Genomic DNA, 197466 nt, shown 5'->3' with positions numbered 1-197466 from the left:
CCGTCAGCGCCCCCGCAGCGGAACAACTTTGTTCAGCAAACACAAAGCCTTAACCGGCGAGCGCAATGCCCCCGCCGCCGCCTTTTTTCATCCGAGATCAGATGGAAGGACGTCTTGAGACTTGTCACCCTAGTCACGACGCCTAGGGGGTCAACGCTGATTCTTCGCCCCGTCGACGGATATTTTCGTTGACTCAAATCCACGCCTCGCGCGGCAAGGGAATCTGGATTTCAACGTTCCGTTAACTGAGAACTCTCGCCCCTAAGGTGCATGGTTGTAGAGCGCGCAAAATAAAACGCCCGCGGGTTCAGCAACCCGCGGGTGTCCCTAAATTCCGTAATTTGTCAGGGAGAATGCGGCCAAGCTTGACGCTCGGCCGATCAACCTCAGGCCGCAGCCATCTTCTTCAGCTGGGCGGCCAGGCGCGAGACCTTGCGCGAGCCGGTGTTCTTGTGAACCACGCCCTTGGTCACGGCGCGCATCAGCTCGGATTGAGCTTCGACGAACGCGGTCTTGGCGGCGCCGGCGTCGCCCGAGGCGACGGCCTCTTCGAACTTGCGCAGGTAGGTGCGCACGCGCGAGCGGCGAGCCTTGTTGACTTCGGTACGGCGGGCGATCTTACGGACCGCCTTCTTGGCGCCGGGCGTGTTGGCCATGTGTCAGCTCTCGATACGGATCGCGCCCGAGCCAGAAACCCGGGCGGGCAAATTGGAGGCGCGGATATACGGGACAGCGCCGCGCGGGTCAATGCGCTGTGGATGCTTTAATCGATCAGCGTGAAGGCGCGCCAGGCGGGATGCGCCGCGACCAGGTCGGCCATGCGCTGATAGCCGCCGGCGCCGGGGTGGGCGCCGTCCCAGGCCAGGGCCTCGGTCCGCCACAGGCCGTCGGCCTCCAGCGGCTGGAAGACGTCGATGAACGGCACCTTGAGCCGGGCGGCCAGCACCTTGAGGTTCTCGTTGAGCACCTCGAGCCGGGCCGAGACCCCGGCGTCGGCCATCGGCGGCGGCCCGACCAGCAGCACCGGGCAATGGGCGTCGGCGCCGGTCAGCATGGCCTGGGCGTTCTTGAGGCTGTCGGCCTGGGCGACGCGCGGCGCGCCGTCCAGGGGGTAGCAGTCGTTGGCCCCGAACGAGAACACGATGCGCATCGGCTCCTCGTTCGTGAAGCGCGGCGTCGCCTCGGCCCGCCAGCGGGCGGCGATGTCGGCCGAGGTCTCCCGCCGGACCCCGAGATTGTAGAGCGTGATCGAGCGCCGGCCGAGCAGGGCCCGGCCGATCCAGCCGAGGTGGTCGGGGTCGCCGGCGCCGGCGACCAGGGAGTCGCCGAACGCGATCAACCGCACGGATCAGGACCCCTTGAAGCCGGGTTTGCGCTTCTCGACGAAGGCGGCCATGCCCTCCTTCTGGTCGTCGAAGGCGAACAGCGAGTGGAACAGGCGCCGCTCGACGGCGACGCCGGTCGACAGCGTGGTCTCGTAGGCGGTCTCGACCAGCTCCTTGTTCATCATCACCGCTAGCGGCGACTGGCCGGCGATCTTGGTCGCCGCGGCCATGGCCTCGCCGATCAGCTGGTCGGCGGGGACGACGCGGGAGACCAGGCCCGAGCGCTCGGCCTCGGCGGCGTCCATCATCCGGCCGGTGAGGATCATCTCCATGGCCTTGGACTTGCCGACGAAGCGGGTCAGGCGCTGGGTGCCGCCGATCCCGGGGGCGACGCCGAGATTGATCTCCGGCTGGCCGAACTTGGCGCTCTCGGCGGCGATGATGAAGTCGCAGAGCATGGCCAGCTCGCAGCCGCCGCCCAAGGCGTAGCCGGCGACCGCGGCGATGATCGGCTTGCGGAACTGCTCGATGCGGCGGGCGCTGGCGCCGAAGAAGTCCTGCTTGAACATCTCGGCGTAGGTCTTGGTCGACATCTCCTTGATGTCGGCGCCGGCGGCGAAGGCGCGGTCCGAGCCGGTCAGCACCACGCAGCGGACGGCCTCGTCGGCCTCGGCGACGTCAAGGGCGGCGCAGAGCTCGGCGAGCAGCTGGCTGTTGAGGGCGTTGAGCGCTTCGGGCCGGTTGAGGCGGATCATCGTCACGCCTTCGGTTTGCTCGACGATCAGGGTCTCGTAGCTCATGGCAGCCCTCGCTGGCGATGTCGGTCCCGCCGGGATTAAGGCCCTTCGACGCTGTAGCCAAGGGCGCGCAGGCGGGCGGGCAGGCCGTCCTGGCCGACTAGGTGGCCGACCCCGACCACGACCACCGTGCGACCCGAGCCGTCGAGCCGGGTCTTCAGGGTCTTCAGCCAGCGCTCATTGCGCTCGGTGACGAGGCGGGCGTAGAGCCCCGGCGCGGCGGCGCGCAGCGGCCCGAGCACGTCCTCGTCGAGGGCGCGCAGGTCGCCGGCCATCCAGTGGGCGATCAGTTCGTCATAGGCCTTGGGGTTCTCGTTCAGCTCGACCAGGCTCTGTTCCAGCGAGGCGAGCTGCTGGGCCAGCGGCGCGGCGTCGAAGATGGCGATCTGCTCTTCCGGGCTCTCGAACGCGCGGCGCTGGGCCGAGCCGGGGGCCGAGGCGGAGAGGGTCTTCTCGACGCCGGACGAGGCGTCGGCCCCGGCCTTCTGGAACTGGGCGCCGGCCAGGACCACCTCGGCGAACCAAGGCTCCAGCCGGTCGAGCACGGCCATAGAGACGCCGAGGTCGGCGACGGCGGTCTCAAGACGCTTGCGGCCCTCCGGCGAGAGCATCGCCGACAGCGACTGATCGGGCGGCAGCATGCCGTTGGCGGCGGCGAGCTGAGCGACCTTGGCCTCGGACGCCGGATCGATCGGCAGCTCGAACCAGAGGTCGTCGGCCTTGGCGAGCGCGGCGTCCAGCTCGGCCGGCCGCCAGTCGAGACCCGGCGGCAGGACGTGGACCGAGCCGAAGATCACCAGTTCGGAGTCGGCGTCGCGCACGGTCCAGACCGGGGGGCGGGCCTCGGCCTCGGCGACCGTGCAACCGGCGAGCAGCAGGCCGGCGAGCGCGCCGAGCAGGCGTTGGGTCATCGGGCGGCTGGCCTCACTTCTGGCAGGTCGGGCAATAGAAGGTGGAGCGGCCGGCCTGGACCTCGCGGGCGATGGTCCCCTTGCAGCCGGCGTTGGTGCAGGGCTCGCCCTCGCGGTCGTAGGCGCGGAAGCGGTGCTGGAAGTAGCCGAGCGCGCCGTCGGCGGCCGCGTAGTCCTTGAGCGTCGAGCCGCCGGCCGCGATGGCCTCGTTCAGCACGTCGCGGATGATCTCGACCAGCGGGCCGAGCTTGGCCGGCTTGATCGATCCGGCCGGTTTCATGGGCGAGATCTTCGCCCGGTTCAGCGCCTCGCAGACATAGATGTTGCCCAGGCCTGCGACCACGCGCTGGTCGAGCAGCAGGGTCTTGGGCCCTTGCTTGCGGCCGGCGAAGGCGGTGATCAGGCGCTGGGCGTCGAAGGCCTCGGACAGCGGCTCGGGGCCGAGGCCGGCGAACCAGGGGTGCTGGTCCATCGCCGCGGTCTCGATCAGGTCCATGTAGCCGAAGCGGCGCGGGTCGTAATAGGTGACGCGCCCGCCGTCGTCGGCCTCGAACACCACATGGGCGTGCTTGGGATCGGGGTCGGGGGCGTAGTGGAATTCGCCGGGCCGCTGGTAGCCCTCGGGCTGGGCGATCTCGAAGCGGCCGCTCATCCCTAAGTGCATGACCAGGGTCTCGCCGCGGTCGAGCACGGCCATCAGGTACTTGGCGCGGCGTTCCAGGCGCTCGATGGTCGCGCCGGTCAGGCGCTGGACGAAGCCGTCGGGGAAGGGGAAGCGCAGGTCGGGGCGGCGCGCCTCGACCCGCGACAGGCGACGGCCTTCGAGCACCGGCTGCAGGCCGCGCCGGACGGTTTCGACCTCGGGCAATTCAGGCATGGCCTTGAAGTGGCATTTCGAGGCGGCCCGCGCAATTGCCCCCCGCTGGGGGAGCTGTCAGCCGGATGGCTGACGGAGGGGACTTCTGAGTCAGGTGTCCCCCTCCGTCTCGCGGCTGCGCCGCGATCCACCTCCCCCAAAAGGGGAGGAACTGGTCGCGACTGGCGCGGCATGGCTGGTCGAGCTAAGACCCTGCGCATGACCGGACCCTCCTCCACCTTCGGCTTCCGCGATGTCGACGCCTCCGAGAAGGCCGGCCTCGTGCGCGGCGTCTTCGACAGCGTCGCCAGCCGCTACGACCTGATGAACGACCTGATGAGCGCGGGCGTGCACCGGCTCTGGAAGGACGCCACGGCCGCGCGGCTGAACCCGCAGCCGGGCGAGGTGATCATCGACTGCGCCGGCGGCACCGGCGACATGGCCCGGCGGTTCGCCAAGCTGGCGCGCGCCGCCCAGCTGCGCCGCGGCGGGCCCGACGCCCAGATCATGATCATGGACTACAACGCCGAGATGATCGCGGCGGGCCGCACCAAGGGCGGCGAGCCGGAGATCACCTGGAACGTCGGCGACGCCCAGCGGCTGCCGCTGCCCGACGCCTGCGCCGACGCCTATGTGATCTCGTTCGGCATCCGCAACGTCACCGACGTGCAGGCCGCGCTGGTCGAGGCGCGCCGCGTGCTGAAGCCGGGCGGCCGGTTCCTGTGCCTGGAGTTCTCGCACCCGGCCACCGAGATGCTGCGCAAGGCCTATGACGCCTATTCGTTCAAGGTGATCCCGCAGATCGGCGAGTGGGTCGCCAAGGACCGCGACAGCTACCAGTACCTGGTCGAGAGCATCCGCCGCTTCCCCGACCAGCAGACCTTCGTCTCGATGATCGAGAAGGCCGGGTTCAGCCGCGCCGGCTACACCAACTTCACCGGCGGCGTCGCGGCCCTGCACCACGGCCGGGCGTTCTGATCCATGGGAAGTCTCGCGGCCTTCGGGCGGCTGACCGCGGCGGGATGGTCGCTGGCGCGCAACGACGCCCTGCTGCCGCGCGAGTTCGAGGACCTCTATCCGCCGAGCGTGCGGGCGCTGTCGGGGGCCCTGCGGGTGTTCACCGGCCGCCAGGCGCGTGACGGCCGGCCAGGCGAGCGGCTGGCCCGCTCGCTGGAGCGGCTGGGGCCGGTGGCGATCAAGCTGGGCCAGCTGCTGTCGACGCGGGCCGACATCTTCGGGGCCGAGTTCGCCGACGACCTGTCGCGGCTGAAGGACAAGCTGCCGCCGTTCGCGACCGACGTGGCGCGCCGCGAGGTCGAGCTGGCCCTGGGCCGGCCGATCGAGAGCCTGTTCGCCAGCTTCGGCGAGCCGGTGGCCGCCGCCTCGCTGGCCCAGGCGCACGAGGCGACGTTGCTGGACGGCCGCAAGGTGGCGGTGAAGGTGCTGCGGCCGGGCATCGCCCATCGCGTGGCGCAGGACGCCGAGGTGCTGGCCCTGGCCGCGCGACTGGTCGAGCGCATCTCCGAGCCTGCGCGCCGGCTGGAGCCGCAGGCCCTGGCCGCGACGGTGATCCGCGCCACCGAGCTGGAGCTGGACCTGCGGCTGGAAGCGGCCGGCGGCGACGAGCTGGGCGAGGTCATGGCCAAGGACGGCTACATGACCGCGCCGAAGGTCGTCTGGGACGGGGTCGGCAAGAAGGTGCTGACCCAGGAGTGGGCCCAGGGCGCGCCGCTGTCGGACCCGGCGACCCTGCAGCTGGAGGGCCTCGACCGCCCGGCCCTGGCCGACAAACTGCTGCGCGCGTTCCTCTCCCAGGCGCTGGACCACGGGGTGTTCCACGCCGACCTGCACGAGGGCAATCTGTTCGTGGCCGCGCCGGCGCAGATCACCGCCGTCGACTTCGGCATCGTCGGGCGGCTGGGTCCGTCCGAGCGCCGCTATCTGGCCGAGATCCTCTGGGGCTTCCTGGAGCGCGACTACGAGAAGATCGCCCAGACCCACTTCGAGGCCGGCTACGTGCCGCGCACCCATTCGGTGCATGCGTTCGCCCAAGCTTTGCGCGCGGTCGGCGAGCCGCTGTTCGGGCGGACCGCCAGCGACGTCTCGATGGGCCGGGTGCTGACCCAGCTGTTCGAGATCACCGCGCTGTTCGACATGCGCCTGCAGCCGCAGCTGGTACTGCTGCAGAAGACCATGATGACGGTTGAGGGCGTGGCCCGGCGGCTCGACCCCGACCACGACATCTGGAAGGCCGCCGACCCGGTGGTGCGCCGCTGGATGCTGCGCGAGCTGGGGCCGCAGGCGCAGGTCAAGCGCTTCGTCAGCGAGGGGATCGAGGCGCTGCGCGCGCTGCACCGGCTGATCGAGAATCCGCCGCAGGCGACCGCGGCGGCGGTGGTGGTCGAGGACCGCCCTTCGCGCATGGCCTGGTTCGCGATCGGCGCGGCGGTGGCCGGGGCGGCGTTCCTGCTCGGGGTGTGGGTGCTTTAAGCGCAGGATCCTCCCCTCGTGGGGGAGCATCTATCAGCTCCCAATCGGCCGCAGGGGCGTTCATTTGGCGTAAGGGCGGCGGCGCCCTATATTCCGCGGTCTTCCAGACCGTGAGCATCCCTTGGGCGTCACCCTTGATCTTTCGCGCGGACCCGTCGCGTCCGTCGTCAAACCGAACCTTTCGGGGCTGACCCGCAAGGCGCTGGCGCAGGCGTTGATCGACGCCGAGGTCGTGCGCCCGGACAAGGCCAAGATGCGCGCCAGCCAGCTGTGGCGCTGGATCCACCACTACGGCGCGACCGACTTTGCGGCGATGACCGACGTCGCCAAGGACACCCGCGCGGCCCTGGAGCAGGCCTTCACCCTGGCCCGCCCCGAAGTGGTCGAGCGGCAGGTGTCCAAGGACGGCACCCGCAAGTGGCTGATCCGCATGGCCCCGGGCATCGAGGTCGAGACCGTCTACATTCCCGACGTCGGCCGTTCGGGGGCGCTGTGCGTCTCCAGCCAGGTCGGCTGCACGCTGAACTGCACCTTCTGCCACACCGGCACCCAGGCGCTCGTCCGCAACCTGACCGCGGCCGAGATCGTCGCCCAGGTGCAGGTGGCCCGCGACGACCTTTCGGAATGGCCCTCGCCCAAGGAGGACCGCCGGCTCTCGAACATCGTGTTCATGGGCATGGGCGAGCCGCTCTACAATCTCGACAACGTCGCCGACGCCATCGACATCATCGCCGACGGCGAGGGCATCGCCATTTCGCGGCGGCGGATCACGGTCTCGACCTCGGGCGTGGTGCCGGAGCTGAAGGCGCTGGGCGAGCGGACCCAGGCGATGCTGGCGATCTCGCTGCACGCCACCAACGACGACCTGCGCGACGTGCTGGTGCCGCTGAACAAGAAGTACGACATCGCCACGCTGATGGAGGGCATCCGCGGCTATCCGGGGCTGTCCAACACCCGCCGCGTGACCTTCGAGTACGTGATGCTGCGCGACGTCAACGACAGCCCGGCCGAGGCCAAGGCCCTGGTCAAGCTGCTCAAGGGCATCCCGGCCAAGATCAACCTGATCCCGTTCAACCCGTGGCCCGGCACCAACTACGGCTGCTCGGACTGGGGCGCGATCGAAAGCTTCGCGGCGATCCTCAACCGCGCCGGCTACGCCTCGCCGATCCGCACGCCGCGCGGCCGCGACATCCTGGCCGCCTGCGGCCAGCTGAAGTCCGAGAGCGAGAAGGTGCGGGCCAGCGCGCGGCGCAAGCTGGCCGCCGGCGACGCCGAGGCCATTGCCTAGGTTTCGCCGGTCCGTGCTATCGATGCGGCCGAGTAACTAGAGTCCAGCCGACGGGGTCCCATGCCGCAACTGCAATCGCCTGAGATCCAGGCCTTCGCCAACGGCTTTCCCATCGCCCTGATGCACATCGCGGTGACCGTCGCGATCCTGTTCGTCGGCGTCGTGATCTACGTGCTGATGACCCCGCATCGCGAGATCGCGCTGATCCGCGAGGGCAACTCCGCCGCGGCGCTGTCGCTGGGCGGCGTGCTGGTCGGGCTGGCGATCCCGCTGTCGGCCTCGCTGGCCGGGTCGACCTCGGCGCTGGAGATCGGCATGTGGGGCGCGGCCTGCGTGGCGCTGCAGCTGCTGATCTTCCGGCTGGTGGACCTGGCGCTGCACGGCCTGCCCCAGCGCATCCAGGAAGGCGAGATCGCGGCCGCCGCCCTGCTGGTCGGGGCCAAGCTGGCCACGGCCCTGATCATCGCCTCGGCGATGGCCGGCTGATCCACGACGCGTAGATGCATTTCCCCCGGCTTCCAGACTGGCTGGTCTATCTGGCGGTGGTGCTGGCGCTGCTGATCGCGGCGGTCGGCCGCCAGGAGCGCGCCGACGCCCCGCCGCCGCCGCCGCCGGTGGCCGGCGGCGAGGGCCTGCCGCTTGGTCCCGCCTCGCCATTCGACCCGCAGGTGGTGGTCGACGTGCCGGGCAAGGCCGAGCCGGGCGTCGGCACGGCGTTCTCGGTTTCCGACTCCGGGGTGTGGATCACCGCCCGCCACGTGGTCGACGGCTGCACCCAGACCGCCATCGTCGTGGCCGAGGGCCGCGGGGTGGAAGCCCAGGTCCATATCGACCCGCGTGGCGAGGCCGCGATCCTGACCACCGAGGGCGGCGCCCCGCCGCTGCCGCTGGGCCTGGACCAGCCGCTGCGCCGCGGCGACCGGGCGTTCCACCCCGGCTATCCGCAGGGCGAGCCGGGGGAGGCGACCTCGCGCCTGCTCGGGCGCGAGAACCTGGAGGTCCGCGGCCGCGGCGCCCGCACCGAGCCGGTGCTGGTCTGGGCCGAGACCGGCCGCACCGACGGGCTGGAAGGCACCTTGGCCGGATTGTCGGGTTCGCCGGTGCTGGACCGCGCCGGCCGGGTGATCGGGGTGACGGTGGCCGAGAGCCCGCGCCGCGGGCGGATCTACACCACGTCGCCGGAGACGGTGATCGCGGCGCTGACCGCCAGCCACCAGCGGGCCGACAAGTTCGCGGTCGGCGAGCCGATCACCACCGACAACTACGGCCGCGTGGCCGACACCCTGCGCCGCGACCTGCGGGTGGCGCAGGTGATCTGCCTGCGCACGTCTTAGGCTCCGAAAGTAACTGTCTCTGGCTCCCTCACCCCTCAAGCGGGGAGAGGAAAGGCGCTCTCGCGGCGGGGGCTGCTCTCAATGCGTTGAGTCAAAAGTCCCCCTCAGTCAGCTGCGCTGACAGCTCCCCCAAAGGGGGAGCATCGGGGGGCTACGCTTCTTTCGGCTGCGGGCTCAGGCGGGCGACCATGAAGGCCAGCACGATGCCGATGAGGCCGAGGGCGGCGGAGTAGAAGAAGAAGGTCATGTAGCCGGCGCCGAGCGCTTCGGGCGTGACGCCGGATTTCTCCATGGCGTTGGCGAAGGTCTGCGGCGGCAGGCCGGCGAACAGCGGCTTGAAGGCCGCGAACATCCCGCCGGCGTCGGCGCTGGCCGCGGCGCCCTCGACGATGCGGCCCGACTGCGAGGCGACGAGCTTGCCGAGCAGGGCGTAGAGCGAGGAGAACAGCGCGTACTGGGTGGCGGTGAAGCCCTGTCCGGTCAGGCTGGACATGTAGGCGATCAGGCAGGTGCCGGCGAAGCCGGAGGCGATGTTGTCGACCCCGATGGCGACGCTGAGCGCCCAGAGCTGCGGCCCCTGGGCGGCCAGCCAGGCGAACACCAGGTTGGACAGCGGACCTGCGAACGCGCCGACCACCATCGAGCGGATCAGGCCGAAGCGGGCGATGCAGAAGCCGCCGAGCCCGACGCCGAGCACGCTCATGACCACGCCCAGCACCTTGCGGACCTCGGCGATCTCGAGCTTGGAGTAGCCCATGTCGAGATAGAACGGGTTCATGATGTTGAGCACGAAGTCGCTCAGCCGGTAGACGCAGATCAGCGCCAGGATCAGGCCCGCGGCCTGGCCGTAGCGGGCGAAGAAGTTGGCCAGCGGCGCACCCAGCGCGACGCTGAGATAGCGGCCGGGGCGGGTCTGCAGGCCGGGCGCCGGGCGGGCGGCGAAGAAGATCACCAGCGCGCCGATCACGACGCCGCCGAGCTGGGCGAAGACGCCCCAGGGCTTGGCTTCCCAGAGCGTGGTCACCTGGGCCGCGGCGCCGGCCAGGCCGAGGCGCTCGAAGGCGGCGGCGAGGATGGCGGCGTTGCCGGCCAGGCCCGAACCCAGCACCACGCCGCCGAGCACGAACAGCAGCAGGCGGATCGCCCACTCGGCGCCGTCGCGGGCCGGGGCGGCGGGAATGTCGCCGGTGTCGATGGCGCGGATCTCGTGCTGGGCCTCACGCGGGGCGCCGAGCACGCCGAGCACCCCGACCAGCATCAGCACGGCCATGATGGCGTAGGAGGTGTTCCAGCCGGCGTATTCCGACAGCGCCAGCGGCAGCACGCCGGCGACGATCATCGCGATGCGGTAGCCCCACTGGTAGGCCGCCGCCATCGCGCCCTGCTTCTCGGTGACCGCCGCCTCGATCCGCCAGGCGTCGATAACGATGTCCTGGGTGGCCGAGACGAAGCCGACGAGCACCGCGAACAGCGCCATGAGCCCGAGACTGGAGACCGGGTCGGTGCCGGCGATCGACCACAGGCCGAGCACGATCAGCCCCTGGCAGACCAGCATCCACGAGCGGCGATGGCCGAGCCATTTGGTGATCACCGGGACCTTGGCGCGGTCGACCAGCGGGGCCCAGAGGAACTTCAGCGAATAGGCCAAGGTCGCCAGACCGAAGAAGGCGATCACTTCCAGCGACAGTCCCGCGTCGCGCAGCCAGGCCGACAGGGTGTCGAAGATCAGCAGGTTCGGCAGGCCCGAGGCGAAACCGAGCGACAGCATCACCAGCGAGCGGCGCTCAAGATAGACGGCCAGGGCCGCGAGCGTGCCCGGCTTCTTGGCGGCCTGCTGGGGGGCCTCGCCGGCCTCGGTTTCTGTGGTCATGCAAGGCTTCCCCGAACGACGCCGGGGCGGCCCCTGGACGTCAGCCGACCTTGGCGTGGTCCGGCTGTTGCGTCCAGTCGGGGGCGGCGGTCCAGCGGCCAAGCGCCGCGCGCAGGGCGTCGGGGGTCAGCGGCTTGACCAGGAAGTCGTCCATGCCGGCGGCCAGGCAGGCATGGCGGTCTTCCTCGAAGGCGTTGGCGGTGAGGGCGACGACCGGCGTGCGCACGCCCATGCTACGTACCTTGCGGGTGGCTTCGAGCCCCGACATGCCGGGCATGCGCATGTCCATCAGGATCAGGTCGTAGACCCCGACCTTGAGAGCGGCGAGCGCCTCCTCGCCGCCGCCGGCCTGGTCGACGCGGCAGCCTTCGCGCGACAGCAGGGTGCGGGCGAGCAGGGCGTTGATGGGATTGTCCTCGACCAGCAGGATGCGGGCGCCGGGGGCCGCGGCCGGGGCGATGCGGTCGTCCACCACCGTGCGGGCCGGATCCTCCTCGCGGCGGGCGGCGAGCAAGCGCTCGGCCAGCGAGGCGCGGCGCAGCGGCTTGATCAGGTAGCCGGCGAACCCGGCGGCGCGCTGCTCCTCGATGCGGCCGCGCTCGTCGGGGGTCAGCATGACCAGCAGCGAGCGCTTGGCGGGCGGACGATCGGGCGCGAGGGCGCGGTCGACCAGCACGACGTCGGCCGGGCGGGTCGCGGCCAGCGCCGCCTGCAGGTCAGCGGCGACCAGGGCCTTGCCGCCGGACGCCTCGATCTGGCGGCGGGCGGCTTCGGCGACGACGCAGTTGGCGCTGACGATGGCGACGGTGCGGCGGGCGAGCGGCCGTTCGATCCGGGCCGGGCGGCGGGGCAGCGGGGCCTCGAACCAGAAGGCCGCGCCGCCGAGGCTGGCGGTCTCGACCCCGACCTCGCCGTCCATAGCGCCGGCCAGCTTACGGGCGATGGCCAGGCCCAGGCCCGCGCCGCCGAGCTGGACGTCGCGCAGGGGGTCGGCCTGTTCGAAGGCTTCGAAGATGGTTTCGCGGGCCGCCTGGCTGACGCCGGGACCGGAGTCCTCGACGGTGAAGCGCAGGCCGTGCGGGGTCTCGACGACGCTGAGCAGCACGCCGCCCTGGCTGGTGAACTTGACGGCGTTGCCGGCGAAGTTGAGCAGGATCTGACGCAGGCGGCCTTCGTCGGCATGGACGGCGCCGATGCCGGCCGGCGCGGCCCAGGCGATCTCCAGGCCCTTTTCCTGGGCGCGCGGGGACAGCAGCTCGCAGACCGAGCGCAGCAGGCTCTCGACCTCGAAATCGGCGGAATGCAGCTCGATCTTGTCGGCGCCCAGGCGGGCGAAGTCGAGCACGTCGTTGACCAGGCCGAGCAGGTGCTCGCCGGACTCGCGCAGCGCCGAGACATAGGCGCGCTGTTCGTCGGTAAGCGCGGTGCCTTCCAGCAGGCGGGCCATGCCGAGCACGCCGTTCAGCGGGGTACGGAACTCGTGGCTGAGCGAGGCGAGCTGCTCGGCGCTGACGCGGGCCTGGCGGGTACGATCGTGGGTCATCGACCCAGGGTTTACCGCACGCGGCTTAACGGGCGGTCAAACGCCGCCTTTTTGGGCGCGGGTCAGAGCGCGGCCATTTCCTGGGCCAGGGTCACCAGGGCGGCGCGGGCCGAGGCCTGCGGGATGGCGGCGAAGGCTTCCAGCAGTTCCACCCCGCCGGTCAGGGCCAGCGCCGAGATCACCTCGTCGGCGGCGTCGGCCAGGCCGCCCTCCTCGCCGACCAGCCAGCCGACGGTGGTGTCGAGCGCGGCGGCGATGGCGACCAGCATCGAGCCGGAGACGCGATTGGCCCCGCGTTCGTACTTCTGGATCTGCTGGAACGAGACGCCGACCCGCTCTGACAGCACGCCCTGGCTGATGCCGAGCGACTTGCGGCGAAGGCGCATACGGGCGCCGATAGCGACGTCTACGGGGTCCGGTCCGATGGCGTCATCGAGGGGCATTTTGTCCTCCCCACTGCTTGGGATATTCTATCGCAGCGTTAAGCCTGCCGCAGCATAACAAGTAGACGGCCGGTAACGCGAGTCGCTAACGTATTCGTCCTATGCGCGCACCGCCTGAGACCGTCCTGGATCCAGTCGAACTTCTCACCCCGAGAGAGCGCGATTGCCTGCGTCTGGTCGATCGGCACCTGAGCTCCAAGCAGATCGCCCGTGAGCTGGGCATGTCGAAAGCCTCGGTCGACACCTACTGCGACCGCGCCCGCCGCAAGCTGGGGGTCGGCGACCGCTACGCCGCCGCCCGCGCCCTGGCCGACCACGAAATCGCTGTCCCGATCGGATCGGGACACGACGCAATCAGGACAGACGCCGACGCCGTCTCATGGGCTGATGAAGCCCAGCAAGGAGACAGGGCTGATGGGCGACTGGTTGCGAGAACTGGCGGACGCCAGGGGGACGGTGGTGGATCTGCACCCCAACCGCGAGACGATGAACCGCCGCGCCGCGGTGGGCCGCGCGATGCGGGTGCGGGACGAGGTGGCGGCGTTCGAGCGCCGCTGGCCGGCGCCGCCGAGCCACGAGGCGAACGTCCCCAGCTTCACCTGGAGCCAACTGGAACGACAGCTCGCGGATTTGGCGGATTCGCCGATGAAGGCGGCCATGGCGCGGGACCTGGTGTCTGGTTTGCGCAAGACGTCGCAGTTCAAGCCGCCGGAAATGGTGCTGCGGGAAATCCTCTGCACCAGCTGGGCGCTGCTGGACGAGGACTTCCAGCCGGACATGGGCTCGGACTATCCGCCGCAAGACTAAGCCCGCTCACGCGGCTGGGGCTGGTGGGGCTCATCGCGATCGTCGCCGCCTTGGCTTTCGGGGCGTTGCTGGCGGGCCTCCACGCGCTCCAGAGCCTGATTTAATCCTATTTCCAAACAGGGCCTTAGCCCTGTTCCCCGACAACTGAACACGCAGAAGGCGCCGGCGTTCGGCCGCGCGCCAGGAGACCCCTCATGCTCAAGCAACGTCGTATGATCGCCGATCAAGTCGCGGCGAGTTTGTTCGAAGCTGAAGCCGCCATCGACGCCGCCCTGGCGAAGACCGCCGGCTTGGCGGGTGTGATGCCGAGCCTGCGCACCGACGCCGGCCTGTCGGCCCTGGTCGGCCAGGGCGCCGTGGAACGCGCCAGCGAGGCGATCGCTCTGCTGGCCCAGGCCCGCCGCGCGATCTGCGAGACCCACAAGGAGCTCGACGTCGCCAAGACCCAGATCGGCCTGGGCGCGGTGATGTACGGCGGCATGGAGAAGCCGCCGGAAGCCTCGGCCCGGACGCGCCACATCATGCAGGTGGCTCCGGCCGCCTAAAGGCGACAGCGGCGCCCGGCGGGTCCAAGACCCACTCCGGGTTTTCCGGAAGTTGCATCCTGCGGCGTAAGCCTCAGTATCGGGGCCCTCAGCCTTGAGGGCCCCTTTTTCGTGCTCAGCTCCCTGCCCGAACAGATCTGGGCCGTCGCCATGTTGGCCGTCTCGACCTACGCCTGGTGGCGCGGCGGCTGGGTCGAGCGGGTGGTGGCGGTGACCAACGTCATGGCCTGGCTGGCCACGATCGCCCTGCAGAACCGCACCAACTGGGTCGATCCGCAGTGGAGCGTGTTCGCGGTCGACGTCGCGTTCCTGGGCGTGCTGCTGGGGCTGGTGGTGCGCTCGCAGCGGACCTGGATCCTGCCGGCCGCGGCGTTCCAGCTGCTGCTGGTGATCACCCACGCGGCGATCATCATCGACGAAGGCGTCCGGGCCCGCGCCTACATCACCGCGCTGATCCTCTGGAGCTACCTGGTGCTGATATCGCTGGCGGTGGGCGCGCACCTGCGCTGGCGGCTCAGCGCGCCACCAGCACGCTGATCCCGGACTCGCGGACGATGCGCTCGGCGTTGGAGCCGAGCAGCCGCGAGACGGCGCTGGGCTGGTGGGCCCCGACGATGATCAGGTCGGCGCCGACCGCCTTGGCCTCGGCCAGGACCTCGCCGGCCACCGACCCGACCCGGACCTTGATCGACACCGGCCATTTCGTGCCCGACAGGGTGTCCGCCCACCTCAGCAGCTCGGCTTCGTGCAGCGCCTGTTCGTCGGCCTCGAAGGTCTTGGGCAGGTAGGCGTTGTAGCGCGAGGCGCGCGGGGTGCGGACGTTGACCAGGGTGATGCGGGCGTCGGCGGCTTCGGCGATCGCGCGCGCGCGGCCGAGCTCGCGTTCGGCGTTGGTCGGATCTTCGATGTCGATGGTGACCAGGATGTGCGAGTAGCCGGGCATTGGAACCCTCCCCTTGCTGCGAAGCTAAGACGCGTGAAGCGTCGCTGTGGTTGCATCATGCGGGCGCCTGCCGACGCTTGCGATGGCGGTCGAGGGCGCGCTGGCGCCATTGCGCCCGGCTTTGCAGCAAGAGATGCCATGGGGAGGCGACGACCGCCTCCGCGGCGGCCTCGCCGCGCGGCCGGCGACGCTCCTGCAGCATGGCGGCGAGCATGCTGCGGCGGTCGAGCTCGCCCTCCTCGCGCACCAGGGTCATGCGGTGCAGGGCGTAGACGCCGAGCAGGGCCGAGATCAGGAAGTAGAAGTCCCAGTGATGGATGGCGAACTGCATGGCGCCGTCGTAGTGCGGGCCTTCCCATTGCAGGGCCAGCGCCAGGGCGCGCTGGGCGAAGGCGTCGGCGGTGAGCCCGCCGAGCACCGAGGCGGTGCCGGCGGCCGCGGCCGAGACCAGGGCGTTGGCGGCCAGGAACGAGGCGGCCGTGCCGGGCGGCGAGAGCTTCTGGGCGATGGCGCCCGAGGCCAGCGAGACGCCGGAGGAGGCGACGCCCATCACCAGGGCCAGCATGACCAGGTAGATGCTGACGAGCAGCCGGGACTCGATCTGCGAGGCGACCACCAGGGCGGCGACGCCGCCGACGAACAGCGGGGCGGCGACATTGAGCACCGACTTGTTGCTGAAGCGGTCGGCCAGCGCGCCCCAGCGGCGCAGCGACAGCATGTTGGCGAACTGGCTGACCAGGTTGACCACCATCACGAAGGTCATGCTGAAGCCGAGCTGGCTGAGCATGAACACCGTGAGGAACGGCTGGGCGAGGTTCACGGCGAACTGCCAGCTGGCCAGGAAGGCGATCAGCCGGCGGTAGTTGGGATGGCGAAACGGCTCGCGAAGCAGCGGCAGCAGGCGGGCGGGCTCCGGCGGGGGCGGCGGCATCGGCGGCTCGGGCGCGCGCGACAGGCCCCAGGCGCTGGCCAGCTGGGCGAAGAAGGCGAGCACGAACAGGCCGGCGAACACCGCCGGGCGGGCGTCCGCGCCCTCGGGCACGCGGTCGAGGAGCCAGGCGGCCAGCAGTCCGGCGACCACGCCGACGGCCGATCCTAGGCTGGAGCGGCGGCCGTTGAAGCGGCCGCGCTGGTCGTCGGCGACCGCGTCGCGCACCCAGGCGTTCCAGGCGCAGCCGCCGATCGCCCCGGCCCCGGTGTAGAGCGCCACCGCCAGCACCAGCCCGGTGCGCGCGGCCGAGCCCTGCGACGCGAAGGCCAGCGCCGCCAGCGTCGCAGGCGCGATCGCCGAGACCAGCGAGGCGACGACCGCGATCGATCGCCGCCGCCGCACGCGCTCGATGAGAATGACGCCGGGGCCCTGCAGCAGCTGCGACCAGAAGCCGACGGCGGCCAGCACGCCGATCAGCGCGTTGCTGGCGCCCATGCTGAGGGCGAAGGCGGTGAGCAGGACGCCACGCATCATCACGTCGCAGGTGGTCGAGAACGCCACCTCGAAGGTCAGCACCTTGGCGGCGCGGGCGCGCTGGGCGTCGTCGAAGGCGGCTTGACGGCTCAGGTGCATGCCCAGGATCCATCCCGGCGCGGGGAGCGGCCGGGCGTGGCCGAGTATCGGTCAGGCGCCGGGGCGCGCCATCCGTGACATTGCGGAGGCCTGGGGCGCGGACGCCGGGGCGTCAGGCGCGGACGAGATCGCCCGGCTGGCCGGCGCGGCGATAGATCAGCGCCTCGGCGATATGGGCGCGGCGCACGGAACCTGCGCCGTCCAGGTCGGCGATGGTGCGGGCCAGGCGCAGGGTGCGGGTCCAGCCGCGGGCGGTCAGGCCGCCGGCCTCCGCGGCCTTGGCCAGCAGGGCGCGGGCGTCGGGGGCGAGGTCGGCGATCTTCTCGAGGAAGTCGCCTTCGGCGCGGGCGTTGAGCGGCGCGCCCTCGGCCCCGGCGCGGTCGGCCTGCAGGGCGCGGGCCTGGGCGACGCGGGCGGCGGCCTCGGCGGTGCCCTCGGCCGGCGACGGCAGGGCGAGGTCGGCGGCGCTGACCGGCGGCACATCGACCTGCAGGTCGATGCGGTCCATGAACGGGCCGGAGACCTTCATCTGGTAGTCGGTCTGGCAGCGCGGCGCGCGCCCGCAGGCGCCGCGGCCGGCCCCGCCCAGGCCGCACTTGCAGGGGTTCTGGGCGGCGACCAGCTGGAAGCGGGCCGGATAGCGGACGTGGGCGTTGGCGCGGGCGACGACGACCTCGCCGGTCTCCAGCGGCTGGCGCAGGCTGTCGAGCGCCTGGGCCGAGAACTCCGGCAGTTCGTCGAGGAACAGCACGCCGTTGTGGGCCAGCGACACCTCGCCGGGCTTGACCCGCAGGCCGCCGCCGGTGAGCGCGGCCATGCTGGCCGAGTGGTGCGGGGTGCGGAACGGCCGGGCGCGGGTCAGCTCGCCCTTGGCGATCAGGCCGGCCACCGAATGGACCATCGAGGTCTCCAGCAGCTCGGCCGGCGACAGCGGCGGCAGCAGGCCCGGCAGCCGCGCCGCCATCATCGACTTGCCCGAGCCGGGCGGGCCGCAGAACAGCAGGTTGTGGCCGCCGGCCGCGGCGATCTCCAGCGCGCGCTTGGCGTTCTCCTGGCCCTTGACGTCGCGCAGGTCGCGGACCCGCTCGCCGTCGAGCATCGCGCCGGGCCTGGGCGGGGCGAGGATCTGGGTCCCGCGGAAGTGATTGACGACGGCCACCAGCGACGGGGCGGCCAGTACGCGGGTCTCGCCGGCCCAGGCCGCCTCCGGCCCGGAGGCTTCCGGGCAGATCAGGCCGAGCCCGAGGCCGCCGGCGGCCACGGCGGCCGGCAAGGCCCCGGCGACGGCGACGATGCGGCCGTCGAGCGAGAGCTCGCCGATCGCCGCCCACTCGGTCAGGGCGTCGGGCGGCAGCACGCCCATCGAAGCCATCACCGCCAGGGCGATCGGCAGGTCGTAGTGGCTGCCCTCCTTGGGCAGGTCGGCGGGGGCCAGATTGACGATGATCCGGCGGCTGGGCATGGCCAGGCCGAGACCGGCGAAGGCGGCGCGGACCCGCTCGCGGCTTTCGGCGACGGCCTTGTCGCCGAGGCCGACCAGCATGAACTTGACCTCGCCGGTGGTCAGCTGGACCTCGACGTCGACGCGGCGGGCCTCGACGCCTTGAAAGGCTACAGTGACGACACGGGAAGCCATGCCAACCCCTAGAAATGGCTCAACTTATCCACAATCCCAGCACGCCGTGCGGGCCGGATCAAGAACAAAAGTCGAACCTATAGGGAAGATGAGACGATTCCGCGACTTATGCGTGTCTCTTGGAGTTGCAACCTAAGCCGTTGTGCGTGCGGCTTCAATAGCGTCCCAAAGAATCGCCGTCGCATTGACGCCCGTGAACCGCTCGAGCGCCCGCGCGCCGGTCGGCGAGGTGACGTTGATTTCGGTCAGGTAGTCGCCGATCACGTCGATACCTACGAACATTAGGCCGCGGCGCTTCAGCTCCGGGCCGATGATCTCGCAGAGCTCGCGGTCGCGGGCCGTCAGCTCGACTGCTTCGGCGCGGCCGCCGACCGCGAGGTTCGAGCGGATCTGGCCCGCGTCGGGCACGCGGTTGATCGCCCCGACCGGCGCGCCGTCGACCAGCAGGATGCGCTTGTCGCCCTTGCTGACCGCGGGGATGAACTTCTGGGCGATGACCGGCTCGCGGCCGATCATCCGGTGCAGGTCGAGCATGGCGTCGAGGTTGGGATCGTCGGCCAGCAGCCGCGCCACGCCCGAGCCGCCGCCGCCGTAGAGCGGCTTGAGCACGATGTCGCCGTGCCGGGCGCGGAACGCATAGATCGCCTCGACGTCCGAGGTGATCAGGGTTGGCGGCTGCACGCCGGGGAAGCCGGTGACGAACAGCTTTTCGGGGGCGTTGCGCACCTCGGTCGGATTGTTCACCACCAGGGTCTTGGGGTGGATCACGTCGAGGAAGTGGGTCGAGGTGATGTAGGCCATGTCGAACGGCGGGTCCTGGCGCAGCAGGACGACGTCGAAGTCCGACAGCTCGACCAGTTCCCAGTCGCCGAACTTGGCGTGGTCGCCCTTGACGTCCTGGACGGTCACCGGACGGCCGCGGGCGAACACCCGACCCTCTTCCAGCAGCAGCCGCTCGGGCGTGTAGACGAACAGCGAATGGCCGCGGGCCTGGGCCGTCAGCATCATCAGGAAGGTCGTATCGCCTTCGATCTTGATGGCCTCGAGCGGGTCCATCTGGACGGCGACCTTCAACGACATGGGTAGCTCCTAAACGGCCAAGGCGTCTGAGATAGGCCGGGCGGCGGCGGCGCGCCACCCAGAAGCGCTGCAACGCCTGTCAGTTCAGCCGCAGGCGGACGCGTTCGCGCTGGGCGCGGGCGGCCAGGGCCGCGCCGCCGTCGAGCGTGCTGGCGTGGGCCAGGGCCTCGAGCGCGCCGGCCAGGGCGCCCTGGCCCTCGCGGGCGGCGGCGACGTCGAGCCAAGGGCGGTGGTCGAGCGGGTCGAGCAGGGCGCGGCGCAGGGCGGCGCGCTCGGCGCGGCCGAAGTCGCCGGCCGCGGTGGCGCGGGCGAAGACGTTGTTCTGCAGCCGGATCAGCACTGCGCGGTCGCTGGCCGGCGCCATCAGCCGGTCGAGCCGGTCGGCGACGTTGGGGGTCAGGCCCGCGTGCAGCGCGCGGCGGGTCAGCTCGGAGGGCAGCACCACGCGGCCCTCGCTGAACGGGTCGAGCGCCAGCGGTCCCTCGACGGTCTCGATGCGCAGCAGGAAGTGGCCGGGGAAGTCGACGCCCTGGACCGACAGCCCGCACCTGCGCGCCACGTGCAGGTAGAAGACGCCCAGCGCCACGGGCAGGCCGCGGCGGCGCTCGGCCACCGCAACCACGCAGGCGTTGTCGGGATGGTCGTAGGTCAGGAGGTCGCCGGTCAGGCCGAGATCGCCGGCCAGGGTTTCGGCCAGGGCCTCTTCCGGGCTTTCGGAGCGCAGGCGCGCGGACAGCCGCTCGACGCCCAGCTTGGCCAGGTCGAGCGCCGGCCGCGGATCGCGGGCGGGGTCCTCGTGCACGGCGCAGGCGACCGCGGCGTCGAGCAGCGGGAAGCTCTCGTCCGGCGCCTGGCCAGCCTCGCGCAGTACGTTTTCGGCGTCCTCTTGGGTCATCGCGATCGGAGTTATGCGCCCTTCCAGGCGTCGGGACTGTGAACAGGCAGCCGTCCGGGCGCCAGGGCGATCAAATCGAGCCGAACGGCCATGTTTTGCAAGCTCGGCCGACGTGCGGCGATTGCGCGCCCCGCCCGCCGCAGGCGCTCGCGCTGGGTTTCGGTGACCGCTTCCAGCGCCGCTTCGAGGGTGGTGCGCTGCTTGACCTCGACCACCGCCAGCACCTGGCCGCGCTGGGCCAGCAGGTCGATTTCCCCTTGTGGCGTGCGCAACCGGAAGCCGAGGATGCGGTAGCCCTTGGCCATCAGCCAGAGCGCGGCCAAGGCCTCGGCCCGGCGACCCGCGACGCGGGCGGCGGCTCCGCGGGCCTGCCGGTTCACTTCTGCTTGAGCTCCATGGCCCGCCGGTAGAGATCGCGGCGCGGCAGGCCGAGCGCCTTGGCGACCTCGGCGGCCGCGTCGGCGGGTTTCAGTCGGGTCAGGGCGTCGGCCAGGGCGGTGTCGGCGTCGGCGGCGGTGGCGGCCTCTTCACGGCCCGGGCCGACCAGGATCACCAGCTCGCCCTTCGGGAAGTCCATCTTCGGGTCGGCGGCCAGCACGTCGAGCGGCGCGCGGGTCACGGTCTCGTAGAGCTTGGTCAGTTCGCGGCCGACGGCAGCCTCGCGCGGGCCGAACACGGCGGCCATGTCGGCGAGGCTGGAGGCGAGGCGCGAGCCGCCCTCGAAGAACACCAGGGTGGCGCGAATGCCGGCCAGCTCCTCGAAGAACGCCTTGCGCGCGGCGCTCTTGGGCGGCGGGAAGCCGGCGAACAGGAAGCGGTCGGTGGGCAGGCCGGCGACCGCCAGCCCGGCCAGCAGCGCCGAGGCGCCCGGGATCGGATAGACGGCCGAGCCCTGGGCTAGCGCCTCGCGCACCAGCCGGAAGCCGGGGTCGGAGACCAGCGGGGTGCCGGCGTCGGAGATCTGGGCGATGCGGCCGCCCTGCGCGAGCAGGGCCAGGGCCTTGGGGCCGCTGCGCTCGGCCGAGTGTTCGTCGTAGCGCTCGACCTTCTTGGAGAGGCCGTAGGCGCTGAGCAGCTTGGCGGCGACGCGGGTGTCCTCGGCCAGGACCAGGTCGCAGCCGGCCAGCACGTCGAGCGCCCGCAGGGTGATGTCGCGCAGGTTCCCGATCGGGGTGGCGACCACATAGAGCCCGGGATCTAGCGGGGCTTCGGAGAGGGCCGGCGGGGGAGGATGACGCGACATGGGGGCAAGGCTTCGCCGGTTATCGCTCAGGTCGCAAGCCTGGAGGTGACATGGTCGAGCAGCAGTCGGCCGGCGGGCGTGGCGCGCAGGCGCTTGCGATCCGGGGCGATGAGGCCGGCGGCGACGAGGTCCGTGACCTTCGCATGGTCGGGCGTCAGCCCCAGAGCGGCGACGTCGGCGAAGGGCAGGCCCTCGGTGATCCGCAGACCGGCCAGCAGCCGTTCCTCGGCCGCCTCGACCGGGGACAGCGTTTCGCGCGCGGCGACGTCGCCGGCCAGGGCGGCGGCGATGTAGTCGGCGGGCCTGGCGTGGGCGAAGGTGGCGGTGCGCGCGCCGTCCAGGGTCAGGCGGCCATGGGCGCCGGGGCCCGCCCCGACATAGTCCTGGCCGGTCCAGTAGACGAGGTTGTGGCGCGAGCGGGCGGCCTCGCCCCGGGCGTGGTTGGAGACCTCGTAGGCGTCGAAGCCGGCGGCCTCGAGCACGGCCTGGGTGGTCTCGTAGAGCTGGGCGGCGGTCTCGTCGCCGGGCGGGACCAGGGTTCCGCGGCGCACGGCGCGGTCGAAGGCGGTGCCGGCCTCGATGGTCAGCTGGTAGGGCGAGACGTGCTCGGCCCCGAGGTCGAGGACCGCGTGCAGTTCGTCGCGCCAGGCCAGCGGCGTCTGGCCGGGGCGGGCGTAGATCAGGTCGACCGAGAGCCGCGGGAAGGTGGCGGCGGCGACCTGCGCGGCGCGGCGGGCCTCGGCGGCGTCGTGGTTGCGGCCGAGCAGGGCGAGGCTGGCGTCGTCCAGCGCCTGCAGCCCGAGCGACAGGCGATCGACCCCGGCGGCGGCGAAGGCGGCGAAGCGGTCGGTCTCGGCGTCGGTGGGATTGGCCTCCAGGGTCACCTCGACCGCGGCGGCCGGCGTCCAGAGCCGGCGGGCCAGCGCGATCAGCTCGCCGGCCGCGGCCGGGTCCATCAGCGAGGGGGTGCCGCCGCCGAAGAAGATCGAGACCAGCCGGCGATCGCCGGTCAGGGCGCGCTGAGCCTCCAGGTCGGCGGCGATGGCGCGGACCAGGGCGGCCTGCTCGTCGCTGCGGCCGCGGTCGCGGTAGACGTTGAAGTCGCAGTAGGGGCAGATCTTCGCGCAGTAGGGCCAGTGGACGTAGAGGCCCAGGTCGGCGGTCAAAGCAGCGCGGCCTTCAGCTTGGCGAAGGCCAGAGCGCGGTGGCTGATCTGGTCCTTGGCGTCCGGGTCCATCTCGCCGAAGGTGATGTCGGCCCCCTGCGCGACGAAGATCGGGTCGTAGCCGTGGCCGCGGTCGCCGCGGCCGGGGAACACCAGGGTCCCGTCGACACGGCCCTCGACCACCACCGCCGGGCCGCCCGGCCAGGCGACGGCCAGGGCGCAGGTGAACCAGGCCGAAAAGTCGTCGGCGCCTTCCTCCTCGAGCCGTTGCTCGACCTTCTTCATCGCCCCGACGAAGTCCTTTTCCGGACCGCCCCAGCGGGCCGAGTAGATGCCGGGCGCGCCGCCCAGGGCGGCCACCGACAGGCCGCTGTCGTCGGCCAGGGCGATCAGGCCGCTGGCCTCGGCCGCGGCGCGGGCCTTGAGCAGGGCGTTGCCGACGAACGTGCTCTCGGTCTCGTCCGGTTCGCCGAGGCCCAGCTCGCCGGCGGTGACCAGTTCGAAGCGGTTGTCGAGGATCGCGGCCAGCTCGCGGGCCTTGCCCGGATTGTGGGTGGCGACCACCAGCTTGGCGCCGGGTTCGAGTTTCAGGGCCATGAGCTTCTACCTGGGTACGAGGGGCGGCGGACCATAGGCCAGGGCCGTTCATGTTGCATTGCAAAAGTTTAATATCGTTTTTCGATGTTTAGTTTGATCGAAAAACGGCGTTTGGCTATTGAAAGCCAAGCTTCGCAGCGCCACATGCTGCGGTGCAACATAAGAAGAAGGAATTGTCTCCATGTTTGTGTCTCTGATGAACCACCTCGACCGCACCCTGATGATCGCCGCGGTGCTGATGGCCGCGCTGCCGATCGCCGCCTTGGTGACGGGCGGGGCTTTCGCCTAAGCTCGCCTTGCTGCGAGAGGACGGAGGACGGCGATGCGCGCCCTGGGGCCAGGCTCGGTTTCGAGCTTTCTGAAGATCATCCTCGACGTGGTGTTCTTCGCCCTGTGGATCGGCATCGGCGCCGTCGGCCTGATGATGCTGGCCGCCGTCCTCTTCAGCTTCAATCCCGAGCTGATCAAGAACATGTCGATCCGGACCGGCGGCGGGACCGAGATCGACGCCGGCGGCCCGGTGCTGCTAGGCGGCCTGGCCGCCGCCGGCCTCTACCTCGCCGGGGTGCTGGTGATCGTCGAGCGGCTGCGCCGGATCTTCGCCACCCTGACCGCCGGCGACCCCTTCCATCCCGAGAACGTTCGGCGCCTGCGGGTGATCGGCCTGGTGCTCGCGGGCCTGGAAATCGGCCGCTATGTGATCTACGGGCTGGGCGCCTGGGCGCTGCCCGACGCGGCGATCTCGCAGCCGGAGTTCAGCCCGACCGCCTGGTTCTCGGTGCTGGTCGTGTTCGTGCTGGCCGAGGTGTTCCGCGAAGGCGCGCGCCTGCGCCGCGAAGCCGAACTGACGATCTGAAGCCATGCCCATCCGCGTCAATCTCGACCGAGTTCTTCTGCAGCGGCGGATGTCGCTGACCGAGCTGGCCGACCGCGTCGGCGTGACCATCGCCAACCTCTCGATCCTGAAGACCGGCAAGGCGCGCGCGGTGCGGTTCTCGACGTTGTCGGCGCTGTGCCGCGAGCTCGACTGCCAGCCGGGCGACCTGCTGGTCTACGAGCCTGGTCCCGACGACGCCGGCGACGACGATTTCGAGTGATCGCCTGCGCGACGCCGTCGCACCGGCGCGCGCCGATTGGATCAAAGCCCCGTTCGGGGGCTAGTGTGCGCTTTCGCACGACCAAGTAGGAATTTCCGCATGCTGCTGCACCTGTCGACCTGGCAAGAGATCGAAGCCTATCTGCAACGCTCCAAGACGGTGGTCGTGCCGATCGGCTCGAACGAGCAGCATGGCCCGACCGGCCTGCTCGGCACCGACTGGCTGTGCCCGGAGATCATCGCCCACGAGGCGCAGAAGGACTCCGATCTCCTGATCGCGCCGACCTTCAACATCGGCATGGCCCAGCACCACCTGGGCTTCCCCGGCACCATCTCGCTGCGCCCGACCACCTTCATCGCCGCGATCGGCGATTGGTGCCGCTCGCTGGCCGGCCACGGCTTCGAGAAGATCTATTTCCTGAACGGCCACGGCGGCAACGTCGCCACCATCGAGGCGGCGTTCTCCGAGCTCTACGCAGAGGCCAGCTTCGCCAAGGCCGAGCGCGGCTTCGCCTGCAAGCTCAAGAACTGGTGGGAGCTGAAGGGCGTCAACGCCCTGGCCCAGCGGCAATTCCCGGTCGGGCACGGCAGCCATGCGACGCCGTCGGAAATCGCCGTGACCCAGTGGGCCTATCCGGACGCCATCAAGACCGCCGACTATTCGCCGCAGATCGCCCCGACCGGGCCGATCCGCGAGGCGCTCGACTTCCGCGCCCGCTATCCCGACGGCCGCATGGGCTCGGACCCGGCGCTGGCGACCCCGGAAAAGGGCGGCGAGCTGGTGACGCTGGCCGCCGCGGGCCTGGTCGAGGACGTCGCCGCCTTCGCGGCCGAGACGTTCCCGGCGCGGGGCTAGGATCAGGCGGTCAGGATCTGGCCGCCCACCACCTGAACCGGCCAGGGGGTAAGCTTCTGGTCGGCGCAGGGGCCGACGACGCAGTGGCCGTCGAGCGGCCGGAACAGCGCCGCGTGGCCGCCGCAGAGGATCAGGTCGCCCTCGCGGGTCAGGTAGCGGTCGTCCCAGGCGGCCAGCGGCCAGCCGGCGTGCGGGCAGCTGTCGACATAGCCGCGAATCTGGCCGCCGACCTGCACCACGAAGCCGGCGAACATCTTGCCGTCGACGCGAAAGCGGAAGCCCTTCGAGCCGGGATCGGCGAGGTCGGCGAGCGCGCAGAGCGCCACGCCGGCGCCCGGCCGGGCCGGATTGTCCGGGCCGTCGCGCATCAGCTGGCGAAACCGCCGAGCGTCGGCTTGAAGGCGGTGATGTCGACGCGCTGGAACAGCCCGGCCTTGGCGTAGGGGTCGTCGGCCGAGAAGGCGCGGGCCTGGGCGATGTCGTCGAACTCGACGATCAGCATCGAGCCGGCCATCTCGCCAGCCTCGTTCAGCATCGGGCCGCCCAGCTTCAGGTGGGCCTTGAAGCCGCCGACATAGGCCAGGTGGGCTTCGCGGTTGGCCAGGCGCAGGTCGAGCGAGGCGGGCTTGTCGAGGCAGTGCAGGACGAAGAGGGTCACGGGCGTTCCTTTTAGCGTTCAGATCTGATCGGGCGCGACAGCAGGCCGGCGATGGCCTCGTCGACCTGGGCCTCCCCGGCCAGGATGGCGGCGACGGCCTCGCAGATCGGGGCCTCGACCTCGAGCTTGCGGGCCAGGGCGACGACGGCGGGCGCCGAAGCGACGCCCTCGGCCACCGAGACCTTGCCGGCCAGGGCCTGCTCCAGCGTCTGGCCGCCGCCGAGCGCCAGGCCGACGCTCATGTTGCGCGACTGCGGCGAGGAGCAGGTCAGCACCAGGTCGCCCAGCCCGCAGAGGCCGGCGACGGTCTCGGCCTCCGCGCCCAGCGCCACGGCCATGCGGGTCATCTCGGCGAAGCCGCGGGTGATCAGGGCGGCGTGGGCGCTGCGGCCCAGGCCCTTGCCCTCGGAGATCCCGCAGGCGATGGCCAGCACGTTCTTCACCGCCCCGCCGATCTCGGCGCCGATCATGTCGGTGGCGAGGTAGGGGCGGAAGGTCGGCAGGCTGAGCGCCGCGGCGATCTGGAAGCCGATCTCGTCGTCCGGGCAGGCCAGGGTGACGGCGGTCGGCAGGCCGCGGGCGACGTCGGCGGCGAAGCTGGGCCCCGACAGCACCGCCGGCACGGCCTGGGGCAGGCCCTCGTCGAGGACCTCGGTCATCAGCTTCAGCGAGCCCTGCTCGACGCCCTTGGAGCACAGCACCATCGGCACGCCGGCGCGGGCGTGGGGCCGGAAGGCGTCGAGGCTGGAGCGGAAGTGCTGGGCCGGGGTCACGTTCAACACGAAGTCCGCGCCGGCCAGTTCGGCGAGGTCGCCGGTTGCGCGGACCGGAGCGTCGAACACCACGCCGGGCAGGAAGGTCTTGTTCTCGCGCGTCTCGTTGACGGCGCTGACCACCTCGGGCTCGCGGGCCCAGAGCGTGGTGGAAAGGCCGGCGCGCGCGCAGACCAGGGCGAGCGCTGTGCCCCAGGCTCCGCCGCCGATGACGCCTGCGGTCTTCATGCCTTGGCTCCCTTGCGGCCGAATGCGTGGGTGGGGTTGGCGGCGGCCGCCTCCGGGTCCAGCGGCCAGCGCGGCCGGGCCGGGGCGTCCATCGGATCGGAGATGCCCAGCGCCAGGCGCTCGGCGCCGGCCAGGGCGATCATCGCCGCATTGTCGGTGCAGTAGGCGAGCGGCGGGGCGTCGAACGAGAAGCCGTGCTTTTGCGCGATCTGCTGCAACGCCGCGCGCACCGCCTTGTTGGCGGCGACGCCGCCGGCGACCACGAAGCGCAGCGGCTGGCCGGCGCGTTGCTCGGCATAGGCGACCATGGCGCGCTCGGTGCGCTCCGACAGCTGGCGGGCGATGGCGCCCTGGACCGCGGCGGCCAGGTCGCGGCGCTGGGCGTCGGTCTCGACGGTCGCGGCGAAGCGGGCGGCGGCGGTCTTCAGGCCCGAGAACGAGAAGTCGAAGCCCTTGCGGCCGAGCAGGGCGCGGGGCAGGTCGTAGGCCGCCGGATCGCCGCCTTCCGCCATCTTCTCCAGCGCCGGACCGCCCGGATAGGGCAGGCCCATGGACTTGGCGATCTTGTCGAAGGCCTCGCCGGCCGCGTCGTCGATGGTCGAGCCGAGGCGCTTGCAGGCCCCGACCCCCTCGACGCTGAGCAGCTGGCAGTGGCCGCCGGAGACCAGCAGCAGCAGGAACGGATAGGGGATGTCGGCCGCCAGCCGGGCCGAGACCGCGTGGCCTTCCAGGTGGTTGACCGCGACCAGCGGCAGGCCGCGGGCCAGGGCGACGGCCTTGCCGAACGAGAGACCGACCATCACCCCGCCGACCAGGCCGGGGCCGGCGGTGGCCGCGACCCCGGTGAGGTCGCCATAGCCGAGGCCGGCGGTCTTCATCGCCTCGGCGGCGACCGCGTCGATGGTCTCGACATGCGAGCGGGCGGCGATCTCCGGCACCACGCCGCCATAAGGCGCATGCAGGGCGAACTGGGCGCCGATCACCGAAGACAGCACCTCGACCCCGCCCTGGGCGTCCAGGCGCACGACCGCCGCGGCGGTCTCGTCGCAGCTGGTTTCCAGGCCAAGGACGGTCAGCGGCTCTGTCAACTAAGGGCTCCCGCCGGTTGCGGCTTTCGGTCCGGTCCTATAGGCCGGGGCTTCCTTTGAACCGCCGAGGTAGACTGCGCGTCGTGCCCACGCAACCGCCCGTCCGGATCGGAGCCCGCGGCTCCAAGCTTTCGCTGGCCCAGACCGGCATCGTCCAGCGCCGTATCGCCGCCGCCCTCGGCGCCGACCCGACCAACCCCGCCGAGGTGGAGGCCGTCGCCCAGATCGTGGTGATCACCACGACCGGGGACCGCGTGCAGGACCGTCGGCTGCTGGAGATCGGCGGCAAGGGCATGTTCACCAAGGAGATCGAGGAAGCGCTGCTGAGCGGCGCTATCGACTGCGCGGTGCACTCGATGAAGGACATGCCGGCGCTGCTGCCCGAGGGGCTGTGCATCGCCGCGATCCCCGAGCGCGAGGATCCGCGCGACGCGTTCCTCAGCCACAAGGTCGAGAAGATGGAGGATCTGCCGCAGGGCGCGATCCTCGGCACCGCCTCGCTGCGCCGCCAGGCCCAGGCGCTGAACCGCCGCGGCGACCTCGACGTGCGCATGCTGCGCGGCAATGTCGACACCCGCCTGGCCAAGCTGGCCGCGGGCGAGGCCGACGCCATCCTGCTGGCGATGTCGGGCCTGAACCGCCTCGGCCTCGGCCACCTGCCGCAGAGCCTGCTCGACCCGGTCGAGTATCCGCCGGCTCCCGGCCAGGGCGCGCTGGCCATCGAGACCCGGGTCAGCGACATCGACAAGCCGTGGCTGGCGGCGATCCGCCATGCCCCGACCGCGGTCGCGGTCGCGGCTGAGCGCGGCGCCCTGACGGCGTTGGAAGGCTCGTGCAAGACCGCCATCGGCGCCTATGCGCGGCTGGCGAACGGCTCGCTGCACCTGATCGTCGAGGCGCTGTCGGCCGATGGCGTGCACAAGTTCCGCCACGAGGGCTCGGCCGAGTTGTCGGCCGCCGCCGACCCGCAGGAGGCCGCGCGCGCGCTGGGCCTGTCGCTGGGCGAGGCGGTGAAGCGCGAAGGCGGCGACCTGATCCTGCCGCCGGAATAAGCCGGATCTTGCAACGCAGCGGATTGATTCAAACGCTGCATCTCTCCAGGGTTGCAGCTGAGCCATGAGCAGTCAGCACGCCTTGAAGATCTGGATCACCCGCGCCGAGCCCGGCGCGGAAGCCACCGCCGCGCGGGTGCGCGAGCGCGGGCACGCGCCGCTGGTCGTGCCGCTGCTGGCCGTGCGGATGATCGAGGAACCGCAGATCGACCTGGCGGGCGTAGGCGCGCTGGCGTTCACCAGCGCCAACGGCGTGCGGGCCTTCGCCGAGGCCTGTCCCGACCGATCGCTGCAGGTCTTTGCGGTGGGGGCGGCCACCGCCCAGGCAGCGCGCGAGGCCGGCTTCCGGCGGGTGCTGTCGGCGGATGGCGACGTCAACGCCCTGGCCGAAGGCATCGCCGCGCGGCGCAGCGAGATCGGCGGGGCGGTGCTGCATCCCGGCGCGGCCGAGCTGGCCGGAGACCTGACCGGAGCGCTGGAACGCGCTCGGGTCGAGGTGCGGGCGCTGACCCTCTACGACACGGTTCCGGTCGAGCCGGAGCCGGCGCAGATCGAGGCGCTGGGCCAGGCCGACGTCGCGCTCGTGCACTCGGCCAAGGGCGCGCGGGTGCTGGCCCAGGTGCTGGCCGCCCATCCGCTTCCGGGCCTGAAGGTGCTTGGGCTGTCGAAGGCGGTGCTGGCGCCGCTGGCCGACACGCCGCTGGCGTCGCGGGCCTCCGCGCCCTTTCCGCTCGAAGCGGCGCTGCTGAATCTGATAGATCGTTCGGCATGAGCGACCAGCTGTCCGCCCCGCGCGATCCTGGCTCCTACTCGCGCCGCCGCGCCGGCCTTGGCGTCGGCGCGCTGATCCTGTTCGGGGTCGCCTGCGTGGCCGGCGGCTACAGCCTGGCGCGGTTCGGGCCGACGCTGCCCGAGATCTATCCCGACAAGCCGCGCGCCGGCGCGGTCGCCGAGGTCGCGCCGCTCGCCGCCCCGGCCCCGGCTCCGGAAATCACCGAGGACGCCCCGCTGGCGGCGCCGGCCCCGATCATGACGCCGGAGTCCGTCGGCGACGGAGCCGCCGCCCAGCGGCTCGACGCCCTGGAGGCCGACCGCGGCCGATTGGCTTCGGCCTCGGCCTCGGCCCTGGCGGCCAGCGCGCTGATGCAGGCGGCGCAGGGATCGCGGCCGTTCGCACCGGAGGTGAAGGCCGTGGCCGAGCTGGCGCCGGGCCTCGACCTGCGCGCCCTGCAGGCCGACGCCGAGCGCGGCGCGCCCAGCCGCGCGGCGCTGGCCGCGAGCTTCCCCGATTACGCTGCGCGTGCGGCCTCCGCCGCCCGGTCGCCGGGCGAGGGCGCCGGGGTGCTGGCCCGCGTCGGCTATGCGCTGAGCCGGGTCGTGGCGCTGCGCCGGGTCGGCGAAGTGCCGGGCGAGGGCCCCGACGCGATCCTGGCGCGGGCCGAGCGGCAGATCGACGACGGCGACATCGTCGGCGCGCTGGCGACGCTCGAGGCGCTGCCGGCCGACGCCAGGGACGCGCTGGGCCCCTGGCGCGACCGGGCCGAGCGTCGCGCCAAGATCGACCGTGAGATCGCCGCGATCCGGGCTCAGGCGCTGCAGGAGTTGTCGCAGCTGGCGCGGAGCGGCGGATGATCCGCACGGCGGTCATCCTGTTCCTGGTCGCCGCCCTGGCGACCGCGATGCTGGCCATCACCGGCGAGCCGGGCCACGCCAGCGTCACCTGGCTGGGCTGGCGGGCCGACATGACCGCTGCGGCCTTCGTGCTGATCACCCTGTTCGTGGCGCTGTCGGCGATGCTGGCCTGGCGGCTGCTGGTCTGGGCGGCCGAGGCGCCGCGCCGGGCCGAGCGGGCGCGGGCCGAAGCCAAGCGCCGGCAGGCCAACGAGGTGCTGACCCGCGGCTTCGTGGCGGTGGCGGCCGGCGACGGGCAGGAGGCGCGGCGGCTGGCCGCCAAGGCCGCCGACCTCGCCGACGAGGCGCCGGGACTGGTGCGGGTGCTGGCCGCCCAGGCCGCCGAGGCGGCGGGCGACGCGGTCGCCGCCCAGGCCGCCTACACCGCCATGCTCAGCCTGCCCGACATGCGCCTGGCCGGGCGCAAGGGTCTGATGCAGCTGGCGCTGGCGCAGGGCGACCAGGCCGGCGCGACGGCGCACGCCGAGGCCGCCTATGCCGAACCGCGGACCGCCCGCTGGGCCTGGCGCGCGGTGCTCGAAGCGCGGCTGGAGGCCGGCGACTGGGACGGGGCGCGCGACCTGGCCAAGGGGGCGCTGGAGCGGAAGATCATCTCGCCGCTGGTCGCCGACCGGGCGCGGGCGGCGCTGCTGGCGGCCTCGGCCGCCCAGCTGGAAGGCGACGCCGATCCCAAGCGCCGCGCCCAGGCGCTCGAGCGCGCGGCCGAGGCCGCCAAGCTGCAGCCGGGCTTTGCGCCGGGCGTGGTGATGGCCGCGCGGCTGCTCAGCCTCGACGGCAAGTCCGGCCGCGCGTCGCAGGTGCTGGAAAACGCCTGGAAGGCCGCGCCGCACCCGGCGCTGTGGCTGGCCTATCGCGACCTGAAGACCGACGAGACGCCTCGCCAGCGTGGGGAGCGGCTATGGCGGCTGGCCTCGCTGAATCCGGCCGAGCGAGAGAGCCGCATCCTGCTGGTCGAACGGGCGCTGATCGCCGGCGATCCCCAGCGCGCCCAGGAGGCGGCGCAGGGCTTTGCGTCCGAACCGGTCACCGCGCGCATCGCCGGGCTGTTCGCGCGCGCCGCCTTCGCCGCCGGGCAGCCGGACGAGGCGCGGGTCTGGATGGCGCGCGGCGTCGGCGCGCCGCAGGAGCCGGACTGGTCCGATCTCGATCCCGAGGGCCGCGCCTTCGCCTACCAGCCGGCCGACTGGGCGCGGCTGGTGGTCAGTTTCGCCGAGAGCGGCGAGCTCATCCATCCGCGCCACGAGCGGCGCGAAAGGACCATGAGCGAGCTGCCTGAATTGCCGATTTCCTATGCCGATTCAGCAGCTTTTCTGGCCGGACACGAGGCGGTCGCGGCCGCCTACGACATCGCCGACGGGGCCTATGACGACGACGAACCGCCGCCGCCGCCGGCCCCGCGCGGCGGCGAACGACGACCATCTGGAAGGCGGCGCTTGGCGAGCGCCCCGAGAGTCGCTAAGTAGGCGCTCCCTCGCAGGCCAAATCGGCCGGCGAGCGCGTACCAGGCCGCTTTAGCTCAGCTGGTAGAGCACCTCATTCGTAATGAGGGGGTCACAGGTTCGAGTCCTGTAAGCGGCACCATTTCTCCTGACATCGATCCTCGACCGCAGGCGCGCGACGCGCCGGTCCGTGCGGCCAGGCACGAAAAAAGGGCGCGGCCGGAGCCGCGCCCTTCGATCGGTCCGTCGGGCTTGGCCCTTAGGTGTTCGGGGCCGGCGCCGGGGCGGCCGGAGCCGCCGGCTTGGCGGCCGGCTTGGCCGGGTCGGGCTTGTACTTGTCGTTGTAGGTGATCTTGTCCTCCGCGCCCTTGCGGATCGACTCGATCTGGCGGCCGACGGCCTCCTGGGTGCGCATCTGCTTCAGGCCGGCGGTGGCGTAGTTGATCGCCCGCTCGCCGGTGAACGGCAGGGTGCGGCTCTCGCGGATCTGATTGACGAACACGGCGTTGCCGCGCGGGAAGATGAAGATCTCGCCGGCCGGCAGCTTCATCAGCGTGTCGGTCAGGCCTTCCGGCGCGTTCAGCGTGTCGAGCACGGTGGTCGTGCGCTGGAAGTCGAGGTTCTCACGGCCGAGCACGGCCTCGACCTGCTCAAGCGTGGTCAGCGGCTCGAACTGCTTCATCAGCTCGGGGCTGAACTTGCCGACGACGATCTGGTCGACGACCATCACGCGGCGGTCGGCGAACATGTGCGGGTGCTCGGCGACGAACTTCTCGGCGTCGACGCGCGAGGGGTTGGCCACGGTCGCGGCGACCTTGCGCTGCATGGCGCCGACCAGCATCGCTTCCTTGGCCTGCATTTCCTGCTGGGCGAAGACCGGGGTCTTGTCGAGCTTCTCTTCCTTGGCGGTCTGGGCCAGCAGCTTGCGGGTGATGATCGACTGCAGCGCGGCCTGTTCCATCGCCTTGCGCTGGGTCGCGTCCGCCGCGGGCGCGCCGCCGAGTTCGCGATTGAGTTCGGTGACCGTAATCTCCTCGCCGTTCACCGTGGCGACGACCTGGCCCTGGGGGGCCTTGGAACCGCCGCCGATCATGTCGCAGCCGCTCATGGCCACGCAGGCGAGCAGCGCTGCGCCATGAGTCCAGTTCAATTTCATCGGTTTCTCCCCGAGTAAGCCCTACAGGCCGCCGATGCTGACGCACCACGTTGGCGGGCGCCGGTCAACCATGGCTGGCCGTTGATCTCTTTAACCCCGAAACATCTTAAGCTGTCACGAACAGCGCTGTTCGGCGAGGCAGGACCGCGCTGCGACGAACTGCACCTCGCGCAGTCGGTCGCCGAGCCGCGGTTTCCTGGCGTTTGGTGTTGCAACTCAAGGCCGGACAAGGGAAAACCCCAGCCGTCCCCGCGGCCGCGCCGCCGCGGGCCTGCCGACGAGGTCCCCAGTCCCAGCCTATGAGCGACGAACCCAAGCGCCGCCCGATTCTATCCCTGAAGAATCCCCCGAAGGTCGTCGTGCCCGAGGGGCCGAAGCGTCCTGCGCGAGCGCCGCCGGCGCCGCCCCCGCCGCCGCCGCAGTACGACTGGAAGTGCAAGCCCTGCGGCGCCGGGCTGTCGATCGAAGAGACGCTGGCCGACGACGTCGTGATCCGTTGTCCGGCATGCAACGCCAAGCTGGGCACGGTCGCCGACTTCCGCGCCGACCCGCCGCCGACCAAGCTGCGCGCGCGGCCGACCAAGCGCGCCTAGCGCCGCGTCGGCTCAGCCGCTGACCACCTCGCTCATCACCGGGCCGATCTCGTCGTGGAGGACGATGTCGGCGACGGCGTCCTGCTCGGTCGGCTCGCGGTTGACGATGGCCAGGGTTGCGCCGTTGCGCTTGGCCAGCAACGGAAAGCCGGCGGCCGGATAGACCACCAGCGAGGAGCCGAGGACCAGGAACAGGTCGCAGCCGAGGGTCTGCGCTTCGGCCTGGTCCATCGGGCCCTGCGGCATCGACTGGCCGAACGAGATGGTCGCCGATTTCACCAGGCCGCCGCAGGCGCGGCAGACGGGGATCTCGCCGCGCTGGGTGAAACTTTCGCGAAATTCTTCGAACTCATGACGCAGGCCGCAAGTCAGGCAGCGCGCATAGTGCGCATTGCCGTGCAGCTCGATGACCTTGTCGTCCGGTACGCCCGATTCCTGGTGCAGGTTGTCGACGTTCTGGGTGATGACGGCGGTGGCCCTACCGTCGCGAACCAGCCTGGCGACGGCGGTATGGCCGTCGTTGGGGCGCGCGCCGGTCCACTTGGCGGCGCCTGAGAACACCCGGGTCCAGGCCTCGCGGCGGCGGCCTTCGTCGCCGACGAACTCCTGGAAGTAGATCGGCTTCATCTTGCTCCACACCCCGCCGGGGCTGCGGAAATCGGGCACGCCGGACTCGGTGGAGATGCCGGCGCCGGTGAAGACCACGATGCGGCGCGCCTTCGCGATCGCCTCCGCCAACTGCGCACGCCCGGTCATCTTGCTCCTCCTCGCCGTCCTTCGGCGTCAGAGAGATGGGTACCGTGTCGCGGCTTGCAACGCCATGGCGGTATGGCTGGCGATTCTTCAGGTAATACCCGGCCTTGAAGTCAAGTAATACCGCCATAAACGTAGATAATCACTGTCACTGTGTTACAAGTGCGGCGCATCTGGACTTCAACTGCGACAATCTGTCAGGGCGTGATTAATCGCGATTAACAATCCAGAAGCCTGTTATCGCTAACGAATGCTGTGATCTGTACTCTTGGGGGCTCACAGTGAATTTCAGTAACGCGCGTATCTCGGCGAAGTTGATCATGGCGTTCGCCGTGATCCTTTCGGTCTTCACCCTGGCCTCAGCGGCCGTGTTCATGAGCCTCAGCGTCACCGTGAAGGCGGCCGAGCAGAACAATGTCAGCAACCTCAACATCCAGGACGTGACCGCGGTGCTTACCCACTCGGTCGAACAGCAGAATGCGGCGCGCGGTTTCGCGGCGACGCGCAACGCCGACTTCCTGAAGACCTACGAGACCGACGCGGCGACCGCCGACAAGAGCCTGGAAGGCTTCGCCAGCCGTACGACGCGGCCCGAGCAGAAGGAGCGCGCGGCGCGCCTGAAGGCCGAGCTCGAGGCGTGGCGCGCCAAGAACGGCGAGATCATCGCCCTGGCGCGGGACCCGGCCACCGAGTTCCAGGCGCTGGCGATGATCGACGACGTGCGCCTGAGCAAGGTGCGGGAAGTGCAGGGCGAGATCCTGACTGCGCAACGCAAGCTGGTCGCCCAGCGCTGGCAGGAGCAGCAGGACGCCATCAGCCAGGCGCGCATGACTCTGGTCGGCGGCAGCCTGGTGGCGATCCTCGCCGCCGCGGCCATGGCCTGGCTGCTGTCGCGCGCCATCGCCACGCCGGTCAACGCCATGACCCGCACGATGGACAGGCTGGCCGGCGGCGACAACACCGTCGACGTGCCGGCGGTCGGCCGCAAGGACGAGATCGGCCAGATGGCCAACGCGGTGCTCGCCTTCAAGGACGCGGCGATCCAGAAGCTGCGGCTCGAAGCCGAGGCCGCCGAGCAGCGCGCCGCTGCCGAGGCCGAACGCCAGGCCCGTGAGGCAGAGAAGGCCCGCGAGGCCGAGCAGGACGCCATCGCCATCGGCGCTCTGGGCGAGGCGATGGGCAAGCTGGCCCACGGCGACCTGACCCACCGCATCACCGTCGCCTTCGCGCCGAAGTCCGATCAGCTGAAGACCGACTTCAACGCCGCCGTCGCGACTCTGCAGGACACCATGAAGGTGATCAGCGGCAACACCACCAGCATGCGCTCGGGCGCCGGCGAGATCAGCCAGGCCGCCGACGACCTGTCCCGCCGCACCGAGCAGCAGGCCGCCAGCCTGGAAGAGACGGCTGCCGCGCTCGACGAGATCACCGCCACCGTCCGCAAGACCGCCGAGGGCGCCAATCACGCCCGCGAGGTGGTCGAGACCGCCCGCACCGACGCCGAGCGCAGCGCCGCCGTCGTGCAGCGTGCGACCGCGGCGATGGGTGAGATCGAGGAGAGCTCCAAGCAGATCGGCCAGATCATCGGCGTCATCGACGAGATCGCCTTCCAGACCAACCTGCTGGCCCTGAACGCAGGCGTCGAAGCCGCCCGCGCCGGCGACGCCGGCAAGGGCTTCGCGGTCGTCGCCTCGGAAGTGCGGGCCCTGGCCCAGCGCTCGGCCGAAGCGGCCAAGGAGATCAAGACCCTGATCAACGCCTCGACCGCCCAGGTCGGCCAGGGCGTCGACCTGGTCGCCGAGACCGGCAAGGCCCTGCAGCGCATCGCCGCCCAGGTCGCCGAGATCAACGGCTCGGTGTCGGAGATCGCGGCCAGCGCCCAGGAGCAGGCCGTCGGCCTGCAGCAGGTCAACACCGCCGTTAATCAGATGGATCAGGTTACGCAGCAGAATGCGGCCATGGTCGAAGAGTCCACCGCCGCCAGCCATGCGCTCGCCAACGAGGCGGTCGAGCTCGCCCGCCTCATGGGCCAGTTCTCGATCGGCCAGGACCAAGGCCGCCCGATCGTCAGCAAGACCCCCGCGCCGCGCGTCAGCAAGCCCGTCGCGACCCGGGGATACAGCTCCGGCGCCGCCACCGCGGCGAAACTCGAGCCGGTCGGAGAAACCGACACTTGGGAGGAATTCTGATGGAAGTCCAAACGCGCATCCCGTCGCCCGGCGCCGAGCTGATCTCGGTCCGCATCGGCGAACAGGCCTATGCGATCGACATCATGGCGGTGCGCGAGATCCGCGGCTGGTCAGCGGCCACGCCGCTGCCGCACGCCCCCTCGCACGTGCTGGGGATGATGAACCTGCGCGGCGCGATCCTGCCGGTCATCGACCTCGGCGCGCGGCTCGGTCTCGGCCCGGCCAACCCCAGCGCCTCGTCGGTGGTGGTGGTGGCGCAGATCGGCGAGGCCCAGATGGGCCTCGTCGTCGACGCGGTGTCCGACATCCTGACCGTCACCGAGGGGCTGATCCAGCCGCCGCCGGAAGTCGGCAGCCCGGAATCGACCGCCTATGTCAGCGGCGTGATGACTACCGACACCGGCATCGTCTCGCTGCTCTCGCTTGATCACATCCTGCCGCCGGACATCGCCGCCGCGGCCTAACGACAGGTCCGTCCAAGGACCTGCGCAGTTCAGTCAGTTCGTGGGGGACTCAATGCTGGCTCGTCTATCCATCGCATGGAAGCTCATGCTTGCGGCCGGCTGCGCGATCGGCGCGCTGCTGCTGCTGGCCGCGGCCCTGGTGGCCGCCAACGCTAGCGGCATCGTCCGCGACCTTTCCAATGACAACGCCCAGGCGCTGGCCGGCAAGGCCGCCGCCGAGGTGGCCAGCGACATCGGCGAGATCCAGGGCCTCGGCCGCTCGATGGCCCAGACCCTGGGCGCGGCCCACGCCGCCGGCGTGCGCGACCGCAAGGTGCTGAGCGAGATGATCAAGCCGGCGGCCTCGGCCTCGCCGATGATCCTCGGCGCCTGGTTCATGGAGGTCCCGAACGCGCTGGACGGCCAGGACGAGGCCCACATGGGCCAGGTTGAATTCGGCTCCAACAAGCTCGGCCAGTTCACGCCCTACTGGGTGAACAACAACGGGTCGCTGAGCCTCGAGCCGCTGGACACCGGCAGCGACTATGAGCAGCCGTTCTATCAGACCAGCTTCCAGAGCCAGAAGTCGGCGATCGTCGAGCCCTATCCCTATGAGGTCGGCGGCAAGACCATCTCAATGACCTCGGTCACCTTCCCGGTGATGTCGAACGGCCAGCTGATCGGCGTGGCCGGCATCGACCTGGCGCTGGACGACGTCTCCAAGCAGCTCGACGTGCTGCGTCCGTTCGGCGACGGCCGCGTCATGCTGGTTTCGCCGGCCGCCAACTGGGTCTCGCACCCGGACGCCAATCTGCGCATGAAGCCCTATGCCGACACCGGCGTCGCCGAGCTGAAGGACGCGATGTCGAGCGGCAAGTCCGTGCTGCTCAGCGGCCTGGACCAGCCGGCCGGCAAGGTCGAGCGCCTGGTCACCCCGGCCCCGCTGCCGGGTCTGAACTCGACCTGGGCCGTGGTCATGGACGTGCCGACCGCGCACATCACCGGTCCGGCCCGCCAGCTGGCGATCTGGCTCGCGGTGGGCGGCTTGGTGATCCTGGCCCTGGTGCTCGGGTCGCTGTTCGTCGCCGTCGGCAAGCTGGTGCGCCAGCCGTTGGCCGGCATCACCGCGGCGGTGGGCGAGCTTTCGGCCGGCCGCTACGACAAGCCGGTGGGCGGCGCCGACAAGCACGACGAGGTCGGCGAGATCGCCCGCGCGCTGGAAGGCTTCCGGCACGGGCTGGCCGAGAACCGCGCCCTGCGCGCCGGCCAGGAGGCGGCCAACGCCCAGGCCGAGTCCGAGCGCCGCCGCTCGGAGGCCGAACGCGCCGCCGTGGCCGAGCAGCAGAACGTGGTGGTCGGCGCCCTGGCCCGCGCCCTCGAGCGCCTGGCGCAAGGCGACCTGACCGCTCGCGTCGAGGCGCAGGTGGCCCCGGAATACGAGGCGCTGAAGCACGACTTCAATGTCGCCATGAGCCAGCTGCAGAACACCATGGGCGTGGTGGTCGGGGCGACCTCGAGCATGCGCTCGGGCGCCGACGAGATCAGCAAGGCTGCCGACGACCTGTCGCGCCGCACCGAGCAGCAGGCCGCCAGCCTGGAAGAGACGGCGGCCGCGCTCGACCAGATCACCGCCACGGTGCGCCGGACCGCCGAGGGCGCCAACCATGCCCAAGGCGTGGTCGCCACCGCCCGCTCGAACGCCGCCGAAAGCGCCAATGTCGTGCAGCGCGCGACCGCGGCGATGGGCGAGATCGAAGGCAGCTCCAAGCAGATCGGCCAGATCATCGGGGTCATCGATGAGATCGCCTTCCAGACCAACCTGCTGGCCCTGAACGCCGGGGTTGAAGCCGCCCGGGCCGGGGAAGCGGGCCGCGGCTTCGCGGTCGTCGCTTCCGAGGTGCGGGCGCTGGCCCAGCGCTCGGCCGAGGCGGCCAAGGAGATCAAGACCCTGATCAACGCCTCGTCGGCTCAGGTCGGCCAGGGCGTCAGCCTGGTGGCCGACACCGGCAAGGCGCTGCAGCTGATCGTCAGCCAGGTGGCCGAGATCAACGGCATCGTCACCGAGATCGCCGCCAGCGCCCAGGAGCAGGCGGTCGGCCTGCAGCAGGTCAACACCGCGGTCAACCAGATGGACCAGGTGACCCAGCAGAACGCCGCCATGGTCGAGGAATCGACCGCCGCCAGCCACTCGCTGGCCGGGGAGGCGGTCGAGCTCGCCCGCCTGATCGGTCAGTTCAAGACCGGCGAAGGCGCCGTCGCCTCTGCCGCGCCGCCCGCGCCGCGCCAGCGTCCGGCGCCGCGCCTGGCGGTCGCCGGCGGCGGGTCGCGCGCTGCTGCGCGGGCCGAAGAGGGCTGGGAAGAGTTCTGATCAGGCGATCGGCGGCGGGCCGAGCGCGGCGTGCGCCGCCGCCTCGTCCAGGCCGTCGATCTCGATCAGCTTGAGCCGGGCGCTTTCGCCCGAGACGATGCTGAGCGCCGACTTCGGGCGCTTCAGGGTCTTGGCCAGCAGGGCGACGACGGCGGCGTTGGCCGCGCCGTCGCTGGGCGGGGCCGAGACCCGAACCTTCAGATAGGGGCGGCCCTCGGGATCGAGGGCCCAGCCGTCCACGCCGTCGCGGCCGCCTTTCGGCGTCACCCGCACGGCCAGGCGCATCGGCCTAGCCGAGGCCCATCAGCGCGCCGGCGGCGGCCGGCAGCAGGTAGCGCTGGATGCCCGAGATCACCAGGATGGCGATCACCGGGCTGATGTCGACGCCGCCGAGCGACGGGATGATCTTCTGGAACGGGGCCAGCACCGGCCGCGTCACCGCGTCGAGGAAGCGGGCGACGTTGTAGACGAACTGGTTGCGCAGATTGATCACGTCGAAGGCGACCAGCCAGGACAGGATGGCGCTCGCGATCAGCGCGAACACGAGCAATCCGAGCAGCGCGTCGATGATGAAGAAGACAAAGCCGACCAGCGGGGCCATCAGAAAATCCGAGTGGAATGGGCCTCCTGTATCGGCTGGCGCGGCGGCGCTGGCAAGTCGCGACGCCGCATCGGCGATCAGCCGCTTGACAGACCCCGCCTTCGCCCCCTAAGTCCGCGCCTCCTGGGGCCGTAGCTCAGTTGGTAGAGCGCCTCGTTCGCAATGAGGAGGTCAGGGGTTCGACTCCCCTCGGCTCCACCAATTCCTCGCGGAATTGGTCGAACCTCAGGAAATTTCCAGACAATCAGATCTTCGTGCCGGGACCGTCCTCGGTCAGGACGCCGTCGAAGTGTTCCTCGTTGGCGTCGGCTTCGGCCTTGGTCGCGCGCACCACGCCGTCGCGGTGCTCGGGCGGGCCGTAGAGCGTGTAGAGCCGCAGCGCCTTGTCGCCGGTGTTGATCACGTTGTGACGGGCGCCGGCCGGGACGATGATCGCGAAGTCGGCCTTCACCTTGGTCTTCTCGCCGTCGATCCAGACCTCGCCCTTGCCCTTCTCGATGCGGAAGAACTGGTCGTGGGTGCTGTGCACCTCCTCGCCGATCTCCTCGCCGGGCTTGAGGGACATCAGCACCAGCTGCAGGTGCTTGCCGGTGTAGAGCACGCGGCGGAAGTCCTTGTTGCTTTCCGTCAGCTCCTCGATGTCGTCGACAAAGCCCTTCATGGCGCGTCCTTTCCTGATGCTGCCTAGTGTCCAGCTTGAGCGGCGTAAGCAGCGCGAGCCTTGATGCAAATCAAGCCTACGCCGGTCACGGCCCGATGACGGTCAAGCCTGATCGACGGTAACGGGAAGCCTGAGGAACACGTTCCCGGCGGCCGTGGCCGGCGGCAGGGCGCCGGCGCGGATGTTCACCTGCAGCGAGGGCAGGATCAGGGTCGGGGCGGCCAGGGTGGCGTCGCGCCCCACGCGCATGGCGACGAACTCGTCCTCGGTCACGCCGTCGCGGACGTGGATATTGCCGGCCCGCTGAGCTGCGACGGTGGTCTCCCAGGCGAAGGCTTCGCGCGCGGCCGGCAGGTAGTCGTGGCCGACGAAAATCCGGGTGTCGCCCGGCAGGGCGAGGATCTTGCGGGTCGAGCGATAGAGGGCGGCGGCGTCGCCGCCGGGGAAGTCGGCGCGGGCGGTGCCGTAGTCGGGCATGAACAGGGTGTCGCCGACGAAGGCCGCATCGCCGATCAGGTAGGTGACGCAGGCCGGGGTGTGGCCGGGCGTGTGCAGCACGCCGATCTCCAGTTCGCCCAGCGGCAGGACGTCTCCCTCGGCCAGCAAGCGGTCGAAAACCCGGCCGTCGTCTGTCACGTCATCCGCCTCGAAACGCGGGATGAAGGTCTTCTGGACCTGAACGATCTCGGCGCCGATCACCACCGCGGCGCCCGTCTGGCGGCGAATGTAGTCGGCCGCCGACAGGTGGTCGGCGTGAGCGTGGGTCTCCAGCACGTAGGCCAGCGACAGTCCTTGGTCCTGCGCGGCGGCCAGCACGGCGTCGGCCGAGGCGGTCGAAAGCCGGCCGGCCTTGGGTTCGAAATCGAGCACGGGGTCGATCACCGCTGCGACGCCGGTCGCAGGGTCGATGACCAGGTGGGTCGCGGTCGAGGTGGCCTTGTCGAAGAATGTCTGTACGTGTGGGGTCATGGTCGGAGCCTCCTTCGGCGTCGGCCTTTCACATAAGCATTTGCTAAATTAGAAACAACTCATATATATCGGCCATGTTCGATCTCGCGAACTTCGACATCGCCCGTTTCGAGGCCAGCGCCGGTGAAGCCGCCAAGCTTCTGCGCGCGCTCGGCAACGAGCGGCGTTTGATGATCTTGTGCCAGCTGACCGAAGGCGAACGATCGGTGGGCGAACTGCTGCCCCTGGTCGGCCTGTCGCAATCGGCCCTGTCGCAACACCTGGCGGTGCTGCGCGAGGAAGCCGTCGTGGCCACGCGCCGCGAGGGCCAGACCATCTGGTACCGGATCGCCGACCCCGCCGCGATGAAGGTGGTGGCGACGCTCGCGGAGATCTTCTGTCCTCCAGACATGAAGAAGGCCGATGACCCCGACCCAACTGAATCCCAAGGACGTCGCTAAGCTGCTGGCCGAGGGCCGGGCGGTGCTGTTCGACGTCCGCGACCCCGACGAGTTCGCGCGCCGCCATGTGAAGGGCGCGCGCCTGCGCCCGCTGGCGAGCCTCGACGACGGCCCGTTGGACGTGCCGCCCGGGGCCGTGCCGATCTTCACCTGCCGCTCGGGCATGCGGACGGCGGCCAATTGCACGCGGCTGGCCGCCGCCGCCGGCGGCGGGGCGCTGGTGCTGGCCGGCGGCGTCGACGGCTGGGCGGCGGCCGGCCTGCCGCTGGTCGAAGACCGCAAGGCGCCGCTGGAACTGATGCGCCAGGTGCAGATCGCCGCCGGATCGCTGGTGCTGCTCGGGGTCGCGCTCGGCCTGCTGGTCCATCCCGGCTTCTTCGGCCTGGCGGCCTTCGTCGGCGCGGGCCTGACCTTCGCCGGGGCCAGCGGCTTTTGCGGCATGGCGCGGCTGCTGGCCCTCGCGCCCTGGAACCGGGCGGCGAGGGCCTAGAGCGATGGATCCCCTGGTCGCGAGCCTCGCCTAGGACGCCGCGCGCAGCGGCGGGGCGATGAAGGACGGCGAGACGTTCGGGAACTTGAGGCCGCTCTCGCCGACCTGGTGCTTCAGGTTCAGTTTCGGGAACAGCAGCTCGGCGACGCGGTAGGCCTCCTCAAGGTGCGGATAGCCCGAGGCGATCACCGTATCGACGCCGAGCTGGGCGTATTCCTCCAGCCGCTCGGCGATGGTGTCGGGGTCGCCGACCAGGGCGGTGCCGGCCCCGGTGCGCACCAGACCGATGCCGGCCCAGAGATTGGGGCTGACCTCGAGGTTGGCGCGGCTGCCGTTGTGCAGGGCGCTCATCCGCGACTGGCCGACCGAGTCCGAGCCCTTGGCCATCGCCCGCTGGAAGGCCTCGATGGCGTCGTCGGTGACGTACTTGATCAGCTCGTTGGCGGCGTCCCAGGCCTGGGCCTCGGTCTCGCGGACGATGATGTGCAGGCGGATGCCGAAGCGGATCGTGCGGCCGCGCTTGGCGGCGCGCTCGCGCACGTCGTCGATGACCTCCTTCAGCTGGGCCGGGGGCTCGCCCCAGGCCAGGTAGACGTCGACGTGCTGGGCGGCGATCTCGCGGGCGATGTCGGAGGACCCGCCGAACCAGATCGGGGCGTGCGGCTCCTGTACGAACGGGAACAGCAGCCGGCCCTTGTCGATCGAGAGGTGCTTGCCCTGGTGGGTGACGGTCTCGCCGTTGGCCAGCCGCCGCCAGATGTTCAGGAACTCCTCGGTCTGCACGTAGCGTTCGTGGTGGTCGAGGAAGATGCCGTCGGCGGCCAGGGCCTGGGGGCTGCCGCCGGTGACGATGTTGACCAGGGCGCGGCCGCCGGTCAGGCGGTCGAGGGCGGCGGCCTGGCGGACGGCCTCGGAGGGGTGGATCAGGCCCGGGCGCGCGGCGACCAGCAGGCGCAGGCGCTCGGTGAACGGCGCGATCGAGGCCGCCGTGATCCAGGCGTCGGTGCAGTGGGCGCCGGTCGGCAGCAGCACGCCGGAATAGCCGAGCCGGTCGGCGGCGACCGCGATCTCGCGCAGGTAGCGCGGGGTCGGGGCGCGGTCGGTCTCCGGGTGGCTCAGATAGGCGTTGTCGCCCGCCGACGGGATGAACCAGAGGAAGTCGAGCGGGGACTTGGACATGGGACTCTCCGAGGCGCCGCCAGGGCGCGAAGATATATTCCTACATAATCCATCGGAATAATAGCGCTACGAGAAATCCTGAAGCCCGGCCGCAAGAATTCCGACAATAGCGGGCGCGAAAGCCGCCGCAGAAAAACTGTAGCGACTCATTTCCTATGTCGCCCCTAGGAATAAGGGGTGACGTCCGTCCTCCCCTTCTGGCGTCGCACCGATAGCGGAGCGCGGGTCCGGCCGACGGGCCCGCGCGACGCATCCCGACCGCCGGCGCGCAAGCGCCCAACATGACGCCGAACGGCGTCTCGACACCTGTTTCATCATCTGGAGGCAGGGGCGCTGCTGCGCCTCCGCGGGGATAGCTGTGCCTGACCTAAGCTTGAAATCGAAACTGATCCTATCGGCCGCGACCGTGGCGATCCTGATCGGCGCGCCGCCGCCGGCCTTCGCCGACGACGCCGACGCGTCTGTCGAGGAGGTGGTCGTCACCGTCCGCCGCCGTGCAGAAAAACTGCAGGATGTGCCGATCACCGTCTCGGCCGTCAGCGGCCAGACCCTGGCGACCGAGCGGCTGGACCGGGTCGCCGACTACGCCGCCAAGATCTCCAACTTCAACGCCCTGCAGCAGAACACCCGGGTCTCGACCCTGACCATCCGCGGGGTCGGCGGCAACGCCAACAGCGACGGGTCGGAGGCCGGCGTCGGCCTGATCGTCGACAACGTGTTCTTCACCCACCCCGGCTTCTCGTGGCTGGACTTCGTGGACCTGGAGAGCGTCGAGCTGGCGCGCGGTCCGCAGGGCACGCTGCTGGGCAAGAACACCACCCTGGGCGCGCTGGTGGTGACCACCAGGAAGCCGTCGTTCACGCCTGAGGCCCAGGTCAGCGGCACGATCGCCAACAACGAGCGCTATCAGCTGCGGGCGAACGTCTCGGGGCCGCTCTACGGCGACAAGCTGGCCGGACGGCTGACCTTCTATCGCGACGTCGGCGGCGGCTACATCACCAACAAGTTCGACGGCGAAGACTACCTGGGCAACGACCGCTGGGCGCTGCGCGGCCAGCTGCTGTTCGAAGGCGAGAGCTTCTCCAACCGGCTGATCGCCGAGCACTACGAGACCAAGGAATACAACAACTTCTACCCGCCGGCCGGCGACCCGACGAGCTTCGTCAACGGCACGCCGCGCAACGGCTGGGAGCGCAAGCTGCGCACCGCCTTCGGCTATGTCCCGAGCTACGACGTCTACGACAACGCCGACCTCGACACCCAGGAGAAGATCGTCTCGCGCACCGACGGGGTGTCCAACCAGTTCGACTGGCGTCTGGGCGGCCACACCCTGACCTCGGTCACCGCCTGGCGGCGGCTGTACTTCCGGCCGACGAACGACAGCGACCTGACGCCGTTCTCGATCTTCCGGGCCGGTTACGACGTCGATGTCGACCAGTACTCCCAGGAGCTGCGGCTGGCCTCGCCGACCGACGGCGCGTTCGACTACCAGGCCGGCGTCTACCTGCTGAAGCAGGACGTCACCAGCAACTACCGGACCCTGTTCTACGACGACGCCAGCGCCTTCCTGCTGGGTCCGGCGGTTCCGGGCTTCGTGCTGAACGGGCTTGAGACCCAGCAGATCGGCAAGGCCGAAACCAAGAGCGCGGCGGTGTTCGGCCAGGGCGCCTATCGGTTCAACGACCGCGCCAGCCTGACCGCGGGCCTGCGCTACACCTACGAGGAGCGCGAGGCCTCGAACCAGGGCCTGGCGTTCGGCGGGACCCCGCTGACCGGGGCGCTGGCCGCCTATGCGCCGTTCCGCGCGGCGGTGGCGGGCGCGCCGTTCCTGGTCGAGGGCCAGAAGGATTCCGGGTCGTTCTCCTGGCTGATCAACCCGTCCTACAAGGTCACCGACGACGTCCTGGCCTATGCCAGCGTCAGCTACGGCGAAAAGTCCGGCGCGGCCAATCTCGGCGCGCGGCCGGGCGACCCGATCATCATCTCACCGGAGAAGTCGATCGACTATGAGCTCGGCCTCAAGACCACCTGGCTCGGCGGCCGGGCGATCCTCAACGGCAACCTCTACTGGAACGAGATCACCGACTATCAGGCGACCCTGACCAGCCAGGCCGGGACCACCGCCCGCTCGTACCTGTCGAATGTCGGCAAGGTGCGGCTGCGCGGGGTCGAGGTCGAGGGCCAGGCGCAGCTCACGCAGGCGCTGCGGCTGTCGGCGAGCGCCGCGTTCAGCGACGCGCGCTACCAGTCCTACACCAACGCCCCGGTCCCGGTGGAGTACGGCTATGCCGGCGGGCCGGCCTTCGTCGACCTGTCCGACACCCGCGTGCCGTTCGCGCCGAAGTTCACCGGCCAGTTCAGCGTCAACTACGAGGCCCCGCTGACCGGCGACCTGGTGCTGTTCGCCTACGCCAACCAGACCTGGCGCAGCTCGACCTTCCAGCACTCGCTCTCGCAGTACGGCCGCCAGGACGCCTACGGCCTGACCCACGCCGGGATCGGGCTGAAGGACGCCGCCGGCCGCTGGTCGGGCAACATCTGGGCGAAGAACCTGTTCGACCAGGAGTACGCGGCCGCCTTCGGCAACGCCTCGGCCAACACCCCCTACATCGCCATCCTCGGTGAGCCGCGCACCTTCGGCCTCACCGTGACCGGCCGGTACTGAGGGGACGCGCGTGAGCCAGCTCGCCCCTAACCGTCTTCCCGCCTGGCGGCTGGCGGTGTTCGCCGCCCTGGCGATCCCGCTGGCCGGCGCGGGCCTGCCGCTGGCGGTCTATCTGCCGCCCTACTACGCCCAGGAGCTGGGCCTGGGGCTGGGCGTCGTCGGGCTGATCTTCATGCTCAGCCGGGCGTGGGACGCGGTCACCGATCCGCTGGTCGGGGTGCTGTCGGACCGCACGCGCAGCCGGTTCGGGCGGCGCAAGCCGTGGATCGCCGCCGGCGCGCCGCTGTTCGCGCTCTCGACCGCGGCGATCTTCGCGCCGGGGCTGTTCGGAGTGGAGAGACCCGGCGCAGCCTGGCTCAGCGTCTGGCTGGTGGTGTTCTACGTCGGCTGGACGATGATCCAGATCCCGGTCTCGGCCTGGGTCGGGCAGCTGGCGGCGCAGTATCACGAGCGCAGCCGGGTGCAGACCTACTTCCAGGTGGCGACCGCCGGCGGCCTGCTGCTGGTCCTGGTGCTGCCGGCGGCGCTCGACCAGCTGGGCGCCCGCGCGGGCCTGCCCGCCGATCCGGGGCTGAAGGTGGCGGCGATGGGCGGGTTCATCCTGGCCACTTTCGTCCCGACCCTGATCGCCGCCCTGGCGCTGGTGAAGGAACCGCCGGCTCCGCCGCCGTCGCCGGCGCGCTCGACCCTGCGCCGCGACCTGGCCGCCGCCGCCCGCGACCCGCTGCTGCGCAAGGTGCTGACCTCGGACTTCGCAGTCACGCTCGGCCAGCTGATCCGCTCATCGCTCTTCGTGTTCTTCGTCTCGGCCTATATGGGCCGCCCGGACCTGGCGGCGGGTCTGTTCCTGCTGCAGTTCGTGTTCGGGGTGTTCGCGGGGCCGATCTGGCTGCGGATCGGCTACCGGCTGGGCAAGTCCCGCGCGGCGATCGCCGGCGAGCTGGTGCAGGTGGCGATCAACCTCGCCCTCCTGTTCGTCGTCCCTGGCGCCCTGCCGCTGCTGGTCGGCCTGACCATCGCCCAGGGCCTGGCCCAGGGGTCCGGCAACCTGATGCTGCGCTCGATGGTCGCCGACATCGCCGACAAGCAGCGGCTGGAGAGCGGCGAGGACCGCACCGGCCTGCTGTTCTCGATCTTCAGCCTGACCGGCAAGGCCGCCACCGCCGTCGCGGTCGGCGTCGCCCTGCCGCTGGTCGGGCTGCTGGGCTTCAAGCCCGGCGCGGTCAACGCGCCCGAGGCGCTGCTGGGCCTGAAGCTGGTCTTCGCGCTCGGCCCGGCCCTCGCCCACCTGGCCTCGGCCTGGCTGATCTCGGGGTTCAGCCTCGACGCCGCCGGCCACGCCGACATCCGCCGTCAACTGGACAGCCGCGACGCCGCGGTCGTGCCCGCCGAATGACCTTCCGCTCAAGCCTCAAGGAGACCCTTCAGATGAGCATCCAAGACCTCGACATCCGCCCCGTCGCCGGCCGCATCGGCGCCGAAGTCGCCGGCGTGACCCTGTCGGCCGACCTGCCGGGCGCCACGGTCGCGGCGATCGACGACGCCCTGCACAGGTACAAGGTGCTGTTCTTCCGCGACCAGGGCCATCTGGACGACGCCTCCCAGGAGGCGTTCGCCGCCCGGCTCGGCGAGCCGGTCGCCCACCCGACCGTGCCGGTGGCCAACGGCAGCAGCTACCTGCTGGAGCTCGACTCCCATCGCGGCGGCCGGGCCAATGCCTGGCACACTGACGTGACCTTCGTGCCGGCCTATCCGAAGGCTTCGATCCTGCGCGCGGTGGTCTCGACCGCCTCGGGCGGCGACACCGTCTGGGCCAACACCGCCGAGGCCTATGCCCGCCTGCCCGACCATCTGCGCGAACTGGCCGACAAGCTCTGGGCGCTGCACACCAACGCCTACGACTATGCGGCGGCCAAGCCGGCGGCGACCCGCGACCAGATCGAGCGCCATCGCAACGTCTTCGCCTCGACGGTCTACGAGACTGAACACCCGGTCGTGCGCGTGCATCCGGTGACCGGCGAGCGGACCCTGGTGCTGGGGCAGTTCGTGAAGTCGCTGGTGGGGCTGTCCAGCGCCGACTCGCGGCGGATCTACGACACCCTGCAGGAGCACGTGATCCGGCTGGAGAACACGGTCCGCTGGCGCTGGCGGGCCGGCGACGTGGCGATCTGGGACAACCGGGCGACCCAGCACTATGCGGTCGACGACTATGGCGACCAGCATCGGGTCATGCGCCGCGTCACCTTGAACGGCGACGTTCCGGTCTCGGTCGACGGGCGTCCGAGCCGGGCGATCTCGCCGCTGCCGGCGGCGGCGATCGCGGCGGAGTAGGCGTCACGTCCCGGACTTCGGCGCGATGGCCGAAGTCCGGGCGCGGACGTCTTAGTAGCGGTAGTGGTCCGGCTTGAACGGGCCGGCCGCGGGCACGCCGATGTAGTCGGCTTGGTCCTTGGAGAGGGTGGTCAGCTTCGCGCCCAGCTTTTCCAGGTGCAGGAAGGCGACCTTCTCGTCGAGGTGCTTGGGCAGGGTGTAGACCTGGGTCTCGTACTTGGCCTTGTTGGTCCACAGTTCGATCTGGGCCAGGGTCTGGTTGGTGAAGCTGGCGCTCATCACGAAGCTGGGGTGGCCGGTGGCGTTGCCCAGGTTCACGAGGCGGCCTTCCGACAGCACGATGATCTTCTTGCCGTCCGGGAATTCCACGTGGTGGACCTGGGGCTTGATCTCGTCCCACTTGAAGTTGCGCAGGCCGGCGATCTGAATTTCGGAGTCGAAGTGGCCGATGTTGCAGACGATGGCGTTGTTGCGCATCCGGCGCATGTGGTCGACCGTCAGGACGTCCTTGTTGCCGGTGGCGGTGACGAAGATGTCGGCCTTGTCGGCGACGTCTTCCATGGTCTGGACTTCGTAGCCTTCCATCGCCGCCTGCAGGGCGCAGATCGGGTCGATTTCGGTGACGATCACGCGGGCGCCGCCGTTGCGCAGCGAGGCCGCCGAGCCCTTGCCCACGTCGCCGTAACCAAGGACGACCGCGACCTTGCCCGACAGCATAACGTCGGTGCCGCGACGGATGGCGTCGACCAGGCTTTCACGGCAGCCGTAGAGGTTGTCGAACTTCGACTTGGTGACGCTGTCGTTGACGTTGATCGCCGGGAACGGCAGTTCGCCGCGCTCGGCCATCTGGTACAGGCGGTGCACGCCCGTGGTGGTTTCTTCCGACACGCCGCCGATGGCGTCGCGGATCGCCGAATAGAAGCCCGGCTTTTCCTTCAGGTAGCGCTTCATCACCGCGTAGAGCGCTTCTTCTTCCTCGTTCTGCGGGTTGTTCAGGACCGAGGGGTCCTTCTCGGCCTTCGGGCCCAGCACGCAGAGCAGGGTGGCGTCGCCGCCGTCGTCGAGGATCAGGTTCGGGTAGCCGCCGTCAGCCCATTCGAAGATGCGGTGGGCGTATTCCCAGTACTCGACTAGGTTCTCGCCCTTGATCGCGAAGACCGGGGTGCCGGCGGCGGCGATGGCCGCGGCGGCGTGGTCCTGGGTCGAGAAGATGTTGCACGAGGCCCAGCGGACTTCGGCGCCGAGCGCTTCCAGGGTCTGGATCAGCACCGCGGTCTGGATGGTCATGTGCAGGGAGCCGGCGATGCGGGCGCCCTTCAGCGGCTGGTCCTTGCCGAACTCGGCGCGCACGGCCATCAGGCCCGGCATCTCGGTTTCGGCGATGGCGATTTCCTTGCGACCGAAATCGGCCAGGGTGATGTCTTTCACGACATAGTCGGTCATCGGGCGGTCCTGTCGGAGAGGGTGATTGTCGGCTCTATAGCCGCCGCCCGCCACCGGGGCAAGAAATCACATAAAGAAACCTTTATATGACCCAGAACGGCGACGTGGCCGCCAGCTTGTCCATGGCCTTGGCCGCGCCCTTGACGCTCTTGGGTTTGGCCGCTTCGCGGGCCGCGAGCAGCGTCCGCGCCGCCGCCAGCGCCGAGCCCTTGAGCCGCAGCCGCTCGACCAGTTCGGCGGCGACGGCGGCGTCATTGAGCGCGCCGAGCTCGTCCTGCAGCAGTTTCAACGAGCTGATGAACGGCTTGGCGTCGGCGTCGAACAGCGGGGCGAAGGCCTCCGCCGTGTAGCGCAGCTTCTTGGCGGCGATGCGGGCGTCGTGGCGAGCCTGGTCATCGACGCTCTTGAGGTCTGCGGCGAGCTTCAGCAATTGCTTGCGTCGGCGCTCCAGCGCCTTGGCGGCGAAGCGGTCGGCGGCGCTGGCCCGATGCTTGGCGTGAGCCTTGCCGCCCATCGACAGCCAGGCCCCGGTCTCGACCCAGGCGGTGGTGTCGAGCACCAGGTCGCGGAAGCGCCCGGAGGCGACGGCCGCGCAGGCCTTGGCGTGGGCGCGGGCGCGGGCGGTCTCGACGATGGGAGCGAGAGCCGACAGATCGAGCGTCGGGTCAACCAGCGCCCCAGCGCTCTCGGCGAAGACATCAAGGTCGCGGGCCTCGTTGCAGGCGCCGGCCAGCCACTTCAGTTCGGCCTTGATCGCCTCGGCATGATCGTCGTCGGCGATGTCGGAGAAGGTGGAGATCGTGCTGCGTAGCCGGCGAACGGCGACGCGCAGTTGGTGCACGGCCTCGACGCTGTCGGCTTCACGCAGCACCACGCCGTTGGCGGCGATCTGCACGAGGGTGTTGCGGGCGATGGCCTGGAAGGAGCCGGCCGCGGTCAGGCCGCGGGCCAGCGGGGCCTTGTCGTGACGGCGCGGCGAGCGGTCGGAGCCGTCGATCAGGCCCTGGCCCTGGGTCGCCTTGCCGTCGAACGACAGATAGAGCGGCGCGGTCTTCGAGAGCTGCCGGGCGAGGTCGAACATCGGCCGGCAGTCGCCGTCCTTGAGTTCCAGTTCGACCTCGCTGACGCGGCGGGCGCGTTCGCCGGCCTGCACCTCGCCCTCGTCGACCGCCAGTTCGATGGAGGCGCCGCCGAACTCGAAGGTCCGCTGGCGGCGCACGACCCGCACGGTGAAGATCGGCGACAGGGCCTTGCGCTTGGCCGGGGACAGGGCGTCCTTGAGTGCGGGAAATCCCAGGTCGAGCCCCTCGGAGCTGATCGTCTGCTCGTGTTCCTCGCGGGCGAATCCGTCGCCACGCTTGAGGGTCTGCACCCGCTTGCCGCCGCCCTCGCGAATGCGCAGCGAAATCCGCGCCTTGCGCAGATCGCCCTGCGGCGTGTCGTAGTAGGTGGAAACCAGAGCCTTTTCATGGGTTTCGCCATGAGGGGCCGCGGCGAGCACGACCGCGAGGTCGGCGGGCTCGCACAGGAACTTCAACTCGATCTCGTCTTGCCCCGCGCTCATGCGCTAAACGCTCCTGACCCGGGTGGTTTCGCCGGCCTCGCGCAGGCGGCCGAATCCGACGCCCATTCGCACGAGTAAGGCTTCACCATGAACGCTCCAATCGCTCAAGGTTTCCATCCGGTCGATCCCGCAGAACCGCGTCACAATTGGACGCTGGCCGAGGTCGAGGGTCTGTTCGAGCTGCCGTTCATGGAGCTGGTGTTCCAGGCCGCGGCGGTGCACCGGGCGTGGTTCGATCCGAGCGAGGTGCAGCTCTCGCAGCTGCTCAGCGTCAAGACCGGCGGCTGCGCCGAGAACTGCGGCTACTGCAGCCAGAGCCAGCACTTCGAGACCGGCGTGAAGGCCGGCAAGCTGATGGACGCGACGAGCGTCATCGCCGCGGCGATGGAGGCCAAGGCCGGCGGGGCGCAACGCTTCTGCATGGGCGCGGCCTGGCGCGACCTGAAGGACCGCGACGTGCCGAAGGTGGCGGCGATGATCTCGGGCGTGAAGGCGCTGGGTCTGGAGACCTGCGCCACGCTCGGCATGCTGACCCGCGACCAGGCCCAGTCGCTGAAGGACGCCGGCCTCGACTACTACAACCACAACCTCGACACTGGCCCGGACTATTACGACCAGGTGGTCACGACCCGCACCTATCAGGACCGGCTCGACACCCTGGAGGCCGTGCGCTCGGTGGGGATGTCGACCTGCTGCGGCGGCATCGTCGGCATGGGCGAGACCCGCACCGACCGCGCCGGCCTGCTGCACGCCCTGGCCACCCTGCCCGAGCATCCGAACTCGCTGCCGATCAACGACCTGATGCCGATCCCCGGCACGCCGCTGGGCGATTCCGAGGCGGTCGATCCGCTGGAGTTCGTGCGGATGATCGCCGTGGCCCGCATCGTCTGCCCGAAAACCGTGGTCCGGCTCTCGGCCGGCCGTGAGCACATGAGCCGCGAACTGCAGGCGCTGTGCTTCCTGTCCGGGGCCAACTCGATGTTCATCGGCGGCAAGCTGCTGACCACCGCCAACCCCGACAAGGACACCGACGCCGCGCTCATGGCCGACCTCGGCCTGCGCCCCATGACCATGGCGGCGAATTAACGGGGACGGTTGTCGGCTGCTGACAGGTCCGTGCGTCCTTCGGTCTAGCTGGAGCGTCGCGGCCCGCCTATCTGGGTGACGCCGCCCTGACAGGAGCCCGCGTGCAGCCGATCATTTCCGTAGCCGGTCTGACCAAGACCTATGCCGGGGGCTTCCAGGCTCTCAAGAACGTCGACCTAGAGATCCGGCAGGGCGAGATCTTCGCCCTGCTGGGTCCGAACGGGGCCGGCAAGACGACGCTGATCAGCATCATCTGCGGCATCGTCAATCCGAGCGGCGGCAAGGTGAGCGCCGACGGCCACGACATCATCGCCGAGTACCGCGCGGCGCGGACCAAGATCGGGCTGGTGCCGCAGGAGCTGTCGACCGACGCCTTCGAGAGCGTCTGGGACACGGTGAAGTTCAGCCGCGGGCTGTTCGGCAAGCGGCCCGATCCGGCCTATCTCGAGAAGATCCTTCGCGACCTGTCGCTCTGGGACAAGAAGGATTCGAAGATCATGGCGCTGTCCGGCGGCATGAAGCGCCGGGTGATGATCGCCAAGGCGCTGAGCCACGAGCCGCGCATCCTGTTCCTCGACGAGCCCACAGCCGGGGTCGACGTCGAGCTGCGCCGGGACATGTGGGAGATGGTCCGCGGCCTGCGCGAAAGCGGCGTGACCATCATCCTGACCACCCACTACATCGAGGAGGCCGAGGAGATGGCCGACCGGATCGGGGTGATCAGCAAAGGCGAGATCATCCTGGTCGAGGACAAGGACGTGCTCATGCGCAAGCTGGGCAAGAAGCAGCTGACCCTGCACCTGCAGGAGCCGCTCAGCGCGCTGCCGGCCGACCTCGCCGACTATCAGCTGGAGCTGGCCAAGGACGGCCACGAGCTCGTCTACACCTTCGACGCCCAGAGCGAGGACACCGGCATCGCCGGCCTGCTGCGGCGGCTCAGCGCCGCCGGCGTCGACTTCAAGGACCTCCGGACCGAGGAAAGCTCGCTGGAGGAGATCTTCGTCAGCCTGGTGAGGGGCCGGCCATGAACCTGCACGCCATCAAGGCCATCTACATCTTCGAGCTGGCGCGCACCTGGCGCACGCTGATGCAGTCGATCGCCTCGCCGGTGATCTCGACCTCGCTCTATTTCATCGTCTTCGGGTCGGCGATCGGCTCGCGGATGGTCGAGATCGAAGGGGTCAGCTACGGCGCCTTCATCGTGCCCGGGCTGATCATGCTGTCGATCCTCACCGAGAGCATCATGAACGCCTCGTTCGGGATCTACATGCCGAAGTTCTCGGGCACGATCTACGAGGTGCTGTCGGCCCCGATCTCGGCCTTCGAGATCGTGGTCGGCTATGTCGGGGCGGCGGCGACCAAGTCGGTGATCCTCGGCCTGATCATCCTGGCCACCGCGCGGCTGTTCGTCGACTTCAGCATCCTGCATCCGGTCTGGATGATCGGCTTCCTGGTGCTGACCTCGATCGCCTTCAGCCTGCTCGGCTTTGTCATCGGGGTTTGGGCCGACGGCTGGGAGAAGCTGCAGATCGTGCCGATGATGATCGTGACGCCGCTGGCCTTCCTGGGCGGCAGTTTCTACTCGATCAGCATGCTGCCCGAGCTCTGGCAGAAGATCACCCTGTTCAACCCGGTGGTCTATCTGATCTCCGGCTTCCGCTGGAGCTTCTACGGGATCTCCGACGTCGACGTGGGCGTCAGCCTGGGAGCGACCTTCGGCTTCGTGCTGATCTGCCTGGCGGCGATCTGGGCGATCTTCCGGACCGGCTACAAGCTCAAGACCTAGACGCTGGGCGCGGCGTCTATCGGGTATTTACGCAACTATCGCGGGCGATCGGCCCGAGTGTACACACGACGGGGTTTTGCCAAACTATTCGACTGTGTCCGCGCAGCGCGGGGCCTGTCTGGGGGGATCGAGTACAGCTTGCGTGCGTGACTTGCGCTGAGCCCGACACGATCCAACCCCTGCGGGAGATGCGTCGTGACCAACCTCGTTCAGACTGTGATCGGCGCCCTGTCGCCGGACATGATCGGCCACCTGTCCAGCGTTCTCGGGGAATCCTCGGGCTCGGTAAGCAAAGGCGTGTCGGCGGCGGCTCCGGCGCTGCTGGCCGCGGCGCTCCAGCAAAGCTCGACGAGCAGCGGCGCCAACGGCCTGCTCAGCCTGATCAGCCAGGCGACCGGCGGCGGCAATCCGCTCGACCGGCTGCCGGCCCTGCTCGGCGACGACGGCGCGCGGGCCGGCTTGCTCAGCCAGGGCAAGACGCTGTCCGACAGCCTGCTCGGCGGCAACGCCGGGGCGGTGACCAGCGGCCTCTCCAGCTTCGCCGGCATCAAGGGCGGGGCGGCGACGCAACTGCTGTCGCTGGCCGCGCCGCTGGTGCTGGGCGCGATCGGCAAGGCGCTGGGCGGCGCGCCGACGGCTTCGGGCGTGCAGTCGCTGCTGTCGGACCAGCGGGCCAGCATCCTCGGGGCGCTGCCGCCGGGCCTCGGCTCGCTGTTCGGCCTCGGCGGAGCGACGCAGGCGGCGCGCGCCGCGCCGGCCGCGGCCGGCGGCGGGTTCGGCAAGATCCTGCCCTGGCTGATCGCCGCCGCGGTGGTGCTGGCGCTGATCTTCGGCCTGCGCAACTGCGGCTCCAAGCGGGTCGAAACCCCGCCGCCGGTCAAGACCGAGGTGGTCCCCGCGCCGGCGCCCGCCCCCGTCGCGGCGGCGCCCGAGACCCTGACCTTGCCGGGCGGGGCGACCATCACGGTGTTGCCGACCTCGATCGGCTACGGGGTGACCAAGTTCCTCGAGTCCAACGAGGCGGCGCCCAAGACCTTCGTGTTCGACAACCTGAACTACGACACCGCCTCGAACGCCTTGACGCCGGAGAGCAAGCCGACGATCGACACGCTCGTCCTGATCCTGAAGGCCTATCCGAACGTTCGCGGACGGGTGGTCGGCTACACCGACAACCAGGGCGATCCGGCCGCCAACAAGACGCTGTCCGACGCCCGCGCCGCGACGGTGAAGAAGGAGCTGGCGGCCCAAGGCGTCGCCGGCGAGCGGATCGAGACGGCCGGCATGGGCGAGGCCGACCCGATCGCCGACAACGCGACGGAGGACGGACGGGCCAAGAACCGGCGGACCGAGCTGGTCATCATCCGCAAGTGATCAACTTTTGTAAGCCGTAGGCCCTCGTCGGGCTTTGGGGGCGGCCCGTGGCGACGCGGGCCGCTTCTATTCGTCTTCGTCGAAGCGGGCGGCGACGAGCGCGGCCAGGGCCTCGACCGCCGGCGCGGCTTCCTTGCCCTCGGCCAGGATGTCGATGCAGCAGCCGGGGCCGGCGGCCAGCATCATCAGGCCCATGATCGAGCGGGCGTCGACGCTGGCGCCGTCCTTGGCCACCTTGACCTCGGCGTCGAAGGTGGCGGCCAGCTTCACGAACTTGGCCGAGGCGCGCGCATGCAGGCCCCGCTTGTTGATGATCTCGACAGTCCGCGAAGCGCTCACTTTTCGCCGGCCAGCACGTAGGAGGCGACGGAGATGTACTTGCGGCCGGCCTCCTGGGCGCAGGCCACGCAGTCCTCGAGCGACTGGCGCGTACGCACCGAGGCGAGCTTGATCAGCATGGGCAGGTTGAGGCCGGCGATGACCTCGGCCTTGGTCTGCTCCATGACCGAGATGGCCAGGTTCGAGGGGGTGCCGCCGAACATGTCGGTCAGCAGGATGACGCCGGACCCGGAGTCGACGGCTTCGCACGCCGCCAGGATATCCTTGCGGCGCTTTTCCATGTCGTCTTCCGGCCCGATGCAGATGGCCGCGACCGCAGCCTGCGGTCCGACCACATGCTCCATGGCGAAGATGAACTCCTCGGCCAGCCGCCCGTGCGTGACGATCACGAGCCCGATCATGCCAACTCTCTCAACGGGAATCCCCACCCGGCCGCGGCGATACGCCGGCCGCGAGGGCGTCTAGATACGCTTTATCCGCCCAAGCTCCAAGATGGTGCAGTGCGCGGCGAAGCTTCGCGGGCGCCGAAGACTCTAACGCCTGAAGTGAAAGCATCGGGATACTCAACCCGACGTAATCCTTGAAAGCCGGTTCGGGCATCCGCTCATGCTGCTCGCAGGCGACGGCCAAGGCAATGCGGCAAAAGGGAATGGCGGGTTCAGCGACCACGCCCAGGCCGCGCACCTCGATCAAGCCGGCGAGCGTGTCGGGGGCGCGGCCATACAGCGCGCCGTCGCAGGCCCAGAGCACCACGCGGTCGTCGGCGACCAGCCGAAATCCGTGGTCGAGGGCGCGCAGGGCCAGGTCGCTCTTGCCGGCGCCCGACGGGCCTTCGATGAGCACGCCCAGCCAGCGACCGTCGACATAGGCTGCGACCAGGCCGGCGTGGGCGATCATCGCCGGGCCTCGGGCAGGGTGACGACGAAGCGCGCGCCTTCGACCCCGCCGTCGGGGTCGGTGCGGTTCTCGGCGCGGATCGAGCCGCCCTGGGCGGCGGCGATCTGGCGGGCGATCGACAGGCCGAGACCGGAGTTGCCGCCGAACGCCGCGCCCTTGGGACGCGAGGTGTAGAACCGCTGGAAGATGGTCTCGAGGTTGTCGGGCGGAATGCCGGGGCCGTCGTCGTCGACGGTCAGCACCGCCTGGCCGCGGCCGCGTTCCAGCTGCACGCGCACCTGGCCGCCCTTGGCGCTGAACGAACGGGCGTTGTCGATCAGGTTGCGCAGCAACTGGCCCAGCGGTCCCTCGCGGCCGGAGACCATGATCGGCTCCAGGGTGTCCGGCGGCGTGTAGGCGACGGACACGTCGCCCGGCTTGGCGGTGTCCTGATAGAGCTGGGTGACCTCGGCGATCAGCCGCCCCAGGTCGAGGGCGCGCAGGTCTTCTCGCGACAGCTCGGCGTCCAGGCGCGAGGCGTTGGAGATGTCGGTGACCAGCCGGTCGAGGCGCTGGATGTCGTTCTTGAGGATCGCCATCAGCCGGTCGCGGGCGGCCGGATCCTTGACCAGGTCCAGGGTCTCGACCGCCGAGCGCAGCGAGGTCAGCGGATTCTTGATCTCGTGGGCGACGTCGGCGGCGAACCGCTCGATGGCGTCCATCCGCTCGGACAGGGCGTCGGTCATGTCCTCCAGCGAGCGGGTCAGGTCGCCGAGCTCGTCGTCGCGGCGGGCCAGCTGCGGCAGCGAGATCGAGCGCGCCCGCGACAGACGCACGCGGTCGGCGGCGCGCGACAGCATCCGCACCGGCTGGGCGATCAGGTTGTTCAGCAGGATCGACGAGACCAGGGTCACGAAGATCGCGATCAGGATGAACGGCGCCAGGGCCTGGCGCTCGGCGCGGATGATTTCGTCGACGTCGCTGGCTTCCAGCGTCAGGACGCCGAGCACCGCTTGGACGTGCTGGATCGGGATCGAGACAGAGACCACGCGCTCGCCGTCCTCGGCGGTGCGCATGCCGGCCCAGTGGACGCCGCGCAGGGCTTGGCCGACCTCCATCATCAGCGCGCGCTGGGCGGCCGGGGCGGGCGGCGGCGGCGGACGGCCGATCTTCAGGTCGAGGGCCAGGCCGCGCTGGTCCTCGCGCGGGCGGGCCGGCGGCAGCACCTTCCATTCGACCCGGTCGGCGACCCAGTAGCTGTCGGCGATCAGGTTGCCCTGGGCGTCGAACAGCCGCGCCCGCTGCGAGCGCGGGTTGGACAGCATCTGCAGGATCTCGCTGGCCGCCTGGGCGTCGAGCTCGGGAGTCGGTTCGCCCACCGTGGCGGCGCGGTTGATCACGTTGACGATCAGCTCGCCCTGCGTGGTCAGGCTGTCGATCCGCGCCCCGACCAGGCCGCGCCGCAGCTCGTTGAGCAGCAGCGAGCCGGCGATGATGATCGCCAGGCCCAGGACGTTGAGCAGGATGATGAAGCGCCCCAGGCGCGAGCCTGGCAGCCAGCTGAAGAACGAAGGCCCGGAGCGCGGCGGCCGCCGCTTGCGGGCCGCCGACTTCGGGTCAGGCTTCGCGGTATCTGTATCCGACGCCATAAAGGGTTTCGATCGCGTCGAACTCAGGGTCGACTTCGCGGAACTTCTTTCGCATCCGCTTGATGTGGCTGTCGATGGTGCGGTCGTCGACATAGACCTGATCGTCGTAGGCCGCGTCCATCAAGTTGTCGCGGCTCTTCACGAAACCGGGCCGCTGGGCCAGCGACTGCAGCAGCAGGAACTCGGTGACGGTGAGCTTCACCGGCTTGCCGTCCCAGAGGCAGTCGTGGCGGGCCGGGTCGAGCGTCAGCTTGCCGCGCTTCAGGGCGCGCGACTGGGACTCGCCGTTGGTCGCGCCGTTGGCCGCGGGGGGCGGTTCTTCGCCCTCGACGCCGGCCCGGCGCAGCACCGCCTTCACCCGCTCGATCAGCAGGCGCTGGCTGAACGGCTTGTGCATGTAGTCGTCGGCGCCGAGGTTGAAGCCGAGGATCTCGTCGATCTCCTCGTCCTTGGAGGTCAGGATGATCACCGGCAGGTCCGAGGTGCGGCGCAGCCGGCGCAACACTTCCATGCCGTCCATGCGGGGCATCTTGACGTCGAGGATGGCCAGGTCCGGGGGATCGTTCTCCAGGGCCGCCAGTCCCGAGGCGCCGTCGAAATAGGCCTTCACCTCGTGGCCGTGGCTTTCGAGGGCGAGGCTGACCGACGTGACGATGTTCTCGTCGTCGTCCACCAGGGTGATCTTGGCCATAGGTCTCGTCGTATCCTTCAGCGAAGCTTGGCAAGCTAATCGCCCGCCAGCGTGTCCTCAATGGGGCGCCGCACGGAGGGCGAAACGTCCCTGTGCGGGAAGCCGGCGGACAGGGGGCTGGTTCCATCGGTCGCCGACCAACGGTCGGGCGGCGAAATCCCTTGTGATAAAGGGGTATTAAGCTTGTCGGCGCATGCTGTCCGGGAAAGGGATCTCCTGTGACCGGCCATCAAATCCATTTCGAAGTCTTCATTCGGCGGGCTCCTGGCGCTGCGTGGAAGCTCGACATGGCCACCGAGAACCGCACCGCCGCGGTCTCGGCCGCCGAGGAATTGATGGCCGAGGGGCGCGTCGCCGCCGTCCGGGTCACCAAGGAAACGCTCGATCCGGAGACCCGCGAGTTCCAATCGATCACCATCCTCAACCTGGGCGTCTCCGAGGCGCCGAAGAAGAAGAAGGTCGTCGAGAACCAGGATCCGCTCTGCGTCAGTCCGCAGGACCTCTACACCGTCCACGCGCGCGAGCGGATCGGCCGGCTGCTCGAAGGCTGGCTGGAGCGCAAGGGCGCGACCCCGTTCGAACTGCTGCACCGCCCCGACCTGGTCGAGGAGCTGGAGGCGTCGGGCACCGACCTACAGCACGCTATCCAGAAGGTCGCGATCCCGGAGGCGCAGAGCCGCGGCCTGAGCGTCCACGAACTGATCCGCACGTTCTCCAGCCTGGTCGAGCGGGCCATCGACCGGCTGCTCAAGGATTCCCGCCGGGGCGGGATGCCCAACCTCGACAAGGAAGGTTTTGCGCGCGCCGCCGAACGCGTCAGCCAGGATCCAGAGCGCGCCTACCTGCTGGGCGCAGGGGTCGCGGCCTCGATCGCGCCGGCCCGCTCATGGTCGGAGAAGGTCTCGCGCCTGCTCGATCTGGCCGACGCCGCCCCGGTCACCGGCCCGCCGCGCGGCCTGGCCCTGCAGACCGTCGAGCAGCCGCTGGCCGAAATCCTCGGCTCGAAGTCAGGGCTCGACAACATCATCGGCCAGGACTTGGACCTGGGCGGCCAGCTGGCGGCGATGACCCGGCTGGCGGCCTGCGACACGGTCGACGCCCTGATCCGCGCCGAGCCGTCCGTCGCCCGGATCATGCCGCCGCTGTCGGAGGCCGCGACGCGGCTCTCCAAGTGGCTGGCCGCCGAGGACTTCGCCAGCGTCCGCGTCGCCATCGCAAAGCGGGTGGTGCGCGAGCTGCATGGTCCACGGCGGCTGCGCCCGTCCGACGCGTCCGGTGAAATCGAGGTGATGCGCGGCCTGGCGATGACCCTGACCGCCGCCGCGACCGCCGGGGCGCTGCTCAACGTCGACGACGTGCAGGCCGCGTTCGTCCAGCGCTCGCGGATGCTGGTGACCAGCGACTTCGTCGAAGCCTATCTGGGCGGCGGCGAGCGCAGCGCCCGCGAGGAGATCGAGGCGCTGGTCTGGCTGGTCGAGAACGTCATCGGCGGCGCCAACAAGCGCCAGGCCGGGCGATACCTGTCCGCCGGCGTCGGGGCGCTGCGGTTCGAAAAGGAGTTCCGCTACGGTCCCGACACCGCAGCGGTGAAGCTGCAGAAGCTGGCGGCGCTGCAGCGGGCCGTCGCCCGCGGCGGGCTGGCCCAGGAGGACTACGCGCCGATCCAGGCCAAGATCGGCGACGTCGGCGGAATGGTCGAAGCCGACGCCCGGCTGATCCCGACCCTGGCCAAGACCCCTGCCTCGGCCGCCCAGAAGCTGTTGCTGCTGCTCAAGCTGGCCGCGGGAGAGACCGCGCCGGCTGGCCCGGCCGCCGATCGCGCCCGCCAGGAGGCGATGCGTCTGGTCCGCCAGGACGAGACGCGGGCTGAACTGGCGGCCAACCCCGAGCGCATGGATCAGGTGCGGATCCTGATCAGTCAGCTCGGCGTGGCCGCCTGACGCCTTAGGCGGCGGTCTTGCTCTTCAGCAGGCCGCGCTCGTGCAGCAGCTCGGCGATCTGCACCGCGTTCAGCGCCGCGCCCTTGCGCAGGTTGTCGGCGACGACCCACAGGTTCAGGCCGTTCTCGACCGTCGGGTCCTTGCGGATGCGGCTGACGAAGACCGGGAACTCGCCCTGGGCCTCCTTCGGCGTGATGTAGCCCTTGTCGTTGCGCTGATCGATGACGATCAGGCCGGGGCTCTCGCGCAGCAGGTCGCGGGCTTCGTCCTCGTCGAGCGGATCGTGGAACTCGATGTTCACGCTCTCTGAGTGGCCGACCATCACCGGCACGCGGACGCATGTGACCGTCAGGGCGATCGACGGGTCGATCATCTTGTGGGTCTCGTTCCACATCTTGGCTTCTTCGTCGGTGTAGCCGTCGTCGCCGAAGGCGCCGATGAACGGGATGACGTTGAAGGCGATCTGCTTGGGGAACTTCTTGGGCTCAGGCGCGCCGAGCACGAAGACGCCCTTGGTCTGATCCCAGAGCTCGTCCATGCCTTCCTTGCCGGCGCCGGAGACCGATTGGTAGGTCGAGACGACGACCCGCTTGATGCGGGCCCGGTCATGCAGCGGCTTCAGCGCGACGACCAGCTGGGCGGTCGAGCAGTTCGGGTTGGCGATGATGTTCTTCTTGCCGGCATAGGCGACGTCGTCCGGGTTCACCTCCGGCACGATCAGCGGCACGTCGGGGTCCATGCGCCAGGCCGAGGAGTTGTCGATGACGATCGGGCCGGCGGCGCCGATCTTCGGCGACCATTCCTTGGAGAACGAGCCGGAGACGCTCATCAGCACGACGTCGACGGTCGAGAAGTCGAACTGCTCGACGTCCTCGCACTTGAGGATCTGTTCCCCGAACGAGACCTCGACGCCGATCGAACGGCGGCTGGCGATCGCGTGAATCTTGTCCACGGGGAAGTTCACTTCCTCCAGGATGTTCAGCATCTCGCGGCCCACATTGCCCGTGGCGCCGACCACGGCCACCCGATAGCCCATGGCGGTCTCCTTCAGAGGTTCAAAAGCGGAGCGTCCCCTTACGCCTTGCGGTTCCCGCGCGCAATGAACCGCGGTCGCCCGACTGGCCCGCCGCTTGCGACGCCTGAGGCGTCACAGCGGGAGGCGTCATGTCCATCAGCAGCATTTCCACGGTCACGGACGTCGGCCCGGCCGCTCCGCGCGATCGCCGCGGCGAGGGCAACCTTCTGTTTACAAAGCGCTTCGACGCGGCCGCGGGGTCTCTGGCGGCCCTGGAGGACGAGGCCGACCTGGCCGCGATGATGGATCTGGCCGGGATCGGCGGCGGCAACATCGACTCGGCGGCTTTTGCCGCCCGGCCGCAGGGCGCCGAGCGCGCCTTCTTCGTCGACAGCCTGCGCGAGGTGCTGGCCGAGGGCGGGCTGGCCAGCTGGCTGGTCACGGACGAGCCCGAGGTCATGAGCCTGGCCGAGCTGCGGGCCGAGGTGATCGGGGGCGAGGTGCTGCCGGCCTACGGTCTGGAGGCACGCGCGTCGCGGCTGCCGGACCCCGCCGCGCCCGACTATCTGGACCAGGTGCGCCGCCGGCTGCTCGGCATCGGCGAGGCCGGGCCCACGCCGCCGGCCCAGGACGCCCTGGACCGGGTGCTGCGCGAGGAGCGGGCGCGGATGACCGAGCGCATGGTGGCGCAACTGGCCAGCGCGGCGCGCAGCTAGCCGTTACCTGGCAGGTCATCGACCGGCCGCGGCCGGCGGGTCACAATCTCTGACGCGGAGGATGCTTCATGGCGCAGGACACCGGCATGCCCTTTTCCAACCTGATGGGGGTGGAGATCGTCGAACGCGGCAAGGACCGCGTGGTCGGCCGGCTGGTCGTGCGCGAGGACCTTTGCACCGCCGGGGGCATCCTGCACGGCGGGGCGTTCATGGCCTTCGCCGACGCGTTGGGCGCAATCGGCGGCTTCCTCAACCTGCCGGCCGGCGCGCGGACCACGACCCTGGAGTCGAAGACCAACTTCCTCGGCGCGGCCAAGGTCGGCGCGACCGTCACCGGCGAGGCCATCCCGCTGCACATCGGCCGCCGCTCCAGCGTCTGGCAGACCCGGATCACCAACGCCGAGGGCAAGCTGCTGGCGCTGGTGCTGCAGACCCAGATGACGGTCGAGGCCTAGCCTGCCGCGATGTCTTCGGCGCGGGTGACGTTGAGCATTGGCTCGCCGCGCAGGTAGCGCCCGAGGTTCTCAAGGAACAGGGCGTCGCCGCGGGCCCCGGTCAGCTCGCCGCGATTGGAGGCGTGCGGGGTGACCCGCACCTTCGGATGGTCCCAGAACCAGGCGTCGGCCGGCAGCGGCTCGGTCTGGAAGACGTCGAGCACCGCCTGCGCCGGCTGGTCGCGGTCGAGGCCGGCGCGCAGGGCGTCTTCGTCGACCAGCCCGCCGCGGCCGATGTTGATCAGGATCGCGCCCGGCTTCATCGCCGCGAAGAACGCGGCGTCGGCCAGGTCGCGGGTCTCCTCGTTCAGGGCGCAGGCCAGCACCACGACGTCGGCCTGGGGCAGGGTGCGCGGCAGGTCGGCGAGCGTGCTGACCGCGTCGGCCAGCCCTTCCGGATCGGGTGAGCGGCGCACCGCCTCGACCTGGGCGCCGAACGCCTTGGCGCGCTGGGCGATCTCGCGGCCGATGTTGCCGAAGCCGACGATCAGCCAGCGGGTCTGGCCGACCTCGCGGAAGCTGACGGGCGTCCACTCGTGCGCGGCCTGGTGGGCGGCCTGCTGCGCGATCGGGTGCAGCAGGCTGAGCGCGTGGATGGTCACGTACTCGGCGATGGCCGGGGCCTGGGCGCTGGAGTTGGTGACCGTCAGGCCCTCGCGCGCCAGCGGCTTGAACATCGGGTTGTCGAGGCCGGCGAAGGCGGTTTGCACCCAGCGCGCGTCCGGCGAGGCCGCCAGCCGCGGGAAGTAGTCGCCGCCGCGCTTGCCGAACGCATCGAGGCTGAGCCACCAGATGTCGGGTTTGAGATTGGCGGCGTCGAACGGCGCGCCGCGCAGGGTCAGGCCGCCGTCGGGCTCCAGCACCACGACGTCGAGATCGGGGGCCAGGGCGGCTAGGCGGCCGGCGATACGCTCGTAGGGCGCGCGGAGGAGCAGGGCTTGCATGCCCGAACTCTAGCTTGACCTCCGGATCCGGCAATCCTCGACATTTGACAGCATATTGTCGAAATGACAGGCTGCTGTCATGGAAGCTTCCGCCGACGCCGTGCTGCGCTTGGTCGAGGCCGTGGGAACCGCGGCCGACCGCTTCGCCGAAGTTGAGGACCGCATGTTCTCCGACACCGGCATGACGGGCGCGCGGATGCGGGTGGCGAGCGTGCTGGCCGCGCCGGGAGCCGCCCGCACGGTGCCGCAGGTCGCCCGCACCCTCGGCCTCAGCCGCCAAGCGGTGCAGCGGGTCGCCGACGACCTCGCCGGACGGGGGCTGGCCGAGTGGCGAGAGAACCCCGAGCACCGTCGCGCCCACCTTCTGCAGCTTACGGCCGAGGGGCGGTCCGCCTATGGCGAGGCTTTGCAGCGCAAGGCGTTGTGGGCCCAGGGGCTGGCCGAAGGACTGACCCCCGCCTGGCTGGCGGTGGCGACCGAGCTGCTGGGGCTGATGAGCCGCCGCGCTGGGCCCAAAACGCGATAGTTGACTTAGTCAACTATATGGATTTTCCTGCCCGAACAGGAGATTCCATGCTGCCGCGAGACCCCGTCGCCGCCGTCCGGCGCTTCAACCGCTTCTACACCCGCCGCATCGGCGCGCTGGACGAAGCGCACCTCGGATCGCCCTACACGCTCGCCGAAATGCGGGTGCTCTACGAGGTCGCGCAGGCCCCGGACGGGATCACGCCGAAGCTGCTGGCGACGCGCACGGGGATGGACAACGGCTATCTCAGCCGGGTGCTCAAGCGCTTCGAACGCGAAGCCCTGCTGACCCGCCAGACCTCGGAAAGCGACCGGCGCAGCGTCTCGGTATGGCTGACGTCGGAGGGCATCCACGCCTACAATCGCTGGCTTGGCTCGGCCCAGGGCGCGGTCGAGGGAATGCTGGGCGCGCTGACCACCGTCCAGAAGACCAAGCTCACCAAGGCCATGGCCGAGATCGAGCACCTGCTCGAGGAGCCGGTCGCCGGGAAGATCGTGCTGCGCGGCCACCGGCCCGGCGACATTGGCTGGGTGACCCATCGCCACGGAACGCTCTATGCGCGCGAGTACGGCTGGGACGAGCGGTTCGAGGCGCTGGTCGCGCAGATCGCCGCCGACTTCGTGAACAACTTCGACCCGGCTCGCGAGCGCTGCTGGATCGCCGAGCGGGACGGCGAGATCCTCGGCTCGATCTTCCTGGTCAAGGGCGAGCGGCCGGGCCAGGCCAAGCTGCGGCTGCTGCTGATCGAGCCGGCGGCGCGGGGCCTTGGCCTGGGCAAGCGGCTGGTTGGCGAGTGCGTCGCCTTCGCGCGCAAGGCCGGCTATGACGAGATCACGCTCTGGACCCAGAGCATCCTCGGCGCCGCCCGCGCGGTCTATGCCGCGGCCGGGTTCGAACTGGTCGAGAGCCGACCCGACGGCGCCTTCGCCAAGGGCCTGATCAGCGAGACCTGGGTGCTGAAGCTGTAGGGCGCGCTGCGGCGGGGTGACAACGCTCACGGCCGCCCTAGAGTGCGCGCCATGCGCAAACCCAACTTCATCGTGATCATGGCCGACGACCTCGGCTACGGCGACCTCGGCTGCGACGGCGGCAAGGTCATCCGCACTCCGCACCTGGACCGCATGGCGTCCGAGGGCGTGCGGCTGACCGACTTCTACGCCTCGGCCAATGTCTGCACGCCCTCGCGCGCCGGCCTAATGACCGGGCAGTACGCGATCCGCAACGGACTGGCGCACGAGGTCATCCAGCCGGCCGACACGACCGGCCTGCCGCCGGACGCCCTGACCATCCCCAAGGCGCTAGGCGAGGACTACGCCAGCGCCCTGATCGGCAAGTGGCACCTGGGCCACGTGGCGCCGCACTGGCCGCCGATGGTCTACGGGTTCGATCGGTTCTACGGCCTGCCCTACAGCCACGACATGAAGCCGCTGGCGCTCTACGACAGCGCCACCTCACCGATGACCGAGAGCCGGGCCGACTTCTCGAAGCTGACTCAGTGGTTCTTCGAGCAGACCATCGCCTTCGCCGAGCAAAACCGCGAGCAGCCGTTCTTCGTGCTGCTGGCGCTGACCGCGCCGCACATCCCGCTGAAGCCCAATCCCGACGACCTGACCGGCTCGCCCGGCGGCGCCTATGGCGAGGTGGTCGAGGAGATCGACCTCAACGTCGGGCGACTGCTGGAGAAGCTGAAGGCGCTGGGCCTCGACGAGGACACCATGGTGGTCTTCACGTCCGACAACGGGCCGTGGTTCGAGGGCTCGTCAGGGCCGTTCCGCGACCGCAAGGGCGGCTCGGCCTGGGACGGCGGGTTCCGGGTGCCGTTCATCGCCCGCCAGCCGGGCACGCTGCCGGCGGGGGCCGTCAGCAACGCGCTGGCTAGCAATCTCGATCTACTGCCGACGCTGAACGCCATGGCCGGCCGGCCGCCGGTCGCCGACCGTGAGCTGGACGGCGCCGATCTGTCGGCCGTGCTGAAGGACGGCGCGGCCTCGCCGCACGACGAGATCGTGCTGTTCGACAACGCCAAGGTCGCGGCCGTGCGCACGCCGCGCTGGAAGTACGTGGCGCGGTCCTACTACCGGACCTACGACATCCCGCTGGACGGCTATCCGCTGCTGTTCGACATGGATGTCGACCCCGGCGAGAACTACAGCGTGGCGCGCAATTTCCCCGACGCCGCGGCGGACATGCGCGCGCGGCTGGAGGCGGCCAGGGCCAAGTACGAACCGATGGCGGATGCGTTTCCGCCGCACGTGGCACCGGCCTCGGCGGCCGACCACCCGGACTGACGGATCAGTCTATTTGCGGCGTTGCTTGCGCGCGGCGTAGCGGGCGTCGCGCGCGGCCTTTTGGGCGACGCGCAGCTCCAGCTCGGCGGTCTCGGCGTTGAACGCGTCGATCTCGCGCTTGAGCGAATCCTGCTCGGCCTGGACCCGACGGCGTTCAGTGCGCTCGACCTCGCGCTTGGCGCGAAGCTCGGCCAGTTCGTTGGCTTTGATGGTGGCGCGGTCGGTGCCCGCTTCGGCCGTGACGGTGGGTTTCACCTTCATCTTGGCCAGGAGAGCCTTTTTGGCTTCGAGGGACGCCGAGGCGCGATCTTGGAAAGTGCTGTTCTTAAGATAACTCATGCGGGCGTTCCCATCTCGCATATCGCCACAAAATGCAATCGGGAGATGGTGCGTTTGTTCGCCGCGGCGCGTCCGTGTGGCGTCCTTGCACGTACCTCTGACAGGCGCGCGGCCGCGCCGGCCTCGGGAGCATCGCCATGCAGACGATTTCGCGCAGAACCCTTGTGGCGACGGGCGTTGCGCTGCTTGGCGCGCCCCGCGCCGCGGCGGCGGACAAGCTCGCCTTCGCCGTGTTTCGGAACGGGGTTCGGGTCGGCGAACACGAAATGAGTTTTTCCGGCCCGGCCGAAGATGTCGCGGTCCGCACCGAGGTGTCGCTGCTGGTCAAGCTGGGCCCGGTCCCGGTCTATCGCTACACGCACAGGGCGGTCGAGCGCTGGCGCGGCGGGCGATTTGCGAGCCTGGAGACCACGACCAACGGCAACGGCAAGCTGCAGCGGGTCGAGGCGCGGCGCGACGCCGACGCGGTGGTGATCGAAGGCGCGGGCGGGCGGGTCCGGGCGGCGGCCGACGCGGCGCCCCTGACCCACTGGAAGTCGGAAGTCCTGGGCGGTCCGCTGTTCAACCCGCAGGAGGGCAAGCTGCTGCGGCTGACGGCGCGGCGCGTCGGCGCCGAACAGGTCAAGCTGGCCAGCGGCAAGCTCATTGCCGCGACCCGCTGGAGCCTGCGCGGCGAGAGCCAGATCGACGACTGGTACGATCAGGGCGGCGCCTGGGCCGCCCTGCGTGGCCGTCTTCCGGACGGCTCGACGATGGAGTACCGCCGGCTCTAGAGCGCGGCGAGCACCGCGTCGCCCATCTGCACGGTCGAGAGCGCGCCGCCCAGGTCGCGAGTGCGGGCGCCGCCTTCGAGCGCCTTGACCACTGCGGCGTAGAGCTTGTCGGCGGCCTCGGCGCGGTCGAGCGACCAGCGCAGCGCCATCTCCAGCGACAGGATCGCCGCCAGCGGGTTGGCCAGGTTCTGGCCGGCGATGTCGGGCGCCGAGCCGTGGATCGGCTCGTAGAGGCCCGGCTTGCCGGCGGCGCCGAGCGCGGCCGAGGGCAGCATGCCGAGCGAGCCGGTCAACTGGGCGGCGGCGTCCGAGAGGATGTCGCCGAACAGGTTGTCGGTGACCATGACGTCGAACTGCTTGGGATTCTTGACGATCTGCATGGCCGCGTTGTCGGCCAGGATGTGCTCGAGCTCGACGTCGGCGTACTCGCGCTTGTGCAGGTCGCTGACGACTTCGCGCCACAGCAGGCCCGAGTCCATGACGTTGGACTTCTCGGCCGAGTGGACCTTGTTGCGGCGGCCGCGGGCCAGCTCGAAGGCGACGCGGGCGACGCGCTCGATCTCGGCGGTGGTGTAGACCTGTGTGTCGACGGCGCGCTTGCCGCCTTCCGGCAGCTCCTCGATGAAGCGCGGGCTGCCGAAGTAGATGCCGCCGGTCAGCTCGCGGACGATCATGAAGTCGAGGCCCTCGACGATCTCGCGCTTGAGGCTGGAGGCGTCGGCCAGGGCGTTGAAGCACAGCGCCGGGCGCAGGTTGGCGAACACTTCCATGCCGGCGCGCAGGTTCAGCAGGCCCGCTTCCGGACGCTTGTCGCGTGGGGCGCCGGCCCACTTCGGACCGCCGACCGCGCCCATCAGCACGGCCTTGGCGGCCTTGGCGGCGGCCAGGGTCTCGTCGGTCAGCGGGAGGCCGTGGGCGTCGTAGCTGGCGCCGCCGAACAGCCGCTCCTCGATGGCGAGGTCCGGGGTCAGGGCCTCGGCCACGCGGCGGACCTGCGCGGTCACTTCCGGGCCGATGCCGTCGCCGGGCAGGAGGAGCAGGTCGGTCATGTGGGAACCCCCGTAAAAGTCAGGCGCCTAGAGCTGGCGTTCGGAGGCGATCTCGTAGGCGAAGAGCCGGCGATCGGAAACCCCGAAGGCGGGCCAGTGGCTGCGCCAGGTGGCCATGTGCGGCGTTTTGAAGTGGGCGTCGAGCGCGGCCTGGTCGCGCCAGGCCTCGAACACTCGGATCAGGCCGGGATCGAGCACGTCCTCGGCGTAGGAATATTCGAGGCAGCCGTCCTCGGCGCGGCTGGCGTCCAGCATGGCGCGCATGTGCGGCCGGAAGGCGTTGAGGACCTCCGGCGGCACCCGCACCGTGCCGGCGATGATCAGGCTCACGCCCGCTCCAGCCAGGGCTGGCTGATGGCGCGCTTGCCTTCGAAGACGTCGATCGACGGCGCGGCCTGCAGGGTCTCGCCGATGGCGTCGAGGCCGTTGAGCATCTTGTCCTTGCGGGACGGGTCGATCTGGAAGCTGAAGGTCTTGCCGGACGGCGAGACCACGGTCTGGGTTTCGAGGTCGACGGTGACCATGTGGTTGCCGCCCTTGGCCTCTTCCATAAGGTCCTGAACTTCCTCGGGTTTCAGGACCACCGGCAGGAGACCGTTCTGGAAGCAGTTGTTATAGAAAATGTCCGCGAAGCTGGTCGAGATCACGCAGTCGATCCCGAAATCCATCAGCGCCCAGGGCGCGTGCTCGCGCGATGAGCCGCAGCCGAAATTGTCGCCGGCGACCAGCACGCCCGCGCCCTTGTACTCGGGGCGGTTCAGAACGAAGTCGCTCTTTTCCTTGCCGTCTTCGTCGAAGCGGAAGTCGTAGAACAGCCCGCGGCCCAGGCCCTCGCGCTCCACGGTCTTGAGGAACTGCTTGGGGATGATCTGGTCGGTGTCGATGTTCGCCAGCGGCAGCGGGGCGATCTTGGCGTCGAGACGGGTAAAGGCTTGCATGGCGTGGTCTTAGCAGAGGTTCAGGTCAGGTCGAGGGCCGCGCGCCCTGGGAGATGAGCAGGGTGGGGGCGGACGCAACCCCTGATCGTATCGTGCAGACGCGGGTGCCGGGCTTTCGGCCGGTTTTCACTTCGGAAACGTCGAAACCTGCCGAAGCGATGCGGGCCTGGGCGGCGTCGATGTCGGCGACTTGCCAGGCAAGGCCTCCGAAGCTGTCGGAGCCTTCGGAATCCTGCCGATCGAGGCGCGAGGCGAACTCCACGACGCTATCGGCGCAGCGGAAGAATAGCTGCCGAACCTTCCAATCGGGATTGGAGCGGTCGAGGCGCAGGTCGAGGCCGAGCTTGGCGCCGTAGACCGCCAGCGCCCGGTCGGGGTTCGGGGTGTAGATCACCACGTGGTCGAGCTGGGCGATCGGCGCCTCGCCGGTCGGCTCCGACAGCGGCCAGGCGACGCCGTCGCGCGGCGGCGCGGTGAGCAGGATGTTGATCCCGCCGATGGCGGCGGCGTCGAGGGCGCTGGTCGTCCAGTAGCGCTTGCGGCCGTCCTCATGCGTCGAGCGTGTCGAATGCGGCGTGGAGCCCGGGATGCCCCGGCGGCCCAGCAGGGTCTGGGCGGCCTCGATGTCGGGGGTGGTGAAGGCGATCGCCCAGATGCCCTCGCCGTGGGCGTCGAGATGGGCGCGGATGGTGTCGCCGAACGCGCCCTCGCCGTCGGGCGCGATAACGTCGAGCGCCATGTTCGGCAGCTGGAACCAGGCGTGCCGCGCGCCGCCGTCGCCGCCGACCCAGTTGGGGGCGAGGCCGAGCAGGCGGCTGTAGCCGTCGATGGCGGCGGGCAGGTCGCGCACCACCAGGGCGATGTGGTCGAGTCCTGAGATCACGGGGTCGTCGTCCAGTAGGTTGGGGCTTCGAGCTCGGGCTCGTCGGCGTCGAGCAGCAGCCTCAGCGAGGCGATGACGAAGGCGAGGCCATAGACGAGCAGCAGGGCCAGGCCCGTGGCGGCGAAACCGACCCGCCAGCTACGCTGCACGGCCGGATCGACGAGCTGGCGGCCGCCGGCCTTGAGCCCGAGCACCTTGCCGTTCAGCAACTCGACCTCAAGCTTGGCGCCGGGCTGCAGCCGCAGCAGCGGGACCGGGCTCCCGCAGTTGCGATCGATGCGGCAGGGCAGGATCAGCGGGCTGGCGGTGGTGACGAGGTTGATCCCGAAGCTGCGGCCAAAGGCGCCCACCTTGTCGATGTGCTCGAGCTGGCCGGCGACGGTGCGGCTAGGCCCGAGATCGGCGCGCAGGCCCGAGCCCATCAGCCAGATCCCGGCGACCAAGATCGGCGCGCACAGGGCGACCATCGCCGCCTCGACCGGCTTGTCGAAGCGGTCGCGGTCTTCGAAGGACGCGAGGTTCTGACGCATGCGGAAGACCACCGCCAGCAGTCCGACGACGACGATGTAGCCGCCGATCAGCATCAGCGGCCCGACCTGGCCGGGCCCGCGGCCGAAAATCCCGCCCTCGCCCATGAAGGCGGCGGCCATGGCGCCGAGACCGGCGCAGAGGATGGGAAGCCCCCACCAGATCAGAAAGCTGGTGCGGGCGCTCATCATCACATGAAATCCCTGACGTCGGCGATGTGGCCGGCGATGGCGGCGGCCGCGGCCATCGCCGGGCTCATCAGGTGGGTCCGTCCGCCGCGGCCCTGGCGGCCCTCGAAGTTGCGGTTCGAGGTCGAGGCGCAGCGCTGGCCCGGGGTGAGGCGATCAGGGTTCATGCCCAGGCACATCGAGCAGCCCGGCTCGCGCCAGTCGAAGCCGGCGGCCTTGAAGATGGCGTCCAGGCCTTCTTCCTCCGCCTGTTCCTTCACCAGGCCCGAGCCCGGCACGACCATGGCCCGCACGTGCTCGGCGACCATCTTGCCGTGAACGAAGGCGTGCTGGACGACCTTGGCCGCCTCGCGCAGATCCTCGATGCGGCTGTTGGTGCAGGAGCCGATGAACACCACGTCGATCTTGGCGTCCTGGATCGGCTGGCCGGCGGTCAGGCCCATGTATTCGAGGGCCCGAGCGGCCGAGGCGCGCTTGTCGGGGGTGGCGAAGCTGCCGGGATCGGGCGCCACGTCGGTGACGGCGATGACGTCCTCAGGCGAAGTGCCCCAGGTGACCAGCGGGGCGATCGTGTTCCCGTCGATCACCACCTCGCGGTCGAACACCGCGTCCGCGTCGGTGAACAGCGTCTTCCAATAGCCGAGCGCCATTTCCCAGGCCCCGCCCTTGGGGGCGGCCGGGCGGCCCTGCATGTAGTCGAAGGTCGTCTGGTCCGGCGCGACCAGGCCGGCGCGGGCGCCGCCCTCGATGGTCAGGTTGCACAGAGTCATGCGGCCTTCCATCGACAGGGCGCGGATCGCCTCGCCGGCGTATTCGATGACGTAGCCGGTGCCGCCGGCGGTGCCGATCTCGCCGATGATCGCCAGGGCGATGTCCTTGGCTCCGACGCCGGGCGCCAGGGTCCCGTCGACGGTGACGCGCAGGTTCTTCGCCTTCTTCTGGCGAAGGGTCTGGGTGGCCAGCACATGCTCGACTTCCGAGGTGCCGATGCCGTGCGCCAGGGCGCCGAACGCGCCGTGGGTCGAGGTGTGGCTGTCGCCGCAGACGATGGTCATACCCGGCTGGGTGCGGCCCTGCTCGGGACCGACGACGTGGACGATCCCGTTGCGGATGTCGCCCATCGGGAAGAACTCGATGCCGTTGTCCTTGACGTTGCGCTCGAGCGTCTGGAGCTGCAGGCGCGCTTCGTCGTCGGCCACGGCGGCGACGCCCTTGGCCTGGCCCTCGGTCGGGATGTTGTGGTCGGCGACTGCAAGCGTGCGGTCCGGACGGCGTACCGGCCTGTGGTTGGCGCGAAGGCCCGCGAAGGCCTGCGGGGTCGTGACCTCGTGGATGAGGTGCAGGTCGATATAGAGGATCGTCTCGCCGTCTTGTTCCTCGACGACGTGGGCGTCCCAGATTTTATCGTAAAGCGTCTTTCCAACCATGGCCGGCATCTAGACCCTTTCCGGTTCGGGTGGAAACACCTGAGCCGGAGAAAAGACGGACTTTCCGTAGGTGTTTCGAGCGCGCCGGCCGCGGCGACCGGCGCCGGCTTGCCGGAATGGAAAGCCGCATGCCGACCGATGTTTGCTGAATTTTGCAGATCGGCTATTCATTCGTGCATGGCGAACGCCGATTGGGACTTGTTTCAGAGCCTGCATGCCGTGCTTCAGGCCGGCAGTCTGTCGGCGGCGGCCAAAGCGCGTGGGCTGACCCAGCCGACCCTGGGCCGCCATATCGAGGCGCTGGAGCAGAAGCTCGGCGCGCCGCTGTTCCTGCGTTCGCCCCGCGGCCTCACGCCCACCGACCTCGCCCGCCAGCTGGAAAGTCATCTGGCCGAGATGCACGCGGCGGCCGCGGCGGCGCTGCGCGACGCGTCCGGCGCCGCCGACGAGCTGAAGGGCGCGATCCGCATCACCGCCAGCCAGATCATGGGCGCCGAGGTGCTGCCCGCGATCCTCGGCTCGTTCCGCCGCGAGCATCCGGAGATCGACATCGAGCTGGTGCTGTCCAACCGCGCCGAGGATCTGTCGCGGCGCGACGCCGACATCGCCGTGCGCATGGTGCGCCCGACCCAAGGGGCGCTGGTCGCCCGCAAGGTCGGCGCCATCGGGGTCGGGTTCTATGCCTCGCCCGACTACATCGAATGCTTCGGCGCGCCGCAGACCCTGGAGGAGCTGACCGGACACACCGTGGTCGGGTTCGACCGCGAGACCCCGGCGCTGCAGGCCCTGGCCGACCTGGAGCTGCCCTGGGAGGTCAGCCGCGAGCTGTTCGCCTTCCGCTCCGACAACGACCTGGCCCAGATCGCCGCGATCCGGGCCGGGGTCGGGGTCGGCGCCTGCCAGCACCAGATCGCCCGCCGCTACGGGCTGACCCCGCTGCTCTCCAACGCCTTCGGCTTCGAGCTCGAGGTGTGGATCGCCATGCACGAGAACCTGCGCGGCCACCGGCGCATGCGGCTGATGTTCGACCACCTCGTCGCCGGCTTCCAGGCGTTCATCGCCGAGGGGCGCAAGACGTAAGCGCTCATCCCGGCGTAAGCAGCCCTTGGAGGCCGGCGAGATCGAGTTGGCCGGCGGCCTCGATCAGCCGGCGCCGTTCCTGAGCATCGCCGACCTGTCCGAGCTTGGGGACGCTGAGAACGAGGATCCGCGCCCTGGTGGCGGCTCCCGTTCCGGGCGTAAGGCTGGGATTGACCCGGACAATGGACTTGGCGCTGGGGTGACGGCATCGATTGGCGAGGTCCGTGGCTGGACCCGTGTTGGTCTCGCAGTAGGGCGCGGCCTTCTGCGCGGCGGTCAACTGCGCGACAGCGGCCTGCAGGTCCGTCGCAAGCTGCGGCGCGCCGTCGGCGCGGAAGGCTTCGATGCTGGTGGCGACATAGTCGCCGATGCTGACGGGCTGATAGGCCGGCAGGCCCGGCGGCGTGATCACCGTGTAGTCGCGGCCGGATCGAACAAAGGTCAGCACGCCGTCGCGCTCCTGCCGCTGGGCGGGGAGGGTGAAATAGCCGGCGGCGCTGCGATGGCCGAACGCCTGCTCCAGCTTGTTGATCGCGAAGATCAGCGCCGGGCCTTCGCCCTCGCCAGGGTAGCGGCCTTTGGCGTCGGGGGTGGATTTGGCCACGTTGATCCGGCGCGACTGCACCGAGCCGACAACCATGTCCGGCTCGCCGACGCGACTGGAAACGGGCCGGTTCAGGACGACGCTGGTGTGGAGCGCAAATCCGCGCGGGTCGGCCAGGGCGGGCGTGGCCAGAAGGGCGTCGCGCAGCTTGACGCCTTTTCCCTGCAGCGCCGTGCGGTCCGCCGCGGCCGCGGTGGGCTGGGAGCGGTTGTAGCTGAAGTCGATTTGGCCTGGCGCGGCGGCCGACGTCGCGTCCTGCTGGGGTTGGGCGGCGTCGACAGGGCGCGGAAGCAGCGTCGCGGCGATCAGGAGGAGGGCTTTGTGGGGCATGGCGGGTCCTTGTGACCCAGCCTCGGTGCGCCGACCGACGTCGCCGCGCGATGGGGGTGCGTCCAAGCTCGATCCAGGCGCGATCAACGGCGACGGCCCAGCGCGGCCGTCGAGTCGACCTTCACCGCGCGCAGATCGGACTTGGTCGTTGCGGCGTGGAGTCCGTGCGCCGCCGGGAACAAGCCCGCTCGTGAGACCGAAACGCAAAAGGACAATCTCGTGTATCGAACTTTCAAGCATCCTGGCGGCCTGTTCGCCGGCCTCGCCCTGGCCAGCTGCCTGCTGGCCGCCCAACCGGCCGCCGCCGCGCCTGTGACCACGCTGTCCGAGGCCACGGCCCAGGCGTTTCCGGTGATCAGCGCCGCCAGCGTGACGGGCCCGCAGCGCTTCGGCGACGGCGTGACCTATACGGCGACCACCCTGGCCGGCGCCCCGATGAGTTCGCGCTTCGGCTCGACGCGCTCGTTCACCTTCCCCAGCGCGGGGACGAGCACGAACTGGGGCGGCGCCGAGCCCTACGCCGCCTTCGGTCTGACCGACGGGGTCATGAACTTCACCTTCGACGCGCCGGTCGCCGGCGTGCTGGCCGAGTTCGTCTGGTCGAACGCGCTGGATAAGACCCTCACGATGAGCGCCTACGGCGCCTCCGGCCAACTGCTGGAGCGCCTGTCGTTCAGCGCGACCGACCCCGCCTACAGCAAAGGTTTCTACGGCTTCGAGCGGGCGACCAACGAGATCAGCCGGTTCGAGATCCAGGGCTACTACTTCGGGGCCCGCAACCTCTCGACCTTCACCGCTGACGCCGCCGCTGCGGTTCCGGAACCGGCTACCTGGGCGATGATGATCGTCGGCTTCGGCCTCGCCGGCTCGGCGTTGCGCCGGCGTCGCGCCGACGGTGCGCTCGCCGTCTGAAGCGTGCTCGCCACGGACCTCTCCAATCCCCTGGAGAGCGTCCTTGGCGAGAAGGCGAGGTCAAACACGTGAAGGTTGGCTAAGGTCCCGGATGATGGGGAATTCAAGCGCTGGGGCGCGATCGGAGTCGGCGCGGACGGCCCTGCGGGCCTCAATCGCCCTTTGGACTTTCGGCTTCACCATGGTCGCCGCGTTGACCGTGCTCGCGGGCCGTGGGCCGCTGTGGGTCCAGGTTCTGCTGCAGGCCGGCTTCTGGGCGACGGCGATCGCGCTGGCGATGGGGCTGCATGCGGTCTGGCGTCGGCTGCAGGCCAAGCCGCCCATGCTGCGGTGGTCGCTGATGGGCCTAGCGTGCCTGGCCGTCGGCGTGGTCGAGACCACCGTCGATCTGCTGGTGATGGAGTGGCTGGCCCAGACCGTTTTCCCGGAATGGCGAAGCTGGACGGCGATCGACGTGCCGCGCTTCGCCTCGGTGGGCATCCTCTACAGCTGGACCTTCGGCCTGAATGTCGCGCTGTTCTGGGTCCTCAGCGCCAACGACGAGGCGCGGCGGCAAGCCCTGCGCGCGGCCGACGCCGAGGCCGCGACCCAGGCGGCGCAGCTGACTTTGCTGCGCCTGCAGCTGAACCCGCACTTCCTGTTCAACACCTTGAACGCGATCTCCGGCCTCATGCTGGAGAACGACATCGAGAGCGCCGACCGCATGCTGACCCGGCTGTCCGAATTCCTGCGGGCTTCGCTGGACATCGACCCCGCGGCGCTCACCTTGCTGGGCGATGAGCTGAACACCGCCGAGGCCTATCTGCAGATCGAGGCGGTCCGCTTCGAGGGCCGGCTGAACGTGGCCTACGACTGCCCCGACGGGTTGCGTACGGCTCTGGTCCCGGGGTTCATTCTGCAGCCGCTGGTCGAGAACGCCATCAAGCACGCCGTCGCTCCGGCCCTGCGGCCGATCCAGCTGACCATCTCCGCGCGTGCGGACGGGGAGGACTTGGTGCTGACCGTGTCCGACGACGGCGGGGCGGCGCTCAAAGCCCCGAGCCCCCCGGGCGAAGGGGTCGGGCTGCGCAACGTCGAGACGCGCCTGGCCGTACTCTACGGTGAGGGCGGGCGCCTGGTCGCCCGGCGGCTAAAGGGCGGGTTCCAGGCGGAGCTGACTCTGCCGCTGTCGGACGCCGACGGCGTCCTGGCGTTCGGCGGGGGGCTGGGCCGATGAGCCTTCGGACGATCCTCGTGGACGACGAACCGGTGGCGCTGCGCCGTCTGGTGCAGGCTCTGCGCGGGGCGCCGGGGGTCGAACTGGTCGGCACGGCGGGCGATGGCCTGCGCGCCCGCCAGCTGATCGCCGAGTTGAAGCCCGACCTGGTCATCCTGGACATCGAGATGCCTGGCTGCAGCGGCCTGGAGCTGGCCGCGCAGCTTGAGGGCGGCCTGGAGATCGTGTTCCTGACGGCGTTCGGCCAGTACGCCCCGAAGGCCTTCGAGGTGGAGGCGGCCGACTACCTGCTGAAACCGGTGACCCCCGAGCGCCTGGTCCAGGCCGTTCAGCGCGTTCAGCGCCGGCTGCAGCTGAAGGCGAGCGCCGGCGGCGCGCGTCCTGCGCCCATGCGGGACGACGGAGTGCGGGACGACGATGGACGGCCGAACCTGATCTGGGTTCCGGTCAAGGGCGGCGAAGCCAAGCTCCGGGCCGAGGACATCATCTGGATCGAGGGCGCCGGCGACTATGTGGTCGTGCACACCCCAACCCGCAGCCACCTCGTCCGGGCGACCATGGCCGGCTTGGAGAAGACCTTCAGCCCGGCCCGGCTGCGGCGGGTGCATCGCTCGGCGCTGGTCAACATCGCCATGGTCGAGCAGATCCGCCGGCCGGGCCGCGGCGTGCTCACCCTGGTCCTGCGCGACGACATCGAGGTGGCGGTCGGGCCCAGCTACGCCGGCAGCGTGATGGCGGCGCTCAAGCCCGGCGGCTGACCTTCCCGCCGACGAGTGATATCGACGCCGGAGCCACCTGTTGCAGGAGTTCGGCATGGCCGCGCGCATTCACATCGTCGGGGCCTCGTCGTCGGGTACGACCACCCTGGGCGCGGCGCTGGCGGAGCGGTTGGCGGCCCCGCACCTCGACACCGACAGCTACTTCTGGGAGGCGACCGACCCGCCGTTCACCACCAAGCGGCCCGAGGCGCAGCGGGTGGCGCTGATGGAGACGGCGTTGGCGGATGCGCCGTCGTGGGTGATCTCCGGCTCGTTGATCGGCTGGGGCGACGTGTTCACGCCGCGCTTCGACCTCGTGGTCTTCCTGCATGTGCCGCAGGAGGTGCGGATGGGTCGGCTGATGGCGCGTGAGCGCGAGCGCTACGGCGCGGCGATCGAGCCGGGCGGGGCGATGCACGCCGCACACCTGGAATTCCTGGCCTGGGCGCAGGCCTACGAGACGCCTGGCTTCCCCGGCCGCAGCCTGGCGCGGCATCGGGCCTGGCTGGCGGGCCTGACCTGCCCGGTGGTCGAGATCGTCGGCACGCCGAGCCTGGAAGAGAGCATGGCGCGGGTGCTGGCGGCGGGGTAGGCGGTGGGCCAAGAGGTCCCTCTCCCCGAGGGGAGAGGAAAGGTGGCTTAGGTGCTCCCCCGCTGGGGGAGCTGGCGGCCGCAGGCCGACTGAGGGGGACTTTGACGCTCTGGCTTGAGAGAAGTCCCCCTCCGTCTCGGCGCCGCGCGCCGATCCACCTCCCCCAAGAGGGGAGGATCTGGGTGGGCCGCCTCTAGTGGGCTAGCAGCCGCGGCAGCTGCGTCATGGCGGTGAAGATCTCGGCGCCGGCTTCGGCGAGGTCGCGGGCGCCCTCGGGCGCGTAGCCCAGCACGCGCATGCCGGCGGCCTTGGCCGCCTGGACGCCGGCCAGCGAGTCCTCGACCACCACGCAGCGGGCCGGATCGGCGCCGAGGGCCTTGGCGGCGTGGAGGAACAGGCCGGGGTCGGGCTTCCAGGCGCCGACCTCGTAGGCGCTGAAGATCCGGCCCTGGAAGCGGTCCACAAGGCCGGTCAGCCGCAGGGTCTGGTCGAGCTTGGCCAGCGGGCCGTTCGAGGCGACGCACATAGGCATGGCGATGGCGTCGAGGGCGGCGTGCACGCCCTCGACGGCGCGCAGGTCGCGCTCGAAGGCGGCGGCGGTGGCGGCGCGGACGTCGGCGATGAAGCCGGGCGAGACCGACGCACCGGCGCGGCGTTCGATCTCGGCCACGCAGTCGGCGATCTTCAGGCCGCGGAACACCGCTAGCGCCTCGGCCGCGTCCATCCGCGCGCCGGCGGCGGTGGCCGCCTGCGCCATCACCGTCAGGGCGATCTCCTCGCTGTCGACCAGCACGCCGTCGGAGTCGAAGATGACCAGGTCGACCACGGCCTAGCCGCGCGCGACGTGCATCATGTTCGAGCCGCCGCTGGCGACCAGCCGGCCGTCGGCGGTCCAGACCCGGGCCTGGCCGTGGATCAGGCCGGCTGTCGCCGTGTCGGCGTGCGCGTCGACCAGCAGCCAGTCGGCCGCGCCGGCCCCCTGGTGAAACCAGACAGTGACGTCGAGGCTGGGGGCCACGTAGTCGGGCCGGTCGGCGAGGCCTCGGTGGTGGGTCGGCCAGAGCAGGGTGTCGATCAGGATCAGCGGCCGGCAGGCGTCGAGGAAGGCGTCGCCGGGCTCATAGCCGACGAAGCTGTACCATTCGCGCAGCAGGGCCGGGCCCGGCGGGCGCGGCTGGTCCCAGGGGATGAAGTTCAGCGGCTTGGAATCGATGTTGTTCCAGAAGCCGTTCACCTGGTCCTTGCCGACGTGCTCGGCGATGGTCTTCAGGCCGTCGGGGCCGGCGACCTCGGGCATCACCGCCTGAGCGGTGAGCGGGCCGGCGTCCTTGCTCGTGGTCCAGACCTGGGCCTGCAGGAAGGTCTTGCCGTCCTGGACCAGGGCGACGTTGAGCAGCCAGGCGTTGCGGCCGGTCTTCACCGGCGTGACCTGGGCCTCGACCGGGGCGAACTTGGCGACCGACAGGTACTGGACCGAGATGGTCGCCGGGCGGTGACCCTCGGGGACCACGGCGCCGGCCGCGCGCAGGGCCACCGAGGAGACGTAGCCGCCGTTCGGGCCCCAGATGTTCCAGTCGCTGTGCAGGTCGGCCCGCAGGACCTCCCCGTCGCGGACCACCGCGGTGTCGAGTTGAAGCGCGCCCATCTGCATTTCCCCCTCTGCAATCTGGCGGGGCAGATAATCCAAGCTTCGCCATTGGCGGTAGTGCCGCGCGAGCACACCGCCGATCAATCGCGCGAGGCGGGCGGTGGGCGGTCGATTGCGGCGCCGGGTTCGCGGTAGAGAGCGCGCAGGAGGCCTGACCCATGCTGACCGGCGGATGTCTTTGCGGCGAGGTGCGCTATGCGGCGCAGGGCGAGCCGATCAACGTGCGTGTCTGCCATTGCCGGCTGTGCCAGCGGGCGATCGGAGCGGCGTTCAACGCCCGCGCGCTCTATGCGGTCGAGGCGGTGAGCCTGAGCGGACCGGTCGGGACGGCGCACTCCTCCGAGGGGTTGAAGCGCGGCTTCTGCACCCGCTGCGGGACGACGATCTTCTCCAAGCGCGAGGCGCTGGGGATCATGGGCCTGACCAGCGGCAGCATGGACGATCCGAGCGGCTTTGCGCCGACCGACCACATCTGGGTGTCGAGCAAGCAGCCTTGGCTGAAGCTGGACGACGGCCTGCCGCAGCATGCGGAAGGGCCGCCGGCCTGACCTGAGCCTAGTGCGCGTCGTCCCAGTTGGCGGCGGCGCGGGCCTCGACGACCAGCGGCACCGACAGGGCGACGGCGGGTTCGGCGGCGCGCTCCATGATCTTGCGGACCACGGCGATGGCCGCTTCGGCTTCGGCCTCCGGGGCCTCGAAGACCAGTTCGTCGTGCACCTGCAGCAGCATCTTCGCCTGCAGGTCCGCGGCCTTCAGCGCCGCCGGCATGCGGATCATCGCCCGGCGCATGACGTCGGCGGCCGCGCCCTGGATCGGGGCGTTGATCGCCGCGCGGTCGCCGAAGGCGCGCTCGGCCTGCGACTTGGAGGTCACCGCCGGGATGTGGACCTTGCGGCCGAAGATGGTGGTCACGAAGCCCTGGGTGCGCGCCGCCTGCTTGGTGCGGTCCATGTAGGCGCGGATGCCGGGGAAGCGCTCGAAGTAGGTCTTGATGTAGGCCCCGGCCTCGTCCTGCGGGATCGACAGCTGGTTGGCCAGGCCGAAGGCCGAGATGCCGTAGACGATGCCGAAGTTGATCGCCTTGGCGCGGCGGCGGGTCTCGGAGGGCATGCCCTCGATCGGCACCCCGAACATCTCCGAGGCGGTGGCCGCGTGAATGTCGTGGCCCTCCATGAAGGCCTTCTTCAGCTGCGGGATGTCGCCGACGTGGGCGAGGATGCGCAGCTCGATCTGGCTGTAGTCGGCGCTGATCAGCACATGGCCCGGCTCGGCGATGAAGGCCTTGCGGATCTTGCGGCCTTCCTCCGTGCGGATCGGAATGTTCTGCAGGTTGGGGTCGTTGGACGACAGCCGCCCGGTGGTGGTCGAGGCCAGGGCGTAGGAGGTGTGGATCCGGCCCGAGCGGTCGGCGATCGCGCCGACCAGGTTGTCGGTATAGGTGCCTTTCAGCTTCGAGAGCTGGCGCCAGTCGAGCAGCACGCGCGGCAGTTCGTGGCCCTGGGCGGCCAGCTCCTCCAGCACCGAAGCGTCGGTGCCCTGCGCGCCGGTGGCGGTCAGCCGCTTCGAGGCCAGGCCCATCTCGCCGTACAGCACTTCGCCGATCTGCTTGGGGCTGCCGAGGTTGAACGGCCGGCCGGCGAGGCGATGAGCTTCGGCCTCGAACTCGCCCATCCGCACCGAGAAGTCGTTGGAGAGCTTGCGCAGGGTGTCGGTGTCGACCTTGATCCCCTCGTTCTCCATCGCCGCCAGCACCGGCGGCATGCCGCGCTCCAGGGTCTCGTAGACGGTCAGCAGGCCCTCGTGCGCCAGGCGCGGGCGCAGATGCTGGTAGAGCCGCAGGGTGACGTCGGCGTCCTCGGCCGCGTAGCAGGTCGCCGGGTCGAGCGGCACGTGCTTGAAGCTCTTCTGCGACTTGCCGGTGCCGGTCACCGACGAGAACTTGATCGGCTCGTGCTCCAGCCAGCGCTTGGAGAGCTCGTCCATGCCGTGGCTTTTGTGCAGCCCGCCTTCGAGCGCGTAGCTGATCAGCATGGTGTCTTCGATCGGCGCCACGGCGATCCCGTGACGGGCCAGGACGGCGATGTCGTACTTGGCGTTCTGGGCGACCTTGAGCACCGCGGGGTCTTCCAGCAGCGGCTTCAGGCGGGCCATGACCTCGTCCAGCTCCAGCTGGTGGATCGCCTCGGGGGCCTCGAACTCCAGGCCGCCGGTGCTCTCGTTCTCGTGGCCGACCGGGATGTAGCAGGCCTCGCCCGGGGCGACGGCCAGCGAGACGCCGCAGAGGTTGGCGTTGGCCGAGGACAGGGCGTCGGTCTCGGTGTCGAAGGCGACGAGACCGGCGGCCTTGGCGCGGGCGATCCAGGCGTCCAGCGTCGGCAGGTCGCGGACGCACACATAGTCGCTGGGATTGATCGCTGCGGCGACCGGCGCGGCGGCCGGACGGGCGATGGGCGCGGGAGCCGGCGTCGCCGAGGCGGCCGCGCCGCCGCCGGCCACGCGGCGGGCGAGGGTGCGGAACTCCATCTCCTCGAGGAAGGCGGCCAGCTCCTCGGCGTTAGGGTCGTCGACCACCAGGGCGTCGATCGGCTCCGGCAGCGGGGTGTCGCAGTCGAGGCGGACCAGCTCGCGCGAGAGGCGGATCTGGTCGGCGAACTCGATCAGGGTGTCGCGGCGCTTGGGCTGCTTGATCTCGCCGGCGCGGGCCAGCAGCGTGTCGAGGTCGCCGTACTCGTTGATCAGCAGGGCGGCGGTCTTGACGCCGATGCCCGGCGCGCCCGGGACGTTGTCGACGCTGTCGCCGCAGAGCGCCTGGACGTCGACGACCTTTTCCGGCGGCACGCCGAACTTCTCGATCACCTGCTCGCGGCCGATCTTCACGTTCTTCATGGTGTCGAGCATCGACACCCGGTCGCCGACCAGTTGCATCAGGTCCTTGTCGGACGAGATGATCGTCACCTCGCCGCCGGCGTCGCGCACCTTGCAGGCATAGGCGGCGATCAGGTCGTCGGCCTCGTAGCCGGGCAGCTCCAGGCTGGGGATGCCGAAGGCGCGGGTGGCGCGGCGCATCAGCGGAAACTGCGGGACCAGGTCCTCGGGCGGCGGCGGCCGGTGGGCCTTGTACTGGTCGTAGAGCTTGTTCCGGAAAGTCTTCTCGGAGTGGTCGAAGATCACCGCCAGGTGGGTCGGCGCCTCCGGCTGGGCCTTCATGTCGACGAGCAGCTTCCAGAGCATGTTGCAGAAGCCGCTGATCGCGCCGATCGGCAGGCCGTCGCTCTTGCGGGTCAGCGGCGGCAGCGCGTGATAGGCGCGGAAGATGTAGCCCGAGCCGTCGACCAGATAGAGCCGCACGGCCGGGCCGTCCTGGGTCGGTTCGCGGGGGATGTCGGCGAGGGTCGGGGCGTCGAGGGGCGCGTCGGTCATGGCGGGAACATAGGGTGCACGCGGGCGAAGGTCATCCGCCGCGTGGCGACGCGGCGCAGGTTCGTCGGGCGGTGAGGCTCGGGCGCTTTCTGCGTAAAATACGTAAAGTACAGAATAAGTAGCGTTGAGCTCACACTGTTAGTGATCAGCGTGTAACGTCGAATCAATACAATCGTCGGAAGGTCTATAGATCGTTCTTTCGGATTGGGTGGGGCGTGCAGATACTCGGACTCTGCTTCAGCAGTAGTGTCGATGGCGTCGCGACCGGCCACGACGCCGCCCTGGTGGTGATCTCCTACCTCGTGGCGGTGGTGGCCTCGTTCACCGCCCTGGACATGGCCGAGCGGCTCAATTCGGCCCAGGGATCGGCCCGCCGCTTCTGGCATCTCGGCGCAGCCGGGGTGCTGGGCGGCGGCGTCTGGTCGATGCACTTCATCGCCATGCTGGCCTACCGTACGCCGTTCAAGGTCGAGTACGATCCGGGCCTGACCATTCTGTCGGGGGCGATCGCGATGATCGCCGTGGCCGGCGGGCTGAAGTCGATCTCCGACGGCGGCGGCTGGCGACGGATCCTGACCGGCGGGACCCTGGTCGGGCTGGGCGTGGCGGTCATGCACTACATGGGCATGGAGGCGATGCGGCTGCCGGGCGAGGTCTATTACCGGCCGGGCTTCTTCGGGCTGTCGGTGTTGATCGCGGTCGCCGCGGCCAGCGTCGCCCTGTGGCTGGTGGTCAATCTGCGCACCGCGCGCCAGCGGGCGGCGGCGGCGATCGTGATGGCGGCGGCGATCTGCGGCATGCATTTCACGGCGATGGCCGGCACGGTGATCGTCGCCGGGCCGGGCGTGGCGGACGGTGACGGGCAGCTGGTCTCGGGCTCGCTGCTGTCGGCGACCATCGCGGCCTGCACGGCGCTGATCCTGACCGTCGGGCTGATGTGCGCCTATATCGACCGGCGGTTGGAGGCGCGTTCGCTGGCCGAGGCCGAGCGGCTGCGCGCGATCAACGGCCAGCTGGAATCGGCGGTGCAGTCGCGCACCACCGACCTGACCACCGCGCTGGCCGCGCTGGACGAACAGCGCCGCCGGGCCGAGGACGCCAACCGCGCCAAGTCCGACTTCCTGGCCAATATGAGCCACGAGCTGCGCACGCCGCTGAACGCGGTGATCGGCTTCGCCGACATCCTGCGCATGCGCAGCAGCGAGCCGCTGACCGCGCGCCAGGCCGAGGCGGTCGATCAGATCCACACCGCCGGGCGCCATCTGCTGGCGCTGATCGAGGAGGTGCTCGATTTCGCCAAGATCGAGAGCGGCAAGGTCTCGGTCTCGATCGAGGCGATCGACCCGCAGGACGTGGCCCAGGCCCTGGCCGGGACCTTCCGGCCGATGGCCGACCGCACCGGGATCAGCGTGACCATCGCCGAGCCGGACGCGGTGCTGGCGGTGCGCGCCGACCAACTGCGGCTCAAGCAGGTGCTGGCCAATCTCATTTCCAACGCCATCAAGTACAACCGCCCGGGCGGCGCGGTGGAGGTGACCACCCGCGCCCTGGGCGAGCGGGTGCTGATCAGCGTGCGCGACACCGGGCTGGGGATTCCGACCGGGCGCATGGCCGACCTGTTCGAGCCGTTCGAGCGGCTGGGTCGCGAGGGCTCGGGCGTCGAGGGCGCGGGCCTCGGCCTGGCCCTGACCCGGCGATTGGTCGAGGCGATGAACGGCAAGCTCGACGTCCAGAGCCTCGAAGGCGTCGGCTCGACCTTCATCGTCGACCTGCCGGCCGCCGCGCCGGCCCAGGTCGCCGCCCGCGAGGAGGACCGCCGCCAGGCCCTGGCCGGCAAGGCCCCGGACGCGGTGGTGCTCTATATCGAGGACAATGCGTCGAACATTCGGCTGATGCGACACATCGCCGAGGCGCTGGGCAGCCTCGACCTGCATGTCGCCGAACTGCCGATGGAGGGGCTGGAGATGGCCGCCGCCCTGCGCCCGGACGTCATCCTGCTGGACATCAATCTGCCCGGCATGGACGGCTTCCAGGTCAAGGCGCGGCTGGAGGCCGACCCGGCGACCTGCGACATCCCGGTGATCGCGATCTCGGCCAACGTGCTGGCCGAGACTGTGACGCGCGGCAAAATCTCCGGCTTCCAGGGCTATCTGACCAAGCCGATCAACATCGAAGCCCTCGTCGCGGCGATCTCCGCGGCCGTCGAGCCCGCGCCGCCGACGACCGCGGTCAACGCCTAGCTAGCTGAAGCGCTTGTTGAGGTCGGGCAGGCCCTGCCCCGCCTGGGCCAGGACGCTGGCGTCGCCGCTGGTCAGGAAGTCGCTCATCGCCCGGCCGAGCGCGGCGTAGGCGGCGCGGAACGGGGCGGTGGCCGAGGACAGCCGCCGCACGCCCAGCGCCTGCAGCCGCTCGGCGCTCGGCGCGCCGCCGCGGCCCATGACGTTGAGCGGCAGGGCGATCTCGCTGGCCAGGGTTCCGAGCAGGGCCTCGTCGACCGGGCCGGGGACGAAGATCCCGTCGGCGCCGGCGGCGCGATAGAGCTCGGCGCGGCGCAGGGTCTCGGCCAGCGCCGCCTCGCCCTGCGCCAGGCCGCGCAGGTAGACGTCGGTGCGGGCGTTGACGAACAGATCGGCGCCGGCGGCCTTGCGGACCGCCTCGATCTTGCGGGCGTGCAGGTCGGGGTCGCGGCCGCCGTCCTCGAGATTGATCCCGACCGCGCCGGCGCCGACGACGCCCCTGATCGTCTCGGCCAGGGTCGCGAGATCGTCGGAGTAGCCGCCCTCGATGTCGGCGGTCAGCGGGACCTTCAGCACGCGGGCGATCTCGCCGATGGCGGCCAGTAGGGTGGGGACCGGCAGCAGGTCGCCGTCCGCATAGCCATGCGCCCAGGCGACGGCGGCCGAGGAGGTGGCCACGGCCTTGGCGCCGGCGTCCTCCATCAGGGCCGCGCTGGCGGCGTCCCAGGCGTTGGGCAGCACGAGGATCTGCGGACCCGCGTGGAGTTGCTTGAACGTTTCGGCCTGGCTCATGAACGCCTCCTCCTGTTGATCAGGTGAAGACGATATAGGCGCCGGAGCTGTGACATTCCGGCGGAAATCGGCCTTGGTCAGCGCGCTGCTGACAGCGGTGTGTCAGTGGCCGTGCGGGCCTTCGTAGACGCCGGGGGCCAGGCGCTCGTCTTCCGGGCCTTCCGAGCCGTCCGGCAGCACGAAGCGGCGGTCGCAGTAGGGGCATTCGACGAACGAGGCCTCGCCCATCTCCAGCCACACGCGCGGATGGCCGAGGGCGCCGCCGACGCCGTCGCAGGCGACCCGGCCCGAACGCACCACCACCACTTCCGACGGCGGCAGGTCCGGCGTGCGGGCGCCTTTGGCGGGCATGGGCTCCAGTTGCGAGGAGCGGCCTTGGTCGGGGACGGGGGCTTTACGGGCCATTCTTGAACTCTCCGGCGGCGGAAGCTTGGCGGATGCGCCGCACGCGCCTAGGTATCGGACCACGGCTTCGCCCGTCAATGCACGCCCCGGACACAAAGAGACGCATGGACCTACCTGAGTTCGCCATCGAGGCCGAAGGCGTCGTCAAGATCTACCCGGCGACCAAGACCTCCCCGGAGATGCACGCCCTGCGCGGTCTGGATCTGAAGATCCCGCGCGGGTCGATCTTCGGTTTGCTCGGGCCGAACGGCGCCGGCAAGTCGACCTTCATCAACACCCTGGCCGGCCTGACCAAGAAGACCGGCGGCACGGTGCGGATCTGGGACCGCGACATCGACCAGCGCCCGCGCGACGCGCGCGCCGCGATCGGGGTGGTGCCGCAGGAGATCGCCGCCGACCCGTTCTTCACCCCGCGCGAGGCGCTGGAAGTGCAGGCCGGCATGTATGGCGTGCCGCCGGCCGAGCGCCGGACCATGGAGCTGCTGAACGCGCTGGGCCTGGGCGACAAGGCCGGGGCCTATGTGCGGCAGCTGTCGGGCGGCATGAAGCGGCGGCTGATGGTCGCCAAGGCCATGGTGCACAATCCGCCGGTGCTGATCCTCGACGAGCCGACCGCGGGGGTCGACGTCGAGCTGCGCCGCCAGCTCTGGAACTATGTGGTCGAGCTGAACCGCAAGGGCGTGACGATCGTCTTGACCACGCACTACCTGGAAGAGGCCCAGGAGCTCTGCGACCAGATCGCCATCGTCAACCGCGGCGAGGTGGTGGCCTGCGAGCCGACCTCGAGCCTGCTGCGCCGGCTGGACACCCGCAATGTGGTGGTGACGCCGGAGGAACCGCTGATGGTCGCCCCCGAGCTGCCCGGCTTCGAGACCAAGCCGCGGGCGGGCGGGGCGTTCCAGGTGACCTACCGGACCGGCCAGTCGAGCGTCGAGCAGGTGCTGGCCGCCGTGCGCGCCACCGGCCTGCACATCAAGGACATCGCCACCGAGGACCCGGACCTGGAGGACGTGTTCGTCTCGCTGACGACTGCAGGCGCCTGAGCGCTTCCGTTTCGCTTAGCTTTCGGCTAGACAGCGCAACTCGCTCAGACGCACCCGTAGCTCAGCTGGATAGAGCGTTGCCCTCCGAAGGCAAAGGTCACACGTTCGAATCGTGTCGGGTGCGCCACTTCTTCACGCCGTGAACCGCCAAGGTCGGGCGCGCAGAGCGACTATTCTCCTTCGATCGAGCGGATGACCTGGGCCGGATTGCCGCCGACCAGGGTGTTGGCCGGCACGTCCCTGGTCACCACGGATCCGGCCGCGACCACCGAGTTCTCGCCGATGGTGACGCCGCCGATGACGGTTGCGCCGGCGCAGATCCAGACGCCGCGTTCGATCGTGATCGGCTTGGCGACGACATAGGCCTGGCGCTGCGAGGGCGCGACCGGGTGGCCGTCGGTGATCAGGCTGACATTCGGGCCGATCAGCACGTCGTCGCCGATGACGACTGGGGCCAGGTCGTAGAGCGTGCAGTTCTGGTTGATGAACACGTTGCGCCCGATCCGGATGTTCTTGCCGCAGGTGGTGAAGAACGGCGGGATCATGCGGAACTGGTCGTCGAGCTCCTGGTCGATGAGCTCGGCGAAACGGCGGCGGATCTCGTCGCCGTCCGCGAAGGTCAGGCGATTGAGTTCCGGGGTGAGGCTCATCGCCCGCATCGTGTCGGCGACCATCGCGCGGGACTCCGGCGTCCGCCGCGCGATCCTGATCTCGCCGTCGCTCTTGGCCATGCCCGTCTCCCCGCTCTGGCCGCAGCTTAGCGGCTCGCGGCGGGCGGGGGACCGCTCGGCGGGCGGAAAGCTGTGGGCCGATCCAGCCCCGGCGTTTTAGGACGCGGCGGCTTCGGCCGGCTTGTCCTCGGGGAGCTGCAGGGTGTGCAGGTTCTTCTGGCGCAGCGCCTCGCCGGCCTCGTCGAAGAAGAACGGCAGGAAGGCGTAGCGGCGGCCGCGGGTGACGCGGGTCGCCTCGTGCAGCAGCGAGCAGGAGAACACCACCGCCCCGCCGGTCGGCGGCCGATAGGTCTTGGGGCCGAACTCGGGGAAGCGCAGGTCGCCGCCCTCGAATTCCTCGGCGTTGAGGTTGATCGAGCAGGCGAACTTGCGGTGGGCGGTGCCCGAGGTGGTGTTGTCACGGTGCGGCTTGAAGTAGCCGCCGTTTTCGTCGTCTGCGTCGTAGCAGGCGACAATGTAGCGTTCGATGCGGGTGGGATTGAACTGGAAGGCGCGGTTGATCGGGCGCAGCAGCCGGGTCTGGATGCGGGCGCGCAGCTCCTCGCGGAAGGCCTCGTCGGCGATGGTGGCGTCGCGGCGGCTCTTGAAGTCGTCGATCACCGCGACGGTCTTGCCGCCGACCTGGCGCATGGTGCCCGAGCGCTCGCCGCCCTGGCGCTCGTAGAACTCGATCAGCCGCGCGCACATGTCCGGCTCGAAGATCCGCGGCACCACCAGCACCGGGGCGTGCAGCGGGACGCCGGCGTGGTCGCCCGGCGCGGGCAGGGCGCGGATGGCGGCGAACACCTGCTCGGTCTGGTCCATGTCGCCTGCGACCATCACCCGCAGGCTGGGGTCGAGCAGGCACCAGTAGGGCGTCTCGACGCCGTCCTGCGACACGGCGCCATAGGCGCGGCTGACCGCGCCGCTCTGGTCGAGGAACCACATCAGTCCGGGGCGGTCCTGGGCCTGGGACATGGCGACGGGGTCGCGCAGCACCCCGAAGGCGACGAGGTTGATCTGGTCGTACAGCGACTGGTGCGCCTGCATCGCGGCCAGCGCCAGCTGGCGGGCGATCGGCTCGCTCGGCAGGAAGGCCAGCAGGACGTAGCGCCCGCCGAGGCTGGAGAAGTTGAAGTTGGGGACGCTGGGCGTCGGGGCCGTGAACCAGGGCGCGGCTTGACCGGTCTGCATCATCATGGCCCGGTTGGTCGCGTGGACGGGTTATGCCCACAAGCATAAGAAGCTTATAAGTCCCGGGGCGGGCGCAGGTATAAGCCCGGCATAATTGAACCGCCGCGTCGCTGCGGCCATGGTCCGGCTTGTCGACGGCCCTGCTCGTCTCCCAACTATCGAGCCTGGGGTTCCCACGGACAGGCGGACGCCGTCGACGCCCGGCTTTGCAAGGATCCGCATGGCGCGGGATTGGACAATCGGCCCACGAGCGCGGGGCGCGCTGCGCTATCTGGCCGCCTTCGGCATGGTCGCCGTCTCTACGGCCGTAGCCGAGGTGATCTACCGCGTCTTCCACACCGACCGCCTGTCGATGGTGTTCCTGGCCGGAGTGCTGGTCGCCGCCGTCACCCTGGGCCCTGGCCCGGCCTACTTCGCCGCCGCGGTCGCCTTCCTCGTCTACGATATCTACCTGGTCGAACCGCGCTTCGTGTTCACCATGACCTCGGCCGAGGACTTTCTGGTCCTGTTCGTGTTCCTGGCCGTGGCGGTGCTGACGGGCGGATTGGCAGGACGTCTGCGCGACGCCCAGCGGCGGGCCGAGATCCGGGCGCGAACCTCCGGGGCGCTGTTCCGGGCCAGCGAAGAATTTTCCGCCTCCGGGCACGAGGACGCCGTGCGCCAGGCGCTGGCCCACCGGATCGCCGAGACCGGCCGCGAGGCGGTGGTGTTCGAGGACGGCCGCTGGTGGAGCGCGCCGACCGGGGTCGAGCCGCCCGAGCGGCTGGTCCGCGCCGCCACCGACCCGGTGGCCCAGATCGCCCCGAGCGAGATCGACCGCTGGCGCCTGCGGCCGTTGCGCGCAGACGGCCAGGTGCTGGGCCTGGCGGCATGGCGCTCGACGGGGCGGCTGCAAGCCGACGACGACGAGCGGCTGGTCGACGTACTGGTCGACATGGCCGCTGCGGCGATCGCCCGCTCGCGGCTGTCGGGGGCGCGCGCCGAGATGCAGGCGCGCGAGCGCACCGAGCAACTGCGCCATGCGCTGCTGTCGTCGATCTCGCACGACCTGCGCACGCCGCTGGCGGCGATCCTCGCCTCGGCCAGCAGCCTGCGGGAGTTCGGCGACCGCTTCGACGCGGCGGTGCGCGATGACCTGACCCTGACCATCCAGGAGGAGGCCGAGCGGCTGAACCTGTTCGTCGGCAACCTGCTGAACATGACCAAGCTTGAGTCCGGGGCGCTGAGCATCGAGCCGGTGACCTTCGGCATGGGCGAGGTGGTCGGCCGGGTCGTTCAGCGGCTGGGCAAGCGGGCGGGCGAGCGCGAGCTGGTCGCCCATGCCGGCGGCGACGAACTGGCGGCGCTGGGCGACCCGATCCTGGCCGAGCAGGCGCTGGCCAATGTGGTGGAGAACGCGGTGCGGTTCTCGCCGAACGGGGCGCGGATCGAGGTCTGCGCGCGGCGCACCGACGCCGGCCAGGTGGTGGTCGAGGTGTGGGACGAGGGCCCCGGGGTGCCGGACGCCGACCTCGGCATGATCTTCGACAAGTTCTACCGTTCGCCGGCGACGGCGGCGGGCCAGCAGGGCACCGGCCTTGGCCTGTCGATCACCCGCGGGCTGGTCGAGGCGATGGGCGGGTCGGTGCGGGCGCAGGCGCGGTCGGACGGTCGCGCGGGCCTGGTGGTGGCGTTGAGCTTTCCCGGAGGGCGGCCATGAGCCTGGCGCATCTGCTGCTGGTCGACGATGAACAACAGATCCTGCGGGCGCTGCGCCCGGCGCTGAGCGCGGCCGGCTACGAGGTGGCGACGGCCGAGACCGGCGGCGAGGCGCTGGCCTATCTGGCCAGCGAGCCCTGCGACGTGGTGATCCTCGACCTCGGCCTGCCGGACATGGACGGCAAGGAGGTCATCGCCCGCATCCGCGAGTGGTCGGAGGCGCCGATCCTGGTGCTGTCGGCCCGCGACCTGGAGCACGAGAAGATCGCCGCCCTCGACCAGGGCGCCGACGACTTCATCAACAAGCCTTTCGGGGTCGGCGAGCTGCTGGCGCGGATCCGCGCCTCGCTGCGCGGCCGCGAGCGGCGGTTCTCGGCCCATGCGGTGTTCCGCAGCGGCGACCTGGAGGTCAACTTCGCGACCCGCCGGGTGGCGGTGATGGGCGAGGAGATGCGGCTGACCCCGCGCGAATACGACCTGCTGAAGACCCTGGCGCGCTATGGCGGGCGGGTGGTCACCCATCGTCAGCTGATCGCCGCGGTGTGGGGACCGACCGCGCAGGTCGACGCCCAGTTCGTGCGGGTGCTGGTCGCCCAGCTGCGCCAGAAGATCGAGGAAGAGGCCTCGACCCCGAAGATCCTGCTGACCGAACCGGGGATCGGCTACCGCCTGACCCCGGAGGACGAGGCCTGACGGCCTAGCGCTTGCCCGGCCAGGTCAGGAAGCCGTTGGCGTCGCGCCCGGCGGCCGGATAGGTGCAGCACGGCCCGCCGGGCGCCGGGGCATTGTAAGCCATCGGCGGCGGGGGCGGCGGGGGGATGTAGCGCTGCGGAGGCGGCGGCGGCGCGTAGTAGGCCATCGGCGGCGGAGGCGGCGCATAGGCGGGCGGCGGCGGCGCGTAGTTCTGCTGCGGCGGCGGCGCATAGGCCTGGGGCGGCGGATAACCGCGATAGGACTCGGTGATCTCTTCCTGCACGATGCGGCCAGGCGCGCGCGGCGGCGGCGGTGCGACCACCGGCGGCGGCTGCACCACGCGGGCGTATTCGCGCTCGACGGGGGCCGGGGCGGGCTTGGCCGGGCGCATGTCGACGACCTTCGCCGGCTTGGCCTTCGGCTTGGGCTTGCGGTGGACGACCTTGACCGGCTTGGCCGGCGCCTTGGCGACCTTGGCCGGCGGGCAGGCCGCCGCGATGATCTGGGCCGGGTCGGGGCAGGCGGTCGGCGGGGCCGCGGCGGGGGTGGTCACCGGCACGGTCACCGAGCCCGGCGGCGGGGCCGGTTGGCGAGCGCCGATCTTCGGCGGGCCGCCGGCGTCGCAGGCCGCAAGGGCCACGAACACGGCGATCGACAGGACTGTACGCAGGCGCATGACGGTTTCCCGGCGTCGTTCAGCTAAGACGGCCACAACCATGAGGATCAGTTTCCGTTAACGCTGTGGCTTTCACCGTGGGCGCGAAGAAATCCCCTGACAAGCTCGTCGTAGAGCTCCAACCGCTTGTATGCACGGAAATCCGACGTCGCCTCGCGCCAGGCGCAGGCGAAGGCGGCGAGCCGCGGCGGGTCGCCCGCAAGGTCGTCGAGCGGGGCGAGCCACACCCTTATGGTGAACAGCGCCCCGCCGGTGGCCGGCAGCCGCCGCAGGGTCTGGCGCTCGACCCGCACGAACAGCTCGGCCCCGGCGCGGGCCGGGTCGATCCCGGCGATGCGGGCCCGGATCGGGGCCGAGTCCGGCGTGAAGGTGGCGTCCGAGTTCACGACGCTCCAGTTGCGGCGCTCGAGCACCAAGTCCGGCCGCAGCCCGTCGAAGATGCGCACGACGCGGGTCAGGAAGCGGTCGGCGAAGCCGTGCACCGGTCCATGGATGTCGCCGAGCGCGCGGCCGAGCACCTCGTGGGCGGTGAAGAAGGTCGGGGCGCAGAGCGACAGCGCGCTGACCCGCCACTCGCCGCCCGTCTTCTCCATCAGCACGAGGTCGTCGCTGACGCGGCGGGCGGCGGCCAGCAGCGGCGGCAGGTCCTCGCCGCCCAGCGGGGTTCCGAGCGCGGCGGCGACCAGCCCGGCGGCCTCGGTCTGGCCGGGGCGCGAGCCGGCGATCTCGCCCCAGACGACGTCGCGGTGGGCGGCGACGAGCGGGTCCTTGCGCGCCGCGGGATCGGCCTCGCCGCCTTCGAGCCAGGCGGTCTCGGGAATGGGGCGCAAGCCGATGGTGAAGTCCGCGGCCTCCTCGTAGGGGGCGTGGCGGATGCTCATTGCGGCTTGAAGCGGCGGGCCAGCGCCCAGAGCCCGACGCCGATCACGATGCCGACGGTGTCGGCGAACAGGTCGATCCAGTCGCCCTGCCGGCCGAACGGCATCAGCGCCTGGGCGACCTCGATGCCGGCCGCCAGCCCCCAGACGCAGGCGATGACCGTCTTGCGCCTATGGGTCGACATGAGCAGGCCGACGACGACCAGCAGGCCGAAGGCGATGGCGTGGGCGGCCTTGTCCCAGATCAGGGTCGAGCCGGGCACGTCGTTGGACGGCGCCAGGGTCAGGTAGAGGATCACCGCGACCGCGGCGGCGAAGACCGCCAGACGCAGGGGCCGCGGGATGAACGAGAAAAAGGCGCGCATGATCATCTGATAGCTGCGCCCCGCGGCGACGGCGAGCCTTTCAAAAGCCCGCCTGGCCCGCTAGCTTCCGGGAAAATTCAAACACGGGTTTAAATCGATGACGATCGAAGCGGTGATCTGGGATTTCGGCGGCGTGTTCACGTCCTCGCCGTTCGAGGCGTTTGCGCGGTACGAGGCCGAGAAGGGCCTGCCCAAGGACCTGATCCGCAAGATCAACTCGACCAACCCCGACACCAACGCCTGGGCGCTGTTCGAGCGCAACGAGATCGACACCAAGGGCTTCGACGAGCTGTTCCTGGCGGAATCGACCGCGCTGGGCCACCCGGTGCCGGGCGCCGACGTGCTGCCACTGCTGTCGGGTCATCTGCGTCCGCAGATGGTCGCGGCGCTGAAGGCCTGCAAGGCGCACTTCAAGGTCGGCTGCATCACCAACAACATGGTCACCCACCACAGCCCGGGCGCCGACGCTCCGCAGCGCGCGGCCGGGGCCATGGGCCAGGTCATGCCGCTGTTCGACCACATCATCGAAAGCTCGAAGGCCGGCGTGCGCAAACCCGACCCGAAGATCTACCTGATGATGTGCGAGGCGCTCGGCGTGAAGCCGGAGGCTTGCGTCTACCTCGACGACCTGGGCATCAACTGCAAGCCGGCCGCGGCCCTCGGCATGCGGGCGATCAAGGTGGTGGACGTCGGCCAGACGCTGGCCGAGCTCGCCGCCGCCACGGGCCTGAGTTTCGAGGAAGAGGAGCTGGCGTGACGCGCCCCACCAAGATCGGCGCCGAGGCGGCGCTGGCCAAGCTGCCGGGCTGGACCCGTGCGCAGGGCGATCGCGAGGCGATCGCCCGCACCTACCGGTTCGCCGACTTCAACATCGCCTTCGCGTTCATGACGCGGGTGGCGATCCGCGCCGAACAGCTGGACCACCATCCGGAATGGTTCAATGTCTACAACCGCGTCGAGGTGCTGCTGACCACCCATGACGCCGACGGCGTCACCGAGCTCGACCTGACGATGGCGGGCTTCATGGACGAGGCGGCGAAGGCGGCCGGCGCGAAGGACTAGACGCCGCAGGGAGAAGACCATGGCGGGACGGGTCGCGGGCAAGAAGGCGTTCATCACCGGAGGCGCCCAGGGCCTGGGCGCGGCCATCGCCCGCAAGCTGGCGGCCGAGGGCGCCGTGGTCTCCATCGCCGACATCAACCACGCCGGGGCCCAGGCGCTGGCCGCCGAGATCGTCGCTGAGCACGGCGAAGGCGCGGCTTTCGCCTTCCCGCTGGACGTCACCAAAGAAGACCAGTGGATCTACGCGCTGGAGGAGGCCGACGCGGCGATGGGCGGCATCTCGGTGCTGGTCAACAACGCCGGGATCAGCCGCGGCGGCGACATCGAGCAGCTGTCCTTCGAGGACTGGAAGCTGGTGATGAGCGTCAATGTCGACTCCGTGTTCCTGGGGACCAAGCACGCGCTGAAGTACATGCGCCAGAACCAGCCGGGCTCGATCGTCAACATCTCGTCGATCGCCGGCCTGATCGCCGCCCACAACTCGCCGGTCTACAACGCCTCCAAGGCCGGGGTCTGGCTGCTCAGCAAGGGCATCGCCCTGCACTGCGCCAAGCAGGGGCTGGATATCCGCTCGAACTCGGTGCACCCGACCTTCATCGACACCCCGATCCTCGACCCGCTGCGCCAGCGGTTCGGCAAGGAGGTCGCCGAAGGCAAGCTGGCCCGCCAGATCCCGCTCGGCCACATCGGCGAGCCGGACGACGTCGCCAACGCGGTGCTCTACCTGGCCAGCGACGAGAGCAAGTTCATGACCGGGGCGGAGCTGAAACTCGACGGCGGCATCTCGGCGATGTGAGCGCCTTGCGGCGTTCGACGCCGCTCCTGACATTGTTGATCACGGCTCAATGGAGCAGTCTGCCAGCCCGGGCTTGATCGAGCCTGCTCCAGGCCGAGCTGCGCCATGCAATTTCGACGTTCAGATTTCGCGGACCTCTCGTACTTCCTTGCGATCGCCAGGCATCGGAACTTCCGAAAGGCGGGCCTGGAACTTGGCTTGAGCGCGTCGGCTTTGAGCCACGCCCTACGCGGTCTCGAAGAGCGTCTGGGCGTGCGCTTGTTCAATCGCACCAGCCGAAGCGTGACGCTCACCGCCGCCGGCGAGGCGCTGCAGGCCGCTATCGAGGATCCGTTCAGCGAGATTGGCCGAGCGGTGGAGGTGGTCAACCGGTTCAGGGACGCCCCAATGGGCCGCGTTCGGCTGAGCGTCCCCAACGACGCGGCCGACCATCTGGTGGCCCCCGTGCTGCCGATCTTCGTCGAACGCTATCCGGACATTGAGCTGGAGGTGTCGGTCAGCAACCGCATGATCGACGTCGTCGAAGGCGGCTATGACGCCGGCATACGCTACGGCGGGACCGTGCCGGAGGACATGATCGCCCAGCGGCTGTCGGCGGACATACGCTGGATCGTCGTCGCGGCTCCTGCCTATCTCGAACGGTTCGGCGCTCCCGAGCATCCCAACGATCTGCTGTCGCACCGCTGCATCCGCATCCGCATCGGAGACGAGAGCATCTATCGCTGGGAGTTCGAGAAAGGTCAGGAGAAGCTGGCCGTCAGCGCCCCGGGCAGCTTGATCGTCGACGATGGCCGCCTTGGCGTCGCCGCGGCGCTTCAGGGCGCGGGCCTCATGTACGTCGCCGATACGATGGTGCGAGAGCAGCTGGCCGACGGGCGCCTTCAAACCGTGCTCGACGATTGGGCCCCGGTCGATGGCGGCTACCACATCTACTATTCCAGCCGTCGCCAGGTCCCCGGCGCGTTGCGGTTGTTCATCGACCTCGTGCGGGAAATCCGCCCCTTGGGCTTGTAGGTGTCCGGGCGCATCGTTGAATTTAGCTCACTGGTTCATCGCGAACCTGCGGGCTGATGTCCGGACGACGTCACCGCTATCTCACGGCCTCGGGCGATCGGCCCGACCGCTGTGAGAACCGATGTCCGCCCAACCTGCATTCGAGAGCGAAGTCCTCGCGCCGCGCCGTCGCGGGTGGGGCGCGGTCTACGCGCTGACGTTATGCGTCTCGGCCCTGATCGCCTCTGAGTTTCTTCCCGTCAGCCTGCTCACCCCCATCGCTGAGGATCTCCACGTCACCCAGGGCCAGGCGGGGCAGGCGATCGCCATCTCCGGCGCCTTCGCCGTGATCACCAGCCTGCTCATCCCGAGGCTTATCCGGGACCTTGACCGTCGACGCGTGCTGCTCGCGCTGACAGGCCTGATGATCCTCTCCGGCCTGACGGTGGCCTTCGCGCCGAACGCCGCCCTGTTCATGGCCGGCCGCGCTCTGATCGGCGTGGTCGTCGGGGGGTTCTGGTCGATGTCGGCCGCTACGGTCATGCGCCTCGTGCCGCAGGACGAGGTTCCCCGCGCTCTCAACCTGCTCAACGGCGGCAACGCCCTGGCCACCACGATCGCCGCGCCGCTGGGCGCCTTCCTTGGCCAGTACATCGGCTGGCGGGGGGCCTTCTTCCTCGTCGTTCCGCTCGGCGTCCTGACCTTCGCCTGGCAGTATTTCACCCTGCCCGCCCTGCCGCCGACCTCCGGGCAGCGCCCCTCTGGGCCACGCCCTTCCGGGGTGTTCAGCGTCCTGCGGGTCCCGCAGGTCGCCATCGGCATGGCCGCCGTCGCCGCGCTGTTCGCCGGTCGGTTCGCGCTGTTCACGTACCTGCGGCCTTTCCTGGAGAACGTGACCCGCATCGGACCGGCGATCCTCTCGCTGTTTCTGCTGCTCATCGGTCTCGCGGGCCTGGTCGGTTCGATCCTGATCGGTCCGATGCTGAAGAGACGGCTGCAGGCGACCTTGGTCGGCCCGCCTCTCGCGATGGCCGGGCTCGCCGTCGGCCTCATCGTCCTCGGGGCCTCCCCTGTCATCACCGCCGGCCTGCTCCTGTTGTGGGGCCTGATCAGCACGCCCTCGTCGGCCGCCTGGTGGACCTGGCTGAGCCAAACCCTTCCCGAGGACGCCGAAGCCGGCGGCGGGCTGATGGTGGCTGTCATCCAACTGGCGATCACCCTGGGCGCCGCGCTCGGGGGGATGCTGGTCGACGCGAGCGGCTACGCCGCCGCCTTCGCCGCTGGCGCGGCCATCCTGCTCAGCTCGGCCGCGCTCACAGCCTTCGCCAGCCGCTCGCGGACCTGAGCCCACTCCAAGGAACCATCGCGATGCCGCCTCCTGCCTCCCGAAGCCCCGCCCGCCGTGACGTCCTCAGGCTCACCGCCGTCGGTCTGGTCGCCGCCGGTGCGGCGTCCGCCCTCCCTCCCATCCCAGCAAAGGCTCAAGTCATGTCGAACGAGTGGGACAAGACCTTCCCCCGCAGCGCCAAGGTCGATCACGCCAAGGTCAGCTTCAAGAACCGGTACGGCCTGACCCTGGTCGGCGATCTCTACACGCCCAAGGAGCGCGGAGCGCAGCGTCTTCCGGCCTTGGCGGTCAGCGGGCCGTTCGGCGCGGTCAAGGAGCAGTCGTCGGGTCTTTACGCCCAGACCATGGCCGAGCGCGGCTACGTCGCCCTGGCGTTCGACCCCTCATTCACAGGTGAGAGTGGCGGCGAGCCGCGAAATGTCGCCTCGCCCGACATCAACACCGAAGACCTCAGCGCCGCCGTCGACTTCCTCGGCCTGCAGACCGGCGTGGACCGCGAGCGCATCGGCGCCATCGGCATCTGCGGCTGGGCCGGCATGGCGCTGAACGCCGCCGCCGTCGACAAGCGCATCAAGGCGGTCGCGACCACCAGCATGTACGACATGTCGCGGGTGATGGCGCACGGCTACTACGACAAGCTCACCGCCCAGGACCGCGCGCAAATGCTTGAGACGATGAGCCGGCAGCGCTGGGCGGACGCTGAGCGGGGCTCCCCTGCGCCCGGACCCCGGATCCTGCCCGAGACGCTGGATGGCGTCACCGACCCGGTCACGCAGATGTACTTCGACTACTACCGGACGCCGCGCGGCTTTCACCCTCGCTCGCCCAACTCGAACGGCGCCTGGACGGCGACGAACGCCCTGTCGTTCATGAACATGCCCCTCCTGACCTACATCAAGGAGATCGCGCCGCGGCCGATCCTGTTGATCGCCGGCCAGAACGCCCACTCCCGATATTTCTCGGAGGACGCTCACCGGGACGCGGCAGGACCGAAGGAGCTCGTGATCGTTCCAAACGCCGACCACGTCGATCTCTATGACCGGCTCGAAAAGATCCCGTTCGACGCGATCGCCGCCTTCTTCACGCGCAATATCTAGCGACGAAGGCCCATCCGATGCGTTCAGTCCTCGCGCTCGCCCTCTTCGCCACAGCCGGCTCCGCCCACGCGGCGGAGCCGGCCGGAAGGACCCCAACCATGGACATCACCCGCAAGGCCGAACAGAAGACCGTCGAGGGGCCGGCCGAGTACTTCACCGGCAAGGCGACGATCACCGGCCAGTTTCAGCGCCCCGCCCCGTCCCGGGTGAGCGGCGCCATCGTTCACTTCGAGCCCGGCGCCCGCACGGCTTGGCACACCCATCCGGCCGGCCAGACGCTGATCGTCACCGAGGGCGTCGGCTGGACCCAGCTCGAGGGCGGGCCGAAACTCGAATTCCATGCCGGCGACATCCTTTGGTGCCCGGCCGAGCACAAGCACTGGCATGGGGCGACGGCTCATCAGGCCATGACCCACATCGCGATCCAGGAATCCGGGAACGGTTCCCGTGACATGGATGGAGAAGGTGACGGACGAGGAATACCTCGCTCCGCTGGGAACGGACCGATCAAAGGCGGATTGAGCGCCGGTCAGTCCGCGCAGCCCCGCTAGTTGATCAGCATCGTGCCCAGCAGCACCTTCGCGCCCTTCTGCCCGAGGATGCGGTCGGCGTCGCGTTGCAGGGCGGGGCCGAGGACGTCGGGGTTGGGCGGGGTGGCCGGGGTCATGCCCGAGGCGTAGATCTGCAGGGTCTGGACGAAGGCGGCGCGGATGCGCGGCACCACGCTCTCGGCCTTGGCGCGCAGCTTGGCGTCGGGCACGTCGAGAATGGTCTGCACGGTCATCACGCCGCGCCGGCCGCTGGGGCGCATGACGCTGGCGGTCAGGGTGTTGATCTCGACATAGGTGCCGGAGACGGTCTTCTTCTTGTCGTCCTTCTTCGGTGCAGCGGCCATCAGCCCGGGCGCGGCGAGCACGGCGGCGAGACTAAGGAGGCGGCGGCGGTCCATGGCGACACCACGCCACATCATGGTTAGAGCTCTCTTTACGAGCTAGGCCAGACAGTGCGGCGACGATTCGCAGTTCTTGTATTGGAGCGCCGCTTTTGGGCCGGTTCGCAGCCACCAACCTCGACCTCGACGGCAAGGTGATCTTCGTCACCGGCGGGACCGGCTCCTTCGGGCGCCGGTTCATTGAAACCGTGCTGATGCGCGCCAAGCCGCGCAAGCTGATCGTGTTCTCGCGCGACGAGCTCAAGCAGCACGAGATGCAGATCGACCTGGCCGAGAAGTTCGATCCCGAGACGCTGACTTGCATGCGTTTCTTCCTGGGCGACGTGCGCGACCGCGAGCGGCTGACCCTGGCCATGCGCGGGGTCGACATCGTGATCCACGCCGCGGCGCTGAAGCAGGTGCCGGCGGCGGAGTACAATCCCTCGGAGTGCATCCACACCAACATCATGGGCGCCGAGAACGTGGTCTGGGCGTGCCTGTCCAACCGCATCAAGCAGGTGGTGGCGCTGTCCACCGACAAGGCCTGCAACCCGGTGAACCTGTACGGCGCGACGAAGCTCGCCTCGGACAAGACCTTCGTGGCCGCCAACAACCTGTCGGGCGACATCGGCACCCGGTTCTCGGTGGTGCGCTATGGCAACGTGGTCGGTTCGCGCGGGTCGGTCGCCCCGCTGTTCGAGCGGCTGCTGGCCCGCGGTGAGAAGGAGCTGCCGATCACCGACGCCCGGATGACGCGGTTCTGGATCACGCTCAACCAGGGCGTCGACTTCGTGCTGTCCTCGCTGGAGATCATGCGCGGCGGTGAGATCTTCGTGCCCAAGATCCCCTCGATGAAGATGACCGACCTGGCCGAGGCCATGTCGCCGGGCGTCGGGGTGCGGGTGATCGGCATCCGGCCGGGCGAGAAGCTGCACGAGATGATGATCTCGGCCGACGATGCGCGCACCACGGTCGACCTGGGCGACCGCTACGCCATCGAGCCGGCCTTTGTAGAGTTCGGCCGCGAGTCCTACGCCAAGACCCATCCGATGGTGGCCGAGAACTTCTCGTACGCCAGCGACACCAATGACGAGTGGCTGAGCGGCGAGGGGCTGCTGGCGCTGCTGGCCGACGGCGCGCCCGAGCACCGCCGCCGCCGGGCGACGGACTGAGCGTCATGCTGCCCTACGGCCGCCAGACCATCGACGAGGACGACATCGCCGCGGTGGCGCAGGCGCTGCGGGGCGATTTCCTGACCACCGGGCCGACCGTCGAGGCGTTCGAGACCGCCTTCGCGCAGAAGGTCGGCGCCCAGTACGCCGTGGCGTGTTCCAACGGCACCGCGGCGCTGCACCTGGCGATGCTGGCGCTCGAGGTTCAGGAGGGCGAGGTGGTGATCGCGCCGTCGATCACCTTCCTGGCCACCGCCAACTGCGCGCGGTTCGTCGGCGCCGAGGTGGTGTTCGCCGACGTCGATCCGCAGACCGGGCTGATGACGCCCGAGACGCTGGCCGAGGCTATGACCCAGCTGGAGGGACGGCGGTTGCGCGCAGTGCTGCCGGTGCACCTGCGCGGCGACACCGCCGAACTGCCGGCGCTGGAGGCCCTGGCCAAGACCGCGGGCGCGGTGCTGGTCGAGGACGCGCCGCACGCCCTGGGTTCGACCCTGAAGTTCGGCAACACCGCCGAGCAGGTCGGCGACTGCGCGCACTCGGCGATGGCGACCTTCTCGTTCCATCCGGTGAAGACCATCGCCACCGGCGAGGGCGGGATGGTCACCACCAACGACCCGCGGCTGGCCGAACGCCTGCGCCGGCTGCGCAGCCACGGCATGATCCGGCCGGCCGGCGGCGATCCCTGGTGGTACGAGATGCCGGAGATCGGCTTCAACTACCGGCTGCCCGACATCCTCTGCGCGCTGGGGATTTCGCAGCTGGCCAAGCTGGACGCCTTCGCCGCGCGGCGACGGATCCTGGCGGCGCGCTACGAGGCGGCGCTGAAGCCGCTGGCGCCGCTGGTCGTGCAAGCGAGCCGCCCCGACTGGAGCGACCCGGTTCTCCACCTCATGGTGGCGCTGATCAACTTCGAGGCCGCCGGCCGCTCGCGCCGCGAGGTGGTCGAGGCGCTGCGCGAGCGCGGTGTAGGCACCCAGGTGCACTACATTCCGGTCCACACGCAGCCCTATTACCGTGAGCGCTACGGCGAACGGGAGCTGCCGGGGGCCAGCGCCTGGTACGAGCGCTGCCTGTCGCTGCCGCTCTATCCCGGCATGGCCGACGAGGACGTCGATCAGGTGGTGGCCGCCTTGGCCGACGTGCTGGGTCTCTGAACGCGCGGCGTCCGATCTCCGCGCATCGGCGGCGAATTCCGCTTGCCCGGCGGCGCGGGCGGCCTAGGTAGGGCGGCCCGACCGGTCTCTGTCCGGTTCCAAGCTCACTCCGACCGGCTCAGCCATGGCTCAGGACGATTCCGCCCGCATCAACGGTTCCGCGCTCGCGGTCGGGGCTGGCTGCTATCTGATCTGGGGGCTGGTGCCGCTGGCCTTCCAAATCATGGGCCGGATGGGCATCGGGGCCTGGGAGCTGCTCGCCCACCGCACGCTCTGGGCGGTGCCGACCGCCTTCCTGTTCGTGGCGCTGGCCGGCCAGACCAGGCAGCTGGCGGCGGTGCTGCGCAACGGCCGCACCATGGCCTGGCTGGCGCTGTCGGCCGCGATCATTGCGGTCAACTGGCTGGTGTTCATCTGGGCGGTGAACAACGGCCGGGTGCTGGAGACCAGCCTCGGCTATTTCATCAATCCGCTGATGGCGATGGCGGCCGGGGCGCTGATCTTCCGTGAGCGGATGGACGCCATCGGCAAGGGCGCGATCGCCCTGGCCGGGGTCGGGGTGGTGATCCAGACCTTCGCCCTGGGCCACCTGCCGATCATCTCGCTGACCCTGGCGACGAGCTTTTGCGCCTACGGGATCATCCGCAAGCGGGTGGCGGCCGAGGCGCAGACCGGCCTCCTGATCGAGTGCCTGATCCTGGGCCTGCCCGGCGCGGTGCTGATCGCCTGGCTGCAGAGCCAGGGCCAGGGTCACTTCACGGCCAGCCCGGCGGCGGCGGCCTGGCTGTTGGCCTGCGGGCCGATGACGGCGTTGCCGCTGATGATGTTCTCGTGGGCGGCGCGGCGGATCCCGTTCTCGGCCATGGGCTTCCTGCAGTTCATCGCCCCCAGCATGACCTTCGTGATGGGGGTGATGCAGGGCGAGCCGTTCACGCCGCTGCGCGGTGTCTCGTTCGCCTTCATCTGGGGCGGGGCGGTGGTGTTCGCGTTCGGCGCCTGGCGGCGCAGCCGGATGCTGGCGGCTCAGAGCGCGGCGTAGGCCGCCTCGATCAGCCGCTTGGCGCGGGCGTCGCCGATCAGGTCGGTCGACTGCTTATTCATCACATAGGCCCCGGCCAGGCCCGTCTCCGGATCGGCGAAGGCGCAGGAGCCGCCCCAGCCCGAATGGCCGAAGGTCTGCTCGCCCGGGCCCCAGACCTTGACCGCGCTGTTGCGCATGAAGCCGGCGCCCCAGCTCATCACGAACGGCAGCACCAGGTCCTGGCCGTGGATCCGCTCGCGCGAGGCCTCGGCGATCAGGGCCGGAGAGAGGATGGTCTCGCCGTCCAGCCAGCCGTCATTGGCCAGGGCGCCGATCAGCCGGGCCAGGGCCGGGGCGGTGGCGTGGCCGTTGGCGGAGGGGATCTCGATTCGCCGCCACTCGGCCTGGCCGCGGCCGGCGGGCGAGGACCAGGGGGTCAGGAAGGCGGCCTTGGTCGCCGCATTGATCTCGCCGAAGTTCGGCAGGCCGTTCGGCCGCTGCAGGTCGGCGACGCGGCCGTGCTCGGCGTCGGGCAAGCCGATCCAGAGGTCGAGGCCGAAAGGCTGCGCCAGGTCCTCGCGCAGGGCCGTGCCCATGGTCCGCCCGTCGACCCGGCGGAAGATCTCGCCGGCCAGGTAGCCGAAGGTGATCGGGTGGTAGCCGCTGGCGGTTCCCGGCGGCCAGAGCGGGGCCATGGCGGCGAGCTTGGCGCAGACCGCGTCCCAGTCGAACCAGAGCGAGGGCTCCATCTCGTCGGGAAAGCCGGAAAGGCCTTCCTGGTGGCTCATCACCTGCTCGACGGTGACGGCTTCCTTTCCGGCCTGGGCGAACTGCGGCCAGACGTCGGCGACCGGCTGGGCGTAGTCGAGCTTTCCGGCGTCGACCAGCCGCGCGATCAGCAGGGCGGCGATCGCCTTGGTGGTCGAGAACACCGGCGTCAGGGTGCGATCGTCGAACGTCTTGGTGCGCTGGCGGTCGGCGAAGCCGGCCCAGAGATCGACGACCAGTTCGCCGCGCTCGACGAGGGCGAAGCGCGCGCCGAGCTCCTGGCCGGTGGCGAAGTTGTCCTCGAAGGCGGCGCGGACGCCGGCGAAGCGATCGGGGCAGAGGCCGTGGATCTCGGGGGTCATGCCAATCGCTCCAAACGCACGCTGGGGGAGGTCGCCTTCAGCCGCTGGGCCATGGCGACGATGGGAAGTTCGGCCGCGCCCGCGGCGTGGGCGGCGGCGACGGTCTCGGCCACGCCGCCGACCGCGCGGCCCAGCGCATAGGACCCGGTCAGCCCGTCGAGGAGCGCCGCGCCGAACAGGGCGCTGAGCAGGTCGCCGGTGCCCTTGGGGGCGGAGGGCAGCCGCGGGTGAGCGGCCATCCAGGCCTCGCCCGGCTGCACGTAGACGACGCCGATCTCCTTGGCCCGGCCGACCGAGGAGACCAGGGCCGGCTTGCCGAGCCGCCGGGCGGCGACCAGCACGTCCTGCGGCGTGCGGGTCGGCAGGCCGCTCAGGTGAGCCAGCTCCCAGGCGTTGGGGGCCAGGATGTCGGCGCGCGGGACCAGATGCTCGGCGATCGCCTCGGCGACCGGCGCCGGGACGTAGAGCCCTTTGCCCGCGTCGCCGATGGTCGGGTCGACGATGACCAGCGGCGCGCGCGGAGCCTCGCCGCCATAGCCGCTGCGCTTGGCGCCGCGCACCGCGTCGATGGCCTGGGCGGCGGCCAGCACCTGTTCGGGGAAGGCGAAGTAGCCGGTCAGCACCAGGTCGGTCTGGCCGAAGAGCTTGTTGGCTTCGATGCCGGCCAGCACGCCCTCGAGCACGGCCGGCTCGACCTTGGCGCCGCCGGGCGGGCCCCAGCCGGGATGACGGCCGTAGAGCACGGTCGGCGCGACCATGGTGTCGATGCGCAGGATCGAAAGGGCGCTGGCCTGGGCCGTTCCGCCGACATGGCTGGCGGCGACGTGGCTGGAGATGATCAGCGCGAGCGGCATGGCCGCCCTGCTTAGCCGAGCGCCCCCGATCCCGACAAGCTGGGCGCTACCAGGTCTCGCGGAACGGCCGCACTTCGGCGAGGAACGACCAGGCGCTTTTCGGCTGGTGGGCCAGGTGGAAGACCTCGCCGGCGATGTCGTCGGGGGCGATGAAGAAGTCGTCGGGGGCGTCCTTGTAGCGCTCGCGGGTCCACGGCACGTCGATGACCGCGTCGATCACCAGATAGGCGACATGCACGCCCTTGGGGCCGGCCTCGCGGGCGATGGCTTCGGCCAGGATGCGCTGGGCGGCCTTGGTCGGGGCGAAGCCGGCGAAGTTGGCCTTGCCGCGCAGGGCCGAGGTGTTGCCGGTGACGATCAGCGCGCCGCCGCCGGCCTCGATCATCTTCGGCACCGTCAGGCGGGCCAGGTGGTGCAGGGCCATGACGTTGGTCGCGAAGTTCTGCTCGAGCACCGACGGGTCGATGTCGAGGAAGTTGCCGAACGCCCCGCCGACGGCGTTGTGCACCACCACCTTGGGCGTGCCGAAGCGGACGACCAGATCGTCGACCGCGGCGATCAGCGCGGGGGCGTCTGAGACGTCGACCGGCACGGCGACCGCGTCGGGGATTTCCTGGGCCAGGGCGGCGAGGCGGTCGAAGTTCCGGGCCAGCATGGCCACGCGGTAGCCGTCGGCGGCGAACCTGCGGACGATCGAGGACCCGGTCCCGGGGCCGACCCCGGTGACGATGGCGAGCGGTTTCATCTGGGCGTTCCTTCTGGGGAGAGAGGATCAGGCCGCGAGGGCGCGGCGCAGGAAGTCGAGGCGGTCGTTGCCGAAGAACAGCAGGCCGCCTTCGGTGACGAAGCTGGGCGCGCCGAAGACCCCGGCCTCGACCGCCGCAGCGGTGTTGGCCTCGAGCTCGACGGCGCGTTCGGGGGCGTCGATCAGCTCAGGCGTGACCCCGAGGTCGGCGAGCAGGGCGGCGAGATCGGCGCTGGTCGCCAGCGGCGCGTCGCCCGCCCACGTGGCGCGGAACAGCCTCCGGGCGGCTTCCTCGCCCTGGCCGAGCGTCTGGGCCGCCAGGGCGGCGTGCAGCAGCTTCGGCCCGTCGATCCCGCCCATGCCGGGGTTGGGGCTGAGCTGGGCGCCGTAGAGCGCGGCCCAGCGGCCGAGATCCTGGCGCGCATAAGCCTGCTTGGGCTTGCAGATGACCGTGGTGGGGACGTTGCCGACCCGTTTCATCAGTTCCAGCACGTCGAAGGGGCGCCAGTCGAACTCGCCGGGCAGGTCGCCTAGCTGGGTGCTGGCCAGGTAGCTGTAGGGGCTGCGGAAGTCGAAGAAGAAGCGGGTGCGGGTCAGGGTCATTGGGGCTCTCCGAGAAGTCTGCGCAGGCCTGGCGCGGCGATCGGTCCGGGCCGCAGACGTGCGCGCGCCTGTGGGACGGCCTGGCCGGTTTCCTGATCGACCAGGGCCAGCACCAGCGGGCGGCCGGTCTGGCCGTCGACCAGTTCGATGGTCGAGGCGCCCAGGCCGTTGGCGTCCCAGCGGTCGCCCCACTCGCGCAGGGCGGTCAGCACCTTCCAAAGGTCGCGGCCCTTGTCGGTCAGGCGGTATTCGTGGCGGGGCGGGTTGTCCTGGTAGGGGCGGCGCTCGACGAGGCCGCTGCTTTCCAGGTGCTTGAGGCGGGTCGAGAGCGTGGTGGTCGGCATGCCGGTCGAGGCCTGCAGCTCGTCGTACTTCGACAGGCCCAGCGACAGGTCGCGCAGCAGCAGCACCGCCCAGCGGTCGCCGATCGCCTCCAGCGCGCCGGCGACGGAACAGGTCATGCCGGCGAAGGACTTGGCGCGCATGGCGAGGGCTCCTCAGTAACTCTTATGATTAGAGTTAGTGGACGTACGGCAGGACACAAGAGGGCGTGCGGGCATTTCCTCTCCCCGCTGGAGAGGCGAGGGAGAAGTCAGCGGATGTTTCGGCGGGGAGGGGCCGCAAACGAAAACGGGGGCCGTGTCGCCACGGCCCCCGCTGGGTAGTCTCGAAGGTGTCGAAGCTTAGGCTTCGGTGGTCTCGGTGTTGCGAGCGATTTGACGCTCGGCGATCCGGGCCGACTTACCGCGACGGTCGCGCAGGTAGTACAGCTTGGCGCGACGGACGACGCCGCGACGCTTCACTTCGATGGAGTCGATGTTCGGGGAGTAGAGCGGGAACACGCGTTCCACGCCTTCGCCGAACGAAATCTTGCGGACGGTGAAGCTCTCGTTCACGCCGCCGCCTTGACGGCCGATGCAGACGCCTTCGTAGGCCTGCACGCGCTCACGGTCGCCTTCCTTGATCTTCACGTTGACGCGAAGGGTGTCGCCAGCCTGGAAGTCCGGGATCGAACGGGTGGCGGCGAGGCGGTCGAGCTCTTCTTTTTCGAGCTGCTGGATGATGTTCATATCGGTCGTCCTTGTCCTACTGGGCTTTACTCGCCCTTTGCCTGTTGATTGGCGAGATGCGCCGCCCAGAGGTCCGGACGTCGTTCCCGCGTGGCCGCTTCGCGCTGGCTCCGCCGCCACTTGCCGATATCGGCGTGGTGACCGCTGAGCAGTACGGGCGGTATCTCAAGTCCCTCGAATTCCCGCGGTCTCGTGTACTGCGGGTGCTCCAGGAGCCCGTCCTCGAAACTCTCTTCACTCAAGCTCTCCGCCTGGCCGAGGACGCCGGGCACGAGCCTTACGCACGCTTCGATCGCCACCAGGGACGCCGCCTCGCCGCCGGCGAGGACCGCGTCTCCGACGCTGATCTCCTCGAACCCCCGGGCGTCGAGCACCCGCTGGTCCACCCCTTCGAACCGTCCGGCCAGGACGATCAGTCCCGGACCCTTGGCCCATTCACTCACGCGCGCCTGGGTCAGGGGCCGACCCCGTGCGCTCATGTACAAAAGCGGCCGTCCCCGCCGCTCCACGCTGTCCAGCGCGGCTGCGATGACGTCCGCTCGCATAACCTGTCCAGGACCGCCACCCGCAGGGGTGTCGTCGAGGAAGCCGCGCTTATCCTTGGAAAATTGGCGAATGTCCACTGTTTCCAACGTCCAAAGCCCATGCTCGCGCCACGCCGTGCCGATCAGCGAGACGCCGAGCGGGCCGGGATAGGCCTCGGGAAACATGGTCAGGACGGTGGCGTCGAAGGACATGGGTCGGCTTTTGGACGAAACGCCGCAGGATTTCCACGGTCGCCTTAAGAGAACGTCGCTCCCTGGCCGCTTGCGGGGCGTGCGCCTAGGGCGTAATCCGGCTCCTTTCGCACGTGCAGCATTTTTAGAGATCCCATGGAAACGCCCGAAGTCCTCACCGAGTCCCTGGCCCTCGAGCGTATCGAGGTGAACACCTTCCGCGGCGTTTCGCCCGAGGACGGTCCGGGCCGGATTTTCGGCGGCCAGGTGATCGCCCAGTCGCTGCTGGCGGCCTATGAGACGGTCGAGGACCGGATCTGCCACTCGCTGCACTGCTACTTCATCCGCCCGGGCGACCCGCGCATCCCGATCCTGTTCGAGGTCGACCGCTCGCGCGACGGCGGCACCTTCACGACCCGCCGGGTGATCGCCGTGCAGAACGGCAAGCAGATCTTCAACCTCGCCGCCTCGTTCCAGGTCGCCGAGGAGGGCTTTGAGCACCAGGCCCCGATGCCGGCCGTGCGCAGCCCCGACGACATGGCCGCCGAGGCCGAGGCGGCGAAGAAGGCCGTCCAGGACGGCATGAGCGAAGAGATGCGCCGGATGATGAACCGGCCGCGCCCGATCGAGATGGTCGGCCGCGACAACTACGGTTTCGGCCGCAAGCCCAAGCCGAGCGAGCCTAAGAGCGACACCTGGATGCGGGCCGTGGCCCCGATCGGCGACGAAGCGCGCATGCACCAGGTGATCCTGGCCTACGCCTCGGACATGAACCTGCTGTCGACCGCGATGCGTCCGCACGGCGTCGCCTGGCAGACGCCGGGCCTGCAGTCGGCCAGCCTCGACCACGCGATGTGGTTCCACAAGGCGTCGAACTTCAACGACTGGCACCTCTACACCCAGGACAGCCCCAGCGCCTCGGGCGGCCGCGGCTTCGTGCGCGGCGCGATCTACGGCCAGGACGGGACCCTGGTCGCCTCGGTGGCCCAAGAAGGCCTGATGCGGCTGAAGAAGTAGTTCCAGGTGGCGGCGAGCCCCGGCTTGCCGCCTTTCTTTTTTGACTGTTAGGCTCGACGCTTCCTCGGAGGGGGCGTGCGAGTGTTCGGACAGTTCCTCAGTGAGTTGAAGCGTCGAAACGTCATCCGTGTGGCGGCTGTCTACACGGTGACTGCCTGGGCGATTTTCCAGGTCGCCAAGACGATCTTCGAGACGCTCGAATTTCCCAAGTGGACGAGCCAGGCGGCGCTGATCGTCCTGGCGCTCGGCTTGCCGATCGCGATGGTCATCGCCTGGGCGTTCGAGCGCGCGCCGGACGGCACGGTGCACCGGACGAAGACGCCGGAAGGCGAGGAGGCGCCGGCGAAGGCCGGCCTCACGCGGCTCGACGTGCTGCTGCTGGGAGGCCTTGGTCTGGTGCTGGGCGTCACCGCCGCGCAGGTCAGCGGCGTGCTGCGCGGCCCGATTCAGATGCTGGGCGGCGGACCGCCGGACAAGTCGGTGGCGGTGCTGCCCTTCGAGACCTTCAGCCAGGCTAAGGACGCGGAGTACTTCGCCGACGGCCTGACCGAGGAGGTGATCAACAGCCTGGCCCAGTCGCCGGAGCTGAAGGTCGCCGGCCGCACCTCGAGCTTCTACTTCAAGGGCAAGAACCAGGACCTGCGCGAGGTCGGCAAGAAGCTGGGCGTGGCGAACGTGGTCGAGGGCAGCGTGCGGCGCGAGGGCGACCGCCTGCGGGTCACTTGCCAGCTGGTGGCCTGCAAGGACGGGTTTCACCTGTGGTCGGAAACCTATGACCGCCAGATGATCGACGCGCTGGACCTGCAGACCGAGATCGGTGAGGCGGTCGCCGAGGCGATGAAGGTCAAGCTGGCCCTGCGGGGCGCGCGGCCGACCGACGAGACACCGCGCGATCCGGCCGCCTACACGCTCCAGCTCACCTCGATGGCGCAGCTTCGCCGCCAGGATCCGGACTCGCTGAAGGCCGCGCGGGCCGGCTTCGAGCAGCTGTTGGACCTGGAGCCGCGGAACGCGGCGGCCTTCGCCGGCTACGCCCAGGCGACGATGGTGCTGGCCCAGCAGGGACTGTCGATGGACATCGGCGAGGCCGGCCGGGTGGCCCAGGCGGCGATCGACAAGGCGGTGCAGCTCGACCCGGAGTCGCCGGACGTCTGGATGGCCAAGGCGATGATCGCGCGGGTGCAGAGCATCCGGATCGGCGGCCCGCAGTACGAGCGGGCCTTCGACGAGGCGATCGCCCGCACCCTGAAGCTGGCGCCCAACAAGCCCGAGGCGTTGAGCGCTAAGGCCTCGCGCCTGAACGATCTGGGGCAGTCGGAGCAGGCGGTGGCGTTCGGGCGGAAGGCGCTGGCGCTCGATCCGCTGAACCGCTCGACGATCATGACCTACGGCAAGGCGCTGATTAATGTCGGCCAGCTCGACGAGTCCCAGCGCCAGTTCCATTCGGCGACCGAGCTTTATCCCGACTACGAGCAGGCCAAGTACCAGCTGGCCATGGTGCTGACCGAGAAGGGCCGGTTCGACGAGGCCGAGCCGTGGCTGAAGGCCATCGCCACCGGCCAGGACCCGTTCATCTCGCTGCAGACCTCGTGGGTCTACATGAACCTGGGCCTGCGCCAGGACGCCGACGCGGCGTTGCGGGCGATCAGCGAGTCGCCGGCCAAGGAACTCGGCGAGGTCACCATCCTTTGCTACGATGGCGACTGGCGCGGCGCGCTGGCCATGGGCCGCTCGTTGATGGCCAAGGACGACGAGCCGTTCTGGCCGATGGTCGTGTTCCAGGCCTCGGTGATGACCGGCAAGTACGCCGAGGGCGTGGCGGCGCTGAAGACCTTGCGTCCCGACATCTTCTCGCCGGAGCCGGCGGTGACCGGGCTGGACCTGGCCATGCCGACGGTCGCGGCGCACGCGCTGAACCGGACGGGCGACCGGGCCCAGGCCAAGCGGCTGCTCGACGAGGTGATGAAGGTTACCGCCCCGACGCCCGGCCAGCGGCCGCCGAACGACTGGCTGGTCGCCCGCGCCAAGGTGTTCGCCGAGAAGGGCATGCGGAACGAGGCGGTCGCCGCGCTCGAGACCGCCTACCAGAACGGCTGGCGCGGCGTCTTCCTGTGGGACGAGAGCCTGTGGCTGGACCAGCAGCCGAACCTGCTGGTGCTGCGCGACGATCCGGCGATCAAGACGCTGATGGCCAAGGCGCGGGCCGATCTCGCCCGCCAGCGCGAGGCGGTGTTGGCCCAAAGGGCCTGATCAGGCGGCCGGCTGCAGCGCTCGGGTGTAGGTGGCGAGGTCGAAATAGTCGCGCCAGACCTTGATCTTGCCGCCTTCCAGCTGGAACACGCCGCAGCACGGCAGGTCGACCGGGGTCGCGCCGACCATGGTGCGATCCAGCCGCTCGGCCACGACGACGTCGCCGCGCGAGATCAGGGTGAGCACGTCCCATTGGGTTGACGTCCAACCGCGCATGAACCCGGCGATGAAGGCGCGCAGGTTCTCCCGACCGACGACCGGCCGCGAGGGCATGTTGTGGTAGGTCCCGTCGTCGGTGAAAAAATCGACCAGCTCATCGGCGTCGAGCCGCGACCAAGCGGCGATGAAGTCGCGAACGGTCTGTTCGTTCTGGTCCATGGTTCCCCCGTCGTCTTCTTCGCCAAGTCTAGACGGCGGCGCGCGGCGGGCGCCAGGGCTCAGTCTTCCTCGCGGCCCTCGTTGGGGTCGGCTTCGATGACGGCGGGAGGTTCGGCGATCAGTTTGCCCTGGGCGATGCGCACCTCGGGCACGGCTTCGCGGGTGAAGGGCAGCCACCAGCTGGCACCGACCTTGGGCTGGATTTCGAGCAGGTCCCCGGCGCCGAAGTCCTGGACGGTCTTGACCTTGCCCAGCGGTTCGCCGGCGGCGGTCTCGACGGTCAGGCCGATGAGGTCGGCGAGATAGAACTCGTCCTCCTCGGGCGGCGGCAGGCTGTCGCGGGAAATGTAGAGCTTGAGGCCGCGCAGGGCCTCGGCGGCGTTGCGGTCGTCCACGCCCTTGAGGCGGGCGACGATCCCGCCCTTGGTCGGGCGGGCCGAAGCGATGGTCAGGGCGGGCGAGCCGTCCTGACGCATCAAGGTCTTGTAGCTCGCCAGCGCCATGGGGTCGGCGGTGAAGGTAGTGACCTTCACCTCGCCTCGCACGCCGTGGGCGGCGCCGACCTGGGCGACGAAAATCAGATTGTGCGTTTCGTCGCCCATGTCGGTCGAACCAAGGCCAGCTCACCCCGTCCCGAAGGCCAGGGTGAGCGGCGCTGGACTTAGCCTTCGGTCTTTTCGGCGTCGCCTTCGGCGGCCGGAGCTTCTTCAGCAGCCGGAGCTTCAGCGGCGGCTTCGGCGGCCGGGGCTTCCTCGGCCGGAGCGGCTTCGGGTTCCGGCTCCGGAGCCGGCTGAGCGGCGGCTTCGGCCGCGGCGGCGGCGCGGTCAGCTTCGCGTTGGGCGCGCTCTTCAGCGCGTTCCTTGGCCTTGCGGCCCGGCTCGGCCTTGTTCGGGTTGTTGCCGGCTTCCCACTTCACCAGGCCTTCGTTGGCCAGGAAACGGGCGACGCGGTCGGTCGGCTGGGCGCCCTTCTTGAGCCACGCCTGGATCGATTCGACCTTCAGGGTGACGCGCGCCGGGTCGTCCTTCTTGAGCATCGGGTTGTAGGCGCCGACCTTCTCGATGAAGCGGCCGTCGCGCGGCGAGTGCGAGTCGGCGATGACGATGTTGTAGTAGGGGCGCTTCTTGGCGCCGCCACGGGCGAGACGGATCTTGAGCATGGGTTAGTCCTTTGTAAGCTCTAGGATTTCTTGAAGGGGTTGAAGCCCGGCGGCAGATTGCCGAGGCCAGGAAGCTTCCCAGGGCTGCCGAGGCCGGGCAGACCGCCCCCCTGGCTCGTCAGCTTGCCGAGTTCTTCCAGTTGTTTGGGATCGGGCGCGGGCATCTTGCCGCCGCCCAGGGACTTGAGGCGGTCCATGCCGCCGCCGCCCATCATGCCGGCCATGCGGGCGAAGCCCTTGCCGCCGTCTCGGCTCATCATCTTGAAGGCGTCGGCCATCTGGCGATGCTGCTTCAGGAGCCGGTTGATCTCGGCCACGTCGACCCCGGCGCCGGCCGCGATGCGGCGCTTGCGCGAGGCCTGCAGGATGTCGGGCTTCTTGCGCTCGGCCTTGGTCATCGAGGAGATGATCGCCATCTGGCGGTCGATCATCTTGTCGGAGACGTTGGCTTCCGAGAGCTGCTTCTTGACCTTCTGGACGCCCGGCAGCAGGCCCATCAGGCCTTCCATGCCGCCCATGCGCTTCATCTGGTTGAACTGCTCGGCCATCATGTCGAGGTCGAACTGACCCTTGGCCAGCTTCTTGGCCATCGCCTCGGTCTTGGCGACGTCCAGGTCCTGGGCGGCCTTCTCGACCAGCGCGACGACGTCGCCCTGACCGAGGATGCGGCCGGCCACGCGGCGGGCGTCGAAGACGTCGAGGCCTTCGATCTTTTCCGAGACGCCGAGGAACTTGATCGGCAGGCCGGTGACCGCGCGCATCGACAGCGCCGCGCCGCCGCGGCCGTCGCCGTCGGCCCGGGTCAGCACCAGGCCGGTCAGCGGCAGGCGCTCGTGGAAGGCGGTGGCGGTGCGCACCGCGTCCTGGCCGGTCAGGCTGTCGGCGACCAGCAGGGTTTCGGTGGGCGAGGCGATCTTCGCGATCTCGGCCGCCTCGGCCATCATCGCTTCGTCGATGGTGGTGCGGCCGGCGGTGTCGAGGACGACGACGTCAAAGCCCTGCAGCTTGGCCGCGGACATGGCCCGGCGGGCGATGTCGGGGGCCGATTGTCCAGCGACGATCGGCAGGCTCTCGACCCCGGCCTGCTTGGCCAGCAGCGCCAGCTGCTCCATGGCGGCGGGGCGGCGGGTGTCGAGCGAGGCCAGCAGGACCTTCTTGCGGTCCTTGGCGAGCTTCAGCGCCAGCTTGCCGGCGGTGGTGGTCTTACCCGAGCCCTGCAGGCCGGCCATCATGATGACGGTCGGCGGGTTGAGCGCGAGGTTCAGGCCCTCGGCGGTCTCGCCGCCCAGCATCTCGACCAGGCCGTCATAGGTGATCTTCACCACCTGATCGGCGGGGCGGATCGAGCGGATCACCTCCTCGCCGGCGGCCCGTTCCTTGGCCTTGGAGATGAACTCGCGGACGACGGGCAGGGCGACGTCGGCCTCAAGCAAGGCGACACGCACCTCGCGCAGGGCTTCGTCGATGTCCTTTTCCGAGAGCACGCCCCGCCCGGAGAGGCGGTCGAAGACCCCGGAAAGCCGATCTGTCAGTGCGTCAAACACGCGGCGGAACTCCTATAGGCCCAAACGCAATCGACCCCCGTGGACGATCACGTCGACGGGGGGCCTCGCCGCCCTCGTCCCACATCAGTCGTGGGGGTCGTGGCGGTGGAGGGCGCGAATGCTATGCGCCAGAAGGGGGCGCTTATGCCCCTGTGGATGGAATAGGTCAAGGATTTGGCGCCGGGGGCGCGTGGAGATGCTCCCCCGCCTGGGGGAGCTGGCGGCCGCAGGCCGACTGAGGGGACTTTGACTTTGGCGATCTAGAGCCGTCCCCCTCCGTCTCGATGCTGCGCATCGATCCACCTCCCCCAGGAGGGGGAGGATCGAAGAGCGCCTTAGCCCTGCACCACCCACTGGCCGTCAGAACCCTTGCAGGCGGTGTGGCGCGAGGTTTCCGGCGAGCCGTTCGAGGTGCGGATGGTCTGGTCGAAGGTGCGGCAGACCGAGTTGCCGCCGGCGTACTGGGCGCCGCCGGCCGGTCGGACGACGGTGTCGGAGACGTAGCCGATCGCCTGGCCGTTGCGGCCGGCCAGCAGCCACGGCGTGCCGCTGACCCGCGCCAGGGCGTCGAAGCTCTGGCCGCCGTTCAGCTTGCCGACGACCGGGGCCGAGGTGCTCGGCCGGGCCCGGATGTTGACGGTCTTGGGCGCGGTGTAGGGGCCGGAGGCCGACTCGTAGGCCGGGGCCGGCTCGACGCCGTTCGCAAAGCGCAGGCCGCTAAGGGACACGGGCTGGCCGCCGCCGCCGCCGTTCGAGGTCGAGACGATGCGGACGTCGCCCGAGGCGCCGGTCTCCGGGTTGGACCAGGACTGCGAACCGCCGCGGTCCAGCGCGTTCTGGGCGGCGTACTGGGCCTTCTGCTGGTCGCTGCGCTGCATGCGGCAGCCGATGTACGAGCCGGCGGCCGCGCCGGCGGCGGCGCCGAGCACGGTGCCCAGCGTGCGTTCGTTCTTGGCGAGGTTGCTGCCGACCACGCCGCCGACGAGGCCGCCGATGACCGCGCCGCCGGCCTGCTTGTTGCCGCCTGCGTCGCAACCGATGATCGAGGATAGCGGGCTGCCCTGGCGCAGCGTCGGTTGGGCGCCGGCGGCGGCGGGCATGGCGAGGGCGACGGCGACGACGGCCGCGGTGACGTGTGAAGGACGCATATCGGGTTTCCTGGACGAGCCCCGAACGCGGGGCGAACAAGCTCTGCCGAAAAAATGCGCCTGCTCGCGGTTCCGTTCCATACCGGCGCGCAATCAACAATTGTACCGAACCGGCCGCCGGCTGCCGTGACGGCGCCCTTGACCTGAACCCCTGAGCGGGCGGGTAATCCTGCCCGAGCGTCGGACACACGGCGGCACAAGGGAGATCGCCATGGAACGGGCCTATGACCTCGTGATCCGGGGCGGCACGCTGGCGGACGGATCGGGCGGCCCCGCCTATGCTGCCGACGTCGCGGTCAAGGACGGGCTGATCGTCGCGGTCGGCCAGGTGAGCGGCGCCGGGGTCGAGGAGATCGACGCCCGCGGCAAGCTGGTGACGCCGGGCTTCGTCGACATCCACACCCACTATGACGGCCAGGCGACCTGGGACCAGCGGATGCAGCCCTCGTCCTGGCACGGGGTGACCACGGTGGTGATGGGCAATTGCGGCGTCGGGTTCGCCCCCTGCCGGCCCGCCGATCACGACCGGCTGGTGCGGCTGATGGAGGGGGTGGAGGACATTCCCTTCCCGGTGCTGACCGAGGGCCTGCCCTGGAACTGGGAAAGCTTCCCCGACTATCTCGACAGCCTGGAAGGGCGCAGCTTCGACGTCGATATCGGCGCCCAGCTGCCGCACGCGGCGCTGCGGGTGTTCGTGATGGGCGAGCGCGGCGCCAATCGAGAGGACGCCACGCCGGACGACATCGCCGCGATGGCCGCCATCGCCAAGGGCGCGGTCGAGGCCGGAGCGCTGGGCTTTTCGACCTCGCGCACGCTCAATCACCGCACCAGCGACGGCCAGCCGACCCCGACCCTGACCGCCTCGGAAGACGAGCTGACGGGCATCGCCATGGGCCTCAAGGCCGCGGGGAAGGGGGCGCTGCAGTTCGTCTCCGACTTCGGCGATCCGGAGGCCGAGTTCGCCATGCTGCGGCGGATCGTCGAGGCGTCGGGGCGGCCGCTGTCGTTCTCGCTGGTGCAGAGCCCGATCCAGCCGGCCCAGTGGCGGCTTCTGATCGACCGGCTCGAGGACGCCAGCGGCGCCGGGCTGCCGATGCGGGCCCAGGTCTGCGGGCGGCCGGTCGGGGTGCTGTTCGGCCTGGAGCTGACGCTCAATCCGTTCACGCACTATCCGAGCTACAAGGCGATCGCCGCGCTGCCGCTGGCCGAGCGGGCGGCGAAGCTGGCGGACCCGGCGTTCCGCGCCCAGCTGCTGAGCGAGGGGAACGAGGCCTCGGCCGCCTTCGCCGCCAACATGACCCAGAATTGGAAGGTCATGTTCCTGATGGGCGAGACGCCGGACTACGAGCAGACGCCGGACCGCACGGTGTTGGCCCTGGCCAACGCCAAGGGCGTGCGGCCCGAGGAGCTGGCGCTGGACCACATGCTGACCAACGGCGGGCGCGGCATGCTCTACCTGCCGTTCCTGAACTACGCGAACGGCTCGCTGGACCCCTCGTTCGAGATGTTGACCCATCCGGACACGGTGCCGGGCCTGTCCGACGGTGGGGCGCATGTGGGGATGATCTGCGACGGCTCGTTCCCGACCTCGAACCTGACGCTGTGGACGCGCGACCGCACGCGGGGGCCGAAGCTGGCGCTGGAGGCGATGGTGCGGATGCAGAGCCACGACACCGCCGCGGCGCTCGGTCTGCACGATCGCGGGTTGGTGGCCCCCGGCTATCGCGCCGACCTCAATGTCATCGACTATGACGGCCTGACCCTGGGCGCGCCGAGCGTCGCCTACGATCTGCCGGCCGGCGGGCGGCGGCTGGTGCAGCGGGCCGACGGCTATGTGGCGACCATCGTCGCCGGGCAGGTGACCTATCGCGACGGCCAGCCGACCGGCGCCCTGCCGGGCCGGCTGCTGCGCGGGGCGCAGGCGGCGCCTGCGGCGATCGCGGCGGAATAGCGCTTTGGCCTGGGCGGCGACACAGGCCATAAGCCCCGGATGGCCGCCTCCCTCGCGCCGCGTATGGACCTCGACGACACGCCGACCCTGGACGGGGCGCGCGAGATTCTGCGCCGCACCTTCGGGCATCCCGATTTCCGAGGCCGCCAGGCCGAGGTGATCGCCGAGGTGCTGGCTGGGCGCAGCGCCATGGCCGTACTGCCGACCGGCGGCGGCAAGAGCGTCTGCTATCAGATCCCGGCGATGATGCGGCCGGGCCTCGGCCTAGTGGTTTCGCCGCTGATCGCGCTGATGACCGACCAGGTCGCCGGTCTGCAGCAGTCCGGCGTCGCCGCCGCCAAGCTCGATTCCACCGGCGAGGCCTGGGAGCGGGCCGAGACCTGGGAGAAGATCGACCGCGGCGAACTGGACCTGCTCTACATCTCGCCCGAAGGTCTGATGCAGCCCTCGATGCTGGAGCGGCTGTCGCGCGTGCCGCTGGCGCTGCTGGCCATCGACGAAGCGCACTGCGTGAGCCAGTGGGGCCACGACTTCCGGCCCGAGTACCGGATGCTGGGCCGGCTGGCCGACATCTTCCCGAACGTGCCGCGGCTGGCGGTCACCGCCACCGCCGACAACCGCACCCGCGAGGATATCCGCGCCGAACTGCGGCTGGAGGACTCGGCCGAGTTCGTGGCGAGTTTCGCGCGGCCGGAGCTGGCGCTGTCGGCCGAACGCAAGCGCGGGGCCGGCCACAAGCGCGTGCTGGAACTGGTCGCCGCGCGGCCGGGCCGCTCGGGCGTGGTCTATGCCGGCTCGCGCGACGGGGTCGACAAGCTGGCCGAGGCCCTGCGCGGGGCCGGGGTTCCGGCCCTGGCCTATCACGCGGGCCTGGACAAGAACGTTCGCGCCGACCGGCTGGAGAAGTTCCTTGAGGCCGACGAGGCGGTGATGGTCGCGACCATCGCCTTCGGCATGGGCGTCGACAAACCCGACGTCCGCTATGTGATCCACGCCGATCCGCCGGCTTCGATCGAGGCCTACTGGCAGGAGATCGGCCGCGCCGGACGCGACGGCGACCCGGCCGAGGGCATCACGCTCTATGGCTCGGCCGACATGGCCTGGGCGTTCCGGCGGCTGGACGGCCGCGACGTCGACGAGAGCGTCAAGCAGGTGCAGGGCCGTAAGGTCCGCCAGCTCTACGCCATGCTGGACGGCACGACCTGCCGCGCCGCCGCGGTGCGCCGCTACTTCGGCGAGGAGGGCGTGAAGGCCTGCGGCCAGTGCGACCTGTGCCTGGGCGAAGTCGAGACGGTGGACGCCACCCGGCCGGCGCAGATGGCGCTGTCGGCGGTGCACCGCATGGGCGGCCGGTTCGGGCGCGGGCGGCTGGTCGACCACCTGCTGGGCAAGACCAAGGATCCGTCGAGCTTCGAGGCCGGGCTGACCACCTTCGGCATCGGCCAGGAGCTGAGCGCCATCGCCTGGCGGGATCTGATCGACCAGCTGCTGTTCGACGGCCTGCTGCGCGAGGATCCCAACGACGGGCGGCCGCTGATCGGGCTGGGCGACGCCGACGGCGTGAAGGCGATCTATCGCGGCGAGCGGCAGGTTTCGCTGCGCAAGCCGCAGGAACCTGAACCGCGGGCTCGCACGAGCGGCCGGCGCAAGGGCCAGAGCGGCGCGGCGCTGGCCGTCAGCGCCCACGACCAGCCGGTGTTCGAGGCGCTGCGCGCCTGGCGCCGCGACGAAGCCGCGCGCCAGCATCTGCCGCCGTATGTGATCTTCCACGACCGCACCCTGGCCGAGATCGCCGGGCGCAAGCCGTCGGACCTGCCCGCCCTGGGCGCGATCTCCGGCGTCGGCGAGGGCAAGCTGCAGCGTTACGGCGAGGCGGTGCTCGCCGTGCTGCGCGGCATGGACGCCTAGGCCGGCTGCAGGAACACGTAGCGCTGGTGGACGTCGGTCAACGCCCAGTCGGTCTGCGCGATCTTCCAGTCCGGATAGTTGGCGGTCAGGAAGTCTAGGGTCATCGAGGTGTCGCCGTAGGTCGCCTCGCCCTCGACGGTGTCGCGCTGGTGCGGGACATAGGCGAAACCGTCCTTGGCGTGCAGTTGCTGAAGGCGCTTGGCGTCGGCGGCGTATTGCGGGTCTGCTTCCCAGTACTCGGGCGCACGGATGGTGATGGCCAGCAGGCCGTCGTCGGCGATGTGCTTGCGCATGGCCGAAAGCGCCGCGTCGGTGGCCGAGCGCGAGGTGTGGGTGAAGACCGAGAAGGCGAACATCACGTCGACGCCCTTCTCCGGGGCGGGCAGGCTCTTGGGCAGGTAGTCGGACTGGGCCAGGTTGCCGAGCATTCCGGCCTCGCGGCAGAGATCGACGGCGAAGTCCCAGGGATCGACCGACCAGATGTTCGCCGGGTCGGTGTAGTAGTACATCATCCGCGTGATCCGGCCGTAACCGCAGCCGTAGTCGAGGATCTTGGCGTCGGACAGCGAGCGGTTGCGCAGGGCGGCGTAGTTATAGGCCAGGGCGCGCACGAAGCTGGCGGTCTGGGTGAGCAGCGCCTCGCCGGCGTTGCCGGTAAAATTGCGCTGGGTCTCGTCGCTGGCCATGCGCGGCAGCAGCTTCGACAGCGCCGGCAGATCCTGGCGCGGCAGGCTGATCATCAGCAGTCCGAAGGCGTCGAGCGAGAGCTCCTTGCGCAGGCCGGCGAGCACCGCCTCCACCGAGGCGCCCTTGGCGGCCTGTTTCTCGATGGCCGCGATCGCGCGGGCGTTGTCGGACAGCATCCTGAAATCTCTTCGACTGATCGGCTGGTGCGGGGGAGGTAGCGCGAGCCGGGCGGCGGCGTAAAGGCGGCCCGGGCGGAGCGACACGGTTAAGACCGGCGAAAGGCTCTGGCCCTAACGTCGCGCCAGTCGAGGGGAACGGGCATGGCGGTCGCGATCCTGCAGGCGCGGATGAGTTCGTCGCGGCTGCCGGGCAAGGTGATGAAGCCGCTGGCGGGGCGGCCGATGGTCGAGCGCCAGATCGAGCGCCTGCGCCGTTGCGAGACCCTCAGCCGGCTGGTGGTCGCGACCAGCGACGATCCCAGCGACGACGTGCTGGCGAGCTTTCTCAAGGATATCGGCGTCGAGGTGCATCGCGGGCCGCTGGCCGACGTGCTGGGCCGCTATGTCGGGGCGATCGAGGCGCTGGGGATCAGCGGCCAGGTCGTGCGGCTGACCGCCGATTGCCCGCTGGCCGATCCGGGCGTGATCGACGAGTGCGTGCGCCTGCAGGCCAGGCTCGGCGTCGACTACTGTTCCAACGGCCGCAACCGCACCTATCCGCGCGGGCTCGACGTCGAGTCGTTCGACGCCGAGGACCTGCTGACCGCGGGGCGCGAAGCGACCGATCCCTACGACCGCGAGCACGTGACGCCGTTCCTCTACCGGCCCGGCGCGCCCTTCACCCAGGGCGAGCTGGTCCAGGCCCGCGACGAGAGCGCCCTGCGCTGGACCGTCGACACGCCGGAGGACTACGCCTTCGTCGAGAAGGTCTATGGCGCGCTCTATCCCACCAAGCCGGACTTCACGTCCGACGACATCCGGGCCCTGCCCTTCTCCCACTTCGAACCCGACACCTAGGAGCCTCCCATGACCGGCACGCCGGCCGACCCGAAATCCGCCTGGGCGGGAGACTTCGGCGCCGAGTACACGCAGCGCAACGTCGCCTCCGACGAGGCGCTGCGGGCGCGGACCTTCATGTGGGGGCGCTTCGCCCAGGCCTTCGCCGGCGACCCGCCGAAGACCATCCTGGAGGTCGGCTGCAACCTCGGTCTCAACCTGCGGGTCATGCCGCGGCTGCTGGGCGCCGAGCTCTCGGCCATCGAACCGAACGCCACGGCGCGGGCGCGGGTGCTGGCCGACGGCATCCTGCCGGCCGAGCGGCTGTACGAAGGCTTCGGCGACAAGATCCCGCTGGCCGACGGCGCGGTGGAGATGGCGTTCACGACCGGGGTGCTGATCCATGTCGACCCCTCGCGGCTGCCGGCGACCATGGACGAGATCCACCGGGTGTCGTCGAAGTACGTGCTGTGCGCGGAGTACTTCTCGCCGCGCCCCGAGACGCTGAGCTATCGCGGCCACGAGGGCCTGCTGTTCAAGAACGACTTCGGCGGTCTCTACATGGACCGGTTCCCGGACCTGCAGCTGGTCGACTACGGCTTCTTCTGGAAGCGGGCAACGGGCCTGGACGACGCCACCTGGTGGCTGTTCCGGAAGGGGTCCTAGTTCCTCCCCCGCTGGGGGAGGTGGCGCGCGCAGCGCGACGGAGGGGGCCTGCTGAGTCAGAAGTCCCCCTCAGTCAGCCAAGCGGCTGACAGCTCCCCCAGAGGGGGAGCAACTGGCTTTACTCCACCATCGACCAGTCGAGCGGCGCGCCGCGGGCCAGGGCGCGGGTCGCCTTGCGGCCGAGCACTTCGGGCAGATGCTTGGGCGGCAGGCCGAAGCCCGGGCGGATCGAGCGGACGTTGGCGGGGGTCAGCGCTTCGCCGGCGGCGACGTCGGCGACGACGTAGAGCGAGCGGCGATGGTCGCGGCTGGAGGCCTCGGACGGGGCCTCGTCGTACCGCACCGAGCCGAGCGCCAGCCAGGCGTCGCGGCATTCGACGACCAGCCGCTCCAGCTCGGCGGGTTCCAGCGAGAAGTCGGAATCGACCCCGCCCTCGGCGCGGCTGAGCGTGAAGTGCTTTTCGATGAAGCAGGCGCCCAGCGCCACGGCCGCCACCGAGGCGGTGACGCCCATGGTGTGGTCCGACAGGCCGACGGCCACGCCGTGCTGGGCGGCCAGGTGCGGCAGGGTCATCAGGTTCATGTCCGACGGCGGGGTCGGATAGCCGCTGTTGCAGTGGAGCACGATGATCTCGCTGGCCCCGGCGCCGCGGGCGGCGGCCACCGCCTCGGCGATCTCGGCCGGCGAGGCCAGGCCCGTCGACATGATCAGCGGCTTGCCGGTCCGGGCGCAGAGCTCGATCAGCGGAATGTCGACCAGCTCGAACGAGGCGATCTTGTAGGCCGGTGCGCCGAGGCTCTCCAGCAGCTCGACGGCGGTGGCGTCGAACGGCGAGGAGAAGACGGTGATGCCGATGTCGCGGGCGTGGGCGAACAGGCGCGCGTGCCAGTCCCAGGGGGTGTGGGCCTCCTGGTAGAGGTCGTAAAGCCGCCGCCCGTCCCAGAGGCCGCCGTGCACGGTGAAGCCGGGGCCGTCGTGGTCGATGGTGATGGTGTCGGCGGTGTAGGTCTGCAGCTTCACCGCGTCGGCGCCGGCCGCCTTGGCCGCGTCGATCAGGGCCAGGGCGCGCTCGATCTCGCCGTTATGGTTCCCCGACATCTCGGCGACGATATAGGGCGGATGGCCGGGGCCGATCTTGCGGCCGGCGATGCTGACGAGGGGTTGGCTCACGCGCCGTCTCCAGGTTCGAGCCGCGCCAGCACCGGCGCGATCTCCACGAAACTCGGCGCCTCGGCGTCGGGCGGGAAGCCGCCGTCGCCAAGGGCCGCAAACTTGCCGGTGCGGACTCGCACCGAGCGGCAGCCGACCGCCGCGGCGGCGGCCATGTCGTGGCCGGGGTTGTCGCCGATCACCACCGCCTGGGCAGGGAAGGCGTCCATCCGGCGCAGGGCCTCAAGATAGCAGGCCGGGTCGGGCTTGGGCGCCTCGTGCTCCCAGCAGAGCAGCACCTCGTCGACCAGGTCGCCGACGCCGAGCGCCTCGACTTTGCGCGACTGCATCAGCGCCAGGCCGTCGGTGACGACAGCCAGCCGATAGGACTTGGCGAGGGCGGCCAGGGTGTCAGCGACGCCGGGCCACAGGCTGATCGTCGGGCGGTGGTCGCGATAGACGCCGACCAGTTCGCCGATCAACGCCGGGGAGGCGGGCAGCCCGGCCTGGGCCAGCACCACGTCGAAGATGCGGCCGCGGCCGTGGGCGTCGAGCTCTGCTTCCATGCCGGCGGCGAGGGCGGCGGCGTCGAGGCGCGGATGGCGCTGGGCGAGCTCCTCGGCCACGGCGCGGAAGCCCGACAGCACGTAGGTGCGCTCGTCGTAGAGCGTGTCGTCGAGATCGATGAGCAGGGCGCTGATCACAGGGCGGCCAGTTCGGCGTCGGTGACGATGCGGTCCTGCGAGTAGCGCAGCATGGTCAGCCCGTAGGCGATCGGCCGGGGGCGGGCGGCTTCGTCATCCTGGCCGCGGGCCATCTGCAGGATGCGCTCGGGCGAGGCGAGGCCCGCCTGGATCGACAGGTTGGAGGCGCCGCCGAAGCGGGGATTGATCTCGATGAACCGCGTGCCGGCGTCGTCGTGGAAGGCCTGGACGACGTTGTGGCCGACGAGGCCGAGCGCCGCGCAGAGCTTCAGGGCCTGGTCGGCCAGGGCGGGAACGTCCTCAGTGCGCGACTTGGTCGCCTCGCCGCCCTGAACCTGCAGCCGGCGGCGGGCCATGGCCTGCAGCGGCGCGCCGGCCAGGCTCATCAGCACGTCGATGGTGAATTCGGGGCCGCTGTCGAGCGCCTGGACCAGCCAGTCCTCGCCGGTCGGGAGGTCGGCGGGATCGTCGATGCGGCGGGCGCCGCGGCCGCCGGCCCCGTCGACCGGGCGGACGAACACCGGGAAGCGGTCGGGGGTTTCGTCGGGTGCGAAGGTCTTGGGCGTTTCCAGGCCGAGGTCGTGGCAGGCCTGCGTGAAGCGGCGCTTGTCGCGGCAGACGGCCAGGGCGTCTTGCGAGGGGGCCAGGACCGTGACGCCCTGAGCGGCGAGGCGATCGCGGGCCGCCGATAGCACGGCCAGCTCACCGTCGCGGGTTGGAACCACCAGGCCGATGGCGTGCTGGGCGCAGGCTTGGGCCAGGGCGTCCACGAATTCGGGAGCGTCGCTGCGCGGCAGGATCAGCGCCTGGTCGGCGGCGAACAGGGCGGCGTTGTCGGCGGCGATGTCGGCGGCCAGCACCCGGCCGCCCAGCGGATGGGCGGCGGCCTGGAACGCCTGGACCAGCAGGACCTTGGCGGCGGCGCTGAGGATGAGGACGTTCATCGCCGCTCGCCGGCCCCGTCTAGACCGGCCGGGCGTAGGCGGTCTGGTTGCGGCCGACGCCGGCCCGCGCGCAGCCGCGCCGGAACTCGACGACCGCCTCCAGCGACCGATCGCGCCACAGGCCCATCTCGAAGGCGACGCGGGTGAAGTGGCAGTTCCGGCCCTTGCTGCGGTCGCGCATGTAGCCGGTGTCCGGATTGAGCAGGAAGATGTCGATCGGGAACTCGCCCAGGTGCTCGACCACCTCCCAGCCGTGGGCGGCCAGGGCGCGGGGCAGGGTGTCGGTGTTGAAGTAGTTCAGGTGGTCGGGGGCGGCGATCCAGAACTGCGGGTCGGCGAGGCCGCGGCCGACGATCTGGTCCTGCAGCCACGACCCGTCGTTGGGCACCGCGACGCGCAGCAGGCCGCCCGGCGCGACGATGGCGCGCAGCCGCTGCAGCAGGCCCATCGGGTCGATGACGTGTTCGAGCACGTTGTTGCAGATCACCAGGTCGTAGACCTCGCCCTTGGCGATCTCTTCGTCGAGCAGGGCGAAGGCGTCGCCCAGCATCAGGTGCTGCGCCAGGTGCGGATGGAACTCGCGCACGCCGTCGTCGGTGAAGTCCAGGCCCTTAGCCTGCCAGCCGCGGTTCAGAAAGTAGTCGAGGGTGAAGCCTTCGCCGACTCCGACCTCGAGCATGCGGCCCGGCGCGCGGCCCCAGACCAGCTCGGTCTCGGCCGGCTGCAGCAGCTTGTGCTCGAGTTCCTCGGCCGTGTAGCCGTGGGCGTAGGGCGTGCGCCCGTCGGTCGCGCCGAAATACTTGTCGCGATAGTAGGCGGCGAGTTCGTCCGGCGTCGGGCGCGGTTCGATCTCGTAATAGCCCTCGGGCCGTTCGACCAGTTTGAGGCTCAAGGCAACGCTCCCACTTCGACGCGCCATCTGCCCCTGAGCGTAGTTAAGGCTCCGTCAATCGGGATGCGGCGAGGGGTCGCCCCCTCGCCGTCGCCTGCCTTAGAACCGGGTCTTCAGCTCCACGCCGATGGTGCGCGGGTCGTTCACGAAGCCGGTCAGGTTGTTGAAGTCGAGGCCGCCTTCCAGGCTCTCGTCGTCGGTGATGTTGCGGCCGAACACGGCGGCGTCCCACTTGCCGTCGGCGGTGACGTAGCCCAGCCGCAGGCCGCCCTCGAGCAGCTTGTCGTCGGTGAACTCGACCGAGCGGTAGAGGAAGAAGTTGATCTTCGAGCGATAGGCCCAGTCGGTGTAGGCGTAGAACTCGCCGTCGCGGAACGGGATCGCGTAGCGGGCGGTGATGTTGGCGATCCAGCGCGGGGCGTTGGGCAGGCTGTTGCCGTCGACCAGCACCGTGCCGGGGGCGCCGGCCGGATCGAGCACGGTGCAGGGCGCGCCGCACGGCTGGATGGCCAGGTTCGGATCCTGGATCTCGGTGTGGCTGTAGGACAGGCCCGCGGTCAGCAGCAGATGCTCGATCGGGTTGGCTTCGCCGTTGAACTCGAACCCGTAGCCCTCGGCGTGCTCGGCGTTGACCAGGCGGTTGAAGTTGGCGCCGCCGCCGACCGCGGTCAGCTGCATGTCGTCGACCTTGTAGTAGTAGACCGAGGCGTCGACCCGGGCCCGGCGGTCGAACAGGTCGGCCTTGAAGCCGGCCTCGTAGGACATCAGCGTCTCGGTGTCGGCGACCGAGATGGTCGAGCCGAACAGCAGGCGGCCCTGGATCGACGGGGCGCGGTAGCCCTTGGCGATACGGGCGTAGATGTTGACGTCGTCGTTCACCGCATAGGTGGCGTTGAGGTTGAAGCTGACGTCGTCGCTTTCCGGATCGGCGGCCAGGATCGGGGTCGGCGGGATGCCGATCGGCGACAGCGTCTGCTGCGCGATGAAGTCCTTCTTGTCGTTGGAATAGCGGATGCCGCCGCCGATCGTCAGCTGGTCGGTGAGCCTGTAGTCGGCGTTGGCGAACAGCGCCCAGGCCTTGGTCTTCTGGTGCTGGTAGGCGAAGCCGTTGCGGGCGCCGCCCGCCAGGGTGTCGAAGTTGATGCTGTCGATCTTCAGGTCTTCGAAGAAGTAGAAGGCGCCGAGCGTGTAGTTCACCCCGGCGTAGTCGCCGGCCAGCCGGAACTCCTGGCTCCACTGGGCGTGATAGGGCACGCCGTCGGCGCTCTCGGCCGTGAACGGGATCAGGCCCGGGCCCGAAGGCGGCGCGAACACCGCGCCGAAGCCGCCGTCGACGTCGCCGCGCGAGTAGGCGGTCACGTGCTCGTAGGCGGTGATCGAGGTCAGGGTCGGCCCCTCTTCGCCGAAGTCGTAGGTCAGCTTCGCATTGACGCCCGAGCCCTCCATGGTCTGGCCGGTGCGCGGCTGGGCGTCCTGGTAGATCTTCTCGCGGTCGAAGCCGGAGACGAAGTCGTTGGTCCCCTGCTGGATGATGTTGGCGCGGAAGATCTGCGGCGAGCCGTCGAGCTTGGTGTAGTGGGCGTTCAGCAGGGCGCTGAAGGACTCGTTCGGCGTGAACAGAAGTTGGCCGCGGAAGGCGCTCTGGTCGTAGCCGCCGGTGACGTCGTTCTTGCCGGTGAAGCCGTTATCGATCCAGTCGTCGCGGTGCATGTAGATGCCCGACAGGCGGCCGGCCAGCACCCCGTCGATGATCGGGCCGGAGACCGCGCCCTGCAGGTTGATGGTGCCGAAGGTGGCGTAGGAGGCCTGGGCGTAGCCGCCGAAGGTCTGGCTCGGCTTGACCGAGTCGAACTTCAGCACCCCGGCCGGCGTGTTGCGGCCGAACAGCGTGCCCTGCGGTCCGCGCAGCGCCTCGACCTGCTCGATGTCGAACAGCGGGAAGCTCTTCAGCACCGGGTTCTCCATCACCACCTCGTCGTAGACGAAGGAGACCGGCTGCGAGGCGTTGAAGTCGAAATCGGTGTTGCCGAGGCCGCGGATGTAGGGCCGCGGGAAGATCCGCGCGTAGCTGGATTCCAGCGTCACGTTCGGGATGCGGGCCGAGAACACCCGGATGTCGCCGCCGGACGACTGGATCACGTCCAGCTTCTCGGCCGAGATGGCGGTGACCGAGACCGGAACGTCGTTGAGGTTTTCCGAGCGCTTCTGGGCGGTGACGACGACTTCGCCGAGCTCGGTTTCCTGGGCGAGGGCCTGGGCTGGGGCGAGGAACGCCAGACCGGCGGCGGCGGCCAGCGCAGCGTGCGCGGCCTTGTTCAAGAAACGCGTACGCATGGTCATTGGCTGGATCCCCCAAACAGCGATTTGCCTGCGTTTTAGGGGGCTTAGGAGAGTCGCGAAAGCGCAACCCAAGCGTCATCCATACGACACGCGTCGCCTGTGGCGCCGGCGCCTCGCATTGAGGCGGATGCGCCTAGATGCCGGTCGCCATGGCCGCGGCCGCCTGGGCGGCCTTCTCCGGACGGCGACGCGGCGGGGTGTCGGCCGGCGCGCTCCACAGCGGGCGCAGGGCCTTGGGCAGGTTGGCGCGCACCTTCTCGACCTGGCCGGGGGCAAGGTGACGGGAGAGCACGCGGCAGACCGCCTCGATCGCGCGGCGCGGATCGATGCTGTGGGCGTCGGTCAGCCAGTCGCCGACGTCGGCGACGAACTCATCGACACTGCTGCAGCGGTTCGGCTGCTTGGCCGGCTGGTACTGGTCGTAATAGACGCCGCGGATCATCAGCGGCAGCTGTGAACCCAGGTGGGCCGACAGGTCCACGGGCAGGCGGTCGCGCAGTTTGTGCAGCACGACGCTAAGCACTTTCCAGGCCGCGTGCCGGTCGACGTCCAGCTCTTCGGACAGCTCCTTGAGCCAAGCGTTGGTCGTGTGCAGCGTCCTGTCGAAGACGTCCAGACCGTTGACGCTCATGGCAGCCTCCTTCGATGGCGGACGATCAGCCAACCGTCCGCCGCCAAGGCCGGTTCCAGCCCGCGCGCGTTCGTGATCCTCGCTAGAGCGCGCGGGTCTCCAGGCCGTCGAGAGCCCCGGCCGCGCGCCAGTCTTCGAGCAGCTTCACGAAGGCGGTCGGGCCCTTGCCGTACGAGCCGTTGCGGGCGGCCAGCGCCGAGGGCTGGCCCTCGTTGTTGTAGTAGCCGGGGGTGCACTCCTCGGCGAACTTGGCGCGCTGCAGGGCAGAGTCGACGATCGTCTGAACCCAGGCGTCCTCGGCCGCCTGCGAGGCCTCGACTCGGCCGATCCCGCGCTCGGCGCAGGTCGCCAGGATGTAGCCGATGTGACGGGCCTGCTCGTTGAGCATGTGCGGGTAGTTCACCGTGAAGCCGGACTGGCTGTTGCTCATGATGAAGCAGTTGGGGAAGTCGCGGCTGTGCATGCCGTGCAGGGTCGAGACCCCGCCGTCCCACTTGCCGGTCAGGGTGAGCCCGCCGGCGCCGACCACCTCGTAGCCGGCCCGCCGCGCGTAGGAGGTGCCGACCTCGAAGCCGGTGGCGAAGATCAGGCAGTCGAGCTCGTACTCGACCCCGTCCACCACCACGCCGTTCTCGGTGATCTGTTGAACGCCGCGGCCTTGCGTATCGACCAGGGTGACGTTCGGGCGGTTGAAGGTCGCCAGGTATTCGTCGTGGAAGCAGGGGCGCTTGCAGAACTGGTTGTAATAGGGCTTCAGCGCCTCGGCGGTGGCGGGATCGCTGATCACCGAGTCCACCCGGCCGCGGATCTGCTCCATCTTCTGGAAGTCGGCCAGCTGCACCAGCTCGCCAGGGTCCTTCAGCCCGGCCGCAGCGTTGTTGTTGCGCGCGATCATGCCGAGGTTGCGGATGATGTCGGTCCAGCCGTCGTTGACCAGGTCCTCTTCCGCAAAGCCGCCGCTGACCAGGATGTTGAAGTTGTCCATCCGCGCCTGCTGCCAGCCTGGCGTCAGGCCGGCGGCCCAGTCGGAGTCGGTCGGGCGGTTGTTGCGCACGTCGATCGACGAGGGGGTGCGCTGGAAGACGAAGAGCTCGCCGGCCCCGGCGCCCAGGTGCGGCACGCACTGCACGGCCGTCGCCCCGGTGCCGATGATGCCGATCCGCTTGCCGGCCAGGCCCGTGAGCCCGCCGTTCGAGTCGCCGCCGGTGTAGTCGTAGTCCCAGCGGCTGGTGTGGAAGGTGTGGCCCTTGAAGCTGTCGACCCCGGGGATGCCGGGCAGCTTGGGGCGATGCAGCGGGCCATTGGCCATGACGACGAAACGCGCCCGCATGGCGTCGCCGCGGTTGGTGGTGATGGTCCAGCGGCCGGCGGCCTCGTCCCAGCTCATGCCGGTGACTTCGGTCTGCAGGCAGGCGTTGGAATAGAGGTCGTACTTCTCGGCGATCGACCGGCTGTGAGCCAGGATCTCCGGCGCGCGGGTGTACTTCTCGACCGGCATGTAGCCGGTCTCCTCCAGCAGCGGCAGGTAGACGTAGCTTTCGACGTCGCAGGCCGCGCCCGGATAGCGGTTCCAGTACCAGGTGCCGCCGAAGTCGCCGCCCTTCTCGATGACGCGCAGGTCCTTGACCCCGGCCTCGCGCAGCCGGGCGGCGGCCAGCAGGCCGCCGAAGCCGCCGCCGATCACCACCACCTCGACCTCGTCGGTGAGCGGGGCGCGGGTGAACCCGGGCTCGACATAGGGGTCGTCCAGATAGTGGGCGAAGTCGCCCGTGACCTCGACGTACTGCTCGTTGCCGTCGACCCGCAGGCGCTTGTCGCGCTCGGCCCGGTACTTCTCGCGCAGCTTCACCGGGTCGAAGCCCAGTCCCGTGGTCGCCGCGTCCGCGATTTCCGCTGAATCCGCCATCGATACCTCCCGAAACATACCGCTTTATCCAATTTGGGTTCCCCTGGCGGAAGGCAAGCGGAAGCCGTCGACGACGACGTGACAGCGCGCGCCGGAAAGTTGATGTTGCGCGCCAAGGAAGGCCGCCTTGCCTGGCGGGTGAGGACGACATGTCAGCGCTGACCATCGCTTCGGTCTGGATCAACGCGGTGCTCGACGGCCTGGTCCGCGAGGGCCTCGAGCGAGGCGCTCTGACCCACGGACTGCGCGGGGTGGTCGATGGCCGCGTGCCGGACGCCGGTCAGATCGAGGTCAGCCTGGCGCGGCGGATCTGGCGGCGGGCGCGGGCGCTCAGCGACGATCCGTTGCTGGGACTGAAGGTCGGTTCGCGGCTGCCGGTCCAGGCCGCCAATGTGGTCAGCGTGGTGCGGGCCCATAGCCAGACCTTCGAGGAATCGCTGCGCCACATGGCGCGCTATCAGGTGCTGCTCAGCGACAGCGGCCGGTTCGTCCCGACCGCGCGGGACGGCGGCCTGCGGCTGACCTACGAGCCGAGCAAGGCGGCGGTGGGCATCGACCCCTTGCAGATCGACTCGGTGGTGGCGGCTGCGGCGGGGCGCCGGCCGCATCCTGTGCTGGTGCAGCTGGTCGGGCGGGCCGAGGCCGATCCGGCCCCGTTCGCGGCCCTGCTCGGCTGCCCGGTGCGGATGGGCGCGGCGCAGGCGACGATCGACTTCGACGCCGCGGCCCTGGCCGCGCCGATCCCCGGCGCCGACCCGGCGCTACGCGACCTCAACCTGGCCTATGCCGAATCCCTGCTGGCCGGCCGGCGGCGGATGGACGGCCTGTGTCAGAACGTGCGCGCGGCGATCGGCAAGCTGGGGCCGGGTGCGGCGGACGTCGCCTCGGTCGCCGCCGAGGTCGGCTGCTCGCCGCGCACCCTGCAGCGGCGGCTGGCCGAAGCGGGAGCAAGCTTCAAGGCGTTGCTCGAGGGCTACCGGATGGAGGAGGCGCTGATCCTGCTGGTCGAATCCCAGGCCAGTATCGCCCAGGTCAGCCGGCTGCTCGGGTATTCCGAGACCAGCGCCTTCTCGCGCGCGGTCTCGCATTGGTGGGGCGCCTCGCCGCGCGCCCTGCGGCAGGCGCGTCCGCTGCGCTAGGGGTTGCGGTGCGGGCGTCCTGCGCTTCAGGGTTGCCGAACGGCGATCTGCGAGGTCAACTGCCGACATGGCGTGGTCGCATCGACAGGGCTTTCTGGAGTCGTGGCCTGGGCAGGTCGTCAACCTGGCTGGGCTGATGCTGGTCATCGTCGCGGTGCCGGCGCTCTCAATCTACGAGACCTGGTCCGAGCAGGCGGCCATGCGCCGGGCCTGGAACATCGCCGGCCCGGCCTGCCCGGCGGTGGAGGCCTCTCCGACCTTCTTCGGCGCCAAGGGCCCAAAGGGTTTCGAGTATGGCGACATCCGCTTCGAGCGCCGCTATGGCCACGTCAGCTGCGTGGCCCCGGCCAAGCGCGGCATGGTCGGAGGCGAGGTCTACCGCGTCTGCCAGTTCACGGCCCCGGCGGCGCTGGCGGTGACGGCGGACGGCCGCACGAGCTTCTACAAGACCGGTGTCGGCCAGCGCGCCACGGTCACGATCCGCGACGGTCAGGTCAGCTGCGTGCTCGGCGGCTGGTTCTCCGGCTGAGCCCCGCGACACGACGTCCGGACGTTTCCCGCATAAGTCTGTTGAGAGTAAGTCGCAGTCGCCGCTATAGAGCGCGCTTCAATCAGTATGCGTGTCGGGGACTGCATGACGAATTTCGGCGGGGCGCGGATCGCGCGCGGAAGCCTGTTGGTCGCTGGCGCGAGCCTGCTGGCCCTCAGCATAGCGGGCGCGGCCCAGGCGCAGGACTCCGGCCCCACGGATGTGTCCGAGCTGGTGATCACCGCCGCGCGCACGACGCTGCCGGCCAGCGCCTTGCCGATGACGGTCGACGTGATCGACTCCACGACCTTGTCGCAGCAGGTGGCGATCAGCGGTTCGATCGTCGATGCGGTGTCGTCGCTGTCGCCGTCGTTCTCACCGACGCGCCAGAAGCTGTCCGGCAGCGGCGAGACCCTGCGCGGCCGCTCGCCGCTGTTCGCGATCAACGGCATTCCGCAGTCGACCCCAATCCGCGACGGCTCGCGCGACGGCTTCACCATCGACGCCTTCTTCATCGACCACGTCGAGCTGATCTACGGCTCGAACGCCTTGCAGGGCATCGGCGCCACCGGCGGCGTGGTCAACCAGGTGACGGTCGGGCCGCCGAAGGAAGACGGCCTGTCGGGTCGCGTCCTGGTCCAGGGCAGCACCGACGCGCGCGCCCATGGCGACGGTCTCGGCTGGAAGACCGCCGGCCTCGGCGCCTGGCGCAGCGGCGCCTTCGACGCCACCGTGGGCCTCGCGTACGAGGCGCGCGGCGCCTTCTATGACGGGCGCGGAAACCGCATCGCCGTCGACAACACCCAGGGCGAAATCCAGGACTCGACCAGCACCTCGATCTTCGGCCGGTTCGGCTGGCAGATCGACGAGAGCCTGCGTCTCGACCTGATCGCCAACCGCTTCGAGCTGAAGGGCGACGGCGATTATGTGATCGTGGCCGGCGACCGCACGAAGAACCGCGCGGCCACTTCGATGCGCGGCACGGCGGAAGGCCGTACGGCCGCCAACAAGGTGGAGACCGTGTCTCTGGCCCTGACCGACGACGACCTCTGGGGCGGCGACCTGAACGCCCAGCTGTTCTACAACCGCTCGCGCGACACCTTCGGCGGCGATCGCAGCGCCACCTTCCAGGACGTGCGCCTGGCTCCGCTGGGGACGCTGTTCGAGCAGTCCTCCAATGAATCGGAAAAGCTGGGCGCCCGCGCCAGCTACGAGCGCGAAGTGCCGTTCGTGCCCGGCCTGAACGCGACCTTGGGCCTCGACACGCTGCGTGACGAGACCGCGCAGTCGCTGATCGTCACCAACCGCGTCTGGGTGCCGCCGACCGAGTTCCGCAGCGTCGCGCCGTTCGTGCAGGCCAACCTCGCCCTGTTCGGCGACAAGGTGCACTTGGCCGGGGGCGCCCGCTATGAGTCGGTGACCCTCAAGGTCGGCGACTACACCACCCTGGCGACCTACGGTTCGCGCGCGGTCGGCGGCGGCGAGCCGAGCTTCGACGCCACCCTGGTCAATGGCGGGATCGTCGTGAACCCGATCGAGGGCCTGCGCCTCTACGCCAGCTACGCCGAAGGCTACACCGTGCCGGACGTCGGGCGCATCCTGCGGGCGGTCAACCGCGACGGCGTGGATGTCGACAGCTTCCTCGACATCAGCCCGGTGATTTCCGACAACCAGGAAATCGGGGCCGAGTGGAAGTCCGGCCCGATCGAGGCCAGCGCCGCCTACTTCTGGTCCAAGTCCAAGGTTGGTCAGCTGCTGGTGCTCAACCCCGCCACCGGCGTCTATGACGTGCAGCGCCAACGGGTCGAGATCGAGGGCCTTGAGCTGAACGTCACCGCCCGGACCCCGGTCCCCGGCGTCAGCGTCAACGCCGGCTACGCCAAGCTGAAGGGCCGCGCCGACAGCAACGGCGACGGCAGCGTCGATATCGACCTGGACGGCGCCAACATCTCGCCCGATCGCTTCAACTTCGCGCTGATCTATCAGCAGGGCCCGCTGGCCGCCCGGCTGCAGAGCCAGTCCTATCTGGAGCGCAGCTTCGACGGCGCTGATCCGCGCAACAGCTTCAACGGCTATACGCTGGTCGACGCCTCGGTCCGCTATCAGGCAGGGTTCGGGGACGTGATCTTCAGCGTGCAGAACCTGATGGACGAATACTATCTGAGCTACGCCTCCGACACGAGCAACCCGACCGACAACCTGCGCAACTTCGCGGGCCGCGGGCGGGTCTTCACGCTCGGCCTGGAGCGCAAGTTCTGATGCCGACTCTGAGGCTCCTGCACCGGTGGGCCGGAGGCCTGATCGGCCTCTTCCTGGCGGTGCTCGGCCTCTCGGGGGCGCTGCTGGTCCACAAGGACGCCTTTCTGCGCGCCACCCTGCCGCACGCCACCGACGTGCAGAACCAGGACACGGCGGCGGTCGCGGCGACCGTGGAGAAGCTCTTCTCGGGGCCGGACGCGCCGCGCTCCATCGTGCTGGCGAGCGAGCGGGTGGGGCTGCACCAGCTGAGCTATGTCGACAGGGCGCGCGGCGCCTATGTCGACCAGAGCGGCGAGATGGTCGCGGCCTGGTCGTCCAAGTGGGAGCGGCCGGAGGTCTGGCTGTTCGACCTGCACCATCACCTGCTGGCCGCCGACACCGGCAAGATGGCGGCGGGGATCATGGCGCTGGTCGGCTTGGGCTTCGTGGTGACCGGCGTGATCCTCTGGTGGCCGGCGCGGCGGCTGTTCGCCCTGCGCGCCTGGCCGGCGAACATGAGCCGCAACGCCGTGGTGCGGCAGCACCGCGACCTCGGCGTGGTGACCGCGCCGCTGCTGTTCGTGTCGATGCTGACCGGGGTGATGATGACCCTGCCGGCGGTCGAGGACGTGCTGTTGGCCCCGTTCTCCAGCCCTGCGGTCATGGCCGCGGCGCAGAAGCCGCCCCAGATCGAAGGCGGCCCGAAGGCGGCCGATATCGACTACGGCGCCCTGCTGGCGACGGCGCGGGCGAAGTATCCCGACGCGGAGTTGCGGATCATCACCCTGCCGACCAAGCCGGGCGGGCTGATTTCGCTACGGGTGCGCCAGCAGGCCGAGTGGCTGCCCAACGGCCGCACCATGTTCTGGTTCGATCCGGCCAACGGGCGGTTGGTCCAGAGCCGCGACGCCCTGACCCAGCCGCTGGGCGTGCGGATCGCCAACGCCGAGTACCCGATCCATGCGGCCAAGGTCGGCGGCTTGCCCTATCGGCTGGTGATGACGGCGTCGGGCCTGACCCTGGCGCTGCTCGGTTCGCTGGCGGTGTGGAGTTTCTGGGCCGGGCCGAAGACCCAGAAGCGCAAGCGGCCCAAGGGTGTCCCCGCCGCCAAGGCCGCCTGAAAGCATTTTCGATCATCTACGATCATAAATGATCTCGATTTCATCGCGCGGTGCTATAGCATCGCCGCGAACAGCGCCGGGTGGCGGGCGTGGAGGAAATCGATGACATCTGGAAATCGCCTGGCGGCGGCCCTCGTGGCGGCCCTGCTCGTCGGCGCCTGCGCCCAGCCGGCGATGAGCCAGTCCCCGCCCTCAGCCGGCGTGCCGGTCGAGACCCAGATCGACAGCGGAACCCTGCGCGGCCGCGAGGCGGACGGTATCAAGTCGTTCAAGGGTATCCCCTACGCCGCTCCGCCGGTCGGCGAGTTGCGCTGGCGCGCCCCGGCCGCGCCGACTGCCTGGAGCGGCGTGCGCGAAGCTGACCAATATGGATCGGACTGCGTCCAGAACCGCGTGTCCTGGGACAAGACCCAGTCGGCTCAGCCGACCAGCGAGGACTGCCTGACACTGAACGTCTGGGCCCCGGCCGCCGCCAAGAAGGCGCCGGTGATGGTCTGGATCCACGGCGGCGGCTTCGTCATGGGCTCGGGCAGCCAGCCGATCTTCGACGGGGCCAAGCTGGCGGGCCGAGACGTCGTGGTGGTGACCTTCAACTACCGGCTCGGCCGGTTCGGCTTCTTCGCCCATCCGGCCCTGACCCGGGAGGCGGCCGGCGCGGCGACGGGCAACTTCGCCTTCATGGACCAGGTGGCGGCGCTCGAATGGGTGAAGCGCAACATCGCCGCGTTCGGCGGCGACCCCGGCAACGTGACGATCTTCGGCGAGTCGGCGGGCGGCGGCTCGGTCAACCAGCTGATGCTGGCCCAGCCGGCCCGGGGCCTGTTCCACAAGGCGATCGCCCAGTCCGGCGGCGGCCGCGACGTGCTGCCGCTGCTGTCGGCCGAGCGGGCCGGCAAGCCGTCGGCCGAGGCGGTGGGCCTGGCCTTCGCGGCCAAGGCCGGGGTGAAGGGCGAGGACCTGGCGGCCCTGCGGGCGCTGAGCGCCGACAAGCTCCGCGGCAAGCTCGATCTGCTCAACCAGGAGAACGACACCTATTCCGGGCCGATGATCGACGGGGTGCTGGTGACCGGCGACGTCGCGGCCGGCTTCGCGGCTGGACGCCAGGCCAAGGTTCCCTATCTGGTCGGGGCCAACAGCGACGAGCTGGGCTTCCTGCCGGGATTCCTGCGCGGACCGATGGCGGCCAAGACCCTGAAGGAGATCGGCGCCGGCGACGAAATCCAGGCGGCCTACGGCTCGAAGTCCGCGCTCGACGCGCAGCTGACCAGCGACGTCACCTTCGTCGAGCCGGCGCGCCACCTGGCCGGCGTTCAGGCCGCGAGCGGCGCGCCGACCTGGCTCTACAGCTTCGGCTATGTGCCCGAGGCCAAGCGCAAGTCGCAAAAGGGCGCGGGTCATGCGACCGAACTCGCCTTCGTGTTCGGCGACCTGGCGGCGGCGGGCGACATCGATGCGACTCCCGCCGACGAGGCCGCCGCGCGGCTGGTCGGCGATTACTGGACCGCCTTCGCGCGCAGCGGCGATCCGAACGGCGGCGGCCGGCCGGTCTGGCCCGCCTATGCCCGCGCCGCCGATGAGCGCCTGTTTATCGGCAATGACGGCGCGGCGGCGTCAAAGGCCGGCACGGCGGCGCTCGACGCGCTCGGCGCGCATCAGGACAGGCGGGCCGCCGAACGGTAAAGCGACGGGTTCGACGAACATCGCTCGCAAATGTCTGGCGGGCGGTATGCTGGCGCGGCTAAGCTCGGCCGCATGAATCCGCGTATTTTCGTTCTGACCATGGTGACGTTCGCGTTCGGGTCAGGCGCCTTCATCTTCGCTGGTCTGCTGGAGACCCTGGCCGCCGACCTTGGCGTGACGACCGCCGTGGCCGGCCAGCTGCAGACGGTGTTCGTGCTGACCTCCGCGGTGCTCGGGCCGGTCGCCGCGTGGCTGTTTGCGAGGGTCGACCGCAAGGTCATGGTGATCGTGGGCCTCAGCCTTGGCCTGCTGCTGCACATCGCATGCGCCCTGACGCCCAACTTCGAGGCGCTGATGGTGCTGCGGGCGCTGGCCGGCCTGGCCGGCGCGATGTCGGGTCCGGCCGCCAGCGTAGCGGCCGCTTCGCTGGCTCCGCCCGAGCGGCGCGGCTCGGCCCTGGCCATGGTTTCGGGCGGCATGACCCTGGCCTTCGTGATCGGCATTCCGATCGGCAGCGTCGTCGGCGACCTGTTCGGTTGGCGGGCGACCTTTCTGACCGCGGCGACGCTGTCGGCCATCGCCCTGGTCGGGGTGCTGTTCTTCCTGCCGCGGGTGCCGGCGCCGCCGAAGCGCGCCGGGGGAACGCTGGACCTGCCGGCGATCTGGCCGCTCTACCTGACCACCTTCCTGGCCTTCGCCGCCAACATGACGCTGAACCTCTACATCGCGCCGATCGTGCGGGTCGGGGCGGGCGTCACCGGCGCGGGGGTGGGCGCCTTCCAGTCGATGATCGGCTTTGGCTCCATCCTCGGCCTGTGGCTGGGCGCGCGGGCGGCCAACCGTGATCTCGGGCGCAGCTGGATCCTGATCGGCTTTGCGATCCAGGCGACGGCCATGACCATCCATTTCGCGGCCACGCACCAGGTCGCCCCGGCCGGCTGGCCGAGCGCGACGCTGGTGGCGCTCGGCATCTTCGTGGCGGCCACGGCGCTGTTCTCGATCACCCCGGTGATCCAGGCGCGGCTGATCTCGATGACCGAGGGTGCGCCGGTGGCGCTGGCCCTCAACGGCTCGGTGATCTCGGTCGGCCAGGCGCTGGGCTCGGCCATGGGCGGGCTGGCTCTGGCGAGCTACGGCGTGCCGGCGATCCCGGCGGTGGCCCTGGCCATGTCGCTGGCGGCGCTGATGACCCTGGCCTTCGTGTTCCCAAGGCCGCGGCCGGCCGCCGCGGAGTAGCCGTAGGATCCATCGCGGCTTGCGGTAAGGAAGCCGGAGGGGCGAGCCCCTCCGGCAGTGATTGGCCTAGTGCCTCAGTTCGCGGGCGCCGGCCATTCGCCGGGCCCGGCCCCGACGCACGGCCTTTTGACCGACGAGGAAGCGCACCAGTTGGCGATCATCGTCGTCATCCTCGACGCCTTCGCCCTCGTCCTCGTCTCTGCGCTCGCTGAGCACGTGGGCCAGGACCAGTCGGCGCAGACGCCGCCGGCGCCTGGCGCCGCCGACCAGGACTTGAGCCAGACGCCGATCCTCATCGCCGCCTTCCTCGTCCTCGATACCCTCGTCCTCATCTTCTTCGCCGCGTTGACGGAGCATCTGGGCGAGCACTAGGCGACGCAGACGCCGCTTGCGCGCGGCCCCGCCGACCAGGAGGCGGGCGAGATTATGATCCTCGTCGTCGCTTTCCTCATCTTCGATGCCCTCGCCCTCGTCTTCGTCGCCTCGTTGACGGAGCATCTGGGCGAGCACCAGGCGCCGAAGTCGGCGCTTGCGCACGGCGCCGCCGACCAGGAGGCGGGCGAGGCGCTGGTCTTCGCCGCCGCCTTCATCTTCGTCGATGCCTTCATCCTCGTCGTCGGCTTCGGCGCCACGCTTGTCGCTGATGAGACGGGCGATCAGCAGCCGCCGCATGCGCTTGCGGCCTCGTATCTTGCCGCCGGCGAGCAGGCGGGCGATGTCGTCGGTGTCTCTGCCATTGCCGTCATAAGTCGTGTCAAACGTCATCGAGTGCTCCTCGTGTGTTTGCTGGTAGGCCGCGTCGAACGGCACGCTGGCCGGACGGCGCGGTTCGCTTCATCCCCGACTTGACGTGGGTGACTAGTGGTCGACGCCGGTGTCCGAGGCCCGGTCGCGGCTCGCGGCTCGCTCGATCAGTGTTCCCACGATCGCGGGGCTCAAGACATCGAACTGGGTTAGGCGCTTGGCGGCGCTTTCGGCGATTAGGGAACGCAACAGCATCCGCGACAGCTCGGCGTCCTCTTCGGACTCCGGAGTTTCTTCGCCCCGGGCCTGCTGGCCCAGAACGCAGGCGACGCCAGCCTCGAACGCCCGTTCAACGATGTCTCGCAATGTCGCCTCAGGCTTCAGCTCGGAGAGGCGGGTGCGCTCTTCATCGGAAAGCGCCCGTCTATCGCCGGAGGCGTCCATGCTCTCGACGCTGATCACCCGTCCCGTGCCAGGGTCGACGTTGATGGATAGGAGCGGCGCGACCGCCTGTTCGGACGATCCGGCGGAGGCTTTTTTCCTGCCCGTCGTGGCTGACGATTCCGCGGCGAAAGATGGGTGTTCGTCGATTGGGGACACGGTGACCTCCATGCCTTTCCCCCGTAGTTCAGTAGGCTACGCGCCCGGCGCGAGGCAGTCTCCTAGGTTCATTGCCCACGGGTAGACCCCCCCGCCCACCGCAGGGGGCGGGCGCATCGATCGAGACCCATCGAAGGTCGCGCCGTAGGGATGACAACGTGTTCGATCAGGCGGGCGGCGGCCAGAGCCAACCGCCATCACCGCGAAGCTAGGTTTCTGGGCCGAGCCGGACGCGGGCCCTAGACGTCGACCTCGGCGTCCAGGGCGTTTTCCTGGATGAACTCGCGACGCGGCTCGACCAGGTCGCCCATCAGGCGGGTGAACATGTCGTCGGCGTCGTCGGCGTGGGTCACCTTGACCTGCAGCAGGGTGCGGGCGTCGGCGTCGAGCGTCGTCTCCCACAGCTGGTCGGGGTTCATCTCGCCCAGGCCCTTGTAGCGCTGGATCGACAGACCGCGACGGCCCGCTTCCATCACCGCATTGAACAGGTCCAGCGGACCGCGGACGGTTGCGGTCTTGTCCTTGCGGGTGAAGGTGGCGACGCCGTCGAAGGTCTCGGCCATCGCCGCGGCGCGTTCGGACAGGCGCCGTGCGTCGGCGGCGTGCAGCAGCAGGTCGTCGAGCACGATGCGTTCGGACACGCCGCGCTTGATCCGCGAGAACACGTAGCCGCCGGTGGCGGCCTTCTCGCCGCTCCAGCTGCCGTCGCCTTCCTCGGCGTAGAGGTCCATCCGCTTGGCGGCCTTGTCCAGGTCGCCGCCGTCTTCGGCCAGCAGGCCGGCGATGGCCGCCTGCTCGATGGCGAAGGCGGGCGCGCGCGAGGACAGCCGCTCGACATTGGCCTTGGCGCCGCGGGCGCTCTGGACCAGGGCGAGCAGGTCGGCGCCGATCAGGCGTTCGCCGCTCGACAGGTCGAGGGCCGCGCCGTCGACGCCTTCGTCGATCAGGTAGTTCTCAAGCTCGGAATCGTCCTTCAGGTACCGCGACTGGCGGCTCTTGGTCGCCTTATAGAGCGGCGGCTGGGCGATATAGAGATAGCCGCGCTCGATCACCTCCGGCATCTGCCGGTAGAAGAAGGTCAGCAGCAGGGTCCGGATGTGGGCGCCGTCGACGTCGGCGTCCGTCATGATGACGATCTTGTGGTAGCGCAGCTTGTCGATGTTGAAGTCGTCGCGGCCGATGCCGGCGCCCAGCGCCGTGATCAGGGTGCCGATCTGGTCGGACGACAGCATCTTGTCGAAGCGGGCGCGCTCGACGTTCAGGATCTTGCCGCGCAGCGGCAGGATGGCCTGGTTCTCGCGGTTACGGGCCTGCTTGGCCGAGCCGCCGGCGGAGTCGCCCTCGACCAGGAAGACTTCGGACTTGGCCGGATCCTTCTCGGAGCAGTCGGCGAGCTTGCCGGGCAGCGAGGTGATGTCGAGCGCCGACTTGCGGCGGGTCAGTTCGCGGGCCTTGCGGGCCGCTTCGCGCGCGGCCGCGGCCTCAGCGATCTTCTGGACGATCAGCTTGGCTTCGTTCGGATGTTCCTCGAACCAGGTGCTGACGCCTTCCGACACCAGGCTTTCGACGGCCGGGCGCACTTCCGAGGAGACCAGCTTGTCCTTGGTCTGCGACGAGAACTTCGGGTCGGGCACCTTGACCGAGAGCACGCAGGTCAGGCCTTCGCGGGCGTCCTCGCCCGACAGCGAGACCTTCTCGCGCTTTGTCGCGCCCGAGCTCTCGGCATAGCCGGTGACGATGCGGGTCAGGGCAGAACGGAACGCCGCCAGGTGGGTGCCGCCGTCCTTCTGCGGGATGTTGTTCGTGAAGCAGAGGACGTTCTCGTGGTAGCCGTCGTTCCACCAGAGCGACAGGTCCAGCTCGACATTGTCCTTCTTGCCGCGGACCACGATCGGGGTCTTCAGCAGCGGCGTCTTGGCCTTGTCCAGGTGGCGCACGAACGCCTCGATGCCGCCCTCGTAGTGCAGCAGCTCGACGAAGGGCTCGGCCTCGCGGTTGTCCTTCAGCCAGATGGTCACGCCGGAGTTCAGGAACGCCAGCTCGCGCAGGCGGTGCTCCAGCGTCTTGCGGTCGTATACGATGAACGCGAAGGTCTCGGTCGAGGCCATGAAGGTGACCTCGGTGCCCGACAGGAACTCGCCGTTCTCGCGCAGCGGCGCGTCGCCGGTGACGACCAGCGGCGAGACCGCGTCGCCGCGGCGGAACTCCATCTCGTAGGCCTTGCCGCCGCGATAGATCTTCAGGCGCAGCCAGTCCGACAGCGCGTTCACCACCGAGACGCCGACGCCGTGCAGACCGCCGGAGACCTTGTAGGAGTTCTGGTCGAACTTACCGCCGGCGTGCAGCTGGGTCATGATGACCTCGGCCGCCGAGACGCCTTCGCCCTCGTGGATGTCGGTGGGGATGCCGCGGCCGTCGTCGGTGACCGTCACCGAGCCGTCGGCGTTCAGGATCACCTCGACGCGGCTGGCGTAGCCGGCCAGGGTCTCGTCGATGGCGTTGTCGACCACCTCGTAGACCATGTGGTGCAGGCCCGAGCCGTCATCGGTGTCGCCAATGTACATGCCGGGGCGCTTGCGCACCGCGTCCAGGCCCTTCAGGACCTTGATGGACTCCGCGCCGTACTCGGCTTGCCCATTGGACTCGGGGCCGTTGGATTCGCCTTGGGTTTCGTCGGTCATACCGTATCCAGAATCGCCAGGTTCGAGCCGTCCACATGGACGCCCTGGGCCCGGCCCTTCAAATCCTCGAAGAGATGCTCGTCCGTGCCGGTCAGGAACGCCTGCAGCCTGAGCGCCTCGATTTCGTCGAAGAGCGCGGCCCGTCGGCGACGGTCCAGATGCGCTGCGACTTCATCCAGCAACAATATAGGGTTTGGAGCCGATTCTGCACGCGAAAGACGCGCCGCCTGGCCCAAAACCAGGTTCAGAATCAGGGCTTTCTGCTCGCCGGTCGAGCATTCTGCCGCGGGACGGTCCTTTTCGGCGTGGATCACCGCCAGATCGCCGCGGTGCGGGCCGGTCAGGGCCCGGCCGGCGGCGGCGTCGCGATCTCGCGCCGCGGCCAGGGCGCGGCTCAGCCGGGCCTCGATTTCCTCGCTCTCGACGCCTTCGCCGGCCATCCGCTCCCAGTCGCCGGTCAGCGACAGCCGAGCTTGCGGGAAAGGGCGGTCGCCGCGGCTGTCGATCTCGGCCTGCAGCGCCGCCAAGGTGCGGGCGCGGGCCTGGGCCATCAGGGCGCCGGCCTCGGCCATCCGGGCCTCGAGCGCGGTCAGCCAGGCGGCGTCGGCGGGCCCGTCGGTCAGCAGCCGCATCCGTTCGCGCTGCGACTTCTCGTAGGCGCTGGCGTGGGCGGCGTGGCCTGGCTCGGCGGCGAACACCAGCCGGTCGAAGAACCGCCGGCGGTCGCCCGCGCCCTCCAGGAAAAGGCGGTCCTGGGCGGGCGTCAGCCAGACCTGGCGCTGGTGGTCGGACAGCCGGCCGGGCGGGACGGGTTCGCCCTCCAGCCGCACCGTGCGCCGCGCCGCGCCGGGGGTCTCGACGCCCGTGCCGAGCCGCACCGGCTCGCCGTCCTCGTCGATCACCGCAGCCACCGCCCAGGCGCGGCCCTGGGCCTCCCCGGGCTGGCGGCGGCCAAGCTCCGCGCCGGTCGCATTGCGCAGGCCGCGGCCGGGGGTGAACAGGCTGACCGCCTCCAGGAAGTTGGTCTTGCCGGCCCCGTTCGGACCGACCAGGAACACCGGCCGCCCGTCGAGGGCGAGCTCGGCCCGCTCGTAGGAGCGGAAGTCCGTCAGCGTCAGGCGGGTGAAGGCGGTGGTCACCGCGGCGTCATAGCGGGTTTCGCGGCCGGGGGCGAAGGCTTGAGCGCGCGGCCGGTTCGGCTAGGCTACGCGCGAGGGTTGCGGGGGTGACGATGGGGCGGGGTTGGGTTTGCGCGGCGGCGCTGTGCGCGCTGGCGTGGGGCGGGACGGCGCTCGCCGGGCCGCGTCCTTCGGTTGTGACCAACCCTGACTGGTTGGCGCAGCCCGGCCGAGACGACGTCGCAGCGCATTATCCCAAGGCGGCGATGGCGCTGAAGATCACCGGACGCGCGGTCGTCGCCTGCATCGTCGATTCGTACGGCAAGCTGGAGAACTGCCAGCAGGAGCGCGCTGAGCCGGCGGGGCTGGGCTTTGGTGAGGCGGCGCTGGTCCTGAGCGACCTGTTCCGCATGAAGCCGAAGACCGTGGACGGCCAGCCGGTCGCGGGCGGCGCTGTGCGGATTCCGATCCGCTTCATCCTGCCGCGTGAGGAGCCCGCGCCGGCGCCGGTCGTCAAGGCGACGCCGCAGGCGCTGGCGGCGGCGGGCAAGCTGGTGGCCGTGCTCGATCTGGAGGCCCAGTTCGCACCGACTCTCGAGGCGACGTTCGACGAGGCGGACCTGGCGAGCCCAGGCGTCGACGCCGCGACGATCGACGCCGCGCGGGCGGCTCTGCGGGAGGCCTTGCCGGTGGTGAAGGGCGGCCTCTCGGCGCTGACCATCGAGACCTATGCGGAATTGTTCACGGCTGATGAGCTGCGGGCGATCGCGGCCTTCATGGCGACGCCTGCTGGAAAGATATTCTCGGGCGACGCGGTCGATAATGCGGCGCTTGAGGAGGCCATGATCGACGGCGTGTTCGGGGTGATCGGCCAGGCCCGTGCGGAGTTCTGCGCAGCCCGCAATTGCGATTCGACGCCGACCCCCGCCGACTTGCGGGTGTTGAACGAAGCGGCGGTGACCATCGCGGCGCCGGAATGGGTCGAAGAACCGACCGACGACCAGGCGTGGGCCATCTATCCGGGCGTCGCGAAAATTCTCGGGATCGGGGGCTGGGGGCAACTCAAGTGCAGGGTTGATCCCATGGGCCTGCTCGAGAACTGCGCCGTGACGATGGAGCGTCCTACGGGGTTGGGGTTCGGTGAGGCGGCGATGTCGTTGGCGCCGCGCTTTCGCCTGGCCCCCAGGCTGATGGTTCAGGGCGCTGCGGGCGAGACGGTGGCCTTCGCCGCGCCGTTTTTCGCCTCGCCGCGGCCCGAGCGCGTCGAGGGCGCCGCGCGCAAGCCGCCTTCGGACTTCGCGCGGCGGCTTGCGGCCGAGGACGCCGGCGTCGCACGCGAGCTGGGACGTTCCACCATGGTCGGCCTGTTGACCGCCGAAGGCATGGCGCCCTCGCCCCCCGCTGCGACGGCGGAGGCCGAGGCGGCGCTGATCAGCGCATTCGAGGCCTGGCTTCCGTCGCTGCTCGACCTGCATGCGGCGAGCTACGACACGGCTTTCACCAGCGAGCAGCTGCGGCAGGTGCTGGCCTTTCGGCGCAGCCCGGCCGGCCGCGCGTGGGTCGAGCGGCAGCCCGCCGCCGCGGCCGCGGTCGCCGCTCGGTTCGCAACCTTGGCCGAGGCCGCCGCGATGCAGGCGCGCAAGACGTTCTGCGAGAAGCGGCAGTGCGAGTTCGGAACTTGAGGGGCGCCGGCTTGGCGCGCCAAATCGGCGCGGTGTTTCTCGGCGGCCTGATGTTCGCCTGTTGTGCGGCGCCCGGCCTGGCGCAAGACCAAGGTCGGGTCGCCGAGCCCGAATGGGCCATGCTGCCGTCGGGCGCAGACTTTGCGGAGGCTTTCCCCGCCGTGGCGATGGCCCTGGATCTGGAAGGCTTCGCCCGGATTGACTGCCACGTCGATGCGAATGGCGTGCTCGGTCGCTGCCGAGTCCTCGAGGAAAGCCCTGCGGGGTTGGGCTTCGGGCAGGCCGCAAAGTCCATGGCCGCCAAGTTCAAGATGAAACCGAAGCGGGTCGACGGCGTGGCTGTCGCCGGCGGCGAGGTCGCGATTCCGATCCGGTTCCGGTTGCCGCAGGAAACCCCGCTTCCCCCGCTGCCGAAAGCGCCGGACGCCGAGCGTCTGGCCCTGGCGCGCCGGCTGGCCGACGTCCAAGGCGCGTCCGGCACGCGGCAGGCCGCGGTCGCCGGCAAGCTCGCGCAGCTGCGGACGCGGTCCCGCGGCGTCGCCGAGCCCGCGGTTCTGGACGCGGCGATCGCGGCGCTCAATGAGGCGGGCCAAGCCTCGAGCGCAGAGGACATTGAAGGCGTCGCGCAAGTGTACGCCCTGGCCTACAGCGCCGACGAGCTTCGGCTTCACCTGGCGTTCCATGACAGCGACGCCGGACGGGCGCTGGCCGCCTACTGGCCGCAGACCCTGGAGGCGCGGCGCAGACTGCAGCGGTCAGGAGCAGGGCAGGTCCGCGACCTCTCACGCACGATCTTCTGCGCGTCCTATGACTGTCGGCCCGAGCCGGACTTCCCGTCGGGCCGCGCGCCGTCGGGCGGGGCCGGGATGATCTATGAGCCGGTTTGGGCGCAGCAGCCGGACCGGACCCAGACCTCCGCGGCCTATCCGGTCATACCAACGGGGCTGGGCCTGGACGGTTGGGCGGGGCTGGTGTGCGACGCCGACCCTGACGGGCTGCTGAGCAAGTGCCGCGTGGAGGCCGAGTCTCCGGCGGGCCTGGGGTTCGGCGCCGCCGCCCTCTCGCTTGCCGGGCGCTATCGTCTCTCGCGGTCGGCGCATACCGGCGCAGAGCGGCAGGTCTGGTTGGCCATGCCGTTCCGATCGCCGTGGGCTCCGACGCCAAGCGCGGACTATCCGGGCCTCAGCGGGGCGCGTCTGCAGTTGGCGCGCGAGGCGGTCTTGCTCGAGAACGGCGGGTTCTCTGCGGTCGAAGCGGACGCCGATTGGGCCGCGACGCGTCGCGAGGCAGAGGCGCAGGGCGTCGCCGCCGCCACGATCGACGCGGCGCGGGCGGCCAAGCTCGAAGCCAGGGCCAAGGTCTACGATCTCCGCGTCGAGGCGATGGCCGGGCTGTTGGGCCAGCATCTCGACGAGGCGCAGCTCAAGGTGCTGGTCGCCTATCGCCGGACCGAGGCCTATCAGCAGGAGTCGCGACGACTCATGGCCCACAAGGACGCGATGGCGCTGACCGATGCGGCGTCGAAGCGGCGGGTGGCGGCGAGGGCGCAGGCCTTGTTCTGCAACGCCCACGCCTGCGAGGCCCGGCCGGCGCCAGCCGCCGGCCGCTAGCGCTGCGGGTCAGACCCGCAGCGGCATCAGCACGTACTGGACGTCGGCGTCGACGGGGTCGATCACCAGGGCCGGGTCGTTCGGGCCGCCGAAGCGGAACTCGGCGATCTCGCCGGCGATCTGGTCGGTGACGTCGAGCAGATAGCGGGCGTTGAACGACAGCTCGAAGGCCTCGCCGTCGTACTCGACCTCGAGCTCCTCGACGGCCTGCCCGGCTTCCATGTTGCGGACCGTCAGGATGATCTTGCCGGGCTCGATGGCCATGCGCACCGAGCGGCTCTTCTCGGCCGAGATGGTGGCGACGCGGTCGACCGCCTTGGCGAACAGCTTGTTGTCGACCAGCATGATGCGGTCGTTGCCCTGCGGGATCACGCGGCTGTAGTCGGGGAACGAGCCGTCGATGACCTTGGAGGTCAGGGCCGCGCCGTTGAAGTCCAGGCGGATCTTCTGCGGGCTGACCTGCAGGTCGACGTTCTCGCCGGCGTCCTCAAGCAGACGGCGGGCCTCGCCGATGGTCTTGCGCGGGACGATGACGCCGGGGGTTCCGGCCGATCCCTCGGGGGCGATCATCTCGGCCAGGGCCAGGCGGTGGCCGTCGGTGGCCACGGCGCGCAGCTTCTGGACGCCGTTGTCGACCACCGTGTGGAGGTAGAGGCCGTTCAGGTAATAGCGGGTCTCTTCGGTCGAGATCGCGAAACGGGTCTTGTCGATCAGCCGGATCAGGTCGCCGACGTCGACGCCGACGCGGCTGGAGAGACCGTCCGAGGACATCACCGGGAAGTCGCCGGCCGGCAGCACCGGCAGGTTGAACCGCGAGCGGCCGGCGGCCACGGTCAGGCGCGGGTCCTCGCCGGTGAACGACAGCGAGACGTCCGCGCCCTCGGGCAGCTTGCGGACGATCTCGTAGAGGGTGTGGGCCGGGGCCGTGATCTGGCCCGGCTGATCGACCTGGGCCAGGGCCTCGTCGATGATCTCCATGTCGAGGTCGGTGGCCGAGAAGGTCAGCCGGTCGCGTTCCGCCGACAACAGGACGTTCGACAGGATCGGGATGGTGTTCCGGCGCTCGACCGCGCTCTGCACATGCCCCAGCGCCTTCATGAGCGCCGCCCGTTCAATCGTAAGCTTCATTTTCCGGTCCGAATCTCTCCAAGCGCCGACGCAGGCCGCGCCGCCGCCCCCTGTGCTGGAGGGACCTGCGACATTAGCCGAAATGCGGCCGGGTTAAAGGGGGGCAACCATTCTGAACGGGGGAAACCGTTCAGGCGTTGGCGATGTCGAAGCGCACGGCCGATCGGCCGAAGTCGACCGAGACGGTTTCGAACTGGGTCAGAAGGTCGATCCCGATCATGATCGTCGGGGTCTCGTGAAGGTCCCAGAGCTTGAAGATCGGCATGTCCGAAAACACCACCGGGACGTTGCCCAGGTTGAGTCCGCCGAGGCGGATGAAGGGCAGGTAGAGCTGCTCGCCGCTGAACCGCTCGCCGGCGATGGAGATCAGTCCGACATGGCTGGCGCGCTGGGCGGCGGTCGGGTCGAGCCGCATGATCAGCCGCCGGAGCGCCGCGTTGCCGAGCGAGAACTGCGAGCCGGAATCGATCATCGCGCTGATCGAGCGGCCGCTGATGTCGGCGTCGACGATGGTCAGCTGGCCGGACTTGCGGCGGGCCGGCACCACGACCTTGCCCTTGGCGCTGGCTTCCTGCTTGGACTTGGTGATTTCCAAGGTGTTGCCGGCGAATCCCATGACCAGCCGCTGGCCCTTCAGCCAGTCGATCCCGAGCACGCCGTCGATGTCGAAGGACGACATCGGCAGGACCGGCGCCTGGACCTTCTTACGCACGCGGGTGCCGATTTCGAGCCGGTCGAGCACCACGCTGGGGCGGCCGCGGCTGCCGACGACGGTGTACACCTGCAGCTCGCGGCCAGCCGGCAGGGCGAGCTTTCCGGCCAGCTCGGCCGACACGCAGGAGACGTTGGCGCCGGTGTCGACCATGAAGCGATAGGGGCCCAGGCCGTTGATCGTCACCGGGGCGGTGATGTGCTCGAACAGCTCCCGGGTGATGGCGATCGAGGTGGGTTCATCGTCAGGTTCTGCGGCCGGCGCCTCAGGAACCTGCCCGAAGGCGGGCGGGGCGGTGAACAGCAGACCGCCGGCGGCGGCGAGCCTGCCGAGCGCGAGGCGGCGAGTCTGTGACCCGACCAGCACGTTTTGCTCCCTGATGTTCCGGCGAAGCCTACGCCCGATGCGGGAAACCGTCAATTATTCCAGGGGGTTGGTGATGACCAGGGGTTGCGCTCGCGCGGCCGATGCTCGCGGCTTCGCCGGACGTCGCGGCCTCGACCCGAAAAGGCGCCGATCAGGCGATATAGACGCTATCGGCAGGCGGACCAGAAACCTGCCGATAGCGTCCAGCAACTTGCCGTCAGGCCGTGGCGGTCAGGCCCTCGTAGGCGGCCGCGATCAGGGCGACGTCGCGCGGATCGCCGACCAGGTCGGTCCCCATGCGGTTCATCGTGTAGGCCAGCGCCGCCTTGCGGTCGGGATCGATCATGGCGAACGAGCCGCCCCAGCCGGAGTGGCCGAAGGTCGAGGGCGAGGGGCCGTAGAGGCCGTCGGTGTTGAGCAGGAAGCCGGCGGCCCAGCGGGCCGGGACGCCGAGCACCTCGTCGAGCCCGCTGATCCGCAGCTGCGTCGCCTGGGCGAGGGTCTGCGCCGACAGCAGCCGGCCGGCGGCGACCTCGCCGAACAGCCGCGCCAGCGAGCGGGCGTTGGAGAAGCCGTTGGCCGAGACCAGCTCGCAGGCGCGCCAGGCCGGGCTGTTGGGCAGCAGCGGCTCGATCACCGGGTTGAGATAGGCCGCCGCCTGCGAGGGGTTGAGGTCGGTGGTCATGTTCGAGGTCGCCAGCTCGGGCGGGGCGATCATCTCGGCCCGGCGGGCTTCTTCCGACGCCGGCAGGCCGAGGGTCAGGTCGAGGCCGAGCGGGGCGGCCAGCTCGGCGGCGACGAAGTCGGTCAGGCTGCGGCCCTCGATGCGGCGGAAGAGCGCGCCGGCCAGCACCCCGATCGAGATGGCGTGGTAGCCGGAGCGCGAGCCCGGCGGCCACAGCGGCTCGGTCGCCGCCAGCCGGGCGGCGGCGGTCTCCAGGTCGTAGAAGTCCTCGACCACGGCCGGGTCGCGGAAGCTGCAGAGCCCGGCCTGGTGCGACAGCAGCATGGCGATGGTGACGCCGTCCTTGCCGTGGGCGGCGAACTGCGGCCACCAGCGGGCGACCTTGTCGTCGTAGGCGCAGAGGCCGCGATCGACCAGCATGGCGAAGCAGAGCGCGCCGACCGCCTTGGTCGTCGACCAGATGTTGACCACCGAGTCGGCGGCCCAGGGCCGGGCGCGCGCGGCGTCGAGGCTCCCGGCCCAGAGATCGACGACGGGGGCGCCGTCGATCACCAGGGAGAGGGCGGCGCCGACGTCGCCGCGCTCGGCGAAGTTGCGTTCGAACTCGGCCGCCAGGGCGGCGAAGGCGGGGTCGGCGGAGCCGTGGATCTGGATGCTCATTGGAAGGCCTTGGAGACGGTGACACCAAACGTGCGCGGGGCGCCGTAGACGCGGAAGCCGAAGCCGAGGGGCAGGTTGTTCACCCCCTGGGTGACGTACTCTTCGTCGGCGAGGTTCTTGCCCCAGACGGCGATTTCCCAATCGTTCGGCAGGGCGACGCTGGCCCGGGCGTTCCACACCCAGTAGGCGTCGGTGGCGATCAGCGGGTCGTTGAGCGCGTCCTTGAACATGTCGTCGGCGTAGCGGCCGTCGACCTGCAGGCGGCCGGTCGCGTCCTGGCCGAGGTCGAAGCGGTAGGCGGCCGAGACCGTGAAGCTGACCTCGGGCGCGTCGGGGAGCTTGTTGCCCTTGGGCACGGCGCCGGTCGACGAGGCGAAGGCGCCAAGCTCGGTGTGCAGCAGGCCAAGGCCCGCCACCAGGTCGAGGCCCGGCAGGGCGGCCGGCGACCAGGTGGCGTCGAGGTCGAGGCCGTAGATCGAGGCCTCGTCGACATTGCCGAGCCGCTGGATCGGCAGGCCGCCGGAGGTGTCGCGGATGAAGGTCTGCACGTCGGAATAGTCGTAGAAGAAGGCGCTGGCCGACCAGGCGAGGCCAAGCTCGGGCAGCCGCTGCTTCACCCCGACCTCGTAGTCGATGAGGGTCTCGGGTTCGTACGGCTGGAGCTGGGCGGTGGTGGTGGCCACGCCCGAGAAGAAGCCGCCGCTCTTCACCCCCTGGCTGATCGAGCCGTAGACCAGGGTCAGCGGATCGGGCTTCCAGTTGAGGCCGAGCTTCCAGGACCAGTTGGTGTCGTCGATCGTCTCGTCGATGAAGGCGAGGGGCACCGGGCCGGCGCCGCAGGGGACCATCGAGAGGAAGCTGGCCGGGCAGTTCGGGACCAAGTCGAGGTCGCCGCCGACATTGGCCTTCTCCTCCCAGGTGTAGCGCAGGCCGGCGACCAGGCTGAGGTCCTGTGCGAAGCGCCATTCGAGGTTGCCGAAGGCGGCGGCCGACTTGGCGGTCTGGTCGGTGAAGGTCAGGAGCTTGGTGTTGAACAGGTCCTGCAGCGAACCGTCATAGGTCATCTTCACGCGGTCGCGGGAGGCGAACACCCCGACGATCCAGTCGGTCTGCGCGCTGGTTCCGGAAAGCCGCAGCTCCTGGGAGATCTGGCTGATCTTGTCGTGCTCGACGAAGTCGGTCTGGCGGTAGGGACCGCCGTCGGTGTCGGCGCCCCACTGACGTTTGAAGTCGACATAGCCGGTGACCGAGGTCAGGTCGGCCCAGCCGAGGTCGGCGGTCAGCCGCACGGTGGCCGCGCGCTGGTCGACGTCATAGGTCGGATCGACCGACCACGCGCCGGCGAAGGGGTTTCCGTCGGTGTCGGTATAGCCCTGGAAATCCATGCAGGCCGGCGAGCCGGGGCAGACCAGGCCGGCCGGGGCGCCGGGCGGGGTCAGGGCGCCGAAGAACTCGGGCCCACCGACTTCGGAGCGGGCCTTCTGGACCTCGAGCTTGACCAGGAGCTCGACGTCCTCGGTCGCCGCCCACCGCGCCTGAGCGCGGGCCAGGCCGACGTCGCGGCGACCGATGTCGCGGCCGAGCAGGCGGTTGTCGAAGAAGCCCTCGTCCTGCTTCACGGCCTTGCCGGCGAAGCGCAGGGCGAAGGTGTCGGAGACCGGCAGGTTGACCATGCCCTCGATCTCGCCGGTCTGGTAATTGCCGTAGCCGGCGGCCAGGCGGCCTTCGACGCCGCCGAAGCTGGGCTTGGCGGTGACGATGTTGATGGCCCCGGCGGTCGAGTTGCGGCCGTAGAGCGTGCCCTGCGGTCCCTTCAGCGCCTCCATCCGCTCGAGATCGAAGAGGTCGAAGTTCATCAGCGCCAGCGAGCTCAGATAGATCTCGTCGACATAGACCCCGGCGCTGGGGTTGTTGGTCGCCGAGAAGTCGTTGAGACCGACGCCGCGGATCGTCACCACCGGCAGCACGCCGGGCATGTTCTCCTTGATGTCGACGTTGGGGGTGAAGGCGACGAGGTCGCTGACCTGGCTGACGCGGCGGTCGGCCAGCTCCTGGGCGCCGACCACGGCGACGTTGAGGCCGACGTCGAGGGTGTCCTGGGCGCGCTTCTGGGCGGTGACGGTCACCGCCTCGATCTCGACCGGCTCGGCGGCCTGGGCCAACCCGCCGCTCAGGGCCAGCGCGCCCGCCCCGCTCAAAAGCCGCAGCCGCATCGTCCTGGAAATACGCATCGCGCTCCCTCCCCGTGATTTCGGCGTCGCTCGTTGGCGCGCCGTTTTTCGACATTCAAGTTTGGCGGAGTAACGACACGTCCAGAACTGACCGTCAAGCAAACTTCGACACTTGCGTATGTCTGGTGTACGGATTGACGAACGGCGGCGAAGGCGCGACGAACGGCCGATGGCGGGCAGTGGCGATCAGGGAAACGGCAAGCCGGCGCGCAAGCGCGCGGCGAAGCGCGACCTGCTGTTCGCCGAGGCGGCCCGCGAGATCAACGCGATGGGCGCGGGCGGCATCGTGATCAACGACGTGGCCGAGCGAGTCGGCCTGTCGCGCAACGCCCTCTACTATTACGTCGCCGACCGCACGGACCTGGTGTTCGGCGCCTATCAGCGGGCCTGCGAGGCGAGCGCCGACGACCTGGCCGCCGCGGCCGAGGCGAGCGAGGACCCGCGCGAGCGGCTGGCCGCCCTGGTCGAGGCGCAGTTGGCCTACGAGCGGGCGCCGCAGGCGGTGCTGAGCGACGTCGACTTCCTGCCCGACGCCCAGCGGCGGGTGATCCGCGAGCTGCAGGCGCGCAACGTTGAACGGCTGCGCAGCTGGCTGGAGGAGGGGGCGGCGAGCGGCGTCCTAAGGTCCTGCAACAGCGAGATCGCCGCCCAGGCCCTGATCGGGATGATCTCCTGGGGTCGGCTGTCGGCCGGCTGGCTCGGCTATCGCGACGGGCGCGCGGCGCGGCGGCGGATCGCCCAGGCGATCGTCGACCTGATGCTGAACGGGTTCGCCGCGCGGCCGCGCGAGGCGCCGCTCTGCGCGCTGGACATGGAGGCGCTGACCGCCCGCTCGTTCAACGCCTTCGACCGCCAGCAGACCAACGAGATCAAGATCGCCCAGCTGATCGCGGCGGCGTCGCGGCTGTTCAACCAGCGCGGCATCGACGGCGCTTCGCTGGACGACATCGGGGCCGAGGTCGGGGCGACCAAGGGCGCGGTCTATCACTACTTCGACGACAAGGCCGACCTGGTCACCCGCTGTTACCGGCGCGCCTTCGAGCTCTATGACCTGATCATGGACACCGCCGTCGCCCAGGGCCGCGACGGCTTCGACAAGGCGCTGATCGCGCTGCATCTCAACGTCCAGGCCCAGGCCGGGCCGGCCTCGCCGCTGATGCTGCAGCCTGGGCGGCTGGCCCTGGCGCCCGACGACCGCGCGGCCTTCGAGCGCGCCGGCCAGCGGCTGCGGATGACCTCGAACCGCAGCCTGCGCCAGGGGATCGCCGACGGCTCGGTGCGGGCCTGCGACGCAGTGTTCGTCGGCGAGGTCTCGGCCGGGATCTTCCTCTGGCTGCCCAAGTGGCTGCCGGCGACCTATCCGCTCACCCCGCGCCAGATCGCCGACGAGGTCTGCGACGTGGTCGCGTACGGGCTGGCGGCGAGGTAGGGGTGCGCGATCCGGTGGAGGAACTTCGCATCGCATTGCTCGGGCGTGGGTGCTCGGTGCGCCGCCGCGAGCATGACTGGAGCTTCGACTTCGGCGCTGGATGCAACCTGGCCGCCAGCTCTCCGTGGCGGTTGGTCGGGCCGGACCGCGTGCTGGTCACCGACGCGGACGACGGTCAGCAGTTCGGGCTGCCGCAGCCGGTGGACGCTGAGAAGTCGGCCACTGAAGCCTTGGCGCAGAGGGCGGTCGAAGCGGTCGCCGTCGCCCCGGTCACGTCCGACCTGACGATCACGTTCGCGGGGGACGTGCGTCTGGAGGTCTGGGCGGGGTCCAGCGGCTATGAAGCCTGGCAGGCGGTGTTCCCGGGTCCGGCCGGCGAGCGGTCGTTGATCGCGATGGGCGGCGGCAAGCTGCTGGTCGTTTGACGGTCGCCCCCCGGGCTACTGGGTGAATATCCAGCCAGACGGCAGGCTCGAGAGGTTGACCCCCACCAGGACCAGTTGGCCGCCGCCGCCCATCTCGACGATGGTGTCGGCGCCGACCTGGCGGACGGTGTAGGTCGTCGAGGCGTCGAGCTGAATCCGATCGCCCTCGGCGGCGTTGAAGTCCACGACCCGGTCGATCCCGGCTTCGCCGAAGGTGTAGAAGGTGTCCGCGCCGGCGCCGCCGGTGATGGTGTCGTCGCCGCGATCCCCGGCGATCCAGTCGTTGCCTGCGCCGCCGAAGATCAGGTCGTTCGCCTGGCCCCCGCGCATGGTGTCGGCTCCGTCGCCGCCATGGCAGGTGTCGTCGCCCATATTGCCGTAGACGATGTCGTTTCCGACGTCGCCGAACAGCAGGTCCTGACCCTGGCCGCCGACGACCCAGTCGGCCCCCTTGCCGCCGCTGATGGTGTCGTCGCCGGTGTTGCCGTGCATATCGTCGAAGCCGTCGCCGCCGACGATGTAGTCGTTGCCCGCCTCGCCGCGCAGATAGGTCGCGGCGTCCTTCGGACCGACCGAGCTGATGCCTTGCTGCAGGGCGAAGAGCTGGTCGTTTCCGTCGCCGCCGAACAGTGAGTCGCCGCCGCCGCCGCCGTAGATCACGTCGTCGCCGCCATAGCCGCGAATGAGGTCACGGCCATAGCTGCCAGTGAGATGGTCCGAGTTCGCGAGCAGGGTGGAGAAGGCGAGCTGGTTGGCGTCGGTCGCGATCCACTGGCCGAACGGCGCGGCCGAAACACCCGGCAGTCGCAGGTCGGCAGAGAATGTCGGTGCGGCGCTGGTGTGCGTCTCGTACCTCAACGTGGTGATGGTTCCGCCCACCAGCTGCTGGTTGGCGTCGTAGACGAATCCGGTCCCGCCCAGGTTCAGGGCGCCTTGAGCGCCTTGCAGGTAGAGGCTGGTGGACGAGGCTCCACTGATGGTGCTGCCCAGCAGACCAGAGATGTGCGCAGCGTCCATGTTCCCGGACATGTACCCGGAGCTGGTGCTCGCGACCGCCGGCGGCTGCGGCGGCGCCGGTTCGACGGGGCCGGTGGGATAGGGCGGACGGACCGGCGGGGCGCCGAACTGGCCCACGCTGATGTCGGCCAGGCTGCGGTCGGTGAGCGTCACCCAGTCATCGGCCTCGCCATTGTTCTGCAGGGTGTCGGCGAAGACCATCACGTTGCCGCCGACCTCGACGGCGACGACGTCGATGGTTCCAGCGCCGATCAGGGCGTTGGCGGCCTCGAGCGCGGCCGTCGATGAAGCGGCCGTGGTCTTGGCGAAATTGGCGGAGGTGACCGACAGACCGGCGAAGGTCAGGCGATCTCCCGGCTCCCAGTCGGTGATGAGGTCGCGCGCGCGATCGTTGGTCAAATCCAGGGAGTCGCCGGGATATACGATGAACAGGTCATCGCCAGGGCCGCCCGCGAGATAGTCGCCGCCTACGCCGCCGACCAGGGTGTCGTTGCCGGCGCCGCCGCCGAGGTCGTCGCCGACCACTCCGCCGAACACCGCGTCATTGCCCGCGCCGGCCGTGAACCGATTGGAGAAGGTGGAGCGCCCGATCATCGCCATGGAGCCGTCCGCGAAGGTGATCTGCTCACCCGCGAATTCCGGGCCGAACACCACAGTGCGGCCGGTCAAGGCGAAGGTGACCGCCAGTCTGCTGGTGGCGGTGTCATAGGCGACCTGGATGTGGCCGGCCGAGGCCCCGGCAGTCGAAAACTGCAGGCTGTCGACAGCCGCGCGATAACCCTCGGCCTCGGCGACGCCGATGGTCTCGAAAAAGTAGGACGTCACGATCGCATTCCCCCCGGTGCTCAACCCGATTTGGCGAGTTTGCCGGTGAAGGTCAATCGCAGGTCGCGTGCGGGGCGACTACGACCATGGCCAGTACGTCGGCCGGTGGAGCGGCGCGGCGGTTCGCTGGGCCCGCGGCAAGCCGCTGACGATCGAGGGGACGCCCCAGGGGGCGCCCCTCTCTCTGGACTAGAACGTACGGACGTAGGCGACGGTGACGCCGTTGGTGGGCACGTCCTTGATGGCGTAGTGCGTGTAGTCGAGGCGCACGCCGTTGGCGGCGTCGAACTTGTACTGAGCGCCGAGGCCGACCGAGAAGGCGCCGTCGTTGGTGTCTTCCGAGACGCCCGCGCCTTCGACCTTGGCGGCGAGGTGGCCGTAGCCGGCGCGGCCGATCAGCTCGAACTTCTCGCCGGCGGGGACGAAGACAACGCCGTAGATGAACGCGGCGCTGTCGACCTTCACATCGACGTCGGGCTGGCTGTGGATGCGGTCGTCCTTGACGCCGAAGAACAGGTCGCCCTCGACGCCCAGCCACTGGTTGGCCTTCCAGCCGATGCGGCCGCCGACCGTGACGATGTTGGCGTCGTCCGCCGGCGCGTCGAACTTCATCGCCTGGCCGCCCACGGTGAGCGCGCCATAGGTTTCAGCCGAGGCGGAGCCGGCGAAGGCGAGCGCGGCGACGGCGGCGACATAAGCAAGTTTCATTTGGTTTCCCCCCAAATCCCCGGGAACGTCCGGGGCGGGGCGCGCTTAGGTTGATCGGGCGCATCGCGCAATACGTGCAGGGCGCGCTCAGCGCGCGCATCGGACGCAGTGATGCATAACCGCTACAGTTACGCTTGTTTCGCGCTCGGGCATCGGGATGGAGGCGGAACGCCGTTATCTCGAGCGCCTGTCCGGACGCCCTCGCAGCCGAGCGCGCTTACGCTGCGGCCGGCGCCAGGTCCAGCCGCGCGGCGAGCGCCGCCAGGAGCGCCATGGCGGCGGCGGCGATCCAGAGCGCGGCCGGGCCGAGCAGGTTGAAGGCCAGGGCGCCTAGCGCCGCGCCGGCGACCAGGCCCAGCCAGAGCAGCAGGTGCGGGGCCCAGCCGAAGCGGTCCTCGCCGAGCAGGGCGGCGGTGATCGCCTTGCCGAGCTTGACCAGGGCGCCGGTCATGTAGGTGAGGCCCAGGCGGACCTCGCCGTCCTGGGCGAACACGGTGTTCTCGGCCCCCATGGCGAAGGCCAGCACCAGGATCGCGGCGGGCAGCGGGGCGACCACGGACAGGACGGCGGCGAGCGCCAGCGCCAGGGCGACGAAGGCCAGCACCGCCGGCCCGCGCCGGAGGCCGGCGCGGCGGCCGATCAGGGCCCCGGTCGAGACCCCGGCCACAAAGGCGGCGATCAGCGCCAGGGCCAAGCCGGCGTAGCTCGCGCCGTCGGCCAGACCGACGGCCAAGCGGGTGGAGTTGCCGCTCATGAAGGAGACGAAGAAACCGCCGGTCAGCAGGAAGCCGATGGCGTCCACGAAGCCGGCGACGGCCGAGAGGCTCGCCGCCAGCAGTCGGACCCGGCCGCTGAGACGTTTCAGGTCGCCCCCTCCCCGCTAGGCCCTCAGGCCTTGGTGTCGACCGAGCCGCCGGCCTCGCCGTCATTGGCGGCGTAAGGGTTGGCGGCCGGAGCCGCGTCGGCGGCGGCGGGCGGCAGATCGGCGCCCGAGCCCTTCGCGGCGACCACGACCATGGCCGGACGGATCAGCCGGCCGAGCAGCTCGTAGCCCGGCTGCAGCACCTGGATGACGCCGCCGGCGGCGACGTCGGGGGCGGCCTGCTCCATCATCGCCTGATGCTGGTGCGGGTCGAACTTCTCGCCCTTCGGCGGGTCGATCTTCCGCAGGCCGTTGTTCTCGAAGGCGCTCATCAGCGACTTCTGGGTCATTTCCATGCCGACCACGAAGTTCTTCACGGCGGGGTCGTCGACCGGGGCGGCCAGGGCGCGGTCGAGGGTGTCGGCCACGGTCAGCAGGTCGCGGCCGAACTTCTGGATCGCGAAGGCGCGCGCGTCGTTGGCCTCGCGCTCGGCGCGGCGCTTGGCGTTCTCGGCGTCGGCGGCGACGCGCAGCATCTGGTCCTTGAGGGCCTGGACCTCGGCCTTCAGGGCGATGATCTCGTCGATGGCCGCGTCGGCGACTTCGTTGAATTCTTCGGCCGGCGTTTGATCGTCGGACATCTTGTAATCCTCTAAGCGTTCGTCACCTGGGACAGCACGCGGGCGGTATAGTCCACCAGCGGGATGACCCGGGCATAGTTTAGGCGGGCGGGACCGATCACGCCGATCGCGCCCAACACCTTTTGCCGGCCCGTCATATAGGGCGCGGCGATGACGGCGGAACCCGAAAGGGAAAAGAGTCGCGTTTCGGCGCCGATGTAGATGCGCACGCCCTGGGCGTCCCGCACGTCGTCGAGCAAACCGATCAGCTGCTCCTTTTGTTCGAGGTCGTCGAACAGCATGCGCACGCGTTCGAGGTCGTCGAGGGTCTCGCGGTCGCCGAGCAGGTTGGCGCGGCCGCGGACGATCAGGGCCCGGTCGGCGCCGTCGCCGCCGCTCCAGGCGGCCATGCCGTCCTCGACCAGGCGGGCGGCGGTCTCGTTCAGCTGGCGGCGGGCGGCGTCCAGTTCGCGGCGGATCTCCAGACCCGCCTCGCCGAGCGTGCGGCCGCGCAGCCGGGCGTTCATGAAGTTCGACGCCTCCTGCAGCGAGGAAGGGGTGACGCCGGCCGCCAGCCGCATCAGCCGGTTCTCGACCACCCCGTCCTCGAACACCATCACCGCCAGGGCCTGGTCGGCCGACAGCGCCACGAACTCGACGTGCTTGACCCCGGCGTCGCGCACCGGGGTGACGACGATGCCGGCCCCGCCGGCCAGGCCGGACAGAATCGCGGAGGCCTCGTTCAGCGCCTCTTCGAAGTTGCGGCCCTTGGCCGAGAGCCGCGCCTCGATGTTGCGGCGGTCCTCCTCGGCCACGTCGCCGACCTCAAGCAGGCCGTCGACGAACAGCCGCAGGCCGGCATGGGTCGGCACCCGCCCGGCGCTGACGTGCGGCGCGCCCAGCAGGCCGAGCTGGGTCAGGTCCTGCATGGTGTTGCGGATCGAGGCCGGCGACAGGTGGACGCCGCCCTTGGAGAGCGTGCGCGAGCCGACCGGCTCGCCGGTCTCCAGGTAGCTCTCGACGACGCGGCGGAAAATCTCGCGGGCGCGGTCGTCGAGTTCGCCCAGCGACGGCCCAGGGGAAAGCAGCGGGCTGGTCACGATGGGCGGCGGTGCTCGGTCAGGGCCATGGACGGAACCTCTCTCATCTAGGATAAGCCGCCAAACGCAAGACGCCAGACCCCATAGCTTCCAGGACCACCTATGCGCCCCTCCGACCGCACCCCCGACATGCTCCGCACCGTGACCCTGGAGACCGGGGTCAACCGCTATGCCGAGGGCTCGTGCCTGGTCAGCTTCGGTCACACCAAGGTGCTGGTCACCGCCAGCGTCGAGGAGCGGGTGCCGGGCTTCATGCGCGGCCGCGGCGTGGGCTGGGTGACGGCCGAGTACGGCATGCTGCCGCGCGCCACCCACACCCGCGGCCGCCGCGAGGCCTCGGAAGGCAAGCAGTCGGGCCGCACCCAGGAGATCCAGCGGCTGATCGGCCGCTCGATGCGCGCGGTGGTCGATCCGGCGGCGCTGGGCGAGCGCCAGATCTCGATCGACTGCGACGTGATCCAGGCCGACGGCGGCACCCGCACGGCGGCGATCACCGGCGCCTGGGTGGCGCTGCGGATGGCGACCCAGTACCTGCTGGACGAGGGCGTGATCTCCAAGGACCCGATCGTCGACCAGGTCGCGGCGATCTCGTGCGGCGTCTACAACAACGTCCCGGTGCTGGACCTCGAGTACGAAGAGGACTCCAACGCCGAGGCCGACGCCAACTTCGTACTGACCGGCAAGGGCGACATCGTCGAGATCCAGGCGACCGGCGAGAAGCGCGGCTTCACCCAGGACGAGTTCGAGGCGCTGTTCAGCCTGGCCCGCAAGGGCATCGCCGAGCTGTGCGAAGCCCAGCGCGCGGCGACCAGCAAGTAGGACGGCTGAAAGCTCCCCACGGGAGCGATGCCGGCCGGAGGGTCGATTGGAGGGGGTTCGCCGATGGCGGGCCCCCTTCGTCGTTTGGGCGCCCCAAAACGAAAAACCCCGCCCCGGGGAGGACGGGGCGGGGTTCTCGTGTCTAGACGGGCGGCTTGGGGGAGGGAGGGGCGCCGCGGTCGTCTAGAGGCCGTTCAGCAGATAGCGGAACGACGATGCCGGCATACGTGCAAGCTCGCGGGCGAACGGGCCCATGAGCCAGTCGATGACGCGTTCGATAGCTTGAGCCATGTCCATCTCCTTTTGTGCGACGCAGCAATTGTTGCAGTGCACATAAGGACATGTTTGCGACTACGCAAGAGGCTTTGGGTCATTTTTCGCGTCTGCCGACCGATTAGGGGGCAGAATCGGCCCGGCGCGACGAAATGGTCACGCTCAGACGCGGTTGCGCCAGCCCATCACGAGGGCCGCGACGACCAAGGGAGGCGGCCGGACATACTGGCGGCGGTCAAGGGGCTGCGTGCGCTAGGTCAGGCTGGTAGAAAGCTCGCTTCCATTGAAATCACCGAGACAGACGCCAACCTTCGCAACAAGATCAGCGAGGACGAATTCACCGGGGCGTTCTTGATTCAATGACTAATCGCAATGAGCGGTACCGCGCTGCGCTTGGAGGACTAGGCGCTATCCTTCTGGCGGGCGCCGCCCCTATCGCGACGCCCAGCGAACAACAAGGACCGCATAAGACCGCGCAGGCACCCGCCCCCATCAAGGCTGATGGCGACCTGAGCTTGAGCGCCTACGAGCGAGAGTCTCTTGTCATAGATCGTGCCGCGAACCGCATCGCAGAAGCCGCGAACACGATCAGTAGCGCTCAGCGTGACTATGCGTTTTGGCAACTGGTGCTCGGCGCGGTCGCGGTTGCGTTCACTGGCATCGCCGCCTTCTTTGCTTATCGCGCTACGCACTGGGCGAAAGAAGCTGCGCGCCAGAGCAAACGCAGCGCCGATGCTGACAATGCTGCATTGGAAGAGGCTCAGAAGGCGCTACTTTTGTCGCACGAGGACGCTGCTGTGCAGGCCGATCGGTTCGATCAGCAGATTTCGTTGGCTCGAACTAATGCTGTTCGGGAACTGCGTGCCTATCTTTCTAACGCTGTCAAAGATCAGTTCGATATCGCGGTGGGCTCACACGCTCGGGTCGTGATTCAAATTATGAATACTGGCCGTACGCCTGCGTATCATTTCCTGCAGATGGCGGCATACAACATCGTGCCCGCCAATCACCCTGGACTTGATATCCCCCTCAACTTTCCGGACGGTCAAGAGGGTTCGGTCCTCAACCCTGGCGACCCTTCCTTCATCGACATTCAGTTGCCCATGCCGCTGTCGGAAGAAGAAGTCGCTCTCATCCACGGCGAAGACTATTTCCTCTATCTATGGGGACGTGTCGTGTTTGTGGACGCCTTCGATCAACCCCGGGAATTGCGATATCGCTACAGGCTGGGTGGGAAGGAAATGATGCGCGTTGGCATGATGCATTTAGACCGCCATGGCCAGTACGCCAATTAGGAGCTGCTGATCTTCGTCCGGCCAGGCTTGGGTTCGGACATCGGGCTCCTCCCGATTTGTGCGTTCTTAGCGTCGTCTAAGTCTTCGGCGGCCAGGCGTCGGTGTCGTGGTCGGGGTGCTGGTATGAGACGATGCCGGCCAGGTGGGCGGCGGCCTGCGGTTCGTCCATCGCGTGGACGGGCAGGGCGGCGAGCGCGGCGAAGTACGGCAGCTGGGCCGGCGACTCCAGCTGCACGCCCGGCGGCGTCTCGGCCGGCCGGTCGAGAGCGCCGAGGGCCAGGCCGACCTCCTTGTCGCCGTACTCGTAGGTGAGCGGGGTGCCGCAGTCGCCGCAGAACCCGCGCATCACCTTGTTCGAGCTCTGGAAGCGCTTGGGCGCGCCGCGGGTCCAGGTCACGGCCGCGGCGGGGGCGCCGACATAGGGCCCGAACAGGCCGCCGGTCGCCTTCTGGCACATGCGGCAGTGGCAGATGGAGGCTTCGCCGAGCTCGCCCTCGACGCGGAAGCGCACCGCGCCGCATTGGCATCCGCCGCTGACGCTCATGCCTCGGCGCCGAAGCGCTGGGCCGAGCGGGCCTTGGCCTTGGCGGCCTCTTCGTCGCGATCCTTGGGCCTGGCGGTGGTTTCGAGGTTCTCGAACAGCCGGCGGGCGACGTCGGCGACCTCGTCGACGGCGGTGTCGAAGGCCTCGCGGTTGGCCTTGGACGGCGCGTTGAAGCCCGACAGCTTGCGCACGAACTGGAGCGCGGCGTCGCGGATCTCCTCGTCGGTCGCGGGCGGGTCGAAGTTGAACAGCGTCTTGATGTTACGGCACATGGTCAGGCGTCTCCTTCCCTGGGTGTCTGGAAGATAGGGCGGGCGGTCGGCGGGCGCGAGCCTAGGACGACGGCCGGGAGAGCAGCTCGCGCTCGATCTGGCCGACAGATTCGGCGGCGCTGAGGCCGCTGGTCTCCAGGTCCAGAACCCAGTCGTGGTCGATCGGGAACGGGGGGAGGGCGGCCAGCGAGGGCGCGGCGCCGGCGTCAGTGGTCTTGAATCTCTGGCGCCGTTCGTCGCGGGCGATCCGGTCGCGGAGCTGGTCTTCGCCGCAGGTCAGGCGGACCACGAGCAGCCGCGCGCCCCGCCGCTCGGCGACCCAGAGGATCTGGCCGGCGATGATCCAGTCGAGCGGATGGCCGCCGGGATCGGAGACCGCATGGGTGAAGACGTAATTGCGGCCGGCCGGTCCGAAGCGGGCGAGGGTTTCGAGCACCGCGGCCAAGACGTCGTTGGTCCGGTCCCACACGCCGGCCGGCAGCGGCTGGCCGTCCGGCTCGACCACCTCGAGGATCGGATTGCTCCAGAAGTGGTTGTCGAGAAGCTTGGCCGAGAGACGCTCGGCGAGGAGCTTGCCGACCGTGTACTTGCCGACGCCCGGCGGCCCGACGAGGTAGACGATCACGTTCTGCATGGCACGCGCTCTCCCCTAGGCGGATGAGATTGCACGCGCCTTTCGCGCCGGCCAACGGCGAACAGGCAGCAAGATTGGCTGCGAGGTCGGGTTATCGGTCATTCACGTCTTGCAACCAGAGTGTGCAGGCGCACATGTCGCGCGCAATTGGCTGGAGGTCGAGATGGCCGTCTTGCGTACCGTCGCCTTGGGGGCGGCCTTGGCCGCCTGCTGGTCGTCGTCGATCGCCGCGCCGCCGCCCCCGCCGCCGGTGGACCAGAGCGGCAAGGGCGCGGTCCTGTGCATCTGGATGTTGACCTCGCTCGTCCGGGAGGCCAGCCGGCGATGCGATCTCCCCGACCGCAGCCGCGACCTCGATCGTGAGCTGGACAACTCGATCGACCGGATCGAGGCGTTCATCATGACCAACGCCTCGGCGCCGCCGAAGGACATCCGCAAAGCGCGAAAGGCGATGATCGCCGACCAGACTGGCCGGGACTTCTGCAAGTACATCCCCGAGCTCTATTCGGCGCACAGGGCGCAGGGGCCGACGGCGCTTCGGGAAGGCATAGACGAGCTGCTCTCGGTCCCGCGAGAGCCGCTGATGAACCCTTGCGTCTAGGGCGCGGCGGGGGCGGACGCTCAAACGCCCGGATCGTCGGGCAGGCTTTTGCGCCGCCGTGGGCGCTCGCGCATGACGCCGGGATAGCCCTTGAGCGGGGCGAGCGGCGCGCCGTCGTAGATCCAGTCGGCCTGTTCGGAGAGGGCCAGGTGGTAGCGCGGCTCGCGGCCGGTGCGGGTCTTGAACACGCCGCGCGGAATGTTGACCATCTTCGGCGAGCGGGGCCGCTCATAGAGCATCGGCGTGCCGCAGCGGGCGCAGAAGCTGCGGGCGGCGCCGGTGTCGGGGTCCTCGTAGCGGGTCAGATGCTCCTCGCCCGCCAGGATCCGCAGGCGCGAGCGCCAGGAGCCGACGTAAGTTGCGTAGGCCCCGCCATGGGCGCGGCGGCCGGCGTGCGAGTGATCGTGCCAGGCCCAGACCGCCGGGACGTCGATCTCCAGCCGCACGGCGCCGCAGGCGCAGGCCCCGGCGGCCTGGACGGCGGAGCGCTTGGGCGGCTCGTCGGCGGGGGCTTTGGGCATCGGCTTTCCTTCGGCGGCGGTCGGGCAAGCCTAGCATCCCCCTGGACTTCGCGGTGGCGCGGTTGCTTAAGACGCCAGCTTAAACGCGAGACCCGAGCATGAGCCGCTTCTGGAGCGACCTGACCCACCAGCTGAAGCCCTATGTGCCGGGCGAGCAGCCGAAGATCGCGGACCTGGTCAAGCTGAACACCAACGAGAGCCCGACCGGGCCCTCGCCGAAAGCCATGGCGGCGATCGCGGCCGAGGCGGCCGATACGCTGCGGCTCTATCCGGACCCGGAGGCGAAGGCCCTCCGCGAGACGCTGGCGCGCTATCACGGGGTTGCGCCTGAGCAGGTGTTCGTCGGCAACGGCTCGGACGAGGTGCTGGCCCACGCCTTCGCCGCGCTGCTGAAGCGCGAGGCGCCGCTGCTGTTCCCCGACATCACCTACAGCTTCTATCCGGTCTATTGCGGGCTGTTCGGCATCGGCTACGAGACCGTGCCGCTGGACGAGCAGATGGCGGTGCGGGTCGAGGACTATCGGCGCCCGGCCGGGGCGATCATCCTGCCCAATCCCAACGCCCCGACCGGGGTGGCGCTGAGCCGCGCGCAGATCCGGCAGCTGCTGGACGAGCATCCCGACGCGCCGGTGGTCATCGACGAGGCCTATGTCGACTTCGGCGCCGAGAGCGCCATCCCGCTGGTCGCCGACTATCCGAACCTGCTGGTCGTGCAGACCATGTCGAAGTCGCGGGCGCTGGCGGGCCTGCGGGTCGGCTATGCGATCGGCGACGCGGCGCTGATCGAGGGGCTTGTGCGGGTCAAGGACAGCTTCAACTCCTATCCGCTGGGGCGGCCGGCCCAGGCCGGGGCCATCGCCTCGGTCGAGGACGAGGCGTTCTTCCAGGCGTCCTGCACCGCCGTGATCGCCGAGCGCGGCCGGCTGACCGAGGGGCTGGAGGCGCTGGGCTTTGCGGTGCTGCCATCGAGCGCCAACTTCGTGTTCGCCCGGCATGGCGCGCGGGGCGGGGCGGGGCTGGCCGCCGCGCTGCGCGAGCAGGCGGTGATCGTGCGGCATTTCGGGGCGGCGCGGACGGCCGACTACCTGCGCATCACCGTCGGGACGGGCGCGCAGACGCAGCGGCTGCTGGCCGCGCTCGGGGAAATCCTCGGCTAGCGTCTCCGGCGAGGCGGGGCCTAAGCTGGGCCCGCAAAGCAGGAGCAGGTTGCGCGCATGCGAGTGAGCCGGGTGCTGGCGGGCGTCTATGCGGCTATGTGCCTGGCGGCGCTGGCGCTGATCCCGATCAGTTCGCGCGGCTGGTTCGGGGTCGAGCCCGACCCGTTGGCCGGGGTGGTGGCGATCGTGCTGGCCATGCCCTGGAGCTTTCTCCTGCAGTGGCTGCCCGGCGGCGGGCCGTGGCCCGGCATGCTGCTGGTGCTGGCCGGCATGGCCGCCAATGTCGGGATCATGCTCTGGCTCGGCCGGGTGTCGCGGCGGCGGTTCTGAAAGCTCCGCTCACCCCGCGCAGTCCGGGCCCCCAGCTTCGTTCGCCGGAATGACTGGAAGAGAGCTAGGCCGCGACCGCCTCGGCCTTCAGGAATTCGGCCAGGTTTCCGCCGGTGAAGTGCAGGGCGCGGACGCCGGCGCGGGCGGCGGCTTGCAGATCGGAATCCTTGTCGCCGACCATCAGCGAGCGCGACAGGTCCACAGGCCACTCGGAAATCGCGCGCAGCAGCATGCCGGGGTTGGGCTTGCGGTCGGGCGGATCGGGGTGGCGGTAGATGTCGACCTGGGCGTCGGGATGCTGCGGGCAGTAGTAGTAGGCGTCGATGCGGGCGCCGACCTCGCCCAGGCTCTCGCTCATCCTGGCGTGCAGGGCGATGACGTCGTCCTCGGCATAGTAGCCGCGGCCGACCCCCGATTGGTTGGTGACCACGAACACCCACCAGCCGGCCTGGTTGAAGGCGGCGACGGCCTCGCGGGCGCCGGGGATCCAGTGGAAGTCCTCCCAGCGGTGCACATAGCCGGGGTCCTCGTTCAGGACTCCGTCGCGGTCGAGGAACAGGGCGGGGCGGGGGATACTCATCGGGGCGCTCACGGTTCGCCATCGTATAGCCAAAGACTTGGGGCCCTGCGCGTGGTTTCGCCATGGCGCCGCAACAGTCTATGGTCGGCGCCTGTTTACCTGCCGAGGTCGAGTTGGCCGAGCCTGTCCTTTCCATCGACGATCTGAAGATCGACTTCAAAACCCATGACGGGATCGTCAGCGCGGTGCGCGGCGTCAGCCTGAGCGTCGGACGCGGCGAGGTGCTGGGCGTGGTCGGCGAGAGCGGCTCGGGCAAGAGCCAGACCTTCATGGCCGCCATGGGCCTGCTGGCCGCCAACGGCCAGGCGAGCGGCTCGATCAAGTTCAAGGGCCAGGAGCTGCTGGGCCTGCAACCGCGGGCGTTGAACAAGGTCCGCGGCTCGAAGATGACGATGATCTTCCAGGACCCGCTGACCGCGCTGACGCCGCACGTGCGGATCGGCGAGCAGATCGCCGAGCCGCTGCGGCTGCACCTGGGAATGAGCGACAAGGCCGCCAAGGCCAAGGCGCTGGAGTGGCTGAAATACGTGCGCATCCCCGAGGCGGCGCGGCGGATGAACCAGTATCCGCACGAGCTGTCGGGTGGCATGCGCCAGCGGGTGATGATCGCCGCGGCCATGGCCTGCGCGCCCGAGCTGCTGATCGCCGACGAGCCGACCACGGCGCTGGACGTCACCGTGCAGGCCGAGATCCTCGACCTGATGGCCGAGCTGGGCCGCGAGACCGGCACGGCGATGGTGCTGATCACCCACGACATGGGCGTCATCGCGCGGCTGGCCGACCGGGTTTGCGTGATGAAGGACGGGGCCTATGTCGAGGAGGGCGAGGCCAAGGCCTTGTTCGCCGCGCCCAAGGATCCCTACACCCAGGCGCTGCTGGCGGCGATCCCGCGGCTGGACCGCGAGGGGCGCGGCGGCCGGCCGACCCTGGATCCCGTCGCAGCCGACGCGCCGGTGGTGGTCGAGGCGCAGGACATCGAAGTGCACTTCCCGGTGCACCAGGGCATGTTCGGGACCAAGGCCTCGCTGCGCGCCGTCGACGGCGTCTCGTTCAAGGTGCGGCAGGGCGAGACCCTGGGCGTGGTCGGCGAGAGCGGCTGCGGCAAGTCCACCCTGTCGCGGGCGGTGCTGAACCTGATCCCGGCTACGGGCGGCGCAGTCAGCGTGCTCGGCCGCGACATCACCCACGCCGACCGCGAGTCGATGCGCGCCGCGCGCCGCGACCTGCAGATCGTGTTCCAGGACCCGCTGGCCAGCCTCGACCCGCGCATGACCATCGGCGATTCCATCGCCGAGCCGCTGGCGGTGTTCCGCCCCGAGCTGAAGGGCCCGGCGCGCGAGGCGCAGGTGCGGGCGATGATGGAGCGGGCCGGGCTCTCGACCGCGCTGATCAACCGCTATCCGCACGAGCTGTCGGGCGGCCAGAACCAGCGGGTCGGCATCGCCCGGGCGATGATCCTGGAGCCGAAGCTGGTGATCTGCGACGAGGCGGTCTCGGCGCTGGACGTATCGATCCGTGCACAGATCATCGACCTGCTGATCGATCTGCAGAAGCAGATGGGCATGGCGATGATCTTCATCAGCCACGACCTGGCGGTGGTGCGCGAGATCAGCCACCGGGTGATGGTCCTGTATCTCGGCCGGGTGATGGAGGAGGCGAGCCGCGAGCAGCTCTACGCCGACCCGCAGCACCCCTATACCCGCGCGCTGCTGTCGGCCGCGCCGATCCCCGATCCGGCGGCCGAGCGCAGCCGCGCGCGCATCAAGCTGACCGGCGAGCCGCCCTCGCCGATGGACCCGAAGAGCGCCCTGCGCTTCCTGCCCTCGAAGTTGACGGCCGACGGCCCGGTCTATGTGCCGCAACTGAAGGAAGTGGCGCCCGGCCACCTGGTCAGCGAGTACGACCCGGCATGAGGGCCGTTTTGGAAGTGTCTTCTTCCTCCCCCATCGCGATGGGGGAGGGGGACCGGCATGGCCGGTGGAGGGGGCAAGACTGGGCGCTGAGCTTGCGGCTCGCCCCCTCCACCCCCCTTCGGGCGGTCCCCCTCCCCCGCTGCGCAGGGGAGGAAATTCGGGCCTATCGGCTGACAGCTCCCCCAGCGGGGGAGCATCTTTGTTCCAGCGCTCTGGGCTTTGCGACATGACGACCAAGATCATTCCCGTCCTGATGTCGGGCGGCGCGGGAACGCGCCTGTGGCCGCTGTCGCGGACCGCGCGGCCCAAGCAGTTCCACCGGCTGGGCGGCGAGCACAGCCTGATCCAGGACACCGCCCTGCGGCTGACCGGCGAGGGTTTCGCGGCCCCGGTGGTGGTCTGCGCGGCGGCCCACGCCGACCTGGCGCGCGCGCAGCTGGTCGAGGTCGGGATCACGCCGGCGGCGCTGATCACCGAGCCGGCCCCGCGCAACACCGCCCCGGCCTCGGTGGCGGCGGCGGCGTTCGGGGCCGAGATCGACCCCGAGGCGCTGATGGTGCTGATGCACGCCGACAACCTGGTGGCCGACGTCGGGGCGCTGCACGGCGCGATCGCGGCCGGGAGCGCGGCGGCGCAGGCTGGCGAGATCGTGCTGCTGGGCCTCAAGCCGACCGGCCCCTCGACGCTCTACGGCTACATCCAGGCCAAGGGCGAGGGCGCGGTGCGCAAGGTGGCGCGGTTCGTCGAGAAGCCGGACCTGGCGACGGCGCAGACGTTCGTGGCCGATCCGAACTTCACCTGGAACGGCGGGATGTTCCTGTTCAAGGCCGGGGCGTTCCTGGACGAGGCGCGGCGGCTGGCCCCGGAGGTGACGGCGGCGGCGCAGGCGGCGGTCACGGGCGCGGCGCGGACCGGCGACGTGGTGGCGCTGTCGCCGGCGTTCCTGGGGGCGCCGAGCATCGCCATCGACGTGGCGGTGATGGAGCAGACCGACCGCGCCAGCGTCGTCGAGGCCGACATCGGCTGGGCCGACGTCGGCAACTGGGGCGCGCTCTGGGAGCTGTCGGAGAAGACCGCGAGCGGCGATGCGCTGGAGGGCGAGGTCGTGGCGGTGGAGACCCGCGACTGCCTGGCCCGCAGCGACGGGCCCGTGGTCGTGCTAGCCGGGGTCGAGGACCTGGTGGTGGTGGTCGAGAACGGCGTGGTGCTGGTCACCCGCCGCGACGCGCCGGCCGCGGTGCGCGCCGGGGTCGAGGCGCTGAAGGCCAAGGGGCGGGGCGACCTGCTCTAGCCTGGGTTGCGGCAACCTCCGGGAAACACTTGTCGGCTAGGGTGCCCGTGATTTCGGCGCCTCTCGCGCCGCCAGGACCGCGCCCGTGGAAATCGACATCGTTCGCCCGCAGGATCTGTCGCCGGCCAGCCTCGACCGCTGGGCCGCCTTGCAGATCGGCGCCCTGGATTCGCCGTTCCTGTCGCCGCAATGGACCCGCGCCGTCGATCACGCCCAGCGCGGAGGTCGGCGGGCGATCGAGGTCGCGGTGCTGAAGCAGGACGGCCGCGAGATCGGCTACTTCCCCGCGCGGGTCGGGTCGGTCACCGCCATCCCGGTCGGCGCGCCGATGTGCGACTATCAGGGCCTGGTCGCCGAACCTGGCGTGCAGGTCGATCCCAAGGAGCTGGTGCAGGCGCTGGGCGTCCAACGGCTCGACTTCACCCACATGCTGGAAGACCAGGCGAGTTTCGCCGCCCACGCGCGCGGCCGGACCCTGTCGCACGTGGTCGACGTCAAGGACGGCTACTCGGCCTACGAGGCCGAGCGCAAGGCGGCGGGCAAATCGATCCTGAAGGATAGCGACAAGAAGCGCCGCAAGGTCGAGCGCGAGGTCGGCGAGGCCACGTTCCAGGCGTTCTCGCGCTCGCGCACCGACTTCGACCGGCTGCTGGCCTGGAAGAGCGCGCAGTACCGCGCCACCGGCCAGACCGACATCTTCCAGACCGAATGGACCCTGGCGCTGCTGCGCGACCTGTTCGAGAGCCGCGACCCGGATTTCGGGGCGGTGCTGTTCACCCTGCACTTCGGCGACCGGCTGGCGGCGGTGCACCTGCACCTGCGCGGGCGGCGCACGGTCCACGGCTGGCTGATCGCCCACGACCCGGAGTTCGAGCGTTACTCGCCGGGCATCCTGCTGTTCCAGGACATCCTGCGCTGGATGGACGATACGCCCTACAGCCGGCTCGACCTCGGGGCCGGCGACTATCGGTTCAAGCGCGAGCTGGCCAATGACGGCCTTTGGGTGGCCGACGGCTTCGTCGGGGTGCCTTCGCCGGCGGCGTTCGCGCGGCGGGCGGCCTATGGCGTACGACGCGCAGCCGAAGCGCTGCCGCTGGGCCGGGCCTCGGCGCTGCCGGGCAAGGCGATGCGCCGGATGGACGTCTGGCGCGGGCTCCGCTGACAGCGCCTTTACACCGCCAGGCCCGTGACCAATGCTCCGCCGATCACAAGGAGCATGCGATGATCTCTCACCGACTGAGCCTGACGCTGGCGGCTGCGGCCGCGCTCGCCCTGGCCGGCTGCGGCCAGCAGGCGGCCAAGCCCGCCGAGGCCCCGGCCGAAGCTCCCGCGGCTGCGCCCGCTCCCGCCCCCGCGCCGGTCGCCGCCGCGCCGGCGGTCGACCAGGCGGCGCTGAAGGCGCTGCTGGGCCCGGACGAGACGCTGGAAGTCGTGACCCTGGACCCGGCCGGCGCGGCCAGCGTCAGCGGCGAGGTCAAGGGCTACAAGGCCCCAGTCTACGCCGTGCCGGTCGCCGCCGCGCAGACCTTGAACGTCACCTTCGAGCCCTCGAACACCAACCTCTACGTCAACGTCGTCGACTCGGCCGACACCAGCGGCGCGGCCGTGCACCGCGGCGAGGTCGACGGCCCCAAGGCCAGCGTCACCGCGGCCAAGGCCGGCGTCTACCTGATCAAGCCGTTCCAGCCGCGGGCCACCGCCCGCCGCGACGAGGCGGGAACCTTCAAGCTGACCATCGCGGTGAAATAGACCCGCGGGCCGGGCGCGGATGGGCGGGCGCGGGCATATCGACCCACGGAACCGTTCATTCGCCCCGGCTCCATTGCCGTTGCGGGCCTGCGCCGCTAGACGTGGCCCATCTCCCACATCGGCTCTGACATGACGCTTTCCATCGACGACATCCGCGCCGCCGCCGACCGGCTGAAGGGGCACATCGAGCGCACGCCCTGCCGCCATTCGCGGACCCTGTCGGAAATTACCGGCGCCGAGGTGTGGGTGAAGTTCGAAAACCTGCAGTTCACGGCGGCCTACAAGGAGCGCGGGGCGCTCAACACCCTGCTGCAGCTGTCGGACAACGAGCGGGGGCGCGGGGTGATCGCCGCCTCGGCCGGCAACCACAGCCAGGGCCTGGCCTATCACGCCGCGCGGCTGGGCATTCCGGTGACCATCGTGATGCCGCGCTCGACGCCGTTCGTGAAGGTGCAGCAGACCCGCGGCCACGGCGCCAACGTGGTGCTGGAGGGCGACAATTACGACGAGGCCTCGGCCGTCGCGATGAAGCTGTGCGCCGAGCAGGACCTGGCCTTCGTCCACCCGTTCAACGACCTGCAGGTGATGGCCGGCCAGGGGACGGTGGCGCTCGAGATGTTCGAGGACGTGCCGGACCTGGACGTGCTGCCGATCCCGATCGGCGGCGGCGGGCTGATCGCCGGCTGCGCCACGGTGGCCAAGTCGCTGAACCCCAATGTGCAGGTGATCGGCGTCGAACCGGCCATGTACCCGTCGTTCACCGCCAAGATGCGCGGCGTCAACGGGACCAGCGGCGGGGCGACCATCGCCGAGGGCATCGCGGTCAAGCAGGTCGGGGACCTGTCCTACGCCATCGCCCGGCCGCTGATCGACGAGGTGCTGCTGATCGAGGAGCCGCATTTCGAGCGTGCGGTGGCGCTCTACTGCAATGTCGAGAAGACCGTGGTCGAGGGCGCGGGCGCGGCCTCGCTGGCGGCGCTGCTGGCCTATCCCGGCAAGTTCAAGGGCAAGAAGGTCGGGCTGATCGTCACCGGCGGCAATATCGACACCCGGCTGCTGGCCTCGGTGCTGACCCGCGAGCTGGTCCGCGACCAGCGGCTGGTGAGCCTGCGGATCATCGGCGACGATCGCCCCGGCCTGCTGGCCACCGTCTCGGCGGTGATCGGCCAGATGGGGGCCAACATCATCGAGGTCGCCCACAACCGTCTGGCCCTGGACGTGCCGGCCAAGGGCGCGGAGTTCGACATCATGATCGAGACCCGCGACGCCCAGCACACCCAGGAAATCATGGACGCCCTGCGCGAGCACGGCTATCCGCCGCGCGCCGTCTAGGAACATCGACATGAAACGCCTTCTTCCCGTTCTCGCCGCCCTGCTGCTGGCCGCCTGCGGCCGCGCCGGCGCCGACCCTGCCGAGCTGGCCAAGTCCGCGGCCGAGGCCAAGGCGTTCATGGAGACCAACGGCAAGGCCGAAGGCGTCCAGACCCTGCCCTCGGGCGTGCAGTACAAGATCGTCCGCTCGGGCCCGACCACCGGCATGAAGCCGGGTCCGAACGACGAGGTGAAGGTCCACTACGAAGGCAAGCTGGTCTCCGGGAAGATCTTCGACTCGTCCTACGAGCGCGGCGCCCCGGCGGCGATGCCGCTGCCGGCGCTGATCCCGGCCTGGAAGGAAGCCCTGCAGCTGATGCGGCCCGGCGACGAGTGGACGCTGTTCGTCCCGCCGGCCCAGGGCTATGGCGAGGAAGGCGCGGGCGGCGGCGAGATCCCGCCCAACAGCGTGCTGATCTTCCGCATCGAACTGATCGACGTGCTGCCGGCGCCGGGCCGCGTCGGCCAGGGCTGACGCATGCTGCGCGGCCAGGGGAACTGTCAGCCGTCCGGCTGACTGAGCAGTCCCCCTCCGTCTCGATGCTTCGCATCGATCCACCTCCCCCAGCGGGGGAGGAACTTGTCGTGTTTCAGGCTAGGCGCCGCGGGCGAACTGTGCGGCGCGGGCCTGCGAGGCGGTCACCTCGCCGACCTGGAAGCGGGCGACGAGCTGGGCCAGTTCCGCCGATTCCCCCTGCAGGCTGGCGGCCGCGGCGGTGGTCTCCTCGACCATGGCGGCGTTCTGCTGGGTGGCCTGGTCCATCTGATTGATGGCGGCGTTGACCTGGGCGAGGCTGGCGGCCTGGCCCTGGGCGCTGGAGGCGATCTCGGCGATCAGGCCGTCGATCTCGGCGACCTTGTCGATGATGGCCCCGAGGGTCGAGCCGGTGGCGCCGACCAGCTTCACCCCGCGGGCGACCTGATCGGTCGAGGACGAGATCAGGGTCTTGATCTCCTTGGCGGCGTCGGCCGAACGCTGGGCCAGGGCGCGGACCTCGGAGGCGACGACCGCGAAGCCGCGGCCGGCCTCGCCAGCGCGCGCGGCCTCGACCCCGGCGTTGAGCGCCAGCAGGTTGGTCTGGAAGGCGATCTCGTCGATCACGCCGATGATCTGGGTGATCTTGCCCGAGCTCTCCTCGATCTCCTCCATCGCCTCGACGGCTTCGCGCACGACCTCGCCGGAGCGGGTGGCTTCGACCCGGGCCTGGCTGGCCGCGCCGGACACCCGGCGGGCGCTGTCGGCGCTGCGGCTGACGGTGGAGGTCACTTCGTCGAGGGCGGCGGCGGCTTCTTCCAGGCTGGCGGCCTGGGTCTCGATGCGGCGCGAGAGCGCGTCGGAAGCTCCGGCGATCTCGTCGGCGCCGCCGCGCAGGCTGTCGGTCGAGCGGCGGATCGTGGCCATGGCCTGGCGCAGGGCGGCGATGGCGCTGTTGAAGTCCAGCTTCAGCTGCTGGTAGGCGCCGGCGAACTGGGCCGAGACGCCGGTGGTCAGGTCGCCGTCCGACAGCCGCCCGAGTCCCTGGGCCAGCGCCTCGACGACCACCTCCTGTTCCTGCGCCACCTCGCGGCGGGCGGCCTCGGCGCGGTCGCGCTCGAGCTCGGCCTGGGTGACGTCGGTCGCGAACTTGATGACCTTGCAGGGCTTGCCCGCCGCGTCGAAGACCGGGTTGTAGGAGGCCTGGATCCAGACCTCGCGGCCGCCCTTGCCGAGCCGGCGGAACTTGCTGGCGACATACTCGCCGCGGTTCAGCTGCGCCCAGAAGGCGCGGTACTCGGGCAGCTCGGCTTCGCCCGCCGGCATGAACATGGCGTGGCGGCGGCCGACGACCTCGGACGCGGCATAGCCCATGGCGGCCAGGAAGTTGTCGTTGGCGTCGAGGATCGTGCCGTCGAGGGCGAACTCGATGACCGCCTGCGAGCGGTGCATCGCCGCGACCAGGGCCTCCAGCTCGCGCGTGTGCGTCGCGGCGGCCACATCGGTCTTGCGTCCAAACATACGAAATCCCCAATCGGGCCGCGTGTTCAGCGACCGGCGTAATTCGAATTGGGGGTGACTGCTTAATAAAGACTAAATTATGAGAATTGTTCGCAAATAGGTCAATAGATTGAGCGATCGATAGTCCAATGGGCTAGGCCGCATGGCCGAATAAAGCATAGGGCGAGATTGTAACTCGCCCTATGCTTGCGTCGCCTAGAGCTTCATCCGCAGCGCGCCCATGTAGTCGCGCTTGCCGATCGGCACGCCGCGCGAGCGCAGCAGGTCGTAGGCGGTGGTGGCGTGGAAGTGCAGGTTGGGCAGCGAGAACGACATCAGGAAGTTCTCGGCGACGAACGGGATCTTCGTGCCGCGGAACTCGAAGTAGACGTCCTTGCCCTCGTAGGCGTTGATCTCGTCCGGCTTGATCGCCGCGAGCTTGGCGTGGGCAGCCTTGATCAGCGCGATCAGGGACGGCAAGTCCTGGGCGCTCTGGTCGCCGCCGGGCGAAAACACGCCGGCCTTCACGCCTTCGATGGCGCCGAGCGAGTGATGGGCGACCGAGATCACCTGGAAGCGGAAGTCGAACATGTCCTCGCACAGCTTCGAGGTCACGATCTCCTGCGGGTCGATCCCGTTGTCCTGGCAGTGGGCGAGGCCCCGCTCGAGGAAGCCGGCGACGCCGCCCACCGTCTGGAGAAATGAAGCCACGCTGACGTCGTAGAGAGAGATCGCCATGTTCCGCCCTTATGTGATTTGGACGGGCAATCTCCTCCCGCGCACGCGCCGACGCCAGCGGTTTTGCGGCTACTTGAACATGCCTTCGCGCAGGTTGATTCCATGCTCGAGCCAGGCCTTCATCGCGCACTGCATCTGGGTCCAGCCCTGGCAGTTGCCGTAGGACGCCTTGAGCCCGATCTCGGTCTGCTTCCAGCCGTGCTCCTCGATGGCGACCAGGGTGCGGCCGTCGTCCAGCCCCTCGAAGGTCATGGTCACCTGAGTCTTGTAGTCGACGCGGGCGACGAGATTGTCGGCGTTCTCGGGCGGGCCGTCGTTGGCCTCCCATTCGAAGACGATTTTCTGGTTGGGGATCACTTCGATCACCCAGACTGGAAAGGCCCCGGGAAAGTCGGCGAAGTCCCAGTAGACGGTGGCGCCGGTCTCCAGCCGCCCCTTGGCGCCGCCGGTGGTGAAGTACTGCGAAAGCTGGTCCGGATTGGCGACGGCCTCGAACACCTCGGCCAGCGGCTTGGCGATGCGGGCGGTCACGCGAAAGGTCAGATCCATGATCTTGCTCCTTGTTCTGCGGCCATTTGTGTTATAAATTTATAACATGTCAAGCGACGACGAAAACGACCTGATTTTCAAGGCCTTGGCCTCGCCGACCCGGCGGCGGATGCTGGACGAGATCAAGGACCGGCCGCTGACCACCGGCGACCTCTGTCAGCGCTTCCCGGAGCTGGACCGCTGTACGGTGATGCAGCACCTGAAGGTGTTGGAGGGCGCCGACCTGGTGATCGCCCGCCGCGAGGGGCGCGAGCGCTGGAACCACCTGAACTCGATGCCGATCAAGCAGATCCACGACCGCTGGATCGGCCCCTATGCCGAGCGCGCCGTCAGCCTGCTGGACCGCCTGAAGACCGACCTGGAGACCTGAGCGGCATACCGGGGTCTCGAAGACTTGCGCCCGGTCCCCATCCCCTGTTTGCTGAGCGCCAAATCAGAACAGGGAAACGCCGCATGCGCCTCACCAAGCCCCGGATTGCGCCGGTCCAGGACGCCGACCTCAACGACGAGCAGAAGGAAATCCTGGCGCCGATGGGCGACCGGGTGCTGAACATCTTCCGCACGATGGTCGGCGCGCCGAAGGCGGCCAAGGGCTTCCTGGCCTGGGGCAACTACGTGCTGTCGAAGAAGAACGACCTGCCGGCGCGCGAGCGGGAGATCGTGATCCTGCGCATCGGCTATCTCTGCAAGTCGGGCTACGAGTGGACCCAGCACGTGCCGATCGGGGTGCGGGCGGGCCTGACCGAGGACGAGGTGGCGCGGATCAAGGGCGGGGCCGGGGCGCCCGGCTGGAGCGCCGCCGACCAGGCGCTGCTGGCGGCCAGCGACGAGCTGCACCACGACCAGTTCATCACCGACGCGACCTGGAGCGCGCTGAAGGCGCACTTCAGCGACAAGCAGTGCATGGACGTGGTGTTCACCGCCGGCCAGTACACCCAGGTCTCGATGATCCTGAACTCGTTCGGCGTGCAGCTGGACGCCGGCCAGACCCTCGATCCCGACCTGAAGGGGTTCTAGGCGTGCGGCTGCAGGGAAAGACCGCCATCGTCGTCGGCGCCGGCCAGACGCCGGGCGAGACGGTCGGCAACGGCCGGGCCATCGCGCTGCTGTTCGCCCGCGAAGGCGCGCAGGTGCTGTGCGTCGACCGGCTGATCGAGCGGGCCCAGGAGACCGTGGCGCTGATCGAGGCCGAGGGCGGCCAGGCGAGCGCGCTGGCGGCCAACATCACCAAGGCGGCCGACTGCGAGGCGATGATCGCTGCGGCGTGCGAGCGGTTCGGGACCATCGACATCGTGGTCAACAATGTCGGCATCGGCGGCGGCGGCGACGGGCCGGCCCACAAGCTGACCGAGGAGGCGTTCGACCGCATCCTGGCGGTCAACCTGAAGGGCGCCTGGCAGGTCAGCAAGGCGGCGCTGCCGACCCTGCGCGAGCAGGGCAAGGGCTCGATCGTCAACATCTCGTCGCTGGCCTCGATCGCCGGTGGGAACCAGACCGCCTACGAGGTCTCCAAGGCGGCGTTGAACCGGCTGACTACCAGCGTGGCCCAGGCCAACGCCGGCAAGGGCGTGCGCTGCAACGCCATCGCCATGGGGCTGCTGGACACGCCGATGGCGGTGGCCGGGATCGCCCAGGCCAGCGGCCAGGAGCAGCAGGCCGTGCGCGACGCGCGCAACGCCCGCGTGCCGCTGGGCGGCCAGATGGGCACCGCCTGGGACACCGCCTATGCGGCGCTGTTCCTGGCCAGCGACGAGGCGCGGTTCATCACCGGCACGGTGCTGTTCGTCGACGGCGGGATGTCGAGCCGGGTGGGCTAGGCGCGACGGAATCGGCGCTCGCGTGCTAGTGGAGTCGTGGTGAGCTCAACTCAGAACGTGTGATCCGATGAAGCTGCCCGGCCCCTCCTATGTGAACGACACCTTCTATGGGGCCGTGGACACAGCCCGCGCGCTCGAGGCGCGGCAGGCCCTGATCGACCAGATCAGGGTCAAGACCGGCATCTTCGCCGCCGACAACATGATGACCTGGGACAAAACCCTGGGCTTCATCCGCGAGCCGGCGTTCTCGGCGGCGGTCAACGCCCATACCCGGCCGGGGGCCGAGCGCGCCGGGGTCTGGCGCTACAACACCCTCGTCTGGGCCGCCCGGCAGGTCGCGTCGCTGGACGGCGATTTCGTCGAGTGCGCCTGCTATCGCGGCAACACCGCGCGGATCGTCGCCGACCTCGTCGACATCTCGAACCGGCGCTACTTCCTCTACGACCTGTTCGACCACGACGAGACCATGCCGCACCACTCGATGCCGGCGCATTCGAAGACGCTGTACGACGAGGTGCGGGCGCGGTTTCCCGAGCCGAACGTCATCATCACCCAGGGCCGCGTGCCCGAGAGCCTGGCGATCGCCTCGCCCGACAAGATCGCGCTGATGCATATCGACATGAACAATGTCGACGCCGAGATCGGCGCGCTCGAACTGCTTTGGGACCGCGTGGTCCCGGGCGGGATCGTCGTGCTCGACGACTACGGCTGGCTTGCCTACCACGTGCAGTTCTCGACCGAACTGGCCTGGTTCAGGCAGCGCGGGCAGTACGTGCTGGAGATGCCGACCGGCCAGGGGCTGGTCGTCAAGCACGGCTGACGCCGGGCTAGAACCCGATCCCGCGGGCCATCATCGCGGCGAAGATCGGGATCAGGGCGAACACGGCGAGTTCGGCGATCAGGTAGGGGCGGACGGCCTTGATCTCGGCCGCGCCGAGGGCGAAGTCGGGCTCGGTCCGGGCGCGCTTGCGCCATTGCAGGATGCGGATGGTCGGCGGGGCCGAGAGCAGGCCGACGACGACGAAGGCCCCGATCTTGGCCCAGAACGCCCAGTTGCCGAGATAGGCCTCCGGGCCCTTCACGCCCATGTAGACCCGCGCGAAGCCGACGATGAGGATCAGGGTCGCGATCAGGCCGTAGTGCATGTCGACGATCCCCAGCCGCCGCAGCCCGGCGCCCGTCAGGCCAGGACGGACGGTGGCGAGCTCGACCGCCAGGATGGCGGCGAGGCTGAAGACCAGCAGGTGGTGGGCGATGGCGAGGAGGAGGTCGGTCACGGCGCGCTCCGATCGGTTGCGCCGTGACTGTGGAGCTTTTCGCTTACAATGTAAATACTACTCCTTGGGGCCGGTGCGGTAGTCGTCGAACTTGCCGTCGCGGTCGCTGAGCGCGGCGGTGACGCCCTCGCGCAGCTTGGCCATGTACTCGCGCGAGGCCCTGGTGCTCCAGCCGAGCGCGTGCAGGTCGGTGCCGGCGCGGATGCCCTGGCGCATGCCCATCACCTCCATCTGGCGATGGACGAGCCGCTTGTTGAGCTGGGCCAGTTCCGGATCGACCTTGGCGATGCGCTCAGCCATCGCCAGGACCGCCGGTTCGAGGTCGGCGAGGGGATAGGCGCGGTTGGCGAAGCCGAGGCGGACGGCCTCGTTCCCGTCGATGGAATCGCCGGTCAGCATCTGCTCCATGGCCGCGCGCATGCCCATCAGCCAGACGTGATAGTGGTTGTCGGGCGGGCTCATGGTGCGCACCGCCGGGTAGCCGATCTGGGCGTCGTCGGCGACGTAGACCAGGTCGCAGGCGACGGCGAGTTCCGACCCGCCGGCCAGGCACCAGCCGTGCACCTGGGCGATCACCGGCTTGGCCAGGTCCCAGACCCGGAAGCAGCCGTCGACCACGTGACGCGCCCACTGGCCCTGGTTGGCGGCCGTGTGCCAGGGCAGCTCGCCGACTCCGGCCAGGTCGTAGCCCGACGAGAAGCAGGTCCCGGCGCCGCGGACGATCATCACCCGCACCTCGGGGTCGGCGTCGCCGGCCTCCAGCGCCGCGAAGATCTCGGCCCGCAGGGCGTTGGAGAGAGCGTTGCGCTTTTCGGGGCGGTTGAGGGTGATGCGGCGCACATGCGGCGCCGGATCGTCGGTCAGCAGGATCGCGGCCATGGGGTCCTCCTCCGGATTTTGGAGAGAGGGTCGGCGCTTGACGCCGCGACAGTCAAAGCTGCGTCAGGCGAGGCGCAGCACGACCGCGCCGGCGGCGATCAGCAGGGCCGCGAGGATGCGGCCGCGGGTCGCCCGTTCGCGCAGGATGAACACGGCGATGGCGGTGGCGAACAGGATCGAGGTCTCGCGCAGGGCGGCGATCACCGCCACCGGCGCGTGGGTCATGGCCCAGAGCGCCAGGCCGTAGGAGGTCAGCGTGCCGAGCCCGCCGACCATGCCCAGCGGCAGGTGCGCGCGGGCGTAGGGGATGAAGGTGCGCCAGCGCGCCGCCAGCACCCAGACCAGCAGCGGCGCGCCTGAGAGCAGGTTGAGCCAGAGAGTGTAGGCGGCGGGCGTTCCCGAGGCGCGGACGCCGGCGCCGTCGACCAGGGTGTAGCTGGCGATGACCACGGCGTTGAGCAGGGCCGCGCGGATCCCCTGGCCGCTGGTCCCGCGGGCTCCGAGCGCCAGGCTGAGCACGCCGCCGCAGATCAGGGCGACGCCGCCGGTCGCGGCCAGGGACAGCTGCTCGCCCAGCCAGAAGCGGCTGACCAGGGCGACGATCAGCGGCGCGGTCCCGCGCATCAGCGGATAGGCCTGGCTCATGTCGGCGCCGCGATAGGCGCGGGCGACCAGCAGGTAGTAGCCGACCTGCAGCACGGTCGAGGCGGCGAGGAACGGCCAGCTCTCGCGGGCCGGCTGGGCCAGGAACGGCAGGGCCAGCGCCGAGATCACCGCGGCCGAGGCGGCGACCAGGATGGTGGTCAGCAGCTTGTCCGGCGCCAGCTTGACGATGGCGTTCCAGCTCGCGTGCAGCAGGGCCGCGAAGATGACGATGCCGAAGACGCTGAGGGGCATGGGGCGACCTTAACCACCCCGCTCACCCCGGCGAAAGCCGGGGCTCATACGGACACCGTGCGAGTTGCAGCTCAGCTTGGGTCCCGGCTTTCGCCGGGATGAGCGGTGGAGAGAGCCTAGTCCGTGAACACCACGGTCTTGGCGCCGTTGAGCAGCACGCGGTCTTCCAGCCGCCAGCGGACGGCGCGGGCCAGGACGCGGCGCTCGATGTCGCGGCCCTTGCGGATCAGGGCGGCGGGGGTGTCGCGGTGGCTGATGCGCTCGACGTCCTGCTCGATGATCGGGCCTTCGTCGAGGTCGGCGGTGACGTAGTGGGCGGTGGCCCCGATCACCTTCACGCCGCGCTCGTGGGCCTGGTGGTAGGGACGCGCGCCCTTGAAGCCCGGCAGGAACGAGTGGTGGATGTTGATGCAGCGCTCTTCGAGCTTGGCGGCCAGGCCGTCGGACAGCACCTGCATGTAGCGGGCGAGGACGACGAGCTCGGTCTCGGTCTCCTGGATCAGCTTCCAGATCGCCGCTTCCTGTTCGAGCTTGGTCGAGCGCTTCACCGGCAGGTGGTGGAACGGCACGTCGGAGAGGTCGAGGTTGGCGTAGGTCTCGATCGGATGGTTGGAGACCACCGCGGCGATCTCCATCGGCAGCTCGCCGCGGCGCCAGCGATAGAGCAGGTCGGCCAGGCAGTGGTCCTGCTGGCTGGCCAGGATCATGACCTTGCGCTTGATCTTGGGGTCGCGCAGCGACCAGCGCATCGAGAAGCCTTTGGCCAGGACTTCGAACTCGCCGCGCATCGCCTCGACGTCGCCGCCCTTGGCGTCGAAGACGACGCGCATGAAGAACTTGCCGGTCTCCTGATCGTCGTACTGCTGGGCGTCGAGGATGTTGGCGCCGCGCTCGAACAGGAAGGCCGAAACGCGCGCGACGATGCCCGGCTGGTCGGGGCAGGAGAGGGTCAGGATCATGGCGCCTGTCTAGGCCGCGATCATGATCAATACGTCAAGGCTGGAGGCATCGCAGCTTGGAGCGGCTGGGCGGGGCGCTTACGCTGTAGGCATGCCGACCTCCGAAGCCCTGACCGCCCGCGCGCTGGACATCCTCGAGACGCTCGTGGCCTTCGACACCACTTCGCGCCTGTCGAACCTCGCCCTCATCGAGTGGGTCGAGGCCTATCTGGACAGCCACGGCGTCACGCACCGGCGGGTCCCGAACCACGACGGCAGCAAGTCGAACCTGATCGCCAGCGTCGGCCCGGCCGTCGAAGGCGGGGTCGTGCTGTCGGGCCACACCGACGTGGTGCCGGTCGACGGCCAGGCCTGGACCAGCGACCCGTTCGTGCTGACGCCCAAGGACGACGGGCGGATCTACGGGCGCGGGACCTGCGACATGAAGGGCTTCCTGGCCCTGGCCCTGGCGGCGGTTCCGGGCGTGGCCGCGGCGGACCCGAAGAAGCCGGTGCACCTGGCGTTCTCGTACGACGAGGAGATCGGCTGCCTGGGCGCGCCGGACATGATCGCGGTGATCGCCCGCGAGCTGCCGCGCCCGGCGCTGGTGGTCGTGGGCGAGCCGACGATGATGGAGGCGGTGCGCGGCCATAAAGGCATCTCGACCTTCACCGTCACGGTGACCGGCAAGGAGGCGCATTCCAGCCAGACCCAGCTGGGCGTCTCGGCGATCATGGAGGCGATCCCGCTGCTGGCCTCGCTGAAGGCGCTGGCCGCGCGGCTGGAGGCGGAGGCCGACCCGGCCTCGCCGTTCCTGCCCAAGCACGCGACCCTGACCGTGGGGCTGCTGAACGGCGGTACGGCGGGCAACATCCTGGCGCGGGAGTGCTCGTTCCAGTTCGACCTGCGCTGCCCGCCGGGCCAGGATCCGCTGGCGCTGCTGTCCCCGTTCCGGGCCGAGGTGGCGGCGCTGGACGCACGGCTGAAGGCGCTGTTCCCGCAGGCCGGGGCGAAGATCGTCCAGCGCTCGGGCACGCCGCCGCTGTCGCCCGAAGAGGACGGCGTCGCCGAGCTGTTCGCCCGGCGGCTGGCCGGCGACAACGGCCCGGCGCGGGTGGTGCCCTATGCCGCCGAGGCCGGGCAGTTCCAGGAGGCCGGGTTCTCGACCGTCATCTGCGGGCCCGGCTCGATCGACCAGGCCCACCAGGCCGACGAGTATGTCGACCGCGTCCAGATGGAGCGCGGCGGGGCGTTCATGGCGCGGTTGATCGACTGGGCCGCAGCGGGCGAATGACCGCGCGCCGCTCGAACAGGTCGTGCGGGTTCCAGGTCATGGCCCGGGCGATCTGCGCGGTCGAGGCGCGCCGCCGCTTCTGGACCTGACGGCGGCTCTTCAGGATCGTCGGCAGGCCCTTGATCGATTCCGTGAACGCCCGCCAGACGATGTGCGCGTGCGGGTGGTTCTCGCGGCGGCTGGAGATGTAGGCGACCGCCGCCAGATGCAGCGGCACCACGACCGGCAACAGCGGCCAGGGCGTGTCCTTGTAGACCACGTAGAAGCGGTTGCGGGTGCCGTGGAAGACCGCGAACTCGGACTTGCGCCCGCCGCTGGAGGCCGAGCCGACGTGGTGGATGGTGGCGCTGGGGACGAGCACGGTCGGCTCGCCAGCCAGCTGTAGCCGGTAGCCGAGGTCGACGTCCTCGGAATAGCAGAAGAAGAACTCGTCGAAGCCGCCGAGGTCGAGGAACAGCTGCCGGTCGATCATCATCGCCGCGCCGCACGGCGAGAACACCTCGCCCTCCGGGGTGTTTCCGGGGTCGGGGGCCAGGTAGCCGCCGCGATAGGGAATGCCGTAGCCGCTCATCACGTCGCCCAGGCCGTCGAGATGGGTCGGGTCCTCGGCCATGACCTGGCGCGAGGTGAAGGAACGCACCTGCGGATGCCGGTCCGCCGCGTCGACCAGCTTCTCCAGCCAGTCGGGCTCGGCGTAGGCGTCGGGGTTGAGCAGCACGTACCAGCGGCCGCGCCCCAGCCGCGCGGCCTGGTTGCCGGCGCCGGCGAAGCCGAGGTTCTCAGTATTCTCGATCAGCCGCACCGAGGGGAATTCGCGGGCGATGGCCGCGTCGCCGGGGTCGGGCGAGGCGTTGTCGATCACCAGGGTCTCGAAGTCGCGATAGGTCTGGTCGGCCAGGTGCTGCAGGCAGGCGCGCAGGGTCGGGCCGGAGTTGTAGGCGATGACGCAGACTGTGATCTGGACCGGGGATTCGACGCGGGATTCGACAGAGGGTTCGGCGGGGCTTTGCGGCGCTGGCGACTTGTGTTCCTGCGCGGGGTCGTTCATGCGGGGGCGGTTCCAAACTTGCAGGCAGTCATGACGTCGATCACGCCGCTATCCATTCCTGAGGTCCTGCTTATCACGCCCAAGCGCCATGGCGATGCGCGCGGCTGGTTCGCCGAGACCTGGAGCCGCCGATCGCTGGCGGCCGCCGGCGCCGACCACGACTTCGTGCAGGACAACCAGGCCTTCAACGCCAAGGCCGGCACGGTCCGCGGCCTGCACTTCCAGAACGCGCCGCATCCCCAGGCCAAGCTGGTGCGGGTGCTGCGCGGCGAGATCTTCGACGTGGCCGTCGACATCCGCCCCGGCTCGGCCACCTTCGGCCAGTGGGTGGGGGCCAAGCTGACCGCCGAGGGCGGCGAGCAGCTGCTGGTGCCGCGCGGCTTCGCGCACGGCTACCAGACCCTGACCGACGGCTGCGAGCTGGCCTACAAGGTCGACGGCGACTACGCGCCGCAGACCGAGGGCTCGCTGCTGTGGAACGACGCTGACGTGGGCATCGCGTGGCCGTGGCAGGGCGAGGTGATCCTGTCCGACAAGGACCGCGTGGCGCCGACCCTGAAGGACATGCCGCCCGCGGCGTTCTGAACCGAGTGACGGATATGAGTGAGCTGGTCCGCATCCTCGACATCGAGGCCATCGACCTGGACATGTTCCGCGGCCACAACGCCGACGGCGAGACGCGCCGCATCTATGGCGGCCAGGTGGTGGCCCAGGCGCTGGCGGCGGCCTATCGCACGGTCGACGGCCGCGTCTGCCACTCGATGCACGCCTATTTCATCCGCGGCGGCGACCCGAAGATCCCGATCCTGCTGAAGGTCGAGCGGGTGCGCGACGGCGGCACCTTCACCATGCGGCGGGTCACGGCCCTGCAGCACGGCCAGCAGATCTTCAACCTGTCGGCCTCGTTCCAGGTCCCGGAAACCGGGCTCGAGCACCAGATCGAGATGCCGTCGCCGCCGGGCCCCGACGGGCTGCTCGACGAGGACGAACTGCGCAAGGCCGGCGGCGAGACCGAAACGCGTCGGACCTGGCCGGTCGAAGTGCGGCCGATCGATCCGCCGCCCTACGGCACGGCGCCGGTCATGGACCCGGAGCAGGCGATCTGGTTCCGCGCCCGCGATCCGCTGGGCGCCGATCCGATGATCCATCAGTGCGCGCTGGCCTATGCGACCGACATGACGCTGCTGGACACCTCGCTGCGGCCGCACGGCATTCCGTGGAGCGAAGGGCGGCTGCAGGTCGCCAGCCTCGACCATGCGCTGTGGTTCCACCATCCGAGCGACTTCACCCAGTGGCACCTCTATGTGCAGGACAGCCCCTCGGCCTCGGGCGGGCGCGGCTTCAACCGCGGCTCGATCTTCAACCAGGACGGCAAGCTGGTGGCCTCGGCCGCGCAGGAAGCGCTGATCCGGTATCGGTGAGCGTAGATCCTCCCCTCTTGGGGGAGGTGGCGTCCCGCAAGGGACGACGGAGGGGGACTGCTCTCAACGAGTCAAAGTCCCCCTCAGTCAGCTTCGCTGACAGCTCCCCCAGCGGGGGAGCATCTTTGCCCTAGACCGTCTCTTCCTGAGCGACGAAGCCCTTCCAGCCGTTCATGTACTCGACGAAGGCCGGGCCCAGGCGCTCGTTGCGCAGGTGCTGGCGGGTGACCGGCAGGGCGGCGGAGGCGAAGTCCGGATCGGCGGCGACCCGCTGCGGGAAGTCGTGGTGCAGGATGGCGGCGCGGCCGATCAGGACGTAGTCGGCGCCGTTCTCCAGGCACTGGCGGGCGACCTGGCCGGTCATGATCTTGCCGGCGACCCCGAGGCGGACCTGGCCGCGATCGAGCTCGGTGAAGTAGGACATCAGGGTGCGGCCCTGGAAGGCTTCTTCCACCGGTTCCTTGGCCACGTCCCACAGCGACATGTCGAGATAGTCGATCTTGCCCTGGCTGAGCACCTGGCGGGCGACCTCGACGATCTCGGCCAGCTCCAGGCCAAAGCGCTCGGGCGACAGGCGCAGGCCGAGCTGGAAGTTCGGGCCGCACTGGGCGCGGATCCCATCGACGATCTCGAAGATCAGCCGGGCGCGGTTCTCCAGCGAACCGCCATAGCGGTCCTCGCGCCGGTTGAGGGCCGGCGAGAGAAACTGGCAGAGCACGTAGCCATGAGCGCCGTGGATCTCGACCCCGTCGAAGCCGGCCTTTTCGGAGCGCACGGCGGCGGCGATGAAGTCGTCGCGCAGTTGTTCGACCTCGGCCAGGGTCAGGGCGCGCGCCCCGGTCTCCGGATCGTCCGAGGGACAGACCGGCGCCTCGCCGATCAGCTCCTTGGGCGAGCGGTTGCCGGCGTGGTGCAGCTGCAGCGCGGCGATGCTGCCCTGGGCCTTGATGGCTGCGGCCAGCCGCGTGAGGCCGGGCAGGTGCTGATCGCCGAACACGCCGAGCTGGCCGGGGAAGCCCTGGCCGATCGCCTGTACGTGGGCCGCGCAGGTCATGGTCAGGCCAAAGCCGCCCTCGGCGCGATAGGTCAGCCAGGCGAACTCGTCGTCCGACAGCGTCCCGTCCGGATGGCTCTGGGTGTTGGTCAGCGGCGCCAGCATGAAGCGGTTCTTCATCGCCGGGCCGTGCTGGAGGCTCAGGGGGGTGAACAGGTCGGTCATGCTTCCACCTCGAAGGTCAGGCCCGCGTTCTTCTGCAGGCGTGCAATCAGCTTGTCGCCCAGGGCCGCGCCCGGGACCCAGAGGCCGCCGGGGACGTCGGCGGCTTCCTTGACCAGACAGATGGCGGTCTCGGCGATCATTTTCGAGGTCGAGCCGTAGCCGGGGTCCTTGTCGCCCTTCACGCTGACCACGACCTTGCGGCCGTCGGCGGCGATCCCGATGAAGGCCGCGTCGTAGAAGCCGGTCTCGCGCTCTTCCTTGCTGGGCCCTTCGCCGGGCTGCGGGCCGGAGCCCTCGTCGAGGGCGAAGGAGGCCGGCGCGGCGGGGTCGACCACGGCCATCTCGTCATAGACGAAGTCGGCGCCGTAAGCGTGGCCCTGCAGGAAGTTCGAGCGGTGGACGTTCTTGGTGTTGATGGCGGCCATCATGAACGGGCCGACGTCGGCGTTCAGGTCCTCGTCGCGCTCGACGGTCTGCCCGGCCGGCTGCTCGGGACCTTTGAAGCCGGGGGTCAGGGCGAACGGGTCGACCATCAGCGCGAACAGGCTGGGATCCTTCTGGATCGCGGCCATGGTGGCGCGGCCGCTGGCGGCGGTGCCGCCCGAGAGCCCGCCCTTGAGCTTGCGCATGCGGCCCTTCACCCGCGGGACCGGGCCGCCGAGCTTCTGGCGGGCGGTGGCCTGCGCGAAATAGACGCCGAGCTCGAAGGGAATGGAGTCGAAGCCGCAGGAGAACAGGATGCGCGCGCCGCTCTTCTGGGCCGCCGCGTGGTGCTCGTTGATCATCGCGGCCATCCAGTTCGGCTCGCCGCAGAGGTCGAGATAGTCGGTCCCGGCCGCGACACATTCGGCGACAAGGTCCGAGCCGTAGAGCTGGTAGGGGCCGACGGTGGTGAGGATCGCCTTGGCGCGGCCGACCATCGCCTTGACCGAGGCCGGGTCGGAGGCGTCGGCGACGACCAGCGGCGTGTCCTTGGGCGCGCCGATCTCGTCGCGGACCTGCTGCAGCTTTTCGAGGCTGCGCCCGGCCATCGCCCACTTCACCTCGCCGCCGACGCCGTACTGCCTGGCCAGATGCTCGGCCACGAGGCGCCCGGTGAAGCCGGTCGCGCCATAGACGATGATGTCGAATTCCGCGCCGCTGTTCATGGCGTCTGTCTCCGCTTTCCGTCCCCTTGGAGCGGCGGACCTTGCCGGGAAATCCGCGAGCGAACAAGCGTTTGAAAAATAGCGCGTGTCGAACGCCGTCCGACGCGCTTTTCTCCGCCGCATCGCTCCCCCTCTTGCCCCGCGTCGCGGGCGAGCAGATCAATGGTGGGCTACCGACGCCGGCGGCGACCGGCGCGAAGGGGAGAGCCTTTACGTGACCAAGCAAGCGCCCGGACCGCGGCCGCTGTCGACGCCGATGGCGCTCTCATTCTCCACCCTCGCCTTCCCGCTCGGCGCGCTGGCGGTGGCGGTGTCGGTCTACATCCCGCCGTTCTTCGCCAGCCACCTGGGGGTCGACCTGACCCTGATCGGGGTGGCGTTCTTCGTGGTGCGGATGCTGGACCTCGGCGTCGACCCGGTGCTGGGCCTGGTCATGGACCGCACCCGCACGCGGTGGGGCCGCTACCGGGTCTGGGTGCTGATCGGCGGGCCGATCCTGATGGCGGCGGTCTATGCGCTGTTCGAGGCGCCGAGCGGCATCGGCATCGGCTACCTGATCTTCTGGCTGCTGGTCTTCTATCTGGGCAACTCGATCCTGGGCCTGGGCCACTCGGCCTGGGCCGCGACCCTGGCCACCGAGTACCACCAGCGCTCGCGGATCTTCGGCATCCTGGCGGCGGCCGGGGTGATCGGGGCGATGGCGGTGCTGGTGATCCCGATCGGCGCGGCGCATGTCGGGCTGTCCGAGGCCGAAGGCGTCAAGGCCATGGGCTGGTTCATCTTCGCGATGATCCCGGTGGTGGTGGCGCTGGTCTGCCTGCGCACGCCCGAGCACATCGCCCGGAGCGCGCCCGAGCACTTCGCGTTCAAGGATTACCTGTCGCTGATCACCAAGCCGGACCTGCTGCGGCTGTTCCTGGCGCAGATGGCGCTGACGCTCGGCCCCGGCTGGATGAGCGCGCTCTACATGTTCTTCTTCACCGACTCGCGGGGGTTCTCGACCGAGCAGGCCTCGGCCCTGCTGCTGGTCTATGTGGTGGCCGGCATTTTGGGCGCGCCGCTGACCGCGCGGCTGGCCATGCGGTTCTCCAAGCACCGCACGCTGATGGTGACGACCACGGCTTATTCGTTGGGCCTGTGCACGGTGATGTTCCTGCCCAAGGGCGACATGGGCTTCGGCATCCCGATGATGTTCTGGCAGGGCTTCATGGCCGCCGGCTTCGACCTGATGATCCGCGCCATGCTGGCCGACGTCGCCGACGAGGTGCGGCTGGAGCAGGGCCAGGAGCGGCTGAGCCTGATCTATGCGCTGAACGCCCTGGCCAACAAGATCGCCTCGGCCTTCGCCATCGTCCTGACCTTCCCGCTGCTGGCGCAGATCGGCTTCAACGCCGCCGACGGGGCGGTGAACACCGAGAGCGCGATCCGCGGGCTGGAGCTGGCCTTCATCGTCGGGCCGATCGTGTTCGTGATGCTGGGCGGGGCCTGCGTGATCGGCTGGAAGCTCGACGCCGACAAGCATGCGGCGATCCGGGAGGAGCTGGAACGGCGCGACGCGCTCTACGCCGAGGCCCCGATCCTGGAGAGCTTCGCGCCCGACGTCGCCCCGGCGGTGACGAACGACCGCCCGTGACGCGGGGTCATGGTGGGCGGCGGGCCAAATCCGTGACAGCGTAAGCCCCGCGGCCCGGCAAGAGGCCGGTCCTGGGAACGCCGATGAGCGGGTTGATCCTCCACCACTACGACACCTCGCCGTTCTCGGAGAAGGTGCGGCTGATGCTGGGCCTGAAGGGCCTGGCCTGGGACTCGGTGCAGGCGCCGGTGATCATGCCCAAGCCGGACCTGATCCCGCTGACCGGCGGCTACCGACGCATCCCGGTGCTGCAGATCGGGGCCGACGTCTATTGCGACACCCAGGTGATCCTGGCCGAGCTGGAAGCCCGCGCGCCGGGCCCGCGGGCGACGTCGGGAGCCGACTGGGCGGTCAACTTCTGGGCCGACCGGCCGTTCTTCGGCATCACCGTGCCGATCATCTTCGGGGCGCTGGGCGGGGCGACGACGCCGGAGTTCATCGCCGACCGCGAGCAGCTGAGCGGCCGCCCGTTCAACGTCGCGGCGATGCAGGCGGCCGCGCCGCTGATGGTCCCGCAGTGGCGGGCGCAGGCGGCCTGGATCGAGGAAGGCCTTAGCGACACCGACTGGCTGGCCGGCGACGCGCCGGGGCTGGCCGACATCGCCGCGTACATGAACATCTGGTTCCTCGCCCGGAACCTGCCGGCGATGGCCGACGAGCTGCTGGCCGGGCTGACGCGGACCCAGGCCTGGCGCAAACGGGTGGCGGCGATCGGACACGGGACGCGCCGCGAGATCAGCGGCGCCGACGCCCTGGCCGCGGCGCGCGAGGCCGAGCCCGGCCCGGTCGCGGCCCACGACCCGCACGATCCGCTGGGCCTGACGCCGGGCGCCGCAGTCACCGTGGCGGCCGACGACTATGGCCGCGACCCCATCGCCGGGACCCTGGTGGCGGCGACGCCGAGCCGGATCGTCCTCGCCCGCCAGACCCCTGACCTGGGCCGGACCCAGGTTCATTTCCCACGCGCCGGCTACGTCGTCGGCAAGGCCTAAGGAGCATCCCATGGAAGAGCGCATCACCGTCGAGATCAGCGAGGGCGTGGCCGATGTCCGCCTGGTCCGGACCGACAAGATGAACGCCCTGGACGACGCCATGTTCTCGGCGCTGATCGAGACCGGCGAACGGCTGAAGACCGAGAAGGGCGTGCGCGCCATCGTGCTGTCGGGCGAGGGCCGGGCGTTCTGCGCTGGGCTCGACATGGGCAATTTCGGCAAGATGGCTTCGGGCGAGCGCAAGGGCGGCCAGTCCTCGACCGGCGAGTCGCTGCTGACCGACAACCGCACGGCCGGCGGCTCGAACCGCGCCCAGCACGCGGTGATGGTCTGGAGCGAGCAGGTCGTTCCGGTGATCGCCGCCGTGCACGGCGTGGCGTTCGGCGGCGGCTTCCAGCTGGCGCTGGGCGCGGACCTGCGCTTCGTGACCGCCGACACCCGGATGTCGGTGATGGAGATCAAGTGGGGCCTGGTGCCGGACATGGCCGGCATGGTGCTGCTGCGCGGCCTGCTGCGCGACGACGTCGCCCGCGAGCTGACCTATACGGGCCGCATCTTCGACGGCGAGGAGGCCGCGCGCATTGGCCTGGCCACCCGGGTCTGCGCCGACCCGCGGGCCGAGGCCCTGGCCCTGGCCGCCGAGATCGCCGGCAAGAGCCCGACCGCGATCCGCGCCGCCAAGCGGCTGCTGGACATGGTCGCCGACGCCGACCAACACGCGATCCTCAAGGCCGAGAGCGTCGAGCAGGCGGCGCTGATCGGCTCGCCCAACCAGGTCGAGGCGGTGATGTCGAACATGCAGAAGCGCGCCGCCGCCTACGCCGACTGATGCCGACGCTCTATCACTGCGCCGACGCCCGCTCCTTCCGCGCTCTGTGGGCGTTGGAGGAGCTGGGTGCTCCTTACGAGTTGAAATTGCTGCCGTTTCCGCCGCGGGTGAGGTCTCCGGAGTATCTGGAGATCAACCCGCTGGGCACCATCCCGTTCTTCGTCGACGGGCAGACCAAGATGACCGAATCCTCGGCCATCCTGCAGTACCTGGCCGTTCGGCATGGCGGGCCTCTGAATGTGCCGAATGACGATAGCGACTACGGCGCGTGGCTGAACTGGCTCTATCTGGGCGAGGCGACGCTGACCTTCCCGCAGACCCTGGTGCTTCGCTACACGCGGCTGGAGCCGAAGGAACGGCGCAATCCGCAGGTCGCCGAAGACTATGCCAAGTGGTTCATGGCGCGGCTGCGGGCGGTGGATAGGGCGTTGGAAACGCGGGACTATCTGGTCGCCGGACGGTTCACGGCGGCGGACATCTCGGTGGGGTACGCATTGCTGCTGGCCACGACGCTGGGGCTGAGCGAGCGGTTCAGTCCGGCGGTCGCGGCCTACTGGGCGCGGCTGCAGCAGCGCGAAGGGTTCCAGCGGGCCAAGGCGGCGCAGGCGGCCGATGGGACGCCTGAGTGGCAGGTTTAGCCGGCGAGGTCGCAGGAAGGCGCCGGAAGCAATTCCTCCCCTAGATGGGGGCATCCAGAGCCCAGCATCTAGAATGCCTCCCTCGCCCCCTTTGGGGGAGAGGGCTGGGGTGAGGGGGGCGGCTGACTTTGCAGAGCGCCGCTCCGCGCCGCCAACCCCTCACCTAACCTCTCCCCTCAAGCGGGGAGAGGGACAGGCGTTGCGGCCATCGAAGGCCAGATCCTCCCCTCTGGGGGCCCCGCTTGCCCATCATGGGCGCGCCTTCTTCGCGGCGCTCATCACGTCGCGCGACTGAGGGGACTACTCTCAAGCGCGAGGGTCAAAGTCCCCCTCAGCCAGCTGCGCTGAGAGCTCCCCCAGAGGGGGAGCAATTTCTTGGTCAGGCCGCCCACTCGGCGAGGACGTCGGGGTCGGTTTCGGCTGAGGCGGCGCGGAGGTTCGCGAAGGCGGCGGGGGGCAGCAGGCGCGCGAGCGCCCAGACGGCGGCGCCGCGGACGATGGAGGCGGGGTCGGCGAGCAGGGCCTGGGCCCGGGGCGCGAGGGCCCGGTCGCCGGAATTGCCGATGGCGTAGAGCACGTTGCGCAGGAAGCGGTCGCGGCCGATGCGCTTGACCGGGCTTTTCGAGAACAGCGCGCGGAAGGCGGCGTCGTCGAGGGCGGCGAGATCGGCCAGGGCCGGTTCGCGCAGGGCGTCGCGGGCGTGCAGCCGCTGTTCGCGCGAGGTGGCGGCGAACTTGTTCCACGGGCAGACCGCCAGGCAGTCGTCGCAGCCGTAGATGCGGTTGCCGAGCATCGGCCTGAACTGCGCCGGGATCGGGCCCTTGAGCTCGATGGTCAGGTAGGAGATGCAGCGGCGCGCATCGAGCTGATAGGGCGCGGGGAAGGCGTTCGTCGGGCAGACGTCGAGGCAGGCGTGGCACTGACCGCAGGAGCCGCCGCTGGGGCCGTCGGCCGGCAGGTCGAGCTCGGTGAGGATCGAGCCGAGGAACAGCCAGGAGCCGAACTCGCGGCTGACCAGATTGGTGTGCTTGCCCTGCCAGCCAAGGCCGGCGCGTTCGGCCAGCGGCTTTTCCATCAGGGGCGCGGTGTCGACGAAGACCTTCAACTCGCCGCCGAAGCGGGCGACCAGCCAGCCCGCCAGCTGCTTGAGCCGGCCCTTGATGAGCTCGTGATAGTCGTCGCCCTGGGCGTAGACCGAGATCGCGCCGCGGTCCTTGCGGGTCAGGGTCTCCAGCGGGTCGTGGTCGGGGCCGTAGTTGACGCCGAGCATGATCGCCGAGCGGGCGGCCTCCCACATGGCGGTCGGATGCTGGCGGCGGCCTTCCGTGTCCTCGATCCAGCCCATCTCGCCGTGGCGGCCGTGCTCGACGAACTCGCGCAGGCGGGCGGAGGCGGCCCACTGCGCGCGGGCGTCGGCGATGCGGCAGACGTCGAAGCCGAGCTCGGCGGCGCGCTGGCGGATCAGGTCGGCGGTACGGGGATCAGAAGTCGAGGTCGTCATAATGCTGCGCCGGCGCGAGGCCGGGCCAGCGATCGGCCAGCAGCGGCCGGAAGCACGGCCTCGATTTCAGCTTCATGTACCACGTCTTGACCGCCGGGAAGTCGCGCCACGGCACGTCGCCGAAATAGTCGATCACCGAGAGGTGGGCGGCGGCGGCGAAATCGGCCATCGACAGCCGGCGTCCGGCCAGCCAGTCGCGGCCCGACAGCAGCGTCTCGACATAGACGAGGTGGGCGCGCAGCGCCTCACGGCCGGCCCGCATGGCGCCGAGATCCGGGGCGCCGAGGCCGAGCAGGCGCTTTTCCATCTTCTCGTGCAGCAGGAAGCCGCCGACCTCGTAGTCGAACTTGCGGTCGAACCATTGCAGCAGGCGTCGCGCCTCGGCGCGCTCGGCCGGATCGCGGCCGAGCAGCGGCGGCTCGGGATGGGTCTCTTCGAGGTAGTCGAGAATGGCGCGGCTCTCGCACAGCACCAGCGGCTCGCGGCCGCCCGCGACGACCAGCACCGGCGTCAGCCCCGACGGGTTCAGCTTCACCAGGGCGGCCGGGCGCTCCCAGTAGCGGACCGCCTCTTCGGCGAACGGCAGCCGCTTTTCGCCCAGCGCGAGGCGGACCTGGCGGGAGGCGGGGTCCAGGGGGAAGTGCAGGAGGGTGAGGTCGAGGCTCATCAGGCGATCGACTATCGCTCGTCCTCGTTAAGGCCGCGTTTACCGAGCGCGGTCTCGGCGAAGGCGCCGCCATGCGGCTCGGCCGCGCCGCGCGGGTCGGGGTGGATGATGATGTCGGCGCTGGGGAACTCGGCGAGGATGCGTTTCTCGGCCGCGACGACGGCGGCGTGGGCCCGCTCAAGCGACAGTGCAGGATCGAGGTCGACGTGCATCTGCATGTGAACGTACGGACCCGAGGCGCGGGTCCGCAGCTGGTGCACGTCGGTCAGCGCCGGGTCGGCGGTGACCAGGGCCTTGATGCGGTCGCGCTCGTCGTGGGGGAGCTCGCGGTCCATCAGCTGGCTGGCGGCCTCGCGGAACACGCTGATCGCGCCCCAGAGCAGCAGGCCGGTGACGACCAGCGCGGCCAGGGCGTCCATGCCGCGCCAGCCCAGCCAGGCCGCCGCGGCGATGCCGGCCAGGGCGGCGATGTTGGAGGCGAGGTCTGTGGCGTAGTGCGCCCGGTCGCCGGCCACCGCCACCGAGGCGGTGCGGCGCAGGACGTAACCCTGGGCGCTGATCAGGGCGAAGGTCAGCAGGGTCGAGACGATCATCACGATGACCGCCAGGCCCTCCTGGCGGACCGGCTGCGGTTCGATCAGGCCCATGATCGCCTCGCGGCCGATCAGGGCGGCGGACGCGAAGACCAGGCCGCCCTGCATCAGGCTGGCGAAGGCCTCGGCCTTGCCGTGGCCGAAGCGGTGCTCGGCGTCCGGCGGGCTGGCGGCGTAGCGCACGGCGAAGAACGTCACCAGCGAGGCCAGCAGGTCGAGGGCGGAGTCGGCGGCGGACGCCAGCAGCGCCACCGAGCCGCTCATCGCCCAGACGACCCCCTTGAGGGTGACGAGCAGCAGCGCTACCCCGGTCGAGGCGAGCGTGATGCGGCGGGTCAGGACGCCGGCTTCGACGGCGGACAGGCGGGGGCGAGCGGCGGTGGCCATGGCGTGGTTCTAGCCCTCCCGTCGCCGCACCCATAGCGCGAACGACTCGCGGCGAGTTCCAGTCGGCGTCGCCGTTTCGGCGAGCCGAGAGCTCGGCGCCCGGGGCCGCCCCCTCCACCGGCTTCGCCGGTCCCCCTCCCCCATCAGGATGGGGGAGGAAGAATTCGTCAGGCCGCGACCGCGACGCCGGCGAGGGCGGTCTCGATGCCGGCCAGCAGGCTGGCGGCGGTGATCGGCTTGGCGACGTGCAGGTCGGCGCCGGCGGCGCGGGCCTCGTGCTGGTGCTCGGCCATGGCGTTGGCGCTGAGCATGACGATCGGAGAGGGCGCGGCGCCGCGCTCGGCCTCCAGGGCGCGGATCGCGCGGGTGGCGGCCAGGCCGTCCATGTGCGGCATCTGCATGTCCATCA

Annotated in this window: 201 protein-coding genes, 3 tRNA genes and 2 pseudogenes (1 of these 206 only partly in view); 98 read left to right on the top strand and 108 right to left on the bottom strand. The window is 69.9% G+C overall.

The genetic code is table 11. The annotated features are described in order from the left end of the window. Positions 1–386: 386 nt before the first annotated feature. From rpsT to mutM, 5 genes are all read right to left on the bottom strand, one after another. Complete coding sequence (gene rpsT, locus ACSQ2H_RS22135) at positions 387–656, bottom strand: 30S ribosomal protein S20 (RefSeq protein ID WP_183777175.1); 270 nt, start codon at positions 654–656, stop codon at positions 387–389. A 107-nt stretch (positions 657–763) separates the two neighbouring features. Next, positions 764–1345 carry a DUF459 domain-containing protein gene (locus ACSQ2H_RS22130; protein ID WP_436063513.1) on the bottom strand — a complete coding sequence of 194 codons (582 nt, stop codon included), beginning with the start codon at positions 1343–1345 and terminating at the stop codon, positions 764–766. Positions 1346–1348: 3 nt separating this feature from the next. Beyond that, on the bottom strand, positions 1349–2125 hold the full coding sequence (locus ACSQ2H_RS22125) for an enoyl-CoA hydratase (RefSeq protein WP_436063512.1): 777 nt from the start codon (positions 2123–2125) through the stop codon (positions 1349–1351). Between the two features lie 35 nt (positions 2126–2160). After that, positions 2161–3033: a TraB/GumN family protein gene (locus tag ACSQ2H_RS22120; RefSeq protein WP_436063511.1), complete on the bottom strand. Its 873-nt coding sequence runs from the start codon at positions 3031–3033 to the stop codon at positions 2161–2163. Positions 3034–3046: 13 nt separating this feature from the next. Then, positions 3047–3910 (bottom strand): bifunctional DNA-formamidopyrimidine glycosylase/DNA-(apurinic or apyrimidinic site) lyase, encoded by an 864-nt coding sequence (gene mutM, locus ACSQ2H_RS22115; RefSeq protein ID WP_436063510.1) that lies wholly within the window; start codon positions 3908–3910, stop codon positions 3047–3049. A gap of 198 nt (positions 3911–4108) precedes the next feature. Between mutM and ACSQ2H_RS22110 the strand changes: the two genes are divergently transcribed. The 5 genes from ACSQ2H_RS22110 to ACSQ2H_RS22090 all read left to right on the top strand — a co-directional run bounded on the left by ACSQ2H_RS22110 (position 4109) and on the right by ACSQ2H_RS22090 (position 9001). Then, the gene (locus ACSQ2H_RS22110; protein ID WP_436063509.1) at positions 4109–4867 is read left to right on the top strand and encodes a class I SAM-dependent methyltransferase; all 759 of its coding nucleotides are present in this window, start codon (positions 4109–4111) and stop codon (positions 4865–4867) included. Positions 4868–4870: 3 nt separating this feature from the next. Then, positions 4871–6379, top strand: a complete 1509-nt coding sequence (ubiB, locus tag ACSQ2H_RS22105; protein ID WP_436063508.1) for a 2-polyprenylphenol 6-hydroxylase — start codon at positions 4871–4873, stop codon at positions 6377–6379. 121 nt (positions 6380–6500) lie between these two features. Further along, positions 6501–7667, top strand: coding sequence for a 23S rRNA (adenine(2503)-C(2))-methyltransferase RlmN (gene rlmN, locus ACSQ2H_RS22100; RefSeq protein ID WP_436063507.1), 1167 nt, complete (start codon positions 6501–6503; stop codon positions 7665–7667). A gap of 60 nt (positions 7668–7727) precedes the next feature. Next, positions 7728–8153: a DUF350 domain-containing protein gene (locus ACSQ2H_RS22095; RefSeq protein ID WP_183777183.1), complete on the top strand. Its 426-nt coding sequence runs from the start codon at positions 7728–7730 to the stop codon at positions 8151–8153. Positions 8154–8167: 14 nt separating this feature from the next. Further along, entirely contained in the window at positions 8168–9001 is an 834-nt protein-coding gene (locus ACSQ2H_RS22090; RefSeq protein WP_436063506.1) for a S1 family peptidase, read from the top strand. 151 nt (positions 9002–9152) lie between these two features. Here the strand turns inward: ACSQ2H_RS22090 and ACSQ2H_RS22085 are convergent, their stop codons facing one another. The 3 genes from ACSQ2H_RS22085 to ACSQ2H_RS22075 all read right to left on the bottom strand — a co-directional run bounded on the left by ACSQ2H_RS22085 (position 9153) and on the right by ACSQ2H_RS22075 (position 12857). Beyond that, positions 9153–10871 carry an AmpG family muropeptide MFS transporter gene (locus tag ACSQ2H_RS22085; protein WP_436063505.1) on the bottom strand — a complete coding sequence of 573 codons (1719 nt, stop codon included), beginning with the start codon at positions 10869–10871 and terminating at the stop codon, positions 9153–9155. Between the two features lie 40 nt (positions 10872–10911). Then, a complete protein-coding gene (locus tag ACSQ2H_RS22080; protein WP_436063504.1) occupies positions 10912–12414 on the bottom strand; it encodes a response regulator in 1503 nt (500 codons plus the stop codon). 62 nt (positions 12415–12476) lie between these two features. Next, complete coding sequence (locus ACSQ2H_RS22075) at positions 12477–12857, bottom strand: helix-turn-helix domain-containing protein (protein WP_436063503.1); 381 nt, start codon at positions 12855–12857, stop codon at positions 12477–12479. A 101-nt stretch (positions 12858–12958) separates the two neighbouring features. On the opposite strand from ACSQ2H_RS22075, the pseudogene ACSQ2H_RS22070 reads away from it, so the two are divergent. From ACSQ2H_RS22070 to ACSQ2H_RS22055, 4 genes and pseudogenes are all read left to right on the top strand, one after another. Then, positions 12959–13147: pseudogene (locus tag ACSQ2H_RS22070) on the top strand (response regulator transcription factor); the annotation flags it as partial. Positions 13148–13271: 124 nt separating this feature from the next. After that, positions 13272–13664, top strand: coding sequence for a hypothetical protein (locus tag ACSQ2H_RS22065; protein WP_436063502.1), 393 nt, complete (start codon positions 13272–13274; stop codon positions 13662–13664). A 194-nt stretch (positions 13665–13858) separates the two neighbouring features. After that, positions 13859–14209 (top strand): hypothetical protein, encoded by a 351-nt coding sequence (locus tag ACSQ2H_RS22060; protein ID WP_183770639.1) that lies wholly within the window; start codon positions 13859–13861, stop codon positions 14207–14209. A gap of 111 nt (positions 14210–14320) precedes the next feature. Further along, positions 14321–14746 (top strand): hypothetical protein, encoded by a 426-nt coding sequence (locus tag ACSQ2H_RS22055; protein ID WP_436063501.1) that lies wholly within the window; start codon positions 14321–14323, stop codon positions 14744–14746. Here the strand turns inward: ACSQ2H_RS22055 and ACSQ2H_RS22050 are convergent. The 9 genes from ACSQ2H_RS22050 to rdgB all read right to left on the bottom strand — a co-directional run bounded on the left by ACSQ2H_RS22050 (position 14724) and on the right by rdgB (position 23332). After that, a complete protein-coding gene (locus tag ACSQ2H_RS22050) occupies positions 14724–15152 on the bottom strand; it encodes a universal stress protein (protein WP_436063500.1) in 429 nt (142 codons plus the stop codon). The two genes, ACSQ2H_RS22055 and ACSQ2H_RS22050, sit on opposite strands and share 23 nt — an antisense overlap. A 55-nt stretch (positions 15153–15207) precedes the next feature. Next, positions 15208–16716 (bottom strand): MFS transporter, encoded by a 1509-nt coding sequence (locus tag ACSQ2H_RS22045; RefSeq protein WP_436063499.1) that lies wholly within the window; start codon positions 16714–16716, stop codon positions 15208–15210. 112 nt (positions 16717–16828) lie between these two features. Then, on the bottom strand, positions 16829–18352 hold the full coding sequence (locus ACSQ2H_RS22040) for a YifB family Mg chelatase-like AAA ATPase (RefSeq protein ID WP_436063498.1): 1524 nt from the start codon (positions 18350–18352) through the stop codon (positions 16829–16831). Positions 18353–18484: 132 nt separating this feature from the next. Beyond that, positions 18485–19432, bottom strand: coding sequence for a glutathione synthase (gene gshB, locus ACSQ2H_RS22035; RefSeq protein WP_436063497.1), 948 nt, complete (start codon positions 19430–19432; stop codon positions 18485–18487). A gap of 79 nt (positions 19433–19511) precedes the next feature. Continuing rightward, a complete protein-coding gene (locus tag ACSQ2H_RS22030) occupies positions 19512–20327 on the bottom strand; it encodes a transglutaminase family protein (protein WP_436063496.1) in 816 nt (271 codons plus the stop codon). Positions 20328–20338: 11 nt separating this feature from the next. Further along, positions 20339–20707, bottom strand: a complete 369-nt coding sequence (locus ACSQ2H_RS22025; RefSeq protein ID WP_436063495.1) for a YraN family protein — start codon at positions 20705–20707, stop codon at positions 20339–20341. Then, complete coding sequence (gene rsmI, locus ACSQ2H_RS22020) at positions 20704–21570, bottom strand: 16S rRNA (cytidine(1402)-2'-O)-methyltransferase (protein ID WP_436063494.1); 867 nt, start codon at positions 21568–21570, stop codon at positions 20704–20706. Before rsmI ends, ACSQ2H_RS22025 begins: the two co-directional genes overlap by 4 nt. 26 nt (positions 21571–21596) lie before the next feature. Continuing rightward, positions 21597–22736 (bottom strand): radical SAM family heme chaperone HemW, encoded by a 1140-nt coding sequence (gene hemW, locus ACSQ2H_RS22015; RefSeq protein WP_436063493.1) that lies wholly within the window; start codon positions 22734–22736, stop codon positions 21597–21599. Further along, a complete protein-coding gene (rdgB, locus tag ACSQ2H_RS22010; RefSeq protein WP_436063492.1) occupies positions 22733–23332 on the bottom strand; it encodes an RdgB/HAM1 family non-canonical purine NTP pyrophosphatase in 600 nt (199 codons plus the stop codon). Before rdgB ends, hemW begins: the two co-directional genes overlap by 4 nt. Positions 23333–23654: 322 nt before the next feature. Here rdgB and ACSQ2H_RS22005 point away from each other — a divergent pair, with 322 nt between their 5' ends. From ACSQ2H_RS22005 to ACSQ2H_RS21995, 3 genes are all read left to right on the top strand, one after another. After that, positions 23655–24188 carry a DUF2975 domain-containing protein gene (locus tag ACSQ2H_RS22005; RefSeq protein WP_436063491.1) on the top strand — a complete coding sequence of 178 codons (534 nt, stop codon included), beginning with the start codon at positions 23655–23657 and terminating at the stop codon, positions 24186–24188. A 4-nt stretch (positions 24189–24192) separates the two neighbouring features. Continuing rightward, complete coding sequence (locus ACSQ2H_RS22000) at positions 24193–24429, top strand: helix-turn-helix domain-containing protein (RefSeq protein ID WP_436063490.1); 237 nt, start codon at positions 24193–24195, stop codon at positions 24427–24429. A gap of 99 nt (positions 24430–24528) precedes the next feature. Beyond that, entirely contained in the window at positions 24529–25284 is a 756-nt protein-coding gene (locus tag ACSQ2H_RS21995; protein ID WP_436063489.1) for a creatininase family protein, read from the top strand. 2 nt (positions 25285–25286) lie between these two features. Here ACSQ2H_RS21995 and ACSQ2H_RS21990 read toward each other — a convergent pair whose 3' ends face one another. Genes ACSQ2H_RS21990 through tsaD form a run of 4 tightly spaced genes read right to left on the bottom strand, consistent with a single transcriptional unit; the run spans position 25287 to position 28031 of the window. Further along, positions 25287–25652 (bottom strand): Rieske (2Fe-2S) protein, encoded by a 366-nt coding sequence (locus ACSQ2H_RS21990; RefSeq protein WP_436063488.1) that lies wholly within the window; start codon positions 25650–25652, stop codon positions 25287–25289. Beyond that, on the bottom strand, positions 25652–25942 hold the full coding sequence (locus ACSQ2H_RS21985; RefSeq protein WP_436063487.1) for a YciI family protein: 291 nt from the start codon (positions 25940–25942) through the stop codon (positions 25652–25654). Before ACSQ2H_RS21985 ends, ACSQ2H_RS21990 begins: the two co-directional genes overlap by 1 nt. Before the next feature lie 11 nt (positions 25943–25953). Then, positions 25954–26943, bottom strand: a complete 990-nt coding sequence (locus tag ACSQ2H_RS21980) for an NAD(P)H-dependent glycerol-3-phosphate dehydrogenase (protein ID WP_436063486.1) — start codon at positions 26941–26943, stop codon at positions 25954–25956. Continuing rightward, positions 26940–28031 carry a tRNA (adenosine(37)-N6)-threonylcarbamoyltransferase complex transferase subunit TsaD gene (gene tsaD, locus ACSQ2H_RS21975; protein WP_436063485.1) on the bottom strand — a complete coding sequence of 364 codons (1092 nt, stop codon included), beginning with the start codon at positions 28029–28031 and terminating at the stop codon, positions 26940–26942. Before tsaD ends, ACSQ2H_RS21980 begins: the two co-directional genes overlap by 4 nt. Positions 28032–28114: 83 nt before the next feature. Between tsaD and hemC the strand changes: the two genes are divergently transcribed. The 5 genes from hemC (at position 28115) to ACSQ2H_RS21950 (ending at position 32356) form a co-directional block, all read left to right on the top strand. Then, positions 28115–29083, top strand: coding sequence for a hydroxymethylbilane synthase (gene hemC, locus ACSQ2H_RS21970; RefSeq protein ID WP_436063484.1), 969 nt, complete (start codon positions 28115–28117; stop codon positions 29081–29083). 64 nt (positions 29084–29147) lie between these two features. Beyond that, positions 29148–29855: a uroporphyrinogen-III synthase gene (locus ACSQ2H_RS21965; RefSeq protein WP_436063483.1), complete on the top strand. Its 708-nt coding sequence runs from the start codon at positions 29148–29150 to the stop codon at positions 29853–29855. After that, a complete protein-coding gene (locus tag ACSQ2H_RS21960) occupies positions 29852–30715 on the top strand; it encodes a COG4223 family protein (RefSeq protein ID WP_436063482.1) in 864 nt (287 codons plus the stop codon). The genes ACSQ2H_RS21965 and ACSQ2H_RS21960 overlap by 4 nt, the downstream gene beginning before the upstream one ends. After that, positions 30712–32238: a heme biosynthesis HemY N-terminal domain-containing protein gene (locus ACSQ2H_RS21955; RefSeq protein ID WP_436063481.1), complete on the top strand. Its 1527-nt coding sequence runs from the start codon at positions 30712–30714 to the stop codon at positions 32236–32238. Before ACSQ2H_RS21960 ends, ACSQ2H_RS21955 begins: the two co-directional genes overlap by 4 nt. 42 nt (positions 32239–32280) lie before the next feature. Next, a tRNA-Thr gene (locus ACSQ2H_RS21950) sits at positions 32281–32356 on the top strand. A 117-nt stretch (positions 32357–32473) separates the two neighbouring features. On the opposite strand, the gene ACSQ2H_RS21945 is transcribed toward ACSQ2H_RS21950, so the two are convergent. Further along, positions 32474–33370 carry a SurA N-terminal domain-containing protein gene (locus ACSQ2H_RS21945; RefSeq protein WP_436063480.1) on the bottom strand — a complete coding sequence of 299 codons (897 nt, stop codon included), beginning with the start codon at positions 33368–33370 and terminating at the stop codon, positions 32474–32476. Positions 33371–33729: 359 nt separating this feature from the next. Between ACSQ2H_RS21945 and ACSQ2H_RS21940 the strand changes: the two genes are divergently transcribed. After that, complete coding sequence (locus ACSQ2H_RS21940; RefSeq protein ID WP_436063479.1) at positions 33730–33963, top strand: hypothetical protein; 234 nt, start codon at positions 33730–33732, stop codon at positions 33961–33963. Positions 33964–33975: 12 nt separating this feature from the next. Here the strand turns inward: ACSQ2H_RS21940 and ACSQ2H_RS21935 are convergent, their stop codons facing one another. Further along, a complete protein-coding gene (locus ACSQ2H_RS21935) occupies positions 33976–34719 on the bottom strand; it encodes an SIR2 family NAD-dependent protein deacylase (RefSeq protein ID WP_436063478.1) in 744 nt (247 codons plus the stop codon). 278 nt (positions 34720–34997) lie between these two features. Between ACSQ2H_RS21935 and ACSQ2H_RS21930 the strand changes: the two genes are divergently transcribed. The 3 genes from ACSQ2H_RS21930 to ACSQ2H_RS21920 are packed head-to-tail and all read left to right on the top strand — an operon-like array spanning position 34998 to position 39716. Continuing rightward, complete coding sequence (locus ACSQ2H_RS21930) at positions 34998–36905, top strand: HAMP domain-containing methyl-accepting chemotaxis protein (RefSeq protein WP_436063477.1); 1908 nt, start codon at positions 34998–35000, stop codon at positions 36903–36905. After that, positions 36905–37369 (top strand): chemotaxis protein CheW, encoded by a 465-nt coding sequence (locus tag ACSQ2H_RS21925; protein WP_436063476.1) that lies wholly within the window; start codon positions 36905–36907, stop codon positions 37367–37369. The genes ACSQ2H_RS21930 and ACSQ2H_RS21925 overlap by 1 nt, the downstream gene beginning before the upstream one ends. Positions 37370–37421: 52 nt before the next feature. Beyond that, the gene (locus tag ACSQ2H_RS21920) at positions 37422–39716 is read left to right on the top strand and encodes a methyl-accepting chemotaxis protein (protein ID WP_436063475.1); all 2295 of its coding nucleotides are present in this window, start codon (positions 37422–37424) and stop codon (positions 39714–39716) included. Here the strand turns inward: ACSQ2H_RS21920 and ACSQ2H_RS21915 are convergent, their stop codons facing one another. Together ACSQ2H_RS21915 and ACSQ2H_RS21910 are read right to left on the bottom strand one after the other, a co-directional pair. Beyond that, on the bottom strand, positions 39717–40001 hold the full coding sequence (locus ACSQ2H_RS21915) for a DUF167 family protein (RefSeq protein WP_436063474.1): 285 nt from the start codon (positions 39999–40001) through the stop codon (positions 39717–39719). 4 nt (positions 40002–40005) lie between these two features. Continuing rightward, the gene (locus tag ACSQ2H_RS21910) at positions 40006–40317 is read right to left on the bottom strand and encodes a YggT family protein (RefSeq protein WP_269627600.1); all 312 of its coding nucleotides are present in this window, start codon (positions 40315–40317) and stop codon (positions 40006–40008) included. A 125-nt stretch (positions 40318–40442) separates the two neighbouring features. Between ACSQ2H_RS21910 and ACSQ2H_RS21905 the strand changes: the two genes are divergently transcribed. After that, positions 40443–40518, top strand: a tRNA-Ala gene (locus tag ACSQ2H_RS21905). A gap of 43 nt (positions 40519–40561) precedes the next feature. On the opposite strand, the gene ACSQ2H_RS21900 is transcribed toward ACSQ2H_RS21905, so the two are convergent. Beyond that, positions 40562–40978 carry a cupin domain-containing protein gene (locus tag ACSQ2H_RS21900; RefSeq protein WP_436063473.1) on the bottom strand — a complete coding sequence of 139 codons (417 nt, stop codon included), beginning with the start codon at positions 40976–40978 and terminating at the stop codon, positions 40562–40564. Positions 40979–41080: 102 nt separating this feature from the next. Then, on the bottom strand, positions 41081–41947 hold the full coding sequence (locus tag ACSQ2H_RS21895) for an MBL fold metallo-hydrolase (protein WP_436063472.1): 867 nt from the start codon (positions 41945–41947) through the stop codon (positions 41081–41083). A 74-nt stretch (positions 41948–42021) separates the two neighbouring features. On the opposite strand from ACSQ2H_RS21895, the gene ACSQ2H_RS21890 reads away from it, so the two are divergent. Next, the gene (locus ACSQ2H_RS21890) at positions 42022–42387 is read left to right on the top strand and encodes an ArsR/SmtB family transcription factor (protein WP_436063471.1); all 366 of its coding nucleotides are present in this window, start codon (positions 42022–42024) and stop codon (positions 42385–42387) included. Continuing rightward, positions 42350–42877, top strand: coding sequence for a rhodanese family protein (locus ACSQ2H_RS21885; RefSeq protein ID WP_436063470.1), 528 nt, complete (start codon positions 42350–42352; stop codon positions 42875–42877). The genes ACSQ2H_RS21890 and ACSQ2H_RS21885 overlap by 38 nt, the downstream gene beginning before the upstream one ends. Positions 42878–42907: 30 nt before the next feature. On the opposite strand, the gene ssuD is transcribed toward ACSQ2H_RS21885, so the two are convergent. Beyond that, the gene (gene ssuD, locus ACSQ2H_RS21880; protein WP_436063469.1) at positions 42908–44056 is read right to left on the bottom strand and encodes an FMNH2-dependent alkanesulfonate monooxygenase; all 1149 of its coding nucleotides are present in this window, start codon (positions 44054–44056) and stop codon (positions 42908–42910) included. Between the two features lie 373 nt (positions 44057–44429). On the opposite strand from ssuD, the gene ACSQ2H_RS21875 reads away from it, so the two are divergent. The 3 genes from ACSQ2H_RS21875 to ACSQ2H_RS21865 are packed head-to-tail and all read left to right on the top strand — an operon-like array spanning position 44430 to position 49052. Next, on the top strand, positions 44430–46721 hold the full coding sequence (locus ACSQ2H_RS21875; RefSeq protein WP_436063468.1) for a TonB-dependent receptor: 2292 nt from the start codon (positions 44430–44432) through the stop codon (positions 46719–46721). A 10-nt stretch (positions 46722–46731) separates the two neighbouring features. After that, a complete protein-coding gene (locus ACSQ2H_RS21870; RefSeq protein ID WP_436063467.1) occupies positions 46732–48117 on the top strand; it encodes an MFS transporter in 1386 nt (461 codons plus the stop codon). 32 nt (positions 48118–48149) lie between these two features. Next, positions 48150–49052 (top strand): TauD/TfdA dioxygenase family protein, encoded by a 903-nt coding sequence (locus ACSQ2H_RS21865; RefSeq protein WP_436063466.1) that lies wholly within the window; start codon positions 48150–48152, stop codon positions 49050–49052. A 51-nt stretch (positions 49053–49103) separates the two neighbouring features. Here ACSQ2H_RS21865 and ahcY read toward each other — a convergent pair whose 3' ends face one another. Next, positions 49104–50495: an adenosylhomocysteinase gene (gene ahcY, locus ACSQ2H_RS21860; RefSeq protein ID WP_436063465.1), complete on the bottom strand. Its 1392-nt coding sequence runs from the start codon at positions 50493–50495 to the stop codon at positions 49104–49106. Between the two features lie 82 nt (positions 50496–50577). Next, on the bottom strand, positions 50578–52059 hold the full coding sequence (locus tag ACSQ2H_RS21855) for a CHAD domain-containing protein (protein WP_436063464.1): 1482 nt from the start codon (positions 52057–52059) through the stop codon (positions 50578–50580). Between the two features lie 87 nt (positions 52060–52146). Between ACSQ2H_RS21855 and bioB the strand changes: the two genes are divergently transcribed. The 4 genes from bioB (at position 52147) to ACSQ2H_RS21835 (ending at position 56302) form a co-directional block, all read left to right on the top strand. Beyond that, on the top strand, positions 52147–53145 hold the full coding sequence (bioB, locus tag ACSQ2H_RS21850) for a biotin synthase BioB (RefSeq protein ID WP_436063463.1): 999 nt from the start codon (positions 52147–52149) through the stop codon (positions 53143–53145). A gap of 86 nt (positions 53146–53231) precedes the next feature. Continuing rightward, the gene (locus ACSQ2H_RS21845; RefSeq protein ID WP_436063603.1) at positions 53232–54173 is read left to right on the top strand and encodes an ABC transporter ATP-binding protein; all 942 of its coding nucleotides are present in this window, start codon (positions 53232–53234) and stop codon (positions 54171–54173) included. Next, positions 54170–54931 (top strand): ABC transporter permease, encoded by a 762-nt coding sequence (locus tag ACSQ2H_RS21840; protein WP_436063462.1) that lies wholly within the window; start codon positions 54170–54172, stop codon positions 54929–54931. Before ACSQ2H_RS21845 ends, ACSQ2H_RS21840 begins: the two co-directional genes overlap by 4 nt. Before the next feature lie 195 nt (positions 54932–55126). Then, positions 55127–56302, top strand: a complete 1176-nt coding sequence (locus ACSQ2H_RS21835) for a DUF937 domain-containing protein (protein ID WP_436063461.1) — start codon at positions 55127–55129, stop codon at positions 56300–56302. A gap of 66 nt (positions 56303–56368) precedes the next feature. Here ACSQ2H_RS21835 and ACSQ2H_RS21830 read toward each other — a convergent pair whose 3' ends face one another. The 5 genes from ACSQ2H_RS21830 to ACSQ2H_RS21810 are packed head-to-tail and all read right to left on the bottom strand — an operon-like array spanning position 56369 to position 59857. Beyond that, positions 56369–56641 (bottom strand): HPr family phosphocarrier protein, encoded by a 273-nt coding sequence (locus tag ACSQ2H_RS21830; RefSeq protein ID WP_436063460.1) that lies wholly within the window; start codon positions 56639–56641, stop codon positions 56369–56371. Next, the gene (locus ACSQ2H_RS21825; RefSeq protein WP_436063459.1) at positions 56638–57042 is read right to left on the bottom strand and encodes a PTS sugar transporter subunit IIA; all 405 of its coding nucleotides are present in this window, start codon (positions 57040–57042) and stop codon (positions 56638–56640) included. The genes ACSQ2H_RS21830 and ACSQ2H_RS21825 overlap by 4 nt, the downstream gene beginning before the upstream one ends. A 10-nt stretch (positions 57043–57052) precedes the next feature. Continuing rightward, positions 57053–57538 carry an HPr kinase/phosphorylase gene (locus ACSQ2H_RS21820; RefSeq protein WP_436063458.1) on the bottom strand — a complete coding sequence of 162 codons (486 nt, stop codon included), beginning with the start codon at positions 57536–57538 and terminating at the stop codon, positions 57053–57055. Then, on the bottom strand, positions 57535–59166 hold the full coding sequence (locus tag ACSQ2H_RS21815; protein WP_436063457.1) for a stimulus-sensing domain-containing protein: 1632 nt from the start codon (positions 59164–59166) through the stop codon (positions 57535–57537). The genes ACSQ2H_RS21820 and ACSQ2H_RS21815 overlap by 4 nt, the downstream gene beginning before the upstream one ends. Next, on the bottom strand, positions 59135–59857 hold the full coding sequence (locus tag ACSQ2H_RS21810) for a response regulator transcription factor (RefSeq protein WP_436063456.1): 723 nt from the start codon (positions 59855–59857) through the stop codon (positions 59135–59137). Before ACSQ2H_RS21810 ends, ACSQ2H_RS21815 begins: the two co-directional genes overlap by 32 nt. Positions 59858–60144: 287 nt before the next feature. Here ACSQ2H_RS21810 and ACSQ2H_RS21805 point away from each other — a divergent pair, with 287 nt between their 5' ends. Continuing rightward, positions 60145–61797: a hypothetical protein gene (locus ACSQ2H_RS21805; RefSeq protein WP_436063455.1), complete on the top strand. Its 1653-nt coding sequence runs from the start codon at positions 60145–60147 to the stop codon at positions 61795–61797. A 4-nt stretch (positions 61798–61801) separates the two neighbouring features. Here ACSQ2H_RS21805 and ACSQ2H_RS21800 read toward each other — a convergent pair whose 3' ends face one another. Then, positions 61802–62833 (bottom strand): aspartate-semialdehyde dehydrogenase, encoded by a 1032-nt coding sequence (locus ACSQ2H_RS21800; RefSeq protein ID WP_183770747.1) that lies wholly within the window; start codon positions 62831–62833, stop codon positions 61802–61804. A gap of 128 nt (positions 62834–62961) precedes the next feature. Here ACSQ2H_RS21800 and ACSQ2H_RS21795 point away from each other — a divergent pair, with 128 nt between their 5' ends. Beyond that, entirely contained in the window at positions 62962–63528 is a 567-nt protein-coding gene (locus tag ACSQ2H_RS21795; RefSeq protein ID WP_436063454.1) for a hypothetical protein, read from the top strand. Positions 63529–63596: 68 nt separating this feature from the next. Then, positions 63597–63983 carry a PaaI family thioesterase gene (locus ACSQ2H_RS21790; protein WP_436063453.1) on the top strand — a complete coding sequence of 129 codons (387 nt, stop codon included), beginning with the start codon at positions 63597–63599 and terminating at the stop codon, positions 63981–63983. Here the strand turns inward: ACSQ2H_RS21790 and ACSQ2H_RS21785 are convergent. Continuing rightward, on the bottom strand, positions 63980–64966 hold the full coding sequence (locus tag ACSQ2H_RS21785; protein WP_436063452.1) for an NAD(P)-dependent oxidoreductase: 987 nt from the start codon (positions 64964–64966) through the stop codon (positions 63980–63982). The two genes, ACSQ2H_RS21790 and ACSQ2H_RS21785, sit on opposite strands and share 4 nt — an antisense overlap. A 79-nt stretch (positions 64967–65045) precedes the next feature. Between ACSQ2H_RS21785 and ACSQ2H_RS21780 the strand changes: the two genes are divergently transcribed. The 3 genes from ACSQ2H_RS21780 to ACSQ2H_RS21770 are packed head-to-tail and all read left to right on the top strand — an operon-like array spanning position 65046 to position 67780. Beyond that, positions 65046–65492: a MarR family winged helix-turn-helix transcriptional regulator gene (locus tag ACSQ2H_RS21780; protein ID WP_436063451.1), complete on the top strand. Its 447-nt coding sequence runs from the start codon at positions 65046–65048 to the stop codon at positions 65490–65492. 47 nt (positions 65493–65539) lie between these two features. Beyond that, on the top strand, positions 65540–66460 hold the full coding sequence (locus tag ACSQ2H_RS21775) for a bifunctional helix-turn-helix transcriptional regulator/GNAT family N-acetyltransferase (protein ID WP_436063450.1): 921 nt from the start codon (positions 65540–65542) through the stop codon (positions 66458–66460). A 51-nt stretch (positions 66461–66511) separates the two neighbouring features. After that, positions 66512–67780 carry a sulfatase family protein gene (locus ACSQ2H_RS21770; protein ID WP_436063449.1) on the top strand — a complete coding sequence of 423 codons (1269 nt, stop codon included), beginning with the start codon at positions 66512–66514 and terminating at the stop codon, positions 67778–67780. A gap of 9 nt (positions 67781–67789) precedes the next feature. Here the strand turns inward: ACSQ2H_RS21770 and ACSQ2H_RS21765 are convergent, their stop codons facing one another. Next, positions 67790–68119, bottom strand: a complete 330-nt coding sequence (locus ACSQ2H_RS21765; protein WP_436063448.1) for a DUF6481 family protein — start codon at positions 68117–68119, stop codon at positions 67790–67792. Positions 68120–68256: 137 nt separating this feature from the next. Here ACSQ2H_RS21765 and ACSQ2H_RS21760 point away from each other — a divergent pair, with 137 nt between their 5' ends. Continuing rightward, a complete protein-coding gene (locus tag ACSQ2H_RS21760) occupies positions 68257–68892 on the top strand; it encodes a DUF6134 family protein (RefSeq protein WP_436063447.1) in 636 nt (211 codons plus the stop codon). Here ACSQ2H_RS21760 and leuB read toward each other — a convergent pair. The 6 genes from leuB to leuC are packed head-to-tail and all read right to left on the bottom strand — an operon-like array spanning position 68889 to position 73905. After that, a complete protein-coding gene (leuB, locus tag ACSQ2H_RS21755) occupies positions 68889–69941 on the bottom strand; it encodes a 3-isopropylmalate dehydrogenase (RefSeq protein ID WP_436063446.1) in 1053 nt (350 codons plus the stop codon). The two genes, ACSQ2H_RS21760 and leuB, sit on opposite strands and share 4 nt — an antisense overlap. Positions 69942–69968: 27 nt before the next feature. After that, entirely contained in the window at positions 69969–70271 is a 303-nt protein-coding gene (locus ACSQ2H_RS21750) for a putative quinol monooxygenase (RefSeq protein ID WP_436063445.1), read from the bottom strand. After that, the gene (gene leuD / locus ACSQ2H_RS21745; protein WP_436063444.1) at positions 70268–70879 is read right to left on the bottom strand and encodes a 3-isopropylmalate dehydratase small subunit; all 612 of its coding nucleotides are present in this window, start codon (positions 70877–70879) and stop codon (positions 70268–70270) included. The genes ACSQ2H_RS21750 and leuD overlap by 4 nt, the downstream gene beginning before the upstream one ends. A gap of 25 nt (positions 70880–70904) precedes the next feature. Beyond that, positions 70905–71762, bottom strand: a complete 858-nt coding sequence (locus ACSQ2H_RS21740) for a VOC family protein (protein ID WP_436063443.1) — start codon at positions 71760–71762, stop codon at positions 70905–70907. Further along, entirely contained in the window at positions 71759–72481 is a 723-nt protein-coding gene (locus ACSQ2H_RS21735) for a hypothetical protein (RefSeq protein WP_436063442.1), read from the bottom strand. Before ACSQ2H_RS21735 ends, ACSQ2H_RS21740 begins: the two co-directional genes overlap by 4 nt. Beyond that, complete coding sequence (gene leuC / locus ACSQ2H_RS21730) at positions 72481–73905, bottom strand: 3-isopropylmalate dehydratase large subunit (RefSeq protein WP_436063441.1); 1425 nt, start codon at positions 73903–73905, stop codon at positions 72481–72483. The genes ACSQ2H_RS21735 and leuC overlap by 1 nt, the downstream gene beginning before the upstream one ends. A 177-nt stretch (positions 73906–74082) precedes the next feature. Here leuC and ACSQ2H_RS21725 point away from each other — a divergent pair, with 177 nt between their 5' ends. After that, positions 74083–74985: a LysR family transcriptional regulator gene (locus tag ACSQ2H_RS21725; protein WP_436063440.1), complete on the top strand. Its 903-nt coding sequence runs from the start codon at positions 74083–74085 to the stop codon at positions 74983–74985. Positions 74986–74989: 4 nt separating this feature from the next. Here the strand turns inward: ACSQ2H_RS21725 and ACSQ2H_RS21720 are convergent, their stop codons facing one another. Further along, complete coding sequence (locus tag ACSQ2H_RS21720; protein WP_436063439.1) at positions 74990–75919, bottom strand: hypothetical protein; 930 nt, start codon at positions 75917–75919, stop codon at positions 74990–74992. A 219-nt stretch (positions 75920–76138) separates the two neighbouring features. Here ACSQ2H_RS21720 and ACSQ2H_RS21715 point away from each other — a divergent pair, with 219 nt between their 5' ends. From ACSQ2H_RS21715 to ACSQ2H_RS21700, 4 genes are all read left to right on the top strand, one after another. Further along, positions 76139–76831 (top strand): PEPxxWA-CTERM sorting domain-containing protein, encoded by a 693-nt coding sequence (locus ACSQ2H_RS21715; RefSeq protein WP_436063438.1) that lies wholly within the window; start codon positions 76139–76141, stop codon positions 76829–76831. A gap of 181 nt (positions 76832–77012) precedes the next feature. Continuing rightward, positions 77013–78047 (top strand): sensor histidine kinase, encoded by a 1035-nt coding sequence (locus tag ACSQ2H_RS21710; protein ID WP_436063437.1) that lies wholly within the window; start codon positions 77013–77015, stop codon positions 78045–78047. After that, positions 78044–78805: a LytR/AlgR family response regulator transcription factor gene (locus ACSQ2H_RS21705; protein ID WP_436063436.1), complete on the top strand. Its 762-nt coding sequence runs from the start codon at positions 78044–78046 to the stop codon at positions 78803–78805. The genes ACSQ2H_RS21710 and ACSQ2H_RS21705 overlap by 4 nt, the downstream gene beginning before the upstream one ends. Before the next feature lie 55 nt (positions 78806–78860). Next, positions 78861–79397 (top strand): ATP-binding protein, encoded by a 537-nt coding sequence (locus tag ACSQ2H_RS21700; protein WP_436063435.1) that lies wholly within the window; start codon positions 78861–78863, stop codon positions 79395–79397. Positions 79398–79590: 193 nt separating this feature from the next. Here the strand turns inward: ACSQ2H_RS21700 and ACSQ2H_RS21695 are convergent, their stop codons facing one another. Next, positions 79591–80223, bottom strand: coding sequence for an HAD family hydrolase (locus tag ACSQ2H_RS21695; RefSeq protein WP_436063434.1), 633 nt, complete (start codon positions 80221–80223; stop codon positions 79591–79593). 3 nt (positions 80224–80226) lie between these two features. After that, on the bottom strand, positions 80227–81042 hold the full coding sequence (locus ACSQ2H_RS21690) for an acyl-CoA thioesterase (RefSeq protein ID WP_436063433.1): 816 nt from the start codon (positions 81040–81042) through the stop codon (positions 80227–80229). A gap of 161 nt (positions 81043–81203) precedes the next feature. Here ACSQ2H_RS21690 and ACSQ2H_RS21685 point away from each other — a divergent pair, with 161 nt between their 5' ends. Next, positions 81204–81593 carry a GFA family protein gene (locus tag ACSQ2H_RS21685; protein WP_436063432.1) on the top strand — a complete coding sequence of 130 codons (390 nt, stop codon included), beginning with the start codon at positions 81204–81206 and terminating at the stop codon, positions 81591–81593. 7 nt (positions 81594–81600) lie between these two features. On the opposite strand, the gene polA is transcribed toward ACSQ2H_RS21685, so the two are convergent. Continuing rightward, a complete protein-coding gene (polA, locus tag ACSQ2H_RS21680) occupies positions 81601–84465 on the bottom strand; it encodes a DNA polymerase I (RefSeq protein ID WP_436063431.1) in 2865 nt (954 codons plus the stop codon). A 215-nt stretch (positions 84466–84680) separates the two neighbouring features. Here polA and ACSQ2H_RS21675 point away from each other — a divergent pair, with 215 nt between their 5' ends. Then, on the top strand, positions 84681–86705 hold the full coding sequence (locus ACSQ2H_RS21675; RefSeq protein ID WP_436063430.1) for an MHYT domain-containing protein: 2025 nt from the start codon (positions 84681–84683) through the stop codon (positions 86703–86705). On the opposite strand, the gene ACSQ2H_RS21670 is transcribed toward ACSQ2H_RS21675, so the two are convergent. Further along, a complete protein-coding gene (locus ACSQ2H_RS21670; protein ID WP_436063429.1) occupies positions 86706–87494 on the bottom strand; it encodes an isocitrate lyase/PEP mutase family protein in 789 nt (262 codons plus the stop codon). It abuts the gene before it with no gap. Between the two features lie 102 nt (positions 87495–87596). After that, on the bottom strand, positions 87597–87845 hold the full coding sequence (locus tag ACSQ2H_RS21665; protein ID WP_436063602.1) for a zinc-finger domain-containing protein: 249 nt from the start codon (positions 87843–87845) through the stop codon (positions 87597–87599). A gap of 158 nt (positions 87846–88003) precedes the next feature. Here ACSQ2H_RS21665 and ACSQ2H_RS21660 point away from each other — a divergent pair, with 158 nt between their 5' ends. Together ACSQ2H_RS21660 and ACSQ2H_RS21655 are read left to right on the top strand one after the other, a co-directional pair. Continuing rightward, a complete protein-coding gene (locus ACSQ2H_RS21660; RefSeq protein ID WP_436063428.1) occupies positions 88004–88942 on the top strand; it encodes an ABC transporter ATP-binding protein in 939 nt (312 codons plus the stop codon). Between the two features lie 50 nt (positions 88943–88992). Continuing rightward, positions 88993–89069 (top strand) — tRNA-Arg (locus tag ACSQ2H_RS21655). A 43-nt stretch (positions 89070–89112) separates the two neighbouring features. Here ACSQ2H_RS21655 and ACSQ2H_RS21650 read toward each other — a convergent pair. Both ACSQ2H_RS21650 and ACSQ2H_RS21645 read right to left on the bottom strand, forming a co-directional pair. Then, a complete protein-coding gene (locus tag ACSQ2H_RS21650) occupies positions 89113–89673 on the bottom strand; it encodes a sugar O-acetyltransferase (protein WP_436063427.1) in 561 nt (186 codons plus the stop codon). Positions 89674–89769: 96 nt separating this feature from the next. Next, positions 89770–90846, bottom strand: coding sequence for a 2OG-Fe(II) oxygenase (locus ACSQ2H_RS21645; RefSeq protein ID WP_436063426.1), 1077 nt, complete (start codon positions 90844–90846; stop codon positions 89770–89772). Between the two features lie 220 nt (positions 90847–91066). Between ACSQ2H_RS21645 and ACSQ2H_RS21640 the strand changes: the two genes are divergently transcribed. Together ACSQ2H_RS21640 and ACSQ2H_RS21635 are read left to right on the top strand one after the other, a co-directional pair. Continuing rightward, positions 91067–92545, top strand: a complete 1479-nt coding sequence (locus ACSQ2H_RS21640; protein ID WP_436063425.1) for a sensor histidine kinase — start codon at positions 91067–91069, stop codon at positions 92543–92545. Beyond that, positions 92542–93237 (top strand): response regulator, encoded by a 696-nt coding sequence (locus ACSQ2H_RS21635; RefSeq protein ID WP_436063424.1) that lies wholly within the window; start codon positions 92542–92544, stop codon positions 93235–93237. The genes ACSQ2H_RS21640 and ACSQ2H_RS21635 overlap by 4 nt, the downstream gene beginning before the upstream one ends. A 4-nt stretch (positions 93238–93241) precedes the next feature. Here ACSQ2H_RS21635 and ACSQ2H_RS21630 read toward each other — a convergent pair whose 3' ends face one another. The 3 genes from ACSQ2H_RS21630 to ACSQ2H_RS21620 are packed head-to-tail and all read right to left on the bottom strand — an operon-like array spanning position 93242 to position 95156. Then, positions 93242–93913: a hypothetical protein gene (locus tag ACSQ2H_RS21630; protein ID WP_436063423.1), complete on the bottom strand. Its 672-nt coding sequence runs from the start codon at positions 93911–93913 to the stop codon at positions 93242–93244. Between the two features lie 47 nt (positions 93914–93960). Further along, entirely contained in the window at positions 93961–94794 is an 834-nt protein-coding gene (locus tag ACSQ2H_RS21625; protein ID WP_436063422.1) for a heme-dependent oxidative N-demethylase subunit alpha family protein, read from the bottom strand. Then, positions 94791–95156, bottom strand: coding sequence for a VanZ family protein (locus ACSQ2H_RS21620; RefSeq protein WP_436063421.1), 366 nt, complete (start codon positions 95154–95156; stop codon positions 94791–94793). The genes ACSQ2H_RS21625 and ACSQ2H_RS21620 overlap by 4 nt, the downstream gene beginning before the upstream one ends. A gap of 97 nt (positions 95157–95253) precedes the next feature. On the opposite strand from ACSQ2H_RS21620, the gene ACSQ2H_RS21615 reads away from it, so the two are divergent. The 7 genes from ACSQ2H_RS21615 to ACSQ2H_RS21585 all read left to right on the top strand — a co-directional run bounded on the left by ACSQ2H_RS21615 (position 95254) and on the right by ACSQ2H_RS21585 (position 101003). Then, positions 95254–95913, top strand: a complete 660-nt coding sequence (locus tag ACSQ2H_RS21615; protein WP_436063420.1) for an HAD-IA family hydrolase — start codon at positions 95254–95256, stop codon at positions 95911–95913. Next, positions 95910–96218 (top strand): 4a-hydroxytetrahydrobiopterin dehydratase, encoded by a 309-nt coding sequence (locus ACSQ2H_RS21610; protein WP_436063419.1) that lies wholly within the window; start codon positions 95910–95912, stop codon positions 96216–96218. Before ACSQ2H_RS21615 ends, ACSQ2H_RS21610 begins: the two co-directional genes overlap by 4 nt. 19 nt (positions 96219–96237) lie before the next feature. After that, the gene (locus ACSQ2H_RS21605) at positions 96238–97014 is read left to right on the top strand and encodes an SDR family oxidoreductase (RefSeq protein WP_436063418.1); all 777 of its coding nucleotides are present in this window, start codon (positions 96238–96240) and stop codon (positions 97012–97014) included. Between the two features lie 105 nt (positions 97015–97119). Next, the gene (locus tag ACSQ2H_RS21600) at positions 97120–98028 is read left to right on the top strand and encodes a LysR family transcriptional regulator (protein WP_436063417.1); all 909 of its coding nucleotides are present in this window, start codon (positions 97120–97122) and stop codon (positions 98026–98028) included. 121 nt (positions 98029–98149) lie between these two features. Beyond that, positions 98150–99352, top strand: coding sequence for an MFS transporter (locus tag ACSQ2H_RS21595; RefSeq protein ID WP_436063416.1), 1203 nt, complete (start codon positions 98150–98152; stop codon positions 99350–99352). Positions 99353–99495: 143 nt separating this feature from the next. Continuing rightward, positions 99496–100452: an alpha/beta hydrolase gene (locus ACSQ2H_RS21590; protein WP_436063415.1), complete on the top strand. Its 957-nt coding sequence runs from the start codon at positions 99496–99498 to the stop codon at positions 100450–100452. 98 nt (positions 100453–100550) lie between these two features. After that, entirely contained in the window at positions 100551–101003 is a 453-nt protein-coding gene (locus ACSQ2H_RS21585) for a (R)-mandelonitrile lyase (protein ID WP_436063414.1), read from the top strand. Here the strand turns inward: ACSQ2H_RS21585 and ACSQ2H_RS21580 are convergent. Further along, positions 101000–101422: a hypothetical protein gene (locus ACSQ2H_RS21580; RefSeq protein ID WP_436063413.1), complete on the bottom strand. Its 423-nt coding sequence runs from the start codon at positions 101420–101422 to the stop codon at positions 101000–101002. The genes ACSQ2H_RS21585 and ACSQ2H_RS21580 overlap by 4 nt on opposite strands. 74 nt (positions 101423–101496) lie before the next feature. Here ACSQ2H_RS21580 and pseB point away from each other — a divergent pair, with 74 nt between their 5' ends. The 3 genes from pseB (at position 101497) to rarD (ending at position 104751) form a co-directional block, all read left to right on the top strand. Next, positions 101497–102555 carry a UDP-N-acetylglucosamine 4,6-dehydratase (inverting) gene (gene pseB / locus ACSQ2H_RS21575; RefSeq protein WP_436063412.1) on the top strand — a complete coding sequence of 353 codons (1059 nt, stop codon included), beginning with the start codon at positions 101497–101499 and terminating at the stop codon, positions 102553–102555. Positions 102556–102560: 5 nt separating this feature from the next. Then, a complete protein-coding gene (gene pseC, locus ACSQ2H_RS21570; protein WP_436063411.1) occupies positions 102561–103712 on the top strand; it encodes a UDP-4-amino-4,6-dideoxy-N-acetyl-beta-L-altrosamine transaminase in 1152 nt (383 codons plus the stop codon). A 124-nt stretch (positions 103713–103836) separates the two neighbouring features. Next, positions 103837–104751 carry an EamA family transporter RarD gene (gene rarD / locus ACSQ2H_RS21565; protein WP_436063410.1) on the top strand — a complete coding sequence of 305 codons (915 nt, stop codon included), beginning with the start codon at positions 103837–103839 and terminating at the stop codon, positions 104749–104751. On the opposite strand, the gene ACSQ2H_RS21560 is transcribed toward rarD, so the two are convergent. The 7 genes and pseudogenes from ACSQ2H_RS21560 to trmD form a co-directional block, all read right to left on the bottom strand. Then, complete coding sequence (locus ACSQ2H_RS21560; RefSeq protein WP_436063409.1) at positions 104736–105863, bottom strand: serine hydrolase domain-containing protein; 1128 nt, start codon at positions 105861–105863, stop codon at positions 104736–104738. The two genes, rarD and ACSQ2H_RS21560, sit on opposite strands and share 16 nt — an antisense overlap. After that, positions 105860–106717, bottom strand: coding sequence for a bifunctional hydroxymethylpyrimidine kinase/phosphomethylpyrimidine kinase (locus ACSQ2H_RS21555; RefSeq protein ID WP_436063408.1), 858 nt, complete (start codon positions 106715–106717; stop codon positions 105860–105862). Before ACSQ2H_RS21555 ends, ACSQ2H_RS21560 begins: the two co-directional genes overlap by 4 nt. A 46-nt stretch (positions 106718–106763) precedes the next feature. Continuing rightward, positions 106764–107462, bottom strand: coding sequence for an SDR family NAD(P)-dependent oxidoreductase (locus ACSQ2H_RS21550; protein ID WP_436063407.1), 699 nt, complete (start codon positions 107460–107462; stop codon positions 106764–106766). Positions 107463–107489: 27 nt separating this feature from the next. Then, the gene (locus ACSQ2H_RS21545; RefSeq protein ID WP_436063406.1) at positions 107490–108065 is read right to left on the bottom strand and encodes a 2-hydroxychromene-2-carboxylate isomerase; all 576 of its coding nucleotides are present in this window, start codon (positions 108063–108065) and stop codon (positions 107490–107492) included. Beyond that, the gene (locus ACSQ2H_RS21540) at positions 108062–108550 is read right to left on the bottom strand and encodes a winged helix-turn-helix transcriptional regulator (protein ID WP_436063405.1); all 489 of its coding nucleotides are present in this window, start codon (positions 108548–108550) and stop codon (positions 108062–108064) included. The genes ACSQ2H_RS21545 and ACSQ2H_RS21540 overlap by 4 nt, the downstream gene beginning before the upstream one ends. 198 nt (positions 108551–108748) lie before the next feature. Further along, positions 108749–109135: a 50S ribosomal protein L19 gene (rplS, locus tag ACSQ2H_RS21535; RefSeq protein WP_436063601.1), complete on the bottom strand. Its 387-nt coding sequence runs from the start codon at positions 109133–109135 to the stop codon at positions 108749–108751. A 3-nt stretch (positions 109136–109138) separates the two neighbouring features. Then, a pseudogene (gene trmD, locus ACSQ2H_RS21530) lies at positions 109139–109872 on the bottom strand (tRNA (guanosine(37)-N1)-methyltransferase TrmD); the annotation flags it as partial. Positions 109873–110007: 135 nt separating this feature from the next. Between trmD and ACSQ2H_RS21525 the strand changes: the two are divergent. Then, a complete protein-coding gene (locus tag ACSQ2H_RS21525) occupies positions 110008–110868 on the top strand; it encodes an acyl-CoA thioesterase (RefSeq protein WP_436063404.1) in 861 nt (286 codons plus the stop codon). Positions 110869–110943: 75 nt separating this feature from the next. Further along, positions 110944–113118 (top strand): tetratricopeptide repeat protein, encoded by a 2175-nt coding sequence (locus tag ACSQ2H_RS21520; protein ID WP_436063403.1) that lies wholly within the window; start codon positions 110944–110946, stop codon positions 113116–113118. Here ACSQ2H_RS21520 and ACSQ2H_RS21515 read toward each other — a convergent pair whose 3' ends face one another. From ACSQ2H_RS21515 to ACSQ2H_RS21495, 5 genes are all read right to left on the bottom strand, one after another. Continuing rightward, the gene (locus tag ACSQ2H_RS21515) at positions 113119–113496 is read right to left on the bottom strand and encodes a nuclear transport factor 2 family protein (protein ID WP_436063402.1); all 378 of its coding nucleotides are present in this window, start codon (positions 113494–113496) and stop codon (positions 113119–113121) included. It lies immediately after the preceding gene. 59 nt (positions 113497–113555) lie between these two features. Beyond that, positions 113556–114098: a ribosome maturation factor RimM gene (gene rimM / locus ACSQ2H_RS21510; protein ID WP_436063401.1), complete on the bottom strand. Its 543-nt coding sequence runs from the start codon at positions 114096–114098 to the stop codon at positions 113556–113558. Between the two features lie 59 nt (positions 114099–114157). Next, positions 114158–114655: a 30S ribosomal protein S16 gene (gene rpsP, locus ACSQ2H_RS21505; RefSeq protein WP_436063400.1), complete on the bottom strand. Its 498-nt coding sequence runs from the start codon at positions 114653–114655 to the stop codon at positions 114158–114160. Between the two features lie 20 nt (positions 114656–114675). Beyond that, on the bottom strand, positions 114676–116199 hold the full coding sequence (gene ffh, locus ACSQ2H_RS21500; RefSeq protein ID WP_436063399.1) for a signal recognition particle protein: 1524 nt from the start codon (positions 116197–116199) through the stop codon (positions 114676–114678). Between the two features lie 335 nt (positions 116200–116534). Then, positions 116535–117347, bottom strand: a complete 813-nt coding sequence (locus tag ACSQ2H_RS21495) for a glycine zipper 2TM domain-containing protein (protein WP_436063398.1) — start codon at positions 117345–117347, stop codon at positions 116535–116537. 211 nt (positions 117348–117558) lie between these two features. Here ACSQ2H_RS21495 and ACSQ2H_RS21490 point away from each other — a divergent pair, with 211 nt between their 5' ends. Beyond that, positions 117559–119298, top strand: coding sequence for an N-acyl-D-amino-acid deacylase family protein (locus tag ACSQ2H_RS21490; protein WP_436063397.1), 1740 nt, complete (start codon positions 117559–117561; stop codon positions 119296–119298). Positions 119299–119361: 63 nt separating this feature from the next. Then, complete coding sequence (recQ, locus tag ACSQ2H_RS21485; RefSeq protein ID WP_436063600.1) at positions 119362–121206, top strand: DNA helicase RecQ; 1845 nt, start codon at positions 119362–119364, stop codon at positions 121204–121206. Here the strand turns inward: recQ and ACSQ2H_RS21480 are convergent. After that, positions 121203–122069, bottom strand: a complete 867-nt coding sequence (locus ACSQ2H_RS21480; RefSeq protein WP_436063396.1) for a class I SAM-dependent methyltransferase — start codon at positions 122067–122069, stop codon at positions 121203–121205. The genes recQ and ACSQ2H_RS21480 overlap by 4 nt on opposite strands. Before the next feature lie 144 nt (positions 122070–122213). On the opposite strand from ACSQ2H_RS21480, the gene ACSQ2H_RS21475 reads away from it, so the two are divergent. Then, positions 122214–122909 carry a cytidylyltransferase domain-containing protein gene (locus ACSQ2H_RS21475; protein ID WP_436063395.1) on the top strand — a complete coding sequence of 232 codons (696 nt, stop codon included), beginning with the start codon at positions 122214–122216 and terminating at the stop codon, positions 122907–122909. Between the two features lie 9 nt (positions 122910–122918). Continuing rightward, on the top strand, positions 122919–123554 hold the full coding sequence (locus ACSQ2H_RS21470) for a pseudaminic acid biosynthesis-associated methylase (protein ID WP_436063394.1): 636 nt from the start codon (positions 122919–122921) through the stop codon (positions 123552–123554). Between the two features lie 118 nt (positions 123555–123672). Here ACSQ2H_RS21470 and pseI read toward each other — a convergent pair whose 3' ends face one another. The 7 genes from pseI to ACSQ2H_RS21435 all read right to left on the bottom strand — a co-directional run bounded on the left by pseI (position 123673) and on the right by ACSQ2H_RS21435 (position 132121). After that, complete coding sequence (gene pseI / locus ACSQ2H_RS21465) at positions 123673–124725, bottom strand: pseudaminic acid synthase (protein WP_436063393.1); 1053 nt, start codon at positions 124723–124725, stop codon at positions 123673–123675. Then, positions 124722–125408 (bottom strand): HAD family hydrolase, encoded by a 687-nt coding sequence (locus ACSQ2H_RS21460; RefSeq protein ID WP_436063392.1) that lies wholly within the window; start codon positions 125406–125408, stop codon positions 124722–124724. Before ACSQ2H_RS21460 ends, pseI begins: the two co-directional genes overlap by 4 nt. Continuing rightward, a complete protein-coding gene (locus ACSQ2H_RS21455; protein WP_436063391.1) occupies positions 125405–126352 on the bottom strand; it encodes an ATP-grasp domain-containing protein in 948 nt (315 codons plus the stop codon). Before ACSQ2H_RS21455 ends, ACSQ2H_RS21460 begins: the two co-directional genes overlap by 4 nt. Positions 126353–126371: 19 nt before the next feature. Continuing rightward, positions 126372–127244, bottom strand: a complete 873-nt coding sequence (locus ACSQ2H_RS21450) for a class I SAM-dependent methyltransferase (RefSeq protein WP_436063390.1) — start codon at positions 127242–127244, stop codon at positions 126372–126374. A 99-nt stretch (positions 127245–127343) separates the two neighbouring features. Continuing rightward, a complete protein-coding gene (locus ACSQ2H_RS21445) occupies positions 127344–129578 on the bottom strand; it encodes a TonB-dependent receptor (protein ID WP_436063389.1) in 2235 nt (744 codons plus the stop codon). Between the two features lie 139 nt (positions 129579–129717). Then, positions 129718–130215, bottom strand: a complete 498-nt coding sequence (locus ACSQ2H_RS21440) for a DUF2267 domain-containing protein (RefSeq protein ID WP_436063388.1) — start codon at positions 130213–130215, stop codon at positions 129718–129720. 82 nt (positions 130216–130297) lie between these two features. Beyond that, positions 130298–132121, bottom strand: coding sequence for a flavin-containing monooxygenase (locus ACSQ2H_RS21435; RefSeq protein ID WP_436063387.1), 1824 nt, complete (start codon positions 132119–132121; stop codon positions 130298–130300). Positions 132122–132270: 149 nt separating this feature from the next. On the opposite strand from ACSQ2H_RS21435, the gene ACSQ2H_RS21430 reads away from it, so the two are divergent. The 6 genes from ACSQ2H_RS21430 to ACSQ2H_RS21405 all read left to right on the top strand — a co-directional run bounded on the left by ACSQ2H_RS21430 (position 132271) and on the right by ACSQ2H_RS21405 (position 140064). After that, positions 132271–133260, top strand: coding sequence for an AraC family transcriptional regulator ligand-binding domain-containing protein (locus ACSQ2H_RS21430; RefSeq protein ID WP_436063386.1), 990 nt, complete (start codon positions 132271–132273; stop codon positions 133258–133260). A 67-nt stretch (positions 133261–133327) separates the two neighbouring features. Then, entirely contained in the window at positions 133328–133789 is a 462-nt protein-coding gene (locus ACSQ2H_RS21425) for a hypothetical protein (protein WP_436063385.1), read from the top strand. Between the two features lie 105 nt (positions 133790–133894). Beyond that, positions 133895–136048 carry a TonB-dependent receptor gene (locus ACSQ2H_RS21420; RefSeq protein ID WP_436063384.1) on the top strand — a complete coding sequence of 718 codons (2154 nt, stop codon included), beginning with the start codon at positions 133895–133897 and terminating at the stop codon, positions 136046–136048. Continuing rightward, positions 136048–137148, top strand: a complete 1101-nt coding sequence (locus ACSQ2H_RS21415; RefSeq protein WP_436063383.1) for a PepSY-associated TM helix domain-containing protein — start codon at positions 136048–136050, stop codon at positions 137146–137148. Before ACSQ2H_RS21420 ends, ACSQ2H_RS21415 begins: the two co-directional genes overlap by 1 nt. Positions 137149–137250: 102 nt before the next feature. Continuing rightward, positions 137251–138828 carry a carboxylesterase/lipase family protein gene (locus ACSQ2H_RS21410; RefSeq protein WP_436063382.1) on the top strand — a complete coding sequence of 526 codons (1578 nt, stop codon included), beginning with the start codon at positions 137251–137253 and terminating at the stop codon, positions 138826–138828. Positions 138829–138900: 72 nt separating this feature from the next. Beyond that, the gene (locus ACSQ2H_RS21405; protein WP_436063381.1) at positions 138901–140064 is read left to right on the top strand and encodes an MFS transporter; all 1164 of its coding nucleotides are present in this window, start codon (positions 138901–138903) and stop codon (positions 140062–140064) included. A gap of 66 nt (positions 140065–140130) precedes the next feature. Here ACSQ2H_RS21405 and ACSQ2H_RS21400 read toward each other — a convergent pair whose 3' ends face one another. From ACSQ2H_RS21400 to recF, 4 genes are all read right to left on the bottom strand, one after another. After that, positions 140131–140874, bottom strand: coding sequence for a hypothetical protein (locus ACSQ2H_RS21400; protein WP_436063380.1), 744 nt, complete (start codon positions 140872–140874; stop codon positions 140131–140133). Between the two features lie 48 nt (positions 140875–140922). Further along, positions 140923–141420, bottom strand: a complete 498-nt coding sequence (locus tag ACSQ2H_RS21395) for a hypothetical protein (RefSeq protein WP_436063379.1) — start codon at positions 141418–141420, stop codon at positions 140923–140925. Positions 141421–141647: 227 nt separating this feature from the next. Next, complete coding sequence (gene gyrB, locus ACSQ2H_RS21390; protein ID WP_436063378.1) at positions 141648–144089, bottom strand: DNA topoisomerase (ATP-hydrolyzing) subunit B; 2442 nt, start codon at positions 144087–144089, stop codon at positions 141648–141650. After that, a complete protein-coding gene (recF, locus tag ACSQ2H_RS21385; protein WP_436063377.1) occupies positions 144086–145228 on the bottom strand; it encodes a DNA replication/repair protein RecF in 1143 nt (380 codons plus the stop codon). Before recF ends, gyrB begins: the two co-directional genes overlap by 4 nt. A 92-nt stretch (positions 145229–145320) precedes the next feature. Here recF and ACSQ2H_RS21380 point away from each other — a divergent pair, with 92 nt between their 5' ends. Both ACSQ2H_RS21380 and ACSQ2H_RS21375 read left to right on the top strand, forming a co-directional pair. Beyond that, the gene (locus tag ACSQ2H_RS21380; RefSeq protein WP_436063376.1) at positions 145321–146889 is read left to right on the top strand and encodes a TonB family protein; all 1569 of its coding nucleotides are present in this window, start codon (positions 145321–145323) and stop codon (positions 146887–146889) included. 11 nt (positions 146890–146900) lie between these two features. Beyond that, the gene (locus tag ACSQ2H_RS21375) at positions 146901–148499 is read left to right on the top strand and encodes a TonB family protein (protein WP_436063375.1); all 1599 of its coding nucleotides are present in this window, start codon (positions 146901–146903) and stop codon (positions 148497–148499) included. 9 nt (positions 148500–148508) lie between these two features. Here ACSQ2H_RS21375 and dnaN read toward each other — a convergent pair whose 3' ends face one another. The 4 genes from dnaN to ACSQ2H_RS21355 all read right to left on the bottom strand — a co-directional run bounded on the left by dnaN (position 148509) and on the right by ACSQ2H_RS21355 (position 154281). Then, the gene (dnaN, locus tag ACSQ2H_RS21370) at positions 148509–149627 is read right to left on the bottom strand and encodes a DNA polymerase III subunit beta (RefSeq protein WP_436063374.1); all 1119 of its coding nucleotides are present in this window, start codon (positions 149625–149627) and stop codon (positions 148509–148511) included. A gap of 130 nt (positions 149628–149757) precedes the next feature. After that, positions 149758–150705 (bottom strand): retroviral-like aspartic protease family protein, encoded by a 948-nt coding sequence (locus ACSQ2H_RS21365; RefSeq protein ID WP_436063373.1) that lies wholly within the window; start codon positions 150703–150705, stop codon positions 149758–149760. Positions 150706–150922: 217 nt separating this feature from the next. After that, positions 150923–152050: a serine hydrolase domain-containing protein gene (locus ACSQ2H_RS21360; protein WP_436063372.1), complete on the bottom strand. Its 1128-nt coding sequence runs from the start codon at positions 152048–152050 to the stop codon at positions 150923–150925. After that, on the bottom strand, positions 152047–154281 hold the full coding sequence (locus ACSQ2H_RS21355; RefSeq protein ID WP_436063371.1) for a TonB-dependent receptor: 2235 nt from the start codon (positions 154279–154281) through the stop codon (positions 152047–152049). The genes ACSQ2H_RS21360 and ACSQ2H_RS21355 overlap by 4 nt, the downstream gene beginning before the upstream one ends. A gap of 169 nt (positions 154282–154450) precedes the next feature. Here ACSQ2H_RS21355 and ACSQ2H_RS21350 point away from each other — a divergent pair, with 169 nt between their 5' ends. Further along, on the top strand, positions 154451–155710 hold the full coding sequence (locus ACSQ2H_RS21350) for a TetR family transcriptional regulator (protein WP_436063370.1): 1260 nt from the start codon (positions 154451–154453) through the stop codon (positions 155708–155710). A gap of 2 nt (positions 155711–155712) precedes the next feature. Then, positions 155713–156135 carry a hypothetical protein gene (locus tag ACSQ2H_RS21345; protein ID WP_436063369.1) on the top strand — a complete coding sequence of 141 codons (423 nt, stop codon included), beginning with the start codon at positions 155713–155715 and terminating at the stop codon, positions 156133–156135. Between the two features lie 15 nt (positions 156136–156150). Here ACSQ2H_RS21345 and ACSQ2H_RS21340 read toward each other — a convergent pair whose 3' ends face one another. Further along, complete coding sequence (locus ACSQ2H_RS21340) at positions 156151–157977, bottom strand: calcium-binding protein (RefSeq protein ID WP_436063368.1); 1827 nt, start codon at positions 157975–157977, stop codon at positions 156151–156153. A gap of 67 nt (positions 157978–158044) precedes the next feature. Between ACSQ2H_RS21340 and ACSQ2H_RS21335 the strand changes: the two genes are divergently transcribed. Beyond that, positions 158045–158170: a hypothetical protein gene (locus ACSQ2H_RS21335; protein ID WP_436063367.1), complete on the top strand. Its 126-nt coding sequence runs from the start codon at positions 158045–158047 to the stop codon at positions 158168–158170. Here ACSQ2H_RS21335 and ACSQ2H_RS21330 read toward each other — a convergent pair. The 4 genes from ACSQ2H_RS21330 to hrcA all read right to left on the bottom strand — a co-directional run bounded on the left by ACSQ2H_RS21330 (position 158167) and on the right by hrcA (position 161270). Then, a complete protein-coding gene (locus ACSQ2H_RS21330) occupies positions 158167–158685 on the bottom strand; it encodes a porin family protein (RefSeq protein ID WP_436063366.1) in 519 nt (172 codons plus the stop codon). The two genes, ACSQ2H_RS21335 and ACSQ2H_RS21330, sit on opposite strands and share 4 nt — an antisense overlap. A 217-nt stretch (positions 158686–158902) precedes the next feature. Next, complete coding sequence (locus tag ACSQ2H_RS21325) at positions 158903–159520, bottom strand: YoaK family protein (protein WP_436063599.1); 618 nt, start codon at positions 159518–159520, stop codon at positions 158903–158905. Positions 159521–159573: 53 nt separating this feature from the next. Continuing rightward, positions 159574–160188, bottom strand: a complete 615-nt coding sequence (gene grpE / locus ACSQ2H_RS21320; RefSeq protein ID WP_436063365.1) for a nucleotide exchange factor GrpE — start codon at positions 160186–160188, stop codon at positions 159574–159576. A gap of 11 nt (positions 160189–160199) precedes the next feature. Further along, positions 160200–161270 (bottom strand): heat-inducible transcriptional repressor HrcA, encoded by a 1071-nt coding sequence (hrcA, locus tag ACSQ2H_RS21315; protein ID WP_436063598.1) that lies wholly within the window; start codon positions 161268–161270, stop codon positions 160200–160202. Between the two features lie 99 nt (positions 161271–161369). Here hrcA and rph point away from each other — a divergent pair, with 99 nt between their 5' ends. Both rph and ACSQ2H_RS21305 read left to right on the top strand, forming a co-directional pair. Then, the gene (rph, locus tag ACSQ2H_RS21310; RefSeq protein WP_436063364.1) at positions 161370–162086 is read left to right on the top strand and encodes a ribonuclease PH; all 717 of its coding nucleotides are present in this window, start codon (positions 161370–161372) and stop codon (positions 162084–162086) included. A 632-nt stretch (positions 162087–162718) separates the two neighbouring features. Further along, positions 162719–163654 carry a hypothetical protein gene (locus tag ACSQ2H_RS21305; protein ID WP_436063363.1) on the top strand — a complete coding sequence of 312 codons (936 nt, stop codon included), beginning with the start codon at positions 162719–162721 and terminating at the stop codon, positions 163652–163654. A gap of 76 nt (positions 163655–163730) precedes the next feature. Here the strand turns inward: ACSQ2H_RS21305 and ACSQ2H_RS21300 are convergent, their stop codons facing one another. The 3 genes from ACSQ2H_RS21300 to ACSQ2H_RS21290 all read right to left on the bottom strand — a co-directional run bounded on the left by ACSQ2H_RS21300 (position 163731) and on the right by ACSQ2H_RS21290 (position 165104). Next, positions 163731–164198, bottom strand: a complete 468-nt coding sequence (locus tag ACSQ2H_RS21300) for a GFA family protein (protein WP_436063362.1) — start codon at positions 164196–164198, stop codon at positions 163731–163733. Further along, the gene (locus ACSQ2H_RS21295) at positions 164195–164470 is read right to left on the bottom strand and encodes a DUF2277 domain-containing protein (RefSeq protein ID WP_436063361.1); all 276 of its coding nucleotides are present in this window, start codon (positions 164468–164470) and stop codon (positions 164195–164197) included. Before ACSQ2H_RS21295 ends, ACSQ2H_RS21300 begins: the two co-directional genes overlap by 4 nt. Positions 164471–164531: 61 nt before the next feature. Next, the gene (locus tag ACSQ2H_RS21290; protein WP_436063360.1) at positions 164532–165104 is read right to left on the bottom strand and encodes an AAA family ATPase; all 573 of its coding nucleotides are present in this window, start codon (positions 165102–165104) and stop codon (positions 164532–164534) included. A gap of 163 nt (positions 165105–165267) precedes the next feature. Here ACSQ2H_RS21290 and ACSQ2H_RS21285 point away from each other — a divergent pair, with 163 nt between their 5' ends. After that, complete coding sequence (locus ACSQ2H_RS21285) at positions 165268–165705, top strand: hypothetical protein (protein ID WP_436063359.1); 438 nt, start codon at positions 165268–165270, stop codon at positions 165703–165705. A gap of 20 nt (positions 165706–165725) precedes the next feature. Here ACSQ2H_RS21285 and ACSQ2H_RS21280 read toward each other — a convergent pair whose 3' ends face one another. Continuing rightward, on the bottom strand, positions 165726–166226 hold the full coding sequence (locus ACSQ2H_RS21280) for a GFA family protein (RefSeq protein ID WP_436063358.1): 501 nt from the start codon (positions 166224–166226) through the stop codon (positions 165726–165728). 98 nt (positions 166227–166324) lie between these two features. Between ACSQ2H_RS21280 and hisC the strand changes: the two genes are divergently transcribed. Continuing rightward, positions 166325–167383, top strand: coding sequence for a histidinol-phosphate transaminase (gene hisC / locus ACSQ2H_RS21275; RefSeq protein WP_436063357.1), 1059 nt, complete (start codon positions 166325–166327; stop codon positions 167381–167383). 57 nt (positions 167384–167440) lie between these two features. Beyond that, positions 167441–167713, top strand: a complete 273-nt coding sequence (locus tag ACSQ2H_RS21270) for an SCO4225 family membrane protein (protein WP_436063356.1) — start codon at positions 167441–167443, stop codon at positions 167711–167713. Positions 167714–167777: 64 nt separating this feature from the next. On the opposite strand, the gene ACSQ2H_RS21265 is transcribed toward ACSQ2H_RS21270, so the two are convergent. Continuing rightward, a complete protein-coding gene (locus tag ACSQ2H_RS21265; RefSeq protein ID WP_436063355.1) occupies positions 167778–168293 on the bottom strand; it encodes a D-glycero-alpha-D-manno-heptose-1,7-bisphosphate 7-phosphatase in 516 nt (171 codons plus the stop codon). Positions 168294–168355: 62 nt separating this feature from the next. Between ACSQ2H_RS21265 and ACSQ2H_RS21260 the strand changes: the two genes are divergently transcribed. The 6 genes from ACSQ2H_RS21260 (at position 168356) to ACSQ2H_RS21235 (ending at position 175092) form a co-directional block, all read left to right on the top strand. Further along, positions 168356–170206, top strand: a complete 1851-nt coding sequence (locus ACSQ2H_RS21260; protein WP_436063354.1) for an ABC transporter ATP-binding protein — start codon at positions 168356–168358, stop codon at positions 170204–170206. Between the two features lie 226 nt (positions 170207–170432). Then, a complete protein-coding gene (locus tag ACSQ2H_RS21255) occupies positions 170433–171497 on the top strand; it encodes a mannose-1-phosphate guanylyltransferase (protein ID WP_436063353.1) in 1065 nt (354 codons plus the stop codon). Between the two features lie 85 nt (positions 171498–171582). Then, positions 171583–172659, top strand: coding sequence for a GNAT family N-acetyltransferase (locus tag ACSQ2H_RS21250; RefSeq protein WP_436063352.1), 1077 nt, complete (start codon positions 171583–171585; stop codon positions 172657–172659). Positions 172660–172718: 59 nt separating this feature from the next. Next, positions 172719–173246 carry a hypothetical protein gene (locus tag ACSQ2H_RS21245; RefSeq protein ID WP_436063351.1) on the top strand — a complete coding sequence of 176 codons (528 nt, stop codon included), beginning with the start codon at positions 172719–172721 and terminating at the stop codon, positions 173244–173246. Between the two features lie 129 nt (positions 173247–173375). Continuing rightward, the gene (locus ACSQ2H_RS21240) at positions 173376–174578 is read left to right on the top strand and encodes a threonine ammonia-lyase (protein ID WP_436063350.1); all 1203 of its coding nucleotides are present in this window, start codon (positions 173376–173378) and stop codon (positions 174576–174578) included. 10 nt (positions 174579–174588) lie between these two features. Continuing rightward, positions 174589–175092: an FKBP-type peptidyl-prolyl cis-trans isomerase gene (locus tag ACSQ2H_RS21235; protein ID WP_436063349.1), complete on the top strand. Its 504-nt coding sequence runs from the start codon at positions 174589–174591 to the stop codon at positions 175090–175092. 120 nt (positions 175093–175212) lie between these two features. Here ACSQ2H_RS21235 and ACSQ2H_RS21230 read toward each other — a convergent pair whose 3' ends face one another. The 3 genes from ACSQ2H_RS21230 to ACSQ2H_RS21220 all read right to left on the bottom strand — a co-directional run bounded on the left by ACSQ2H_RS21230 (position 175213) and on the right by ACSQ2H_RS21220 (position 177879). After that, a complete protein-coding gene (locus tag ACSQ2H_RS21230) occupies positions 175213–176613 on the bottom strand; it encodes a methyl-accepting chemotaxis protein (RefSeq protein ID WP_436063348.1) in 1401 nt (466 codons plus the stop codon). Between the two features lie 195 nt (positions 176614–176808). Further along, complete coding sequence (locus ACSQ2H_RS21225) at positions 176809–177330, bottom strand: DUF1993 domain-containing protein (protein ID WP_436063347.1); 522 nt, start codon at positions 177328–177330, stop codon at positions 176809–176811. Between the two features lie 69 nt (positions 177331–177399). Next, positions 177400–177879: an SRPBCC family protein gene (locus tag ACSQ2H_RS21220; RefSeq protein ID WP_436063346.1), complete on the bottom strand. Its 480-nt coding sequence runs from the start codon at positions 177877–177879 to the stop codon at positions 177400–177402. A 46-nt stretch (positions 177880–177925) separates the two neighbouring features. Between ACSQ2H_RS21220 and ACSQ2H_RS21215 the strand changes: the two genes are divergently transcribed. The 4 genes from ACSQ2H_RS21215 (at position 177926) to ACSQ2H_RS21200 (ending at position 180516) form a co-directional block, all read left to right on the top strand. Then, positions 177926–178249: an ArsR/SmtB family transcription factor gene (locus tag ACSQ2H_RS21215; RefSeq protein ID WP_436063345.1), complete on the top strand. Its 324-nt coding sequence runs from the start codon at positions 177926–177928 to the stop codon at positions 178247–178249. Positions 178250–178332: 83 nt separating this feature from the next. Beyond that, positions 178333–178896 (top strand): carboxymuconolactone decarboxylase family protein, encoded by a 564-nt coding sequence (locus ACSQ2H_RS21210; RefSeq protein ID WP_436063344.1) that lies wholly within the window; start codon positions 178333–178335, stop codon positions 178894–178896. A 2-nt stretch (positions 178897–178898) separates the two neighbouring features. Beyond that, positions 178899–179696, top strand: coding sequence for an SDR family NAD(P)-dependent oxidoreductase (locus ACSQ2H_RS21205; RefSeq protein WP_436063343.1), 798 nt, complete (start codon positions 178899–178901; stop codon positions 179694–179696). A 67-nt stretch (positions 179697–179763) separates the two neighbouring features. After that, a complete protein-coding gene (locus tag ACSQ2H_RS21200; RefSeq protein ID WP_436063342.1) occupies positions 179764–180516 on the top strand; it encodes a TylF/MycF/NovP-related O-methyltransferase in 753 nt (250 codons plus the stop codon). 7 nt (positions 180517–180523) lie between these two features. Here ACSQ2H_RS21200 and ACSQ2H_RS21195 read toward each other — a convergent pair whose 3' ends face one another. From ACSQ2H_RS21195 to purU, 4 genes are all read right to left on the bottom strand, one after another. After that, on the bottom strand, positions 180524–180973 hold the full coding sequence (locus tag ACSQ2H_RS21195) for a DUF2214 family protein (protein ID WP_436063341.1): 450 nt from the start codon (positions 180971–180973) through the stop codon (positions 180524–180526). A gap of 57 nt (positions 180974–181030) precedes the next feature. Then, on the bottom strand, positions 181031–181852 hold the full coding sequence (locus tag ACSQ2H_RS21190; RefSeq protein ID WP_436063340.1) for an enoyl-CoA hydratase-related protein: 822 nt from the start codon (positions 181850–181852) through the stop codon (positions 181031–181033). Positions 181853–181915: 63 nt separating this feature from the next. Next, the gene (locus tag ACSQ2H_RS21185; RefSeq protein WP_436063339.1) at positions 181916–182749 is read right to left on the bottom strand and encodes an EamA family transporter; all 834 of its coding nucleotides are present in this window, start codon (positions 182747–182749) and stop codon (positions 181916–181918) included. Positions 182750–182865: 116 nt separating this feature from the next. Then, positions 182866–183708 (bottom strand): formyltetrahydrofolate deformylase, encoded by an 843-nt coding sequence (gene purU / locus ACSQ2H_RS21180; RefSeq protein ID WP_436063338.1) that lies wholly within the window; start codon positions 183706–183708, stop codon positions 182866–182868. Between the two features lie 91 nt (positions 183709–183799). Here purU and argE point away from each other — a divergent pair, with 91 nt between their 5' ends. Next, positions 183800–184981 carry an acetylornithine deacetylase gene (argE, locus tag ACSQ2H_RS21175; RefSeq protein ID WP_436063337.1) on the top strand — a complete coding sequence of 394 codons (1182 nt, stop codon included), beginning with the start codon at positions 183800–183802 and terminating at the stop codon, positions 184979–184981. Here the strand turns inward: argE and ACSQ2H_RS21170 are convergent. After that, positions 184941–186029, bottom strand: coding sequence for a glycosyltransferase family 2 protein (locus tag ACSQ2H_RS21170; protein ID WP_436063336.1), 1089 nt, complete (start codon positions 186027–186029; stop codon positions 184941–184943). The two genes, argE and ACSQ2H_RS21170, sit on opposite strands and share 41 nt — an antisense overlap. A 30-nt stretch (positions 186030–186059) precedes the next feature. On the opposite strand from ACSQ2H_RS21170, the gene rfbC reads away from it, so the two are divergent. Both rfbC and ACSQ2H_RS21160 read left to right on the top strand, forming a co-directional pair. Continuing rightward, complete coding sequence (gene rfbC / locus ACSQ2H_RS21165) at positions 186060–186614, top strand: dTDP-4-dehydrorhamnose 3,5-epimerase (protein ID WP_436063335.1); 555 nt, start codon at positions 186060–186062, stop codon at positions 186612–186614. 14 nt (positions 186615–186628) lie between these two features. After that, complete coding sequence (locus ACSQ2H_RS21160) at positions 186629–187450, top strand: acyl-CoA thioesterase (RefSeq protein ID WP_436063334.1); 822 nt, start codon at positions 186629–186631, stop codon at positions 187448–187450. A 130-nt stretch (positions 187451–187580) separates the two neighbouring features. Here the strand turns inward: ACSQ2H_RS21160 and ACSQ2H_RS21155 are convergent, their stop codons facing one another. Together ACSQ2H_RS21155 and ACSQ2H_RS21150 are read right to left on the bottom strand one after the other, a co-directional pair. Beyond that, positions 187581–188669: an NADH:flavin oxidoreductase gene (locus ACSQ2H_RS21155; RefSeq protein ID WP_436063333.1), complete on the bottom strand. Its 1089-nt coding sequence runs from the start codon at positions 188667–188669 to the stop codon at positions 187581–187583. Beyond that, entirely contained in the window at positions 188666–189817 is a 1152-nt protein-coding gene (locus ACSQ2H_RS21150) for a saccharopine dehydrogenase family protein (protein WP_436063332.1), read from the bottom strand. The genes ACSQ2H_RS21155 and ACSQ2H_RS21150 overlap by 4 nt, the downstream gene beginning before the upstream one ends. 214 nt (positions 189818–190031) lie before the next feature. On the opposite strand from ACSQ2H_RS21150, the gene ACSQ2H_RS21145 reads away from it, so the two are divergent. The 4 genes from ACSQ2H_RS21145 to ACSQ2H_RS21130 all read left to right on the top strand — a co-directional run bounded on the left by ACSQ2H_RS21145 (position 190032) and on the right by ACSQ2H_RS21130 (position 193909). Further along, the gene (locus ACSQ2H_RS21145; RefSeq protein WP_436063331.1) at positions 190032–191450 is read left to right on the top strand and encodes an MFS transporter; all 1419 of its coding nucleotides are present in this window, start codon (positions 190032–190034) and stop codon (positions 191448–191450) included. 83 nt (positions 191451–191533) lie between these two features. Continuing rightward, positions 191534–192442, top strand: a complete 909-nt coding sequence (locus ACSQ2H_RS21140; RefSeq protein ID WP_436063330.1) for a glutathione S-transferase family protein — start codon at positions 191534–191536, stop codon at positions 192440–192442. Between the two features lie 10 nt (positions 192443–192452). Further along, positions 192453–193271 carry a crotonase/enoyl-CoA hydratase family protein gene (locus ACSQ2H_RS21135; protein WP_436063329.1) on the top strand — a complete coding sequence of 273 codons (819 nt, stop codon included), beginning with the start codon at positions 192453–192455 and terminating at the stop codon, positions 193269–193271. Continuing rightward, a complete protein-coding gene (locus ACSQ2H_RS21130; RefSeq protein ID WP_436063328.1) occupies positions 193271–193909 on the top strand; it encodes a glutathione S-transferase family protein in 639 nt (212 codons plus the stop codon). Before ACSQ2H_RS21135 ends, ACSQ2H_RS21130 begins: the two co-directional genes overlap by 1 nt. Positions 193910–194288: 379 nt before the next feature. On the opposite strand, the gene queG is transcribed toward ACSQ2H_RS21130, so the two are convergent. The 4 genes from queG to ACSQ2H_RS21110 all read right to left on the bottom strand — a co-directional run. Then, on the bottom strand, positions 194289–195410 hold the full coding sequence (gene queG / locus ACSQ2H_RS21125; protein ID WP_436063327.1) for a tRNA epoxyqueuosine(34) reductase QueG: 1122 nt from the start codon (positions 195408–195410) through the stop codon (positions 194289–194291). Then, the gene (fzlA, locus tag ACSQ2H_RS21120) at positions 195391–196077 is read right to left on the bottom strand and encodes an FtsZ-binding protein FzlA (RefSeq protein ID WP_436063326.1); all 687 of its coding nucleotides are present in this window, start codon (positions 196075–196077) and stop codon (positions 195391–195393) included. The genes queG and fzlA overlap by 20 nt, the downstream gene beginning before the upstream one ends. Positions 196078–196088: 11 nt before the next feature. Then, positions 196089–197057: a cation diffusion facilitator family transporter gene (locus tag ACSQ2H_RS21115; RefSeq protein WP_436063325.1), complete on the bottom strand. Its 969-nt coding sequence runs from the start codon at positions 197055–197057 to the stop codon at positions 196089–196091. Between the two features lie 167 nt (positions 197058–197224). Next, positions 197225–197466: the 3' end of an ATP-binding protein gene (locus ACSQ2H_RS21110; protein WP_436063324.1), read on the bottom strand. Its footprint extends 1351 nt past the window's final position; only the last 242 of its 1593 coding nucleotides appear in the window; its start codon lies off the right edge, out of view; its stop codon occupies positions 197225–197227.

This window comes from Phenylobacterium sp. LjRoot97 (genome assembly GCF_964254345.1).
In the GTDB taxonomy this organism is placed as follows: Bacteria; Pseudomonadota; Alphaproteobacteria; order Caulobacterales; family Caulobacteraceae; genus Phenylobacterium.
This window is presented reverse-complemented; position numbering and strand designations above follow the sequence as displayed.

Coding starts and splice junctions, on each gene's coding strand:
- rpsT (WP_183777175.1), bottom strand. CDS start 656: ATGGCCAACACGCCCGGCGCCAAGAAGGCGGTCCGTAAGATCGCCCGC.
- ACSQ2H_RS22125 (WP_436063512.1), bottom strand. CDS start 2,125: ATGAGCTACGAGACCCTGATCGTCGAGCAAACCGAAGGCGTGACGATG.
- ACSQ2H_RS22120 (WP_436063511.1), bottom strand. CDS start 3,033: ATGACCCAACGCCTGCTCGGCGCGCTCGCCGGCCTGCTGCTCGCCGGT.
- mutM (WP_436063510.1), bottom strand. CDS start 3,910: ATGCCTGAATTGCCCGAGGTCGAAACCGTCCGGCGCGGCCTGCAGCCG.
- ACSQ2H_RS22110 (WP_436063509.1), top strand. CDS start 4,109: ATGACCGGACCCTCCTCCACCTTCGGCTTCCGCGATGTCGACGCCTCC.
- ubiB (WP_436063508.1), top strand. CDS start 4,871: ATGGGAAGTCTCGCGGCCTTCGGGCGGCTGACCGCGGCGGGATGGTCG.
- ACSQ2H_RS22095 (WP_183777183.1), top strand. CDS start 7,728: ATGCCGCAACTGCAATCGCCTGAGATCCAGGCCTTCGCCAACGGCTTT.
- ACSQ2H_RS22090 (WP_436063506.1), top strand. CDS start 8,168: ATGCATTTCCCCCGGCTTCCAGACTGGCTGGTCTATCTGGCGGTGGTG.
- ACSQ2H_RS22085 (WP_436063505.1), bottom strand. CDS start 10,871: ATGACCACAGAAACCGAGGCCGGCGAGGCCCCCCAGCAGGCCGCCAAG.
- ACSQ2H_RS22080 (WP_436063504.1), bottom strand. CDS start 12,414: ATGACCCACGATCGTACCCGCCAGGCCCGCGTCAGCGCCGAGCAGCTC.
- ACSQ2H_RS22075 (WP_436063503.1), bottom strand. CDS start 12,857: ATGCCCCTCGATGACGCCATCGGACCGGACCCCGTAGACGTCGCTATC.
- ACSQ2H_RS22065 (WP_436063502.1), top strand. CDS start 13,272: ATGGGCGACTGGTTGCGAGAACTGGCGGACGCCAGGGGGACGGTGGTG.
- ACSQ2H_RS22060 (WP_183770639.1), top strand. CDS start 13,859: ATGCTCAAGCAACGTCGTATGATCGCCGATCAAGTCGCGGCGAGTTTG.
- ACSQ2H_RS22050 (WP_436063500.1), bottom strand. CDS start 15,152: ATGCCCGGCTACTCGCACATCCTGGTCACCATCGACATCGAAGATCCG.
- ACSQ2H_RS22045 (WP_436063499.1), bottom strand. CDS start 16,716: ATGCACCTGAGCCGTCAAGCCGCCTTCGACGACGCCCAGCGCGCCCGC.
- ACSQ2H_RS22040 (WP_436063498.1), bottom strand. CDS start 18,352: ATGGCTTCCCGTGTCGTCACTGTAGCCTTTCAAGGCGTCGAGGCCCGC.
- gshB (WP_436063497.1), bottom strand. CDS start 19,432: ATGTCGTTGAAGGTCGCCGTCCAGATGGACCCGCTCGAGGCCATCAAG.
- ACSQ2H_RS22030 (WP_436063496.1), bottom strand. CDS start 20,327: ATGACCCAAGAGGACGCCGAAAACGTACTGCGCGAGGCTGGCCAGGCG.
- rsmI (WP_436063494.1), bottom strand. CDS start 21,570: ATGTCGCGTCATCCTCCCCCGCCGGCCCTCTCCGAAGCCCCGCTAGAT.
- rdgB (WP_436063492.1), bottom strand. CDS start 23,332: ATGGCCCTGAAACTCGAACCCGGCGCCAAGCTGGTGGTCGCCACCCAC.
- ACSQ2H_RS22005 (WP_436063491.1), top strand. CDS start 23,655: ATGCGCGCCCTGGGGCCAGGCTCGGTTTCGAGCTTTCTGAAGATCATC.
- ACSQ2H_RS22000 (WP_436063490.1), top strand. CDS start 24,193: ATGCCCATCCGCGTCAATCTCGACCGAGTTCTTCTGCAGCGGCGGATG.
- ACSQ2H_RS21995 (WP_436063489.1), top strand. CDS start 24,529: ATGCTGCTGCACCTGTCGACCTGGCAAGAGATCGAAGCCTATCTGCAA.
- ACSQ2H_RS21990 (WP_436063488.1), bottom strand. CDS start 25,652: ATGCGCGACGGCCCGGACAATCCGGCCCGGCCGGGCGCCGGCGTGGCG.
- ACSQ2H_RS21980 (WP_436063486.1), bottom strand. CDS start 26,943: ATGAAGACCGCAGGCGTCATCGGCGGCGGAGCCTGGGGCACAGCGCTC.
- ACSQ2H_RS21965 (WP_436063483.1), top strand. CDS start 29,148: ATGAGCAGTCAGCACGCCTTGAAGATCTGGATCACCCGCGCCGAGCCC.
- ACSQ2H_RS21960 (WP_436063482.1), top strand. CDS start 29,852: ATGAGCGACCAGCTGTCCGCCCCGCGCGATCCTGGCTCCTACTCGCGC.
- ACSQ2H_RS21955 (WP_436063481.1), top strand. CDS start 30,712: ATGATCCGCACGGCGGTCATCCTGTTCCTGGTCGCCGCCCTGGCGACC.
- ACSQ2H_RS21945 (WP_436063480.1), bottom strand. CDS start 33,370: ATGAAATTGAACTGGACTCATGGCGCAGCGCTGCTCGCCTGCGTGGCC.
- ACSQ2H_RS21935 (WP_436063478.1), bottom strand. CDS start 34,719: ATGACCGGGCGTGCGCAGTTGGCGGAGGCGATCGCGAAGGCGCGCCGC.
- ACSQ2H_RS21925 (WP_436063476.1), top strand. CDS start 36,905: ATGGAAGTCCAAACGCGCATCCCGTCGCCCGGCGCCGAGCTGATCTCG.
- ACSQ2H_RS21920 (WP_436063475.1), top strand. CDS start 37,422: ATGCTGGCTCGTCTATCCATCGCATGGAAGCTCATGCTTGCGGCCGGC.
- ACSQ2H_RS21915 (WP_436063474.1), bottom strand. CDS start 40,001: ATGCGCCTGGCCGTGCGGGTGACGCCGAAAGGCGGCCGCGACGGCGTG.
- ACSQ2H_RS21910 (WP_269627600.1), bottom strand. CDS start 40,317: ATGGCCCCGCTGGTCGGCTTTGTCTTCTTCATCATCGACGCGCTGCTC.
- ACSQ2H_RS21900 (WP_436063473.1), bottom strand. CDS start 40,978: ATGAAGGGCTTTGTCGACGACATCGAGGAGCTGACGGAAAGCAACAAG.
- ACSQ2H_RS21895 (WP_436063472.1), bottom strand. CDS start 41,947: ATGACCCCACACGTACAGACATTCTTCGACAAGGCCACCTCGACCGCG.
- ACSQ2H_RS21890 (WP_436063471.1), top strand. CDS start 42,022: ATGTTCGATCTCGCGAACTTCGACATCGCCCGTTTCGAGGCCAGCGCC.
- ACSQ2H_RS21885 (WP_436063470.1), top strand. CDS start 42,350: ATGACCCCGACCCAACTGAATCCCAAGGACGTCGCTAAGCTGCTGGCC.
- ssuD (WP_436063469.1), bottom strand. CDS start 44,056: ATGTCCAAGTCCCCGCTCGACTTCCTCTGGTTCATCCCGTCGGCGGGC.
- ACSQ2H_RS21865 (WP_436063466.1), top strand. CDS start 48,150: ATGAGCATCCAAGACCTCGACATCCGCCCCGTCGCCGGCCGCATCGGC.
- ahcY (WP_436063465.1), bottom strand. CDS start 50,495: ATGACCGACTATGTCGTGAAAGACATCACCCTGGCCGATTTCGGTCGC.
- ACSQ2H_RS21855 (WP_436063464.1), bottom strand. CDS start 52,059: ATGAGCGCGGGGCAAGACGAGATCGAGTTGAAGTTCCTGTGCGAGCCC.
- bioB (WP_436063463.1), top strand. CDS start 52,147: ATGAACGCTCCAATCGCTCAAGGTTTCCATCCGGTCGATCCCGCAGAA.
- ACSQ2H_RS21840 (WP_436063462.1), top strand. CDS start 54,170: ATGAACCTGCACGCCATCAAGGCCATCTACATCTTCGAGCTGGCGCGC.
- ACSQ2H_RS21825 (WP_436063459.1), bottom strand. CDS start 57,042: ATGATCGGGCTCGTGATCGTCACGCACGGGCGGCTGGCCGAGGAGTTC.
- ACSQ2H_RS21820 (WP_436063458.1), bottom strand. CDS start 57,538: ATGATCGCCCACGCCGGCCTGGTCGCAGCCTATGTCGACGGTCGCTGG.
- ACSQ2H_RS21815 (WP_436063457.1), bottom strand. CDS start 59,166: ATGGCGTCGGATACAGATACCGCGAAGCCTGACCCGAAGTCGGCGGCC.
- ACSQ2H_RS21810 (WP_436063456.1), bottom strand. CDS start 59,857: ATGGCCAAGATCACCCTGGTGGACGACGACGAGAACATCGTCACGTCG.
- ACSQ2H_RS21805 (WP_436063455.1), top strand. CDS start 60,145: ATGGCCACCGAGAACCGCACCGCCGCGGTCTCGGCCGCCGAGGAATTG.
- ACSQ2H_RS21800 (WP_183770747.1), bottom strand. CDS start 62,833: ATGGGCTATCGGGTGGCCGTGGTCGGCGCCACGGGCAATGTGGGCCGC.
- ACSQ2H_RS21795 (WP_436063454.1), top strand. CDS start 62,962: ATGTCCATCAGCAGCATTTCCACGGTCACGGACGTCGGCCCGGCCGCT.
- ACSQ2H_RS21790 (WP_436063453.1), top strand. CDS start 63,597: ATGGCGCAGGACACCGGCATGCCCTTTTCCAACCTGATGGGGGTGGAG.
- ACSQ2H_RS21785 (WP_436063452.1), bottom strand. CDS start 64,966: ATGCAAGCCCTGCTCCTCCGCGCGCCCTACGAGCGTATCGCCGGCCGC.
- ACSQ2H_RS21780 (WP_436063451.1), top strand. CDS start 65,046: ATGGAAGCTTCCGCCGACGCCGTGCTGCGCTTGGTCGAGGCCGTGGGA.
- ACSQ2H_RS21775 (WP_436063450.1), top strand. CDS start 65,540: ATGCTGCCGCGAGACCCCGTCGCCGCCGTCCGGCGCTTCAACCGCTTC.
- ACSQ2H_RS21770 (WP_436063449.1), top strand. CDS start 66,512: ATGCGCAAACCCAACTTCATCGTGATCATGGCCGACGACCTCGGCTAC.
- ACSQ2H_RS21765 (WP_436063448.1), bottom strand. CDS start 68,119: ATGAGTTATCTTAAGAACAGCACTTTCCAAGATCGCGCCTCGGCGTCC.
- ACSQ2H_RS21760 (WP_436063447.1), top strand. CDS start 68,257: ATGCAGACGATTTCGCGCAGAACCCTTGTGGCGACGGGCGTTGCGCTG.
- leuB (WP_436063446.1), bottom strand. CDS start 69,941: ATGACCGACCTGCTCCTCCTGCCCGGCGACGGCATCGGCCCGGAAGTG.
- leuD (WP_436063444.1), bottom strand. CDS start 70,879: ATGCAAGCCTTTACCCGTCTCGACGCCAAGATCGCCCCGCTGCCGCTG.
- ACSQ2H_RS21735 (WP_436063442.1), bottom strand. CDS start 72,481: ATGATGAGCGCCCGCACCAGCTTTCTGATCTGGTGGGGGCTTCCCATC.
- leuC (WP_436063441.1), bottom strand. CDS start 73,905: ATGGTTGGAAAGACGCTTTACGATAAAATCTGGGACGCCCACGTCGTC.
- ACSQ2H_RS21725 (WP_436063440.1), top strand. CDS start 74,083: ATGGCGAACGCCGATTGGGACTTGTTTCAGAGCCTGCATGCCGTGCTT.
- ACSQ2H_RS21720 (WP_436063439.1), bottom strand. CDS start 75,919: ATGCCCCACAAAGCCCTCCTCCTGATCGCCGCGACGCTGCTTCCGCGC.
- ACSQ2H_RS21710 (WP_436063437.1), top strand. CDS start 77,013: ATGGTCGCCGCGTTGACCGTGCTCGCGGGCCGTGGGCCGCTGTGGGTC.
- ACSQ2H_RS21705 (WP_436063436.1), top strand. CDS start 78,044: ATGAGCCTTCGGACGATCCTCGTGGACGACGAACCGGTGGCGCTGCGC.
- ACSQ2H_RS21700 (WP_436063435.1), top strand. CDS start 78,861: ATGGCCGCGCGCATTCACATCGTCGGGGCCTCGTCGTCGGGTACGACC.
- ACSQ2H_RS21690 (WP_436063433.1), bottom strand. CDS start 81,042: ATGGGCGCGCTTCAACTCGACACCGCGGTGGTCCGCGACGGGGAGGTC.
- ACSQ2H_RS21685 (WP_436063432.1), top strand. CDS start 81,204: ATGCTGACCGGCGGATGTCTTTGCGGCGAGGTGCGCTATGCGGCGCAG.
- polA (WP_436063431.1), bottom strand. CDS start 84,465: ATGACCGACGCGCCCCTCGACGCCCCGACCCTCGCCGACATCCCCCGC.
- ACSQ2H_RS21670 (WP_436063429.1), bottom strand. CDS start 87,494: ATGAGCCAGGCCGAAACGTTCAAGCAACTCCACGCGGGTCCGCAGATC.
- ACSQ2H_RS21665 (WP_436063602.1), bottom strand. CDS start 87,845: ATGCCCGCCAAAGGCGCCCGCACGCCGGACCTGCCGCCGTCGGAAGTG.
- ACSQ2H_RS21660 (WP_436063428.1), top strand. CDS start 88,004: ATGGACCTACCTGAGTTCGCCATCGAGGCCGAAGGCGTCGTCAAGATC.
- ACSQ2H_RS21650 (WP_436063427.1), bottom strand. CDS start 89,673: ATGGCCAAGAGCGACGGCGAGATCAGGATCGCGCGGCGGACGCCGGAG.
- ACSQ2H_RS21645 (WP_436063426.1), bottom strand. CDS start 90,846: ATGCAGACCGGTCAAGCCGCGCCCTGGTTCACGGCCCCGACGCCCAGC.
- ACSQ2H_RS21640 (WP_436063425.1), top strand. CDS start 91,067: ATGGCGCGGGATTGGACAATCGGCCCACGAGCGCGGGGCGCGCTGCGC.
- ACSQ2H_RS21635 (WP_436063424.1), top strand. CDS start 92,542: ATGAGCCTGGCGCATCTGCTGCTGGTCGACGATGAACAACAGATCCTG.
- ACSQ2H_RS21630 (WP_436063423.1), bottom strand. CDS start 93,913: ATGCGCCTGCGTACAGTCCTGTCGATCGCCGTGTTCGTGGCCCTTGCG.
- ACSQ2H_RS21625 (WP_436063422.1), bottom strand. CDS start 94,794: ATGAGCATCCGCCACGCCCCCTACGAGGAGGCCGCGGACTTCACCATC.
- ACSQ2H_RS21620 (WP_436063421.1), bottom strand. CDS start 95,156: ATGCGCGCCTTTTTCTCGTTCATCCCGCGGCCCCTGCGTCTGGCGGTC.
- ACSQ2H_RS21615 (WP_436063420.1), top strand. CDS start 95,254: ATGACGATCGAAGCGGTGATCTGGGATTTCGGCGGCGTGTTCACGTCC.
- ACSQ2H_RS21605 (WP_436063418.1), top strand. CDS start 96,238: ATGGCGGGACGGGTCGCGGGCAAGAAGGCGTTCATCACCGGAGGCGCC.
- ACSQ2H_RS21600 (WP_436063417.1), top strand. CDS start 97,120: ATGCAATTTCGACGTTCAGATTTCGCGGACCTCTCGTACTTCCTTGCG.
- ACSQ2H_RS21595 (WP_436063416.1), top strand. CDS start 98,150: ATGTCCGCCCAACCTGCATTCGAGAGCGAAGTCCTCGCGCCGCGCCGT.
- ACSQ2H_RS21590 (WP_436063415.1), top strand. CDS start 99,496: ATGTCGAACGAGTGGGACAAGACCTTCCCCCGCAGCGCCAAGGTCGAT.
- ACSQ2H_RS21585 (WP_436063414.1), top strand. CDS start 100,551: ATGGACATCACCCGCAAGGCCGAACAGAAGACCGTCGAGGGGCCGGCC.
- ACSQ2H_RS21580 (WP_436063413.1), bottom strand. CDS start 101,422: ATGATGTGGCGTGGTGTCGCCATGGACCGCCGCCGCCTCCTTAGTCTC.
- pseC (WP_436063411.1), top strand. CDS start 102,561: ATGCTGCCCTACGGCCGCCAGACCATCGACGAGGACGACATCGCCGCG.
- rarD (WP_436063410.1), top strand. CDS start 103,837: ATGGCTCAGGACGATTCCGCCCGCATCAACGGTTCCGCGCTCGCGGTC.
- ACSQ2H_RS21560 (WP_436063409.1), bottom strand. CDS start 105,863: ATGACCCCCGAGATCCACGGCCTCTGCCCCGATCGCTTCGCCGGCGTC.
- ACSQ2H_RS21555 (WP_436063408.1), bottom strand. CDS start 106,717: ATGCCGCTCGCGCTGATCATCTCCAGCCACGTCGCCGCCAGCCATGTC.
- ACSQ2H_RS21550 (WP_436063407.1), bottom strand. CDS start 107,462: ATGAAACCGCTCGCCATCGTCACCGGGGTCGGCCCCGGGACCGGGTCC.
- ACSQ2H_RS21545 (WP_436063406.1), bottom strand. CDS start 108,065: ATGACCCTGACCCGCACCCGCTTCTTCTTCGACTTCCGCAGCCCCTAC.
- ACSQ2H_RS21540 (WP_436063405.1), bottom strand. CDS start 108,550: ATGCGCGCCAAGTCCTTCGCCGGCATGACCTGTTCCGTCGCCGGCGCG.
- rplS (WP_436063601.1), bottom strand. CDS start 109,135: ATGAACATCATCCAGCAGCTCGAAAAAGAAGAGCTCGACCGCCTCGCC.
- ACSQ2H_RS21525 (WP_436063404.1), top strand. CDS start 110,008: ATGGAAACGCCCGAAGTCCTCACCGAGTCCCTGGCCCTCGAGCGTATC.
- ACSQ2H_RS21515 (WP_436063402.1), bottom strand. CDS start 113,496: ATGGACCAGAACGAACAGACCGTTCGCGACTTCATCGCCGCTTGGTCG.
- rimM (WP_436063401.1), bottom strand. CDS start 114,098: ATGGGCGACGAAACGCACAATCTGATTTTCGTCGCCCAGGTCGGCGCC.
- rpsP (WP_436063400.1), bottom strand. CDS start 114,655: ATGCTCAAGATCCGTCTCGCCCGTGGCGGCGCCAAGAAGCGCCCCTAC.
- ACSQ2H_RS21495 (WP_436063398.1), bottom strand. CDS start 117,347: ATGCGTCCTTCACACGTCACCGCGGCCGTCGTCGCCGTCGCCCTCGCC.
- ACSQ2H_RS21490 (WP_436063397.1), top strand. CDS start 117,559: ATGGAACGGGCCTATGACCTCGTGATCCGGGGCGGCACGCTGGCGGAC.
- recQ (WP_436063600.1), top strand. CDS start 119,362: ATGGACCTCGACGACACGCCGACCCTGGACGGGGCGCGCGAGATTCTG.
- ACSQ2H_RS21480 (WP_436063396.1), bottom strand. CDS start 122,069: ATGCTGTCCGACAACGCCCGCGCGATCGCGGCCATCGAGAAACAGGCC.
- ACSQ2H_RS21475 (WP_436063395.1), top strand. CDS start 122,214: ATGGCGGTCGCGATCCTGCAGGCGCGGATGAGTTCGTCGCGGCTGCCG.
- ACSQ2H_RS21470 (WP_436063394.1), top strand. CDS start 122,919: ATGACCGGCACGCCGGCCGACCCGAAATCCGCCTGGGCGGGAGACTTC.
- ACSQ2H_RS21455 (WP_436063391.1), bottom strand. CDS start 126,352: ATGAACGTCCTCATCCTCAGCGCCGCCGCCAAGGTCCTGCTGGTCCAG.
- ACSQ2H_RS21445 (WP_436063389.1), bottom strand. CDS start 129,578: ATGCGTACGCGTTTCTTGAACAAGGCCGCGCACGCTGCGCTGGCCGCC.
- ACSQ2H_RS21440 (WP_436063388.1), bottom strand. CDS start 130,215: ATGAGCGTCAACGGTCTGGACGTCTTCGACAGGACGCTGCACACGACC.
- ACSQ2H_RS21435 (WP_436063387.1), bottom strand. CDS start 132,121: ATGGCGGATTCAGCGGAAATCGCGGACGCGGCGACCACGGGACTGGGC.
- ACSQ2H_RS21430 (WP_436063386.1), top strand. CDS start 132,271: ATGTCAGCGCTGACCATCGCTTCGGTCTGGATCAACGCGGTGCTCGAC.
- ACSQ2H_RS21425 (WP_436063385.1), top strand. CDS start 133,328: ATGGCGTGGTCGCATCGACAGGGCTTTCTGGAGTCGTGGCCTGGGCAG.
- ACSQ2H_RS21420 (WP_436063384.1), top strand. CDS start 133,895: ATGACGAATTTCGGCGGGGCGCGGATCGCGCGCGGAAGCCTGTTGGTC.
- ACSQ2H_RS21415 (WP_436063383.1), top strand. CDS start 136,048: ATGCCGACTCTGAGGCTCCTGCACCGGTGGGCCGGAGGCCTGATCGGC.
- ACSQ2H_RS21410 (WP_436063382.1), top strand. CDS start 137,251: ATGACATCTGGAAATCGCCTGGCGGCGGCCCTCGTGGCGGCCCTGCTC.
- ACSQ2H_RS21405 (WP_436063381.1), top strand. CDS start 138,901: ATGAATCCGCGTATTTTCGTTCTGACCATGGTGACGTTCGCGTTCGGG.
- ACSQ2H_RS21395 (WP_436063379.1), bottom strand. CDS start 141,420: ATGGAGGTCACCGTGTCCCCAATCGACGAACACCCATCTTTCGCCGCG.
- gyrB (WP_436063378.1), bottom strand. CDS start 144,089: ATGACCGACGAAACCCAAGGCGAATCCAACGGCCCCGAGTCCAATGGG.
- ACSQ2H_RS21380 (WP_436063376.1), top strand. CDS start 145,321: ATGGGGCGGGGTTGGGTTTGCGCGGCGGCGCTGTGCGCGCTGGCGTGG.
- dnaN (WP_436063374.1), bottom strand. CDS start 149,627: ATGAAGCTTACGATTGAACGGGCGGCGCTCATGAAGGCGCTGGGGCAT.
- ACSQ2H_RS21360 (WP_436063372.1), bottom strand. CDS start 152,050: ATGAGCATCCAGATCCACGGCTCCGCCGACCCCGCCTTCGCCGCCCTG.
- ACSQ2H_RS21355 (WP_436063371.1), bottom strand. CDS start 154,281: ATGCGTATTTCCAGGACGATGCGGCTGCGGCTTTTGAGCGGGGCGGGC.
- ACSQ2H_RS21350 (WP_436063370.1), top strand. CDS start 154,451: ATGGCGGGCAGTGGCGATCAGGGAAACGGCAAGCCGGCGCGCAAGCGC.
- ACSQ2H_RS21330 (WP_436063366.1), bottom strand. CDS start 158,685: ATGAAACTTGCTTATGTCGCCGCCGTCGCCGCGCTCGCCTTCGCCGGC.
- grpE (WP_436063365.1), bottom strand. CDS start 160,188: ATGTCCGACGATCAAACGCCGGCCGAAGAATTCAACGAAGTCGCCGAC.
- rph (WP_436063364.1), top strand. CDS start 161,370: ATGCGCCCCTCCGACCGCACCCCCGACATGCTCCGCACCGTGACCCTG.
- ACSQ2H_RS21305 (WP_436063363.1), top strand. CDS start 162,719: ATGACTAATCGCAATGAGCGGTACCGCGCTGCGCTTGGAGGACTAGGC.
- ACSQ2H_RS21300 (WP_436063362.1), bottom strand. CDS start 164,198: ATGAGCGTCAGCGGCGGATGCCAATGCGGCGCGGTGCGCTTCCGCGTC.
- ACSQ2H_RS21295 (WP_436063361.1), bottom strand. CDS start 164,470: ATGTGCCGTAACATCAAGACGCTGTTCAACTTCGACCCGCCCGCGACC.
- ACSQ2H_RS21290 (WP_436063360.1), bottom strand. CDS start 165,104: ATGCAGAACGTGATCGTCTACCTCGTCGGGCCGCCGGGCGTCGGCAAG.
- ACSQ2H_RS21285 (WP_436063359.1), top strand. CDS start 165,268: ATGGCCGTCTTGCGTACCGTCGCCTTGGGGGCGGCCTTGGCCGCCTGC.
- ACSQ2H_RS21280 (WP_436063358.1), bottom strand. CDS start 166,226: ATGCCCAAAGCCCCCGCCGACGAGCCGCCCAAGCGCTCCGCCGTCCAG.
- hisC (WP_436063357.1), top strand. CDS start 166,325: ATGAGCCGCTTCTGGAGCGACCTGACCCACCAGCTGAAGCCCTATGTG.
- ACSQ2H_RS21270 (WP_436063356.1), top strand. CDS start 167,441: ATGCGAGTGAGCCGGGTGCTGGCGGGCGTCTATGCGGCTATGTGCCTG.
- ACSQ2H_RS21265 (WP_436063355.1), bottom strand. CDS start 168,293: ATGAGTATCCCCCGCCCCGCCCTGTTCCTCGACCGCGACGGAGTCCTG.
- ACSQ2H_RS21260 (WP_436063354.1), top strand. CDS start 168,356: ATGGCGCCGCAACAGTCTATGGTCGGCGCCTGTTTACCTGCCGAGGTC.
- ACSQ2H_RS21255 (WP_436063353.1), top strand. CDS start 170,433: ATGACGACCAAGATCATTCCCGTCCTGATGTCGGGCGGCGCGGGAACG.
- ACSQ2H_RS21245 (WP_436063351.1), top strand. CDS start 172,719: ATGATCTCTCACCGACTGAGCCTGACGCTGGCGGCTGCGGCCGCGCTC.
- ACSQ2H_RS21240 (WP_436063350.1), top strand. CDS start 173,376: ATGACGCTTTCCATCGACGACATCCGCGCCGCCGCCGACCGGCTGAAG.
- ACSQ2H_RS21235 (WP_436063349.1), top strand. CDS start 174,589: ATGAAACGCCTTCTTCCCGTTCTCGCCGCCCTGCTGCTGGCCGCCTGC.
- ACSQ2H_RS21230 (WP_436063348.1), bottom strand. CDS start 176,613: ATGTTTGGACGCAAGACCGATGTGGCCGCCGCGACGCACACGCGCGAG.
- ACSQ2H_RS21225 (WP_436063347.1), bottom strand. CDS start 177,330: ATGGCGATCTCTCTCTACGACGTCAGCGTGGCTTCATTTCTCCAGACG.
- ACSQ2H_RS21220 (WP_436063346.1), bottom strand. CDS start 177,879: ATGGATCTGACCTTTCGCGTGACCGCCCGCATCGCCAAGCCGCTGGCC.
- ACSQ2H_RS21215 (WP_436063345.1), top strand. CDS start 177,926: ATGTCAAGCGACGACGAAAACGACCTGATTTTCAAGGCCTTGGCCTCG.
- ACSQ2H_RS21210 (WP_436063344.1), top strand. CDS start 178,333: ATGCGCCTCACCAAGCCCCGGATTGCGCCGGTCCAGGACGCCGACCTC.
- ACSQ2H_RS21200 (WP_436063342.1), top strand. CDS start 179,764: ATGAAGCTGCCCGGCCCCTCCTATGTGAACGACACCTTCTATGGGGCC.
- ACSQ2H_RS21190 (WP_436063340.1), bottom strand. CDS start 181,852: ATGGCCGCGATCCTGCTGACCGACGATCCGGCGCCGCATGTGCGCCGC.
- ACSQ2H_RS21185 (WP_436063339.1), bottom strand. CDS start 182,749: ATGCCCCTCAGCGTCTTCGGCATCGTCATCTTCGCGGCCCTGCTGCAC.
- purU (WP_436063338.1), bottom strand. CDS start 183,708: ATGATCCTGACCCTCTCCTGCCCCGACCAGCCGGGCATCGTCGCGCGC.
- argE (WP_436063337.1), top strand. CDS start 183,800: ATGCCGACCTCCGAAGCCCTGACCGCCCGCGCGCTGGACATCCTCGAG.
- ACSQ2H_RS21170 (WP_436063336.1), bottom strand. CDS start 186,029: ATGAACGACCCCGCGCAGGAACACAAGTCGCCAGCGCCGCAAAGCCCC.
- rfbC (WP_436063335.1), top strand. CDS start 186,060: ATGACGTCGATCACGCCGCTATCCATTCCTGAGGTCCTGCTTATCACG.
- ACSQ2H_RS21160 (WP_436063334.1), top strand. CDS start 186,629: ATGAGTGAGCTGGTCCGCATCCTCGACATCGAGGCCATCGACCTGGAC.
- ACSQ2H_RS21155 (WP_436063333.1), bottom strand. CDS start 188,669: ATGACCGACCTGTTCACCCCCCTGAGCCTCCAGCACGGCCCGGCGATG.
- ACSQ2H_RS21150 (WP_436063332.1), bottom strand. CDS start 189,817: ATGAACAGCGGCGCGGAATTCGACATCATCGTCTATGGCGCGACCGGC.
- ACSQ2H_RS21140 (WP_436063330.1), top strand. CDS start 191,534: ATGAGCGGGTTGATCCTCCACCACTACGACACCTCGCCGTTCTCGGAG.
- ACSQ2H_RS21135 (WP_436063329.1), top strand. CDS start 192,453: ATGGAAGAGCGCATCACCGTCGAGATCAGCGAGGGCGTGGCCGATGTC.
- ACSQ2H_RS21130 (WP_436063328.1), top strand. CDS start 193,271: ATGCCGACGCTCTATCACTGCGCCGACGCCCGCTCCTTCCGCGCTCTG.
- queG (WP_436063327.1), bottom strand. CDS start 195,410: ATGACGACCTCGACTTCTGATCCCCGTACCGCCGACCTGATCCGCCAG.
- fzlA (WP_436063326.1), bottom strand. CDS start 196,077: ATGAGCCTCGACCTCACCCTCCTGCACTTCCCCCTGGACCCCGCCTCC.
- ACSQ2H_RS21115 (WP_436063325.1), bottom strand. CDS start 197,057: ATGGCCACCGCCGCTCGCCCCCGCCTGTCCGCCGTCGAAGCCGGCGTC.